181 protein-coding genes, 2 tRNA genes and 1 pseudogene are annotated in these 166,166 nt (G+C 61.6%); 59 read left to right on the top strand and 125 right to left on the bottom strand.

The window, feature by feature from the left end:
* The 10 genes from LB524_RS24735 to LB524_RS24690 form a co-directional block, all read right to left on the bottom strand.
* Nucleotides 1–347 (bottom strand): c-type cytochrome (locus tag LB524_RS24735; RefSeq protein WP_224530921.1); only part of this gene is annotated, 347 nt, incomplete at its 3' end.
* Nucleotide 348: 1 nt separating this feature from the next.
* Entirely contained in the window at nt 349–1,227 is an 879-nt protein-coding gene (locus LB524_RS24730) for a cytochrome c oxidase assembly protein (RefSeq protein WP_224530919.1), read from the bottom strand.
* Complete coding sequence (locus LB524_RS24725) at nt 1,224–1,565, bottom strand: hypothetical protein (protein ID WP_224530917.1); 342 nt, start codon at nt 1,563–1,565, stop codon at nt 1,224–1,226. Before LB524_RS24725 ends, LB524_RS24730 begins: the two co-directional genes overlap by 4 nt.
* On the bottom strand, nt 1,565–2,170 hold the full coding sequence (locus LB524_RS24720; RefSeq protein ID WP_224530915.1) for a cytochrome C oxidase subunit III: 606 nt from the start codon (nt 2,168–2,170) through the stop codon (nt 1,565–1,567). Before LB524_RS24720 ends, LB524_RS24725 begins: the two co-directional genes overlap by 1 nt.
* A complete protein-coding gene (ctaD, locus tag LB524_RS24715; protein ID WP_224530912.1) occupies nt 2,167–4,143 on the bottom strand; it encodes a cytochrome c oxidase subunit I in 1,977 nt (658 codons plus the stop codon). The genes LB524_RS24720 and ctaD overlap by 4 nt, the downstream gene beginning before the upstream one ends.
* The gene (coxB, locus tag LB524_RS24710) at nt 4,140–5,153 is read right to left on the bottom strand and encodes a cytochrome c oxidase subunit II (RefSeq protein ID WP_140664570.1); all 1,014 of its coding nucleotides are present in this window, start codon (nt 5,151–5,153) and stop codon (nt 4,140–4,142) included. The genes ctaD and coxB overlap by 4 nt, the downstream gene beginning before the upstream one ends.
* Nucleotides 5,150–5,683 (bottom strand): c-type cytochrome, encoded by a 534-nt coding sequence (locus tag LB524_RS24705; protein ID WP_224530908.1) that lies wholly within the window; start codon nt 5,681–5,683, stop codon nt 5,150–5,152. The genes coxB and LB524_RS24705 overlap by 4 nt, the downstream gene beginning before the upstream one ends.
* On the bottom strand, nt 5,680–6,549 hold the full coding sequence (locus LB524_RS24700; RefSeq protein ID WP_224530905.1) for a substrate-binding domain-containing protein: 870 nt from the start codon (nt 6,547–6,549) through the stop codon (nt 5,680–5,682). Before LB524_RS24700 ends, LB524_RS24705 begins: the two co-directional genes overlap by 4 nt.
* Nucleotides 6,530–8,407: a methanol/ethanol family PQQ-dependent dehydrogenase gene (locus LB524_RS24695; protein WP_224530902.1), complete on the bottom strand. Its 1,878-nt coding sequence runs from the start codon at nt 8,405–8,407 to the stop codon at nt 6,530–6,532. The genes LB524_RS24700 and LB524_RS24695 overlap by 20 nt, the downstream gene beginning before the upstream one ends.
* Nucleotides 8,404–9,138, bottom strand: a complete 735-nt coding sequence (locus tag LB524_RS24690) for a heme-binding protein (protein WP_224530899.1) — start codon at nt 9,136–9,138, stop codon at nt 8,404–8,406. The genes LB524_RS24695 and LB524_RS24690 overlap by 4 nt, the downstream gene beginning before the upstream one ends.
* A gap of 275 nt (nt 9,139–9,413) precedes the next feature.
* On the opposite strand from LB524_RS24690, the gene LB524_RS24685 reads away from it, so the two are divergent.
* The gene (locus tag LB524_RS24685; RefSeq protein ID WP_224530896.1) at nt 9,414–9,551 is read left to right on the top strand and encodes a hypothetical protein; all 138 of its coding nucleotides are present in this window, start codon (nt 9,414–9,416) and stop codon (nt 9,549–9,551) included.
* Between the two features lie 46 nt (nt 9,552–9,597).
* A complete protein-coding gene (gene dusA, locus LB524_RS24680) occupies nt 9,598–10,596 on the top strand; it encodes a tRNA dihydrouridine(20/20a) synthase DusA (protein WP_224530894.1) in 999 nt (332 codons plus the stop codon).
* Between the two features lie 2 nt (nt 10,597–10,598).
* Here the strand turns inward: dusA and LB524_RS24675 are convergent, their stop codons facing one another.
* Nucleotides 10,599–11,303 carry a TIGR02281 family clan AA aspartic protease gene (locus tag LB524_RS24675; protein WP_224530892.1) on the bottom strand — a complete coding sequence of 235 codons (705 nt, stop codon included), beginning with the start codon at nt 11,301–11,303 and terminating at the stop codon, nt 10,599–10,601.
* 10 nt (nt 11,304–11,313) lie between these two features.
* The gene (locus LB524_RS24670) at nt 11,314–11,544 is read right to left on the bottom strand and encodes a DUF1289 domain-containing protein (protein ID WP_041163452.1); all 231 of its coding nucleotides are present in this window, start codon (nt 11,542–11,544) and stop codon (nt 11,314–11,316) included.
* 198 nt (nt 11,545–11,742) lie between these two features.
* Between LB524_RS24670 and LB524_RS24665 the strand changes: the two genes are divergently transcribed.
* Nucleotides 11,743–12,741 carry a nicotinate-nucleotide--dimethylbenzimidazole phosphoribosyltransferase gene (locus LB524_RS24665; protein WP_224530891.1) on the top strand — a complete coding sequence of 333 codons (999 nt, stop codon included), beginning with the start codon at nt 11,743–11,745 and terminating at the stop codon, nt 12,739–12,741.
* Between the two features lie 28 nt (nt 12,742–12,769).
* Here the strand turns inward: LB524_RS24665 and LB524_RS24660 are convergent, their stop codons facing one another.
* A complete protein-coding gene (locus tag LB524_RS24660) occupies nt 12,770–14,290 on the bottom strand; it encodes a sensor histidine kinase (RefSeq protein ID WP_224530889.1) in 1,521 nt (506 codons plus the stop codon).
* A 76-nt stretch (nt 14,291–14,366) separates the two neighbouring features.
* Here LB524_RS24660 and LB524_RS24655 point away from each other — a divergent pair, with 76 nt between their 5' ends.
* From LB524_RS24655 to LB524_RS24640, 4 genes are all read left to right on the top strand, one after another.
* Nucleotides 14,367–14,990, top strand: coding sequence for a thermonuclease family protein (locus LB524_RS24655; protein ID WP_140619697.1), 624 nt, complete (start codon nt 14,367–14,369; stop codon nt 14,988–14,990).
* A 33-nt stretch (nt 14,991–15,023) separates the two neighbouring features.
* Nucleotides 15,024–15,635 (top strand): glutathione S-transferase, encoded by a 612-nt coding sequence (locus LB524_RS24650; RefSeq protein WP_224530887.1) that lies wholly within the window; start codon nt 15,024–15,026, stop codon nt 15,633–15,635.
* Nucleotides 15,575–16,249 carry a uracil-DNA glycosylase family protein gene (locus LB524_RS24645; RefSeq protein WP_224530885.1) on the top strand — a complete coding sequence of 225 codons (675 nt, stop codon included), beginning with the start codon at nt 15,575–15,577 and terminating at the stop codon, nt 16,247–16,249. Before LB524_RS24650 ends, LB524_RS24645 begins: the two co-directional genes overlap by 61 nt.
* A 108-nt stretch (nt 16,250–16,357) precedes the next feature.
* Nucleotides 16,358–16,849: an Lrp/AsnC family transcriptional regulator gene (locus tag LB524_RS24640; RefSeq protein ID WP_006205209.1), complete on the top strand. Its 492-nt coding sequence runs from the start codon at nt 16,358–16,360 to the stop codon at nt 16,847–16,849.
* A gap of 9 nt (nt 16,850–16,858) precedes the next feature.
* Here LB524_RS24640 and LB524_RS24635 read toward each other — a convergent pair whose 3' ends face one another.
* From LB524_RS24635 to moaA, 12 genes are all read right to left on the bottom strand, one after another.
* Nucleotides 16,859–17,422 carry a DUF3299 domain-containing protein gene (locus LB524_RS24635; RefSeq protein WP_140720428.1) on the bottom strand — a complete coding sequence of 188 codons (564 nt, stop codon included), beginning with the start codon at nt 17,420–17,422 and terminating at the stop codon, nt 16,859–16,861.
* Between the two features lie 103 nt (nt 17,423–17,525).
* Nucleotides 17,526–18,230 carry a DNA alkylation repair protein gene (locus LB524_RS24630; protein WP_015317851.1) on the bottom strand — a complete coding sequence of 235 codons (705 nt, stop codon included), beginning with the start codon at nt 18,228–18,230 and terminating at the stop codon, nt 17,526–17,528.
* 5 nt (nt 18,231–18,235) lie between these two features.
* On the bottom strand, nt 18,236–19,105 hold the full coding sequence (locus LB524_RS24625) for an NAD(P)-dependent oxidoreductase (RefSeq protein ID WP_140619686.1): 870 nt from the start codon (nt 19,103–19,105) through the stop codon (nt 18,236–18,238).
* A gap of 113 nt (nt 19,106–19,218) precedes the next feature.
* Nucleotides 19,219–20,043, bottom strand: coding sequence for an ABC transporter permease (locus LB524_RS24620; protein ID WP_140619685.1), 825 nt, complete (start codon nt 20,041–20,043; stop codon nt 19,219–19,221).
* Nucleotides 20,040–20,756 carry an ABC transporter permease gene (locus LB524_RS24615; protein WP_015317854.1) on the bottom strand — a complete coding sequence of 239 codons (717 nt, stop codon included), beginning with the start codon at nt 20,754–20,756 and terminating at the stop codon, nt 20,040–20,042. Before LB524_RS24615 ends, LB524_RS24620 begins: the two co-directional genes overlap by 4 nt.
* Before the next feature lie 74 nt (nt 20,757–20,830).
* Nucleotides 20,831–21,616 (bottom strand): ABC transporter substrate-binding protein, encoded by a 786-nt coding sequence (locus tag LB524_RS24610; protein WP_015317855.1) that lies wholly within the window; start codon nt 21,614–21,616, stop codon nt 20,831–20,833.
* 159 nt (nt 21,617–21,775) lie between these two features.
* Complete coding sequence (mobB, locus tag LB524_RS24605; protein WP_140619683.1) at nt 21,776–22,285, bottom strand: molybdopterin-guanine dinucleotide biosynthesis protein B; 510 nt, start codon at nt 22,283–22,285, stop codon at nt 21,776–21,778.
* A complete protein-coding gene (gene mobA / locus LB524_RS24600; RefSeq protein WP_224530882.1) occupies nt 22,282–22,908 on the bottom strand; it encodes a molybdenum cofactor guanylyltransferase MobA in 627 nt (208 codons plus the stop codon). Before mobA ends, mobB begins: the two co-directional genes overlap by 4 nt.
* Before the next feature lie 54 nt (nt 22,909–22,962).
* Complete coding sequence (locus tag LB524_RS24595) at nt 22,963–23,883, bottom strand: DMT family transporter (RefSeq protein WP_224530926.1); 921 nt, start codon at nt 23,881–23,883, stop codon at nt 22,963–22,965.
* Nucleotides 23,884–24,060: 177 nt separating this feature from the next.
* Nucleotides 24,061–24,420 (bottom strand): hypothetical protein, encoded by a 360-nt coding sequence (locus LB524_RS24590; RefSeq protein WP_224530877.1) that lies wholly within the window; start codon nt 24,418–24,420, stop codon nt 24,061–24,063.
* Between the two features lie 135 nt (nt 24,421–24,555).
* Nucleotides 24,556–25,029, bottom strand: coding sequence for a hypothetical protein (locus tag LB524_RS24585; protein ID WP_224530874.1), 474 nt, complete (start codon nt 25,027–25,029; stop codon nt 24,556–24,558).
* Between the two features lie 55 nt (nt 25,030–25,084).
* A complete protein-coding gene (gene moaA / locus LB524_RS24580; RefSeq protein ID WP_140664526.1) occupies nt 25,085–26,080 on the bottom strand; it encodes a GTP 3',8-cyclase MoaA in 996 nt (331 codons plus the stop codon).
* Nucleotides 26,081–26,273: 193 nt separating this feature from the next.
* Here moaA and LB524_RS24575 point away from each other — a divergent pair, with 193 nt between their 5' ends.
* Nucleotides 26,274–26,627 (top strand): gamma-butyrobetaine hydroxylase-like domain-containing protein, encoded by a 354-nt coding sequence (locus tag LB524_RS24575; RefSeq protein ID WP_224530872.1) that lies wholly within the window; start codon nt 26,274–26,276, stop codon nt 26,625–26,627.
* Between the two features lie 65 nt (nt 26,628–26,692).
* Complete coding sequence (locus LB524_RS24570) at nt 26,693–27,304, top strand: pyridoxamine 5'-phosphate oxidase family protein (RefSeq protein ID WP_140664523.1); 612 nt, start codon at nt 26,693–26,695, stop codon at nt 27,302–27,304.
* Between the two features lie 16 nt (nt 27,305–27,320).
* On the opposite strand, the gene LB524_RS24565 is transcribed toward LB524_RS24570, so the two are convergent.
* Nucleotides 27,321–27,773 carry a MarR family winged helix-turn-helix transcriptional regulator gene (locus LB524_RS24565; protein ID WP_023773737.1) on the bottom strand — a complete coding sequence of 151 codons (453 nt, stop codon included), beginning with the start codon at nt 27,771–27,773 and terminating at the stop codon, nt 27,321–27,323.
* Between the two features lie 47 nt (nt 27,774–27,820).
* Between LB524_RS24565 and LB524_RS24560 the strand changes: the two genes are divergently transcribed.
* Complete coding sequence (locus LB524_RS24560) at nt 27,821–28,732, top strand: alpha/beta hydrolase (RefSeq protein ID WP_224530871.1); 912 nt, start codon at nt 27,821–27,823, stop codon at nt 28,730–28,732.
* 12 nt (nt 28,733–28,744) lie between these two features.
* Here the strand turns inward: LB524_RS24560 and LB524_RS24555 are convergent, their stop codons facing one another.
* Together LB524_RS24555 and LB524_RS24550 are read right to left on the bottom strand one after the other, a co-directional pair.
* Complete coding sequence (locus LB524_RS24555) at nt 28,745–29,140, bottom strand: rhodanese-like domain-containing protein (RefSeq protein ID WP_015317866.1); 396 nt, start codon at nt 29,138–29,140, stop codon at nt 28,745–28,747.
* Between the two features lie 63 nt (nt 29,141–29,203).
* On the bottom strand, nt 29,204–29,818 hold the full coding sequence (locus LB524_RS24550) for a TetR/AcrR family transcriptional regulator (RefSeq protein ID WP_140790811.1): 615 nt from the start codon (nt 29,816–29,818) through the stop codon (nt 29,204–29,206).
* A gap of 100 nt (nt 29,819–29,918) precedes the next feature.
* On the opposite strand from LB524_RS24550, the gene LB524_RS24545 reads away from it, so the two are divergent.
* On the top strand, nt 29,919–30,665 hold the full coding sequence (locus tag LB524_RS24545; protein WP_224530869.1) for a 3-oxoacyl-ACP reductase family protein: 747 nt from the start codon (nt 29,919–29,921) through the stop codon (nt 30,663–30,665).
* A 209-nt stretch (nt 30,666–30,874) separates the two neighbouring features.
* On the top strand, nt 30,875–32,758 hold the full coding sequence (locus tag LB524_RS24540; RefSeq protein ID WP_224530868.1) for a murein L,D-transpeptidase: 1,884 nt from the start codon (nt 30,875–30,877) through the stop codon (nt 32,756–32,758).
* Between the two features lie 4 nt (nt 32,759–32,762).
* Here the strand turns inward: LB524_RS24540 and LB524_RS24535 are convergent, their stop codons facing one another.
* The 5 genes from LB524_RS24535 to LB524_RS24515 all read right to left on the bottom strand — a co-directional run bounded on the left by LB524_RS24535 (nt 32,763) and on the right by LB524_RS24515 (nt 35,532).
* On the bottom strand, nt 32,763–33,239 hold the full coding sequence (locus LB524_RS24535; protein WP_224530866.1) for a hypothetical protein: 477 nt from the start codon (nt 33,237–33,239) through the stop codon (nt 32,763–32,765).
* 104 nt (nt 33,240–33,343) lie between these two features.
* Entirely contained in the window at nt 33,344–34,084 is a 741-nt protein-coding gene (locus LB524_RS24530) for a lysozyme inhibitor LprI family protein (RefSeq protein WP_224530864.1), read from the bottom strand.
* A 141-nt stretch (nt 34,085–34,225) separates the two neighbouring features.
* A complete protein-coding gene (locus LB524_RS24525) occupies nt 34,226–34,483 on the bottom strand; it encodes a PepSY domain-containing protein (protein ID WP_015317872.1) in 258 nt (85 codons plus the stop codon).
* A 151-nt stretch (nt 34,484–34,634) separates the two neighbouring features.
* Nucleotides 34,635–34,709: transfer RNA gene (locus tag LB524_RS24520), tRNA-Val, on the bottom strand.
* A 139-nt stretch (nt 34,710–34,848) separates the two neighbouring features.
* Nucleotides 34,849–35,532, bottom strand: a complete 684-nt coding sequence (locus tag LB524_RS24515) for a phosphoglycolate phosphatase (RefSeq protein ID WP_224530862.1) — start codon at nt 35,530–35,532, stop codon at nt 34,849–34,851.
* A gap of 252 nt (nt 35,533–35,784) precedes the next feature.
* Between LB524_RS24515 and rpiA the strand changes: the two genes are divergently transcribed.
* The 3 genes from rpiA to gor all read left to right on the top strand — a co-directional run bounded on the left by rpiA (nt 35,785) and on the right by gor (nt 38,643).
* A complete protein-coding gene (rpiA, locus tag LB524_RS24510) occupies nt 35,785–36,516 on the top strand; it encodes a ribose-5-phosphate isomerase RpiA (RefSeq protein WP_224530860.1) in 732 nt (243 codons plus the stop codon).
* Complete coding sequence (locus tag LB524_RS24505; RefSeq protein ID WP_140619662.1) at nt 36,503–37,135, top strand: DUF2059 domain-containing protein; 633 nt, start codon at nt 36,503–36,505, stop codon at nt 37,133–37,135. The genes rpiA and LB524_RS24505 overlap by 14 nt, the downstream gene beginning before the upstream one ends.
* A gap of 116 nt (nt 37,136–37,251) precedes the next feature.
* Nucleotides 37,252–38,643, top strand: coding sequence for a glutathione-disulfide reductase (gor, locus tag LB524_RS24500; protein ID WP_140824446.1), 1,392 nt, complete (start codon nt 37,252–37,254; stop codon nt 38,641–38,643).
* 57 nt (nt 38,644–38,700) lie between these two features.
* Here the strand turns inward: gor and mgtE are convergent, their stop codons facing one another.
* The 4 genes from mgtE to LB524_RS24480 form a co-directional block, all read right to left on the bottom strand.
* The gene (gene mgtE / locus LB524_RS24495) at nt 38,701–40,065 is read right to left on the bottom strand and encodes a magnesium transporter (RefSeq protein WP_224530858.1); all 1,365 of its coding nucleotides are present in this window, start codon (nt 40,063–40,065) and stop codon (nt 38,701–38,703) included.
* A gap of 270 nt (nt 40,066–40,335) precedes the next feature.
* Nucleotides 40,336–42,228, bottom strand: a complete 1,893-nt coding sequence (locus LB524_RS24490; RefSeq protein ID WP_181173931.1) for an ABC transporter ATP-binding protein/permease — start codon at nt 42,226–42,228, stop codon at nt 40,336–40,338.
* Nucleotides 42,229–42,809: 581 nt separating this feature from the next.
* Nucleotides 42,810–43,490 carry a DsbA family oxidoreductase gene (locus LB524_RS24485; protein ID WP_224530855.1) on the bottom strand — a complete coding sequence of 227 codons (681 nt, stop codon included), beginning with the start codon at nt 43,488–43,490 and terminating at the stop codon, nt 42,810–42,812.
* A 15-nt stretch (nt 43,491–43,505) separates the two neighbouring features.
* Nucleotides 43,506–45,326 carry an extracellular solute-binding protein gene (locus LB524_RS24480; protein WP_224530853.1) on the bottom strand — a complete coding sequence of 607 codons (1,821 nt, stop codon included), beginning with the start codon at nt 45,324–45,326 and terminating at the stop codon, nt 43,506–43,508.
* A 232-nt stretch (nt 45,327–45,558) separates the two neighbouring features.
* On the opposite strand from LB524_RS24480, the gene LB524_RS24475 reads away from it, so the two are divergent.
* On the top strand, nt 45,559–46,188 hold the full coding sequence (locus LB524_RS24475) for an invasion associated locus B family protein (protein WP_015317881.1): 630 nt from the start codon (nt 45,559–45,561) through the stop codon (nt 46,186–46,188).
* A gap of 84 nt (nt 46,189–46,272) precedes the next feature.
* Here the strand turns inward: LB524_RS24475 and hspQ are convergent, their stop codons facing one another.
* A complete protein-coding gene (gene hspQ, locus LB524_RS24470) occupies nt 46,273–46,596 on the bottom strand; it encodes a heat shock protein HspQ (protein ID WP_027142695.1) in 324 nt (107 codons plus the stop codon).
* A gap of 147 nt (nt 46,597–46,743) precedes the next feature.
* Complete coding sequence (locus LB524_RS24465) at nt 46,744–47,955, bottom strand: UbiH/UbiF family hydroxylase (RefSeq protein ID WP_224530850.1); 1,212 nt, start codon at nt 47,953–47,955, stop codon at nt 46,744–46,746.
* Nucleotides 47,956–48,027: 72 nt separating this feature from the next.
* Between LB524_RS24465 and LB524_RS24460 the strand changes: the two genes are divergently transcribed.
* From LB524_RS24460 to LB524_RS24425, 8 genes are all read left to right on the top strand, one after another.
* Nucleotides 48,028–48,957 (top strand): DUF2182 domain-containing protein, encoded by a 930-nt coding sequence (locus LB524_RS24460; protein ID WP_140619648.1) that lies wholly within the window; start codon nt 48,028–48,030, stop codon nt 48,955–48,957.
* A 14-nt stretch (nt 48,958–48,971) separates the two neighbouring features.
* On the top strand, nt 48,972–49,586 hold the full coding sequence (locus tag LB524_RS24455; protein ID WP_015317885.1) for a DUF1326 domain-containing protein: 615 nt from the start codon (nt 48,972–48,974) through the stop codon (nt 49,584–49,586).
* A complete protein-coding gene (gene pcsA / locus LB524_RS24450) occupies nt 49,583–50,401 on the top strand; it encodes a phosphatidylcholine synthase (protein WP_181173904.1) in 819 nt (272 codons plus the stop codon). Before LB524_RS24455 ends, pcsA begins: the two co-directional genes overlap by 4 nt.
* 27 nt (nt 50,402–50,428) lie before the next feature.
* Nucleotides 50,429–51,406, top strand: coding sequence for a quinone oxidoreductase family protein (locus tag LB524_RS24445; protein ID WP_140790795.1), 978 nt, complete (start codon nt 50,429–50,431; stop codon nt 51,404–51,406).
* Between the two features lie 217 nt (nt 51,407–51,623).
* Nucleotides 51,624–53,201, top strand: coding sequence for an ABC transporter ATP-binding protein (locus LB524_RS24440; protein WP_224530847.1), 1,578 nt, complete (start codon nt 51,624–51,626; stop codon nt 53,199–53,201).
* Nucleotides 53,198–54,328: an ABC transporter permease gene (locus LB524_RS24435; RefSeq protein ID WP_140824441.1), complete on the top strand. Its 1,131-nt coding sequence runs from the start codon at nt 53,198–53,200 to the stop codon at nt 54,326–54,328. Before LB524_RS24440 ends, LB524_RS24435 begins: the two co-directional genes overlap by 4 nt.
* Nucleotides 54,328–55,248 (top strand): ABC transporter permease, encoded by a 921-nt coding sequence (locus LB524_RS24430; RefSeq protein WP_224530845.1) that lies wholly within the window; start codon nt 54,328–54,330, stop codon nt 55,246–55,248. Before LB524_RS24435 ends, LB524_RS24430 begins: the two co-directional genes overlap by 1 nt.
* Nucleotides 55,249–55,299: 51 nt before the next feature.
* On the top strand, nt 55,300–56,367 hold the full coding sequence (locus tag LB524_RS24425) for a BMP family ABC transporter substrate-binding protein (protein ID WP_140873907.1): 1,068 nt from the start codon (nt 55,300–55,302) through the stop codon (nt 56,365–56,367).
* A 76-nt stretch (nt 56,368–56,443) separates the two neighbouring features.
* Here the strand turns inward: LB524_RS24425 and rimO are convergent, their stop codons facing one another.
* From rimO to LB524_RS24400, 5 genes are all read right to left on the bottom strand, one after another.
* The gene (gene rimO / locus LB524_RS24420; RefSeq protein WP_015317892.1) at nt 56,444–57,757 is read right to left on the bottom strand and encodes a 30S ribosomal protein S12 methylthiotransferase RimO; all 1,314 of its coding nucleotides are present in this window, start codon (nt 57,755–57,757) and stop codon (nt 56,444–56,446) included.
* 158 nt (nt 57,758–57,915) lie between these two features.
* Nucleotides 57,916–58,602, bottom strand: a complete 687-nt coding sequence (locus LB524_RS24415) for a TerC family protein (protein WP_015317893.1) — start codon at nt 58,600–58,602, stop codon at nt 57,916–57,918.
* 182 nt (nt 58,603–58,784) lie between these two features.
* On the bottom strand, nt 58,785–59,192 hold the full coding sequence (locus LB524_RS24410) for a DUF930 domain-containing protein (RefSeq protein WP_041163455.1): 408 nt from the start codon (nt 59,190–59,192) through the stop codon (nt 58,785–58,787).
* Nucleotides 59,193–59,248: 56 nt separating this feature from the next.
* Nucleotides 59,249–59,947, bottom strand: a complete 699-nt coding sequence (locus tag LB524_RS24405; protein WP_015317895.1) for a DUF2161 domain-containing phosphodiesterase — start codon at nt 59,945–59,947, stop codon at nt 59,249–59,251.
* A gap of 54 nt (nt 59,948–60,001) precedes the next feature.
* Nucleotides 60,002–60,841, bottom strand: a complete 840-nt coding sequence (locus LB524_RS24400) for a sterol desaturase family protein (RefSeq protein WP_015317896.1) — start codon at nt 60,839–60,841, stop codon at nt 60,002–60,004.
* Between the two features lie 377 nt (nt 60,842–61,218).
* Here LB524_RS24400 and LB524_RS24395 point away from each other — a divergent pair, with 377 nt between their 5' ends.
* The 11 genes from LB524_RS24395 (at nt 61,219) to LB524_RS24345 (ending at nt 72,552) form a co-directional block, all read left to right on the top strand.
* Nucleotides 61,219–61,452: a hypothetical protein gene (locus tag LB524_RS24395; RefSeq protein WP_023784107.1), complete on the top strand. Its 234-nt coding sequence runs from the start codon at nt 61,219–61,221 to the stop codon at nt 61,450–61,452.
* Nucleotides 61,453–63,980: 2,528 nt separating this feature from the next.
* The gene (locus LB524_RS24390) at nt 63,981–65,216 is read left to right on the top strand and encodes a tyrosine-type recombinase/integrase (RefSeq protein WP_318012237.1); all 1,236 of its coding nucleotides are present in this window, start codon (nt 63,981–63,983) and stop codon (nt 65,214–65,216) included.
* Between the two features lie 285 nt (nt 65,217–65,501).
* Nucleotides 65,502–65,699: a helix-turn-helix transcriptional regulator gene (locus tag LB524_RS24385; RefSeq protein WP_224530839.1), complete on the top strand. Its 198-nt coding sequence runs from the start codon at nt 65,502–65,504 to the stop codon at nt 65,697–65,699.
* A gap of 118 nt (nt 65,700–65,817) precedes the next feature.
* Nucleotides 65,818–66,216, top strand: coding sequence for a hypothetical protein (locus LB524_RS24380; RefSeq protein WP_224530837.1), 399 nt, complete (start codon nt 65,818–65,820; stop codon nt 66,214–66,216).
* Complete coding sequence (locus LB524_RS24375) at nt 66,216–67,670, top strand: DUF3987 domain-containing protein (protein WP_224530835.1); 1,455 nt, start codon at nt 66,216–66,218, stop codon at nt 67,668–67,670. The genes LB524_RS24380 and LB524_RS24375 overlap by 1 nt, the downstream gene beginning before the upstream one ends.
* Before the next feature lie 418 nt (nt 67,671–68,088).
* Nucleotides 68,089–68,433: a hypothetical protein gene (locus LB524_RS24370; protein ID WP_224530834.1), complete on the top strand. Its 345-nt coding sequence runs from the start codon at nt 68,089–68,091 to the stop codon at nt 68,431–68,433.
* 18 nt (nt 68,434–68,451) lie between these two features.
* Complete coding sequence (locus LB524_RS24365) at nt 68,452–69,216, top strand: hypothetical protein (protein WP_224530832.1); 765 nt, start codon at nt 68,452–68,454, stop codon at nt 69,214–69,216.
* A gap of 119 nt (nt 69,217–69,335) precedes the next feature.
* Nucleotides 69,336–70,181, top strand: a complete 846-nt coding sequence (locus LB524_RS24360; RefSeq protein ID WP_224530829.1) for a DUF6731 family protein — start codon at nt 69,336–69,338, stop codon at nt 70,179–70,181.
* Nucleotides 70,174–70,677 carry a hypothetical protein gene (locus LB524_RS24355; protein WP_224530827.1) on the top strand — a complete coding sequence of 168 codons (504 nt, stop codon included), beginning with the start codon at nt 70,174–70,176 and terminating at the stop codon, nt 70,675–70,677. Before LB524_RS24360 ends, LB524_RS24355 begins: the two co-directional genes overlap by 8 nt.
* A gap of 144 nt (nt 70,678–70,821) precedes the next feature.
* The gene (locus LB524_RS24350) at nt 70,822–71,697 is read left to right on the top strand and encodes a hypothetical protein (protein WP_224530825.1); all 876 of its coding nucleotides are present in this window, start codon (nt 70,822–70,824) and stop codon (nt 71,695–71,697) included.
* A gap of 84 nt (nt 71,698–71,781) precedes the next feature.
* Nucleotides 71,782–72,552 (top strand): DUF3800 domain-containing protein, encoded by a 771-nt coding sequence (locus LB524_RS24345; protein ID WP_224530823.1) that lies wholly within the window; start codon nt 71,782–71,784, stop codon nt 72,550–72,552.
* A gap of 123 nt (nt 72,553–72,675) precedes the next feature.
* Here the strand turns inward: LB524_RS24345 and LB524_RS24340 are convergent.
* Nucleotides 72,676–72,765, bottom strand: a tRNA-Ser gene (locus tag LB524_RS24340).
* A gap of 263 nt (nt 72,766–73,028) precedes the next feature.
* On the opposite strand from LB524_RS24340, the gene LB524_RS24335 reads away from it, so the two are divergent.
* The 7 genes from LB524_RS24335 to LB524_RS24305 all read left to right on the top strand — a co-directional run bounded on the left by LB524_RS24335 (nt 73,029) and on the right by LB524_RS24305 (nt 80,620).
* On the top strand, nt 73,029–74,249 hold the full coding sequence (locus LB524_RS24335) for a septal ring lytic transglycosylase RlpA family protein (protein WP_224530821.1): 1,221 nt from the start codon (nt 73,029–73,031) through the stop codon (nt 74,247–74,249).
* A 92-nt stretch (nt 74,250–74,341) separates the two neighbouring features.
* Nucleotides 74,342–75,505 carry a D-alanyl-D-alanine carboxypeptidase family protein gene (locus tag LB524_RS24330; protein ID WP_015317899.1) on the top strand — a complete coding sequence of 388 codons (1,164 nt, stop codon included), beginning with the start codon at nt 74,342–74,344 and terminating at the stop codon, nt 75,503–75,505.
* 80 nt (nt 75,506–75,585) lie between these two features.
* Entirely contained in the window at nt 75,586–76,260 is a 675-nt protein-coding gene (tmk, locus tag LB524_RS24325) for a dTMP kinase (protein ID WP_140619634.1), read from the top strand.
* Nucleotides 76,257–77,312, top strand: coding sequence for a DNA polymerase III subunit delta' (locus LB524_RS24320; protein ID WP_140792876.1), 1,056 nt, complete (start codon nt 76,257–76,259; stop codon nt 77,310–77,312). Before tmk ends, LB524_RS24320 begins: the two co-directional genes overlap by 4 nt.
* Nucleotides 77,313–77,454: 142 nt before the next feature.
* The gene (gene metG, locus LB524_RS24315; RefSeq protein WP_224530818.1) at nt 77,455–79,008 is read left to right on the top strand and encodes a methionine--tRNA ligase; all 1,554 of its coding nucleotides are present in this window, start codon (nt 77,455–77,457) and stop codon (nt 79,006–79,008) included.
* Nucleotides 79,008–79,802: a TatD family hydrolase gene (locus tag LB524_RS24310; RefSeq protein ID WP_224530815.1), complete on the top strand. Its 795-nt coding sequence runs from the start codon at nt 79,008–79,010 to the stop codon at nt 79,800–79,802. Before metG ends, LB524_RS24310 begins: the two co-directional genes overlap by 1 nt.
* A complete protein-coding gene (locus tag LB524_RS24305) occupies nt 79,799–80,620 on the top strand; it encodes an MBL fold metallo-hydrolase (RefSeq protein ID WP_224530812.1) in 822 nt (273 codons plus the stop codon). Before LB524_RS24310 ends, LB524_RS24305 begins: the two co-directional genes overlap by 4 nt.
* 217 nt (nt 80,621–80,837) lie before the next feature.
* Here the strand turns inward: LB524_RS24305 and LB524_RS24300 are convergent, their stop codons facing one another.
* On the bottom strand, nt 80,838–81,389 hold the full coding sequence (locus LB524_RS24300) for an imm11 family protein (RefSeq protein ID WP_224530806.1): 552 nt from the start codon (nt 81,387–81,389) through the stop codon (nt 80,838–80,840).
* Between the two features lie 618 nt (nt 81,390–82,007).
* Nucleotides 82,008–82,331 (bottom strand): hypothetical protein, encoded by a 324-nt coding sequence (locus LB524_RS24295; RefSeq protein WP_140619624.1) that lies wholly within the window; start codon nt 82,329–82,331, stop codon nt 82,008–82,010.
* 297 nt (nt 82,332–82,628) lie between these two features.
* Here LB524_RS24295 and LB524_RS24290 point away from each other — a divergent pair, with 297 nt between their 5' ends.
* Complete coding sequence (locus LB524_RS24290) at nt 82,629–83,540, top strand: agmatinase (RefSeq protein WP_224530805.1); 912 nt, start codon at nt 82,629–82,631, stop codon at nt 83,538–83,540.
* Nucleotides 83,541–83,609: 69 nt separating this feature from the next.
* Here the strand turns inward: LB524_RS24290 and LB524_RS24285 are convergent, their stop codons facing one another.
* From LB524_RS24285 to LB524_RS24265, 5 genes are all read right to left on the bottom strand, one after another.
* Complete coding sequence (locus LB524_RS24285) at nt 83,610–84,494, bottom strand: aldose 1-epimerase family protein (protein WP_224530802.1); 885 nt, start codon at nt 84,492–84,494, stop codon at nt 83,610–83,612.
* A 198-nt stretch (nt 84,495–84,692) separates the two neighbouring features.
* Entirely contained in the window at nt 84,693–85,409 is a 717-nt protein-coding gene (locus LB524_RS24280) for a Bax inhibitor-1/YccA family protein (protein ID WP_015317911.1), read from the bottom strand.
* Nucleotides 85,410–85,432: 23 nt separating this feature from the next.
* Nucleotides 85,433–86,206, bottom strand: a complete 774-nt coding sequence (locus LB524_RS24275; protein ID WP_224530799.1) for an anti-sigma factor family protein — start codon at nt 86,204–86,206, stop codon at nt 85,433–85,435.
* Nucleotides 86,203–86,733, bottom strand: coding sequence for a sigma-70 family RNA polymerase sigma factor (locus tag LB524_RS24270; protein ID WP_411909938.1), 531 nt, complete (start codon nt 86,731–86,733; stop codon nt 86,203–86,205). The genes LB524_RS24275 and LB524_RS24270 overlap by 4 nt, the downstream gene beginning before the upstream one ends.
* Nucleotides 86,734–86,822: 89 nt before the next feature.
* Nucleotides 86,823–87,560, bottom strand: a complete 738-nt coding sequence (locus LB524_RS24265) for a histidine phosphatase family protein (RefSeq protein ID WP_318012236.1) — start codon at nt 87,558–87,560, stop codon at nt 86,823–86,825.
* Nucleotides 87,561–87,564: 4 nt separating this feature from the next.
* On the opposite strand from LB524_RS24265, the gene LB524_RS24260 reads away from it, so the two are divergent.
* Both LB524_RS24260 and mazG read left to right on the top strand, forming a co-directional pair.
* A complete protein-coding gene (locus tag LB524_RS24260; protein WP_224530923.1) occupies nt 87,565–88,749 on the top strand; it encodes an aromatic amino acid transaminase in 1,185 nt (394 codons plus the stop codon).
* Between the two features lie 89 nt (nt 88,750–88,838).
* Nucleotides 88,839–89,663 carry a nucleoside triphosphate pyrophosphohydrolase gene (mazG, locus tag LB524_RS24255; protein WP_015317916.1) on the top strand — a complete coding sequence of 275 codons (825 nt, stop codon included), beginning with the start codon at nt 88,839–88,841 and terminating at the stop codon, nt 89,661–89,663.
* Between the two features lie 62 nt (nt 89,664–89,725).
* Here mazG and hflX read toward each other — a convergent pair whose 3' ends face one another.
* The 8 genes from hflX to dusB all read right to left on the bottom strand — a co-directional run bounded on the left by hflX (nt 89,726) and on the right by dusB (nt 99,848).
* Nucleotides 89,726–91,117 (bottom strand): GTPase HflX, encoded by a 1,392-nt coding sequence (hflX, locus tag LB524_RS24250; protein ID WP_224530787.1) that lies wholly within the window; start codon nt 91,115–91,117, stop codon nt 89,726–89,728.
* Entirely contained in the window at nt 91,118–91,363 is a 246-nt protein-coding gene (gene hfq / locus LB524_RS24245; protein ID WP_006202172.1) for an RNA chaperone Hfq, read from the bottom strand.
* A 144-nt stretch (nt 91,364–91,507) separates the two neighbouring features.
* Complete coding sequence (locus LB524_RS24240) at nt 91,508–92,371, bottom strand: D-amino-acid transaminase (RefSeq protein WP_140619610.1); 864 nt, start codon at nt 92,369–92,371, stop codon at nt 91,508–91,510.
* Nucleotides 92,372–92,457: 86 nt separating this feature from the next.
* On the bottom strand, nt 92,458–93,819 hold the full coding sequence (locus tag LB524_RS24235; RefSeq protein ID WP_140792888.1) for a sigma-54-dependent transcriptional regulator: 1,362 nt from the start codon (nt 93,817–93,819) through the stop codon (nt 92,458–92,460).
* Nucleotides 93,809–96,139 carry an ATP-binding protein gene (locus LB524_RS24230; protein ID WP_411909937.1) on the bottom strand — a complete coding sequence of 777 codons (2,331 nt, stop codon included), beginning with the start codon at nt 96,137–96,139 and terminating at the stop codon, nt 93,809–93,811. The genes LB524_RS24235 and LB524_RS24230 overlap by 11 nt, the downstream gene beginning before the upstream one ends.
* Before the next feature lie 84 nt (nt 96,140–96,223).
* Nucleotides 96,224–97,684, bottom strand: coding sequence for a nitrogen regulation protein NR(I) (gene ntrC, locus LB524_RS24225; protein ID WP_023783973.1), 1,461 nt, complete (start codon nt 97,682–97,684; stop codon nt 96,224–96,226).
* Nucleotides 97,681–98,823 (bottom strand): two-component system sensor histidine kinase NtrB, encoded by a 1,143-nt coding sequence (locus LB524_RS24220; RefSeq protein ID WP_224530781.1) that lies wholly within the window; start codon nt 98,821–98,823, stop codon nt 97,681–97,683. The genes ntrC and LB524_RS24220 overlap by 4 nt, the downstream gene beginning before the upstream one ends.
* Entirely contained in the window at nt 98,820–99,848 is a 1,029-nt protein-coding gene (dusB, locus tag LB524_RS24215; RefSeq protein WP_224530778.1) for a tRNA dihydrouridine synthase DusB, read from the bottom strand. The genes LB524_RS24220 and dusB overlap by 4 nt, the downstream gene beginning before the upstream one ends.
* Before the next feature lie 140 nt (nt 99,849–99,988).
* Between dusB and LB524_RS24210 the strand changes: the two genes are divergently transcribed.
* Together LB524_RS24210 and LB524_RS24205 are read left to right on the top strand one after the other, a co-directional pair.
* The gene (locus LB524_RS24210) at nt 99,989–101,218 is read left to right on the top strand and encodes a bifunctional 2-C-methyl-D-erythritol 4-phosphate cytidylyltransferase/2-C-methyl-D-erythritol 2,4-cyclodiphosphate synthase (RefSeq protein WP_140824397.1); all 1,230 of its coding nucleotides are present in this window, start codon (nt 99,989–99,991) and stop codon (nt 101,216–101,218) included.
* Nucleotides 101,215–101,724: a CinA family protein gene (locus LB524_RS24205; protein WP_140824396.1), complete on the top strand. Its 510-nt coding sequence runs from the start codon at nt 101,215–101,217 to the stop codon at nt 101,722–101,724. The genes LB524_RS24210 and LB524_RS24205 overlap by 4 nt, the downstream gene beginning before the upstream one ends.
* Here LB524_RS24205 and LB524_RS24200 read toward each other — a convergent pair.
* The 11 genes from LB524_RS24200 to eno form a co-directional block, all read right to left on the bottom strand.
* Nucleotides 101,700–102,158: a type II toxin-antitoxin system RatA family toxin gene (locus LB524_RS24200; protein WP_023773674.1), complete on the bottom strand. Its 459-nt coding sequence runs from the start codon at nt 102,156–102,158 to the stop codon at nt 101,700–101,702. The two genes, LB524_RS24205 and LB524_RS24200, sit on opposite strands and share 25 nt — an antisense overlap.
* A gap of 10 nt (nt 102,159–102,168) precedes the next feature.
* Entirely contained in the window at nt 102,169–103,134 is a 966-nt protein-coding gene (gene lipA, locus LB524_RS24195) for a lipoyl synthase (protein WP_224530775.1), read from the bottom strand.
* A 137-nt stretch (nt 103,135–103,271) separates the two neighbouring features.
* The gene (locus tag LB524_RS24190; protein ID WP_015317928.1) at nt 103,272–103,529 is read right to left on the bottom strand and encodes a GlsB/YeaQ/YmgE family stress response membrane protein; all 258 of its coding nucleotides are present in this window, start codon (nt 103,527–103,529) and stop codon (nt 103,272–103,274) included.
* Nucleotides 103,530–103,628: 99 nt separating this feature from the next.
* Nucleotides 103,629–105,077 (bottom strand): dihydrolipoyl dehydrogenase, encoded by a 1,449-nt coding sequence (gene lpdA / locus LB524_RS24185; protein ID WP_224530772.1) that lies wholly within the window; start codon nt 105,075–105,077, stop codon nt 103,629–103,631.
* 15 nt (nt 105,078–105,092) lie between these two features.
* Entirely contained in the window at nt 105,093–105,728 is a 636-nt protein-coding gene (locus tag LB524_RS24180) for an SGNH/GDSL hydrolase family protein (RefSeq protein ID WP_224530767.1), read from the bottom strand.
* 4 nt (nt 105,729–105,732) lie between these two features.
* Nucleotides 105,733–106,146, bottom strand: coding sequence for a hypothetical protein (locus LB524_RS24175; protein WP_015317931.1), 414 nt, complete (start codon nt 106,144–106,146; stop codon nt 105,733–105,735).
* A gap of 14 nt (nt 106,147–106,160) precedes the next feature.
* Entirely contained in the window at nt 106,161–107,522 is a 1,362-nt protein-coding gene (locus LB524_RS24170; RefSeq protein WP_224530765.1) for a pyruvate dehydrogenase complex dihydrolipoamide acetyltransferase, read from the bottom strand.
* Nucleotides 107,523–107,540: 18 nt separating this feature from the next.
* Complete coding sequence (locus LB524_RS24165) at nt 107,541–108,971, bottom strand: pyruvate dehydrogenase complex E1 component subunit beta (RefSeq protein WP_015317933.1); 1,431 nt, start codon at nt 108,969–108,971, stop codon at nt 107,541–107,543.
* 14 nt (nt 108,972–108,985) lie between these two features.
* Nucleotides 108,986–110,023 (bottom strand): pyruvate dehydrogenase (acetyl-transferring) E1 component subunit alpha, encoded by a 1,038-nt coding sequence (gene pdhA / locus LB524_RS24160; protein ID WP_224530763.1) that lies wholly within the window; start codon nt 110,021–110,023, stop codon nt 108,986–108,988.
* A 191-nt stretch (nt 110,024–110,214) separates the two neighbouring features.
* The gene (locus LB524_RS24155) at nt 110,215–110,538 is read right to left on the bottom strand and encodes an FtsB family cell division protein (protein ID WP_140619588.1); all 324 of its coding nucleotides are present in this window, start codon (nt 110,536–110,538) and stop codon (nt 110,215–110,217) included.
* Between the two features lie 150 nt (nt 110,539–110,688).
* Nucleotides 110,689–111,963, bottom strand: coding sequence for a phosphopyruvate hydratase (gene eno, locus LB524_RS24150; protein WP_015317936.1), 1,275 nt, complete (start codon nt 111,961–111,963; stop codon nt 110,689–110,691).
* Between the two features lie 197 nt (nt 111,964–112,160).
* Between eno and LB524_RS28935 the strand changes: the two genes are divergently transcribed.
* Nucleotides 112,161–112,286, top strand: coding sequence for a hypothetical protein (locus LB524_RS28935; RefSeq protein ID WP_140619584.1), 126 nt, complete (start codon nt 112,161–112,163; stop codon nt 112,284–112,286).
* Between the two features lie 58 nt (nt 112,287–112,344).
* Here the strand turns inward: LB524_RS28935 and LB524_RS24145 are convergent, their stop codons facing one another.
* The 6 genes from LB524_RS24145 to LB524_RS28930 all read right to left on the bottom strand — a co-directional run bounded on the left by LB524_RS24145 (nt 112,345) and on the right by LB524_RS28930 (nt 115,539).
* Nucleotides 112,345–112,710 carry a PRC-barrel domain-containing protein gene (locus LB524_RS24145; protein ID WP_015317938.1) on the bottom strand — a complete coding sequence of 122 codons (366 nt, stop codon included), beginning with the start codon at nt 112,708–112,710 and terminating at the stop codon, nt 112,345–112,347.
* A gap of 85 nt (nt 112,711–112,795) precedes the next feature.
* Nucleotides 112,796–112,999, bottom strand: a complete 204-nt coding sequence (locus LB524_RS24140; RefSeq protein ID WP_015317939.1) for a dodecin family protein — start codon at nt 112,997–112,999, stop codon at nt 112,796–112,798.
* 77 nt (nt 113,000–113,076) lie between these two features.
* Nucleotides 113,077–113,919 (bottom strand): 3-deoxy-8-phosphooctulonate synthase, encoded by an 843-nt coding sequence (gene kdsA / locus LB524_RS24135; RefSeq protein WP_224530761.1) that lies wholly within the window; start codon nt 113,917–113,919, stop codon nt 113,077–113,079.
* Nucleotides 113,916–114,797: a VOC family protein gene (locus tag LB524_RS24130; protein WP_140793723.1), complete on the bottom strand. Its 882-nt coding sequence runs from the start codon at nt 114,795–114,797 to the stop codon at nt 113,916–113,918. Before LB524_RS24130 ends, kdsA begins: the two co-directional genes overlap by 4 nt.
* A 147-nt stretch (nt 114,798–114,944) precedes the next feature.
* Nucleotides 114,945–115,235, bottom strand: coding sequence for a Dabb family protein (locus LB524_RS24125; protein ID WP_027038700.1), 291 nt, complete (start codon nt 115,233–115,235; stop codon nt 114,945–114,947).
* Nucleotides 115,236–115,404: 169 nt separating this feature from the next.
* Nucleotides 115,405–115,539, bottom strand: coding sequence for a hypothetical protein (locus tag LB524_RS28930; RefSeq protein WP_023773660.1), 135 nt, complete (start codon nt 115,537–115,539; stop codon nt 115,405–115,407).
* A 335-nt stretch (nt 115,540–115,874) separates the two neighbouring features.
* Here LB524_RS28930 and LB524_RS24120 point away from each other — a divergent pair, with 335 nt between their 5' ends.
* A complete protein-coding gene (locus LB524_RS24120; RefSeq protein WP_140619578.1) occupies nt 115,875–117,131 on the top strand; it encodes an SAM-dependent methyltransferase in 1,257 nt (418 codons plus the stop codon).
* A 124-nt stretch (nt 117,132–117,255) separates the two neighbouring features.
* Here LB524_RS24120 and LB524_RS24115 read toward each other — a convergent pair whose 3' ends face one another.
* Nucleotides 117,256–119,235 (bottom strand): bifunctional 2',3'-cyclic-nucleotide 2'-phosphodiesterase/3'-nucleotidase, encoded by a 1,980-nt coding sequence (locus LB524_RS24115; RefSeq protein WP_224530758.1) that lies wholly within the window; start codon nt 119,233–119,235, stop codon nt 117,256–117,258.
* Nucleotides 119,236–119,385: 150 nt separating this feature from the next.
* Nucleotides 119,386–120,651: an NAD(P)/FAD-dependent oxidoreductase gene (locus LB524_RS24110; protein WP_140619574.1), complete on the bottom strand. Its 1,266-nt coding sequence runs from the start codon at nt 120,649–120,651 to the stop codon at nt 119,386–119,388.
* A gap of 165 nt (nt 120,652–120,816) precedes the next feature.
* Here LB524_RS24110 and LB524_RS24105 point away from each other — a divergent pair, with 165 nt between their 5' ends.
* Complete coding sequence (locus LB524_RS24105; protein WP_140619572.1) at nt 120,817–121,476, top strand: 5-formyltetrahydrofolate cyclo-ligase; 660 nt, start codon at nt 120,817–120,819, stop codon at nt 121,474–121,476.
* Nucleotides 121,477–121,479: 3 nt separating this feature from the next.
* Here the strand turns inward: LB524_RS24105 and LB524_RS24100 are convergent, their stop codons facing one another.
* Nucleotides 121,480–121,953 carry an Lrp/AsnC family transcriptional regulator gene (locus LB524_RS24100; protein ID WP_015317948.1) on the bottom strand — a complete coding sequence of 158 codons (474 nt, stop codon included), beginning with the start codon at nt 121,951–121,953 and terminating at the stop codon, nt 121,480–121,482.
* A gap of 157 nt (nt 121,954–122,110) precedes the next feature.
* Between LB524_RS24100 and ald the strand changes: the two genes are divergently transcribed.
* A complete protein-coding gene (gene ald / locus LB524_RS24095; protein ID WP_015317949.1) occupies nt 122,111–123,226 on the top strand; it encodes an alanine dehydrogenase in 1,116 nt (371 codons plus the stop codon).
* Nucleotides 123,227–123,452: 226 nt separating this feature from the next.
* A complete protein-coding gene (locus tag LB524_RS24090; protein ID WP_140619569.1) occupies nt 123,453–124,757 on the top strand; it encodes an outer membrane protein in 1,305 nt (434 codons plus the stop codon).
* Nucleotides 124,758–124,989: 232 nt separating this feature from the next.
* Here LB524_RS24090 and LB524_RS24085 read toward each other — a convergent pair whose 3' ends face one another.
* The 5 genes from LB524_RS24085 to LB524_RS24065 all read right to left on the bottom strand — a co-directional run bounded on the left by LB524_RS24085 (nt 124,990) and on the right by LB524_RS24065 (nt 128,953).
* Nucleotides 124,990–125,457 (bottom strand): DUF1203 domain-containing protein, encoded by a 468-nt coding sequence (locus tag LB524_RS24085; protein ID WP_140664374.1) that lies wholly within the window; start codon nt 125,455–125,457, stop codon nt 124,990–124,992.
* Between the two features lie 201 nt (nt 125,458–125,658).
* Complete coding sequence (locus tag LB524_RS24080; protein ID WP_015317952.1) at nt 125,659–126,222, bottom strand: GNAT family N-acetyltransferase; 564 nt, start codon at nt 126,220–126,222, stop codon at nt 125,659–125,661.
* 4 nt (nt 126,223–126,226) lie between these two features.
* Nucleotides 126,227–127,138, bottom strand: a complete 912-nt coding sequence (gene sseA / locus LB524_RS24075) for a 3-mercaptopyruvate sulfurtransferase (RefSeq protein ID WP_224530755.1) — start codon at nt 127,136–127,138, stop codon at nt 126,227–126,229.
* A 37-nt stretch (nt 127,139–127,175) separates the two neighbouring features.
* Nucleotides 127,176–127,919, bottom strand: a complete 744-nt coding sequence (locus tag LB524_RS24070) for an alanyl-tRNA editing protein (RefSeq protein WP_140664369.1) — start codon at nt 127,917–127,919, stop codon at nt 127,176–127,178.
* On the bottom strand, nt 127,919–128,953 hold the full coding sequence (locus LB524_RS24065) for a cysteine synthase A (protein ID WP_140717259.1): 1,035 nt from the start codon (nt 128,951–128,953) through the stop codon (nt 127,919–127,921). Before LB524_RS24065 ends, LB524_RS24070 begins: the two co-directional genes overlap by 1 nt.
* Before the next feature lie 226 nt (nt 128,954–129,179).
* Between LB524_RS24065 and LB524_RS24060 the strand changes: the two genes are divergently transcribed.
* Complete coding sequence (locus tag LB524_RS24060) at nt 129,180–130,001, top strand: SDR family oxidoreductase (RefSeq protein WP_140619562.1); 822 nt, start codon at nt 129,180–129,182, stop codon at nt 129,999–130,001.
* A 91-nt stretch (nt 130,002–130,092) separates the two neighbouring features.
* A complete protein-coding gene (locus LB524_RS24055; RefSeq protein WP_224530752.1) occupies nt 130,093–131,067 on the top strand; it encodes an alpha/beta hydrolase in 975 nt (324 codons plus the stop codon).
* A gap of 103 nt (nt 131,068–131,170) precedes the next feature.
* Here the strand turns inward: LB524_RS24055 and LB524_RS24050 are convergent, their stop codons facing one another.
* The gene (locus LB524_RS24050) at nt 131,171–132,592 is read right to left on the bottom strand and encodes a DEAD/DEAH box helicase (protein ID WP_015317958.1); all 1,422 of its coding nucleotides are present in this window, start codon (nt 132,590–132,592) and stop codon (nt 131,171–131,173) included.
* A gap of 409 nt (nt 132,593–133,001) precedes the next feature.
* Here LB524_RS24050 and LB524_RS24045 point away from each other — a divergent pair, with 409 nt between their 5' ends.
* Nucleotides 133,002–134,534, top strand: coding sequence for an acyl-CoA carboxylase subunit beta (locus LB524_RS24045; protein ID WP_224530749.1), 1,533 nt, complete (start codon nt 133,002–133,004; stop codon nt 134,532–134,534).
* A gap of 33 nt (nt 134,535–134,567) precedes the next feature.
* Here LB524_RS24045 and LB524_RS24040 read toward each other — a convergent pair whose 3' ends face one another.
* The gene (locus tag LB524_RS24040) at nt 134,568–136,094 is read right to left on the bottom strand and encodes an NAD(P)H-hydrate dehydratase (protein WP_224530747.1); all 1,527 of its coding nucleotides are present in this window, start codon (nt 136,092–136,094) and stop codon (nt 134,568–134,570) included.
* 357 nt (nt 136,095–136,451) lie between these two features.
* Here LB524_RS24040 and LB524_RS24035 point away from each other — a divergent pair, with 357 nt between their 5' ends.
* The gene (locus LB524_RS24035; RefSeq protein WP_006205430.1) at nt 136,452–136,790 is read left to right on the top strand and encodes a P-II family nitrogen regulator; all 339 of its coding nucleotides are present in this window, start codon (nt 136,452–136,454) and stop codon (nt 136,788–136,790) included.
* 67 nt (nt 136,791–136,857) lie between these two features.
* Complete coding sequence (gene glnA / locus LB524_RS24030) at nt 136,858–138,267, top strand: type I glutamate--ammonia ligase (RefSeq protein ID WP_015317961.1); 1,410 nt, start codon at nt 136,858–136,860, stop codon at nt 138,265–138,267.
* Between the two features lie 666 nt (nt 138,268–138,933).
* On the opposite strand, the gene LB524_RS24025 is transcribed toward glnA, so the two are convergent.
* Nucleotides 138,934–139,974, bottom strand: coding sequence for a glutamine synthetase beta-grasp domain-containing protein (locus LB524_RS24025; RefSeq protein ID WP_015317962.1), 1,041 nt, complete (start codon nt 139,972–139,974; stop codon nt 138,934–138,936).
* Between the two features lie 313 nt (nt 139,975–140,287).
* Here LB524_RS24025 and LB524_RS24020 point away from each other — a divergent pair, with 313 nt between their 5' ends.
* The gene (locus LB524_RS24020) at nt 140,288–140,482 is read left to right on the top strand and encodes a DUF2735 domain-containing protein (protein ID WP_140873988.1); all 195 of its coding nucleotides are present in this window, start codon (nt 140,288–140,290) and stop codon (nt 140,480–140,482) included.
* A 75-nt stretch (nt 140,483–140,557) separates the two neighbouring features.
* On the opposite strand, the gene LB524_RS24015 is transcribed toward LB524_RS24020, so the two are convergent.
* From LB524_RS24015 to LB524_RS23975, 9 genes are all read right to left on the bottom strand, one after another.
* Nucleotides 140,558–142,447 carry an MFS transporter gene (locus tag LB524_RS24015; protein ID WP_140664349.1) on the bottom strand — a complete coding sequence of 630 codons (1,890 nt, stop codon included), beginning with the start codon at nt 142,445–142,447 and terminating at the stop codon, nt 140,558–140,560.
* 177 nt (nt 142,448–142,624) lie between these two features.
* A complete protein-coding gene (locus LB524_RS24010; protein ID WP_015317965.1) occupies nt 142,625–143,416 on the bottom strand; it encodes an ATP12 family chaperone protein in 792 nt (263 codons plus the stop codon).
* Between the two features lie 12 nt (nt 143,417–143,428).
* Nucleotides 143,429–144,301: a DMT family transporter gene (locus tag LB524_RS24005; protein ID WP_051041371.1), complete on the bottom strand. Its 873-nt coding sequence runs from the start codon at nt 144,299–144,301 to the stop codon at nt 143,429–143,431.
* A gap of 47 nt (nt 144,302–144,348) precedes the next feature.
* Complete coding sequence (locus LB524_RS24000; protein WP_015317967.1) at nt 144,349–145,329, bottom strand: RluA family pseudouridine synthase; 981 nt, start codon at nt 145,327–145,329, stop codon at nt 144,349–144,351.
* A 63-nt stretch (nt 145,330–145,392) separates the two neighbouring features.
* Nucleotides 145,393–145,767, bottom strand: coding sequence for a fluoride efflux transporter CrcB (gene crcB, locus LB524_RS23995; protein WP_141907139.1), 375 nt, complete (start codon nt 145,765–145,767; stop codon nt 145,393–145,395).
* A 181-nt stretch (nt 145,768–145,948) separates the two neighbouring features.
* Nucleotides 145,949–146,779: an aspartyl/asparaginyl beta-hydroxylase domain-containing protein gene (locus tag LB524_RS23990; RefSeq protein ID WP_140619545.1), complete on the bottom strand. Its 831-nt coding sequence runs from the start codon at nt 146,777–146,779 to the stop codon at nt 145,949–145,951.
* Nucleotides 146,780–146,934: 155 nt separating this feature from the next.
* The gene (locus LB524_RS23985) at nt 146,935–147,300 is read right to left on the bottom strand and encodes a DUF930 domain-containing protein (protein ID WP_224530745.1); all 366 of its coding nucleotides are present in this window, start codon (nt 147,298–147,300) and stop codon (nt 146,935–146,937) included.
* A gap of 311 nt (nt 147,301–147,611) precedes the next feature.
* A complete protein-coding gene (locus LB524_RS23980; protein ID WP_224530744.1) occupies nt 147,612–148,919 on the bottom strand; it encodes a replication-associated recombination protein A in 1,308 nt (435 codons plus the stop codon).
* A gap of 144 nt (nt 148,920–149,063) precedes the next feature.
* The gene (locus tag LB524_RS23975) at nt 149,064–150,557 is read right to left on the bottom strand and encodes a DegQ family serine endoprotease (protein ID WP_224530743.1); all 1,494 of its coding nucleotides are present in this window, start codon (nt 150,555–150,557) and stop codon (nt 149,064–149,066) included.
* Between the two features lie 138 nt (nt 150,558–150,695).
* Between LB524_RS23975 and LB524_RS23970 the strand changes: the two genes are divergently transcribed.
* On the top strand, nt 150,696–151,307 hold the full coding sequence (locus LB524_RS23970; protein WP_224530742.1) for a hypothetical protein: 612 nt from the start codon (nt 150,696–150,698) through the stop codon (nt 151,305–151,307).
* A gap of 63 nt (nt 151,308–151,370) precedes the next feature.
* Here the strand turns inward: LB524_RS23970 and rplQ are convergent, their stop codons facing one another.
* The 28 genes and pseudogenes from rplQ to LB524_RS23830 form a co-directional block, all read right to left on the bottom strand.
* Nucleotides 151,371–151,802, bottom strand: coding sequence for a 50S ribosomal protein L17 (gene rplQ, locus LB524_RS23965; RefSeq protein ID WP_015317974.1), 432 nt, complete (start codon nt 151,800–151,802; stop codon nt 151,371–151,373).
* Between the two features lie 104 nt (nt 151,803–151,906).
* Nucleotides 151,907–152,917, bottom strand: a complete 1,011-nt coding sequence (locus tag LB524_RS23960; protein ID WP_006205443.1) for a DNA-directed RNA polymerase subunit alpha — start codon at nt 152,915–152,917, stop codon at nt 151,907–151,909.
* A 103-nt stretch (nt 152,918–153,020) separates the two neighbouring features.
* On the bottom strand, nt 153,021–153,410 hold the full coding sequence (gene rpsK / locus LB524_RS23955; RefSeq protein WP_006205444.1) for a 30S ribosomal protein S11: 390 nt from the start codon (nt 153,408–153,410) through the stop codon (nt 153,021–153,023).
* 122 nt (nt 153,411–153,532) lie between these two features.
* Complete coding sequence (gene rpsM, locus LB524_RS23950; protein ID WP_006205445.1) at nt 153,533–153,901, bottom strand: 30S ribosomal protein S13; 369 nt, start codon at nt 153,899–153,901, stop codon at nt 153,533–153,535.
* A 200-nt stretch (nt 153,902–154,101) separates the two neighbouring features.
* Entirely contained in the window at nt 154,102–154,698 is a 597-nt protein-coding gene (locus LB524_RS23945) for an adenylate kinase (protein ID WP_015317975.1), read from the bottom strand.
* Nucleotides 154,695–156,035 (bottom strand): preprotein translocase subunit SecY, encoded by a 1,341-nt coding sequence (gene secY, locus LB524_RS23940; protein ID WP_015317976.1) that lies wholly within the window; start codon nt 156,033–156,035, stop codon nt 154,695–154,697. Before secY ends, LB524_RS23945 begins: the two co-directional genes overlap by 4 nt.
* A 193-nt stretch (nt 156,036–156,228) precedes the next feature.
* Nucleotides 156,229–156,702, bottom strand: coding sequence for a 50S ribosomal protein L15 (gene rplO / locus LB524_RS23935; protein WP_224530741.1), 474 nt, complete (start codon nt 156,700–156,702; stop codon nt 156,229–156,231).
* Between the two features lie 22 nt (nt 156,703–156,724).
* The gene (gene rpmD / locus LB524_RS23930; RefSeq protein ID WP_006205449.1) at nt 156,725–156,922 is read right to left on the bottom strand and encodes a 50S ribosomal protein L30; all 198 of its coding nucleotides are present in this window, start codon (nt 156,920–156,922) and stop codon (nt 156,725–156,727) included.
* Nucleotides 156,923–156,946: 24 nt separating this feature from the next.
* Nucleotides 156,947–157,510: a 30S ribosomal protein S5 gene (gene rpsE, locus LB524_RS23925; protein WP_006333394.1), complete on the bottom strand. Its 564-nt coding sequence runs from the start codon at nt 157,508–157,510 to the stop codon at nt 156,947–156,949.
* A 131-nt stretch (nt 157,511–157,641) separates the two neighbouring features.
* A complete protein-coding gene (gene rplR, locus LB524_RS23920; protein WP_015317978.1) occupies nt 157,642–158,001 on the bottom strand; it encodes a 50S ribosomal protein L18 in 360 nt (119 codons plus the stop codon).
* Nucleotides 158,002–158,138: 137 nt separating this feature from the next.
* A complete protein-coding gene (rplF, locus tag LB524_RS23915) occupies nt 158,139–158,672 on the bottom strand; it encodes a 50S ribosomal protein L6 (protein WP_013895694.1) in 534 nt (177 codons plus the stop codon).
* Between the two features lie 88 nt (nt 158,673–158,760).
* Complete coding sequence (gene rpsH, locus LB524_RS23910; RefSeq protein WP_006205453.1) at nt 158,761–159,159, bottom strand: 30S ribosomal protein S8; 399 nt, start codon at nt 159,157–159,159, stop codon at nt 158,761–158,763.
* Nucleotides 159,160–159,171: 12 nt separating this feature from the next.
* Nucleotides 159,172–159,477 (bottom strand): 30S ribosomal protein S14, encoded by a 306-nt coding sequence (gene rpsN, locus LB524_RS23905; RefSeq protein ID WP_013895695.1) that lies wholly within the window; start codon nt 159,475–159,477, stop codon nt 159,172–159,174.
* Nucleotides 159,478–159,504: 27 nt separating this feature from the next.
* Nucleotides 159,505–160,083 (bottom strand): 50S ribosomal protein L5, encoded by a 579-nt coding sequence (rplE, locus tag LB524_RS23900; RefSeq protein ID WP_224530737.1) that lies wholly within the window; start codon nt 160,081–160,083, stop codon nt 159,505–159,507.
* Entirely contained in the window at nt 160,076–160,390 is a 315-nt protein-coding gene (gene rplX / locus LB524_RS23895; protein ID WP_015317981.1) for a 50S ribosomal protein L24, read from the bottom strand. The genes rplE and rplX overlap by 8 nt, the downstream gene beginning before the upstream one ends.
* Nucleotides 160,391–160,402: 12 nt before the next feature.
* Nucleotides 160,403–160,771 (bottom strand): 50S ribosomal protein L14, encoded by a 369-nt coding sequence (gene rplN, locus LB524_RS23890; RefSeq protein ID WP_006205457.1) that lies wholly within the window; start codon nt 160,769–160,771, stop codon nt 160,403–160,405.
* 72 nt (nt 160,772–160,843) lie between these two features.
* On the bottom strand, nt 160,844–161,083 hold the full coding sequence (rpsQ, locus tag LB524_RS23885) for a 30S ribosomal protein S17 (RefSeq protein WP_010909280.1): 240 nt from the start codon (nt 161,081–161,083) through the stop codon (nt 160,844–160,846).
* An 11-nt stretch (nt 161,084–161,094) separates the two neighbouring features.
* The gene (gene rpmC, locus LB524_RS23880) at nt 161,095–161,295 is read right to left on the bottom strand and encodes a 50S ribosomal protein L29 (RefSeq protein WP_006205459.1); all 201 of its coding nucleotides are present in this window, start codon (nt 161,293–161,295) and stop codon (nt 161,095–161,097) included.
* 13 nt (nt 161,296–161,308) lie between these two features.
* A complete protein-coding gene (gene rplP / locus LB524_RS23875) occupies nt 161,309–161,722 on the bottom strand; it encodes a 50S ribosomal protein L16 (RefSeq protein ID WP_006205460.1) in 414 nt (137 codons plus the stop codon).
* Between the two features lie 27 nt (nt 161,723–161,749).
* Complete coding sequence (gene rpsC / locus LB524_RS23870) at nt 161,750–162,475, bottom strand: 30S ribosomal protein S3 (RefSeq protein ID WP_013895697.1); 726 nt, start codon at nt 162,473–162,475, stop codon at nt 161,750–161,752.
* A complete protein-coding gene (gene rplV / locus LB524_RS23865) occupies nt 162,475–162,864 on the bottom strand; it encodes a 50S ribosomal protein L22 (RefSeq protein WP_010909277.1) in 390 nt (129 codons plus the stop codon). The genes rpsC and rplV overlap by 1 nt, the downstream gene beginning before the upstream one ends.
* Before the next feature lie 2 nt (nt 162,865–162,866).
* Nucleotides 162,867–163,145 carry a 30S ribosomal protein S19 gene (rpsS, locus tag LB524_RS23860; RefSeq protein WP_015317982.1) on the bottom strand — a complete coding sequence of 93 codons (279 nt, stop codon included), beginning with the start codon at nt 163,143–163,145 and terminating at the stop codon, nt 162,867–162,869.
* A gap of 16 nt (nt 163,146–163,161) precedes the next feature.
* Nucleotides 163,162–163,995: a 50S ribosomal protein L2 gene (gene rplB / locus LB524_RS23855; protein ID WP_015317983.1), complete on the bottom strand. Its 834-nt coding sequence runs from the start codon at nt 163,993–163,995 to the stop codon at nt 163,162–163,164.
* 23 nt (nt 163,996–164,018) lie between these two features.
* Complete coding sequence (locus tag LB524_RS23850; RefSeq protein ID WP_010909275.1) at nt 164,019–164,312, bottom strand: 50S ribosomal protein L23; 294 nt, start codon at nt 164,310–164,312, stop codon at nt 164,019–164,021.
* A complete protein-coding gene (rplD, locus tag LB524_RS23845; RefSeq protein WP_027145573.1) occupies nt 164,309–164,929 on the bottom strand; it encodes a 50S ribosomal protein L4 in 621 nt (206 codons plus the stop codon). Before rplD ends, LB524_RS23850 begins: the two co-directional genes overlap by 4 nt.
* The gene (gene rplC / locus LB524_RS23840) at nt 164,929–165,651 is read right to left on the bottom strand and encodes a 50S ribosomal protein L3 (protein WP_015317985.1); all 723 of its coding nucleotides are present in this window, start codon (nt 165,649–165,651) and stop codon (nt 164,929–164,931) included. The genes rplD and rplC overlap by 1 nt, the downstream gene beginning before the upstream one ends.
* Nucleotides 165,652–165,712: 61 nt before the next feature.
* Nucleotides 165,713–166,021, bottom strand: a complete 309-nt coding sequence (gene rpsJ, locus LB524_RS23835) for a 30S ribosomal protein S10 (RefSeq protein ID WP_010909272.1) — start codon at nt 166,019–166,021, stop codon at nt 165,713–165,715.
* Nucleotides 166,022–166,090: 69 nt separating this feature from the next.
* Nucleotides 166,091–166,166, bottom strand: a pseudogene (locus tag LB524_RS23830) (elongation factor Tu); the annotation flags it as partial.

The following is a 166,166-nucleotide window of genomic DNA, read 5'->3' as shown; positions in this document are numbered from 1 at the left end:
GTGATCCCCGTCGATGGCATTGCCGTGTGCGGATTGATCTCCCTGGCCGCTCGTATCCAGCGGATCAGGTTCTCCGGATTGTTCGCCAGCATGCCGGCGATAAAGACCCGGTCGGCAAGGCTGGAATCGAGGCGCGGACCAACCTGGCCTTGTGCCCCCGGCACGCCGGGGATCGTATGGCATCCGGAGCAGCCGTTCGCGATCATGATCGGAATGGCGCGCGCTTCCAAGCCGCCGGTCGCCATGTCCGATTCGTGGCGAACACGATCGCGCCGGTCGGACCACAAGGTCGCTGCGGCGACTGCCGCGGTCAGCAGCAGGATCGCGGCGAGCGCGCCGCCCACCATCCTAGCCAGGCCGGAGCGCATGGCTTGCCTCCCTGATTCCGCTCTTGCTTATCCAAAGGCCGGCAAGCAGCAAGGCGGCTCCGCCATAGATCAGGCCAGCCGGAACCCACATCACCAGTCCGGCGAGCTGCTGGTCCTCGATCGGGGTTAGACCCCAGAGCGCCGCGCCGGCGGCATTCTGCGGGTACCAGAGTCTGGGCGACAACAGCAGCAGCACGCCGAGCAGACCAGTGTGCAGTGACGTGAAGAAGAGATGCATGACCGCGCTGCCATAGGCCTGCTGGCGGCCGGAACGCGGCAGAATCCCCCACCAGAACAGCAGGGCTGTGCCGAGGAAGCTCGCATGCTGGGCGTAGTGCAGCACGCCCTGCTGAAGCGCTGCCTCGAACAGGACGGGAACGTGCCAGATCCAGATCGCGATACCGTGGATGACGGTTGCGTTGAGGGGGCGGCTGGCCACGGTCCAGATCGCCTGGAGAATCCTGCCGTGCGTGAGCCTTCCCGTCCCTCGGCGAAGTGCGGCCGGCAATGCCCATATCAGGACCGCGCCGGGGCAGGCGGCGACAAGGAGCGGCGCCGCTACCGCCATCAGCAGTTCATGCTCGATCATGTGGGCGGCAAACACCCGTTCGCCAAGCGCATGGATTGGGCTGACCAGCGCTCCGGTCAGCACGCCCCAGCCGGCGGTGAACAACAGAACTTGCCGCGTCCGCTCGGAGCGGCCCCGGCTGCTGCGGCGCCATAGCCGGCTCGCTCCAAGCGCATAGATGAGCGCGATTGCGGCCAAAGGGAGCGTGATGGGAAACGCAAGCGTCCATCCCGCTTCGGGCGCGCCGGCGCCATAGCAGATCGAGGTTGAGAAGAAGGCCTCGAAGCTCATCGCAGGCACTCGTCGAGAATGAGTGCGGCGCTGCCCTGCATGACGATGACAAGGGCAAAAAGCAAAGCCGCAAGAATGCCGAGATCGGCGACGAATTGCTCGGTGCCGCGCGTGCGCTCCGGCTTGAAAGCCGCGCCCCCCTGCCGCCGTGCCCGCCAAGAAAGCATGCCGCCGAGAAGCGAAAGCAAGGCCAGCAGCAATGCGATCGGAAGGACGACCGGCACCTGGCGATTGCACTGCCACGGAACAAGCGCGTAGTTCAGCTGCGTCGAGATTGCCCAAGCCAAAGGCCCCGACAGAAGACCACCCCAGGAGGTTCCCAATCGCAGCGCGCGCATCAGCCTAGCCTCGGTACCCAGTAGATGAGCAGGTAGATCGGGATCCAGGTGAGCACCACGAAATCCCAGTAAAAGACGTTGTCGCCCACATCGCCGAAGCGCCGGCCGCTATAGCCATGGCGTGTGAACATCAGCACCGTCAGCACGATCGTGTCGCCCACGTCGGTGATCAGATGCGTGGTGTGCAGTCCAAGCAACACCCAAAGCATCGAGCCGTAGGCGTTTGTGTCCCAAAAGATATTCAATGCCGGCAACTCGAACCAGCGCACCACGAGCGGGGCGACACCGAACAGCGACATCACGACCATGCCGATCCGCACCGGTACGATGGCGCAATGCTCGGCGTAGCGATTGAGGATGTGGTTTGGCACCAGGCTGGCGATCAGCAACAGGGTGACGATCGTTCCCGGCCAATGGTTAGGTTCCGGGGCGCTCAGACGCCAGTTGGGCCATGACATCGCCAGATAGAGATAGGCGCCGGCCGCCAGCGCGAAGCCCGTCCCTTCCAATGCCATGAAGCCGAGCGTGCCCCACCAGGTTGGGCTGCGCGGACCATGGCCAAACGTAGGGAGGGCGGAAAGGTCGGTGACGGGCCGCTGATTCATTCCTCGTCCTCCGGATCGCCCTTGGGCCAGAACCAGCCGAGCAGCGTGAGCGCGATCGGCATGGCGCCCCAGACGATCGCCCACGGCGTGAAGATCGAGTAGAGGAACGTGCCGCCCACGGCGATCGCCGCCAGCAGCGGCCAGATCGACGGCGTCGCCGATTTCTCGCGGATGTCGGGGTAGGCCTCCGCCACCGTCGAGATGAGCAACTCGCGGACATCGACGCGGAGTCCAGTTGCGACGGGAAGCGCCTCTCGTTCGGCCCACAGCGGCTCGACATTCGTCACGATCGGAATGCGCGAGAAATTGTAACTTGGAGGCGGGGACGACGTGGCCCATTCCAGGGTGCCGGCATCCCAGGGGTTATCGCCGGCCGGAGCCCCTTTCAATGCGCCATGTATCAGGTTGAAGGTGAACAGCACGAAGCTTAGGAAGAACAGCACCGCGCCGGCGCTGATGAACAGGTTGATGTTGCCCCAGCCAAGCTCCGCCGGATAGGTATAGACCCTGCGCGGCATGCCCCACAGGCCCACGAGATGCATCGGGAAGAAGGCCGCGTTGAAGCCGATGAAGGCCAGCCCGAAATGCCAGCGTCCGAGACGTTCGCTCATCATGCGCCCGGTGATCTTGGGGAACCAGAAATAGGCCGCGCCCAGCAGCGGGAATACCGATCCGCCGATCAGCACATAGTGGAAGTGGGCGACGACGAAGTAGGTGTCGTGCACCTGAAGGTCGAGCGGCACCGAGGCGAGCATGACGCCGGTTAGCCCGCCGATGACGAAGATGAAGAAGAAGCCGAAGACGAACAGCAGCGGCGTGCGGATCACCGGTCTGCCATCCCACAAGGTCGCCAGCCAGCAGAAGATCTGCACGCCATTGGGGATGGCGATCAGCATGCTGGACGCCGTGAAGAAGCTCGCCCCGAGCTTCGGCAATCCGGTTGCAAACATATGATGCACCCAGAGGCCGAACGACAGGAAACCCACCGCGATCAGCGACAGGACCAGCCCTAAATGGCCGAACGTCGGTCGCCGGGCAAAAGCGGGAATGATGGAGGAGACCATGCCCGTCGCCGGCAGGAAGATGATGTAGACCTCGGGATGACCGAAGAACCAGAACAGATGCTGAAACAGCAGGGCGTCGCCGCCCTCCGCGGGGTTGAAAATGTGGGTTCCGACAAGCCGGTCGAGAATGAGGAAGGTCGAGGTGATCATGACCGCCGGCATCGCGAAGACGACGACGAAGGAAGTGACCAGCAGTGCCCACACATAAAGCGGTATCTTGTCCAGCGACATGCCGGGCGCGCGTTGCTTGAACACGGTGACGATGGTGGCGACGGCGACCGCAAGCGACGACACTTCGGTATAGGTGATCATTTGCGCCCAGACGTCAGCGCGCTTGCCAGGAGAGAATTCCGGTCCGGATAGGGGCACATAGGCGAACCAGCCGACGTCCGGCGCCATGTTGAGGAGGAATGAGATCCAGGCAAAGGCCCCGCCCGAGACGTAGATCCAGTAGCCGAATGCATTGAGCCGCGGGAAGGCGATGTTACGGGTGCCGACCATCAGCGGCACCAGATAGATTCCCGTTGCCTGAACGATGGGCACAGCGAACAGGAACATCATGGTGACGCCATGCATCGTGAACAGCTGGTTGTAGAGGTCCGGCCCGATCAGCCCGCGCTGCAGCCCGGAGAGTTGGATTCGCATGGCGACCGCGTTCAGCCCGCCAAGGCACAGGAAGATGAAGGCCGTGATCAGATAGCGCCTTGCGATGACCTTGTGGTCGACGCTCGACAATGCTCCGATGATGCCGGGCGGCGTGCGCCATGCCCGCGTGAGCCAGTGGTGCAGGCTGGCATCGTCCATGCCAGTATCGCGCGGTCCGTCATGCTCGGGAGCCAGGTCGCCCTTGGTGGCGGTCTCGCGTTTCGGCGGCAGGTCGCGTTCGCTGATCAGATCCGCGCTGCTCATTTCAGACCCTCAAGGTAGGCGACGATGGCGTTGAGTTCGTCGCCGTTGAGCTCCACCACAGGCATGTGGGAACCGGGCTTCACGCCTTGGGGGTCCGCTATCCAGGCAGCGATATTGCCTCGGCTCATCGTCAACGTGCCGGCGGCGAGCGTGCGCCGGCTGGCAATATGCGTCAGATCCGGCGCGACGGTTCCTCCCGCTGGAGTGCCCCCGATCCTGTGGCACATCACGCAGGGACGCTTGAGGAACAGGTCCTCGCCAGCCTTGGCCTCGTCGCTCGCCGGAGGGCCAGACGGCTGCAACTGGTCGTTCCACCAAGCGTCGAACTTTTCCTTCGGCTCAGCGATGATGAAGGTACCCATGTTCGCATGCTGCGCACCGCAGAACTCGGCGCACTGGCCGCGATATACGCCAGGCTTGTCGGCCTTGATGTCGAGCACATTGATATGGCCGGGGATGAGGTCGAGCTTGCCGGAAAGGCTCGGCACCCAGAAGGAATGGATCACGTCCGTCGATGTCAGCAGAAGCCGTACGGGCTCCCCGGCGGGGATGTGGATCTCGTTCGCCGTGGTCAGGATGCGGCTCGGCGTGGCGTCTTCGTAGCGGACTTCCCACCACCATTGGTGGCCCGTGACGCGAATGGTGAGCGCGGCGTCGGAGCCGATCGCCGCAAGTGTCCTGTTGGCGAAGAAGCTCAGCAAGGTCAGTCCGACCACGATCACTGCGGTCAGCCCGACGGCGATCACGACAACGCGCAACTTTCGATGGTCGGCGCCGGCGTCGAGCACGAGCGGCTCGGCGCCGTCCCGCGACCGCATCATCAACGGTGTGGCAAGAGCGATCATCACCAGGACCCAGATCACCGCGCAAAGCGCGGTGAAAAACCAGATGAGCCATGCCAGCTCACTGGAAGCTGGCCCTTTCGGGTCGAGCGCTGATTGCCATCCCGCGCATCCCTGCAGAAACAAGACGCAGGCCGTGCCGAACCCGGTCGACGCAAGGCGCTTCACGGTGATTTCCCCAGCGTGGCTGCATCCGGCATGCGGTTTTCCGACGGATGCGGCATCATGTCGTCATTGCGTTGCGGCGCGGCGGACGAGGGTGCGTTGCCACTCAGCGAGCGAACGAAGGCGGCAAGCTCCCAAATCTGGTCATCGGGAATCTTGTCGCGGAAGCTCGGCATGCCTTTTGGCCGCCCATCACGGATCGTGGCGTGGATGCTTTCGATCGAACTGCCGTAAAGCCATTTCTGGTCCATCAAGGCCGGCCCCATGCCGCCGCCGCCATTGGCATGACAGCCCGAACAATTGAACCAGTTGAACAGGCGCTTGCCCTCGCTGAGGTGAAAGGCATTGGCCTCGAAGCTGGCTGCCTTGTTGTCGCTGGCGGAAGGCCGCTGTCCACCGGGTTCCAATGTCGTCACAGGCGCCGGCTGCTCGCCCGATCCGAGCGAGGATTGCGGGCGCGTGTCCCGCTCCTCGCGCTGGCATGCCGTAAGCGCTAGGACCGTAAACAAGAGCATGGCGGCACCGTGCTTCATCGCACTGGGCTCCCTGGGCCATCGAGGCGCGGCACGCCATATTGCGACAGCAATGCGTCGATCTCAGCCTTGTGCCTGGCCAGCGCGCTGTTCACATCGCCACGCAGCGCATCGTCCTCGCGCCGAACGCCCATCGAGATGTCGTAGATCATGGGCAATTGCGGTCCGTCGATGCGAGGCATGACGGGCGTGACGCGGAGGGGCACTTTCTGCTTGGCGGCGAAGTAGCCGGCGAGCGGGCCCCAGACGACGGCAAGATCGATGTCTCCGGTCGCCACTGCTTCGACGATGCGCGCCGGAGGGTTGGGTGCGGAGTAGTCGCCATAGACGGGATAGCCGACGAGATGCCCGACGATGCCGCGGCGGCCGAGCGCCTGGACGGGAGGCGAATTGGCCCCGTCGTCGCCGATGAGTTGCACGCCGATCCGCATGGCGCGCAGCCGCGGATCGTTGAAGGATGCCACATCCGGACCGTCCTGGCGGGTGACGAAAACATAGGACGACCGATAATAGGGGGTGGTGGTGCGCAGCATTTCGAGATTGGCCGGCGTGCCGGGCACGAGATCGCAAAGGCCGGCCTTCAGCGTGTTGCGCACGAAGCCCCGGCGCTGTGCCCACCAAGTGTAGGTCAGTTTGGCGCCGAGATCGGCGGCCACGATCTCAGCGATCCTGTTCTCGAAGCCCTGACCGGCGGCGTTGGAGAAGGGCATGTTGTTCGGGTCGGCGCAGACCCTCAGTTCACGCACATTCGCTGTCGCCGGCAAGAGCAGCAAGGCGAGGGCGGCCATGCCGGTTGCCATCCGCTGGAGCGCCTTTCGTACCTGGCGCGAGGGCCGCTTGAGTGCCTCAGGGCAGCCGGAACACATAGAGCGTGCCTCCCGCCGTTGTCGCGTCCTTGAGATCCTTCATCGCGTTGACGAAACCGAGGGCAGCGGTGGCGTCGCGCGGATCGAGATCGCCGGACACGATGGCGCCGGCCCAGCCGCCTACACCCGACAGGATCGCCACATATTGGTGTCCGTCGGGGCCGCGATATGTGATGGGCTGGCCGATGATGCCGGACGACGTCTTGAATTGCCAAAGCAGCTCGCCGGTCTTGGCGCTGACCGCCTTGAACCAACCCTCCATGGTTCCGTAGAAGACGACATCGCCGGCGGTCACGACCGCGCCGCTCCACACCGGGAAGTTCTCCTTGAGGCTCCAGGCGGGCTTCTCCGCGGCGATGTCCCAGGCGGTGAAGGCGCCCCGGTTTCCGCCGGGCCCGGGGATCATGCGTACGTTCATGCCGACATAGGGCGTGCCGGCAATGTAGTTCACCTCGACGCCTTCTTCGTCCATGCACAGATTGTTATGCGGGATGTAGAGCAGCCCGGTCTTCGGCGAAAAGGCGGAAGGCTGCCAGTCCTTGAGCCCCGATGCGGTCGGGCAGATGTCGCGGACGACCTTGCCGGTACCGGTCTTCTTGTCCGGATTTTCGACCAGACGGCCGCTGTCGAGGTCGACACCCTTGCTGGAATTGACGGGGCCGTAGGGCTTCGCGGACAGCACTTCGCCGGTGGTCCGGTCGAGAATGTAGAGATAGCCGTTGCGCTCGGGCCGGACCAGCACCTTACGCGGCTTGCCCTGCCAGTTCATGTCGAGCAGGACCTGCTCGTTGATCCCGTCATAGTCATGAAGGTCATGCGGGCTCCACTGGTAGAACCATTTCGCCGCTCCGGTATCGGGATCGCGGGCGAAAATCCCTGACGTCCATTTGTTGTCGCCGGGCCGCAGATCCGGGTTCCACGGTCCAGGGTTGCCGGTGCCGTGGAAGATCAGGTTGAGATCCGGGTCGTAGGAAATCCAGCCCCACATGTTGCCGCCGCCGATTTTCCAGGCTTCCGGCGGCCATGTCGTGACGCCAAGGTCCTTGCCCTTGTCCATGTCGTAATGCGGCTTGAAATCGGGGCCGATTAGCACGTCCTTGTCCGGTCCGGTGCCGTAGGCCGTCCAGACGACATGACCGTCGCCGGCGTCAAGCGCCTTGACCCAGCCGCGGACGCCCATCTCGCCGCCTGAATTGCCGACCAGCACTTTGCCTTTCACCACCAACGGCGCCATGGTGATGGTCTCGCCTATGTTGATGTTGCCGATATGGGAGTTCCAGATCGGCTGGCCGGTGTTCGCATCGAGTGCGATGGTGTGACCGTCCAGTGTGTTGAAGAAGATGCGCCCGTCCGCGAAAGCCGCGCCGCGATTCACGACGTCGCAACAGGCAACCCCTTGCGCCGCGGGTTCGGGATTGGGTTCGAACTTCCATTTCATCGGCGCGCCTGGCTTGGTGAGGTCGAGCGCGTAGACCATGTTGGGGAAGGGGGTCACGATGTACATCGTGCCGCCGACGACCAGCGGCGCCGCTTCCTGGCCTTTGTTGACGCCGGTGGAGAAGGTGAAGGCCACCTGCAGGTTCTTGACGTTGCCTTCGTTGATTTCAGTGAGCTCACTGTAGCGGGTCGACGCGTAGTTCTTGGCCGGCATCGTCCATTGCCCATCGTCGCGCGGTGCGGCGGAAGCCGGCGGCGAGATCGCCGACGGTGGCGGAGCTTCGGAAGCGCCCGTCAGCAGAGGAGTGCAAGCCAGCAGCAACCCCGCAAGGAAGCTCTGGAGACGTTTGCTAGCTGCCGCCGGGCGGTTCGTGCGTACCGCGTCAACGCAGGGTGTTGCACACCGCGCTGCTTGCTTCATTTCGGTGTCGCGCCTCCGACGCCTGAACCGATTTCCGCTGCGATGTCGGCCTCGGTGCCCGAGCATAGCGGGTGACCCCAGCCGGAGGCGCTTTTTCCGCCGGGATCGAGATCATAGATGATGGCATCCTTGCGGTTGGGATTGACGCCTGCCGGGACCTTGTCGAGGCCGAGAGCCGCGCGAACGCGCCAGGCGACATTGTGGTCGGCGCAAGAGGAATCGCCACTGACGCCAAGCGCGCCGACGATCGTTTTGCCGTCGTAAAGGGCCAAGCCCCCGCCAAACACGACGACGCCGCCGATAGGCTTGCCGACCAACGGATCGTTGGCGCTGCCGAAGGTTTTGGGATCGCCCGCATAAGCCGCGGCTTGGTTGACGGGGTTGGTCGCCTGCAGCCCGAACAGCGGCCCACCCGGTTGCACGCCAGCGTAGAGATTGGCCGTCGACAGGGCCATTTGAGCCAGGCTGAGACCGTTGGCGGTGCTGGCTTTCTCCGCTGCGACGAGCCGACTGCCCGGCCATTGCGAATCGACTGCCGGGCCGCTGAACGCAATCGCGCAGACAGTGCCATCGCGGGCAACGATCGCGCCCCATTCGTTGGTTTCAAAGCCGCCATTGGCTGGTCCGCCGCTTGCCTTCACATTGGCTTTGAGGACTGTAAGCAGCCTATCGTGATCGGCCGGACAAGCCTGCTGCGCCATGGCCCTGTCATCGTGGAGCAGGTCGCCCATCAGCAACAACAAACCAAAGGCAGATACGAAAAGCTGACAGCGATACATTGTCTTGGGCATTCGTTCGAACATCAAAGAGAACCCTGGCAGATCGTGGAACGCGAGCAGGCGTCCGTGCCTAACTCGCACAATGCTTCTATGTTCCTGCTTTGGAAAAATTCGTGCAGTTGGATTTGGAGGCTGGTGCTCAGCCATGCTGTCCGTGTCATCCCAAGCCTCTTTTGGCGGGCGATAAACCCGGACAACTCATCTGCTACCTAATCCGGACAACTCATGTGCTTACGACACCGATCCGAGAGGGACTTGCCTACATCGCACATGTCGTCGATATGAAGGTCGATGAATTCGCCGAAGGGCTTCAGGCGCGCTATACGGGACTTTGTCAGCGTCTCACCATGATCGACTTGGCGTAAATTCGTGTGCACCCGGCAGGGTCTAGCGTTTTGAATGTTAAAGAGAATGCTGAAAAATCAACAATATAGACTGGCTATTGCACCCATGATGGACTGGACGGACCGCCATTGCCGGTTCTTCCATCGCCAGCTGACGACACATGCGCTGCTTTATACCGAAATGGTTGTGGCCGACGCGGTTATCCACGGCGCGCGCGAGCGGCTGCTTGGCTTCGATGAGGTGGAACATCCCGTCGCCCTGCAACTTGGCGGCTCCGATCCGGCAAAACTTGCCGAAGCGGCGCGCGTTGGCGAAGCCTTTGGTTATGACGAGATCAATCTCAATGTCGGCTGCCCGTCCGACCGCGTCCAGTCGGGCACGTTCGGCGCTTGCCTGATGAAAGTACCCGACCTCGTCGCAACCTGCGTCGCGGCGATGAAGGCGGCGGTGACGGTGCCAGTCACGGTCAAGTGCCGCATCGGCGTCGACGAACAGGATCCGGAGCCGGCGCTCGATGCGCTGGCGAATGGGGTTTTCGATGCCGGCGCCGATGCCTTGTGGGTGCATGCTCGCAAGGCCTGGCTGGAAGGGCTGAGCCCCAGGGAAAATCGCGACATCCCGCCGCTAGACTATAACAGGGTTTATCGGTTGAAGGCTGGAAAACAAAGCAAATTCATAGGCATCAATGGCGGTATTCAGTCTCTTGGCGAGGTGCGGCTGCATCTCGATCATGTCGACGGAGCCATGCTCGGCCGCGCCGCGTACCACACACCAGGCATTCTGGCCGGTGTTGACGCCGCCTTCTACGGTGCGCGGTCGGAAGCGTTCGATTTCGCGGCACTGATCGATGCTATGGCGGAGTATGCGGCGCGCCATATCGAACAGGGCGGCCGGCTCGGCCATGTCACCCGCCATATGGTCGGGCTGTTTCATGGGCTGCCCGGCGCGCGCCGCTATCGTCAGATCCTGTCCACCGACGCAACCCGACCCGGAGCCGGGGCTGACGTGCTGAAGACGGCTTTCGCGGCTGTCGAACTCGGAGGAGCGGCCGCCGAAGCGGCCTGAGCTCAGTCCCTGAGGATCATCCGGTCGCCGCGCACGTCGAAGCCCGACAGCGAACCGATGAAGTTCATGCCGAGCAGGCTTTGGCTCAGCATGCCTGGAGCGGCGATCATCACCGGCATATCCTTGCGCACGATGCCGCCGATCGCCAGTTCGTCGGTTTTGACCGCCGCGGCGCGCGCCATGCCGTTGGCGGTCGAAACCGGTATCGTGTAGTTGAGTGCCGCGGGATTGAAGCCTGAGGCCTGAGCGTCCTCCGAACTCAGCACCGTGCTGGTGGCGCCGGTGTCGACAACGGCGCGAACCGGGTTGCCGTTGACCAGGATGCGCGCTTCGAAATGGCCATTGTCGGCCTTGTCCAAGGTCACGGTGGCGTGGCCGTCTTCGACACCGAGCGCCAGCGGGCTGCCGGGAACAAGGCCGGCGGTCACCCGGCTGGCGACGTCCTGCAGCTCGTAGCGATATTGATAGCCGGCGATCAGCGCGAGCACGATAGCCGCCCAGGCGCCGAGATTGCGGGTCATCACTCCCAGCGGAGCGGACCGCAGCAAGCCGGCGCCGATAAGGGCGCCGAAAGCCCCAAGCCAGATCAGCCGGCCAAAATCGTAATTCTCGACGCCGAACGTGCTGCCGGCGGAATCGTTGAGCATGAGCAGGGCTGCCCCTACACCGATCACCGCCATCACAACCCAGAACAGCCGGCTGCTCACTCGTCCCTCGCTAGAGTGCGTCGCGTTCGCGTGCCATGCGGGTGCGGCGCGTTTCCCGGCGCGGCCGGCGCTCGACGGTTTCGAGCCGGGCTGGCAGTTCGGCCATCACGCTGCGGCGCGTCTCGGGCGTCATCCCTATCCAGGCGCCGATCTCCTCGCGCGTGCGGCCGCAACCGAAGCAGAAGCCGGTTTTCATATCGATCGAACAGACCAGGATGCAGGGAGATTCGATGGCCGTCATGACTTTCTCTCGGTGGACCCGGTCCGGAATCCGCTCTTCCACCTCCACATGGTGCAACGGCAAAGCCAATGCAAGCCCTCCCGATCGCGCCTTCCGTGGCCGCCTTTGCGGCAAATCAGGAAGGACGATCGAGGAGGTTGTGCCGGTCACGCAAGACAGCTATTCCGCTCCTCTGCTCCAGGAACGATTGTTCGCGACATGACCAGTGCACTGCCTTTCGATGATTTCCGCGACCTGCTCGGCAATCTGCCATTGGCCGACCTCAAAGCTGAAGCGCGCGTGCGCACACTGTTTGCCAAGGCCGATAAGCCTGAGAATTCGCTTGGCCGCGTCGATGACATCGCCGCCTGGCTCGCAGCCTGGAGCGGTCGCGCTCCGCCTGCCGTGACCAGGCCCCTGATGGCTGTCTTTGCCGGCAACCATGGCGTTGCCAGGCAAGGCATTTCGCCGAGGCCCGTGGCGGCGACCGCTAACGCGGTCGAGCTTTGCGCGGCCGGCGGTGCGGCGATCAACCAGATCTGCATTGCCAACGACCTCGGTCTGAAGGTGTTCGATCTTGCCCTGCACATCCCGACCGGCGACATCACCGAGGACGCCGCGCTCGATGAGCGCGGTTGCGCCGCCACCATGGCCTTCGGCATGGAGGCGATTGCCGGCGGCACCGACCTGCTTAGCCTCGGCGATCTCGGCGTCGGCAATTCCACCGTCGCCGCCGCCCTGCTCGCCGCGCTTTTGGGGGGCAGGGGTGCCGACTGGGTTGGCCCGGGATCCGGCGCCGACGCGGCGATGCGGGCTCGCAAGGCAGAGGTGGTCGATGCGGCGCTGGCCTTTCACGGCCGCCATCTAGAAGATCCGCTTGAGGCGCTGCGCCGGGTGGGCGGCCGCGAGTTCGCGGCGATAGCCGGCGCAATCCTTGCCGCGCGGATGCAGCGGATACCGGTACTGCTCGATGGATTCGCGGCAACGGCAGCCGCGGCGGTGCTGCATGCAGCGAACCCCGCAGCCCTTGATCATTGTCTTCTCGCCAGCCTGTCGCCGGAGTCCGCGCATGCAAGGGCGGCCGAGCACCTCGGGCTGCGTCCGCTGCTCGATCTGGGGATCGGCCACGGCGAAGGGGCGGGAGCCGCTCTGGCGGCTGGGCTGGTCAAGGCGGCGGCACTGACCAGTTCGGGCATGGCGGCGGCTGTGCGGGGTTGACCACGCGGCACCAGCGTTTACGGGGTCCTTACCGCCGTCGCGCGGCCACCGCCGCGGTCGGCAGCGCCGGCAGTTCTTCCATCACCCGGCTCAGCGGGAAAATAGCGATCGCCTCGGTGCCTTCGCGCAGCTTGGAATGAAGCTCGAACTCGCCGCCATGCATGGCGAGCAGCCCTTGGACGATCGGCAGGCCAAGCCCGGTGCCTTGCTCGGCGCTCTTGATGGCGATCGAACCCTGGCCGAAGGCTGAAAGCACGACCGGAATCTCGTCCTCGGGAATGCCCGGACCGTTGTCCTTGATCGAAATGTATTGTCCGCCGCCCGCCGTCCAGCCGACCCGGACCCGGATTTCGCCGCCGGTGGCGGTGAACTTGATGGCATTGGACAGAAGGTTGAGCGTGATCTGGCGCACGGCGCGCTCGTCGGCGAACAGCCGCGGCAATGTCTGTTCGAAATCCTGGACGACGCGGATGTCCTTGTTGCGCGCCTTGAGTTCCATCATGTGGCAGCAATCCTCGACGATGTTGAGCAACATGACCGGCTCCTCGTTGAGCTGGTAGCGGCCGGCCTCGATGCGCGACAGGTCGAGGATCTCGTTGATGAGGTCGAGCAGATGCTGGCCTGAGTCATGCACGTCGTGGGCGTAATCGCGATAGGTGGGATTGCTCATCGGCCCGAGGACCTCGTTCGCCATCACCTCGGAAAAGCCGAGGATGGCGTTGAGCGGCGTGCGCAATTCGTGGCTCATCGAAGCGAGGAAACGCGATTTTGCCAGGTTGGCGTCCTCGGCCCGCCGCCGAGCCTCATCCGACATCGATTTCGCCGTCTCCACTTCGGCGATCAGCGCGTCCTTTTCGGAGCGGAACGACAACAGCAGCAGGGAAAAGCGATTGAGGTGACTGGCAATATAGGCGAAGAAAGGCAGCGACAGGACAAGCAGCGCGGCCATGGTGGCCCCGACCGGCATCCAGGACTTGGTCGCGGCATAGGCGTAGAGCGCCACTGGAACCGCGAAGGTCGCCAGCAGTGCTCCGCCCAGGGACGAGGCCATGAGCGCCGTCCCTGCCATGGCAAACAGCAGCACCACCGCCTTGACCGCCTGGAACTGGTCGACCTCGCAGGCCCCGCAGCCCAGCCAGACGAACCAGGCCCAGCCCAGACCACAAAGGAAGTGGCCGACCAGGAATTCCCTTCGCGTTTGCAAGGCGTTAAGTTCGGAAGCTTCCGTGCGCTCGATGCGCCGCGCCATGAAAACGACGATCGTATAAGAGGTCAGCGTAAACAACGCCCAGAGCCCGATCTCATTGCCGACACCGGCCAGACGACCGGCCGCGGCGATCGCCAGGACGAGCATCGGGATGACGACGGCACCGCTGGTCATCGCCTGGGCATGGAGCTTCAGCAGCTCGCGGTCGAAATCGAGATTGCCGGCCTGCTGCGAAAGACGGTCGCGCGTCTTGCGAACCGCGCGCGCGACATCGCTGTTGCGATGCCGTTTCCTGCGGTCCACAATGAACTTGTCCGCCGTGTTCGAGCGTTGCAAGGGCATCAAAAGCTTCAATTTATGCGCGCAGCGATTTCAAGGTGTTAAGCTACGTTCGAATGATTAACCAACCGTTTGCCATATGAGCCGTTCGTGGTCGCCAAGGTCGCGCCCGAGGTACGCGGCAGCGCGCCCGAGAAGTCCGTGGCGAAAGCTGCTGGATTACGGGCTGACCGTCATCATTCTGGGGCTGCTGATCCTGCTTGCGGCGCGTCTCGATCGAGTGGAGACACGCAAGACGCAAGGTACAGCCATCATCAATGACGGCGATTCGATCACGCTCGGCGCCGAGCGCATCCGCATGCGCGGCATCGACGCCCCGGAATACACCCAGACTTGCCACAAGAACGGCGCCGATTATGCCTGTGGCACGCTGGCGCGCCAGTCGCTGGTGCGGCTGATCGCCGGCAGGCCGGTCACCTGCAGCGGCTGGCAGCGCGACCGCTATGGCCGGTTGCTCGGCGACTGCAAGGCCGGCGGCACCGACCTAAACCGCGCCCAGGTCGAGGCCGGCTGGGCCGTTGCCTATGGCGCTTTCGAAGGCGATGAAGCAACGGCCCGCGCGGCCAGGGTTGGCATCTGGGCGGGCACGTTCGACCTGCCGCAGGACTGGCGCGATAGTCACCACGGCGAGGTCGTCGAGCGAAAACATGGCACACTGGCGTCGATCGGCGACGCGGCGCGCGAGATCTTTCGCTTCTGGTGAAGCGTGTCTGGCGGAAGGAAAAGGAGGATCGAAATGAAGCTGTTCGACGGCGGCCGGGCACCCAACCCTCGGCGGGTTCGGATTTTTCTCGCCGAGAAGGGGATCGCGGTTCCGTTGGTGCCCGTCGACATGGGCGCGCTGGAGCACAAACAGCAGCCGGTAAGCTCGCGCAACCCGCTGCGGCGCCTGCCGGTGCTGGAACTCGATGACGGCACCATCCTCACCGAATCCGTCGCCATCTGCCGCTATTTCGAGGAACTCCATCCCGAGCCGGCGTTGTTCGGAAACGACGCACTTGGCAAGGCGCAGGTCGAGATGTGGCAGAGGCGGATGGAGTTCAACCTGCTCAGCAGCGTCACGCAGGCTTTCCGCCATATCCATCCCGCCATGAAGGAATGGGAAATTCCGCAGATCCCTGAATGGGGTGAGGCCAACAAGCCGAAGGCGGTGGAGTTTCTCATGCTGCTCGATGCTGAACTCGGCAGCCGTGAATTCGTCGCCGGCGACAGCTATTCCATTGCCGACATCACAGGGCTGATCGCGATCGACTTCATGAAGCCGGCACGCATCAAGGTGCCGGAGGAATGCACCAATGTGTCGCGTTGGCATCAGGCAATCTCCAGCCGGCCGAGTGCCGCTGCTTGAGCGTGGAACTGGACAGATTCGCCGCGACGGTCCGCGCTTGCCGCATCTGCGCGGACGATCCCATCGGCAAGCCGCTGGCGCATGAGCCGCGTCCGGTGCTGCGACCCTCTTCCAGCGCCCGTATCCTGATCGCCAGCCAAGCACCGGGAACCAAGGTGCATCTGTCGGGCATGCCCTTCACCGATGCTTCGGGCGACCGTTTGCGGACTTGGCTTGATGTGACCAGCGACGAATTCTACGACATCGAGAAATTCGCCATCGTGCCGATGGGCTTCTGCTTTCCCGGACAGGACGCCAAGGGCGGCGACCTGCCGCCGAGGCGCGAATGCGCCCCGGCCTGGCGCGCGCCCTTGATGGCGCTGATGCCGCGGATCGACCTGGTGCTGACGATCGGCATCTACGCGCAGACCTGGCATATGGGCGCGGCGCGGCGCGCCTCGCTGACGGAAACGGTGATGGACTGGCGCGTCATCTGGGAGAATTCCGTCGGCCCCAAAGTGCTGCCGCTGCCACATCCATCCTGGCGCAACACCGGCTGGTTGAAGCAGAATCCGTGGTTTGAAATAGATTTGCTGCCTTTCCTGCGCTCGGAAATCCGCTATCGCCTCGGTTAGGCATTGAGCAAGAAAACACTCGCTTTCGACGCAAGCGGCAGAATTTTTTTCTTGTGAATGGCCCAAATAAAAGGGAATATAGCGAAACTATTCCACCAGGAGCCTCCGATGGATCGCCTCGACCGAAAAATTCTCCGCCTGCTGCAGGAGGACGCGACGCTCGCGGTCGCCGATGTCGCCAAGAAAGTCGGCCTGTCGACCACGCCGTGCTGGCGGCGCATCCAGAAGCTGGAGGAGGAGGGCGTCATCAAGCGGCGCGTCGCCATTCTCGACCACGAGAAGGTCAATGTGCGGGTCACCGTCTTCGTGTCGATCCGCACCAATTCGCATAGTCATGAATGGCTGCGCCGGTTTTCCGAGGTCATCCAGGAATTTCCCGAGGTGGTCGAATTCTATCGCATGAGTGGCGACGTCGATTACCTCTTGCGCGTCGTGGTGCCCGACATTGCCGCCTACGACGCCTTCTACAAACGGCTAATCGCCAAGATCGAGATCCGGGACGTGTCGTCGTCCTTCGCCATGGAGCAGATCAAGTACACGACCGAAATCCCGCTCGACTATATGGTGCTGGACAAGGAGTCGGGCGCGAACGCGGCCTGAGCCCTCCGTTCAATTCTTCTTCTTGTTGAGGAAGCTCCAGGGCGAGTTCACCGGCAACACAACGGAGTCCGGAACCGTGTCGACGCCCACGACATCTGCCTTGCGCACGGTATAGCCGGACTGGATGACGCTGACGCCGTCGAGAATGAACAGCTGGCTCTTCTCCATGTCCGGGTTCAGGGCGCCGGTGACGGCAACCGACTGGTAGGCCTCGGACATCTTGTAGGGACGGGCCGGTGTGACCAGCACGATCTGGTTGGGCGGAGGCGTCGGCATGTGGCTGCACGCACCCGTCCATGGCACCAGCAGGAACTGATAAACGAGATCTCCATCGCGATCGACCGGCAATGCATAGCCGGCTAATTGTATGGTCTTGTCGTGCAGGGCGACTGAGAGTGTCTCGCCATGATCCGGCAGTTTCGCCGCGATCATCGGCAAGCCGGCGTCTTCGGCGATGGCCTGCGTCGCCGGGCGCAGATCCTTCCAGAAGATGTGCGTGGTCTCGGCCGAAGCGCCCGCGGTGGAGAGTGCAAGCGCGGCCGCAAGCGCCAGGATCGCTTTGAAATGGTTCATGGTCGCATCCTTTGCGGGCGAGTAAAGACGCCGCTGTCGGTGGCGTCAATGCTCGAGCCGCGTCACATGTCGGCGAGAACCGGCTGCGGCAATCCCCGCCTTGTCAGGTCTTTCTGGTGGCGAGGCGTTCGTGGGTTTTGGCATGCGAGAGTTCTTTCACCGCATCCTTGCCGATCCAGCGCGCCGTCCTGTTCGCGGAGTTGGCAAGTTCCTGCGCCAGGGCAAGGGCAGGGCCATGCAAACCCACCGACCGTTTGCCGATTTGCCGCAGCGCCCAGTTGACCGCTTTCCTGACGAAATTGCGCTCGTCGCGGGAATGAGCCTCGACTAGCGGCAGGTAGGACAGAAACGTCGCGTCCGGCTCCTTTTTCAAATGCACTGACGCCCATGCCAGCATCGCGAAGGCCGTGCGGCGAACGAATTCGCGCTCGTCGGCGGCAAACTCCTCGACCAGCTGGCGCCAGAACAGCGTATCCACGAACAGATCCGAGACGGTGTCGACGATCTCCCAGGAATCGAAATCGCCGGCCCAGCGGCGGCATTCTTCAATGGTAATCTTTTTCGGCTCGCCGGTGAAGGCCGCCATCAGCCGTGCTTCGCGAACGCCGCTGTCCCACAGCGCCAGGGATCGCTTGTGGTCGCGCTTCAGCTTGCGCGCCAAAGGCCGCAAATCCGCATTGGCGACACCGAGCGCGGTCGCGGTGTTGATACCGAACCGCCCCATGCCGGCGCGGACTTCCTCGGTTCCGATCGAATGCAGATGAGCGACGATGTCCTGCGCGGTCCAGCCTGGAACGGGCAGGGACACTGCGCCTACTTCTCTAGCCGCGCCAGCAGCGAGGACGTGTCCCAGCGCTTGCCGCCCATCGCCTGCACGTCCTTGTAGAACTGGTCGACCAGCGCGGTCACCGGCAGCCTGGCGCCATTGCGATCGGCCTCTTCAAGGCAGATGCCGAGATCCTTGCGCATCCAGTCGACGGCGAAACCGAAGTCATATTTGCCGGCATTCATGGTCTTGTGCCGGTTTTCCATCTGCCAGGAACCGGCCGCGCCCTTGGAAATCACCTCGATCACCTTCTCAATGTCGAGACCTGCCTTCTTGCCGAAATGAATGCCTTCCGAAAGCCCCTGCACCAGCCCGGCGATACAGATCTGGTTGATCATCTTGGTGAGCTGCCCGGCGCCCGCCGATCCCATCAGTCCAACCATGCGGGCAAAAGCGTCGATAACTGGCCTGGCCTTAGCGAAGGCGGCCTCATCGCCGCCGACCATGACGGTCAGCACGCCGTTCTCGGCGCCGGCCTGGCCACCGGAGACGGGCGCGTCGAGAAATGAGAAGCCGCCCGATTGCGCGGCTTCGGCCAGTTCGCGCGCGACTTCAGCCGAAGCCGTGGTGTTGTCAATGAATACCGAGCCTTTCTTCATCGCCTTGAAGGCGCCTGCGGGGCCTGTGGTCACCGAGCGCAAGTCGTCATCGTTGCCGACACAGGAAAAAACGAAATCCTTGCCCTCGGCGGCCTGGGCCGGCGTCGCGGCAAAGCCGCCGCCATGTTGGGCGACCCACTGCTCAGCTTTGGCTTGGGTGCGGTTGTAGACGGTCACGTCGTGGCCACCCTTGTTCTTCAGGTGTCCGGCCATGGGATAGCCCATGACGCCAAGACCGAGAAATGCCACCGATGCCATGCCTTGTCCTTCCGGCGAAACAGAGATTTCAGCTGCGGAAGCTCTAGGCCATGCGACGAATTCGTCAAGGCGCGCGCTGCGGCATCGACTGGCACAGGCCGATCCGGAGCGGCTCAGCGATTGAGGTGGATCGTAATCCTGCGCTCGATCCATTCGACGCCATGGCGCAGGATTTCGACCATCACCAGATAGACGATGGCGACCCAGACATAGGCCTGGAAATCGAAGGATTTGGCGTAGGCAAGCTTCGCATTGCCCATCAGGTCATAGACCGTGATGATGGCGACGATGGCCGAGGCCTTGATCATCAGAACCAGTTCATTGCCGTAGGGCCGCAAGGCCACGATGAACGCCTGCGGCAGGATGACCTTGCGCAGCGTCTGCAGCTTGTGCAGGCCGAGCGAGGCAGCACCTTCCCATTGGCCCCTGGGAACACTCTCGATGGCGCCGCGGAGGATTTCGGCCTGGTATGCCGCGGTGTTGAGCGCAAAGGCGAACACCCCGCAGTTGAAGGCCTCGCGGAAGAACCACCACAGCCCGATGGACTCGAGCTGCAGCCGGAAAGAACCCAAGCCATAGTAAACGAGGTAGACTTGGACGAGCAGCGGTGTGCCTCGGAAGAAATAGACATAGCAATAGGCAAGGCCGGACAAGAACCGGTTCTTCGACATGCGGCCATAGGTGACGGGCAGCGAAAAGATCGCGCCGGCCACCATCGAGATCGCCACGAGCGACAGCGTGGTCCACAGTCCCTGCAGATAGGCGGGTGCATATCTGGCAAAGAACTCGCCATTCCAGGCGTAGACGAGATAGGCGAGGATACCGAGGCCGAAGAGGATCCAGAGGCCGACGAGTGCGTAACCGACGATGCGGGTGCGCGGCCAGCCGCGTGCCCGCGGCGGCGGGCGGTCGACCGAGATCGCTTCCGTGACGCTCATCGTGCCTCCCTCCGCCCCAGCGAGCGCAAGATGAACCCGGTTGCGATCGAGGACAGGATCGCCAGGACGAGGAAAACCAGTGCGGCGACGCTGTAGAACAGGAAGGAATGCTTGGTGACACGTGCCGCCACGCCGGCATTGCGCAGGGTTTCAGCGAGGTTGACGACCGAGACGAGGGCGGTGTCCTTGAGCAGGCTCAGCCAGCAATTCTCAAGGCCGGGAAAGGCGATGCGCAGCAGCTGCGGCAGGATCACCTTGCGCATGGTAAGCCATTTCGACAGGCCGATTGCATAGCCGCCTTCATACTGGCCCTTCGGAATGGCGCGAAAGGCGGAGAGGAATACCTCGCTGGCGTAGGAAGAAAAGATCAGCGACAGCACGATCATGCCGGCGATGAAGCTGTCGACATCGATCGTTGCCTCGGGCTTGAAGAGGCGGATGACGTATTGCAGCAAGATGGGCATGCCGAAGAAGAACAGGAACAGCGTCACCAATTCCGGCAGGCCGCGAAACATGGTGGTGTAGATGTTGGCGGCCAGCCGCAGCGACGGTTCTTCGGACTGCTTGGCCCAGGCTACGAAAAAGCCGATCGTCAGGCCGATCGGCAGCGTTGCAAGCGCGAGCGCGATGGTGACCAACGCACCATAGGCAATATCGTCACTCCAGCCCTCCGGTCCCCAACTGAGCAGTGTCCATATGCTTTGGACTGGCATTGACTGGCCTTACCCCACGGCGCTCCCGAGATGAACAAGGCGGCAGGGAAACCCCGCCGCCTTGGCAATGATGATCAGGACTCGGCGCCGTAGACGTCGAACTTGAAGTACTTGTCGTTGATTTCCTTGTATTTTCCGTTGGCGCGGATGGCGTCGATGGCGGAATTCAGCTTGTTGACCAGGTCGGTATCGCCCTTTCGAACGGCGATGCCGGCGCCAGGTCCGAAAATTTCGACAGGTTGCGGCGAGGGCTGGCCGAGAATCTTGCAGCAGGCGCCTTCAGGCGAATCCAGAAACTGCTGCAGCACGACAATATCGTCCTCGATGGCGTCGAGACGGCCATTGGCGAGGTCAGCCTGTTCCTCGGGGCTGCTCGGATAGCCCTTAATGGTGCTGTCCGTGTAGGTCTTCGAGGCATAGTTGAAATGGGTGGTGGTGGTGGCGACGCCGATATTCTTTCCGGCGAGGTCTTCCTTGGTCACTCCCTTGAGCGGCGAATCCTTCGGCACGGCGATCGCCGACGGGGTGTTGTAGTATTTGTGCGAGAAGTCGACCTTCTGCTGCCTCTCCGGCGTGATCGACATCGAGGCCACGATGGCGTCGAACTTGCCGGCCTGAAGTGCGGGGATGATGCCGTCCCAATCCTGGGCGACGAAGGTGCACTTGACCTTCATCTCATCGCAAAGTGCCTTGGCGATGTCGATGTCGAAGCCGACAAGCTGGCCATCGGCGGTGAGGTTGTTGAAGGGGGGGTAGGCGCCTTCGGTGCCGATCCGCAGGGTCTTCTCCTGGGCCTGGGCTACGCCGAGCGTCAGCAGCGCAGCCGATGCGGCGAGCGCGATACGCAGTGCAATACGCATGATAGTCCTCTCTTTATGGTCCCGGCCGTCGTTCCGAAACGGCTCTGTGGGGCGGTGCTTTTTGACCGCCCGCTAGGCCGATACTCCCACTCTTTCCAAGAAAAAAGCAACCGCAAAACCGCCGAAATCGGTAATGGGCTTCTACCGTTACGTTACTTCTCAAGCAACGAGGCCGGTCGTACGCTCGATGAAGTCGGCTATGGATTTTGCGTCATCGAGGTCGAACACCGGCAGGCTCTGGTCGGCGATGGCGAAATCCGCGGCGACGGCGACAATATTGGGATCATCCACCGCAAGCGGCGTCCGGTCCTTCGCTTCCAGCCGCCTCGTTTCGATCTTACGGTGGGATTCGCGCTTGTAGCCTTCGACCAGCACGATGTCGCAGGGGGCGAGCCGCGACAGGATGGCGTCCAGCGGCGGCTCCTGCTCGCCACGCAATTCGTGCATCAGCGCCCAGCGACTGCCCGATACGATCGCAACCTCGGTAGCACCCGCCTGCCGGTGGCGGAAGCTGTCGGCGCCGGGCTTGTCGATGTCGAAATGATGATGAGCATGTTTGACCGTCGAGACTTTCCAGCCGCGCCGCACAAGCTCCGCGACCAGCCTTTCCGTCAGTGTGGTCTTGCCGGAGTTTTTCCAGCCGGTGATGCCGAAGATGCGTCTGTTCATGGCGACATGCTCTGCAACAGCTGTTCAGCCTGGGCAAGATCGTCCGGCACATTGATGTTGAAGAAAGGATCGATTCCCACGGATTGCGGGACAGGGAATTCCACGTCGACATGGCCGTGTTGTTCGATAAAGGTCGAAACGCGCCTGTTGTCCTCATCGACCAGGAAATGCCGCAAGGCTTCGCGGCATCCGGTTGGCCACAGCGCGAAGGTCGGATGCCGCCGGCCCGCCGAAGAGGCGACGGCGATCGAACCGGGGTGTTGATGCGCCGCCGCCGCAAGACGATCGACGAGATCCGGCGGTAGGAAAGGCGTGTCGCCGGCCGCTGTGACGATCGCCCTGCAAGGCGTGCCGGCGGCGGCCCATTCCAGGCCGGTCAGGATTCCGGCAAGCGGCCCGGCAAAGCCTTCGATGGTATCGGCAAGCACCGGCAGCCCGAACCGGGCGAACCGCGCCGGATCGCCATTGGCGCTGAGCGCCAGGGTTTCGAGCTGCGGGCCAAATCGCGACAGCACCTGGTCGAGCACGCAGCCGCCGCCCAGCGGCAACAACGCCTTGTCGCCACCACCCATCCGCCTCGACTGGCCACCTGCCAGGATGATCCCAGCGATATCCCGCTTCATGCTATCCAGCCTGTACGCCAGCCGCGGGAAATCGCAAGCGGCTTCAAGGGGGTGCTAGAGTCCTTCCGGCGCCATGGCCGGGGCGGTGCTTTCGGCGACGATCTTTCGCCGGCCGACCATCCGCTCGCGATAAAGCGTATAGAGACCCGAGCCAACAACTATTGCCGCGCCGGCAATCATCGGCACGTCCGGTATGTCGCCGAAAATAATCAAGCCAAGCAGTATCGACCAGAGGAGCGCCGTGTAGCGGAACGGGGCTATGAAGGAGATATCACCCGATCGCATCGCCATGATGATGAATTGGTAGCCGATGAGCACCAGCACCGCGGCCAGTGCCAGCAGCGCCGTGCTTTTGCCGGTCATCGGTGTCCAGCCACCCATCGGCGTCAACAGAAACGCACCGACGACGGTCATTGCCAGCGCGGTGGCGGTCGAGACCAGCATCGTTGGGATGGCCTGGGGGATGCGCTTGGTAGCAAGGTCCCGCACCGTGCAGCAGGCGACGGATGCCAGCGCCACCAGCGAGTAAACGCTGAAGCCCTCGAAACCCGGCCGCACTATGATGATGACCCCGGCAAACCCGATGGCGATCGCCAGCCAGCGCCGCCAGCCGACCGCTTCACCAAAAAACAGCGCCGCGCCCATCGTCACCGCCAGCGGCAGTGCTTGCAGAACGGCCGAAACGCTGCCGATCGGCAAATGGGCGAGCGCGACGAGAAAGGACACCGTAGCGCCCGCCTCGCCCAGGACACGGACCGCCACCAGCGGCTGCAGCATCAGGCGCGGCTGAAAAAGTGCGCCACGTTGCCAAGCCAGCAGACCGACGAACAGCGAGGCGAACGCCCCTCTGATCAACATGACCTGCGCCATGTTCATCGACTGCGAAGAGTATTTGGTGATGGCGTCGTTGAGCGTGAAGCCAGCCATCGCCACCACCATGAACAACGCGCCGCGAAGATTTGGGGAAAGGGGCAAGACATCTACCGGTTGCTTTGGCAAGCAAGCCTGTAACAGCCCGCCACGAAACAGCAACGGCAAAGGGCTGGGCCAGGACGCGATATCCATCTTCGCCGGCGTGAAACCACCTGGACGAGGTACGAATTCTGTCGGAAGGCGGCATCGCCTCCCGACACGGTGCGGACGAGGGATAGCCTACTTCTTGGGTGTCAGCACCTCGGTGCCGTTCCCCTCCTTGCCGGCGATGGTCCACAGACCATGCAGCGACCCGTCATCCTCGACCTTGTAGACGACGAGGCCGATATGCTTGCCCATTGCGTAGCCAGCGGAGAATGCGTTGTCGTTGCGCATGCAGATGCCATCGGAAGAAGAGCCGCCGGTCTCCCAGTGGATCGTGCAGGTGGTGCCGCTGGTCAGCGTGATGGTGGCTTCGCCGCCATAGGACGAACCGTCGAAATTGGTGCCGGCGACGGTGTAAGTGCCGCCGATCGACTGGGCAGCCGCCGGCAGGGCAGCCAAGCCGAGCAAAGCAAAAGCGAGAAGAAGTTTGCGCATGATGTAATCCCCCGAGAATGCGATGAATCGCTACGGAACGGAGGGTAGGCGGGAAACCATGACCAGTAAATCAGACCGACATTGCCGACAGAGATTTGTTTGCGGTGTGGCTAAAATACTCTTGGCCCGAACGGTTCACGGCCCCTTGAGGCTGCCGGCGATGGCGCCGACCAGCGGGTCATATTTCGATTTCAGCGCCGGCGGATAGGCGATCCAGACCGTGCGGATGACGCCATCCCCGCCAAACAGCCGCCGCTCGTAAAAAATCTTTCCGTCCTTCACGCCCGACAGCACCGCCCAATCCTTGCCGGCCCTGCCGTAGGTGAGCTTGTAGCCAGGCTCCTTGCTCGCCTTTTCGCCGACGACAAAGTCTTTCGGCATCTCATGGTCGATGTTGAGGATGCCGGAGCATGTCAGGCTGGCGCCGTCCGCGCTCAGCCATACCTGACCGTCGCCATTCTCAGGCTCGGGCTGGCGATCGGTGAAGATATCGTCGGGGAAGGTGCAAACGGTGCCGAAGCGCTCGTTCACGTAGGTGGATTGCGCGGCAAACGCGGTATTCGCCGAGACCGCGGCAAGAGATATGACGATTGAGTAGAGCCGTCGCATGCCTTGCCCCGAAGCCGATGATTGCACGGCATTCTCGCACGGACAGGCGACGAGGTCAGCCGCCCGTAACACTCATATGCCGAGACACCGACGGACGGCTGGTGCGGCGGTCGATGATGAAGTCATGGCCCTTCGGCTTGCGGCCGATGGCTTCGTCTATAGCGTCTGCAACCAGTTCATTGCCTTCGGACGCGCGCAACGGGGCGCGCAGGTCGGCCGCGTCTTCCTGGCCAAGGCACATATAGAGCGTGCCCGTGCAAGTCAGCCTGACCCGGTTGCAGCTTTCGCAGAAATTATGCGTCATCGGCGTGATGAAGCCGAGTTTTCCGCCGGTCTCGGCGACTTGGACATAGCGGGCCGGGCCACCGGTCTTGAACGGGATGTCGGTCAGCGTGAATTGGCGCTCGAGCGATGCGCGCAGCAGCGACAGCGGCAAGTACTGGTCGGTGCGATCGGCGTCGATTTCGCCCATCGGCATGGTTTCGATGACGGTCAGGTCCATGCCGCGGCCATGCGCCCAGCGCATCATTTCGGGCAGTTCGGCGTCGTTGAAATCCTTCAGCGCCACCGCGTTGAGCTTGACTTTCAATCCAGCCGCCTGGGCGGCATCAATGCCCGCCATGACCTTGCCGAGATGACCCCAGCGGGTGATTGCGTGGAACTTGTCGGCATCGAGCGTGTCGAGCGAAACATTGATGCGCTTGACGCCGCAATCGGCGAGCTCGGCGGCGAAGCGCGAAAGCTGCGAACCGTTGGTGGTCAGCGTCAGTTCTTCGAGTGCGCCGCTGTCGAGGTGCCGCGAAAGCTGGCGCACCAGATGCATGATGTTCTTGCGCACCAGCGGCTCACCGCCGGTGAGGCGCAACCGTTTGACACCCTTTTCGATGAACACGGTGCAGAGCCGGTCGAGTTCTTCCAGCGACAGCAGGTCCTTCTTGGGCAGGAAGGCCATATCCTCGGCCATGCAATAGGTGCAGCGGAAATCGCAGCGGTCGGTGACCGACACTCTGAGATAGCTGATCGTGCGACCGAAGGGGTCGATCATGTTCATGTTCGAGCGTTTCCGTGGCCGTTAACGGCGCCGTTATATACAGCTATGTGATACGATCCAGCCCGCCATTCAAGATAGCCGGCCTCGATCTTTGGTAACATTCCGCGACCGACATTGCGTGTCGGGACGATCCCATACCTTTTCGCACGGCGCGAAGCAGCGTAGGGAAGGGCAAAATCATGCAGGATCGACCATGACGGCTCCGAAAGAACTGAGGGTCTCCAAGGACCGCAGGCTGCTCACCGTGACCTTTCCCGGCCACCAGCCGTTCGAGTTGCCGGCCGAGCTGCTGCGCGTCGCCTCACCGTCGGCGGAAGTGCAGGGCCATTCGCCCGAACAGCGGGTGACGGTTCCCGGCAAACGCGATGTGGCCATCCTGAAGATCGAGCCGGTCGGCAACTATGCGGTGCGAATCACCTTCGACGACTTCCATGACACCGGCATCTTCACCTGGAATTACCTGCACACGCTCGGCCATGAGAAGGATGCGCGCTGGAATGCCTATCTCGCGGAACTCGCCGAGAAGGGCCTGAGCCGCGATCGTTAGCCGCCATTGCGTCGTCAAAACGTCACCGACCGGGAGTAGGGCGGCGGAACGGGAGACGGAAAAAAATGTCGGTCATCACCACAGTCGAACAACTCGAAGCCCTTTACGGATTGCCGGGCGAGGCCTCGGTGGTCAAGGAACTCGACCATGTCATTCCCGAATACGCCGCCTTTATCGAAGCCTCGCCCTTTGTCGCGCTAGCCACCAATGGCCCGGAGGGGCTGGATTGTTCGCCGCGCGGCGATCTCGCGGGCTTCGTGCGCATCGTCGATGTGAAAACGCTGATGATGCCGGACCGGCGCGGCAACAACCGTGCCGATTCGCTGAAGAACATCATCAGGGATCCGCGCGTCGGCCTTTTGTTCCTGGTGCCGGGCTCCGGCACGACGCTGCGCATCAACGGCCGAGCCCATATCACCACGGACCCAGCGCTGTGCGCGTCGTTCATGGTCGACGGCAAGCCTGCGCGTTCGGTCACCGTGATCGATGTCGATTCGGTCTATTTCCAGTGCGCTCGCGCCATCGTGCGGTCGGAACTGTGGAACCCTGCCAAGCATGTCGACCCGAAGTCGCTGCCGACACCCGGAAAGATTTTAGAGATCACCAGCCGCAAGAATATCGACGGCGAAACCTACGACAGGGAGTGGCCGGAGCGGGCGAAGAAATCGATGTGGTGATCGCCTGAAAGGGCGATCACGCCTCGTTCAGCACGTCATAGATCTTGCGCATCTGCTCGCCGATCATGTCGCATTGTTCCGGCGTCGACTGGCTCATTGCCTTCTCGATCAGCGCCATATGCACTTTCAGCGCCCGCATCAGCAGCGCCTCGCCGGTTTCGGTCAGCGTAAGCCGCAAGATGCGCTTGTCCTTCTCATCGCCTTCGCGCCGCAGCAGGCCACGCGTCTCCAACTGCGGCAACAGCATGGTGATGTTGGAGCGGCCGACGAGCAGCTTGCGGGCGAGGTCGTGCTGCGACATGCCCGGATGGCGGTAGAGGTTCATCAGCACGTCGAGCTGCGCCGGCTTCAGGTCGAGCGGCGCAAGTTTCACCGCCAGCGTGCGCTCCAGCACATGGCAGGCGCGCGCCACCGCGACCCAGTTGCGAAAACGCGGGTTGTCCCAGGGTAGCTCTTGTTTATTGTTCATCTTTGAACTATTATGTTCATGCTTGAACGTATGGATGGATTCTGACTATGGCATCATTCGGGCTGAAGGTCATCCGAGGTGTGTTTGGTGCGGCCGAACATGTCGCGCCGCGCATCACCGGGCGTGCGGCTTTCGAATTGTTCTGCCGTACGCCAAGCACCAGGACACTGACCGACGGCGAGCGCCGCGCCATCGACCGCGCCGCGGAGTTCATGGCCGAGGCGCGGCATCACCGGCTGAAGACCGCGACCGGCTGCGTCATGGTTCATGAATTCCGCCCCGAGCCGGGCCGCGAGTCCGCCGGCACCGTCCTCGTCATCCATGGCTGGCGCTCGCGTACCGAATATATGCGCGTGCTGATCGAAGGTTTTCGCGCCGCCGGCTACAAGGTCGTCTCACTCGATCTTCCCGGTCATGGCCATTCGCAGGGCAGGCACCTGAACATGGTCAATGCCGTCGAAGCCGCAAGAGTGGCCGGCGAATGGTTTGGGCCGTTCGTGGCTGCCGTCGGCCATTCCTTCGGAGGTGCCGTTGCCGCCAATGCCATCGCCGGCTCCGTCAAGGACATCCCGCCGCTGTCGGCCGCACGTCTTGTGCTGATCGCGGCACCAAGCTCGCTGCCGGCAATCTTCGCCGACTTCAGCCGCATGCTCAATGTCGGTCCCCGCTCGCAGGTCGCCATGGCTGACCGCGTCGAATATCTCTCCGGCCGGCCGTTGCACGAATTCACCGGTGACCGGCAGCTCGCCCAGGCGCCGGTGCCGACGTTGGTCATCCACGCGCCCGACGACCGGGAGGTGCCGGCTGCACATGCACGACGCTATGCCGGCGCCGGCGACCATGTACGGCTGCACTGGGCCGACGGGCTCGGCCATCGCCGCATTCTGGCCGACAAGGGCGTGGTTGAACGCGCCGTCGGCTTCGTGACCATGCAGCAGAACCCGTCGCTGTTCCACTGAGCGGCACTCAGGCTATTTCTTCTTGTCTCCGGGCTCTACAGGCAGTCCGGCAGCCTTCCAGGCCGTGTAGCCGCCGAGGATGTGTTTGACCGGGGAAAGACCCATGTCCTGCGCCGTCTTGGTGGCCAGCGCTGAACGCCAGCCGCCGGCGCAGAAGAAGACGAAGCTTTTTCCGGAAGCGAAGAAGGGCTTGTGGTAGGGGCTTTCGGGATCGATCCAGAACTCCAGCATGCCACGCGTGACGTGCTTGGCGCCGGGAATTCTGCCGTCGCGTTCGATTTCACGAGGATCGCGCAGATCGACGAAGATGGTGTCTTCGTCCTCAAGCAGCCCTGCCGCTTCCTCGGGCGAAACCACTTCGATCTCGGCGTTGGCCTCATCCAGCAGTTCGCGATACCCTTTTTTCACGTGGTTCCCTCCGGCCGCAGGTTTGCGGGCAAGTCGGATTTCGAGCACAACGGATGGTGTTTGTCACGCCTCGACGGTGCCGGCCATGGTCTTCCAAGCGGCCATTGCCCCGGCTACCGTCGCCATCAGGGCGGCGCGGGAAGCGCCGTCACGCGCCTGAATCGACATGCCATGCTGGACCGTTGCGAAAAAGGTCGCGGCTGCAAGGCAATCGAAGTCGGCAGGCAATTCACCCTCGGCCACGCCGCGCTGCAGACGCTTCTTCAGCGCGGCTAGATTCTCGGCGCGCCGGCGCCGCAAATCCGCGCAGATCGCGCCCCGGCTCGAGTCTTCGTGCAGCGCACCCAGCGTAATCAGGCAGCCCTGCGGACGATCGCTTTGCGAATAGGCCTTCGCGGTCCGGCGCAAGAACCGCTCGATCGCAAGCCGCGCCGTTGGCGCCTCTTCCAGCGCGAGCCAGATGTCGGCGCCCTCAACGCGGGAATAGAGATCGGTCGCCTCGAGGAACAGGGCCTCCTTGCTGCCATAGGCGGCGTAGAGGCTCGGCGAATTTATGCCCATTGCCACGGCGAGATCGCTGATCGATGCGCCTTCATAGCCCTTGGCCCAAAACACGTCCATCGCGCGCCGCAAGGCCGCGGTTCGATCGAAGGTTCGTGGACGGCCTCTTTCCGACATGATGCTCTTTTCTGTGTTGATCGATACATAAATGAGTTGACGCGGCCAGGCAAGGCTGGCAGGTATTTATGTATCAATCGCTACATAAATGGAGAAACCGATGTCATCAGGAAATTTGAACGGCAAGGCAGCACTCGTCACCGGAGGCAGCCGCGGTATCGGCGCGGCCATTGCACGAAGGTTGGCGGCGGAGGGGGCCGATGTGGCGCTGACCTATGTGCATGGCGAGGAGCAGGCTCGGTCCGTCGTCGCCGAGATAGAGACCAAGGGCGGTCGCGCCATCGCCATTAAAGCCGACAACCGTGACGCCGAGGCCATAGACCAGGCGGTGGCCGATGCTGTGACTGCCTTCGGCCGGCTCGACATCCTGGTCAACAGTGCCGGCATCTGGCGCGCCGCGCCGATCGATGCGCTGTCGCTTGCCGATTTCGACGAAACCATGTCGATCAATCTGAGAGCGCCGTTCATCGCCTCGAAAGCGGCGGCAAGGCACATGGGCGAGGGCGGCAGGATCATCTCGATCGGCAGCAATCTGGCCGAGCGGGTCACCGACACCAGCCTGGGCGCCTACTCGGCCAGCAAGGCGGCGCTGGTCGGCCTGACCAAGGCATTGGCCCGCGACCTCGGGTCACGCGGCATCACCGCCAATGTCGTCCATCCCGGTTCGACCGACACCGACATGAACCCGGCCGACGGCCCGCATGCCGAGCATCAGCGCCAGAAGATGGCCACCCCGCGATTCGGCGAAGCTGACGATATCGCCGGCATGGTTGCCTGGCTCGCCGGACCGGAGAGCAGGTTCGTCACCGGAGCCGCGCTGACCATCGATGGAGGCGCAAACGCGTAAGCCACAGGGATTCCCGGGCCGGCGCGACAGTTCGGTCGCGCCGGCCGTCACGATGTTGTGAAACCGTTCTGCAACAGCCCTGCCGAAATTTATGAAAGCTTAACGAAATCGGTATGAATCGGTATAGTCGCGCCTTACATCCGCCATGCGGTGAGCGGGACGGTCTAGCGTGCGGAACGGGAACCGGTTGCGACCGGAGCGGGTGATCCATGAAATTCCTCGGTAAAAAAGCAACCGTGATGCCGCTGGTGGCGATTACGGCGACGCTGGCTTTCGGCATGCCTCAGGCAGGGGCCCAGGGATTTTTCGACATGCTGTTCGGCGGTGGCATAAGGCATGAGCCGAAAGGCGAGTTTCCGCCTCCTCCGCCGAAGCACAAACCCAAGCCGAACGCTCCGGCCGGCGGTGGCGTGAAGATCAGCAGTCCGTCCTACTATACTTACAAGGCCGACAAGCTGGTGCGTGTCGACTTCTCGACGCTGGCGGCGGCGCCGCAGCCGGCTACACCGCAAGATGCCGCTTTCGTGCCTTCGGCCACGGGTGCTGCCTTCCATGAAGCCATTGCCGGGCTCGCCGACTATGAACTCTATGCCGAGCCCGACATAGCCAAGGCGCTGATCGCCTATTACTCGGCCAACCCGGATTTCATCTGGGTGACCGGAACCACCCCGAACAACCGCGCGCAGGATGCCGTGCGGGTGCTTGGCGAGGCTGCAAGCTACGGCCTCACGCCTGCCGACTACACGGTCGATGTGCCTGCCGCCAGTTCGTCCTCGGCGGACGACGAGGTCAAGCTGAAGGAGCTCGTGCGATTCGAGATGGCGCTGTCGGCACGTGTCCTGCGCTATGCCCATGACGCCCAGAATGGCCGTGTCGAGCCCAACCGCATGACAGGCTACTACGATTTCCCGGCCAAGCCGCTCGACATGATGGGCGTGCTGAAGACTCTGGCGCATACCCAGGAGGTTCGCACCTATCTGGAATCGCGCCATCCGCAGAATGCGGAATATCAGGCGCTGCGCGTCGAACTGGAAGCGCTGCAGGCGAGCGCCGAGAACGAAATCGTCGTCGATCCCAAGCTGCTGCTGAAGCCAGGCGAAACCAGCCCCGAATTGCCGAAGCTGCTGTCGCTGATCGCGCGTAATCTCGATGACGAGATGGGCGGCACCTATGGCGAGGTCCTGTCGCGGCTGGCAACCAGCGAAGTCTACGTTCCCGAGCTGGTGCCGCTGATCAAGGCGGTGCAGCAGAAGGAAGGCATGAAGGGTGATGGCGTCATCGGTCCACGCACGGTCGCCACGCTGGCCGGGACGTCAAAGGCTGACAGGCTGCTGAAGGTGGAGGTGGCGCTGGAAGAACTGCGCTGGCTGCCCTCCGATCTCGGCAGCCCGCGTGTTTTCATTAACCAGCCTGCCTTCACCGCGAGCTATATCGACGACGGCCAGGAAAAATTGAAGACGCGCGCAGTCGTCGGCCGTGTCACCAACCAGACCGCCTTCTTCTACGACCAGATCAAGCAGGTCGATTTCCACCCCTACTGGGGCGTGCCGCAGTCGATCATCGTCAACGAAATGCTGCCGAGGTTGCGCGGCGATCCCGGCTATCTTGACCGGGCCGGCTACGAGGTGACGGATTCACGCGGCAAGCGCATCCCTTCGTCGGCGGTGAACTGGGGCGCTTATGGCGCCAACATTCCCTATAATGTGCGCCAGCAGCCGAGCGAGGCCAATGCTCTGGGCGAACTGAAGATCCTGTTCCCCAACAAGCACGCGATCTACATGCACGACACGCCGCAGAAATCGTTCTTCAAGCAGGATATGCGCGCGCTCAGCCATGGCTGCGTGCGCCTGCAGGATCCGCGCGGCATGGCGGCGGCAGTGCTCGGCACCTCGGTCGATTATATCGCGGAGAAGCTGAAGCACGGACACTCGACCGAGGATGTGACACGCAAGATCCCAGTCTATGTCGCTTATTTCACCGCCTGGCCCGACATGTCCGGCAAGGTCGAGTATTTCAGCGACGTCTACGATCGCGATTCCCGGCTGAAGCAGGCCCTGGACGCAACCGAGGCGGTGCGCTCACCCTCGAGCTAGTCGTTTATCGCTCCGACAGCGAGCGTCTGAAACCGGCGTCGCGCCCGGCGATCAGCCAATAGACCAGCCCGGCAACCAGACCGGCGGCGGCTATGATGCCGATGTCGGCCCAGCGCTCCAGATCCACGTCCTCCGCCGCGCCCGGCCAGATCAGGAAGAAACCTCCGGCCGCGGCCGCGGCGCCGAAGACCATGTGCAGCATAGCGTTGCGAAGAGAGAAGAATTCGGCGATCAGCGCAAAAATCAGCGTCTGAGGCGCGGTTACCACGATGGTCAGGAAATAGATGAACATGCCGAGCGGCGGTACCACAAAGGCCGCGATCGGCGAGACCCCCATGAGGTCGAAATAGGCTGGCGCGTTGGGCAGGGAACTCAGCGCGGCATAGATCGCCACGACGGCGATCAGACCAACCAGTATGGCGACGAGATAGCCGGCCAGCATCATGAGGACGCGCTTCATCAAGTGCTTCGCAGTCGACATGCCCACCCCCTGAAGCCGGTCGTTCCACAGTCAGCCATCAATGGCGAATTGACGCAAGGGGAGACGGAACACTCGTGGTGGCCCGCTGGTGAAAATCCCGCCGCTCAGGCGCCGCCGCACATGTGCTGCGAATCCGGGAGAGCCCAGGAGCCTTTCGCGACGAGGTCGACGGAATAATAAACCCGGCCACGGTCGTCGTCCTTGGGGCAGTCCCTGGGAATGGAGATCAAGCACATGACGACGGGTTCGCCGACCTTGGCGGCGGCAAGGCCAGCCTCGCGATTATAGGATACGGCGCCGCCGCCATTGGTGAATGTGGCCGCGCTGCCCGCTTCGGGAGTAGCCGTTTCCAGCGGATCGTCGCCAAGCCGCGTGGTCAGCGTCTCGATATGCGTCGACGCGCATTGGCCGATCGCCGAGGGCAGGGGCTGGTCCTTATTGCCGGGGTTCCGTGCAGCGGCGTCCAGCGCCTTCTTGCCGATCAGCGCGATGGTGTAGTCCTGCACCCAGGACGGCGCATTTCCATAGGTCTGCAAGGCGTTGTCGAGCGCGCTGACGATACAGGGGGTATCGCTCTTGCAAGCATTGCGATCGGCGATCAGCCCGCGGGCAATCTTGCGCTTGTCGCCGCCGAACGCCGGCTCGAATTCCTTATAGGCCTTCGAAACCAGCAGATCGATCACCGACAACTGCGGGTCGGCGCAGATCGCCTTTTCCGCCGGCAGGTTTGCCTTGCCGCAGTCGAAGGACGGCCCGTCCGCCAATGCCGGAGAAACGGCAAGGAAGCCGCCGGCTGAGACGCTGGCGAATACAGACAGAAGATAGGGTCTAACGAAACATCGCATCATGGCCCCCAAGCCAACAGGATTGCCGAAGGCGCGGCCCCGCGCCCAGCCTAACATACGCCAGGATGGACAATTTTGACGCTCGTTTTGTCGTTGAGAACACGCAGACGCAGCGCATTCGCGACGTGATGTCCGCGAACCTTATTTTGGTTCGGCCGTCACAGGATCGAAGACGATTTCGACCTTTGCCTTGTCCGAGGTATAGTAGGTGACGGTGTAGCCGTCCTTGTCCCAGTCGACCTCCTTCACGTACCGAAACCCGTCACGCTGCTCGACCTTAGCGATGATCTCCGACAGCTTCTTGGCATTGGGTGGCGGCAGTGCAGTTTCATCCGCGGCAAAGGCGGGTCCGGCGGCGAAAAGAACGACGACGGAGGCCGCAAGCAGAAATCTGGACATGGTTTTCCCTCAAGTTTCGACGCAAGGAAACTCGCTGTCATGCAGGTTTGTTCCGCATGTGGGTGTTCCGGCGTTCAGCGCCTGTGCGGAAAGGCAGAGCGCCAAAGGGGAAGGCGGGCTGTAGCTGCCGATGTGATGTTCAGCAAACAGATGGTGGGCGATGCAGGGATTGAACCTGCGACCCCACCCGTGTGAAGGGTGTGCTCTCCCGCTGAGCTAATCGCCCGCTCGTTGCCCGAAGGCCAAGCGAGCCGCGATATAAGGGAGGCCGACCCATTAAGTCAAGGCAGCGTCTGGTGTTGTCACACAGATCGGATTTGCGGTCTCGCCAAGGCCCGTTCCGCAGAGATTTTCATCGTCGGCGCTCAGCGCGCGGCGGCGCCGATCAGCCTTTGTGCCAGATCGAGCGTCAACGCATCGAAATGCGAGATCACCGCCGAGGGCTCGAACTCGCGCACATGACGGTCGGTGTAGCCGAAATCGACGGCGACGACAGGAATACCGGCCGCCTTGGCGGTGTCGATATCGGTTTGCGAATCGCCGACCATCACGGCACGGTGCGGATTCCCGCCGGCGAGTTTGATGGTCTCGATCAGGTGGCGCGGATCGGGCTTGCGGAACGCGAACGTGTCCTGCCCGGCAATTGCCGCGAAATGCCTGGTCAAGCCGAGTGCTTCGATCAGCGCCAGCGAATTGGCCTGGTATTTGTTCGTGCAGATGGCCAGCAGATAGCCGGCCTTCTCAAAGCGGGCAATCGCCTCGATCACGCCGGGGTAGGGGCGGGATTTGCCCGGAATGTTGTCGGTGTAGTGATCGAGGAACAGTTTCAGCAGCCGGTCGTGCTCCTCAACCTTGAGGGATCGTTGCTGCGCGGCATGCGCCCGCTCGATCATCACCCGACCGCCATGGCCGACGAAGCGTTTAAAGCCGGCTTCGTCGACGGCCGATAGTTCGCTGGCCGCCAGGCTGTGGTTGAGGCTGTCGAGCAGGTCCGGCGCCGTGTCAATCAGCGTTCCATCGAGGTCGAACACGATGATCGGGCGAGTCATGATCCATCCTGCGCAGGTTTGTGCATGGCAGGCGATAACGGCTGCGACGCGTTAAGGCAAGCAGACCGGCGGGACGGCCGCCAAGGGCTTTGACCCGGCCTGCAAAAATGCTAGGAGCCGAAAACGCTAAAGCGCGTCGCGTCGAAACCGACTCATGCGGCGCGCTTCAGGTCTTTCTTTCATGCATGTCGTTTTCCCAAAGCCGAGGTCATTTTGGGCGACATGCATTCGGTTTCGGGGCAGCAAAGCAGCATGGATGCGAGACAATTGAAGGTCGAGGCCGCGCGGGCGGCCCTTGCCCATGTCAGCGACGGCATGCGGCTCGGCATCGGCACCGGCACCACTGCCGAGGAGTTCGTGCGGCTGCTTGCCGACAAGGTCGCCACCGGCATGACCATAACGGGCGTGCCGACCTCTGAACGCACTGCTGCGCTGTGCCGCGAACTCGGCGTGCCGCTGTCGATGCTGGAGGAAACGCCCGAACTCGATCTCACCGTCGACGGTGCCGACGAGGTCGACCCGGAGCTGACATTGATCAAGGGCGGCGGCGGCGCGCTGCTGCGCGAGAAGATCGTGGCCGCGGCCTCGCAGCGCATGATCGTCATCGCCGACCGTTCGAAGATGGTCGAGACACTCGGCCGGTTTCCGCTTCCAATCGAAGTCAACCAGTTCGGCCTGCGCGCGACCGAGATCGCCGTGGCCATGGCGGCTGGAAATCTCGGCCTTTCCGGTCCGGTGACATTGAGGATGACGGGAGGCCAGCCTTTTGTTACAGACGGCGGCCATTTTATCCTCGATGCATCTTTTGGCCGCATTCCGGATACAAGAGCGCTTTCGAATGCTCTCCACGCCATTCCTGGCGTGGTCGAGCATGGTCTTTTCATCGGGCTGGCGTCAGCGGCCATCATCGCCGGCGGCGACGGTATCCAAACTGTCCATGCCGCCCGAAAACCAGGGAGTTCTACCGATCATGATGTTGCATAACCGGGTTCGCCGTCTTTCCGTCCTTGTGGCGGCTTCGGCCGTCTTCGCGTTCTCCTCGCCTGTCTTCGCGCAGGACGTCACGGAATCGCATCTGAAGGCCGCACGCGCCGCGGTCGCCGCGATCCACGCGACCGACCCGTTCGACAACATCCTGCCGCAGGCCGCCGCGGCGCTCGAATCGCAGCTTATCCAGAAGAACCCGGACATGCAGGAACTGATCGGCAAGACGATCAACGAGAAGGCGCTGGCGATGGCCTCACGCCGTGCGGATCTCGAGAAGGAAGCGGCTCTTGCCTATGCGAAGGTGTTTTCCGAAAAGGAACTCTCCGACATCGCGGCTTTCTACAGCTCCGAGTCCGGCAAGAAGCTGCTCGACAGCGGCCCGACCGTGACGCGTGACCTCGTCAAGGCCGCCGACATCTGGCAGAACGGCGTCGCGCGCGATCTCGCCCAGCAAGTCGGCGAGACTCTGGCAGCGGCGGCAAAAGCCAAGGCGCCGGCCGCACCCGCCGATGCAACCGCCCCCGCGGATGGTGCTGCTCCTGCGGACGGAGCTGCTCCGGCGGATGGCGCGGCCCCCGCCGACGGTTCTGCGCCGGCGGACGGCACGCAGAACTGATCGTGATCTTTCCGACGGCCTTGCGGCCATCTGTGAAGCCCGGCTTGTCCGGGCTTTGCTTTTGACGGTTTGCGGCCTACCTGTCAGTCGAATTTTGGCGTTCAAGGAGCCGCTTCATGGCCGGTTATGACTACGACCTCTTCGTCATCGGCGGCGGCTCCGGAGGGGTGAGGGCGGCGCGGGTCGCGGCAGCGCTCGGCAAGCGCGTTGGCATTGCCGAAGAATACCGTTTCGGTGGCACCTGCGTCATCAGGGGCTGCGTGCCGAAGAAGCTCTATGTCTATGCCTCGCAATTTCCCGAGCATTTCGCCGACGCCGCCGGCTATGGCTGGACAGTGCCGGAAGCCAGTTTCGACTGGCAGACGCTGGTCGCCAACAAGGACCGCGAGATCAGCCGCCTGGAAGCGATCTACAAGAAGAATGTCGAGGGTTCGGGTGGCGAGACGTTTCACACGCGGGCGATGATCGTCGACCCGCACGTGATCCACCTCCTGAGCGAGGACCGCACCGTCACCGCCGATCAGATCCTGATCGCCACCGGCGGCCGTCCGGCAGCGCATCCGGCGCTGCCCGGCCACGAACACTGCATCTTTTCCAACGAGGCTTTCGACCTCAAGGAACTGCCAAAGGCGATCATGATCGAGGGCGGCGGCTATATCGCGGTCGAGTTCGCCAACATCTTCCATGGCCTCGGCGTAGACACCACACTGGTCTATCGCGGCAAGGAAATCCTCGGCCGCTTCGACATGGACCTGCGGCGCACGCTGCATGAGACGATGGAGAAGAAGGGGATAAAGATCCTTTGCCATTCCGTCTCCGAATCGGTCAGCAAGCGGCCGGACGGACGGCTCGACGCGCAGCTCATCGGGGGGCAGGTGCTGACGGTCGATCAGGTGATGCTGGCCATCGGCCGCATCCCCAACACCGAGAATATGGGCCTGGAAGGCATAGGCCTCGATATGACCGCCGCGACCGGTGCGATCAAGGTCGACCCGTATTCCCGCACCAGCATCGACAATATCTGGGCGATCGGCGATGTCACCAACCGCGTGCAGCTGACCCCGGTGGCGATTCACGAAGCCATGTGCTTCGTCGAGACGGCCTTCAAGGACAATCCGACGGCGCCCGACCACGACACGATCGCAACGGCTGTCTTCTCGCAACCGGAAATCGGCACGGTCGGCCTGTCGGAAGACGAAGCCGTAAAGCGCTTCGCCGATGTCGAAATCTACCGCGCCAGCTTCCGGCCGATGCGGCACACGCTGTCGGGCCGTGACGAAAAGATGCTGATAAAGCTGGTCGTCGATGGCGCTTCGCGCAGGGTTCTCGGCGCCCACATATTGGGGCCGGATGCCGGCGAAATGGCACAGCTGCTCGGCATCCCCCTGAAGGCCGGACTGACCAAGGACGACTTCGACCGCACAATGGCCGTGCACCCGACCGCCTCCGAAGAGCTCGTCACCATGTACAAGCCGACCTATCGGGTGAAGGACGGCGAGCGCGTCTGACGTCGCCTGACGCGGCGCTGCCGCCGCCAGCCATGGCCGGCGGCGGCAGTCGAACCGCTACAGCAAAGTGCCGCGCAGGATGACGAGCGCCACCGAGAAATAGATCACCAGTCCGGTGACATCGACCAGCGTGGCGACGAACGGCGCGGATGCACTGGCGGGGTCGAAACCGATCCGTTTCAGGGCGAAAGGCAGCATCGACCCCGACAGCGAACCGAAGGTGACGATGCCGACCAGTGCGGCACCAACGGTCGCGGCAATCAACGGCCAGTGCGGGCCATAGTCATAGAAGCCCATATATTGCCAGAGCGCGATGCGGCAGACGCCGACCGCGCCCAGCATGGCGCCGAGCACGAGACCGGTAGGCAGTTCGCGCAGCGCCACCCGCCACCAGTCACGAAGGCCGATTTCGCGCAGCGCCAGCGCGCGGATGACCAGCGAGGTCGCCTGCGAGCCGGAATTGCCGCCGGAGCTCATGATCAGCGGGATGAACAGCGTCAGCACGATCGCCTTCTCCAGCTCGCCCTCATAGCTTTGCATTGCATTGGCCGTCAGCATCTCGCTGATGAACAGCGCACAGAGCCAACCACCGCGCTTCTTGATCATGGCGAGAAAGCTCATCTTCATGTACGGCTCGTCCAAAGCCTCCATGCCGCCAAAGCGATGCACGTCTTCGGTCGTCTCCTCGATCATCGTGTCGATGATGTCGTCGATGGTGACGATGCCGAGGATCTTGCCGTTGTCGACGACCGGGACGGCGAGCAGATCGTATTTGGAGATCGTCTGCGCCAGGTGTTCACGATCCGTCAGCGGAGTGACTGTCACCGGCAGGCGGTCCGGCGCTACCGACAGGATCGGGTCGTCCGCTTCACCGGTGATGAGCCGACGCAAGCCCGTCGACCGCACCAGGAGATTTGTCCGCGGATCGACAATGTAGATTGCATAGACGGTCTCGCGCGTCCGTTCGACCTTGCGGATGTAGTCGAGCGTGCGTCCGACGGTCCAGTCGGAGGGCACGCTGACGAACTCCGTCGTCATGATCGAGGCGGCGCTGCCTTCGGGATAGCCCAGAATGGAAAGCAGGGTGGCGCGCAGCGGCGGCGCCAGCGCACCGAGCAGCTCGGAGCGTGCCGGCTCGTCGAGCTCGCGCAGGATGTCGGCCGCGCGGTCGACGGACATGGCGGTGAGCAGCTTGCTCGCCTTGGGACGGGGCAGGGCCTCCGCCAGTTCGGGCGCGCCTTCGAGCTCAGGCTGGTCGAAAATCTCGACCAGCCGTTCGAAGGGTATGGCGCAAAGCAGCTCCGTCGCGGTTTCGCGCGATTCATGGTTGAGCGCCTCGACAAGGTCGGCGACGTGATCATTGGCAAGGATGCGGGCGATGGCGACGGCCTCGTCGTCCGCTACGGGGAAAAAATCGTTCATGGCTCACTCCTTGCCGTCCGGCAGGACATGAACCATTCAGGTCACGTCTAGGCGGACGGCGGTTGCGTTCGACTGTGGCTGTCGCCAGGCATGGCGCGGTGACCTTTCTGCTTGCGGGTTCGCTTTTGACTGCTGCAAGCCGGCGCAACATAGGAGCGCGCCTTGCCGAGTCAATCGCGGTGAGGAAGGAAAACAGTGCCGAACGGCCCGGATCGCGAGACTGTGATCACCGTGGACCGGTCACCGTGGCAAGCCACGGTGACATCAGCGTTATTTCTGCTTCAGCCGGCGCGAGAAACGCGTCCATTTGTCCTCGACCGGCCTTGGCTGGGCCAGGATCGTGGTGAGTTCCAGCGGCAGGCTCGGGGCAAGCGGCTTCTTCGTGGCGACGCCGTCGGCGATCAGGACCATCGAGTGGTAGAACTCGGTCCCGGCGGCAGATCTCGGTGCCACGGCTTCGTGCATGACACTGATCACCGTCACATCAGGGCAGTTGTCCTTGATGGCTTGGTGGAAGGCAATCTTGCCATCAGGGTCGAGAGCCCCGGTGGCCTCGTCAAGGAACAGCAGGCCCGGTTGCTGCAGGATGATACGAGCCACCACCAGCTTCTGCTTCTGGCCGCCCGACAGGACCTGATCCCAGCTCTTGCCCTCACGGCTTTCATTGGCCATGTGTTCGATGAAATCGCCAAGGCCAGCCTTGTGCAGTGCCGACGCGACCTGGGTATCGCCGTGGTCGCCTTCGGAGCCTGGTAGGCAGACCAGCTGTTTCAGCGACACCTGCGGCAGCTTGACCTCTTGGGCGGCATAGAAGCTCTTGACGCCCTCGGGGAAGACGATGGTGCCGCGGCCATAAGGCCACAGGCCGTTGATCGCCTTGATCAGCGAGGTCTTGCCGCACCCGGATTCGCCTTTCAGGAAGGTCCATTCGCCGCGCCGGAAGCGCAGGTTGGCGGAACTGAGAAATGGTGTCGCATCCTCACCCTGATGCGCCAGCTCCAGCTTCTGGATGGTCAGACCGAAGACCGGATTCTGGCTGGCGTAGTGGAAGTCGGAACGGCCGCTCTGGCTGTAGAATTCCTGCGGGTGCTGGACTTTCTCGATCGCGTTGGCGAGCTCCGTCACGCGCTGGCTGTTGGCGCGCAGCGTCGCGATGGCGGGCATGACATGGATGAACCAGGAACACTGGCTGATGAGCTGGGCGACCATTTCGGAGCCGGTGATGTAGCCTTTATAGTCCAAGCGGCTGTGGATGAACGGCACAAGGCCTGGAGCATAGGCGACGATACGGGCGCCGACGAAGTTGTAGATCAGCTCGAACGACATATAGCTGGAGTTGACGACATTCAGCCGCCCCCAGGTGCGATCGATGTCGACATAGAGCCGGTCGTGCATCCTCTTCTGCACGCCCTCGCCATGCGAGGCGGCGACATGGAAGCTGCGGCGCAGGAACGTCGTCAGTTCGCTACGATAACTTCCCTCGGCCTTCTGCATGCGAATATTGAGACGTTCCAGCAGGCTGCCGAGCTTGACGGCGATCCAGGTGTTGAGGGGGACGTAGGTGGCAACCGCGAGAAGGGCGAGAACAGCGCTGCCATAGCTGCCAAGGAACTCCAGGCCTTTGACCTCCACTGACGACTGCAACAGGTTCTGGCCTATGAAATAGAGCGAAGTCGCCAGCCCCAGCACGCCCATGGCGAGGCCGATCGCACCGCCGGTCATGTCCTTGATCGATTCCTGGATGCGCTGGTCGACATTGTCGGGCGCAACGATGCCGCCGTCCGCGGAACCATGTTGAGCGTGAAAATGGGTATGGTTGCCGTCAAGCAAGGCCTGGTTGAATTGGTCGTTCAGCCAGCCGCGCCATTTGCGGTGCAAGGTTGCCGAGACGAGATTGCGCACGCCGGTGAAGCCGACATCCTTGAGCATGACGAGCAGCACCAGTATGCCGGCGTTGGTCAGGATTGTTTCCAAGGGCCTGGTGTTGGCGGCATCGTGCAGGAAGGCGATCGAATTCACCAATTCGCCCGACGCCATGGCGAACCACACGCTAGCCTTGCTGGACAGCGCGGTGAGCAGGGCTATCACCAGCGTCAGCGCCCAGGCTTCCTTCCAGCGGTCCGAGATCCAGTAGGCTCGCACGAGCCCCCAGAAATTGCGCATCGAGGATACCGGCGTCAAATGCGACCGCCCTGCGGCGTCGCTGCGTAGTCCATCCGGTACTGACTCTTGCGATCGCCTGCCGATCCGAATCACGATCCCGCCCAAACCTTTTTTGTTTTGTTACGGATGGTAACACCAATTGATCATTTTCCATTAATTTTTAAACCAGGCCTGTGGGATTGCTCTCGCGGCCGTTGCACTGAGGCAACAGATTGAAGATCGAATCGCCAGCAAAACGGTGGGCAACGATCAGAAAATTTTGATTGGTTTCAGCAACCTGGGCGCGGCGAACGGGGCTTCTGTCGATCTTCCCCTGGGGAAACCTGGCACACGGTTTCGTAACTCAAAAATTCATGAGGGCCGGGGTTCTCTTCCCGAGACCTGGCCAGAATGCCTGAGAACACGCTGTCCTCAACGTCTGATTCCTCGCCGTGGCGAAGTCGCCAATATCGGATTGGAACAGCGGGAGTGCAGGATCGTTCTTGCCCATTCGTCAACCAAAGGGGTGATCCGCACCGGCCCAATGGCAAGCGGCTCTTTCATCAGCACGCCAAATGAAGGCGAATTGGCGTCCGCTGGCCTCAGCCGGCTTTCTCCAACTCGCCACGCGCCTTGGCCGCCGCGACCTGACGGATCGCATCTGCCAACCTGTCGGCATCCTGCGCACCCATCACGGCATATTTATCCTCAAGCAGGAAGCACGGCACGCCTGTGATGCCCATGCGCGACGCGGTGGCGATTTCCGTGCGAACCGCCTCGACATCAGCGTCACTCGGCAAGAGCGTTTCGACAATAGCGGCGTCCATGCCGGCCTCGCGGGCAGCTTCGACCAAGACGGTGTGGTCGCCGATATTGGCGCCTTCCTCGAAATTCAGCTGGAATAGGCGGCGCACCAGTCGGTTCTGGACGTCCTCGCCGGCGGCACCGGCCCAGCGGATCAGCCGATGCGCGTCGAGTGTGTTCGGCGCCACCTTGATGGCGTCGAAGGCAAAGGAAATGCCTTCAGCTTCGCCAAGCGGTTCGATGCGGGCATGAATTTCGCGAATGCGCTCGTCGCTGCCGAACTTGGCCAGCATGTAGCCGTGGCGGTCCTTGCCTTGCGGCGGAATGGTTGGATCGAGCTGGAACGGCCGCCAGCGTATATGCACTTCGACATCGCCGGCCGCGGCGATCGCCTTGTCCAGCCGCTTCTGACCGATGAAGCACCATGGGCAGACGACGTCCGACACCACATCGACGGTTATGGCGTTCGCTTCGCTCATCTCGATCTCCGGATTTCAGCTCGGTTTGCGCCACCATGTTGGCAGCTGATAACCGAATATGGGCGTCTTGCGCGGATGTTCCAGATAATTCCAGTAAGCAAGCCACTGCTGCGTATTGTACTGCATCGGCACCATGTAATTGCCGGAGATCAGCAGCCGATCGAGAACGCGAACCGCCGCGACGTAGTCCTCCTTTGAACGGGCTCGCAGCATTGCGTCGATGGCCGCATCGATCGCCGGATCGGCGACGCCGGCGAGGTTGAACGATCCCTCGGTCCTGGCCGCGGCGGACGACCAGCGCCCGATCTGCTCGATGCCAGGGGACAACGAATTGTTGAAGCCGCTGGAGCCGATCAGGACCTCGAAGTCGAAACGCTGCTTGCGCGACTGGATCTGGTCGCCGTCCAGGCTGCGGATGCTGACATTGATGCCGATCTTCTCAAGCGTGCGCTGGTAGATGCCGGCCAGACGTTCTTCATCCTGCGAGGCGGTCAGAATCTCGAAGCCGAAAGGTTTACCGTCAGGATCGATCATCGTGCCGTCCTGCACATGGTAGCCGATGCTTTTCAGAAGATCGAAAGCTGTCTTCAGCACCTTGCGGTCCTGGCCCGAACCGTCCGTCACCGGCGGTTTCCAGGTGCCGTCCATGACGTCGGCCGGCACGCGGCCGGGGTAGGGCGCCAGCAGCGCCTTTTCCCTGTCATCAGCAGGATGGCCGAGCGCGGAAAGCTCCGAGTTCTGCCAGTAGCTCATCGTGCGGGTGTACTTGCCGCCGAACAGGTTCTTGTTGGCCCATTCGAAATCATAAAGCATGCCGAGCGCGCGCCGAACCACGGGGTTGGAAAACTTCGGCAGCCTCGTGTTGAACAGAAAACCCGTCACGACGGGTGGAATGCCGGTATCGAAGGTTTCTGAGACAACGTCTCCCCTATGAAACGCCGGAAAGTCGAGATCGCGCTCGCGTTTCACCGGATCGCTGTCGTCATCGATGGCGCAAAGACCCTTCTTGAAGGCTTCGAGCTTGGCGTTGGCGTTGAGAAAATACTCGATGGTGATCTGGTCGTAATTGTCGAAACCGCGCTTGGCGGGAACGTCCTTGCCCCAATAGTCGGGGTTGCGCTTGAAGACGATGCGTTGGCCGGGCGTCACCTGTGCGATCCTGTAGGGACCGCTGCCGATCAACGGCTTCAGCGTCGTCCTGTCGAAAGTGCCGATGTCGAAAGCGTGTTTGGGGATGATCGGCGTCAGCGCGATGATCAGGGGAAACTCACGATCGGCCTTGTCATTGAAGGTAAAGCGCACGCTGTGGTCGCCCGTCTTTTCGAGCTTGGCGATCCTGGCCATGCGGTCGCTGTAGGGCGGACGGCCTTTCTGCGTATAGGCATCGTAGGTGAACAGCACGTCTTCCGGCGTCACTGGCTGACCATCCGACCATTTGGCATTCGGGTTGAGATGGAATTCGATGGTCTTGCGCTCGGGATCCATGTCGGCGGTGTCGGCCAGAAGCCCATAAAGGGTAAAGGCCTCGTCGGCACTGCGCTGCATCAGCGGCTCGAAGACCAGATTGCCGTAAATCGTGTCCATCATGCCGCGCGCGGTCGTGCGCAGGCTTTTCAGGATGAAAGGGTTGAGATTGTCGAAGCTGCCGACGACGCAATAGGTAATGCTGCCACCCTTCGGCGCGTCGGGATTGACGTAGCTGAAATGGGTGTAGTCCGGCGGCAGGGCCGGTTCGCCCTGCATCGCAATCGCGTGTTTCGGCTCCGACAGCGCCGGTGGCGACGACAGGCTGAAAAACGATAATGCGGTGACCAGCCAAACAAGAACGCGGCCCATGACCGTCTCCTTAACAGGTCGGCTTGATGATTCGGTCCGCACCCTAGCATGGGGCACCTGCGTGGCGGCCAATGGCGTCGTCAAGAATTACCGGTCGGCGGGCTGGATTCGACGCCGCTTGCAGTGTAACACGCCGTCCGAAGTCATTCTGTTGCCTCATTTTGGCAACAGGTAGCTGGACCACACGGCACGAAGAAGCCGGTCCCGGGATCATTGAGAGGAAGTGCACGACATGACGAGCCTGAACAGCAACGCGTACCGCCTGTCGGTCATGGCCGCAGGCGTGGTTGGCTTTCTCGGCGCAGGACTTCCCTCTGCTTCCGCGCAGCAGCAGCCGCAGATTCCGCAGGGCTGGTTCAAGGCCTGCACCAAGCAGGAAGACGTCGACATCTGCAATGTCCAGAACATTGTCACTGCTGGCAATGGCCAACTCGTCACCGGCGTCAGCCTGATCGAGCTCAAGGGCAAGGTGAACCGCAAAGTGTTCCAGGTGACGGTCCCGACCGGCCGCCTCGTGCCTCCCGGCATCGGCCTGCAGATCGACACCGGCAAGGCGCAGAAGCTCGACTATGTCATCTGCTTCCCGGATCGTTGCGTGGCGGAAGTGCCGCTGACCGATCAGCTTGTCGCTTCGTTCAAGAAGGGTCAGGGGATCACGCTGACCTCGATCAATTTCCAGAACCAGGCCAACCCGATCAAGATCGCGCTGCAGGGCTTCAGCGGCGCCTATGACGGCCCGCCGCTGCAGCAGTCGGACATCGAGGACCGGCAGAAGAAGCTTCAGGACTTCGTCGCCAAGAACAACCAGGATTTCGCCAAGAAGCTCAAGGACGAGCAGGACAAGGCGAAGACCGCCAACTGATCCGGCGTCGGGAACATAGCGAGTCAAAAAAGCGGGGTCATGCCCCGCTTTTTTCATTTCTGGCCATACTCAGCATGCCGGAAGTCAGTGCCTGGACTGCCGTTTCGGCGCATAGCGCCCATCCGGCTTCTTGTCGAACATTTCCTTGATTTGCGGATGGCGGACCGGTTCTCCCGATTGGTCCTCGAGCAAATTCTGCTCGGACACATAGGCGATGTATTCGGTTTCCGAATTCTCGGCGAGCAGGTGGTAGAATGGTTGGTCCTTGCGCGGCCGTACGTCGGCGGGGATGGCCTCGTACCATTCGTCGGTGTTGGCGAATTGCGGATCGACGTCGAAAATGATGCCTCGGAACGGGAACAGCCGGTGGCGAACCACCTGTCCGATCGCGAATTTGGCCGTTTTCATCGCACTCACCACTGAATTCCTTGGCTTTATTTGGCGCAGACTCCGCATCAATTCAATCCCGAGCGTTTGAGCGCCTTCAAGATACGCGGTATGCGCAACAAAGGTTTTGATGAACGTCGCGATACCGCGGCAAAGTCCGCAAAATCGCTATCGCTGCCGAGCCGGCTTCCGAAGGCCCGCAAGGGCCGCAAAGCCGCTGCCCGGGCGAAGCCCTTCCCGCATGAAGAAGGCGCGCAGCGGTGTAAAGCCGCCAAGTACACCCAGGCCAACGCCACGCGCCATCTGCGCCGGCAACATGTCCGAAAGCAGCGACATGTTGAGCAGAGTGACAGCGCTGCTGCGCGCCAGAATATCGGGCCGGCGCTTGAAATCGTATGCAGCAAGGGCCGCAACAGCCCCCGGATCCTCACGATTTTCACGCGCGATTCCAACCAGATCGTCAATATCCCTGATGCCTAGGTTGAGGCCTTGCGCGCCGATCGGCGGGAACACGTGCGCCGCCTCACCGACAAGCGCCACCCGTCGCGCCGCGAAACGCAGGGGGGTCACCGTCGACAATGGATAAATCTGGCGACCCGGCTCGACGGATACCCGGCCCAGCATCGATTGCATCTTTTGCTCGACGCGGAGCGAGAGCGTTGCATCGTCCAAAGCGGCAAGCTCCTTGGCGGTCTCTGGCTTGACCACCCAGACAAGGCTGGAGCGATTGCCCGGCAGTGGAACCTGCGTGAACGGGCCGGTCTCTGTATGGAATTCCGTCGAGGTGAAGCCATGTTCGCGGTTGTGGCCGAAATTGAGGACAAGCGCCGCCTGAGGGTAGGCGCGCGCCGCCGTCGAGATGCCCGCGGCCTCGCGGGCCGGCGACAGGCGGCCGTCGGCGGCGACCGCAAGGGACGCATCGATCTCGCTGCCATCAGCCAGCGTGGCATGCGCTTTGCCGGCGCCGAGATGCCATGCCTTCACCATGGATCTGCGCCACTCGATGCCGGAATGCGCGGCCACCTTGCTGGCAAGCGCCGGGCCAAGGACGCCGTTGGGCAGGTTCAGGCCGAACTGTTCCTCGCCGATCTCGCTGGCGCGGAAGGTGACGACGGGGCTGCGGATCAGCCGGCCGGTCGCATCGGCAATGCGCATCACCTTCAAAGGCGCGCCCTTGGACCTGATGTCCTCGAGCACGCCCAGCCCTTCGAGCACCTTCAGGGCAGGCGTCATGAGCGCCGTGGTGCGACCGTCGGGAGCCGAGGTTTCCGGCCCGGCAATCGTCACCGGAAAGCCGGCATCGGCGAAGGCAAGCGCGGCGATCAACCCCGCCGGCCCCGTGCCCGCAATCAGTATCCGCGCTGTTTCCTGATGCTCCAAGATCGGCTTCCGGTCTGCAGTTGAGAGGCGGCCACCAGACCTGCCAGTCCAAACAGGCATATAGGGCAGATCATGCGGCTTGATCAACGCGGCGATTCGGCCCATTCGGATGTCATGACCGGCCAACAGGACGACTTCAGCCATCTCGACCGCGCCGGCCGCGCCACGGCAAATGTCGCGCGCGACCCGCGTTTGACGGTCAACGTCGTCGTCTGTGCAAGCATCGCGTTGGCCTGGCTGCTGCTTGCCGCGATGGCGATACGCGGCGCCGAGGCGCGGATCAGCGCGCCGGGTGACGCTCTCCTGCGCAACCTGCCACAGCTGCCGCTGCCCGATTTCCTGGACCATTTTTTCGTTCTTTGCCTTTCGCCAGCGCCGCTGGACGCAAGCATCGGCCCGCGTGCTTTGGCACTCATCCTCATGTGGTTCCTGATGGCGATCGCCGCGATGCTGCCGTCGGCGGCACCGATGATCCGCACCTATTGCGAGATCGCCGATACGGCGCGGATCAAGCGGGCGCCGGTCGTCCATCCGCTGGTGCTGGTCGCCGGCTACCTCTGCGCCTGGCTCGCCGCATCGCTGCTGTTTGCGGCACTGACACTTGCCGTCCACGCAGTCGCCGCGTCCGCGGGGGTATTCGATCCGGTGCTTGGCGTTGCTGGTGGGCTGGCCTTGCTGGTTGCCGGCCTCTACCAGTTCAGCGGCCTCAAGGAGGCCTGCCTGACGAAATGCCGGAACCCATTCTCGACCTTGTTTTCAAACTGGAGTGCCGAGACCTTCCGCATCTTTCGGCTGGGCATCGTGCAAGGTATCTGGTGCCTGGGATGCTGCTGGGCATTGATGCTGGTGATGTTCGCCGTCGGCGTCATGAACGTCTTCTGGATGGCGCTGATCGGCGTGTTCACCCTAATTGAAAAACAAACGATGGGCAGTCTTCCAACCCGGCTGGCCGGTGCGATACTGCTTGTCTGGGCAGCCGTGCTGCTAGTAGTCTCACTGTGATTGGGGGGAATTCGATGACTGACCCGGGCTGGGCAATGAAAGGAGAGCTCGTACTCTCCTGCAATTGCACGGTTTTTTGCCCTTGCGTCTTGTCGCTCGGCAGTCACCCACCAACAGAAGGCTATTGCCAGACATGGGCGGGTTTCCGTATCGATGCGGGTCACTTCGGCGAAGTCGACCTCTCCGGCCTCAACCTTGGGCTGATCATGGAAATCCCCGGTTACATGAGCCGCGGCAATTGGACCGCGGGCCTGTTCATCGACATCAGAGCCTCGGTTTACGCGGTCAAGGCGTTGACCAAGATCTTCACCGGCAAGGCCGGCGGGACCACGTCGCTGCTCTCGATCCTCGTCGGCAAATTCCTGGGTGTCGAACAGGTGCCGATCACCTACGAGACACGGGACAAGACGCGTATCTTCCAGATTCCGAAGATCATCGACGGGGCGGTCACGCCAATCGCGGGCAAGGACCGCGACAAGGATACGGTGATCACGAATTCGGAATACTGGATCGCGCCGGAGATCATCGTGGCAAGGTCCGACAAGAGCAAGATGCGCGCCTTTGGTCGCAACTGGAATTTCGCCGGCCGATCGGCCGAGATCTGCAAGCTTGATTGGCGGGGCCCGTGAGCAAGAACACAAAAGCCCGCAAGATCGCCGGGAAGATCACCGACCGGATTCCACGGCCGAAGAAGAAGGTCACCTGGCCGCAGGCGCGTGCGTTTTCGGTGCATCTGCTGACCGCCTCCGGTTCGTTCCTGGCTTTCCTGTCGCTGGTGGCGGCGAGCGAGGAGCGCTGGACGGCCATGTTCTGGTGGCTAGGCTTGGCGCTGTTCGTCGATGGCATCGACGGGCCGATCGCCCGAAAGCTGGAGGTCAAGGAAATCCTGCCGACCTGGTCCGGCGAACTCCTCGACAACATCATCGACTACGTGACCTACGTGCTGATCCCGGCCTTCGCGCTCTACCAACGGGGCTTCATGGGCGAAGGCCTGTCGTTCCTTTCGGCGGCGATCATCGTCGTCTCCAGCGCGATCTACTATGCCGACACCGGCATGAAGACGAAGGAGAATTTCTTCAAGGGATTCCCGGTGGTCTGGAACATGGTGGTGTTCACGCTGTTTGTCATCGAACCGGGACAATGGGTCTCGTTCGCGGTGGTGGTGGTGGCCGGCATTCTGACCTTTGTCCCGATAAACTTCATCCATCCGGTGCGGGTGAGGCGGCTGCGGCCGATCAATCTCGGCATGACGCTGTTGTGGTGTGCTTTCGGCGCGCTCGCGCTTGCGCAGGCCGCACTCGCCGCTTTCTACGACCAGATCGGCGTGCTTGGCGAACAAGTCGGCACTTTCACCAAGATCGGAATCACCGTTACCGGGCTCTATCTCGCAACCATTGGTGGCCTCATGCAGTTCTTTCCGAACCTCGGCGCCAAAAAAGCCTGACCAGCCGCTCTTCAAGGAATCCTCTCCATGTCCAAAGCCATCCGCATCCACGCCAATGGCGGTCCGGAAGTCCTGATCCATGAGGACGCCGATCCTGGCCAGCCGGGTTCGGGGCAGATCCTGATCAGGCATACCGCGATCGGTCTCAATTTCATCGATGTCTATCATCGCTCGGGTCTTTATCCGCCGCCCGGCGGATTTCCGCTCATTCCGGGCAGCGAAGCCGCCGGCGTGGTGCTGGAAGTCGGCGGGGGCATCGACTGGCTGAAGCCGGGCGACCGGATAGCCTATGCCGTGACGACGGGCGCTTACGCGCAAGAGCGCGTCATCGATGCCAGCAAGGTCGTCAAGATACCGGACGGCATCAGCGACGAGCAGGCCGCCGCCATGATGCTGAAAGGCATGACCGCGGAATACCTTCTGCGCCGCACCTTCAAGGTGAAGGCGGGCGACACCATCCTGTTTCATGCCGCGGCCGGCGGGGTCGGCCTGATCCTCGGCCAATGGGCGAAGCATCTCGGCGCGACGGTCATCGGCACCGCCAGTTCCACCGACAAGATCGAACTCGCCAAGGCGCACGGCTTCGACCATGTCATCAACTACAAGGAGCAGGATTTCGTCGCCGGCGTAGCAGCCATCACCGGCGGCAAGAAGTGCGATGTCGTCTACGATTCGGTGGGTAACGACACATTTCCGGCATCGCTCGACTGCCTGAAGCCGCTCGGCATGTTCGTCAGCTTCGGTCAGTCCTCGGGACCCATCCCGCCGTTCTCGATGTCGCTGCTGGCGCAGAAGGGCTCGCTGTTCGCAACCAGGCCGACGCTGTTCGTCTACAATGCCAGACGTGAGGACCTCGATGCCTCCGCCGCCGCACTGTTCGAGGTCGTGCTCAGCGGCGCCGTCGAGATCAAGATCAATCAGCGCTATGCGCTGAAAGATGCCGGCAAGGCACATGCGGACCTTGAAGGCCGCAGAACGACAGGTACGACCATCCTGGTTCCCTGACGGCAATCTGCCTGGGTTTTCAGCGCGCTGCCGCAGCCGCGAGCATGGTTTGCCCGAAAAGCCGGCCCGCCATATGCTTGTGCGAAGGAAGGCTGATCTTTGCCCTTGAGTTTCCGCTGAAATTCTTGAAGCTCTTTCAAGTTGGGTGCTGCTTTCGCACGAGAGCCGGCCGCGCATACGATGCTTGCGGGAACACAGAACATGTCCGGTAATCCGGATGGGAGGCACTGTGAGTGCAAATCATGATGGGGCGAACCTGCTCGAGGTTCGTGGCCTGACCAAGATATTCGGCACGCTGACAGCGTGCGATCATATCGATCTCAACATCGCCAAAGGTGAAATCCACGCTTTGCTCGGCGAGAACGGCGCCGGCAAATCGACGCTGGTCAAGATGCTGTTCGGCTCGCTGGAACCCAATTCCGGCGAGATTTTCTGGAACGGCCAGGCAGTGCGGATCACCAGCCCAGGCGTTGCCAAAAAGCTCGGCATCGGCATGGTTTTCCAGCATTTTTCCCTGTTCGAAGCCCTGACGGCCGCCGAGAACATCGCGCTGTCGCTGGATGACGGCTCGCCGATCGGCAGCATCGCGGCCAAGGCGAGGGCGCTTTCCTACAGCTATGGCCTGCCGCTCGATCCGGAATCGCTGGTCGGGGATCTGTCCGTCGGCGAGCGCCAGCGCATCGAGATCATCCGCTGCCTGCTGCAGACGCCGCAGCTCATCATCCTGGACGAGCCGACATCGGTGCTGACGCCGCAGGAGGCGGACAAGCTGTTCGAGACGCTGGAGCGCTTGCGCGCGGAAGGCAAATCGATCCTCTACATTTCGCACCGGCTTGAAGAGGTCAAACGCATCTGCGACCGCGCCACGGTGTTGCGGCACGGCAAGGTGGTCGGTCACTGCAACCCGCGCGAGGAGACAGCCTCATCGCTCGCCCGCATGATGGTCGGCAACGAAGTGCAGGCTGTGGTGCGGGCGCCGGTCGAGGGGATCGAAACCGCGCAGCCGCTGCTCGAAATCCTCAACCTCAACCGCAAGCCGGCAACACCGTTTTCCATTCCGCTCAAGAACATCAGCCTCAATGTCCGCGCTGGCGAGGTGATCGGCATTGCCGGTGTCGCCGGCAATGGCCAGGGCGAGTTCTTCGAATCCGTCTCCGGCGAGGTTTTGCAGCAGGATGCCGCTTCGGTGCGCATCCGCGGCAAGAACGCCGGCAGCCTCACCATTACCGGGCGGCGCCTGTTGGGGGCCGCGTTCGTGCCGGAGGAGCGTCTCGGCCATGGCGCCGCGCCGCGCATGAAGCTCTCGGAAAACCTCCTGCTGTCGCGCCATGCCACGGACGGCAAGGCTTTTGTCGGCACCGGCGGCATTGTCAAAAGCGGCGCCGTCTATGCCGCCTCGCAGCGCATCATCGAGGCGATGGATGTGCGCAAGAGCGCGCCGGATCCCGAAGCGGCAGCACTTTCGGGCGGCAATCTGCAGAAATTCATCGTCGGCCGCGAACTCGACCGCCGCCCAAGCGTGATGGTGGTGAACCAGCCGACCTGGGGTGTCGACGCCGGAGCCGCAGCGCACATCCGTCAGGCCTTGATCGAGCTCTCTCGCAGCGGATCGGCGGTGCTGGTGATCAGCCAGGATCTCGACGAGCTGTTCGAAATATCGGACGCGATCGCCGTCATGCACAATGGAGAATTGTCCAGGCCGATGCCGATCGCCGAAGCGACTTTCGAGAAGGTCGGCTTGCTGATGGGTGGCGCCGAGCCCGGCCACGCCGAACATACGCTGGAGACGGCATGATGCGCCTCGAACTTGTCAAACGCCCGCAGCGCTCGGCGCTGTTTTCGATGCTGTCGCCGTTCATCGCCTTCGCGCTGACCATCATTGCCGGCGCGGTTCTGTTCGCGCTGCTCGGCGTCAACCCGCTGAATGCCTTCCATATCTATTTCATCGAGCCGATAAGCCAGGTCTGGCAGTTGCACGAGCTGGCGATCAAGGCAGCGCCGCTGATCCTGATCGCTGTCGGCCTGTCGGTCTGCTACAAGGCCAACATCTGGAACATCGGCGCCGAAGGCCAGTTCATCTTCGGCGCAATCTTCGGCTCGATCATTCCCGTGCTGTTCCCGCAATTCGATGGCCCGCTGGTGCTGCCGCTGATGCTTCTGCTCGGCATGGTCGGCGGTGCGGCCTACGCGGCGATCCCGGCCTTGCTGAAGACCCGGTTCAATACCAACGAGATCCTGACCAGCCTCATGCTGGTCTATGTCGCGCAGCTCTTCCTCGACTGGCTGGTGCGGGGTCCCTGGCGCGATCCGCAGGGCCACGGCTTTCCGCAGACGATCCAGTTCGGCGACGCGGCCGTGCTGCCGGAACTGATGCCCGATGCCGGGCGCGCCAATTGGGGGTTTGTGTTCGCCCTGGTGGCCGCGGTGCTGATCTGGATCCTGATGGGCCGCATGCTCAAGGGCTTCGAGGTCCGCGTGCTGGGCTCCAGCCCAAGGGCAGGGCGCTTCGCCGGCTTCGGCCTCAACCGGATGGTGTTCTTTGCCTTCCTGCTATCGGGAGCGCTGGCCGGCCTTGCCGGCATCTCCGAAGTTTCCGGCGCCATCGGGCAACTTCAGCCCGTGATTTCGCCCGGGTATGGCTTCACGGCCATCATCGTGGCGTTCCTCGGCCGCCTCAATCCGCTCGGCATCGTCGCCGCGGGCCTGGTGCTGGCCCTGACCTATCTCGGCGGCGAGGCCGTGCAAAGCGCACTCGGCATTTCCGACAAGGTGGCGAGGGTGTTCCAGGGCATGCTGCTGTTCTTCGTGCTCGGCTGCGACACGCTCATTCATTACCGCATCCGCTTGATCGGTCTGGCGCTGACGAAACAGGAAACGCCCGCGAAGCTCGAGGCCGCACCAAAGTTGAAGGAAGCCCGCTGATGGACATCACCGTCAACATTCTCCTGACCATAGCCACGGCGGCGACGCCGCTTTTGATCGCGGCGATTGGCGAACTGGTGGTCGAACGTTCCGGCGTGCTCAACCTCGGTGTCGAAGGCATGATGGTCATGGGCGCCGTCGGCGGCTTCGGGGCCGGCTATCTGACGGGATCGCCCTGGATCGGCCTTCTGGCGGCGATCGTCGTGGGCGCGCTGTTCTCCTTGCTTTTTGCCGTGATGACGCTGTCGCTGGCCACCAACCAGGTGGCAACAGGCCTGTCACTGACGCTGCTTGGTCTCGGCCTTTCCGGCATGATGGGAACAAGCTTCGTCGGCCAGCCCGGCGTCAGGCTGCCCAATCTCGATATTCCCGGCCTCAGTTCCATACCGATCGTTGGTAGGCTTCTTTTTGGCCAGGATCCGATCTTCTACATTTCGATCGCGCTGACGGCCGCGGTGATGTGGTTCCTGTTCAAGACGCGTACCGGCCTCACGCTGCGCTCGATCGGCGACAGCCACACGTCGGCGCATGCGCTCGGCATCAAGGTCATCCGTTACCGCTATCTCTCGGTCATCTTCGGCGGTGCCTGCGCCGGTCTTGCCGGTGGGCATCTGTCGCTCGTCTATACGCCACAGTGGGTCGAGAACATGTCCGCGGGCCGAGGCTGGATCGCGCTCGCACTGGTGGTGTTCGCGTCCTGGCGGCCATGGCGGGTACTGGCCGGCGCCTACATCTTCGGCGCGGTGTGGATCGGCCAGCTTCATGCACAGGCTTTTGGCATTCCAGTGCCCTCGCAGATGCTTTCTTCTCTGCCCTATCTGGCAACCGTCGTGGTTCTCGTTCTAATCTCGCGCAACAAGCGTCTGACGATGATGAACACGCCGGCATCCCTGGGGCAGCCATTCGTTCCGGATCGTTGACAACAAGAACAAGACGGGAAGCTCCAAGGCTTAACTCAGAGAGGTAACACAATGAAAAAACTGCTTATTGCCCTGATGACGACGACAGCGGCTTTGTCGCTGGCCGCGTCCGCGGAGGCCGCCGACAAGTTGAAGGCCTGCTGGGTCTACACCGGCCCGATCGGCGATTTCGGCTATTCCTACCAGCACGACCAGGGCCGCCTTGAGGTGGAGAAGGCGCTCGGCGACAAGGTCGAGACTGCTTACCTGGAAAACGTCTCCGAAGGCCCCGATGCCGACCGCGCTTTCGAGCGCCTGGCGCGCGAAGGCTGCAAGATCATCTTCGGCACCTCGTTCGGCTTCATGGACGCCGAAGTGAAGGTCGCCAAGAAGTTTCCCAAGGTGATGTTCGAGCACGCCACCGGCTACAAGACCGGGGACAATCTCGGCATCTACAATGCCCGCTTCTATGAAGGCCGCTATGTGCTCGGCCAGATCGCCGCCAAGGAATCGAAGTCCGGCGTCGCCGGCTACATCGTCTCCTTCCCGATCCCGGAAGTGGTGATGGGGATCAACTCCTTCATGCTCGGCGCGCAGTCGATCAATCCGAACTTCAAGGCCAAGATCGTCTGGGTCAATTCGTGGTTCGATCCGGGCAAGGAAGCCGACGCCGCCAAGGCGCTGTTCGACCAGGGCGCCGACATCATCGTCCAGCACACCGACTCGACCGCGGCCCTGCAGGTGGCCGAGGAGCGCAAGCTGCACGGCTTCGGCCAGTCGTCCGACATGATCAAGTTCGCGCCCCACGCGCAGCTGACCTCGCTGACGGACGAATGGGGTCCGTACTATATCAGCCGCGTGCAGGCGGCCATCGACGGCACCTGGAAGCCGGACAATGTCTGGCTCGGCATCAAGGACGGCGCGGTCAAGCTCGCGCCCTACACCAACATGCCCGACGACGTGAAGGCGATGGCCGAAGCGACCGAAAAGAAGATCGCCGGAGGCTGGAACCCCTTCACCGGGCCGATCGCCAAGCAGGACGGCTCGGCATGGCTGAAGGACGGCGAGGTCGCCGACGACGGCACGCTGCTCGGCATGAATTTCTACGTCAAGGGCGTCGACGACAAGTTGCCGCAATAAGCAGCACGCCACGTCTCTATGGGAAGGGCGCCGCGAGGCGCCCTTTTTCATTTGGATGGTGAACTTGACGGAAGGCTCAGACAGCCGAGCCGTAGAGATCGTAAGCGTCCGCGCGCTCGATTTTGACGGTGACGATGTCGCCGGCGCGCATCGGGCGGCGCGACTGGATGTGGACCGAACCATCGATCTCGGGCGCATCATATTTGGTGCGACCCTTTGCCGAAGTGCCGTGCGCCTCGTCGATCAGCACCGGCAGACGCTTGCCGACCTTCCTGGCCAGCTGCGCTGCCGAGATCTTCTGCTGGCGCTGCATGAAACGATGCCAGCGCGCTTCCTTGATCTCCTGCGGCACTTGCTCAAGCCCGAGCTCGTTGGAGCGGGCGCCTCTGACCGGCTCGTATTTGAAGCAGCCGGCGCGATCGATTTTCGCTTCATCCAGCCAATCGAGCAGCATCTCGAAGTCGTCATCCGTTTCGCCGGGGAAGCCGACGATGAAGGTCGAGCGGATGGCGAGATCCGGGCACACGTCGCGCCAGCCGCGAATGCGCTCCAGCGTCTTTTCGCCATGGGCGGGCCGGCGCATGTTCTTCAGCACCTGTGGCGAGGCATGCTGGAAGGGGATGTCCAGGTAGGGAAGGATTTTTCCTTCGGCCATCAGCGGGATGACGTCGGCGACGTGCGGATAGGGGTAGACATAATGCATGCGCACCCAGATGCCGAGCTTGCCCAATTCCTCCGAGAGATCGAGGAATTTCGCCCGCACTTCGCGGTCGCCGAACATGGACGTCTGGTACTTGATGTCGATGCCGTAGGCGCTGGTATCCTGCGAGATGACGAGCAGTTCCTTGACGCCGGCCTTGGCCAGTTTCTCGGCTTCGCGCAGCACATCGGCGGCCGGCCGCGAGACGAGATCGCCGCGCAGTGCCGGAATGATGCAGAAGGTGCAACGGTTGTTGCAGCCTTCCGAAATCTTCAAATAGGCATAATGGCGCGGCGTCAGCTTGACGCCTTGCGGCGGCAGCAGGTCGATGTAGGGATCGTGTGCGGGAGGGGCGGCCTCATGGACCGCGGCCATCACGCTCTCATAGGCCTGCGGGCCGGTGATCGCCAGCACGTTGGGGTGCTTCTCGCGGATCACGTCCGGCTCGGCGCCCAGACAGCCGGTGACGATGACCCTGCCGTTTTCCGACAGTGCCGAGCCAATGGCGTTGAGCGACTCGTCGCGGGCGGAGTCGAGAAAGCCACAGGTGTTGACGACAACGAGATCGGCGCCGTCATGCTTGCGGGCGATCTCGTAGCCCTCGGCCCGCAGACGCGTGATGATGCGCTCGGAATCGACAAGGGCTTTGGGACATCCGAGACTGACGAAGCTGACGCGTGGGGCGGACATGGGCAATTTTCCAATGGACGCGAACCGGAAACACCGATCCGGCCCGCAGTCTCAACATATGACGGTTGGCATGGCTCCTGGCAGGAGCTCAATTTGGGCGGCGCAATAGCACGGCTTGCTCAATCAGGCAAACGGAGCCCTGCGGCCCGGCATGTGCGTCAGTGCCCGTTCGACCCGAACCAGGGTGACAGGAAAGCGAAATGATCGGGGAATTGCTGCACGGCTCCGTCCAGCAGCATCTTGACCGCGACATAGAGAATGATGACCAGGCCGATATAGGCAATCCAGCGGTATTTGTGCAGCAAGCGCGCGACGAACGACGCCGCAAAGCCCATCAACGCGATCGACAGCGCCAGTCCGACAATCAGCACCGTCGGATGGTTCATAGCCGCTCCCGCGACGGCCAGAACATTGTCGAGCGACATCGAGACGTCGGCAATGACGATCTGCCAAGCGGCCTGCGAGAAGGTTTTGCTCGGCCCCTTGCCGCCAATGACGCCGTCCTTGTCGAAGTCGCCGTTCGACAGCGCTTCGGTGGCGTCGCGCTCGTCGTCGTGGCTGACACGCAATTCGCGCCACATCTTCCAGCAAACCCACAGCAAAAGCAGGCCGCCGCCGATAAGCAGCATGGGACCAATGGTCAGCAGCCATTGCGTGATCAGGGCGAAGAAAATGCGAAGAACGGTGGCCGCCGCGATGCCGACAAGAATGGCTCGCTGGCGCTGGCTGGCCGGCAGGCCGGCAGCGGCAAGGCCGATAACGATGGCATTGTCGCCCGCGAGCGCAAGGTCGATGGCGATGACCTGAAGGAGAGCCGAAAAGCCCGCGGCGGTAAATATTTCCATCGACCTGGAAGCCCTTCGTCGAGTGTTCGTCGTCGATCGTCCGAACGGGCCTAAAGGCATGGTCCGCTGGCGTCAAGTGCGGCAACGGGCAACGCTGGAAAACCATTTTCGTGGCGGTGGAATTGCGGGAGGTTCTCGACAGCCGCCGGCACAAGCCGGAGGCGGCGCAAGCCCGCGAGAACCTAATCGTAGAGATTGTATTTCGCCCAGTCGGCTTCCGGAATCTCGTCGCCGATCCGATAGCGGAGCTGGAGAACTTCCATGTGGTCCGGTCCCGTCTGGCATTTGAATTTCAGCCGGTACCATTGCCCCTTGCTGCGGAACGCCGCACCCGGACTCCGGATTGCGTCGGCGCTCATCTCCGGCGTCGCGAAGGCGTAAGCGACGACGCGGTCGGCCTTGAACTTGCGATCATCGTGGGTGATCCGGTCCAGGATTTCGGCATCGCAACGCTGTTCGAGGCGGGTTTGCGGATCAAGTTTCATCAGCCCGGCGCGCAAAGCGTTGTCCATCGCACTGGCCGGAAAGGCCAGCGTCAGGGACGCAATGGCCATCATGCAGAGTGTCTTCATGGGCGGGACAAGCAACATGTTTTGTCTGAAAAATCAACCAATAGCGGCGGTTCATGCTCGGCAAACCCCGGCATTCAGAGGTCCGGCGCAATCAAAATCTCGTGTCGGGCTTCATCGTGCGCGACCTGCGGCCAACGAACCAGCGAAGCTCGGCCGGCATCCGTGAGATCATAGAGACCACGCTCGACCCTTGCGAACCAGCCATAGACATTGTGCTGAAGAATCTTCGGCGCGATCGACGTCAAGGCTTTCAGATCGCGCGGCCGTTTGGGGCCGTCCGCAAGCGCGGCGGCGCAGGCGAGGGCGCTCTGCCGGTAGGCGGTCATGATCGGAGTGCGCGATCCGCCGCCAGCGACAGGATCGCCGCGGCGGCGCTGATGCTCATCGACAAGGCGAGAACGCCGTCGCGCATTTTTGCGCGGTGCCTGGGCGACCGGACTGAGAAGCACTTCGACCCTGTCATTGGCGGTCACCGCGAGCAGGCCGAAGCCAAGCCGACGGCAGAGATTGCGGAACCTGGCATCGCTTTCGCGCCCCTTGCCCCGCGCCGACATGCGCGCTGCCAGCCAAACTTCATCGCAAGCAGCCGCACGGTCGACGCCCTGCAGAACCAGTTCGAGATTGAACTGCAGCTTCAGCTCGCAGATGACGACGATCGGCGGCTCTCCCTCGCGCAGCGCGACGATGTCGCAACCGCCGATTTCCCCTTTCACGACGAAGTCGAGGTTTTCGAGGAAGCGCTTCACCGGCGCGTAGAGTGAGGTCTCGTTCATGCCTCGAGGCTTAGCCGATTCGCCATGAAAGGCCTCGGCACCGTGGCCCCGAACTCATCTGTCGACATGCTCGATGCCCGGCGTGTCCGGCAACCAGCCTGCTTCGACGCTCGGCGCTGCCCGTTTCGACGGCTTCCTGTGAGGCAAGAACGGATAGCCGAGCTGGCCGAAATAGCTGGAGGGGATGGGATCATCGACGCCGTATTTCTCGGGCAGCTTGTTGCCGGTGGCATTGTAGGTGCCGAATATCACGTCGAGGAACGGCAATTGGCCGGCGAAGTTCTTGTCGTAGGCTGTGCGCTGGTTGGCATGGTGCCAGCGATGGAACTGCGGGCTGGCAATCAACCACTTGAAGGGGCCGAACGCAATCCGCAGGTTTGAATGAACAAGCATCGTGTGGCCGAAGTAGATAAGCGAAAAGACGGCGAGTGAGGCGTCGGAGAAGCCAAGGAGGTAGATCGGCGTCAACGATATTGCCTTTGTGACGATCGCGTCGACCGGGTGGGAATGGAAAGCGCCGAGCCAGTCCAGCTCCTCAATGCCATGGTGTATCGCATGGAATTTCCAGAGAGCGGGGATTTTATGGAAGGCCCGATGCGCCCAATAGACGCCGATATCGGTGATCAGGATCATTTCCGCAACCTGCAGCCAGATGGGCTGGCCGCTGACGGCCCGCGTTACCGATTGCGGGACAAGGATCGCGGCGGCTTCGAGGGTGCCGAGCGCCATCATGGCCATGGCTGCCTTTATGACGAAGGTGTTGAACAGCACATAAATCAGATCGACATCCAAGCCTTTGCGGAGGACCTTCTGCGGCTGCTCGGCAAACAGATGTTCGAACGGAATGAAGATCAGCGCACAGATCAAAAGCGCCTTGATGCCAAAGATGTCCATCTATCGCCCAGCCTGTCGCCGGCACGCCGCCAGCGCTTCAACTCCTCAGCAGAACCACATCTCCCTTTCCAAAGGCTGAAGGGATCTCCGATAATGCTTATGGCCGGCATGTGATCGCCACCGATGTCGCAAGACCGCGAGACGCGTACCGATCGTCCTTGCGAAGGGCGTACGCAGCCATCTGTCCTTGTGTCACATCGGTGTCGCAACCGCGCGATATCTGGACAATGCGCGCTTGTCGAACGCAGCGCAACGCGCGTCCTTCCAGGACTAACCCCTCCGGTCCCTGCCGGCGGGGCTTCTCATTTTCAGAACCATATTGTCGGTCGCGAGTTGTCCTTGCTATTGTGGCATTGCGGTCAGCAGGGACGCCCATCATGGATGCAAGCGAAATGAGTGCGATCGGCGATACCCTCATGAGGATCGTCACGCCCGACATGTCTCCCAAGCAGCTCGTCAAGGCTGCCCGGAAAGCGCACCCCAAGGCCTCCAAGAAGGATATCGCCAGAGCAGCCTTCTTTTCGATCATCGCGAACGCCGACCGGGACATCGGCAAGGCCAGGAACCTGCAGGCGTTTGCCATCGCGGAGCGCACACAGCAGTCCGACTGAGCAAGGTGGCGACCTTCGCCTTTGTGCAACATGCGGGCGGCCCGGCGAGGAGGGGTGGGACGCCGCCGGGCCTGACCAGCGGTGTTGGGTTGGGATGATTACCCGCCAGCTTGACCGTTAATACGCCAGCTTCCAGAAACGGCATCATTCAAACGGCGGGAGACGGTCGGGTTGCACCAAGCGTCGGGGCCACCAGACGAACGCGCAGCGAAAAGCGACCGAGCCAAAAAATCTGGCTGACATGTCTCCGGCTAAAAGCCAAATAGCAAACGCCGATCGTTTGCCGGGCGGAGCGGTTGCGGCGGCTGTTGGGCTAACACGCTATCTCACGGTCCCGTCTCAGGGAACCAATCCGCTGCCGATCTGTTGTTTTCGCAGCGTGGAGATGTCCCCTCAACTCCTGCCGAATGGCCCGCTGCGCTCCTCCCGGAGGCGGCGGGCTTTGCTTTGTTGGAACCCGAGCCCCCCGACTTTGTTTTGGTAGAGAACAGGAGGCGCATGTGGAGCCAAAGTCATCACGCGAACTGCCAGGTCCAGAACCCCGCAAGGACCGAGGAAGGGACACCCGAAAAGCGATTGCCAAAACACCTGACAAGGCCAATGATTGGGACCGTGATGCCGTGCATGGAGATGGCGACACGATCGACATTCAGCCTGAGCCGGGCGTGGAGTCGAAATAGCCGTCTACGGTTGGGTCGCCCCCGCAACCAACTTCGCCGCCCATCGTTGACCTATGCTGGTTGATCCCAGCACTCCAGAACTTGCCCGCCGGTTCCCACCTGGCGGGTCTTTTGCTGGTGGGTTGAAAAATATGTGCCGGTCATGAAGGCTCGGAACTGGTCCGCTTCCCTGTTATCGGTTCGCCCCTTTGAACTGCCTCCTGCCCCGGCCGAAGGCTTTTTTGCACCCGCGCAGCTGGGAGGTGCCGCCATTGGAACCAGCCGGGAAACAACGCGGTCGGCACGGCGATAGTCCAGAGGAAACAAGCGATTGCTAACGCATAGCAGTTGGCCGTGACATCATCACAATGACGGACGACTTACCCCGCCACATGTGAAAGCTTCACAGGGCGTATGAGGGGAATGGCCGGTGAAGGATCAAATTGTCGGATCACTTCGGTACCATCCGAAGCCTAAATGCATCGCGTGGCTTCCAGCGTCAGCAACGCTGGAAGCCGAGCGAACGGAGCGAGACGCCAAGACCGCTGGCCTCAGGCGACTGAGGGCTTACTCGGAATGGCTCGTTCGCGACGATCTAGCCTCGATGCGCGATCAGGTAGACTGCTCGGCTCTTCTGTAGAGTGTCAGCCGGCTGTGGCACGGCCCACGCCTTGCGAGAGGGAGCTAGAGCAGGACTCGCTGCTATAGCGCTTCCCATTGCGGTTTGCCGTTTGCGGGCTGCCAGGGCGCTGGCGATGTCATCGAAGGCGGCGCATTCCATGCTCAGAGCATAAATCGAAACGAATTCGCTATCAGTCTCCTGTTTGTCACGCTGAGCGGACTGGCTCCGCCCGGCGGGCTTTTTTGGCTCCTATGACGTCCTGCGGTTTTTTGAACCGGGAGCGCTAGGTGGAATGGTGCGGAACGGTGGATGTCGTTCGTTCTAGTTGCAACAACTGCAGTAACGGTTGATTCAACCATTGCTGGTATTTATTCCATCGTATGGTGGCGGCTCCGACAGTGCGGCGGGGGCTGGGTTGCCGGAGCCGCCTGCGCAGTCCGGTTGGGATTTGACCGCGCTGTCTCAGAATAGGACAGCGCGGTCAATGATTCGTTAATCGTGACAGTTTCGCCGGTCGGGCGTCAGCAGTAATCTGTAGCTTTCGACGATGGCAATGATCGCCTTGGACGCAATGGAACAATTCCGTGTGTCGGAGGCGGCCCGCCGGCTTGCGTTTCTCCAGTTTTTATTGCGCTCTCGCCTCAACCCTCTCAAGGCACTGAAGGGGAATATTAGGCCATGTCGCCTTGGCGCATTCCGATGGCGTAACGGCCACCACGGGCTCGCCTTGCACACTGGCCGCTTGGGTAGGCGTGGATGCAAGGAGGAATGTTTGCGTCAGGAGGGCTGACAAGGCTGCAACTTGAACAAGCACGGCGGCAAAGGCGATTTTCTTGAGCATGCCGAGAGAACGCGGTGGATAGCTACCGGTTCCCTGTGCCCACCATGCCCAAAATCATCGTGAATGGTAACTACGAGACGCTTTACGGCCCTTGCAGTCACCCCTTATCGGCTCTCAAATCGGCGGCCCCAGATGCCCGTGTCGAACTCGACCATGGCACCCGCGGATGATTGGTGAAGATGTTGCGGCACCACCGCAGCCAAGCGGGCTGGGGATAGCGGTGGGGTCCCTATCTGATTCATAGACGTTATGGCGGAGGGAGTGTCCGTCCGCCTAACTCCCGGTTCATTCCGGCTGCTTCCGAAAAGCTCAATTAACCCTGTCGCTTAGAACGGAAAAGCGTTCTGGACAATGCCGGAGCGTTCCGGCACATTCCGACTACGTTTTGTGGGTAGGAATGTGGATCATGCGGGCGATCAATAAGCTAACTGCGGTCACCGTCGCCAAGACATCGAAGCCAGGCCGGTACGGCGACGGCGGCGGGCTTTGGCTACAGGTTTCGCAGTTTGGCACAAAGGCGTGGATTTTCCGGTTCATGATGAGCGGCAAAGCGCGCGAAATGGGATTAGGGAGTATCGAAACCTTTTCGCTGAAAGAGGCGCGGGAACGGGCGCGGGAAGCTCGCCAACTTGTAGCGAGCGGGATTGATCCTATTCAAAAGCGTGTGAGCGAAAAGCTCGCCAGCGGTGCAGCTAGTGCAAAGCTCATTACGTTCTCGGAAGCGATTGGTCGGTACCTTAAAGCTCACGGGGCAGCTTGGCGAAATCTCAAACACGCCGATCAATGGAAAAACACGCTGGAAACTTACGCTGAGCCCACAATTGGAAAACTTGGCGTTGCCCAAATCGAAACGTCTCACATCATCAATATCCTAGAACCGATTTGGGCAACCAAGACGGAAACAGCAAGTCGTGTTCGTGGTCGAATTGAGGCTATCTTGGATTGGGCAACGGCTCGCGGTTTCAGGACCGGCGAAAACCCAGCGAGGTGGCGCGGACACCTTGATAAGCTGCTTCCGGCCCGAGGCAAGGTCACGAAGGTCCAGCACCACGTAGCGTTGCCGTATGGGGCGCTGCCGGCGTTCCTGGAGGGCGTGAGGGCAGCGGAGTTCATCTCTGCCCGCGCCCTTGAATTCACGATACTTACGGCTGCCAGGACTGGAGAGGCAATAGGGTCCAAGTGGTCCGAATTCGACCTTGCCCAAAAAATTTGGACGATCCCCGGCGAGCGTATGAAGTCCGGACGCGATCACCGCGTTCCTCTCTCGGATCGCGTGATTGAAATTCTCGACAAACTGCCGAGCGAAAGCGAGGAATATGTGTTTCCCGGAGCGAAGGAAGGAAGGCCTTTATCCAACATGGCAATGTTGGAGTTCCTTCGCGGCATTGACGATACCGCAGAGCTTACCGTTCACGGTTTCCGTTCGACATTCCGCGATTGGGCGGCGGAGCAAACGAATTTCCCCCGCGATATTGCCGAGGCGGCCCTCGCGCATGTTATCGCCGATAAAACCGAAGCCGCATACCGTCGCGGTGACGCATTGGAAAAGCGCCGCCGACTGATGACCGCGTGGGCAAGATACTGTTCGGAAAAGCCGCGCGATGGAAAGGTGATTGCAATTGGCGAGGCCATCAATGCCTAGTCAGGAGAAATTCGAATTTATTTACGGTCCGCCGAGGGATCAGAGAACCGATAACGAGAAAACGGCCGATAAAGTTTTGACATATATGAGACGAAATCCGGAAATTTCGCGCAGAAAGGCTATTTTACAAGTTACCGGAGGCAATACCAGTAAATTAACAACTATCTATCGCCTGATTAGACGAAATAACTCTATTAGAAAATGACACACCTTATTGTGTCGCGGCGGCTTTTGCTTTCCAAGAGGTTCCGACGGGCTTTGACCGGAACCGAGAAAGGAAACGCAATGCACAAATTCATGCGCCGCCCACAGGTGGAGGCCGCTACCGGACTGCCTACTTCCACGCTCTACGAACTGATCGGCAAAGGCCAGTTTCCGCGCCCGATCAAGCTGACCCCTCGCATCGTCGGCTGGATCGAAACGGATGTGATGGATTGGCAGAGGCAGCGCCTTGCCGCCAACGGTCGCCTGGTTACTGGGTAGAGCCCAAAAACGAAAGCCGGCCTCTCAACAGACCGGCTTCCTCATGCGGGCACTAACTAAGATAGGAAGATGTTCCCTATCGCCCGCGAAATCAATGCATATTCAGAGATCGCGTGCGATGTCCTATCAGCTATTTCCGACCGCACCGCAAAGCGGAACAGCCATCCTTTATTCACCAGCAAGCGGATACATTTCTGCCCACAACGCCGATATCGCGTACTTCAGCAAACCCGGTCGTAAAAGCCGCACGCTCGCAATTCGCAGATGCGACCAAAGTGAATTTCGAGTTGCCGGCGAACCAATCGACGCGCCAGCCGGATGGGCGCTCATCGTACGGCTTTCCTCGAACACGCACATCGTGATTTTTCTCTATCGAGGCGAAAACTTCTTTGCGCTGGAAAGGGGATATGCCGGCGTCTTGAGTGACGCTGACATTGCCGCGATAGCGATTGAGTGCTTTCGCCGCAGTGGAGTTGACGGCGAGGAGCTAGCTAAGTTTCTGGCCGGATCGCGGTAATGAGCGTAGCGCACATATCTTTGAACTTTCATCGCCATCGACCGCCCGGCCTAATTGGCGAAATCTACGATTTCATTCTGTCGCAGGCGCCGCACCCAATCCATGAAGTTGCGCTCGCCGGAGCCATTGCTCTGTTCGCCGGGATTGTAGGAAGGCAATTCAATTTCTCAGATGATGGACTAAACCAATACATCTTGCTGGTGGCTGATACCGGCATGGGCAAGGACGCGGCTAAAGCCGGCATGTCCAAAATTCTTGGCAAGCTCGCGAAGAAGCGTCCCGCTGCCACTAACATTATGGGACCGGCGGATTTCGCCAGCGGCCCCGCCCTGGTGAAATCGATCGCGCGGCGTTCCTATCCTTGCTTCGTATGCGTTGCCGGCGAAGTCGGCATTAAGCTTCAACAGATGGCAAATCCGCGATCTTCCGAGCACTCCCAAACCCTAAAACGAGAGTTGCTGAAGCTGTTCACGCTTTCCGGCGCGGGGCGCATCCTTGAGCCGTATGAGTATTCGGACAGGAAGGAAACGACGTCCGCGATAATGTCGCCCGCGTTTACACTGCTCGGGGAGGGCACAGGTGCAACGGTATACGAGGCGCTTGACGATACCCAGGTTACAAACGGGTTGATTTCGCGCTTCACGATTATCGAATATGCCGGCCTCTGTCCGGAGTACAACAAAGGCCACCAATTTGCGCTGGTCAGCGAGCCGCTAGTTGCGAAGCTTGATGAGCTCTATCACCACGTTTCCGACCTAGCGCAAAATGAACAGGTAACGGTCGTTGGCATAAATCCCGATGCCGAAGGCAGTTTGAACGCAATTCGCGAACATGCTCGCGCCGTGATCAATTCCAAGTCCGGGGAAGTTGTGAACAACATCTGGACGCGAGTTGCACAAAAGGCCGGACGATTGGCTGCGCTTTTAGCCGTTGCCCACAATTGGCAGGCTCCCGTGATTACTGGCGAAATGATCGAATGGGCCGCGTCTCTCGTACTCACCGACACGCAGCGGCTCTCAGCGAAATTCGAAGCCGGTGAAATGGGCACTGTTGATATTACAGACAACGAAAAGCAAATTGACGAGATTAAGAAGGTGATCAGAAAATATCTCTCAAGAGAGGCCGACCAGATAAGTGACCTGAAACTAAGGATAATGGTCGAAAAAAAGGTTATTCAGTACAGCTATATTCATCGCTCTGTCGCCAAGTTGAAGCCATTCGCAACTGACAAGCGAAAGGCTACGGCCGCAATCAAGTCAACATTGATATCGCTTTGCGAAATGGGAAGATTACGCGAAATAAGAGCGATATTCGATAAAGGCGAGAAGTTCGAACATACAACCAATTCAGGAAAGACGTACGAGATATTGAATCTGAAATGGGTTCTCGGATTGGAGGACGGAAACGTTGATGAAGCCGTCGCGCGAAAAAGCCCGCAGTTCTGGAACAGTTGATGTGCTTCTATCGGGTGAGCAGTAGGAACGACGATAGGTTATCTAATTCCTTGATTTCAAACGAAATAGGAAAAATAGGACTATAAGAGGCTGTGAGGGGGCAAGGGTAGAGAAAAGGGGGAGAGAGTGGGCTAATTTCTTCCTATTTTTCCTATTTGTATATATTTCAATAACTTAACCTTCCTATTGGCATTCCTGTCTATCTCCTATCGATTCCTAAAGTAGATGCGGCAAAGCCCGAGCGGTGCGATCTACCTTTACATCTCTCAGGTCTCTCCGAGGCGAAATTCAGCCCCTTCACGATTTTGTGGGCAAGGCGGAGCATATCTCCGCACAACCCCCTTATTCTAGTTGACTTTTTTGATGCTTCTGATCTTCTACCCACAAATCTACCCATGGCTAAGCTGACAAATTGCACATGAAAAGACCCGCCGTCGCCTATGCAAAGCCGACCGCCAGCACCCGCATAGGCAACGGCTCCGCTTTGCTTGACGGCATCGACGGTCGCACTGCCGGTGCGCGGCGCTATCGCGAAATCCTGTTCCGACTTAACGGCGAGTTGAAATTGGAACTCTCTCGGGTCGGTAGGCGAATGACGACGCAGCAGGAGTTGTTGCTCCGCCGAGCGGCTTTCCTAGCGATGTGGTGCGAGAACATCGAAGCGAAATTGGTCAACGGTGAAGATATCGACATCGATGCGTTCAACGTGGCGACGAACACATTGCGCCGAATTCTCACCGATACCGGCCTGCCACTCAACTGACACACGAAAGGAACCTCCATGGCTCTCCCCCAAAGCGGGCGCTCGCCGTATCTCACTCCTGAACACCGCGAACCGCTTATCGACTTCCAGGCCGTTGAACAGGCCGGCGGCGACTACCTGCTAGGCGAGCGATTTCTAGAGCCAGATTTGGCGGAAGCCGCGAAGACTGATGCCGTTGTGAGTCAGATGAGAGCGGCGCACGACAGTTACCGAAACGGGTTCAAGGCTTTGAAAGAGGCGTTGCGATCCCAAGACCCTGCGATGACGCCAGAAGCCAATTTGATGGACATGAAAAAGCGCTCCGATAGCTGGCTTGAAGACATCACGAAGCGCGCTACGGAAGCCACCGCCAACGCGAACCGAACGATCGACGCTATCGACAACGATATCCGCACAAAGCTCGAAATTGAGGACGGCCCGCGTTCGCATGAGATTCGTCGTCATCTTCTCGGCCTGAAAGAGAATGACCGTCTCACGGTCGCGCTGAAGGCGATTGATGCCGGCGACAAGGAAACTATGGCCGCTGTCCTGATCGGGCCGGCATTTCTAACGGGGTTTACGGACGAGCAGCGCGCGATGCTCCGCAGTCGACAAGCCGAGAAGATGGCCGGCGACCTGATCGCCCGCAAAAGGATCATTGAAAAAGCCAAGGCAACCAATATGCGGACGCTTGACGAATTGCTGCCGGCTCTCGACGCGATCTTTCCACGTCACATTGTTGAAGAGATCACGAAACGGATGCAGGCGACGACAAAGATCAAGGACGATTTTCGCAAATTATAACCGCTTTTCGGCAATTTTAATTGCGCCGCGAACAAAAAAATCCGGGTGTAAGTCATCACGGGAAATTGACGCCCCAGACTTTCCAGAGCTAGCTTTCGTCTTTCATTGGGGACGGGACGATGGTTAGCAGGATTAGCGGCAGGTTTTATACAGTCGAAAAACTCCAGCCGAATGGGCCATCGCTGAAGCAAGCACTTGATCAATTATCCGAGAAGGACCGTGCCGCACGTCAGGTGCAACTGTCTAGCGGGCTTGTGGTCAGATTAGAACGTTACGCCGATGATGCAGGCGAACTTGCAGGCGAATTCATACGAGTAAGGGACACCGATTTTCCATTTGAGGTAACCCCTACCGGGGTGTCGGGGTTACAGACAGACGGATTCATTGGTCAAGGAATCGCTTTCAGATTTCGGCCGGCCGATCACACACTAGCCATGCAATTTGATACACGCGTAGTTTCCCCCGGGCGAGCGATGGAGTATTTGATGCAATCGGACGCGCGCTTTGCCTATTCCATCAAACCGAAACTCGATATCCAGAATTGGCAGAAGTTTAATGCAAGCCCGGTGCGGAAGCTCCGAATCGGGATAGCAAGCCCTCAAAACCTAGGCGATATCGAAAACGCAGGCGCAACGGTCAAGCATTCCCTACAACAACTAGGAGAAGCCTACAGCGCGCCGGTCATCACAATCGAGATCGGCATGGGTAACCGGAAAGGCTCTCTCGGAGAGATCGCGAAAAGCGCGGCGAGCGCATTCGCTAAACTGTGGGAAGATGGGGGCGCTGACCTTAGGAGTCTGCGAGGTTGGGTTAAAGAGGGCAAAGATATTCCGTCTGAGGAACTCGACCTGATTGACGAGGTTCTTTCCGAGAAATTGGAATTCCCAAGCCCCAAAAATGATCCGGAAAAGAATTACGAATTGCGTCGAGACATAGTCAAAAACGCGTTGCAGGCCCATGGCTGATACTGGTGAAGGCAAAAGTTTTGGATTGCTTTTTGAGGCATGGGCACCCGCCGTTTTTGGCGTTCTGTCACTCATCGCTCTCCTTTATTTCGGCAAGCCGATAGCGGACAAGTTTGCAACGCATCAATGGACGAGTACCGGGCTGTATTCCGCCATTTTTGGATGGGCGGCCATCCAAACCGGATTTGCTTTCGGCGTCTACGGCTTTGTGATCGGCAAGAGTGGCGGATTTATCGGAGCGCTAAGAGGTACCCGGACGATGGAGCGGTTCGAGCGCTATATCGGACGCGCTAATTGGACAGGCTTTATTCTAACGTTTTTTACTATCCCGCTCATCATCGTAGAGCCAAATCTGTGCGACGCACGTAGCGTCTCATACGTGAGTGTGGCTATCTGGTTCTCTTTCTTCGTATGGGCCTTCCTCGCGTTTTTGAGACTAGCGTACAACTTCGGCGCCCTCTCCAGTGTGAAAGACAAGGAATTTCACGGTGCATAGGCCAGCCCAATTTGCGGCGATATTCTCGCGATTGAGCCTTAGCGGCGACGTATAATGCGATGGCGCGTGGTATCAACGCGCTATTGATTTTTTGGGCTGAGTCGATGTCAACGCTCATCCTGTCATCCTTATCCGGTGAACGTCTTGGCGCTCCGTGCTGGCATAGATGCAGGTCGTTCCGGTTCTGGCGTTTACGCTGTGGCCGCCGTCGCCTTCGGCTATGGCCGGGCCAAAAAGGCAAACAAACAATGGCAACGTCTGCTCGACGGGCGCACGTTCCATATGACTCACCTTAACGCCAGGAAGGGCGATTTCGAAGGCATAGACGACCGTAGCAAAAATCGAATAATGCACGGCATAGTGGAAATAATAAGAACGAACGCATCCTACATAACTTGCGCATCCTATGATGATGGTACGCTTTCCGAGAAATTTCCAAAGCTTTCTAATAAAGATAAAGTCGTTGACGAGTTTCTATATAAAGCATTTAGAACAAAATATGGCCCTATGATTCATATGTGCATGTGGGCACTTGGCGATTTTGCTAACAACGGCGATAGGAAGACAAGGCAAATTTCGTATATGTTGGAAACTGGAGACGACGGCCAAGGAGGATTTATAGATTATATTCAATTTTTAGTTGCTAGAATGGAATCTCATCAGGTATATAAGCACGTATTGGAACAGTATTCCCTCTCTAGGCTTGTCGCGACACCAAAGGAGGAGATGGAGGGCGTCTTCCATGCGGCTGATTTTGTGGCCTGGGAGTGGGCGCGTCATGTCGAGCGCCAGCGACAAGATTTGCCTATGAGAAAGTCGCTTCAGACCCTAACAAACAATATCCCAGTTTCAGCAGATTATTACGGCCTGACTCTCGGTGACAAAAATAGGATTTTCTTCCGACACTACGCCGAAAAACACGCTAACCGACTTGTTAAGTTTCTCCGAGAGACAGCTGAGGCTCAATCAGAAGAGGACATCAAAGTTGCGAATACCCATTGGGCCGAGACTCGCTTTTGAAGCATGTCAACGATATTATGTGAGATTGCCGGTGAGTTCCTTGGATTAATCAGCAAGGGAATAATTTCGGACTGGCAACGATCAATGCTCCAGGCCTACGTTGACGAAAGCGTCTCGACCAATCCTGCTATCTACGTGATGGCCGGCTTAATTGCGCCGCTCGAAAGCTGGGCGAAGTTTTCGGCGGATTGGGCCGATATTCTTTCTATGAAGCCTCGCATTGGCCGGTTCAAAATGAGCGAGGCGATGAATTACGGCGGCGAGTTCGCCTCCTGGTCCCAGGATCGGCGTGACGAGCGAATCTTATTGCTGCAAAACGTGATTTCCGACCACGTCAAAGCCGGTGTTGTCGCTGCGGTAATGGTCGATGATTTCAACAGGATTATCAAAGGAAGCCAGCTTCCGAAGCAATTCCACAGCCCATACTATTTCCTTCTTTATCAGATGATTTTGAAGCTCGCCGAGGGGCAGGAGGGGCTTGGGCTACAAGGTCCGGTAAATTTCATTTTTGACGACCAGATGATGGAAAAGAAGAAAATCCGCAGGGATTGGGATCGCTACAAGTCCCTTTTGCAGGCCCAGAAAAAGCCAGTTGGCAATATGCCTGTTTTCGAGGATGAGGAGCGCGTTTTGCCACTCCAAGCCGCTGATATGATGGCGTGGATTATCCGCGCTCATGCCGAGGACCAATTCCAGGGAAAGGAGCGCAGACCGATTCTCGCTGGCAAGAAATCGCGCTTAAACATTCCGGTGATTACGTCGATGTGGCAGGCTCGGGAGTTGGAGAATTTGCTATTCGATATGCTCATCGCGGCAGGCGTAATACGCGGCACGGTCAAGCTGACGTTAAGTTAAGGGCGTATCTTTCCTTACCGTACCCGAACGCACCCATTGCAGCACACCGTGCGCACTATTTGTGGGTAGGTTCGATGGTCGCTACGACAAAAAAAGAAACAAGCCATATTTTTCAACGTTATTTGGCGGAGGGAGTGGGATTCGAACCCACGGTGAACTTGCGCCCACGCCGGTTTTCAAGACCGGTGCCTTAAACCGCTCGGCCATCCCTCCAGCGACTGCCGGCCACTGCTCTAGTGTGCCCGGCAAAGGCCTGTCAACCGGCTTGCATGAGCAGGTCGCTCCCTGAGCCTAGGACAGGACAGGCGGCGTCACAATCTTGCCCGGTTCCGGCCACAATCGGTTAATACCGTGATAAACAATTCCTGCGCACAAAGGATCGGGGTTCGAGGCGTCGTTGGCATTGTCGAGTGAGTGCTTTGGCTCCTCTGATGGTCGGATGCGACGTCTTCATGAGATTTAGGGGGCAATCAAGAATGCAGGCTGTGACGCACCCGCGTCTTCGTCGCGTTGCCACGGTTGCGTTGCTTGCAGCGTCGGCTGCATTGCTCGCCGCTTGCGCGTCGCAGCCCGAGCCGAAAGGGATGGTCTACAAGAAGACCCGCTCCAAGGAATATTTCGCCGAGACCGAATATGGGGTGAAGGCCAGTCCGCGCGCTGCCTTCATGCGGCGCGGCGGCGGTCGCGACCAGCTTGGCAAGCCCTATCAGGTGCGCGGCAAGTGGTATTATCCCAAGGAAGACAAGAAGTACGCCAAGGTGGGTCTGGCATCATGGTATGGCGACGCCTTCCATGGCCGGCTGACCGCCAATGGCGAAGTCTACGACATGGCGCATCTGACGGCGGCGCATCCGACCATGCCGCTGCCCAGCTATGCCCGCGTCACCAACCTCGAAACCGGCAGTTCGGTCATCGTGCGCGTCAATGACCGCGGCCCCTACCATGAGGGCCGCATCATCGACGTCTCGGAGCGAGCCGCGCAGATGCTGGACTACGACAAGGTCGGTACCGCGAAGGTGAAGGTCGAATATGTCGGCCGCGCGCCGCTCGACGGCAATGACGACCAGTACCTGATGGCCTCTTACCATCCAGGCAACCGCATACCGGACCCATCGGACGGCCTGCCGACCGGCGTCATGGTGGCCATGAACGGGCCTTCGCCGAGCCTTCCGGTCGGCGCGGCCGCCGTGCCGTTTCCAGGTCAGCTGACCGATGCCGCGGCACCGATGCAGGGACGGATGGCCGCGCAACCGACCTTCGGCGATCCGGCGCTGCCCGATTTTGGACCGATCGTGCCGGAACGGCCGCAGATCAGCCTGCCGCCGCAATCGCCGTTCGCCATGGCGTCGCTGTCCTATGCGGATGAACGCGTCCATCGCGCGGATGTCTTTGCCGCTCTGGACGACAGCGGCATGTCGCCCGCAGACATCCTGCGGTCGTGGAAAAACACCGGCCGCCAAGCGGCGCCATCCAGTGCCGACTATGTCGCCGCCGGCACGTTCGACGACGCCACCGAAGCCACACGTGTGGCCTCGGCACTAAAGCCCTTCGGCAGAATAGAAATCCAGCGCTCCGATCTCGACGGCAATGACTGGTATGCGGTCAACCTCTATCCGGACGGCCATGGCGGTCTGGACGAGTTGCTGAAGGCGGCGTGGTCTCATGGCGCGCCCGACGCGCTGGTCGTGCGCGACTGATCCAGCGCCGGTTGCGCCCGGCAGTTGATCCCTCACCGAAAAAGCCCGATAGTTTCGGGACGCCGGAGGGGCCGGCCAACGGGTCGATTTTCATGCAGTTTCGCTTGCTACAGCCTTTCGCCGTTTTTTTTCTCCTCAGCCTCCTGCTTACGCTTTCGCCGGCCCAAGCGCAGCTTTTCGAGACCAAGGCCGCGCAAGCCTTCATGATCGATGCCGATACCGGCACGGTGCTGTTTTCGAAAGATGCCGATAAACCCATTCCGCCGGCTTCGATGGCCAAGCTGATGACGATGGAAGTGGTTTTCAACGCCCTCAAATCCGGGCGCCTCAAACTCGACGATACGTTCGTGGTCAGCGAAAACGCCTGGCGCAAAGGTGGCGCGCCGTCGGGAACCTCGACGATGTTCGCCAAGCTCAAATCGGCGATCCGGCTCGAGGACCTGATCCAGGGGGTGACCGTGCAGGCCGCCAATGACGGCTGTATCGTCATCGCCGAAGGCATGGCCGGATCCGAGGACAATTTTGCCGGAGAGATGACCGAACGTGCGCGCCAGATCGGCCTCAAGACGTCGACTTTCGTGAACTCCACTGGCCTGCCGGCCGACGGCCAGCAGACAAACGTGCGCGAATTGGCGCAGCTCGCCCTGCATCTATGGCGCGAATACCCCGATTTCTACCGGTATTACGGGTTGAAGGATTTCACCTGGAACAAGATCTCGCAGAGGAACCGCAACCCGTTGCTGGCGATGGACATCGGCGCCGACGGCCTGGCTGTCGGCGCAAGCGAGACATCCGGTTTTGGCATCGTGGCTTCGGCCAGCCACAACGGCACGCGGGTGATCGCGGCGATGAGCGGGCTGGCAAATGACAAGGAGCGCGCAGAAGAGGCACGCAAACTGCTCGATTGGGGCGTTCGCTCGTTCGAAAAGACCGAAATCTTCGCCAAGGACGAGGTGGTCGGAGAGGCCCAGGTTTTTGGCGGCATGAAATCCGGCGTGACGCTCAAGGCAAAAGGTCCGATCGACATCTTCCTGCCGATCACCAACCGCGACAAGCTGACGGCCAGGATCATCTACACCGGCCCGGTCGCGGCACCGGTGGAGGAGGGGCAGCCGGTGGGCGCACTGCGCGTCTGGATCGGCGACACGCTGAGCCAGGAGACACCGTTGTTCGCCGCCGAGTCGATCAGCGTCGGCACGTTGCCGCAACGCGCTCTCGATGCCGTCAAGGAACTAGCGATCGGCTGGCTTCGATAGCGCCGACGGCATGGACGTTTTCCCGAACGCGGACTATCTACAGCCCAACAATCCACTCGAACACGAACAAAGGCCCTCGGTTGGCGCGCGGTTTTTTCATCACCTTCGAAGGCGGCGAAGGCGCAGGCAAGTCGACACAGATCGAGCGGCTGGCCACCAAGATGCGCGCCAAGAAGTATGATGTCGTACGGACACGCGAGCCGGGCGGCTCGCCGGGCGCCGAAGCGGTCAGGCATGTGCTGCTTTCGGGTGCCGCCGAACCGTTCGGGCCCAAGATGGAAGCGCTGCTCTTCGCAGCCGCGCGTTCCGACCACGTCGAGCAGGTCATCCGTCCGGCGGTCGAACGCGGCTCCATCGTGCTTTGTGACCGCTTCCTGGATTCCTCGCGTGTCTATCAAGGCGTTACGGGTGGGATCGATCCGGCATTCATGGCCATGCTGGAACAGGTCGCCGTCAACGGCATGATGCCCGACATGACGCTGATCTTCGATATCGACCCGGCCGAGGGTTTGAAGCGCGCGACATTGCGGCGTGGCAGCGATGCCACAGCTGACCGCTTCGAAAAAGAGACGCTGGCCATCCACCAGGCCCGCCGCGAAGCGTTCCTGGCGATCGCCGCGGCAGAGCCGGAACGCTGCATCGTCGTCGATGCGTCCGCCGATCCGGACACGGTGGAGGATGTCGTCACGGCGACCGTGTTCGCGGCACTGGAGGCAAGGGCGTCCGAGCGCAACAGGCAGGTCGCACCCGTATGATCTTCGAACGCATCGCGCCGGAACAGCATGATACGCTGGACGGTGTGCCGGAACCCTCCGAAACACCGCGTCTGGTCGGACACGGGCAGGCCGTCACCATGCTTGCCGCCGCCTATCGTGCGGGAAAGCTGCCTCATGCGCTTATCTTCGCCGGTCCGGTCGGGATCGGCAAGGCGACGCTCGCCTTCCATCTCGCCCACCACCTTTTGAAGCATCCGGCCTTCGACCAGGCGCCTGGCAACCTAGCAGTTCCCGATCCGGCCTCGCCGCTGTTTCGCCAGATCGCAACCGGCGCGCATCCCGGCGTACTGCATCTGACCCGCCCGTTGAACGACAAGACCAAGAGTTTCAAGACCGTCGTCACCGTCGACGAAATCCGCAAGGTCAGCCGCTTTCTGTCGCTGACTTCGCATGACGGCAGCTACCGGGTGGTGATCGTCGATCCGGCCGACGACATGAATGCCAATGCGGCCAATGCCTTGCTGAAGAATCTCGAGGAACCACCGGCACGGACCCTGTTCATTCTCATCGTCCATGCACCCGGCAGTCTGCTGCCGACGATCCGCTCGCGCTGCCAGGTGGTGCGGCTGACACCGCTCGACGCCAACGAACTGATGGCGGTGCTGGAGACAGCGGAGCCGCCGCCGCCGGACGATCCGGCCGCGAGGGCTGCATTGGTCGAGCGGGCAGGGGGCAGCGCCCGCAACGCGATCCTGTTGACGCAGTATGGCGGCCTGGAGATCGCGCGGACGCTGGATGGACTGGTGGCGACGGGAAAGAGCGATATTGGCGGCGCCTATCGCTTGGCCGAGGCGGTCGCGGGCAAGGACCAGGCGATACAGTTCGACATCTTCAATCGCCGGGCGCTGGACCTTCTGTCGGATGCGGCAAGCCAGGCGGCGCGGGCTGGCGATCTCAAGCGGGCCAAAACGCTGTCGGACAGTTGGCATGAGGCGCTGGACGCTATATCTGAGACGGACACCTACAATCTCGACAAAAAGCAGCACGCCCTGACCATGATCGACCGCCTGAATTCTGCAATGCGAATGTGACGGGCCTTTTTTGGTGCATGCCGTTGCCCCTTAAACCGGGGCCACTTTTGGGCGGCATGCACTGGTCTCGGGATGGCAATCGCCATTCCGATGCGATATCCACCGCCACGGCCTCCATTCAGACATTCATGACGGTTCATTCATGTCACGCGACACATTCTACATCACGACCGCGATTTCCTATCCGAACGGCAAGCCGCATATCGGCCATGCCTACGAGCTGATCGCCACCGACGCGCTTGCCCGCTTCCAGCGGCTCGACGGCAAGCAGGTCTTCTTCCTTACCGGCACCGACGAGCACGGCATCAAGATGCTGCAGACAGCCAAGCGCGAAGGCATTTCGGCGCGCGAACTGGCCGACCGCAATTCAGCCGAGTTCAAGCGCATGGCGACCGCGCTCAACGCCTCCAACGACGATTTCATCCGCACCACGGAGGAGCGCCATTACGCTGCTTCCCAGGCGATCTGGAAGGCGATGGCCGCCAATGGCGACGTCTATAAGGGCGGCTATGCCGGCTGGTACTCGGTGCGCGACGAAGCCTATTACGGCGAGGAGGAGACCGAGGTCCGTCCCGACAATGTCCGCTACGGGCCGCAGGGAACGCCGGTCGAATGGGTCGAGGAAGAGAGCTACTTCTTCCGCCTGTCGGCCTATCAGGACAAGCTCGTCGCGCTTTATGAAGGTCAGCCCGACTTCATAGGTCCGGCCGAGCGCCGCAACGAGGTGATGAGCTTCGTCAAGTCGGGACTGAAGGACCTGTCGATCTCGCGCACCACATTTGACTGGGGCGTGCCGGTACCCGGCGACGAAAAGCATGTCATGTATGTGTGGGTCGACGCGCTGACCAACTACATCACCGGCGTCGGCTATCCCGATGAAAAAGATGAGAAATGGAAGTTCTGGCCAGCCGATGCGCACATCATCGGCAAGGACATCGTGCGCTTCCACGCGGTTTATTGGCCGGCCTTCCTGATGTCGGCCGGCATCCCGCTGCCGAAGCGCGTCTTCGGCCACGGCTTTCTGTTCAACCGCGGCGAGAAGATGTCGAAATCGGTCGGCAACGTCATCGACCCGTTCACCATGATCGAGCATTATGGCCTCGACCAGGTACGCTACTTCTTCCTGCGCGAAGTGCCGTTCGGCCAGGACGGCAGCTACAGCCATGAAGCGATCGTCAACCGCACCAACGCCGATCTGGCCAACGGTCTCGGCAATCTGGCGCAGCGCTCGCTGTCGATGATCGCCAAGAATTGCGGCGGCGTGGTACCGAAGCGCGGCGACCTGGCGGAAGCCGACAAGGTGATCCTGGATCAAGCGATCGACGCTCTCGCCACCGCGCGCAAGGCAATGGCCGAACAGGGCATCCATCTGGCACTGGCGGCGATCTTCGGCGTGGTTGCGGAAGCCGACCGGTATTTCGCCGGACAGGAACCCTGGGCGCTCAAGAAAACCAATCCCGAGCGCATGGAAACGGTGCTGTGGACTACGGCCGAAGTGGTCCGGCGCGTGGCGGTTCTATGCCAGCCCTTCATTCCGGGCTCGGCCGGCAAGCTGCTCGACCTGCTGGCGGTGCCGGCGGACAATCGCAATTTCGTGCATGTCCACGCCGATCACGCGCTTGTTTCCGGGACGGCGCTGCCTGCGCCGGAGGGCGTGTTTCCGCGCTATGTCGAACAGACGGACGCGAACGCCTGATGCTCGTCGACAGCCATTGTCATCTGGACTTTCCGGACTTCGCCGAGGAGCGGGCGGCCATTGTCGCCCGCGCCAAGGCGGCCGGAATCGGCCGCATGGTGACGATCTCCACGCGCGTGAAGCGGTTTCAGCAAGTTCTTGAGATCGCGGAGACTTTCGACGAAGTCTATTGCTCGGTCGGCACCCACCCGCACAATGCCGCCGAGGAGCTCGACGTCACCACCGCCGACCTTGTGCGCCTGTCCACTCACCCAAAGGTGGTGGCGATCGGTGAAGCAGGTCTCGATTATTTCTACGACAAGGCACCGCGCGATGCGCAGGCGCAGGGTTTTCGCGCTCATATCGCCGCCGCTCGCGAGACCGGGCTGCCTCTCGTCATCCATTCACGCGATGCCGACGACGACATGGCCGCCATTCTCGAGGATGAGACAGGGAAGGGCAGCTTCCCGTTCATCCTGCATTGCTTTTCGTCGGGACGGCGGCTCGCCGAGGTCGGCGTGTCGTTTGGCGGCTATGTGTCGTTCTCGGGCATCCTGACCTTCAAGAACTCGATCGAATTGCGTGCCATCGCCGCCGATTTGCCGCGTGACCGGCTGCTGGTCGAGACCGACGCGCCATATCTGGCGCCGGTGCCGTTCCGCGGCAAGCGCAACGAGCCGGCTTACGTCGCGCAAACCGCCAAGGTGCTGGCCGAGACAATCGGCGTCAGCGAGGCTGAGATCGCGGCGGTGACGACCGATAATTTCTTTCGGCTGTTTGGAAAAATGCCTCGCCAGCAGGCGCTCGAGACATGAGCGACCGGCTGCGCCTGACAATTCTCGGCTGCGGGTCGTCGCCAGGCACGCCGCGCATTACCGGCGACTGGGGCAATTGCGATCCCGCCAATCCCAGGAACCGGCGCATGCGCACGGCGGCACTTGTCGAGCGCATTGCCGTCAATGGCGGCCGCACCACGGTCGTCATCGACACCGGCCCCGATTTCCGCGAGCAGATGCTGATGGCTTCAGTCAGGCGCATCGACGGGGTGATCTACACCCATCCGCATGCCGACCACATCCACGGCATCGATGACCTGCGCGGCTATGTGCTGGAACAACGGCACCGCATCGGCATCCATGCCGACGAGCCGACCATGCTGCGGCTGCGCGAGGCGTTCGGCTATTGCTTCCAGACGCCGGCAGGCAGTTCCTATCCGCCGATCGTCGACGCCCACATCATCGATCATACCAGGCCGGTCGTGATCGAAGGAGAGGGGGGTGCCCTCACCTTCGAGCCGCTGCCCCAGATCCATGGCGACATCATTTCGCTGGGTTTCCGCATCGGTGGGCTCGCCTACTGTCCCGATGTCAGCGACTTTCCCAAGACCACCGCAGAACGGCTGCGAGGTCTCGACACGCTGGTCATCGACGCTTTGCAGTACAACACGCATCCAAGCCATCTTTCGCTTGGCCAGGCGCTCGACTGGATCAAGGCGCTTTCGCCTGGGAGCGCCGTGCTGACGCACATGCACGGGCCGCTCGATTACATCGCCGTGATGGCTGAGACGCCCGACAATGTCGAACCAGCCTATGATGGCATGGTGATCGAAATCCCATACGAGTCAAACCGGTAGAGGCTGCTGCTCAGTTGGCGTTTCAAGTCGTCGTTTGAACGTTCGACCATGGTTCGAGGTCGTGAAGTGCCGGTGGCGTCCATTCACGATGTTTGCCGGCAACGCGCAAAACAGCAGCAACTTCCCGGCCGGGCTATATGCATAAGTTCCATAATCTATCTTATGCGACTTTTATCACGGCGTTAAAAGCATCTCGAATTCATCTCACAGCCCTGCTTCACAGCCCGGGCTTCCGAAGCAGACCGGACCAAAAGCGTCTCAAACTCGCGAATGAAACTGGCGCACGCCGCTCCATGCCGCGGTATTCGATCCTGTCGCGACCGACCGCTTCGTCATTCCAGACCAATTCAAAGGCGATGCCTTTGAATCCGAGCTCGCCGATCTGACGCACGATGGTCTCTTGCAGATAGATATCGGATAGTCGCACGCCATCGGGCCGCTCCGGCAACTTGAATATCTCGGCCCCGCCGATGGCCTCCGGCCGAAGGACGAGATTTTCGATCGTCATGATACCGCCATCGTCAAACCGGACGGTTCTTGAACGTTCTTCGTCCATCGCATCGACCACATTGGTGACGTTGAACAGCGATATGGGTTCGTCAGCACGAAGCGGCAGGAAGTCACCATACGGTTCTAGAATCGGCCGTAGCACTTCAACGCCGTGCTCCTCAGAATGAGCACGTGCTCGCCGAGCCAAGGAAAATCCGAATATAGCCGGGGTGTTCCGTCTTCTTGCTCGCGCAGGAATTTCATCCGCGGCGGACGCCATCGCTTCTGGCCTGGGTCGCCGAGGCTCGCGAATAGCTGGTAGTCCTCGGCTTGTTGGGGAAGAACCCATTCCTGTCCCTCCACTACACGCGGACTATAGATTTTCACCCGACCTCCTGACCCGGCGCCGCCGACACCGGCACGTCGCTCGAGACATCGCGTCCGGTTTGGCGGACGCCCGTACCGAGCATATCATGCCAGATGACGCGGCGGCGGCGCGCGACGCTTTCCATCTGTTCCTACATCGCGACCGGTCGCATCAGGGCAGCCTCCGCCGGTCGAGCAGGATGCGGTGGATCTGGATTCGCTCCGGCAATTCGATCAGGAACTCCGGGTCGCGGTCGAGATGGTGGACCCTGGCATTGGCCTTCCAATGCCTCTCCTCGTTTACGATGCTCGCGCTGGAAGGTTCCGGGACAAATAACGTCAAGAGACATCGGAGGATCAACCGGTGCGGGACGGCCGGGACCTGACCATTTTGGCAATGGAATCCTGCCGACGAAGCTGGCGATGTCGCGTCTCCAGGTCACTTTGACGTTAGCATATAGCTGCCAGCGCAGCGGTACCTGCAGACTGATTCCGTTGCGCGTAGCGGCAGCGAGGCGCGTCGTAGGCGTTCCTAAAAATTGTCGAGCACCCCGCTGAAAGCAGTTGCTATTGCAATGACGTGGACGAGGCCAAGCGCCAACCAACCGGCGCGGCCGGCTTGAGCAACAAATGCCCCATAGGCAGGAAACTGTGCCACAGCCAACCCTAGGGAAAGGCTGGTAATCGTGTTGTCGGTCAAAAGAGTTGCCAACATGGGGATTGGATAGAGAATGCGGGCTAGCACATAGTCGCCATGCCCAGCTCCGGCCGAAAAGAGTGCCAGCAGGAAGGCAACGGGAGTAGCGCATAGGCCGAAAAGGAGACCTGCCTGCCATGAGAACTTTGGCAATGTCATTCCCTTCCCCATCAACCACATCTATGCGGATGCGTTCAGCCATAAGAACCGCGGCACTCGACAACAAAGATAGATCATGCGGATTTTCCTCGGTCGGTCCATTCGCTTTATCGCAGTTCCAGTAATCTGCAACGTTTACCCACTTTAGCAAGCTCAATGTCCCCGTCTCAGGGCCGCCTCCAGCTTGGAACCGACGGAACTTCTGGACGGCGATTGCGGCAATGGAATTCGACCATCCCAGCAACTACGCTAGCTTCAATCCATCACGCCTCGGCTGGACTCAAAGGCTTATCAAGAATGACCACACGATCTTCCTTTCTCGGCTTGCCCGATCGCCTCGCCGATGGCACGGCGCCCCGCGCGGTGATCTTCGGCGCCGGCCACGGCAGCACCTATCCCGGCAAGGACAGCAGCGGTCATGCCTTGGCCGCCGATGCCATCCGCGTTGCGAGCCAGGGTGATGCCGCGCTCGTCGAGCATTGGGATTTCGATCTCGGCGGCCCGCTGTTCGACGGCAAGCCGGTCTGCTGCGTCGACGCCGGCGACATCCTGACCATCATGCATGACAATGCCGGCAACCGCGCCCGGATCGAGGCGAAGACGCGCGAGGTCCTGTCCTTGCCGGCCGTGCCCATCCTGCTCGGCGGCGACGATTCCGTGGTCAGTCCCTTCCTCGCCGGCTTCGCGGATCACGGGCCTGTCTGGATCCTGCAGATCGACGCCCATATCGACTGGCGAGACGAGGTGCATGGCGAACGCCACGGCTACTCCAGCCCGATGCGCCGCGCGAGCGAGATGGCGCATGTCGCCGGCATGGTGCAGGTCGGACTGCGCAGCGTCGGCAGCGCACGCCTCACGGAAATCGAAGCGGCGCGGCGCTATGGCAGCCGTTTCGTCACCGCCCGCGAGGTCCACGCCCTGGGTGTCGAAGCGGCGCTCACCCATATTCCGGAAGGCGCGCGCGTCGTCGTTACCCTCGACTGCGACAGTCTCGACCCCGGCATCATGCCGGGCGTGGCCGCGCGTACGCCCGGCGGCCTCACCTATACGCAGGTCATCGATCTCATCGCGGGCCTGGGCAAGCGAGCGAGGATCGCCGGATTCGATCTTGTGGAGCTCTATCCGCAAGCCGATATCGACGGCCTGTCGGCGCTCACCGCCGCGCGACTTCTTGTCAATGTTATCGGCGCCCTGGTCAGGCAGGTTTGAGACCCGAGCTGAGGTCGAATACGGCCCCGGTCCGCCTTTGCGCCCGCTTCATGGCTTGCAGGAAAACTTTTACCGAGGCCCCCGCTCCAGGCTGATCCGGTAACTCAGCGAACGCCTCGCGCCCGGCGCGATCAGCATCAGGCCGGGCTTGTCGGTGAACTCGCCATCGAAATCCAACGGACTGGCAATGCCGTGCCAGGGCTCGATGCACAGGAACGGCGCGCCGCCGGGTTTGGACCAGATGCCCACTTCCTGAAATCCCTGCCATGAGACCTCGATCGCCGGACCGTCATCGGCGCCGTAGCGAACGCTGTTGCTGGCCGGCCGGTCCAGGATCACGGCGTCGTCGTCAAACAACCGTTCGGACAGCTCGAGCACAGTGCCTTTGACCGGCGTTGGCTGCGGCGTTGCGATGAGCAGGCCATCCTTCAGCCGGCGGATCGGCGCTGGCTCTGCTTGGGCAAACGTCAGGCAATAGGCGTCCTTGGCCATATCGGGCAGAAGCGGCCAGTTGAACGCCGGATGCGCCCCGATCGACGCCGGCATCGGTTCGTCGCCCGGGTTGGTAATCTCGAATTCTATGTCGAGTTGCCCCTCGCCCAGCGCATAGGTCACGGCCAGTCGAAATGCGAACGGGTAGTGCGCTCGGGTTTCCGCGTCGTCGGTGAGCACCAGCGTGCAGGATCGAGGCCCCCTCTCCGCCCACATAAAAGGCTTGTCGCGGGCGAAGCCGTGCTGCGTCATCGGATAGGTCTGGCCGCGATGGTGCAGGTGATCGCCCTTCAGCCGGCCGACGATCGGAAACAGCACCGGCGAATGGCGCCGCCAGGCCGGTCCAGCCTGCCACAGGAACTCAAATCCTCGTGCATCCCGCAGGGAAACCAACTCTGCGCCGTGGGCGATGATGGTTGCCGATATGCCCTCGCCATGAAGCGTCAGCCTGTCCTGTTCCATATGTCCTCGCGGTTCGTCCGGCGTGGCCGGCAGGCTAGCAAATGGCCGGGCGTGAACTCAAGGTGGCGGACGGCATTTGCATTTCACGCGATCGCGATGAACCTTGATGGTGGGCCAGGCGCCCCTTTCGAAAGAAGATGGCCGGAGGTTTCCCTCCGGCCAGCCAAGACTCAAAGCTGTTGCCTGCTACGGTCCGGACTATTCCCGCTCGCCGGTAAAATTCAGCAGCAGCTGGAAGATGTTGATGAAATTCAGGTAGAGCGAGAAGGCACCGAAGACGGCGAGCTTCTGGCGCGACTCCGCATCGAAATTCTCGGCGTATTGCTCCTTGATCGTCTGCGTGTCCCAGGCCGTCAGGCCGATGAACACGGCGATGCCGATCACCGAGATAGCGAACTGCAGCGCGGTCGAGCCGAGGAAGATGTTGACGATGCTGGCGATCACCACGCCGATCAGGCCCATGATCAGGAAGGACGAGAACTGCGTCAGGTCGCGCCTTGTCGTGTAGCCATAGAGACTGGTGGCGCCGAACATGGTGGCGGCGATGAAGAAGGTGCGGGCGATGCTGGTTCCGGTGAAGACCAGGAACACCGAAGCCAGCGACAGGCCCATGACGGCACAGAAGGCCCAAAACATCGCCTGCGCGCTTGCCGCCGACATGGTCTGCATCTTGAACGAAAACAGGAGCACGAAGGCGAGCGGCGCCAGCATCACCACCCATTTCAGCGGGCTGGAAAAGATCGGCACATAAAGCGCCGGCGTCGACGACACCAGGAAGGCGACAAGGCCGGTAACCACCAGGCCAAGGCCCATATAATTGTAGACGCGCAGCATGTGTTGGCGCAGGCCCTCGTCATAGACGGCTCCAGTCCGGGCGCCTGTGCCCACGCGGTATCCAAGATTGGGCGTATTCATTCGAGGTCTCCTTTGTGGATTGGTCAGTAAAGCGTTCTGGCGAGCGTTTCGGCGGCGCGGTCGAGATCATGAACCTCGCTCTTGGCGACGACAGCGTAGGCGACATCGCCGATCTGGAAATAGGCCGAGGAGATGTCGCCCGAGGGCGCCACGGTCGGCTTGACCACATCGAAAGTGCCCGGCCGGATCGCGAACAGCGAAACCAGGCCCATCTCCTTGGTGTCGACCGCAATCTCGACACTCGGGCCGAAGCGCGACGGATAGATCTGCACGTCGCGGACCTTCCAGTCCTTCGGCAGCGCCGGCATGACGATGGCGGTGGCGGCGCGGATCTCGCCCGCATTGTAATTAGGCGCCTCGGTCTGCGAGGCCATGTTTTCGCGCAGCAGCGTCGTCCTGTGTGCCTGTACCGCCTCGTCGACATAGGCGGGCGGCTGAGGCGACGCGACGACCTTGGTCACCGACACCGGCCCGACAATGCCGTTGGCCAGCCAGCCGGCGGCGACGAAAGCGGCGACCGCTGCCGCGCGTTGCAGCACACCGAAGATGCGGCCCCGGCCAAGCCCCCTCTCCAGCCGCCGCGCCGCATCGGCCGTCGCCGGCCGCGCCATGCCTTCGGAGCCGGCCAGCGCCATGCGCAGTTCGTCGCGGGTGCGCAGATCCGACATCACACGCGCGGCCGTGTCCGGACGCGCCGACAGGAAGGCTTCGACCGCGATGCGGCGGCTGACGTCGAGCTGGTCGTCGATATAGGCGTCGAGATCGGCGTCCGTAACCGGGTCGACAAGAGCGGTCATGAGTCACCTCCCACGATCCTGAGATGATTTTTGCCCCGGGCGGGCGCCTCTTCCATCTGCCGCAAGGCTGTGCGCGCCCTGCCAATACGCGACATCAGCGTGCCCAGCGGCACGCCGCTGGCGTTGGCGGCCTGCTGGTAGGAGAGCCCTTCGATGGCGACCAGATGCAGCGCCGAGCGCTGCTCTTCCGGCAGGCTGAAAAAGGCTTCGCGAACCTGCGCCAGGCGCACGGAATGGTCCTGCGGCGCCGGGGTGCTGCCGTCGGCCAGATATCGGGCCTGTTCGAGGCGTGCCGCTTCCGAGCGGCGCGAGCGCACGCGGTCGATGAAGGTGTTGTGGACGATCGACAGCAGCCAGGCGCGCAGGTTTCCGCCCGAGCGGAACGTGCCGCGCCGCTCATAGGCGCGCACCAGCGCGTCGTGGACGAGATCCTCGGCCTCGACGCCGTCGCGCGTCAGCGAACGGGCGTAGCGCCGCAGCGACCCGAGTTGTCCGATGATGTCAAAGCGTGGCATCGACCGTTTCATGCCCTGTTTACGGAGCATGTGGGGATTTTAATCCCGGCCGTGCCGTTTTTTCTTCGCGCGAAATATCGGTTGCAGGTATCTCGTCTCGCCTAGGTTCCGTGAACGCCCTTAGGTCCAAGTGGTTTTGCCGGTTTGGGAACCGTGACACCGCAGGCGCGCAACACCCACCGGCGGCCGTCGCTGCGAAAATCGGTGATGCTCAGTGGCTCGACGTCGATCTTTGAGCTGGCGGCAAGCGGCGCCCCGAGAACATGCAGGATCGCGGCGCGGATGACGCTGGCATGGGTCACGGCGATGGTATGGCCACGTTCGGCGATCAATCGATCCATCAATCCAGCGGTCCGTCGGGCAACATCGGCCAGCGACTCACCACCATGCCGGACCGCATTCGGATCCGTAAGCCATGCGGCGATTTCTTCAGGCTGTCGCGCCTGCACCTCTTCAAAGCTCTTGCCTGCCCATCGTCCGTTATTCTGGTCGGCCAGCATCGGATCGACAGTCGCGTTCAGCGACAGCGCCTCGGCGGTCTGACAGGCGCGAAGCGCCGGCGCTGTCCACACACGGTCGGCGCGACGCAGCGTCCCGCGCACCGCCTTTGCCAATGTCAGCGATCGTGGCTCCAGCGGTTCATCCGAGGGAAACCGCCCTTTCCGGGTCGCCGCCGTGGCACCGGCGCAGATCATGGTCAGACGGACGAGCATGGCATGCCTTCTCTGAAGTGGTTGAAAAGCAGCACCGGCAGGTGCCGCCTTTCGCGCCGGCGCGATCAAAACCGCTGGTGAAACGTGGCCAATTTGCGTATCACTCCGCCGCGCCAACGGAACCATAATGATGTTCGAAGACCTGCAGCCAGCTCCCGCCGACAAGATTCTTGCGCTGATCGGCCTCTATCGCGCCGATCCACGCCCTGGCAAGGTCGATCTCGGTGTCGGCGTCTACAAGGATCGCGACGGCAAGACGCCGGTTATGCGGGCCGTGCGCGAGGCCGAGAAGCGGCTGCTGCAGGGCCAGGATACCAAGACCTATCTCGGCCTTGCCGGCGATACCGGGTTCAACACTGTGATGGCCAAACTCGCCTTCGGTCCGGGCGCGGACCTGTCGCGCATCCGGGCGGCACAGGCGCCTGGTGGCTCCGGCGCGCTGCGGTTGGTGGCAGAACTGCTCAAGCGGACGCGTTCGGATGCCACGGTCTGGGTCTCCGACCCGACCTGGCCGAACCATATGCCAGTGATGCGTTCCGCCGGCCTGCAGATTCGCGAATATCCCTATTTCGATGCGGCCTCGGGAGCGGTTCGTTTCGACGACATGCTGGCGGCGCTGCGGTCGGCCAACAGCGGCGACGTGGTGCTGCTGCATGGCTGCTGCCACAATCCGACCGGCGCCAATCTGGATGCGGCCCAGTGGGAGGCCATCGCCGATCTCGTCGTCGAGCGCGGCCTGCTGCCATTTGTCGACATCGCCTATCAAGGCTTTGGCGACGGCCTGGAGGCCGATGCCCTCGGCTTGCGGCTGCTGGCCGCGAAAGTTCCGGAAATGGTTATCGCGTCGAGCTGCTCGAAGAATTTCGCGGTGTACCGCGACCGTGTCGGCGCGGCGATGATCCTGGCCAGGGACGGCGCGCAGGCCGACGTCGCGATGAGCCAGATGCTGTCGGCGGCGCGCGCCATGTATTCGATGCCACCCGACCATGGTGCCGCGGCAGTGCGCATCGTCCTGGAAGACGCCGCGCTGCGTGCCGACTGGGAAGCAGAACTGGAAGAGATGCGTCTTCGTATGCTGAGGCTTAGGGTCGCATTCGCCGAGGCGCTGCGCCGGCAATCCAATTCCGACCGCTTCGACTTCGTTGCCAGCCATCGTGGCATGTTCTCGCGGCTCGGCCTCACGGAAGCGCAGGTCGAAAGGCTGCGCGCCGAGCACGCCGTCTACATGGTCGGCGACAGCCGCATCAACGTCGCCGGCCTGCCCGAGGACGGCATGGATGACCTCGCCAAGGCGGTCGTTTCCGTGCTGGACTGACGAGGCGGGTACGGTGCGCCTGTGGACAAGGTCCCCTCGCCGGCTGACAGCGTTGGCCGAGTGGCGGTTCGCGCGATAGCATCCGCACCATGACGCCATCGAAAGACATTTCACGCCTGATCGAGATCATGGCGGCGTTGCGCGCGCCGAAGACCGGCTGCCCGTGGGACATCGAGCAGGACTTCTCCACCATCGCGCCCTACACGATCGAGGAGGCCTACGAGGTGGCGGATGCCATCGCGCGCGGCGATCTCGACGATTTGCGCGACGAACTCGGTGACCTCCTGCTGCAGGTCGTCTACCATGCCCAGATGGCGCAGGAAGCCGGCGAATTCGCCTTCCCTGACGTTGTCCAGGCCATCACCACCAAGATGATCCGCCGCCATCCGCACGTGTTTGGCGACGAGAAGGCCCGCAGCGCCGGCATGGCCAAGGGCATGTGGGAGAAGATCAAGGCGCAGGAGAAGGCCGAGAAGCGACAAGCCCGGCTCGCGCGCGGTCTTGACCCGGAGGACAACGGCAAGGGGTTCCTGGACAGCGTTCCGGTCGCCCTGCCCGCCTTGACGCGAGCGTTGAAGCTTCAGGAAAAAGCCGCCCGCGTCGGCTTCGACTGGAGCGAGGCTGCTCCCATCCTGGACAAGATCGAGGAAGAGATCGGGGAGTTGCGCGAGGCTTTGGCCAGGGGTGAGACGGCCTCGATCAAGGACGAGTTCGGCGACATGTTGTTTGCCGTCGTCAATCTCGGCCGTCACCTGAAGCTCGATTCGGAGGCGGCGCTCAGCGGCACCAACGAGAAATTCCGCTCACGCTTCCACTATGTCGAGCAGGCCCTGGAAAAATCAGGCGGCTCGCTGGAGGAAGCTAGCCTGGAGGAGATGGAAGCGCTCTGGCAGGAAGCAAAGACTGCAAGGTAAGCCTCTATGGCCCCGGCAATTCCGGACGGAAAGCGCGATACTTATCCTGGAATTTCTGCGCGTTAGCCGTTGTTTTTGCGACGCAATCGGCTTTCAATCTCTTCACGGGCGCTTTGCGTGGCCTTCAGCGAAACGGTGGCGCTGCCATCGTCATTGTCGGTTCGCGAAACGACATCGCCATTGCGATAAAGCCAGTCGACCAGGCCGAATTGTGCCGGCTGGATGGTCACCGTCAGGTCTTGCAGTTCGCCGGCCATCCGCGTTTCGATAACCGCTTTCAGCGCATCGATGCCTTCGCCTGACACCGCCGATACGGCAATCGGCGGCTCCTTGGAACCGTCGGTGCTATCGGCGAGCAGCCGCTGCCTGTTGCCTTCGTCCAGCAGGTCGATCTTGTTCCAGACTTCGATCACGCGCCTGGTGTCGCTGGCGTCGACGCCGAGATCGGCGAGGATGCGCTCGACATCCTCGGCCTGCGCCACCGTGTCGGGGTCGGAAATGTCGCGCAGGTGGATGACGAGATCGGCCTCGACCACCTCTTCCAAGGTCGCCCGGAACGCCGCGATCAGATGCGTCGGCAGGTCCGAAATGAAGCCCACCGTGTCGGAAAGAATGATCGGCGTGCCATGCGGCAGCCGCACGCGGCGCAGTGTCGGATCCAGCGTGGCGAACAGCATGTCCTGCGCCAGCACCCCTGCTCCGGTCAGCTTGTTGAACAGCGTCGACTTGCCGGCGTTGGTGTAGCCGACGATCGCCACCGCTGGAAACGGCACCTTCTTGCGCTTGGCGCGGTGCAGGTCGCGGGTGCGGCGCACGGTTTCCAGCTCGTGCTTCAGCTTTATGATCTTTTCCTGCAGCTGCCGCCGATCGGATTCGATCTGCGTTTCACCGGGGCCGCCGAGGAAGCCGGCACCGCCACGCTGACGCTCCAGGTGGGTCCAGCTGCGCACCAGGCGGCCCTTCTGGTAGTTGAGATGGGCAAGCTCGACCTGCAGCGTGCCTTCCTTGGTGCGCGCGCGCTCGCCGAAGATCTCCAGGATCAGCCCGGTGCGATCCAGCACCTTGGCGTTGAATTGCTTCTCGAGATTGCGCTGTTGCACCGGCGTCAGCGGATGGTCGACGATGACCACTTTCGCGTGCCCTTCCCTGACGATCCCGGCGAACTCCTCGACCTTGCCGCTGCCCAGCAACGTCGCCGGGCGCGGGTCGTTGACGGTCACGACCGCCGTATGGATCAGATTAAGGTCGATGGCGCGGGCAAGGCCGACTGCTTCGTCGTGGCGCGCCTCGGCCGAGCGCGTCAGCCGCGGACGGTTCGTGTCATCGTCGTTACGCGGTTGGCGCGTAAGCACAGGCACAATGACAACAGCCCGGGTCGGACCCTTGGCTTCCGTCCCGGGATGATGCGCTGGTTTTCCGCGAACCGTGCCGTCCGCGTCCTTCTCACGTGCCAATCAGGCGCCCTGGCTTTCCTCGCCATCGAACATCTGAACCGGCTGGCTCGGCATGATCGTGGAAATGGCGTGCTTGTAGACGAGTTGGGAGTGACCGTCGCGGCGCAGCAGGACGCAGAAATTATCGAAAGAAGTGACCACGCCGGTCAGCTTCACGCCGTTGATAAGAAAGATGGTGAGCGGGTTCTTGCTCTTGCGAACTGAATTCAGGAACAGGTCCTGAAGGTTTTGCGATCGTTCCGCCATTGTTTTTGTCTTTCGCCGATCCCCTTCGGTTTGCAGCCAATGCGCCAAATTAGCGGGCACATGTCAAGCGCGCAAACACCCTCTTGCCGTCAGTAACGACAAGCAGAACGAGATATATTGATGTTCATTCCACCTGTGCGGTTATCAGGCTGGACTTTTTTCCGCAATGTCAAAAAAGGCATGCCGCAACGAAAGTGTTATTGAGCCGGGGTGGCCATTGGCTATGGGATCGCCGTCAATGGCCACGATCGGCATGGCAATAGTCGTCGCGGAACTGATGAATGCTTCGCGGGCCGCTTTGGCCTCGGCGACGGAAAATTCCCGTTCCTCGATCTTCAGGCCGAGCCTTGCCGCGACTTCGAACATGGTGGTGCGCGTGATGCCGCGCAGAATGCCATGTTCGGCCGGCCGGGTGACCAGAACGCCATCCTTGGTAACGATCCAGGCATTCGACGACCCGCCTTCCTTGACGTTGCCGTCGGCATCCACGAACCACGCCTCCTGTGCGCCCGCTTCCTTGGCCTTCTGCTTGGCCAATACATTGGGCAGCAGCCCGACGGTCTTGATGTCGACACGGTCCCACCGGTTCTCCGGCACGGTGATGACGGCGATACCGGTCTCGGCTCGCTTGGCACCCGCGGCAGGATCGGCCTTCCTGGCTGTCACCACCAGCGCGGGCTTGACGTTCGCCGATGGGAAGACAAATTCCCGGCTGGCGACACCGCGCGTCACCTGAACATAGACCAGGCCGTTGACGACATGATTGCGGTTGACCACTTCGCGCAGGATCAGCGGCAACACATTGCGTGTCACCGGCCAGGCGATCGACAGTTCGGTCAGCGAGCGGTTCAGCCGGGCAAGGTGGCGCGGCATGTCGACGATGAAGCCGCGCGCCACCTCGCAGACCTCGTAGACGCCGTCGGCGAACTGGTAGCCGCGATCCTCGATATGCACGGCGGCATCGGCATGAGTGATGTAGCGCCCGTTCACATAGGCAATGCGCGGCATGGTCACCTCGGGAGATTTGGTTCGGCCTGTTTAGGCGATTCCGCCGTGCAGGTAACGGACAATCGCGTGGGCCACCGAGGATTGGGTCAGACGCCCAGCGACTTCAGCTTGCGGTGCAAGGCGGAACGCTCCATGCCGATGAACTCGGCTGTCTTCGAAATGTTGCCGCCGAACCGGTTGATCTGGGCGATCAGATAGTCCTTTTCGAACTGTTCGCGTGCCTCGCGCAGCGGCAGCGCCATTATATGCTGGTCCGACTGGTTGGGCGTGCGCGGCATGACATCGCCGATTTCGGACGGCAGCAGATCCGCGGTGATCGGCGCGTCCACGTCCTCGCCGCGCGCCAGGATCATCAGTCGCTCGACGTTGTTGCGCAACTGGCGCACGTTGCCCGGCCAGTTGTGCGCCTGCAGCACGGCCAGCGCGTCGTCGCCGATACGGCGTGGCTTGATGCCAGCCTGGCGGGCGATCTGCTTCATGAAGTTGTCGACGAGATAGGGAATGTCCTCGCGCCGCTCGGCCAGTCCCGGCACCATGACCGGAACCACGGCGAGCCGGTGATAGAGATCCTCGCGGAAACGCCCGTCGGCGATCATCGCCTCAAGGTTCTGCGAGGTCGAGGAAATGATGCGGACGTCGACCTTGACCCGCTTAGTACCGCCCACCCGCTCGAATTGCTGTTCGACCAGCACGCGCAAAATCTTGTTCTGCGTCTCGCGCGGCATGTCGGCCACTTCGTCGATGTAGAGAATGCCGCGATGGGCCTCCTCCAGCGCCCCCACCTTACGTTCGACCCCGTTCGATTCGGTGCCGAACAGTTCGATCTCCATGCGTTCAGGCGTGATATTGGCGGCACTCAGCGTCACGAACGGCCCGCCCTTGCGCGCCGACAGCGTATGAATGGCGCGGGCGGCCAGTTCCTTGCCCGATCCGGAAGGGCCAACGATCATCACCCGGCTGTTGGTCGGCGCGACACGCTCGATGGTCTGGCGCAACTGGCTCATCGCCGAGGACATGCCGATCAAATCGAAAGTCTCGCCGCTGCGCAGCTTGAGGTCGGAAACTTCGCGGCGCAGTTTCGAGGTCTCGAGTGCGCGTTCGGCAATGAGGATCAGCCTGTCGGCCTTGAACGGTTTTTCGATGAAATCATAGGCGCCGCGACGGATGGCGGAAACCGCCGTTTCGATGTTGCCGTGGCCTGAAATCATCACCACGGGCAGGTTCGGGTGCATGGTCTTGATCTCGTCGAGCAACGCCAAGCCGTCCAGACGCGAGCCCTGCAGCCAGATATCCAGGAAGATCAGCCTCGGCGCTCGGTCGGCGATAGCCGCCAGTGCGCTGTCGGCATCGAATGCCGTACGGGTTTCGTGACCCTCGTCACTCAGGATCCCCGCGACGAGTTCGCGGATGTCTTCCTCGTCATCGACGATGAGAATATCAGACGCCATTATCGACCTTTTCAGTTTCTCTTTCGTGGTCCGCCTTGGTTTCGCCGCGCGGCAGCGCGCTGGTCGCAGGTGGCAGGATGATGCTGATCATCGCGCCGCGCCCGCCGTGGAAATCCGCAGGCGCGTCATGGAGTTCCAGCCTGCCGCCATGGTCCTCCACGATCTTCTTGACGATAGCGAGACCAAGCCCGGTGCCCTTTTCACGCGTGGTCATATAGGGCTCCAGCAACCGTTGGCGATTCTCGCGCGGCAGGCCTTTGCCATTGTCGATGACATCGATGCGAATCGCGCCATTCTGACGGCCGGCTTGAATCCGGATTATGCCGTGCGAACCGTCCTTATGTTCCAGTCCGTCGATCGCCTCGGCGGCATTCTTGATCACATTGCCGAAAGCCTGGGCCATCAGCCGGCTGTCGAACGTGCCCTTGAGCGGCTCGTTCCCGAATATCCGCTCGAAGGTGATGTCGGCGCGGCTGACTTCGACCAGGAAGGAAGCCTCGCGCAGCGATTCGCGCAGGTCGATGGCCTTCATCTCGGGCTTTGGCATGCGCGCGAAAGCCGAGAACTCGTCGACCATGCGGCCGATATCCTCCACCTGCCGGATAATGGTGTCGGTGCACTGGTCGAAAACCTCGCGGTCTTCGGTGATGACCTTGCCGTAGCGGCGCTTGATGCGTTCGGCGGAAAGCTGGATCGGCGTCAGCGGATTCTTGATCTCGTGGGCGATGCGCCGCGCCACGTCGGCCCAAGCGGATGAGCGCTGGGCCTGAACCAGATCGGTGATGTCGTCGACGGTCACGACATAGGATTTTTCCTCCGAGCCGTCGTCGCCTGCCTCGATGGTGACCTGCACATTGAACGTCCGCTCGGCGCCGGCGCGATAGAAGGTCACCTGTTCGCGGTAGACCGGCTTGCCGGATTTACGGCCGATCTCGAAGACGCGGCCGACATGCGGCAGGATCGCGGAAAGATTCTGCCCAAGTGCCGCGCTGGCGGAAACGGCCAGCATCGATTCGGCAGAACGATTGACGATGGTGATGATGCCGTAAGGGTCGACGCCGATGACGCCGGCGGTGACACCGGCAAGCACGGCTTCGGAAAAACGCCGCCTCTCATCGATCAGGTCCTTCGCCGACAGGATCTCGTTGCGTTGTGATTTGAGCTCCAGCAGCATCTTGTTGAACGTGTCGCCGAGCGAGGCGACATCGCCATCGGATGGCCGCACCGGCACCGCGACGTCGAGATTGCCGGTCGCGACTTCGTCGGCAGCGCCGATCAGCTGACGGATCGGCCGCACGAGCCGGTCGGCAACAGCTATGCCGGTCCAGATTGCCGACAGGATGATGATCAGGGTCAGCGACAGATAGGGCAGCGCAAACGCCACTTGCGAGGTACGCCTGTTATCCTCGAGATTGCGATACTCGTCGGTGTTGGACCTGACGATCTGCCGCGCCTTGATCACCTCGGGGTCGACCAGACGGATGGTGTAGAGATAGAGGCCATCGATCTCGCGCAGCTTGACGATGGCGCCCATGATGTTGCGCGTGCGCGGCTCGATCAGCACCGGCTTGCCGTCGGTGGCGGTGGCCACCGCTCCTTCCGGGGGTTCCGGCATGGCGAAATCGGCATCGGTCTTGGCGCTCATGACGAAGGAGCCATCGGGCTTGATCAGGGCGGCATGCGCCAGCGAGCGGCCCACGGCTTCCTTGTTCATGAGATCGAGAAAGCCGGTGCGATCGAGGCCGTAGAGCGTTCGCGACGCATCGAGATCGTAGGCCATCGACAGCGTCGTGCCCTGGAGGTTGCGCGCGTTCTCCTGCACATAGGCGTCGGCGATCGACAGGGACGAATTGACGATTGTCTTGGTGCGAATTTCGAACCAGCGATCAAGGCCGATATCGAGCGTGATCGAGGCGATGATCGCCACCATGATGGCGGGAATGGCGGCGACGAGAGCGAACATGGCAACGATGCGCACATGCAGCCGAGAAGCCGCTTTGCCATGCCGGCGCGCCATGACGATGCGATGCACCTCGCGTCCAACCAGCGCGATGAGGAAGAGCACGAAGGCGGCATTGAGAGCAATCAGCGCCCAGGTCGTTTTGGCGTCAGGCGCAATCGGTGTCGCACCGACCAGGATGGCGAACGAAATAGCCGCCATGACCAAGGCACCGACGACCGCCACCACGCCGGGGAGTGCCAGCAGCCGGCGCCCGTCGCGCGCGCCAGGTTCGCTGAAGAGCGGTGTGTTGAGTACAGGTGTCTGCGGAGCCATGTCGCCGTCTAGAGCCAGTGATTGCGTCCGATCTATGCAACGCATTGTGGCGATTATGCAACAAGTGTGACAACTACAGGACTCTTTCCCCGGTCGGTCCCCTGAAAAGATCCTGTATGCAGCGCGGGCTCAGGTCTGGCGGGAGGACTTGTAAACGTTGACGCCTAATTCGCGAATCTTCTTGCGCAGGGTGTTGCGATTGAGTCCCAGGAGCTCCGCGGCCTTGATCTGGTTGCCGCGGGTTGCCGTCATCGAAGCCAGCACCAACGGATATTCGACTTCGGACAGGATACGCTCGTACAGACCGGCAGGCGGCAATTCGCCCGCAAAGGAGGCGAAATAGCGCTGCAGGAAGTGCTCCACCGCCTGCCCGATGGAAAGATCGTCGGGAATGAGGTTGCCGCCACCCGGTACCACGGGGCGTTCGCCTGTCTTGAGCTCCGTCTCGATGATCTCGGCGGAAATCTCGTCCTGCGAATAAAGCGCGGCGAGCCTGCGGACCAGGTTTTCCAGCTCGCGCACATTGCCTGGCCAGGGATAGCGCTTCATCAGTTCGATGCCGCCGGAAGAGATGCGCTTGGTCTGCAGCCCCTCCATTTCGCCGAGCTTGAAGAAATGGCGCACCAGATCGGGCACATCCTCGGAGCGTTCGCGCAAGGCCGGCAACCTGAGCGGCACGACATTGAGACGGTAGAAAAGATCCTCGCGGAAGAGGCCCTGGTTGATCAGCGTACGCAGGTCCTTGTTGGTGGCGGCGACAATGCGCACATCGGTCTTGATCGGCGTGCGGCCGCCGACAGTCGTGTACTCGCCCTGCTGCAGGACGCGCAGCAAGCGCGTCTGCGCCTCCATCGGCATGTCGCCGATCTCGTCAAGGAACAGCGTGCCGCCCTCCGCCTGCTCGAAACGGCCAGTCGAGCGGCTCTGCGCGCCGGTGAAGGCGCCCTTCTCGTGACCGAACAGTTCCGATTCAATAAGGTCGCGCGGGATAGCCGCCATGTTGATGGCAACGAACGGACCGCCACGACGGCGCCCATATTCATGCAGCGCTCGTGCCACCAGTTCCTTGCCGGTGCCCGATTCGCCCGAAATCATCACCGTCAGGTCGGTCTGCATCATGCGCGCCAGCATGCGGTAGATGTCCTGCATGGCCGCCGAACGGCCGACCAGCGGCATCGTTTCGGGCGGCTCTTCTTGCCTGGCATCGATCTTCGGCCGCCGGGGCTCGGACAGAGCGCGGTTGACGATGTTGAGGAGTTCGGTCAGATCGAAAGGCTTCGGCAGATATTCATAGGCGCCCGTTTCGGAAGCGCGGATCGCCGTCATGAAGGTATTCTGGGCGCTCATGACGATGACAGGCAGTTCCGGCCGCGCCTTCTTGATGCGCGGCAGCATGTCGAAAGCGTTCTCGTCCGGCATCACGACGTCGGTGATGACGAGATCACCCTCGCCGGCCGCGACCCAGCGCCACAGGGTCGACGCGTTGGAGGTGACGCGCACCTCGTGACCGACACGCGACAGGGCCTGATTGAGAACGGTGCGGATCGCAGCATCGTCGTCGGCGACCAGAATATTGCCGCGAACGGTCATTTGCGGTCTCCTTCACCGTCTTGATCAGCGCCAAGCGCCGTTTCCTTCCAGGCCGGCATCAGGACCCGGAATGTTGTCGCGCGCGGCGTCGAATCGCATTCGATGATGCCGCCATGTTCACCGACGATCTTGGCGACCAGCGCCAGCCCGAGCCCCGAGCCGTTCGGCTTGGTGGTGATGAAGGGATCGAACAGGATCGGCAGGATATCCTCCGACACGCCGGAACCATTGTCGCGCACGCAGAACTCCAGCGGCAGCGACACGCGGTCCTGCGTCCCCGGAACCGAAACGCGAATACCAGGCCGGAAGGCGGTGGACAGCACGATCTCGCCCTGGGGGTCGCTGCCGATTGCCTCGGCGGCGTTCTTGATCAGGTTGAGGAACACCTGGATCAGCTGGTCGCGATTGGCAAATACCGGAGGCAATGACGGATCATAATCCTCCAAAATCTTGATTTTCCTAGCGAAGCCGTTCTTTGCGATCGCTTTCACATGATCGAGCACCACATGGATGTTAACGGGATAGCGATCGATCGGGCGCTCGTCGGAAAACACCTCCATGCGGTCGACCAGCGACACGATACGGTCCGTCTCATCGGTGATCAGCCGCGTCAGCGCGCGATCCTCATCGGAAGCGGACAGCTCGAGCAGCTGAGCCGCCCCCCTGATACCGGAGAGCGGGTTCTTGATCTCATGCGCCAGCATCGCCGCCAGACCGGTCACCGAGCGCGCCGCGCCGCGATGCGTCATCTGCCGGTCGATCTTGTCGGCCATCGACCGCTCCTGGAACATGACCACGACGGAGCCCGGAAACTCCGGTACCGGCGCGACATAGAGATCGACGACCTTTTCGATGCCGAGGCGCGGCGACGAAACGTCGACCCGATATTCGTTGACGGGCGCGCGGCGCTCGCGCACCTGGTCGACCAGTGTCAGCAGCGGACTGCCGAAGGGTATGAGCTTGGACAGGGTGTTGCGCGCCAGCATGGTCGCGCTGGAGCGAAAGAAGTCCTCGGCATCGGCATTGGCGAAGGTGACGAAGCCTTCCTCGCTGATCATGATCACCGGGCGGCGGATCGTGTTTAGCACGATCTGGGCAGCATCCGCCATTTCAACGCCTTGGCCAGGGGTTGCGGTCATGCGGCGCTCCGCAGGTTCAAGGTTTGCGGATCGCGCGAAAACACGTCACGCAGCAAGGCAATGACGCGGGCCGGTTCGGACGCGGTCAATATCGCTTTCCTACTCTCGCCAGCGACACCCCCGGCATGTCGGTCGAGATACCAGCCCAGATGCTTGCGCGCCTGGCGCAGGCCGCTCTCGAAGCCGTAAAGCGCCAGCATGTCCTCGTAGTGGGCGACGACATAATCGGTAAGCTCTTGCGCGGTCTCGGGAATGCCGGGCGAAAATGTCCCGCCGGCAGCCGCAGCGATGCCGCCGGCGACCCACGGCGCGCCATAATGGGCGCGACCGACCATCAACGCGTCGGCGCCGGACTGTTCGAGAACGGCAGCTGCCTCGCTTGGGGAGCAGACATCGCCATTGGCGACGACCGGAATGGAAACAGCCTCCTTGACGCGAGCGATGGCGCGCCAGTCCGCCTTGCCCTGGTAGAACTGGCAGCGTGTGCGGCCATGGACCGTGACCATCCTGACGCCCGCCTGCTCGGCCCGGCGCGCCAGGACAGGAGCGTTGAGCGCGCCTTCGTCCCAACCCAGCCGCATCTTGACCGTCACCGGCACCTTGACCGCGCCTACCACGGCCTCGATCAGCGAGAGCGCGTGATCGAGATCCAGCATCAATGCCGAACCGGCATAGCCACCGGTAACCTTCTTGGCCGGGCAGCCCATGTTGATGTCGATGATGTCGGCGCCCTCGCCGGCGGCGATCCGCGCGCCTTCGGCCATATGCATGGCCTCGCGCCCGGCAAGCTGCACCATATGGACGGGCAGTCCGGAATGGCGTATCCGCAGGCCACAACCCGCCCTGCCCTTGGCGAGTTCGCCGCTGGCCACCATTTCGGACACGACCAGGCCTGCGCCATGCCCATGGGCGCGCTGCCTGAACGCCTCGTCCGTGATCCCCGACATTGGCGCGAGGAAGACGCGGTTGCGTATTCTGACGTCGCCGACGTCGAGAGACTGGGCCAATCCGGTCAAGTTAACCATGCACAAAAACCAAGCACGTCCATTCGTTGCACATTCTCTAGCCAGATCGAGAGAAATGTGCAACGCGGAATGACGCCACATTAAGGCGCAATTGGGAAAATGCTGGCCTTCGGCCTTGGCCGCGACTAGGACCGGACTGCATGACTGGCGCAACCGAAAATCAGGCTCCGGATCCGGGTGGCAAAGTCGCGGTGGTTATCGTCGCGGCCGGCCGCGGCGCGCGCGCCGGACAAACCGATGGTCCGAAGCAATATCAACGAATTGGCGGACGCGCCGTTATCGCTCGTGTGATAGACATTTTTCTGGCGCACCCACTCATCGGCCGGATTGTCGTGGCGATCCATGCAGAGGACCGCGAGCTTTTTCAGCAAGCGGTCGGAACCGATGCGGATCGGGTAACGGCAATTGCCGGAGGCGCGACCAGGCAGGATTCGGTTCGGCTCGGGCTGCAGGCGCTGAGAAGCTACGCGCCGGACAAGGTCCTCATCCACGACGCCGCGCGCCCCTTTGTCGACATGGATCTGATCGACCGCACCATCGCGGCCATCGGCGAACGTGAAGGCGCTCTTCCCGCCCTGCCGGTCGCCGATACGCTGAAACGCGAATCGGCGACCGGCATGGTCGGCGAAACGGTGCCACGGAGCGGGCTGCACGCGGCGCAAACACCGCAAGGCTTTCCCTTCCTCGCGATCATGACGATGCATGAGCAAGCCTATAACAGCGGCAAATCCGACTTTACCGACGACGCGTCGATCGCCGAATGGATGCAAATGCCGGTAAAGCTCGTTCCGGGATCGCCCGACAATGTCAAACTCACATGGGCACGGGACATCGCCATGGCGCACCAGCGACTTTCCAGCGAGCGGACACACTTTCCCGATATCCGCACCGGCAATGGCTACGATGTCCACGCCTTCGAGCCCGGCGACCATGTTACGCTTTGTGGCGTCGCCATCCCGCATGACAGGAAACTTTCGGGTCATTCCGACGCGGATGTCGGCCTGCACGCCCTGACCGACGCGCTGCTGGCGACCTGCGGGGCCGGCGACATCGGCACGCACTTTCCTCCATCCGATCCGCAGTGGAAAGGCGCTGCATCGCGGATATTCGTCGAACATGCCGCAAGACTGGTGCGCGAGCGCGGCGGACGCATCGCCAATGCCGATATCACGCTGATCTGCGAGGCGCCGCGCGTCGGCCCGCACCGCGAGGTGATGACATCAGTCCTTTCCCTAATGCTGGGGATTTCCGCCGACCGCATCTCGGTCAAGGCGACAACCAACGAGAAGCTCGGCTTTGTCGGTCGCGAGGAAGGTATCGCGGCGATCGCCACCGCCAGCGTGGTGTTTCCAGGCGAGGTTCCGGAATGACCAACAGCGAACTGGCAATCGCCCTGTTTGAGGCGTGCCGGCAGCGCGGCATCATGCTGGCGACCGCGGAAAGCTGTACCGGCGGGATGATCATCGCCGCGCTGACCGACATTGCCGGTTCTTCCGCCGTGGTCGATCGCGGCTTCATCACCTATTCCAATGAAGCCAAGATGGACATGCTCGGCGTTCGCGCCGCCACGCTCGAGGTGCATGGTGCGGTCTCGGGCGAGACAGCCATCGAGATGGCCGCCGGAGCGCTCGCCCGTTCGCGTGCCGGGCTGGCGCTGGCCGTCACCGGCATTGCCGGTCCGGGTGGCGGTTCCAGGGAAAAGCCGGTCGGGCTGGTCTGGTTTGGCGTCGCGGTGGACGGCCGACCCGTGACGGCTGAACACAAGCTGTTTGCCGACAATGGCCGTGACTTCATCCGCCGGGAAACCGTCCATCATGCACTTGAGATAGGCTTGCAGGCGCTTGGCGAGAGTCAGGCCGCCGGTTTCTTGCCGTAGATGATGTCGGCGCGCTTTTCGAAAGCCTCGGCGAACATGCGGAAGGCACGATCGAACATCGTGCCCATCAGCGCACCCAGGATGCGGCTCTTGAATTCATAGTCGATGAAGAAGCGCACGGCACAACCGGCACCATCCGGCTCGAACCGCCAGACATTGCTCAGATATTTGAACGGGCCGTCAATATACTTCACGTCGATGGCATGTTCGTCGGGCTTGAGCAGCACCTGCGTCGTGAAAGTCTCCCGGATCGCCTTATAGCCGATGCTCATGTCGGCCACGAGGATGGTGCGGCCGTCACGCTCCTTGCGCGAGCGGACCGTCAACGCTTCGCAAAGCGGCAGGAATTGCGGGTAAGTTTCGATGTCGGCGACCAGCGCGAACATCTGCTCAGGCGTGTGGGCGACGCGGCGGGTGGCTTCGAATTTCGGCATGAAACCGGCGTTAGACCAATTTCTGGAGCTGCGCTTCGCGCGCGGCGCGCAGCCGGGCGAAATCGTCGCCGGCATGGTGCGAAGAGCGTGTCAGCGGGCTCGATGCCACCAGCAGGAAACCCTTTGTCCTGCCGATCGTCTCGAAGGACTTGAATTCCTCCGGCGTGACGAAGCGGATCACCGGGTGGTGCTTCTTCGACGGCTGCAGGTATTGGCCGATGGTCATGAAGTCGACATTGGCCGAACGCAGATCGTCCATTAATTGCAGGATTTCGTTCCGCTCCTCGCCAAGGCCGACCATGATGCCGGACTTGGTGAAAATCGACGGATCGAGTTCCTTGACCCGCTGCAGCAGCCGGATCGAGTGGAAATAGCGGGCGCCCGGCCGGACCTTAAGATAATTCGACGGCACGGTTTCGAGGTTGTGGTTGAAGACGTCGGGCCGGGCCGCCACGACGATCTCCAGTGCGCCTTCCTTGCGCAGGAAATCGGGCGTCAGGATTTCGATCGTCGTCAGAGGCGTTGCCGCCTGGATCGCACGGATGACATCGGCGAAGTGCTGCGCACCGCCATCGTCGAGATCGTCGCGGTCAACGGAGGTGATGACGACGTGGCTGAGGCCCATTTGCTTGACGGCATGCGCGACACGCGCGGGCTCGTCGGAGTCGAGTGCGGTCGGGATGCCAGTGGCGACATTGCAGAAGGCGCAGGCGCGCGTGCATATCTCGCCCATGATCATGAAGGTGGCGTGCTTCTTTTCCCAGCACTCACCGATGTTCGGGCAACCGGCCTCTTCGCATACCGTCACCAGCTTGTGCGATTTCACGATCTCCCGTGTCTCGGCATATCCCTTCGACACCGGCGCCTTGACGCGGATCCAGTCCGGCTTGCGCAATACCTCCTGGTCGGGCTTGTGGGCCTTCTCGGGATGCCGCAGCCGCGGCGCGTTGGCGATCGTGTCGAGGACAGTGACCATCTGAACCCTGGCCTTTCTTGCGACCGCCCGTCGGCGATCGTCACCTTAACGTCATCTAGGACTTTTCGGGACAAAGAAAAAGGCTGCAGCGGCGCATGCCGCTACAACCGTTTTCGCATAGCCGAAAACGATATCGACTAACGGCGCAACAGGCGACCTACCCAGATCAGCAGGCAGGCACCGATGAAGCCGGTGATCAGATAGGCGGTCCAGCCGACGCCGAACACGCCGATGTTGAGCGCCTGCAAGACTGCGTTCAGCACCACCGCGCCAACGATGCCCATGATAATGTTCATGAATATGCCGGTGTTGCTCTTCATGACCATTTCGGCCAACCAGCCTGCCAGGCCGCCGATAATGATTGCTGCGATCCAGCCCACGCCGTTCAAGTGCATATGCCTTCTCCTTGCGCCAGTAAAAATGCATTCGGAAACGAACTGCCTCGCCGTCGAGATCCCACCGCTTTGACAGCTGAGTCTCCTGCGGGGAATCTATCATGCGTTCAAGGCGCGGCCATAGGCGTCGAGCACGCTTTCCTTCATCATCTCGGACAGCGTCGGATGCGGGAAGATGGTGTGCATCAGCTCTTCCTCGGTGGTTTCGAGGTTCATCGCCACGACAAAACCCTGGATCAGTTCCGTAACTTCGGCGCCGACCATATGTGCGCCGAGCAACTGACCGGTCATCTTGTCGAAGATGGTCTTGATGAAGCCTTGGTCTTCGCCAAGCGCGATGGCCTTGCCGTTGGCCCCGAACTGGAAGCGGCCGACGCGGATATCCTTGCCCTCGGCCTTGGCTTTTGCTTCCGTCAGTCCAACCGAGGCGACCTGCGGATTGCAGTAGGTGCAACCAGGGATCTTGAGCTTGTCCGTAGCGTGAACACCGGGGAAGTTCGCGATCTTCTCGACGCACACGACGCCCTCGTGCTCGGCCTTGTGAGCAAGCATGGGCGGACCGGCGACATCGCCGATGGCGTAGATGCCAGGCACATTGGTCTTGCCATACCCGTCGATGACCACGCAACCGCGCTCGGTCTTAACACCAAGTGCTTCAAGTCCGAGGTTCTCGATATTGCCCTGGACGCCAACGGCCGAGATCATACGGTCGGCGGTGATCTTCTCGACCTTGCCGTCCTTCATCTCGACATGCGCGGTAATCGAGTTCGCCCCCTTCTCGACTTTGGTCACCTTGGCCTCGAGGATGATCTTCATGCCTTGCTTCTCGAACTGCTTTTGCGCGAATTTCGAGACCTCTGCATCCTCGACCGGCATCACCGCCGGCAGCAGCTCGACGACCGTGACGTCGGCGCCCATTGTGCGATAGAAGGAGGCGAATTCGATGCCGATGGCGCCTGAGCCCATCACCAGCAGCGACTTCGGCATCTCCTTCGGCACCATGGCTTCGAAATAGGTCCAGATCAGCTTGCCGTCCGGCTCTATGCCGGGCAGAGCGCGTGGCCGGGCGCCGGTCGCCAGGATGATGTGCTTGGCGGTGTAGGTGCCCTCGCCCTTGACGCCTTTCGGCACTGGAGGCTGCGGCTCCATCGGCTTCTTGGCCGTCTTGGAGACGACGATCTCGCCTGGTTTTGTCAGCTTGGCCTCACCCCAGATGACGTCGACCTTGTTCTTCTTCATCAGGAAGGCGACGCCGCCGTTGAGCCTGAGCGACACTTTTCGCGACCGATCGACGACGGCGGCGGTATCGGCACTGATCTTGCCGCCATCGAGCTTCAGGCCGTAATCCTTCAGATGATCGGAATAATGCATGATCTCGGCCGACCGCAGCAGCGCCTTGGTCGGAATACAGCCCCAATTCAGACAGATGCCGCCCAGATGCTCGCGCTCGACGATCGCCGTCTTGAAGCCGAGCTGGGCGGAACGCACCGCGGTGACATAGCCGCCGGGGCCGGAGCCGATGATGATGACGTCATAGTTCTCAGCCACGGGTTTCTCCTTCAATCACAATTCCAGCATGACGCGCACGACCGGCGTCAGCGCCTCGCCAATGTTTCGCGTATTCTCGGCATCGAGGTGGACGCCATCGAGAGGTGTTGTTTGCGCCACCGTGCCAGCGTCGAAGAAGCCGCAGCCGACCTCGTCGGCGAGTGCGGCGTATTGCGGCGCAAGCTGCTTCGAGGCCTCATCGCCGCCGGCGAACATCTCCCTGAAGTCGGTATTTTCGGTGCGGCTGACAAGAGGCGGCGAAACGATCAGTATCTGTGGCGCCGGCCAGTCGAACGGGTAGTCGTGGCCACGCACGATATCGATCAGCCGCTGGATGCCTTGCTTGGCGGCAACCGGGTTGCCATGGATCCATGGCTTCATGTCATTGGCACCGAGCATGATGACGATCAGGTCGATCGGCGCATGCGTCGTCAACACTGTCGGCAGCAGCCGCGCGCCGTTGCGATCGGCTCCGGCCAGATGATCGTCGAAGGCGGTGGTGCGGCCATTGAGCCCCTCCGCGACGACTTGAACGCCTTCGCCGAGGCCTGCTTGCAGGACGCTTGGCCAGCGATCCCCGAGCCCATGACGGCCGCCCTCGGCATTGTAGCCCCAGGTCAGCGAGTCGCCGTAACAAAGCACCGTCTTCATCCGTTCAACCTGCCTTTGTGTCGGCCACGCCGCGCTTCACGCGCCAGCGTACGAACAACCAATGGATGACGATCGTCACCAGGCCCGGCAGACCGAGACCGGCAACCATCGGTATGTCTTTCCTGACCACCGCGGCGCTGCTGTCGCTGTAGAGGACCAGCGCGACCAGCAGGACGAGAAGCGCCACAAAGGCAATCAGCGTCCACTTGCCTGCGCTGGCAACGGCCGCGACCGGATCGTTCGTCAATTGCGCAACGAAGAAGATGAAGGTGACGACAAAAGTCACCAGCACCGAGAACATGAAGACGATGATGTATTCTTCCTCGGCGCCGGTGGCGACAGCCAACCATTGCGCGATAAGGCCGCCGGCCAAGCCGGAAATCAAAAAGGCGAAAAGGCTGGTGAAGAATATCCGCACAGCCTTTCCCTTTCCTAGACCAGCATGCCCATCGGATTCTCGATCAGCTTCTTGAAGGCGACCAGCAGTTCGGCCCCCAGCGCGCCATCAACCGCACGATGGTCGGTTGACAGCGTCACCGACATCACGGTGGCGATCTTGATCTCACCGTTCCTGACCACCGCCCGCTCCTCGCCGGCGCCGACCGCCAGGATCGTCGCATGCGGCGGGTTGATGACGGCGGCAAAGTCCTTGATGCCGAACATGCCGAGATTGGAGACGGCGGTCGTGCCGCCTTGATATTCTTCCGGCTTCAGCTTGCGGCTGCGGGCGCGGCTGGCCAGGTCCTTCATCTCGTTGGAGATGACCGACAGCGTCTTTTCATCGGCATGCCGGATGATCGGCGTGATCAGGCCACCGGGGATCGAAACGGCCACGCCGACATCGGCATGCCTGTGCTTGACCATGGCGCTCTCGGTCCATGAGGCATTGGCATCCGGCACCGCCTTCAGCGCCATCGCCATCGCCTTGATCACCATATCGTTGACCGACAGCTTGTAGGCGGGAGCCTCACCCTTGTCGGTCTTTTTCACCGGTGCCGCGGCATTGAGCTGAGTGCGTAAAGCCAGCAGCGCGTCGAGTTCGCAGTCGAGCGTCAGATAGAAATGCGGGATGGTGGTTTTTGCTTCGACCAGGCGCCGCGCGATGGTCTTGCGCATATTGTCGTGCGGAACGAGTTCGTAGGAGCCTTCCTCGAACAGTTTCAGCACCTGCTCGTCCGACATCGCCTTTGCCGCCGGGGCGGAGGCAGGCGCGCCGGCCGGAGCCTTGGCAGCCGGTGCCGCCTTGGCGCCACCACCGGCAATCGCGGCATCTACGTCAGCCTTGACCACGCGGCCGTGCGGGCCGGTGCCGGTGACCGCAGAGACGTCGACGCCGGCGTCCTTGGCGATACGGCGGGCAAGCGGCGATGCAAAGGTGCGGTCGCCAGCCGCGTTGCCATTGGCGGCCGGAGCCGCCTGCGCCTTTGGGGCCTCGGCCTCGGCCTTTGGCGCTTCAGCATTCGGCGCTTCGGCTTTAGGCGCATCCGCTTTCGGAGCTTCGGCTTTCGCCGGTGTGGCGCCGCCGCTTTTCGCCGCGGCGCCGGCATCTTCGCCTTCCGCCGCAAGCACCGCGATCAGCGCGTTGACCTTGACCCCTTCGGTTCCGGCCGGCACGACGAGCTTGGCAACCGTGCCCTCATCGACGGCTTCGACCTCCATCGTCGCCTTGTCGGTTTCGATCTCGGCGATCACGTCGCCGGGCGAAACCTTGTCGCCCTCCTTGACCAGCCACTTGGAAAGATTGCCCTCTTCCATAGTGGGCGAGAGCGCCGGCATGGTGATGTTGATTGGCATATTGTCCTCCCACCCGGTTCAGCGATATGCGACGGCTTTGACGGCCTCGATGACCTCGCCGACATTCGGCAAAGCCAGTTTTTCGAGGTTCGCCGCATAAGGCATCGGCACGTCCTTGCCGGCAATGGTGATGACCGGTGCGTCGAGGAAATCGAAGGCGCGCTGCGAGACCTGGTTGGCGATGTGGTCGCCAACCGAATTCTGCGGGTAGCCTTCTTCGACCACGACCAGCCGGTTGGTCTTCTTGACCGAGGCGATGACGGTGTCGAGATCGAGCGGACGGATAGTCCTGAGGTCGATGATCTCGGCGTCGATGCCCATGCCGCGCAGCTCGGCTTCAGCCTTGACCGCATAGGTCATGCCAATGCCGAAGGAGACGATGGTGACATCCTTGCCTGCCTTGTGGATGCGCGCCTTGCCGATCGGCAGCACGAAGTCGTCCAGCTTCGGAACGTCGAAGGACTGGCCGTAGAGGATTTCATTCTCGAGGAAGATGACCGGGTTCGGATCGCGGATCGCTGCCTTGAGCAAGCCCTTGGCGTCGGCGGCCGTATACGGCATAACGACCTTCAGGCCTGGAATGTGGCTGTACCAGGCGGCATAGCACTGCGAGTGCTGCGCCGCGACGCGGGCCGCCGCGCCATTTGGCCCGCGGAACACGATCGGCGCGCCCATCTGGCCGCCCGACATATAAAGCGTCTTGGCGGCGGAGTTGATGATCTGGTCAATCGCCTGCATGGCGAAGTTGAAGGTCATGAACTCGACAATCGGCTTCAGCCCAGCCATCGCCGCGCCGACACCAACGCCGGCAAAACCATGCTCGGTAATCGGCGTGTCAACGACGCGCCGCGGCCCAAATTCCTGCAGCAAGCCCTGTGTGATCTTGTAGGCGCCCTGGTATTCGGCGACTTCCTCACCCATGACGAAGACATCGCCGTCGCGGCGCATTTCCTCGGCCATGGCATCACGCAGCGCCTCGCGCACCGTGGTCGAGACCATTTCGGTGCCGGCAGGAATGTCCGGATCGGCAGCGAGGTTGACCACCGGGGCGGCGGGGACGGAGGCTTTCGGCGCCTCTCCAGCATCCTGCGGCGCCCGTTGCGAGCCTTCCTCGGCCGCGTCGGCGCGCTGCCCACCAGTTGACACCGCGTCTTGCGTCGAGGCGGGAGCCGCCTTGGAGGCCTTGTCGATGTCGCCAGAACTTTCGCCATCCTGCAGCAGAACGGCGATCGGCGTGTTGACCTTGACGCCTTCGGTGCCGGCAGCGATCAGGATCTTGCCCAGCGTACCTTCGTCGACGGCTTCGACTTCCATAGTCGCCTTGTCGGTTTCGATCTCGGCAATGACGTCGCCGGCGACGACCTTGTCGCCCTCGTTCTTCAACCACTTGGAAAGATTGCCCTCTTCCATGGTCGGCGAGAGGGCGGGCATGAGAATTTCGATCGGCATGTCCTGGCCCTCCCTTACAATACGATATCGGTCCAGAGCTCGGACGGATCCGGCTCCGCGTCGTGCTGGGCAAATTCGGCGGCATCGGCGACGATGTCGCGAACCTCCTTGTCGACGGTCTTGAGTTCGTCCTCGGTCGCCCACTTCTTCTCGATGAGCCGCGCCTTGACCTGCTCGATCGGATCATGGTCGGAGCGCATCTTCTGAACTTCTTCCTTGGAGCGGTATTTCGCCGGGTCGGACATCGAGTGGCCGCGATAGCGATAAGTCTGCATTTCGAGAATGATCGGCCCATTGCCGGCACGGCACCAATCGGTAGCCAGATCGCCGGCCGCCTTCACCGCACGCACATCCATGCCGTCGACCTGGATGCCCGGAATCTTGAACGACGCGCCACGATGCGAAAAATTGGTTTCCGCCGAAGAGCGCGACACCGAGGTGCCCATGGCGTAGCGGTTGTTCTCGATGATGTAGATCACCGGCAGCTTCCACAGCGAGGCCATGTTGAAGCTTTCGTAGACCTGGCCCTGGTTGGCGGCGCCGTCGCCGAAATAAGTAAGCGAGACATTGTTGTTGTCGCGGTAGCGGTTGGCAAAGGCCAGACCTGTTCCAAGCGACACCTGCGCACCGACAATGCCGTGACCGCCATAGAAATGCTTCTCCTTGGAGAACATGTGCATGGAGCCGCCCTTGCCCCTGGACAAGCCGCCGCGGCGTCCGGTCAGCTCGGCCATCACGCCACGCGGCGACAGCTCCATCGCCAGCATGTGGCCGTGATCGCGATAGGCCGTGATCATCTGATCGCCGTCGATCAGCGCCATCTTCATGCCGGTGACGACCGCTTCCTGGCCGATATAGAGGTGACAGAAACCGCCAATGAAGCCCATGCCGTAGAGCTGGCCGGCCTTCTCCTCGAAACGGCGGATGAGCAGCATGTGCCGGTAGGCGGCAAGCTCTTCGTCCTTGGTGAAGTCAACAGGCTTGGGTGCTGATAGACCGGGTTTGCCGTCGGATTTCGATTTGGCAGGCGCCTTTCTGGCTGCGGTGGCCATGCATCACTCCCTGTTGGCGTCTCTTTGCGGACACTGGAGCAAGATCAAACTGCTCCGGGGAGATCGCCCTCCCCTTCGATTTATGGGAGGCTAACACGTAGAAAGGCGTTCCGCCATGTCGAAATTGCATAGCTGGCATGCGCCTAAGCAATTAAAATCATTGAAAATATTGGTGATTAACCTGAAATTGGTTACTTCGCCGGAGCCGGCAGCATGATGGTGATCTCGTCGGCCTGCGACAGATTGAGTGCCTTGCGCGCCTGCTCGTCGAGCATGTCCTTCTCCAGCGTGCCGTCATGCATGAGCTTGACGCGCCGCTCGAGTTCCATCCTGCGTGCCTTGATCGCATCGAGCTGACCCTGCAACGCAACCGTCTCGGCCTCAAGCTTGTATTTCGAATTGATGCCGAATTCACCGTGATAGGCATGGAAGCCGAAATAAGCCAGGAACAGCACGCACAGCGAGGGAATGATCAGCCGGCCGGTGTTTCTCTGCTTATGCTGACGCGTCCACATGACCGATTCCCCGTGCCGCGAACTCAAACGGCTCGAAGTCTTTTTCGCCTGATTGTGCTTAACGGACGGTTACGGGAGACCGCCATACCGGCCTGAAATGAAAAAGGGCGGGATGTCCCGCCCTCTCCGTATCAACGATGTGCGGCCGGATCAGCCCTTGATCACGGACTTGCCGGCATAATGCGCCTGCTTGCCGAGTTCTTCCTCGATGCGGATCAGCTGGTTGTATTTGGCCATGCGGTCGGAGCGCGACAGCGAGCCGGTCTTGATCTGCCCGCAATTGGTGGCGACGGCGAGATCGGCGATGGTCGAATCCTCGGTTTCGCCCGAACGGTGCGACATGACGGCAGTGTAGGCAGCCTTGTGCGCGGTCTCGACCGCATCCAGCGTCTCGGTCAGCGAGCCGATCTGGTTGACCTTGACCAGGATCGAGTTGGCGACGCCCATGCGGATGCCGTCGCGCAGGCGCGCCGTGTTGGTGACGAAGAGATCGTCACCAACGAGCTGCGTCTTCTTGCCGATCAGGTCGGTCAGGTACTTCCAGCCTTCCCAATCGTCCTCGGCAAGGCCATCCTCGATCGAGATGATCGGATAGTCGGCCGCGAGCTTGGCGAGGTACTTGGCTTGCGCCTTGGGATCGCGCGTCTTCTTCTCGCCCTCATAGACATAGTTGCCGTCCTTGAAGAACTCGGTCGCGGCGCAATCGAGGCCGAGCGCGATCTCTTCACCTGGTTTGAATCCGGCCTTCTCGATCGATTCCATGATGAAGTCGAGCGCCACCGGCGCGCTCTTCAGGTTCGGGGCGAAGCCGCCCTCGTCGCCGACATTGGTGTTGTGGCCGGCATCCTTCAGCTTCTTGCGCAGCGTGTGGAAGATTTCCGAGCCCCAGCGCACGCCTTCGCGCAGCGTCGGCGCACCGACCGGCAGGATCATGAATTCCTGGAAGTCGATCGGATTGTCGGCATGCGCGCCACCATTGATGATGTTCATCATCGGCACGGGCAGGACATGCGCCTTGGTGCCGCCGACATAGCGGTAGAGCGGCAGCCCGGCTGCATCGGCCGCGGCCTTCGCGACCGCCAGCGAAACGCCCAAGATGGCGTTGGCGCCGAGCCGGCTCTTGTTGGGCGTGCCATCAAGCTCAATCATGGTCTGATCGATATGGATCTGGTTTTCGGCTTCCATGCCGCCGATCGCCTCGAACAATTCGCCATTGACCGCCTCGACGGCCCTGAGCACGCCCTTGCCAAGGTAGCGGGCGCCGCCGTCGCGAAGCTCGACGGCTTCGTGGGCGCCGGTGGAGGCACCCGACGGCACCGCGGCGCGGCCCATCGAACCATCTTCGAGAACAACATCGACCTCGACGGTCGGGTTTCCACGGCTGTCCAGGATTTCACGCCCGACAATGTCGATGATGGCGGTCATTGCGATGTCCTCGATTGATCTGGAGAAAACGTCGCGCCCGTCTTAGCCAAAGCGACGCAAAAGGCAATCGGGGCCTGATCGAATAGTGCCGCCCGCCCGATTCACGAAGCGCAATTTCCTGTCATCATAAGTCATGCCACCGGACGCGCATTTCGGGTTAGGAATGTTATCGCGGGGCGAAACAGGAGGGGTTCGCCATGTCTGAGTTGAGCGGTATTGTCAGTCTGTTCCTGATCGCCGCGGCGTTCCTGACGTCATGCGACAACCAGCAGTCGCCGCCAAAGGCTATTGCGTCTTTGCCGGCTTTGCACATCAGCGAGTAGCGTTGCATTTGAATCAAAAAGGGGGCCGTGGAAACGACCCCCTTTTTCGATTGTGGCGTCAATGCCAGTAGGGCGCGACCTTGTAATATTCGTATGACTCGTCGCGCGCGCTCTCGCCATCCGCGCCGGCCAGTTCGTTGATGGAATGGGCAGGCGCTGCCTTCAGCTGTTCCTTGGAGAAGGGTATGACATAGCCGCCCCTTGCCTCATCATAGTCGAGGCTTGCCCAGGGGATGGCGTGGTACTTCTCGCCAATGCCGAGAAAGCCGCCAAATCCAATCACCGCGAACATGATGCCGTTCGACGTCTTGTCGAGCATGACGTCCTCGATGCTGCCGATGCTGTCGCCTTGGGTGTTGTAGACGGTCGTGCCGATGACTCGCGAAGCGGCAATGGCTTCGGTGTGGCCTGTTTGGGTCGTCATTGTTTGCTCCTCGTTGTCGTTAATCCGCACTTTGACAATGAGGGGCGCGGGCGAAAGTTCCCGACTTTTTTGGCGGGCTGCCCAATCACTCCGCGAGGATGAAAGTCACCTTCATATTGACGCGATAGGCTGCGATCTTGCCATCCTCGACGACGATCTTCTGGTCTTGGATCCAGGCGCCTTCGACGTTCTTCAGGGTCTTCGCGGCGCGCGCAATTCCCTTCTCGATGGCATCTTGAAAGCTTTTCCTGGACGACGAGGTGATTTCGGTGACGCGGGCGACGGACATTGGCTTCCTCCTGCCAAAGCGCTCATTTGCCGGACGAGCCTACAACCGGGGCTTATCCGCTACAAGACATTGGCTTTTCAGCCCTTTGCAATCCTGTCGAAGGCCATCAGCCTTTCCAGCAGTGCCGGCATATCCTTTAGCGGCAGCATGTTGGGACCGTCGGAGGAAGTCGAATTGTCGGGGTCCTGGTGGGTCTCGATGAAGACGCCGGCAACGCCGACGGCAACGGCCGCGCGGGCCAGCGTCTCGACAAAGCGGCGCTCCCCGCCAGACGATCCGCCGTGCCCGCCCGGCTGCTGCACCGAATGGGTGGCGTCGAAGATCACCGGGGCGCCGATCTCGGCCATGACAGGCAGCGCCCGCATATCCGACACCAGCGTGTTGTAGCCGAAAGAAGCGCCGCGCTCGGTGGTCAGCACATTGGCATTGCCTGAGCCGGTGATCTTGGCGACGACGTTCTTCATGTCCCAGGGCGCGAGGAACTGCCCCTTCTTCACATTGATGACCTTGCCCGTCCTCGCGGCGGCGACCAGCATATCGGTCTGGCGCGACAGGAAGGCCGGAATCTGCAGCACGTCGACATGCGGCGCCACGATCGCGCACTGTTCCTCGGTGTGGACATCGGTCAACACGGGAAGCGAGAATTCCTTGCGCAACTCGTCGAAGACGGGAAGCGCGGCATCCATGCCGGCACCCCGCGTTGCCGATAACGAGGTGCGATTGGCCTTGTCGTAACTCGTCTTGTAGACGAGGCCGATGCCGAGCCTGCCGGTCAGCTCCTTCAGCGTGCCGGCCATGTCGAAGGCATGCTGGCGCGATTCGAACTGGCAAGGGCCGGCGATCAGCGCCAGGGGTCCCGCATTGTCGAAGACGACGTTGCCGACGGTTACCGACGAATTGGGGGCCAGGGGGTTGCTCATGGGATCTCCCGAAAGATGAAAGCCGCGCCCTGCCCGGATGCCGGCCGCACGATGATGTCATTGCCCGACATATCGTGCTGGACGGCATTGGTCGCAAGCAGGCCTGCGGTGGCGCCAATGTCGCGGATCGAAAAAACCACGGCGGCGAAGTGCAATTCTGATGGCGTACCGGCCGGTATGCCGAAGCGCGCCGTGAAAGCGGCGGCCTCCAGCACGGTCAAGGCCGCGTTCGGCAGATGAAAAACGCACTCGTGCGCATCGGCGGCCTGATCATTGACCGCCACTGAAATCAGCCGATGCTGCTCGGCGGAAGCGCTGCTGATTGCAACCACCTCGACAATTCCGTCGACCCCATTGAGGTGAGCCTGCAAGGCTCCTCGGTCTACTCTCGGCGCGTTGATGCGCTGACAGGCAAAAAGAAATGCGTCCGTTTGGCCGGGAGCCGCGGCAAAGGCGAGCTTGAATGACGCCGTATCGCTTTTGCCCGCCGTGTCGGTGAAGGCTCGGGAGAAGCTCAGCTTGTCTCCCGCCGACAGACCCGCTTCGACATAGCGTTCATGGTCGTCATCGGCATTGTCCGTGCCAAGCACCACCGCGGAAAATCCCTCGTTGCCACGACTTTCGCGATAGAGGCGATCGCGCGCAACGAAGACATTGCCCTCGGCAGCCGCCTCTGTCGCAGCCTGTTCACGGCCGATCGCAAGCGGCTCCAGATAGGTGCCGTCGGCGAGGAAAACGCAGCAGTTTTCCGTGCCAAACGGATGGATTCCGGCCGGAGCGACGACGAAGCCAAGGGCGTTGAGCCGGGCACGCGCCACATCGAGGCTCTGCGTCGGCAGAACCAGATGATCGAGCGGATGAATGCCTGACGAGGTCATGGAAGCGCGATGTGCATCATTCGGAAGATCGGTTCAAGACTTGATCGCAATGCCGCCGGCGGCGGCCCCGCAACAACCACCTGAAACAGTCGTGGACTTTCCCTTCCGCCGCAACTGGACTTGACATGAGGCTATCCCGGCACGGGATCAGCTTCCAGCCACGACATCAGCGGAATAGCGCAGCTCGCGCAATGGTTTGACCTTGCTGGTGGTCTGCGCATAGAGCGGATGCGCCTTGTAGGCTGCCAGCGCCGCGTCATCGGCAAATTCCGCGTAGACGACGACATCGACTTCATCCGACAGCGGGTCGACCTTGGTGTTCAACGTGACCTCGAAGAGACTGGAATGAGGAATGTCCCCAAGCGCCAGCAGTCCGGTGCGAACTGCTTCCACATCTTCCTTGCGGCGCGCGCTGAAGAAAACGATATGCCGGATCAATCCCGCCTCCTCGATCTGAAATGTCGGGGTCTTTTGTGACGGCGGTCTCTTTGCGTCAACCGGTCATGGCGCCACGCGTCCTTGCGACGCGCCTCGATCGGGCTGGACCTCGTCTCACACCGGTGAGCACCTCAAATGAGGCGCCAGGCTGCTATCTCAAGAGGGGATATCAGGCTTTTCCGGTGACGTAGCGCACGACATGGGAGAGTTCCCTGACCGTGACGTCGAGATACCGGCCCTGATTGTAGAGACCGTCCCAGATCAGGAAGAACGCGATGGCGGCAATGACAATCACATAACGCATGGCTAAAGCTATCGCACTAGCGCAGCGGCTGCCATAGACGTTTTCGATTTCGGGCAGCAGCCTGCCGCAAGGCGGCGGATGCCAGCCGCCCGCGTGGCACAGTCCAGCTCTTGGCATGCCTCTTGAAGTTCCGCCTCATGGCGTGGAAGATTGGCGCAGGCATTCATCGGGAAGCGCTGAAGCTCTGGCTAAGGGGCGCGCGCTTCGTTCGAGCCCGCCTGTCGCCGGATCCGCAAGCTACCGGGACCAGGCAATGGCGTTCGAACCCGGCGGATGAACCAAGAGAACCGCGGCTCGGCGATCGCGCCGGCACCACGGAGATCCAGGGGCTTGGAATGACACACGGGGAACATCATGGCATAGCGCCGGGCGACGCGGTCAGGCTCGACGAGTTCAATTTCGCCGAGATCGTCAAGGGCCTGCCGGCCAAGGCGCGCATGGTGCTGTCGGCGGCGATGAACCTGCCGCGCGGTTCGCTGAAAGTCTGGATGCCGGACGGCCGCGCCGTTCTCGTCGGCGGAAAGGCGCCGGGGCCCGATGCCGAACTGGTGCTCAAGAACTGGCGCCTGCCGGGCCGCGCCTTTTCCGGCGGCACAATTGGTGTTGCCGAATCCTATATGGACGGCGATTGGGAAAGCCCTGACGTCACCAGCTTCCTGGAATTATTCGTGGTCAACTCCGCCTTCGGTGAAAGGGTTGCCGGCGGCGCCAGCTGGCTCATCAACACAGTCCAGCGCATCCGTCACTGGTTCAACGAGAACACACGCACCGGATCGAAGCGTAATATCTCGGCGCACTACGATCTCGGCAACGCCTTCTACAAGGAATGGCTTGACCCGAGCATGACCTATTCCTCGGCGCTTTACGCCAATGGCGTCAACGATCTCGAGAGCGCCCAGGCCGCCAAATACCGGGCGCTGGCCAGGGACACCGGCATAGGCGGGAAAGATCATGTGCTGGAGATTGGCTGCGGCTGGGGCGGCTTTGCCGAATTCGCGGCACGCGAAATCGGTTGCCGGGTTACCGGATTGACCATCAGCCGCGAGCAGCACGACTTCGCCAAGGCGCGCATCGCCAAGGCCGGCCTTACCGAAAAGGTCGACATCAAGTTGCAGGATTACCGCGACGAAACGGGCACCTACGATCGCATCGCCTCGATCGAGATGTTCGAGGCGGTCGGCGAGAAATACTGGCCGGTGTTCTTCTCCAAGATGAAGGACTGCCTAAAGCCCGGCGGCATGGCTGGGCTGCAGATCATCACCATCAACGAAGCCGCCTACGACACCTATCGCGCCAGGCCGGATTTCATCCAGCGCTACGTCTTCCCGGGCGGCATGCTGCCGACGCCGTCCATCTTGAAATCACTTGGCGCCGCGCACGGCCTTGCCCATCTGCGCGAACGCGTTTTCCCCGAGGACTATGCCCGTACGCTTGCCGAATGGCGCCAGCGTTTCCGAGGGTCGTGGGAGAAAATCGTGCCGCTCGGTTTCGACGATCGTTTCAAGAAACTCTGGGAGTTCTATCTGCACTATTGCGAAGCCGGCTTCCGAGCCAGCTACATCGATGTGCGCCAGGTGGTCTACAAGGCGTAGGCTGGGTACGCACGTCAACTTCCTTTGCGGGCGGCATTTCCACGGATGCGCTGGATCTTGTCATGCCGGGCGATTCGTGCCGCCGGCCCCTCCAAGGCTGACCGCATCCAGCTTTGACGGCTGATCAGAGAAGGATGCGATATCGGGCAAAGCCAGCTTCACCCTCGCCGGCAGATTCGATCTTCAGCGACTTCACATCGGCGATGACGTCCTTTGCCTTGACGCCGGTGTCGAAGACGACGCTGGTTCCCGGCAACGGCGCGAACGACCAGTTGTCGTCGGCCGACGGGTTGATGGTGCCCTGGCTGACGATGTAGCGGACGATGACATCGCGGTTGGTGTCTGGCGCCTCGTAGATGATCTTCGCGGCATTGATGTCGGGGAAATTGCCACCGCCGCCGGCCCGGTAATTGTTGGTCGCGACGACGAATTTCGCTGCCGGATCAATCGGTTTTCCGTCGAACATAAGCTCAACAATGCGATTGGAACCGGCATTAGCGATGCCGCCCTTGGCATCGTATTTCGGCGGCTGCGACAGATCTATCCTGTAGGTGACGCCGTCGATGACGTCGAAATTGTAGGACGGAAAATCAGTGTTGATCAGGACCTGGTCGGCCTTCCCGGCCTCGATCTTGTTGAAGATGCCGGCCGACATTTCCAGCCATTCCTTGACCTGAGCCCCGGTGATTTCCACGGCGCGCACCGTGTTGGGATAGAGGTAGAGGTCGGCGACGTTCTTGATGGCGATGTCGCCCGCCGGCACATCGGTATAGTAATCGGCGCCGTTGCGTCCACCGGCTTTGAACGGGGCCGCCGCCGACAGCAACGGCACGTCCTTCCACTGTGTGCTTTTCAATATGTCCTTCAGGTACCAGGTTTGCGCCTGGCTGACGACCTGCACCGACGGGTCGTCAGCGACCAGCGCGAAATAGGAATAGAGCGGCGCGGACGTCTTGCCGACAGGGCGGCGCACATAGGCGAGCGTCGCCTGGTGGTCCTGCTCGAGAGCGGCGATGATGCGCTTGTCGTCCGGGACGGTCGGCTTGTTCTTGTTGTCGACACGCTCGAAGATCGGCCGTGCCTCCGATGTCGCCGAGACCACTTTCCACTTCGACCCGTCGCGCTCCAGCATCAGGTCGATCAGGCCCATATGTGAGCCCCAGAACCCGCCCATGACGGCGGGCTTGCCTTGCAGCGTCCCCTTCTGTGCGTCGACGCCCTCGAGCGCCTGGAAATCTTTCTTGCCGGGGAAGACCAGATGCTGGTGGCCGGTGAAGACCGCGTCGATGCCTTCGACGCCGGCGACGAAGAACGAGGCATTCTCCATCATGTCACCCTGCTTGACGTCGATGCCGGAATGCGAGAGCGCGATGACGATGTCGGCGCCCTCCTCCTTCATCCGCGGCACCCACGCCCTCGCCGCTTCGACAATGTCGCGTGTCTTGACGTTGCCTTCGAGGTTCTTGAGGTCCCAGACCATGATCTGCGGCGGCACGAAACCGATGATGCCGACCCTGATCGGCTGTTCCGAGCCTGACCCGTCCTTGATCTTCTTGTCCAGGATTACGTAAGGCTTGAGGTAGAGCTTGTCGTCGCGCGGGTTGGCGGCAAGCTCGGTACCCCGGATCAGGTTGGCGCAGACGAACGGGAAATTGGCGCCGGCCAGCACCTTGTCCAAAAAGGACAGGCCATAGTTGAATTCGTGATTGCCCAGTGTCGAACACTCGTAGCCGAGCAGGTTCATGCCTTTCATGATCGGATGGAGATCGCCCTCCTTCAGGCCCTTCTCATAGGCGATGTAGTCGCCCATCGGGTTGCCCTGCAAAAGGTCGCCATTGTCGATCAGCATCGAATTGGCGGCTTCCTTGCGCACCGCGTCGATGAGGGAGGCCGTGCGCGACAGGCCCATCGTGTCATTGGCTTTGTCGGCGTAGTAGTCATAAGGCAGCACGTTCACATGGATATCGGTGGTTTCCATGATCCTTAGATGCGCCTGATTGGCCTGCGCCCGGGCGGAGAAGGGATGAAGCACGATCAGCGCCCCTGTGGCGGCGGCCCCGGCTAGGAGACCACGGCGAGAGACGGGATGGAGCAGTTGCGACATGTTTTCTCCTTCTTCAACGACCTGACGAGTCCTGCCCCGAAGCGAACTTCGCGCTGAAATCAGCTCAAGTCCACTCAAGAAGTCGCGCGCATTGGCACGCCAATCCATCAGCAACAGATGACGGCCGGATGAAAGGCGCGGTGAAGAAAGTCAGGTCTTGTCGTCGTCGCCCTGGGTGATCAGCCGGGCGCTGCGCTGGCCTGTGACGTAGATCCATAGCCAGCTCAGCGAAACCGCAAGCCGATTGCGAAAACCGATCAGGAAATAGATATGTGCAATGCCCCAAAGCCACCACGCAAGCCAACCGGTGAGCTTGATCCAGCCGAAATCAATGGCGGCGGCGCGCTTGCCGATCGTCGCCAGATCGCCGGCGTGCTTGTAGTGGAAAGGCCGCGGGCTGGTGTCGCCGGCAAGCCTGGCCTTGACGGTCGCGGCAACATGCCGTCCCTCCTGCTTGGCGGAAGGCGCGACGCCGGGCACGGGCCGCCCGTCGGGCCGCAGCACGTGGGCGGCGTCGCCGATGACAAAAATCTCCGGGCTGCCGGGCACGCTGAGATCAGGCTCGACCAACACCCTGCCCGCCCGATCCGCCTTCGCTTCCAGCCATTCGGCGGCTGGCGAAGCGGCAACGCCGGCTGCCCACAGGATCGTGCGGGCCGGCAGAATCGTGTCGCCAAAAACCACGCCGTCGGCATCGCAGCGCGTAACGGCCCGGCCGAGCTCGACCGAAACGCCAAGCCGTTCCAGCGCCTTCCGAGCGTAGTCGGAGAGCTTTGGCGCGAAATTGGCCAGAATGCGGTCGCCGGCCTCGATCAGCACCACCCGCGTCTGGCGCGTATCGATGTTGCGGAATTCGCCGCGCAGCGTGTCATGTGCCAGTTCGGCAATGGTTCCGGCGAGTTCGACCCCGGTCGGCCCGCCGCCGACGATGACAATGGTCAGCAGCGCTTGGCGCCTGGCAGGGTCAGATTCCCGCTCCGCCTGCTCGAAGGCCAGAAGAATGCGGCGCCGAATGGTGGTGGCATCCTCCAAAGTCTTCAGGCCCGGCGCGAAAGGCTCCCATTCGTCATGGCCGAAATAGGCATGGCGCGCGCCGGTGGCGAGCACCAGCGTGTCGTAGGCGACGGCGCTGCCGTCGTCGAGCAGAACGCGTTTGCCGGACCGGTCGACACCCGTGACATTGGCGAGCAGTGTCGTCACATCCTTGCGCTTGCGCAGGAGATGGCGGATCGGCCAGGCAACCTCCGAGGTTGCCAGCGCCGTGGTTGCCACCTGATAGAGCAGCGGCTGGAACAGATGATGGTTGCGCTTGTCGATCATGGTAATGCGCACCGGTGCACCGGCCAGTGCGCGGGTGAATTCGAGACCGCCGAACCCGGCACCGACGACGACGACATGATGTCTGGCATCGCTCATTTTGATTCACCCCTGATGGGCAAGATTGCCTGCCCTAGATGTAGGTATCTTGTGCAATGCAACAATGGCAGGACAGTGCTTGAGACTCGTCGTTCCATGTCGTGAATGCACATGTTCTATCGTATCGCGAGGTATAGCGTCATCGAACATGAGATGAGGTGAGGCATGGCTAACGATCATGACAACCAGGGCCCGGCGCAATACTCTTCGCCGCCCTGCTTCATGCACGAGCTCGACCCTGCGTTCCAGGCACCACTCAGCGACTGGACCGACGTGCGGCGTTGGCGCAAAGCCGAGCGCGAAAGGCTAATCGCCGCCCGGCTTGAAGTTTCCGCCGACGCCCGAACAGCAATGTCGCAACGCATCGCCGGCGGGCTGGATGCACTTGTCGGCGAGATCGCGGGCCGCATGGTCAGCCTTTACTGGCCGTTTCGCGGCGAGCCGGATCTGCGGCCCTGGATGGCGTCCGTCAATGAGCGTGGCGGCCGCACCGCGCTGCCCATCGTGGTCGAGAAAGGGCAACCGCTGATCTTCCGCGCCTACAAACCGGGCGACCGGTTGGAAAAGGGCGTCTGGAACATCCCGATTCCGGCAGAGGGTGATCCGGTGCTGCCGGACATCGTCATCTCGCCCATTGTCGGCATTGATCCGGCAAGCTATCGCCTGGGCTATGGCGGCGGCTTCTTCGACCGTACGCTGGCCGCCATGCCGTTCAAGCCACTTGTCATCGGTGTCGGCTACGAGTTGCAGCGTATCGCCACCATCTATCCGCAGCCGCACGACATCCCGATGGATCGGATCGTGACGGAGACGGCCACGGTATAGGCTCTAGGCCATCTCCGGCTTCAGACCCATTGCCGTCCGGTCGACGATTTCGCGCAGGGCGAAGGACGAATTGATCTTCGTCACATGCGGCATCGCCGACAGCCATTCCTTGTGGATGCGCTCGTAGTCGACGAGATCCTTGGCCGCGATCCTCAGGATATAGTCGTACTCGCCCGACATCAGGTGGCACGACAGCACGTTGGGGCAGCGTTTGATCGCCGCCTCGAAATCCGACAGCGTCTTTTCGAACTGGCCGGAGAGCGATATGTGGACGATCGCCGTCATCTGGTGGCCAAGGGCCGCGTTGGACAGCCGGGCGTGATAGCCGCGGATGGTTCCGGACTTCTCCAAATTGTCGAGCCGCCGCGAGCAGGCCGACTGCGACAGGCCAACCTTCTCGGCAAGGGCCGCGTTCGGCATCCGCCCGTCCTTCTGCAAAGTCTCAAGAATGGCGATATCAATCCTGTCGAGCGGCATTTTTCGTGATTCCTGCGAAAATCCGTTTATTTTTTGCAACAAATATCGAAACCGGCCTGTTCGCGCAAGCGCATTCGCAAACACCTGCACGCCGATTCATGGTTCACTCCAGCACTACAGGGAGTGAGCCCAAAAGGGCCCGGATCAGGAGAAGAAAATGCGCATCGGCTGCCCCAAGGAAATCAAGAACCACGAATACCGTGTCGGCCTGACGCCGGGCTCGGTACGCGAATATGTCGCCCATGGCCATGAAGTGCTGGTCGAGACCGGCGCGGGCGCCGGCATCGGCGCCGATGACAACGCCTACCGCGCCGCCGGCGCCATCATCGCCAAGACGGCCGCCGACGTGTTCGCCAAGTCGGACATGATCGTCAAGGTCAAGGAGCCGCAGCCCAATGAATGGGCACAGCTGCGCGAAGGCCAGATCCTGTACACTTATCTCCATTTGGCTCCGGATCCGGAGCAGACCAAGGGCCTGCTCGCCTCGGGCGTGACGGCGATCGCCTACGAAACCGTGACCGACGATCGTGGCGGCCTGCCGCTGCTGGCCCCGATGTCGGAAGTCGCCGGCCGCTTGTCGATCCAGGCCGGCGCCACGGCGCTGCAGAAGGCCAATGGCGGCCGCGGCGTGCTGCTCGGCGGCGTACCTGGCGTGCTGCCCGGCAAGGTTACGGTCCTTGGCGGCGGCGTCGTTGGCCTGCACGCGGCCCGTATGGCCGCCGGCCTTGGCGCCGATGTCACCATCATCGACCGCTCGATCCCGCGCCTGCGCCAGCTTGACGACCTCTTCGCCGGCCGGGTCCACACCCGTTACTCGACCGTCGAGGCGCTCGAGGAAGAATGCTTCTCGGCCGACATCGTCGTCGGCGCCGTGCTCATCCCGGGCGCCGCCGCACCGAAGCTCGTCAGCCGCGAAATGCTGTCCGGCATGAAGAAGGGCTCGGTACTGGTCGATGTCGCCATCGACCAGGGCGGCTGCTTCGAGACCTCGCACGCCACCACCCATGCCGAGCCCACCTACGAGGTCGACGGCGTGATCCACTACTGCGTTGCCAACATGCCAGGTGCCGTGCCGGTCACCTCGGCCCACGCGCTCAACAACGCGACGCTGCACTATGGTCTGCAACTCGCGGACAAGGGCCTGAAGGCTCTGGTCGATGACCATCACCTGCGCAACGGCCTGAATGTCCACAAGGGCAAGATCACCAACCGCGCGGTCGCCGAAGCGCTCGGCTACGAACTGGTCGAGCCGAAAGCAGTGCTGGCGGCTTAATATACCCGGAATATACCCAGAAAAAGTCAACTCACACTCTTGCCCGCCGGTTCACTCCGGCGGGCTTTTTGCTTTGGGCAATGATGCGCCAAACCCGCTTCCCAGAGGACCATCGAAGCGTGTGCCGTAAGGGCACTTTACCCCCTATTGTTGCATTTTTGTCATACCCGTCTTGGCCGACTCCCTGCTAGGAACATCTTGGGCTTATTGATTAGGGGTACGGGCTATGTTTCTTCGCGTTTCAGCGAAATCTATTCTTCTTAGTGCAGTATCGGCGGTGGCAATTATGTCAGTCGCGCATGCCGCTGATGTTGTGCAACCGGTCGAGGCATCCGGTTTTAACTGGAGTGGCGTTTATGTTGGCTTCGGTATCGGCGCCGGAGCCAACTCGCACAAGCTCAGCAGCGATTTCATCCCCGGTCTGTCTTTGGATGGCATCGGCGGTGAAGGGGTCTACGGCGAACTTACCGCTGGTTACGACTATATGGTGTCGCCCCGCTTCCTTCTGGGTGGGCTTGTCGATGTCCATGTTGGCAACATTGAAACGTCGCTGGATGTCGGCCCTTTCGACGCGTCTATTCAGGAGACATACGGCTTCGATGCCGGTTTGCGTGCTGGTTACCTGATCACGCCGACTACGCTGGGCTACGTCATGGGCGGCTATTCCTGGCAGAAGTACAAGCTCGATACCAATGCCGGTTTCGGCTTCGATTGGGACCAGAGCGGATATTTCGTCGGCGGTGGTCTCGAAACCGCGATCAACAGCAACTGGACGATCAAAACAGAATACCGCTACACCCGCTTCGGCACCAAGGACGATCTCCTTTCCGAAGCTGGCATTCCTTCGCCGGACGGCGCACTCAATCTCGACACGTCGCGTCACACATTCCAGGTTGCCGCCAGCTATCGCTTCGGTGCGCAGAACGGAGCCGCCGCTTCGTTTGAAACACCCGCCTACAACTGGACCGGCTTCTATATCGGTGGTGGCTTGGGCGCCGGCGCATCGGTGCACCAGCTCGAAATCCCGCCGCTTCTCGGTGCCAAGTTCAACGGCCTTGGTGGTGAAGGCGTGCTTGGCGAGTTGAACGTCGGCTATGATCATGACTTCGGCAGCTGGGTTGCGGGTGTCATGGTCGATGCTCGTTATTCGGGCATGACCAGCCAGCTCGACATCCCAGGCGGCTCGATCAATCTGGATACGGACTACGGCTTCGATGTGCTGGGCCGCGTCGGCATGAAGATGAACGAATCGACCCTTGCCTATGCACTGGCTGGCTATAGCTGGCAGCATTTCGATCTGAACGCTTCCGATCCGGTCGGTGATATCATCGACTGGGGTTCCAGCGGCTTCTCAGTCGGTGGTGGCCTGGAAACGGCAGTGTCGAGCAACGTCACGCTCGGTCTGGAATACCGCTATTCGCAGTTTGCCAAGAAGGATTTCTCGTCGGATCTCGGCCTCCCCGACGACTCCATCACTTCCAAGGCTTCCTTCCATACCGTGCGTATCGGCGCGAAGTACAAGTTCAACTAAGCCCCCTCCAGGCAAACAGTCGAAGCCCGTCGGCCATGCCGGCGGGCTTTTTTGCGGCGAAAGACGTTAGGGCCGAACGCGGGCAACAAAAAAGCGGAGCCAAAGCCCCGCTTCCTCGATATCAAGATTGCCGCCGGTTCATCCGCGGTCGGCCAATCGATCGACACTGGCTTTCTAGCGCGTCTATGCGACAGCAGTGCGACAGAGACTTTCTGCCGCCAATCCCTTGATCTTATGCGCGCTCGATGCGGCACTGATAGCAATTGTTGCGCGCCGAGCGGACATGCACATAGGCAATGTCCTCACGCTCCAACAAAGTCTCGGCTCGTGCGGCAATTGCTCCGGTCGGGATGATGCCACCGCTGCCGTAGACGATGCGATCATCGCCGCCATAGCCGCGCACGATATAGTCCGGGCTGTCGAGGATCTCCGGCGGCTCCCTTGTCCCGACGGCACGCTCGCATTCCTGGGCATGCAGGAAGATCGGCCCGGTTTCTGCATAGGGCTGAGGGTCTGGAAATGGCCGGTAGGCGAGGATGAGATAGACATCGCCGGCGGCGATATTCCTGAGACAATGACGGCAAGGCATCCCGTCGCCGTCAGAGATTTTCCGCTCGGGCGTACGGCCATAGGCATCGGGGCCGCCGCGCTGCAGCGCCCTGACATTTTCGGTCGGCAGAGCTGTGAATTGGATGGTCATCGTAAGATCTCCGGTACTGGCGACCGGAAATTATGCGCTCGCCGCCGTGCTTCCCACCCGATTCCTGCCAAGCGTGCATGAGCCGATCCGATGTCGGATCCTCCCTTCGAGCTCCGGGAGGGTTACCGAAATCGTTAATCGGCTAATCAGTTCGACAATCCGTTGATGAATCATCGAAGGGGCGGCGGATTCCGGCTGAACTTACGGCCGCATGACGCTGGCCGAGCGCTCGGCGAAAGGCAGGGGATGCACGACTTCCTTCTTCTGCGCCACCGGCTTGAAACCGAGCTTCTGGTAGAGCGGCAGCGCGGCCGGGTGGTCGAGCGTGCAGGTCTGCACCGTCACCCTTTTCGGCCCATACGACCATGCTGCGGCAATCGCCGAACCAAGGAACCAGCGACCGATGCCTTGACCGGTGGCATGTTCCATCATGCCGAAATAGGCGAGTTCGACTTCCTCGGGCAGATGCGGCTTGAGATCGAAGAAGCCGGCCGGCGCACCGTCGAGATAGAGCACCCTGATGTCGCGATCCTCGCGGTGGATTCCGGCTGACAGCTCATCGTCATTCAGCCTCAGAACATTCACCCAGTGCCATTTGCGTCCCACCCGGTCCATCAGGTAGCGATAGAAATGCAAGGGAATGTCCCTGGTCTTCAGAAGTGCGACCTGACGGTTGTAGGGTACCGGCGGCGAGACGGGCGGTGGGGCATGCATTTCGAGAAAAGTCACCGTGACCTCAATGTCCTGCAGCACGCCGTTTTCCATCAATTCATTCCTTGCCGGTCGTTGCTGGGCCGGTCGTTGCTGGGCCGGTCGTTGCTGGGCCGGTGGTCGCTGGGCCGGTCACGACTGGTGTATTGGGCAATCCGCCCCACTCGGTCCATGAGCCGTCATAAAGCCTGTTGTCGGTATGGCCAAGCGTCTCCAGCGCCAGCGTGACCACCGCGGCGGTGACGCCGGAGCCGCAGGATGTGACCACGGGTTTGGATAGGTCGATACCGGCGTCCTCTATCACCTTGCGCAAACGGTCCTTCGGCAGCAGCCTGCCGTTTTCCGACAGTGCGGAGTACGGCACATTGCGCGCGCCCGGCATGTGGCCGGAGCGGATGCCAGCGCGGGGCTCGGGTTCGCTACCGGTGAAGCGGCCCGGCCCACGGGCATCGGCGATCTGTGCTGTCTTTGTATCGACAATCCGGCGCATATCGGCCAGACCGACGACGCGACCGGCGTCGAAATCGGCATGAAAGACGCTTGGCGCGATCTTCGTCGGCTCGGCCGTTACCGGCCGGCCGGTCGCCTTCCAGCCATCAAAGCCGCCGTCCAGAATATAGGTCTGGAAGACACCCATGATCCGGAACATCCACCATGCCCGCGGTGCGGAGAAAAAGCCCGGGCCATCATAGACGACGATGGTGTCATCGGCCGAAACGCCCATCGCGCCGACATATTGGGCGAAATGCTGCGGGGATGGCAGTGTATGCGGCAAGGCAGCGTCAGGATCCGAAACCGCGTCCTGGTCCAGGAAACGGGCGCCAGGAATGTGAGCCGCATCATACTCGGCGCGCGCGTCGCGCTTTTGTGCAGGCAGATACCAGGAGGCGTCAATGATCGTCAGGCCCGGCTGGCCGAGGCGTTCCTGCAGCCAGTCCGCATCGACGGTAAAAGGACTGTCTTCGGCCATTCTTTTCTCCTGCCGCCTTTTGATGGTGTCTGTCTGTTCAGTTCGCCGGCATCGGGCCGAAGCGGATGCGGAAGCGCCTGTTCTCCCGGCCCTTCTTTTCGATCTTGCCGATGTGGATTTCGCCGATTTCGCCGGTGCTCCTCACATGGGTGCCGCCGCAGGGCTGGCTGTCCACCGAGGCATTGTCACCGATGCAGACCAGACGGATCTTGCCGGTGCCAACAGGCGGTCGGACGTTCTTGGACTTCACCAAGCCAGGATTCGCGGCCAATTCCTCGTCGCTGATCAGCCTGGTGAAGATGGGATGATCGGCCCGCACCAGATCCATCATGCCGGCGGTCACCTCTTCCTTGGTGAAGCTGGCGTCTGGAATGTCAAAATCGACACGGCTGTCGTCCTCGGAAACCGCCGCCCCGGTGATCGGGAACGGGCAGACAACGGTGAGCAGGTGGCAAGCCGCGTGCATGCGCATCAGCAGATGCCGGCGCTCCCAGTCGATGGCGAGCTTCACCGTCTCGCCCACCTCCGGCAAGGCCTGCTCCGGTGACGGCACATGGATGATCTCGTCCTTGGTCTCGCCAGTGATCGTGGCGGCAATTGCGACGCGGCTGCCGTCGGCACGCTCCAACGTGCCGCTATCGCCCGGCTGGCCGCCGGAAGTGGCATAGAAGATCGTCCGGTCGAGGATGATGCCGCCGCGCTCATTGATGGCGACGACCGTGGCATCCGCCGTGCGGAGATAGGCGTCGTCGCGAAACAGCGCTTCGGTCCGGTGCGCCATCACGTGACCTTCTCGAAGGGCACTGAAATCTTGCTCTGCAATTCCATCCAGCCTGGTACCGGCAGTTGCTTTTCGCGCAGGAATTCGGGGTTGAATAGCTTCGACTGGTAGCGCGTCCCGTAGTCGCAAAGGATCGTCACGATGGTGTGGCCCGGACCCAATTCCGCAGCCAGCCGCATCGCGCCGGCGATGTTGATGCCGGTCGAGCCGCCGACGCACAGGCCTTCCTCCTGGATCAGGTCAAAGACGATCGGCAGCGCGTCCTCATCCCTGATCTGGTAGGAGAAGTCAGGCGTGAAGCCTTCGAGGTTGGCGGTGATGCGCCCCTGCCCGATGCCTTCGGTAATCGAACTGCCTTCTGACTTCAGCTCGCCGCTGGTGTAGAAACTGTAGAGCGCGGCGCCGAGAGGGTCGGCGAGCGCGATCTTGACGTTCTTGCTCTTGGCCTTCAATCCGAGCCCGACACCGGCCAGCGTTCCGCCCGACCCCACCGCCGAGACAAAACCGTCGACCTTGCCGCCGGTCTGGGCCCAGATTTCCTCGGCCGTGGTGCGGATATGGCCATCGCGGTTGGCGACATTGTCGAACTGGTTGGCCCAGATCGCGCCGTTCGGTTCGCTCCTGGCCATCTGCTCCGCCAGCCGTCCCGACAGTTTTACGTAGTTGTTGGGATTCCTGTAAGGCACGGCCGGCACTTCGATCAGCTCGGCGCCGAGTAGCCTGATCGTGTCCTTCTTTTCCTGACTCTGCGTATCCGGAATGACGATGACAGTGCGATAGCCCAGCGCCTTGGCGACGAGCGTCAGCCCGATGCCGGTGTTGCCGGCGGTTCCCTCGACGATGACACCGCCCGGCTGCAACAGGCCGCGTTGTTCGGCATCACGGATGATGAACAGGCCGGCGCGATCCTTAACCGACTGCCCCGGATTCATGAACTCGGCCTTGCCCAGGATCTCGCAGCCGGTTTCTTCGGAAGCCTTGTTGAGGCGGATCAGGGGCGTGTTGCCGATCGCGTCGATCACTGAACGGGGCATTCGGGATTCCTTGTATGCGTGCGCCGAAACCCTAGAAACCCAACGCTTCGGTTTCAAGGCAAGAATTCGTCTGGTCCAGTCGCATTTCCGGCGCTGCGGTGTATGGATGTCGCCGGGGTCCGGGTGGACCCCTGACAGTTCATTTGCACCCGGCGTCGAGAAGCACTCTTTTCATTCGATTTCTCCACCGCTAGAGCAAGACATCAACAACTCGGCAGGGCGCAGCATGACACTCTATCGGGCCGATCCGAAACACGGCGTAGCCTGGGTCACCGGCGGCAGCAGCGGCATCGGCCGCTCGCTGGCCAGGGATCTGGCGTCACAAGGCTATGCGGTGGCTGTGACAGCGCTGGACGACGATCCGATCGACACGCTCATCGTCGAGACCGCGCAGATGCCGGGCAAGGTCGTGTCCTTTCCCTGCGACGTCACCGACGAGCCGCGCATGGCAAGAACGGTGGCGGCGATCGAGAACGACCTCGGGCCGATCGTGCTCGCCATCTTCAATGCCGGAAATTACATCTCGACACCCGGAGAGTCCCTCGTCGTCAAGGATTTCCGCCGCTCCTTCGAAGTCAACTATTTCGGCATCATCAATGGGCTGGTGCCTGTCGTCGAGCATATGCGGGTGCGCGCGCGTGGGCATGTCGTTCTGGTCGGCTCGGTGACCGCCTATTTCGGCTGGCCGACCACGGCGGCCTATGGCGGTACCAAGGCGGCTATCAACATCCTGGCCGAGTCGCTGAAATATGATTTCGACAAGATGAACATCCGCGTCCAGGTGATTAACCCCGGTTTTGTCGACACGCCATTGACCGAAAAGAACATGCTGCCGATGCCTGGCCTGATGCCGGTCGGCCGCGCGACGCGCCGCATGGTGCGGGGAATCAAATCCGGCGGCTTCGAAGTGACGTTCCCGTACAGAACGAGCTGGCCGTTGAAAATTCTCGGCATGCTGCCAAGGCCGCTATGCCGATGGGTGATCAGCCTGACGACCAGCTGGAAAGCGCGCCCGCTGCATTATGAGCGCAAACCGCCCAACAAATAATGCCCACAGGATTGGTGGCTTGGCCGCCTGAACGGCCGTTGCCTGTTCATGGCCACCACCATAGTTTGAATGTTGTTGCGTGGAGTCTGCGATGGGGCGACGGATCGTGCTTGCTGTGCTGGGCCTGATCGCCGTCCTTGCACTGACCTTCCTACTGGGTCCACGCGTACCCGTCGACACCACGATCCATTTCGATCCTTCCGCCATCGGCGACGACCCACAGGCCTATGTGGCAAAAGTGGAGGCTGCCGTACCCGGTATCCGCGACGGGCTGGAGAAGGAGATCGTCTGGGCCAACCCGATGGTGCATGCAAAGACGCCGCTGTCGATCGTCTACATCCACGGCTTTTCCGCATCGAAGGGCGAGATCCGACCCTTGCCCGACGACGTGGCCGACCAGCTCGACGCCAACCTGTTCTACACCCGCCTCACCGGCCACGGGCAGGACGGCGCGGCGATGACGCAAGGCAGCGTCAATGCCTGGATCAACGACTATGAGGAGGCGCTCGCCATCGGCCGGGCAATCGGCGACAAGGTGATCGTCATCTCAACGTCGACCGGCGGCGCGCTGGCGGCCTGGGCAGCGACGCAGCCCGGGGCATCCGAGGGTGTGGCGGCCATTGCATTCATCTCGCCCAATTTCGGCGTGAAAGCATCCGGCGCCGAGATCCTGACCATGCCCTGGGGCAAGCAGATCGCCGAACTCGTCGCCGGCAAGGAACGCAGCTTCGCGCCGCGCAACGCGCTGCATGAGAAATTCTGGACCACCAGATATCCGATCGCCGCGACGATGCCGATGCAGGCGCTGACCGACCTTGCCTATGGCGCGCCGGTGGAGAAGGCGACCATTCCCGCCCTGTTCATCTTCTCGGATATAGACAAGGTCGTGCGACCCGACCGCACGCGTGAGATCGCCGCGCGCTGGGGTGCCGCGCATGAGCTGGTGCCCATCGAAAGCACTGGCGATCCAGACAACCATGTCATTGCCGGCGACGCGCTATCGCCATCCACCACCGCATTCCTGGCGCAACGGATTGCCGTCTGGATCGAAGCGGTGGCGAAGTGAGGTTCGAAGACAAAACGGCGGCTGAAGCAATGTTCAGCCGCCGTTTCATTCGTAGTCGGCACCAGGCAACCGTTAGGAACTGGCCGGTTGCCGCGAGGTTTCGTTAGGCAGCCCGTGCGGCCGGACGCTTGCCGCCGAAGCGGCGCTTGTTGTTGCCCTTGAAGGGTTTTGCACCTTCCGGCTTGCGCTCACCGGCAAAGGCCGGCTTGTCGCCGAAACGCTTCTTGCCGAAGCCGTTGTTCGGCTTCTTCTCGCCGCCCGGCCGCCTGCCGTCGCGACGGCCATTGCGGTCGCGATCGTTGGCAGGTTCGAAGCGCTCGTTCTTTTCCGCAGGATTGCGTGCGGGATCGGGGCTGCCGAGATGGTCGGCAACGATTGGCAGCTTCGTGCGGATGATGCGCTCGACCTGACGCAGCTTGCTGTTCTCCGAAGGATCGCAGAGCGTGATCGCGATGCCATCCATACCGTTGCGGCCGGTGCGGCCGATACGGTGGACATAGCTTTCGGCTTCGTCCGGCAGGTCGAAATTCACGACATGGCTGATGCCGGGCACGTCGATGCCGCGCGCGGCGATGTCGGTCGCGACCAGAATGCGCACCGATCCATCACGGAAATCGTTCAGTGCCTTCTGACGGGCATTCTGCGACTTGTTCCCGTGAATGACGGCGGCCTTGAAGCCGTCGCGTTCCAGGTCCTTGGTCACCCGGTCCGCGCCATGCTTGGTGCGCGAAAAGATGATGACGGACTTCATCGCTTCGTCGGCGAGCATCGTCGACAGCACCTGGCGCTTCTGCTTGGTGCGGGCGAAGACGACGCCCTGCACGATCTCGGCCGCCGCGGTGCTTTGCGGCGAGACCTCGATGCGGACCGGGTTCTTCAGGAGGCCCTTGGCGAGTTCGGCGATCTCGTCCGGCATGGTGGCCGAGAACAGCGCCGTCTGACGATCGGGCGCGGTCGCCTTGGCGATGCGCTTGACATCGTTGATGAAGCCCATGTCGAGCATGCGGTCGCCCTCGTCCAGCACCAGCCATTTGGTGTCGGAGAGGATGAGGTCGCCCTCGCGCACCAGGTCGGTCAACCGGCCGGGCGTGGCGATGAGGATATCGACGCCGGGAGCAACCTTCTTCACCTGGCTGAAGCGCGAGACACCGCCCAGCACGAGTGCCGTCGAGACATGCGCGCCCTTGGCGAGGATCTTGATGGTGTCCTCGATTTGCACCGCGAGTTCGCGGGTCGGCGCCAGGATGAGCGCGCGGGTCGTCTTGGCGCGCCGCTTGGTGCCGAGTGCGATGATCTTCGACAGGATCGGCAGCGCGAAGGCAGCGGTCTTGCCGGAGCCGGTCTGGGCGATGCCGAAAATGTCACGGCCTTCCAGCTGCGGCGGGATCGCCTGCATCTGGATCGGCTTCGGTTCGGCGAAGCCGGCATTGTGGGTGGCCTTGAGCAGCGCACCGGTAATTCCCAGCGCCGCGAAACCGGAGAGTTCCGCGGTGTCGTTGCCGGGCAATGTGTTTTCGTTGGTCAAAATAATCTTCTTTCACGCGGCCTCTGGCCGCAAACGTCAATGGCGGCAGGGCGCAACCTGCCGTCGAAAATTTTATATGAAACGACAAGGCGGGCGGACGCGTGCGTCCACTCGGCTGCGCTGTCGTGCCCGCAGGCATCATGCCACGGGGCTTTTTCGCCACTTTGTGATGTATCGGAAGAGGGCCGATATACCGGAAAGAGGGAAAACAGACGCAACCAGTCTCATTTGTCGAGAAGGCCGGAATCTCCCGGCCCAAGCGCCTATGGGCTGCATATGGCTGAGTTCGGCCTGGAATGCAAGGGGCGCAATGTTGCGGTGCAGCAAAAACCAGCCAAAAAGCCGACGCTTGCACTCCCCGACCGGCATCATTACCACAAACGCAGCTTCCGATTTTGGGGATCGAACGATGAAGGACGTGCTGAAGGAACTCGAGCGGCGGCGCGACATCGCCCGCATGGGTGGTGGCCAGGCCCGTATCGATGCGCAGCACAAGAAGGGCAAGCTCACCGCGCGCGAACGCATCGAAGTGTTTCTCGACGAAGGCTCGTTCGAGGAATTCGACATGTATGTCGAGCACCGCTCGACCGATTTCGGCATGGAGAAGACAAAGATCGCCGGCGATGGCGTCGTCACCGGCTGGGGCACGGTCAATGGCCGTCCCGTTTACCTCTTCGCCAAGGATTTCACCGTGTTCGGCGGTTCGCTGTCGGAAGCCCATGCCGAGAAGGTCATCAAGGTGCAGGAGATGGCGCTGCGCAACCGTGCGCCAATCATCGGCCTCTACGATGCCGGCGGGGCGCGTATCCAGGAGGGCGTGGCAGCCCTCGGCGGCTATGCCGAGATCTTTCAGCGCAACGTGCTTGCGTCCGGCGTCATTCCGCAGATTTCGGTCATCATGGGCCCATGCGCCGGCGGTGACGTCTATTCGCCCGCCATGACCGACTTCATCTTCATGGTGCGCGACACCTCCTACATGTTCGTCACCGGACCGGACGTGGTGAAGACCGTAACCAATGAGACGGTGACCGCCGAGAGCCTCGGCGGCGCGTCGGTGCACACGACGAAGTCCTCGATCGCCGACGGCGCCTATGACAATGACGTCGAGGCGCTCCTGCAGATGCGGCGGCTGATCGACCTGTTGCCAACTTCCAACACGTCGGAGATCCCTGAGATCGAATGCTTCCAGTCGGTCACCGACCATGACATGTCGCTCGACCGGCTGATCCCCGACAACGCCAACAAGCCTTACGACATCAAGGAATTGATCCTGAAGGTCGCCGACGAAGGTGACTTCTTCGAGATCCAGCAGAGTTTTGCCAAGAACATCGTCACCGGTTTCGGCCGGGTCGAAGGCCGTACCGTCGGCTTTGTCGCCAACCAGCCGATGGTGCTGGCCGGCGTGCTCGATTCCGACGCCAGCCGCAAGGCGGCGCGCTTCGTGCGCTTCTGCGACTGTTTTTCTATTCCCATCGTTACCTTTGTCGATGTTCCAGGCTTTTTGCCGGGCACGGCGCAGGAATATGGCGGGCTGATCAAGCACGGCGCCAAGCTGCTTTTCGCCTATGCCGAGGCGACCGTGCCGAAGATCACCGTGATCACCCGCAAGGCCTATGGCGGCGCCTATGATGTGATGGCGTCAAAACATCTGCGCGGCGACATGAACTATGCCTGGCCGACGGCGCAGATCGCCGTCATGGGGGCGAGAGGCGCGGTCGAGATCATCTACCGCAAGGACATCGGCGATGCCGAAAAGATCGCGGCTCATACAAAGGCTTACGAGGACCGCTTCCTGTCGCCTTTCGTGGCCGCCGAGCGCGGCTATGTCGACGAGGTGATCATGCCGCATTCGACCCGCCGCCGCATGGCCCGGGCGCTTCGCATGCTGCGCAACAAGGATATGCAGAACCCCTGGAAGAAGCACGACAACATCCCACTGTGAACGGTGTCGAGGTCATCGCTCAAGTGCGGTTGATCAGCGCCCTCCTCCGGCAGCCACCAGTTCGCGCAGCACCGGCACCATCGCCAGCGGCAAATCCTCGGCGATCAACCCCGGCCCGAACCGACTGCCGGCCTCGGCATGGATCCAGACCGCCGCGCAGGCCGCTTCGAAAGCCGGCATGCCTTGGGCAAGCAGGCCGGCCGTGATGCCGGACAACACATCGCCCGATCCTGCGGTGGCAAGCCAGGCCACGCCGTTGGAATTGATCGCCGCTCTGCCGTCGGGAGCGGCGATCACCGTGTCGGCGCCCTTGTAGACGATGACGGCATTGGCGCGCGCTGCCGCCGCGCGTGCCTTGTCCAGCTTGGACGAGACATTGTCATCGGCGATATCCGCGAACAGCCTGGCGAATTCGCCTTCGTGCGGTGTCATCACCAGCGCGGGCGCGTCCGGCCTGCGGGCGGCTTCGAACAAGACATCCGGCGCCTCACGAAACGAGGTGATCGCGTCGGCGTCGAAGACCAGGCCGTCAATTCCGGTGGACGCGGCCGGCTTGCCCGACGCGAGTAGCGCAAGTGCGAACGCCCGGGTTTTTTCGCCGATGCCAAAGCCGGGCCCGAGAACGAAGGCCGATGGCCGGCGCTCCCCGACGAATGCTTCTATGTCGGCAGCTTCGTCGGCCTTGCGCAGCATGATCGAGGTCAGGTGCGCGGCATTGACCTGCATGGCGTTGCCCGGCGACAGAACCGTCACCGCCCCTGCCCCGCTTCGGGCAGCGGCAAGGGCTGAGAGCCGCGCCGCGCCGGTGGCGCTCGGCCCGCCGGAAAAGACGCCGACATGACCGCGCTTGTATTTGTGGGCATCGATTGCCGGCACCGGTAAATCGCGCAACCAAAGCGCTGGTCCGTTCTCGAACGTGCGGGGCTGCAGCCTTGCGATGATCTCCGCCACTATGCCGATATCGGCAAGCACGATCTCGCCGCATCTTTCCCGGCCCGGCAGCAGCAGATGGCCGGGTTTCTTGCGCGCGAAGGTCACTGTGAGGTCTGCTGAAAACGACGTTCCGAGCACTTTGCCGCTGTCACCGGAAATGCCGGAAGGCAGGTCGACGGCGACAACCCGCAAATGCAGCTTGGCGGCCAGATCGACCGCCCTGGCGGCGTCGCCGGACAGCGGCTTGGACAGCCCTGCCCCATAAAGCGCATCGACCACCATCGAGCGGGGACCGGGATCAAAGTCCGATAGCGGTCGGGGCTTGATGGGGCATTCCGCGGCGGCGACTGCCGCGTCGCTACCCGGCCTCGGCGGGCCAGACGTCCAGACCGTGGTGGCGACACCGCTGCCGGCCAGAATGCGAGCGACGACATAACCGTCGCCGCCATTGTTGCCCGGGCCGCATAACACATGGACATGCGCTGCCGAGGGATAGCGGCTGAGCACTTCGGTCGCGACGGCCTGCCCGGCACGGCGCATCAATCCAACGCCGTCGGTTGGACCTGCTGCAATTGTCAGCCGATCCGCCTCGCCCATCTCGGCGGAGGTAAGAAGTTCGTGGCTCATGGATTGCCGATCCGCATTCGATCAAGCATTGTCCAGTTTTCGGCTCGACGCAAACGGGGAGGAGTTGGCGCTGTCATGAGCACGTCGATCGGCGCGAGGATTGCAGGCACCGATCTGCCCGCAGGATGAGCAATTTGCCCGAATATTGGGCAGACATGCACAGTCGTGCCGGGTAGGCTGCAGCCATCTATGCCGGTTCCGATGCAGCGAATGACGCGAATTTGCATATGGGCGTGACATGACTTTGAAATCGTATGACACCGCTTCTGTTCCCTCCGACTGGCACAGTTCGTGCTTGATTGAGGCGCAAGCGGGGGCTCACAACCCGTTTTTTTGGCAGTGGAGGCCACTTTTTACATGAAAAAGATCGAAGCGATCATCAAGCCATTCAAGCTGGACGAAGTGAAGGAAGCGCTTCAGGAGGCCGGACTGCAAGGCATTACAGTGACCGAGGCCAAAGGCTTCGGCCGCCAGAAGGGTCATACCGAACTCTACCGCGGCGCTGAATATGTCGTCGATTTCCTGCCCAAGGTGAAAATCGAGGTCGTCCTTGGCGACGATGCCGTGGAAGGCGCGATCGAGGCAATCCGCAAGGCGGCCCAGACCGGCCGCATCGGGGACGGCAAGATCTTCGTCTCCAACATCGAGGAAGTGGTGCGCATCCGCACCGGCGAAACCGGAATGGACGCGGTTTGATCCGAGCCGGCCATCCTCTAAGAAACGTCATCCATCAAAAAACGTCAGCACACAGGGATTACATGACATGACGACAGCCAAAGACATCATGAAGCAGATCAAGGACAACGACGTGAAATTCGTCGACCTGCGCTTCACCGACCCGAAGGGCAAGCTGCAGCACGTCACCATGGATGTCGTCGAGGTCGAGGAAGACATGTTCGCCGACGGTGTCATGTTCGACGGCTCCTCGATCGCCGGCTGGAAGGCCATCAACGAATCCGACATGGTGCTGATGCCCGATCCGGACACCGTCCACATGGACCCGTTCTTCGCGCAGTCGACCATGGTCATCCTGTGCGACATTCTCGATCCGGTCTCGGGCGAATCCTACAACCGCGACCCGCGCGGCACCGCCAAGAAGGCCGAGGCCTACATGAAGTCGGAAGGCATCGGCGACACGATCTATGTCGGCCCGGAAGCCGAGTTCTTCGTGTTCGACGACGTGAAATACAAGGCCGATCCGTATAACACCGGCTTCAAGCTCGATTCGACGGAACTGCCGTCGAACGATGACACCGATTACGAGACCGGCAACCTCGGCCACCGCCCGCGCATCAAGGGCGGCTATTTCCCGGTGCCGCCGATCGATTCAGCGCAGGACATGCGCTCCGAAATGCTGACCGTACTCGCCGAAATGGGCGTGCGCGTCGAAAAGCACCACCACGAGGTGGCAGCCGCCCAGCACGAGCTCGGCATCAAGTTCGACACGCTTGTCCGCAACGCCGACAAGATGCTGATCTACAAGTACGTCGTGCACCAGGTCGCCAATGCCTATGGCAAGACGGCCACCTTCATGCCGAAGCCGATCTTCGGCGATAACGGCTCGGGCATGCACGTTCACCAGTCGATCTGGAAAGGCGGCAAGCCGACTTTCGCCGGCAATGAATATGCCGGTCTTTCGGAGAGCTGCCTGTTCTACATCGGCGGCATCATCAAGCATGCCAAGGCGATCAACGCCTTCACCAACCCGCTGACCAACTCCTACAAGCGCCTGGTGCCGGGCTACGAGGCGCCGGTGCTGCTTGCCTATTCGGCGCGCAACCGTTCGGCTTCCTGCCGCATCCCGTTCGGCAGCTCACCAAAGGCCAAGCGCGTCGAAGTCCGCTTCCCCGATCCGGGCGCGAACCCCTACCTCGCTTTCGCCGCCATGCTGATGGCAGGTCTCGACGGTATCAAGAACAAGATCCATCCGGGACAGCCGATGGACAAGGATCTCTACGACCTGCCGCCGAAGGAACTGAAGAAGATCCCGACCGTCTGCGGTTCGCTGCGCGAAGCGCTCCAGAGCCTCGACAAGGACCGCGGCTTCCTGAAGGCCGGCGGCGTCTTCGACGACGACCAGATCGATAGCTATATCGAGCTCAAGATGGCCGAAGTGATGCGCTTCGAAATGACCCCGCATCCGGTCGAGTACGACATGTACTATTCGGTCTAGGATTCCGCTCGAATAATGTTTCAAGGCCCTTGAAGGTTTTCCCCCTTCAAGGGCTTTTTGCTGATCCAAAGGCTCATCGATGGATTGCGTGCGGGCAGCCACGCAACGATGGTCAACTTGCTTTTTTGGGGGACGCAATCAATCGCCAGGAGCGAGCGGCACACTGCCTCAGGCTGCAATGCCCGCTCGTCCGGCGCCCCCGCCAATGCCGTCGTTCACGAAACCCCCGCCCCGTTCGAACAGCATCGCTTGGCGTAACCCCAAGGCCACGAATACGCATGCCGCGGCGTAGCCTGTCAACGCCGCCACACGGAGGCATAAATCGCCGATTTCAATGTATGAACAGTGGCTTATATAAAGGACCGCCGCGTACGAACCGAGCTGAAACAGGCTGTTTTCCGGGCTTTTTCAATGAAAACTTGGAACCGCACGAGACGAGTAGCGGCAAGGAGCGTCAGCCAAAGCCGCTCGTTTCGGTGAAACCGCTCGTTGTTTTTCAACCTGACTTTTTTTGGGGGAATTCGCCGCTCCGGGGCAGTCGGTGACGACGCTGACCGCGCGTGGCGTCATGTCGGGTCGGTAAAAAGAAAGGCCCGGGCGCTTCCGCCCAGGCCTGTATTGCAAGAACATCCATCTGCCGCGCATTGAAGCGCGCCATAAAACGGATCAGGCGGCGGCCGAAATCTCTGCGCTCGCCGGCACCGAAGCGATCGTCTTCAGGATCTGCGAGGCGATCTGGTAGGGGTCGCCCTGCGAGTTCGGACGGCGGTCTTCCAGATAGCCCTTGTAATCGTTCTTGACGAACGAATGCGGGACGCGGATCGAGGCGCCGCGATCGGCGATGCCATAGCTGAACCTGTTCCACGGCGCGGTCTCGTGCTTGCCGGTCAGACGTTTGTCGTTGTCCGGGCCGTAGACGGCGATGTGGTCCATCAGGTTCTTGTCGAAAGCCGCCATCAGCGCTTCGAAATAGGCCTTGCCGCCGACTTCACGCATATAGGTGGTCGAGAAATTGGCATGCATGCCCGAGCCGTTCCAGTCGGTGTCGCCGAGGGGCTTGCAGTGGTATTCGATGTCGATGCCGTACTTTTCGGTCAAGCGCTGCATCAGATAGCGGGCCATCCACATCTGGTCGGCGGCCTTTTTGGAACCCTTGCCGAATATCTGGAATTCCCACTGCCCCTTCGCCACTTCGGCGTTGATGCCTTCATGGTTGATGCCGGCCGCGAGGCAGAGATCAAGATGTTCCTCGACGATCTGGCGCGCAACGGAGCCGACATTCGAGTAGCCGACGCCGGTATAGTACGGCCCCTGCGGTGCGGGATAGCCGCTCTCGGGGAAGCCGAGCGGACGGCCGTCCTTGTAGAAGAAATACTCCTGCTCGAAGCCGAACCAGGCGCCTTCGTCGTCGAGGATGGTGGCGCGCTTGTTCGATGCATGCGGCGTAACGCCGTCGGGCATCATGACTTCGCACATGACGAGCACGCCGTTGGTGCGGGCCGGATCGGGATAGACCGCGACCGGCTTCAGCACGCAATCGGAGCTGTGGCCCTCGGCCTGCTGCGTCGAGGATCCGTCGAAACCCCACAGCGGCAGCTGCTCGAGCGTCGGGAACTCAGCGAATTCCTTGATCTGCGTCTTGCCGCGAAGATTCGGGACCGGGGTGTATCCATCGAGCCAGATATACTCGAGCTTGTATTTGGTCATTCTAGAGCCTCTCGTTGCTTGGACACCGCAAGCAGGCGGATGTCGATGCATGGCCGAAACAGGCCGGCCTGCCGATGGGTAAAAAGCAATTCGTGTGCCACTCGGCTCTCGCGGGGTGCGGCAAAATGATCGTGCCCAGGCGATTATTTTAATGAGCCGCCTCAGCAATGCTTGCGGATGATCCAGGCAGCAATATTGCTTAAATCATAGGCAAATCATGATCTTTTCATAGGCATATTGCCTAAATGAATCGCAGGACCTATTTTGGTGAAAGCTGAATCAACGAGCGCCTGAAAAAGCGGGGAGACCGGCAATGCAAGTCACGCAATCGCGTCCGTCGGCGAAAATCCTGATGTTCCCGCTGGCAGCGCGCAGGTCTGCCTTAAATTTAGGCGCCAAGGCCAAATTCGCGGCAGAGCTTGCCGCGCTTCGCGGCGAGCACGCCGATTTCGATGGCTGGTACCACGAGGCCGCCGTCGAGGATGAAGACCCGCAGCGGAAGAGCTGAGCCCTTCCACGTCGATCTTGAATAAAAGAGTCCGGCGCGATCGCTCGCGCCGGACTTTTCGTTCTGGCCTACCGGCTATTCCTTGGCATGCAGGTCGGTGCCGAGCGTGTCCTTGACGAAGATCATGCCGATGATCAGCGTCATCGCCGCGATGACCACCGGATACCAAAGACCGTAGTAGATGTCGCCCTTGTAGGCGCTGAGCGCGAACACCGTCGCCGGCAGCAGGCCGCCGAACCAGCCGTTGCCGATGTGGTAGGGCAATGACATGCCCGTGTACCGAATGCGAGTCGGGAACATCTCGACAAGGATCGCCGCGATCGGCCCATAGACCATGGTCACGAACAGGACCAGGATGAACAGGATGCCGATCGTCATCGGCCAGTTAACCGCCGCCGGATCGGCGAACATAGCAAAGGCACCGCCGCCCGGTATGTTGTAGACGGTGACCTCGGGGGCGCCCGCTGCCTCATCGGCGGTCAAGAGCTTGTCCTTAACCGCCTGGTCGGTCGGCACCGCTGCCTTTTCACCGCCGCGGATGGCGGCCGCGTCGAGCTTAAGTTCAGGATTGGCTGCGATGAAGGCATCGAGTTTCTGGTCCGCGACCTTGATCGGCGCTCGCTTCAGCGGATAGCCGCCGTCCTGCAAGGACATGTTGACTGCCTTGACGAAGGCGGCGTCCTTAGCCTTGGCCTGATCGCCGGCGGCGACCGCATCGTAGGACGCCACTGTCTCTGTACCGATCTTGACTGACGCAGGCGTCCCGGCCGCAGCCGTCGACACCACTTCATAGGGAACCGAGTTCTTGGTCAGGAACGAAGTCGCGATGTCGCAGGACGTCGTGAACTTCGCCGTGCCGACCGGATTGAACTGGAACTTGCAGTCGCCGGGAGCTGCCGTCACCGTTGCCCGAGTGCTCTGCTGAGCCTTGGCGAGCGCCGGATTAGCGGCCCAGGTCAACGCCTTGAACAGCGGGAAGGTACAGACAATGGCCAGCGCAAGGCCAGCCATGATGATCGGCTTGCGGCCGATCTTGTCGGAGAGCCAGCCGAAGACGACGAAGAAGATCGAGCCGATAGCCAGCGCGATGGCGATCATGATGTTGACCGACTGCGCGTCGACCTTCAGCACATTCTGCAGGAAGAACAGCGCGTAGAACTGGCCGTTGTACCAAACCACGGCCTGACCGGCTGTGAGGCCGAGCAGCGCCAGGAGCGCGATCTTGGCGTTCTTCCACTGACCAAAGGCTTCCGAGAGCGGCGCCTTTGAGCCCTTGCCTTCGTCCTTCATCTTCTGGAAGGTCGGAGACTCCGAGAGTGACAACCGGATCCAGATCGAAACGGCGAGCAGCAGGAAAGAGACGATGAACGGAATGCGCCAGCCCCAGGCGGCGTAGGTCTCCTTGCTCAGCGATCCCTGTACGATCAGGATGACGATCAGCGACAGGAACAGGCCGAGCGTCGCTGTTGTCTGGATCCATGAGGTGTAGAAGCCACGGCGGTCATCGGGTGCATGTTCGGCGACATAGGTCGCAGCGCCGCCATATTCGCCGCCCAGCGCCAAACCCTGCAGCATGCGCAGGACGATAAGGATCACCGGAGCCGCGATGCCCAAGGTTGCATAGCCGGGCAGCAGACCGACCAGGAAGGTCGACAGGCCCATGATCGTCATTGTGACCAGGAACGTGTATTTGCGGCCGACGAGGTCGCCGATGCGACCGAACAGCAGCGCGCCGAACGGGCGAACCAGGAAGCCTGCGGCAAAGGCCAGCAGCGCGAAGATGTTGCGCGTTGCCTCGGGAATGGTCGGACTGAAAAAGGTCGAGCCGATGAAAGCCGCCAGTGAGCCGTAGAGATAGAAATCGTACCATTCGAAAACAGTGCCGAGCGAGGAAGCGAAGATGACTTTCTTCTCCTCCCGCGTCATGCCGCGGCTCGTTCCGCCGGCGGTCGATGCCATTGCCATAGAGCTATCCTCCCGTGAGACTTCGATGCTGTGCGCCGACGTCCGCGTTCTCCTCCGAACGCGGACTCAAAGACGCAGCCAACACAGGAAAAATGGCAGAAAGGGCGGGGAAAGGGCACCGCGACGATGGGATTATGACTTTCGTATTAGGTGCAGTGCGAAGGCGGAGCGAAGCCCTCAGGCCCGCAGCGCTTCGAGCAAGCTGACGGCGGCCATCATGTCCCGTTTGCGAGCGGCGCGGCGCGCGACGGCTTCGGCGTCCTGTCCCCACTGTGCGATCTGCCAGTCCTCATCGACATGGCCGGCGGCCCAGGCCTCCTCGCCGTCGAGCTCGCCGAAATCGACCGCCAACGCCAGCAATGCCGAGCCGGTCAACGATGTCATGACATGGATGGCGGCAAGGCGCAGCGGTTCGGCGCGTTGCGCCAGATGGCTGCCCAGCACGGCAATGGTTTCGCGTGGCTGCTCGACATGGATGATGCCCTCGGCAAGGTTGAAACGGGCCCCAAGTGCTGCGCGAGCCCAGTCGATGACGGGATCCCACCGCTCGTTCTGCCGCTCGACCAGCCCTTGCGGGGCATCGGCGCGATAACAGAGCAGATCCGACGAGGCAAAACGCAGAATGTCTTCCAGCACCGCCTGCGGATCGCTGGCCACGCCATCGATGGCGGTGTTGACCAGCCGCATCACCGGCATCGTCATCGGATTGATCGTCTCGCCCTGTTCCGCGAACTCGCCGGCAACCAGCGTCGCGGCCGCCTCGGTCGGCAGCGCCAGCATTGCCTTGCCCGGCGTGCGCACCGGCTTGCCGTCGAGATGGACGGCAAAGCCGCCTTCCGCCGACGCGACCGAGACCTCCTTATAGAAGCGCTTGGGCAGCGGCGTCTTCATCTGAATCTGGGCGCGACGCACCGGATCCGGATCGGAAAGATACTTGCCCGCTTCGAGGTCGTTGAGGATATCACGCATGAAGTGCCTTTCTTACACCGGTATCAGCTTGCGTGCCGGCCGGTTGACGATGATCAGGCCGGCCGCAATCAAGCCAAGTGCAAGAAAAATGCGAATGGTCAGCGGCTCGTTCAAGATGATCGCACCGCACAGGACACCGAAGACCGGCGACAGGAAGGTGAAGCTGGACAAGCCTGAAGCCGGATAGCGGCGCAGCAGCCAGAACCAGAGCACATAGGTGAAAGCGACGATATAGACCGCCTGGAAAAGCAGCGCCAATGTCGGCAACAGGGACGGATCGCGCACCGGTGGGCCGGCAAGAGGCAGCACCATCATCCCAACGATCGCCGCGCCGGCGAGTTGATAGAGCAGCAGTTTTTCCGCACTCGCCTCGACCAGTTTTGATCGTTTGATAAGGATATTGGTCAGGGCCCAGAAAAACCCCGAACCGAGGCTCAGGAGATCACCGAACAGCATGTCTCCGCTACCGCCGAGCTTGTCGGAAAAGACCGTGGCAAGACCGGCGAAGGCCAACAGCAGGCCGAGAAACTTGCGCATGGTGATCTGTTCGCCGAGCAGGAAATGGCCGCCGATCAGCATCCAGAACGGCATTGAGTTGACCAGCAGCGTATTGCGCGCCACGGTCGTATGCTCCAGGCCAACGTAGAGACAAAGGAACTCAACGCCGAAAAGCACGCCGACCGCAATGCCCGCCGGCAATGTCCCATCCCTGCTGAACAGCGCAATGCCGCGCCAGCGGCACCAGAGAAAGACGCAGAAACCACCGATGACCGAACGCGCGATCGATAGGAAGACGGGATCATAGCCTGCATAGGAGATCTTGGCGGCGACGTAGTTCAGCCCCCAGGAAAAGGTCAGGCCGACCATGATGGCGGCTGCGGCCATGTCGACCGCGTCGCGCCGATCGAGCGCATCGGTGGCGCCGCTCACGGTTAGTCCTCCGCGCTGGCGTCGTCGAAGCCGATCAGGTTCCAGCTCTGGCGCATATGCGGCGGCATCGGAGCGGTGACGTCGATGACGCCCTTGTCCGGGTGCGGGATAATGATGCGGCGCGCGTGCAGATGCAGGCGGTTTTGAATGCCGCCAGGAAAATCCCAGTTGGTGTCGGCCTCGAAGTATTTCGGGTCGCCGATGATCGGGCAGCCGATATGGGCGGCATGGACGCGAAGCTGGTGTGTGCGGCCGGTATAAGGTTCCATCTCCAGCCAGGTCATGGTCTGCGCCGCCTGCTCGATAATGCGATAATAGGACACGGCATGGTCGGCGCCTTTTTCGCCATGCGCGGCAATGCGCACGCGGTCGCCGTCCGGCGTAGCCTCCTTGATCAGCCAGGTCGAGATCTTGTCCTCGCGCTTGGGCGGCACGCCCTTGACCAGCGCCCAGTAGGTCTTCTTGGTTTCCCGCGCCCGGAACGCCTCTGAAAGCTTCATCGCGGCCAGCCTGGTGCGGGCCACCACCAGCACGCCCGACGTGTCGCGGTCGAGCCGGTGCACCAGCCGCGGCTTCTCGCCTTTCTGGCTGCGCCAGGCTTCCAGCATGTCGTCGACATTGCGGGTAACGCCGGAGCCGCCCTGAACGGCGAGGCCCGCCGGCTTGTTGAAGACGAAGACCTTTGGGTCCTCGTGGATCAGCATCTTGGCGAGCACATCGGCGTCGCCCTGGTTGCGGATCGAGTGGCCGGTGAGCGCGCTCTCGCCCTTCTTGTCCACCTCGAGCGGCGGAACGCGGACCATCTGCCCCGGCTCGACGCGGGTGTCGGCCTTGACCCGGCCGCCATCGACGCGGATCTGGCCGGAGCGCAGCAGCTTCTGTAGATGGCCGAAGCCAAGGCCCGGGAAATGCGTCTTGAACCAGCGATCGAGCCGCATGCCCGCCTCGCCGGCCTCCACAGTGATCTGTTCAACGCCTGCCATGTCTTCTTCGCTTATCCGTTTCCCGAGCAGGGCTCTTGGCCTGCGCTTGGCGCGGCAATAACATTATGAAACGGTTCTTGCGAGCCAAAGTCCCAGAAACAGGGCAATGATCGCGCCAACGACGCTGGCAAGCGCATATCCGAATGCCGGCAGTGTCGAGCCTCGTTCCCACAGGGCGGCGAAGTCGAGCGAAAAGGCGGAGAAGGTGGTGAAGCCTCCGAGAATGCCGGTGGCAACGAACAGCCTGACCTCATTGGACCCGCCGCGACGCGCAAGGATGGCGATGAACAGCCCCATCGCAAACGAGCCGAAGATGTTGATCGCCATCGTGCCCCAGGGATAGTTGGGACCGACAAGGCGCAGCGCGCCCATGCTGGTCAGATGGCGGATGCCGGCGCCGATGCCGCCGCCGACGGCTACGAGAAGCAGATTGAACATAGAACTTTACTGCCCCCGCGAGGACGCCGGCGTCAATCCCTTGAGCGAGGTGACGCAGCTTCGGGGGATGGCAGAGATAGTCGACCTAAAGAACCGGGCTTCCAACTCATGTAGCGCAATCACTGCCATGACACATTCAGGATACTGCCGGCTCCGCCGGCAGTATCGACAGATCTTCAACTTAGGTGGTTTCGACCTTCTTTGGCTTTGTCGAGCCAATCATCTTCCAGTTCTTGTAGAACATCGAGTTGATGCGCTCGACGCTTACCGAGACGACCGCAAGCATGCCAGCGATCAGGCGGGGCACCGGGGACGGCCTGATAATATCCATGAACACGCAGTAGCGGCGGCCATCATACTCGTTGACCGAGCGATGCAGCAGCGTGTCGTCGAAAATGAACTGCGGATTGTCGTACCAGTAGTTCTTGACGTTGCCGCATTCGACGAAAATCTCCGCTTTCACCGGGATCAGATTGTAGAGGATACGCAGGCTGAGCCGCAGCGGTCCGAAATGCCAGGAGGTCGATTCGCGCTTGCTGAAGACGGAAACGGCAATTGTCTTGATGTATTTGAAATCCTTGTTGAATTCCTCGACGTTGTCGATCCTGTGCTTGCCGTACCACTGGTAGACATACATGCCGCGCCGGCCGGCGCCGAAATTGGCGTCGATGTCGGCGATGATCTCATCTTTGCGCGCCTTGAAGATATCAAGGACCTCATTGACCTCACGCTGGTAGTCGGCGGGAAACTGCTCCAGCTTCCACACGCCCGGATTTCTGTAGCACAGGAGATCGACCAGCAGGTTGAAGGGCGACAGCAACCAGGTGAAGAGCCCGTTGCCAAGGAAGTAGCCACTGAACAGCGCCAAATCCTTCCTGTCGTTGCGCAACACGTCGATCAGACCACAGACGATGAAGATCGTCGTCAGGATGGGGATGAAATAGAAACCAAGGGCGAGAAGCGGGATGGCAATGGCGAATTTGCGAAGGGATTTGCGAAGGGTTTTTGTCATTTTTCCACGCGCGAAGCGCGATCCTGTTGCGAATGAGGTGCCCAATCATGGCAACGGCCACCGCCCGACCGTGCGCCTTGATAAGGTTTTTTGGGTCACCGCACAACGGCCATGGTGTCTGGCCCGGCTGGTTGCCTGGTGGAGTTTGCCGGGCGTCAATGCACTGCCGGCAAGCCAAGCTCGTCCCATTTGTCCCTGGCCACGGGATCGCCGACTAGAAATTCAAAGCCAATAACGCTTTCGCCGTCCTTGGCGAGCTGGCATTTGAACTTCAGACTGTACCAGTTTTTACGGCTGCGAAAGGCCGCACCATTAGCGGCGATCGTCGTGCCGGTGATCTTCTCCTCCGCGGTCGCGTAGGGCACCACCCGCTCCGGCTGGAAATCCGCATGCCATTGGCGGATTTGGTCCATGGCCTCCAGATTGCAAAGCTGCACCATGCGCTCATCGGATGCGAAGGTCTTGAGATCGGCGCGGGCCTGCTTGCTGCGCGGATCGGCAAGGGTCTTGGCCGACAGCATCCGCGTTGGGCGGATCATGGCGGGCGTGGCGGGAAATCGAGGAGCGCTTGGAGCAGGCGCCGGTGCCTCGGGCATGGGTGCGCGGGGTGCCTCCTCGATGGGAGGTGCGGGCGGCCTTGTCGAAACCTCGAATTGCCGTGGCGTCAGGATGGCGACCGACACGCGCTCCTCCTCTGGCCGGCTCGGGCGTTTCGGCGATGGTATCAACATGACGCTGGCGGCGAGCAGCCCATGCAGGAGAACCGAAGTGGAAATCCCCCAGGGCGAGGCCTCGTTTCGCACCGACAAGACCACCGAGCTCCGCAAGTCGGCTATTCCCGCTCTTTGCGCAGCTTTGCCCAGTAGTCGAGCCGCTTCCTGATGTCGCGCTCGAAACCACGCTCGGGCGGATCGTAGAAGGTCTGGCGGCCCATCTTTTCCGGAAAATAATCCTGGCCTGAAAAGGCATCTGGCTCATCATGGTCGTAGCGGTAGCCGGCGCCGTAATCCTCTTCCTTCATCAGCTTGGTCGGCGCGTTGAGAATGTGCTTCGGCGGCAGCAGCGAGCCATGTTCCTTGGCGGCCCGCGTGGCAGCCTTGAAGGCAGTGTAAACGGCATTGGATTTGGGCGCGGTGGCGAGATAGACGGTGGCCTCGGCGAAGGCGAGTTCGCCCTCCGGAGAGCCGAGATAGTCATAGGCGTCCTTGGCCGCGTTGGCGACGACCAGGGCCTGCGGATCGGCCAGCCCGATGTCCTCCATCGCCATGCGAACCAGCCGGCGGCCGAGATAGAGCGGATCCTCCCCGGCATCGAACATGCGCGCGAGATAGTAGAGGGCGGCATCGGGATCCGAGCCGCGCACCGACTTGTGCAGCGCCGAGATCAGGTTGTAATGGCCGTCCTGGCCCTTGTCGTAGATCGGCGCACGGCGCTGGACGATGCGCTGAAGCCCTTCGGGATCGAATATCTCGCCAGCCTTGGCCGCGCGCCAGACCTCTTCCGCCAGTGTCAGCGATGCGCGTCCGTCGCCATCGCTCATACGAATGAGCATCGTGCGCGCTTCATCGTCAAGCGGCAGCGCCCTGCCCTCCGCCTCCTCCGCCCGCGTCATCAGCTTGGCGATGCTGTCCTCACCCAGCGAATGAAAGACCATGACCCGCGCGCGCGACAACAAGGCCGCGTTGAGTTCGAAGGACGGGTTTTCGGTGGTGGCGCCCACCAGCACGACCGTTCCATCCTCCATGACGGGGAGGAATGAATCCTGCTGGGCGCGGTTGAAGCGATGAATCTCGTCGACGAAAAGCAACGTCTGGCGGCCGTTGGCACGGCGCAGCTTGGCCGCCTCGAACACTTTCTTCAGGTCGGCGACGCCGGAAAAGACCGCCGATATCTGCTCGAATGCAAGGCTGGTCTCGCCGGCAAGCAGCCTCGCCACCGTGGTCTTGCCGGTGCCTGGCGGACCCCAGAAGATCATCGATCCCAGCGAACCGGAGCCGATCAGCCGAGTCAGCGCGCCATCGGGTCCCGTCAGATGTTCCTGGCCAACGACCTCCCCAAGATTCCTCGGACGCAGCCTGTCGGCCAGCGGCCGTCCGGGCGGCACCTTTTCCGGTTCGTCAACGCTGAACAGATCGGCCATGCACTTCCTCAGAGCAATTCCAGGAAAAGTGTGAAGCGGTTTTCCGTCCGGGATTGCGTCAAAACAAGGATATAGGGCAGGTCGGCGTTTTGGTGAAACGCCGACCTGCTCCAAGTTTGGAGCGCGATCCCTTCAGGGTCGAACTCAGTAACGCAAAACCTGGCGCAGTATCTGCCCGCCGCGCTCGACGGTAAAGCGCCACCAGCGCGTATCCTGCTGGGCTACCTGCGCCAGCACTGCGGCGGTGTCGATGGTGGTGCCGTTGACCTCGCGCACGATGTCGCCTGGCTGAAAGCCGAAATCGGCGGCCGGCGAATCGCGATTGATATCGATCACCGTCACACCCTTGAGGTCGGTACGCAAGCCAAGCTTCTGGGCAAGCCGCGGCGACAGTTCCGAGACCTTCGCGCCCGAGAACGGGCTGCGGCCATGCAGCGTCACTTCCGAGGCTTTTGCCCCCTCCGGCGCGCGCTCCAGCGCAATGTCCATCGCCGCTTGCTGGCCCTTGGTCAGGATCGCGAAATTCGCCTTGGTGCCGATCGACAGCGTCGCCATGCGGTAGTCGAGCGCCTCAATGCTCTCGACCGGCTTGCCATTGATCTGCAGCACGACATCGCCCGGCTTCAGCCCTGCCTTGCCGGCGGGACCCGTCGCGTCGACCGAGGAGACCAGCGCCCCGGTCGGCTTTTCCATGCCCAGCGATTCGGCGATCTGCGGCGTCACCGCTTCGAATTCGGCGCCGATATAGGGCCGCTCGAAGAAATCGAGACCGGCCTTGGCGGCATCGGCGAAAGCCCGCACCATATTGGCGGGGATGGCGAACCCGATGCCGATCGAGCCGCCGCTGCGGCTGTAGATGGCGGTGTTGATGCCGACCAGCTGGCCGCCCATGTTGATCAGCGCGCCGCCGGAATTGCCGGGGTTGATGGCGGCGTCTGTCTGGATGAAATAACCCGAATCCGAAACGCCGATATGGCTGCGGGCAAGCGCGGAAACGATGCCGCTGGTGGTGGTCTGGCCAACACCGAACGGGTTGCCGATGGCCAGCACCAGGTCGCCGACCTCGAGCGCGTCGGAATCCCCGATGGCGATGACCGGGAACGGCTTGTCGGACTCGATCTTGAGCACGGCAAGATCGAGCGTTTCGTCCTTCAGCATCACCTTGCTGGTGAATTCGCGGCCGTCGGCGGTCGCTACCTTGACCTCGTCGGCATCCTTGATGACGTGGAAATTGGTGACGATGACACCGCTCGGATCGACGAGCACGCCCGAGCCGAGCGAAGACTGCGCACGCGGCTGGGCACGGCCGAAGAATTCCTCGAAGAACGGATCGCCTTCGAAAGGCGATGTCACCTTGGCGGTCTGCGAGGCATAGACGTTGACCACCGCGGGTGCCGTTTGCTTGACCAGCGGCGCGAATGAAAGCTGGACCTCCTCGCGGCCGAAAGGCACGCGCTTGTCCGGACCTGAAGTGGCATTCTCGCCTTCGACGCCATGCAGCAAGTCCGTCAACACATCGGAGAGGCCTGGATCGGCGGGCTTGGCGACGTCTTCGGCCTGCGCCTGCCGAACTGCCGGTGCGGCTGCGAACACCATGAAGGCGCAGAGCAGAACAAGGGACAGTCTTTTGGCGCGCATTGCGAATCCTCCAAGCGAGTTCGGGCGCATTGTCCCGACGAATGTGCAAAATGAAAGGCTAAGCCGCTGAAACCCGATTATTTTAAGCAGTAAAAGCAGCTAAAGCTGAACCTGAAGCCGAAAACCTCGTCAGCCCACATGAAAAAACAACTCCTGTCATTCCGTGACTTTTTGAAGACCGGCAGCTTGGGACCGATCTGCCCCGACATGACAATGGCCGAGATTGTCGAGGTGCTCGGCACGCCTGAGCATGCCGACCCGGACTATTGGACGTTCGGAAAGCTCGAAATTTCCTTTGACATCGAGCCACCGCACCAGATGAACTGGTTTCAAATCGAAGAGGCCGGTTATCTCAAAGGCCAGTCGGAGACTCTCACCGATTGCTTTGCGCTTTCTCTAGACGGGCTCAGCGGAAAGACAAAGCCATCAGAGTTCCTGGGGGCCGGCCTTTGGCTTCCAGATCAGGCTAAAGTTTTCTACGCTACGTCTGGCCATGACATCGGGATGAATATCTGCGCCGGACTGATTCAGATTCATTTTCATGTGGCTACTGACTTCATCGGCGATCAGGACACCGAAGCGTATTTGGGCGCGTCCTCCACGTCGCAATCGATGAGGGAGATCGATTCCCGGGCCGTCCTCGACAGTATCTATTCTTACCCCAGCCCGAAGACTGAAGAGGTACCGGGCGCATTCAATTGGAAGCTGTTGAGTGGAAGCCAGTATCTGGCGCTTGCCAGCGGACGGTAAAACATCGGCAGACGTAAAAAGGGGCCCGCAGGCCCCTTCAATTCAATTCGGAAAGACCGAGCCTTATGCGGCCGCGGCATCCGCGTCGGTGGCTTCGGCTTCGATGCGGGCGCGATCGCCGGCGCCCTTGGCCGAGGTGTCGCGATCGACGAACTCGATGACCGCCATCGCGGCATTGTCGCCGTGACGGAAGCCGGCCTTCATGATGCGCAGATAGCCGCCGTTGCGGGTGGCATAGCGCGGGGCGATGGTGTCGAACAGGCGCTTGACGACGCCCTCATTGCCGATCTGCGCGATCACCTGGCGGCGCGCGTGCAGGTCGCCGCGCTTGCCGAGCGTCACCAGCTTCTCGACGATCGGACGCAGGTCCTTCGCCTTCGGCAAGGTGGTGACGATCTGCTCGTGCTCGAGCAGCGACACCGCCAGATTGGCGAACATCGACTTGCGGTGGCTTATGCTGCGGGCGAAGCGGCGGCCTTTGAAACCGTGGCGCATGGCTCTTTTCCTTCTTCAGTTGTTCAAGAGGCCACGGCCTCCGAGGGTTTTCCGCATGACCGTCGGATCGAGCGGCTCACGCCGCCGATCCTTGGAATTCATGCTCAATATTGGTCTTCGTAACGCTTGGCGAGGTCTTCGATGTTTTCCGGCGGCCAGTCCGGCACTTCCATGCCGAGGTGCAGGCCCATCGCCGCCAACACTTCCTTGATCTCGTTGAGCGACTTGCGGCCGAAGTTCGGGGTGCGCAGCATCTCGGCTTCGGTCTTCTGGATGAGATCGCCGATATAGACGATGTTGTCGTTCTTCAGGCAGTTGGCCGAACGCACCGAAAGCTCGAGTTCGTCGACCTTCTTGAGCAGCGCCGGGTTGAAGGCGAGCTCGGTGACGGCTTCGGCGGCGACTTCCTTCTGCGGCTCGTCGAAGTTGACGAACAGGCCAAGCTGGTCCTGCAGGATGCGGGCGGCGAAAGCCACCGCGTCCTCGCCCGAGATCGAACCGTCGGTCTCGATGGTCATGGTCAGCTTGTCATAGTCGAGAACCTGGCCCTCGCGGGTGTTCTCGACCTTGTAGGAGACCTTCTTCACCGGCGAATAGAGGCTGTCCACCGGGATCAGGCCGATCGGCGCGTCCTCGGCGCGGTTGCGCTCGGCAGGCACGTAGCCCTTGCCGGTGTCGACGGTGAATTCCATGCGGATTTCAGCGCCTTCGTCCAGCGTGCAGATGACGTGGTCGGGGTTGAGGATCTCGACGTCGCCAACCGTCTGGATGTCGCCGGCAAGAACCGCACCCGGGCCCTGCTTGCGAACGACCATGCGCTTGGGGCCATCGCCTTCCATGCGGATTGCGATTTCCTTGATGTTCAGGACGATGTCGGTCACGTCCTCGCGCACGCCGGCGATGGACGAGAATTCATGCAGAACACCGTCGATCTGCACGGCGGTGACGGCCGCCCCGCGCAGCGAAGACAGAAGCACGCGGCGCAGCGCGTTGCCAAGCGTCAGGCCAAAGCCACGCTCGAGCGGCTCGGCGACCAGCGTGGTCAGCGTCTTCTTCTTCGACGAGAACTCGATCTTGTTCGGCTTGATCAGTTCCTGCCAATTTTTCTGGATCATGGTGCTTTCCTTCCGTTGACCCGCCACCATCCAATCGTGGCGGGCGACCTGGAATACCGTGGAGGAACGCCCTTGGGCGCTCACGCGGCGTTCGATAAATTGCTTAGACGCGACGCTTCTTGCGCGGGCGGCAGCCATTGTGCGGGATCGGCGTCACATCACGGATCGAGGTGATGGTGAAGCCGGCCGCCTGCAGGGCGCGCAGCGCCGATTCACGACCGGAGCCCGGTCCGCAGACCTCGACTTCGAGCATGCGCATGCCGTGTTCCTGGGCCTTCTTGGCAACGTCCTCGGCAGCCATCTGGGCGGCGAACGGGGTCGACTTGCGCGAACCCTTGAAGCCCTGGGCACCGGCCGACGACCAGGCAATCGAATTGCCCTGCGCGTCGGTGATGGTGATCATCGTGTTGTTGAAGGTCGAATTGACGTGGGCAACGCCCGACGAAATGTTCTTGCGTTCGCGACGGCGAACACGAGCGGCTTCCTTGGCCATGACAGTCCTTTCAATTGATCTCTACACCGCCGTAATGCCAGCGGCTCCACCTGGAAAAGTGAATAGTGAATTAGTGAGTAGCGATGACGTCCTCACCACCCACTACCAACCACTCACTCTTATTACTTCTTCTTGCCGGCGATCGACTTGGCCGGGCCCTTGCGGGTACGTGCATTGGTGTGCGTGCGCTGGCCGCGAACCGGCAGCGAGCGGCGGTGACGCAGGCCGCGGTAGCAGCCAAGGTCCATGAGCCGCTTGATGTTCATCGACACTTCGCGGCGCAGGTCGCCTTCGACCTGATAGTCGCGGTCGATGGTCTCGCGGATCTGCAGCACTTCCGCATCGGTCAACTGGTTGACGCGGCGCTCGGCCGGGATGCCGACCTTGTCGACGATCTCCTGGGCGAACTTCTTGCCAATGCCGTGAATGTACTGAAGCGCGATGACGACGCGCTTGTTGGTCGGAATGTTGACGCCGGCTATACGAGCCATGTTCTTCTCTTCTCCATGTGGGCCGGACAAGCCGGCGTTATTCAGATTGCCCCGCGTCCGGTGGAGGCCGGCCCTTGCGGGAGTTTCCAGTTCAAAGCGACTGCCCTGCCCTTGCGGACAGGCAAAGCGCGCATCTGATAGGAAGACGGGCCGCCATACCGCAGCAAGTCGCCTCCGTCAAGCTTAATCTTTAAATTCCCTTACCGCGCCTTCTCGGCCGCCGCGAGCACGGCTTCAATCTCGGCGGTTACCGCGTCGATACTGGCCATGCCGTCCACAGTCTTGAGCTTGCCTTTGGCGTAATAGTAGCCGGTCAGCGGAGCGGTCTTCTTGTAGTACTCCCGCAGCCGCTCTTCGAACACGGCGGGATTGTCGTCCTTGCGCACCGGCTGGCCGGCGGCCTTTGCATCATCGGCGCGCTTGACGATTCGACCAACCAGCGCCCTGTCGTCGACAACCAGTTCGATGACGGTGTCGAGACCAATGCCACGCTCTGAAAGCATCGATTCAACCGCATCCGCCTGCACCAGCGTGCGCGGATAGCCGTCGAGGATAAAACCCTTGGCGCAGTCAGCCTGATCGATACGCTCGGCGACGATGGCGTTGACGATGGCGTCGGACACCAGCTCGCCGGCATCCATCACCGCCTTGGCACGCTTGCCGACCTCGGTACCGGCCTGAACGGCGGCACGCAGCATATCACCCGTCGAGAGCTGGGGTATGCCGTGTTTTTCTACCAGTCTTTGTGCTTGTGTCCCCTTGCCCGCTCCTGGCGGCCCAAGCAAAATCAACCTCATCTGGCTTTCTTCCCCCCGCGCAGCTTCGACTTCTTGATCAGGCCTTCATACTGGTGCGCGATCAGGTGACCCTGAATCTGCGCAACCGTATCAAGCGTGACACTGACCACGATCAGAAGCGATGTGCCACCGAGGTAGAATGGTACGCCAGTCGCCGAGATCAGGAACTCCGGCAGCAGGCACACCAGCACCAGATAGATGGCGCCGACGACGGTGATGCGGGTGAGAACGTAGTCGATGTAATCGGCGGTGCGCTCGCCCGGACGATAGCCAGGGATGAAGCCCGAATGCTTCTTGAGCTGGTCGGCGGTGTCCTTCGGGTTGAACACGATCGCTGTGTAGAAGAAGGCGAAGAACACGATCATCGCCGCATAGAATGCCATGTAGAGCGGCTGGCCGTGGCCAAGCGAGGCCAGGATGGTGCTGGCCCAGGCCGGCATGTTGGTCGTCTGCGAGAAGCCGGCGACGGTAGCCGGCAGCAGAAGCAGCGACGACGCGAAGATCGGCGGGATGACGCCCGAGGTGTTGAGCTTAAGCGGCAGATGCGAGGTATCGCCCTGGAACATGCGGTTCCCGACCTGGCGCTTCGGATACTGGATCAGCAGGCGGCGCTGGGCGCGCTCGAAGAACACGATAAGCGCTATGACAACGATGGCCAGCACGATGATCGCCAGGATCAGGCCGGTCGACAGGGCGCCGGTACGGCCGAGTTCCAGTGTGCCGGAAATGGCATGCGGCAAGCCGGCGACGATGCCGGAGAAGATGATCAGCGAAATGCCGTTGCCGATGCCGCGCGCGGTGATCTGCTCGCCCAGCCACATCAGGAACATGGTGCCGCCGACCAGCGTGACGACGGTGGAGATGCGGAAGAACATGCCGGGATCGCTGACGATGCCGTTGCCGTTCTCCAGTCCCACCGAAATGCCATAGGCCTGCACCAGCGCCAGGAGCACGGTGCCGTAGCGCGTGTACTGGTTGATGACCTTGCGGCCCTGCTCGCCTTCCTTCTTCAGCGCTTCCAGCGAGGGAATGACCGAGGTCATCAGCTGCATGATGATGGAAGCGGAGATGTAGGGCATGATGCCGAGTGCAAAGATCGCCATGCGCTGCACGGCACCGCCGGCGAACATGTTGAACATGCCGAGCACGCCCTTGCTCTGCGAGGAGAAGGCCTGGGCGAAAGCGTCGGGATTGATGCCGGGAAGCGGGATGTAGGTGCCGAGACGATAGACGAGCAACGCGCCGATGGTGAACCAGATGCGTTTCTTAAGGTCCTCCGCCTTGGCGAAGGCCGAGAAATTCAGATTCGAGGCTAGTTGTTCAGCAGCCGAAGCCATGCCTGATTCTCCGCTTGGTAACGCTTGATGGCCCGTGAGGTCAGGCGGTGCGTTTCACCGAAGCTCACGAGATAAGCTCCGGGCTGTAAACATGCAAGCGGCCGCGTCGACGCGGCCGCTAAATTGAGCAGGTCAAAGCGCGATCTCAAGCAAAAACGGATACCACTCTTGCCGACCGCTCTTCAAATTGCCGTTACTCGGCGGCTGCCTTTTCCGGCAGCTTGACCGAACCGCCGGCCTTTTCGATCTTCTCGATCGCGGCCTTGGAGGCGCCGGCGACGTCGAAGGCGAGCTTGGCTTTGAGTTCGCCATCGGACAGCACGCGCACGCCATCCTTGACGCGACGGATGACGCCGGCGGCGACAAGCGTCTCGGCCGTCACGGTCGCCTTGACGTCAAGTTTCTTGGCATCGACGGCTTCCTGGATACGGGCCAGCGAGACGACGGTGAAGCTCTTGGCGAAGATGTTGTTGAAGCCACGCTTCGGCAGACGCCTGTAGAGCGGCATCTGGCCACCCTCGAAGCCGTTGACTGCAACGCCGGAGCGCGCCTTCTGGCCCTTGACGCCGCGACCGGCGGTCTTGCCCGAGCCGGAGCCGATGCCGCGGCCGAGACGCTTCTTGGAGTGCGTCGCGCCGTCCTTGTCACGCAGATCATTGAGTTTCATCTGGGTTCTCCTGCGCTCTTGCTCAGCCCTCGTCCACAACGCGGACGAGATGCTGGACGGCAGCGATCATGCCGCGCACGGAAGGCGTATCTTCCAGCGTGCGCTGCTTGTGCATCTTGTTGAGGCCGAGGCCGACCAGCGTTGCGCGCTGTTCCTTCGGGCGGCGGATCGGCGAACCGATCTGCTCAACGGTGATGGTCTTGGTTGCTTTCTTGGCCATGGTCAAAATCCCTGGTCAGATCGACTATTCTTCAGCCGCAACGGCGGTGCCGCGGCGGGCCTGAAGGGTCGAATACTTGATGCCACGCGCGGCAGCCACATCCTTGGGATGCATCTGGCTCTTCAGCGCGTCGAAGGTGGCGCGAACCATGTTGTACGGGTTCGACGAACCCATCGACTTGGCAACCACGTCGTGCATGCCGAGCGTCTCGAAGACGGCGCGCATCGGGCCGCCGGCGATGATGCCAGTACCCTGCTTGGCAGCGCGCAGCAGAACGCGGCCAGCGCCCCAACGTCCCTCGACGTCATGGTGCAGCGTGCGGCCCGAGCGCAACGGCACGAAGATCATGTCGCGCTTTGCGGATTCGGTTGCCTTGCGGATAGCTTCCGGCACTTCGCGCGCCTTGCCGTGACCAAAGCCAACGCGGCCCTTCTGGTCGCCGACGACGACGAGCGCGGCAAAACCGAAGCGACGGCCGCCCTTGACGACCTTGGCGACGCGGTTGATGTGGACAAGCTTGTCCACCATGCCGTCATCGCGTTCTTCACGATCGCGGCCGCGGCCGCCATCCCTACGTTCCTGTGCCATATCCTGTTCCTTGTTCTTTTCCGGAAGCACGGGTTGCTGATTGCCGGCGCCGCTTTGGGTCGCCGACGGTGAAAACTATTTCTTCCCTTGCATGATCTTATCCGAAAAGTCTGCAACTTTTCGGGTCATGCTTAGAAGCTGAGACCGCCTTCGCGGGCCGCTTCAGCCAGCGCCTTGACGCGGCCGTGATAGATGTAGGCGCCGCGATCGAAGACGACTTCCTTCACGCCAGCCTTGGTGGCGCGCTCGGCGATCAGCTTGCCGATCGCAGCGGCGGCAGCAGTGTCAGCGCCGGTCTTGAGCGAACCCTTGAGATCCTTCTCGAGCGTCGATGCGGCGGCAATGGTGTGGCCCTTGGCGTCGTCGATGACCTGGACGTAGATGTTCTTAGACGTGCGATGAACCGACAGACGCGGACGCTCGCCGGCGACTTTCTTGATCTGACGGCGCACGCGCTGCGCGCGGCGCTGGATGGATTCCTTGATAGCCATGATAGTTCCTTGCCTTCAAAAAACAGGGGCCGCCATATGCGGTAGGCGAAGCGCCTCCCGCGACCGCTCCCCGCGGCGTTAACTTCCGTGGCTTGGTCCCTGTCCGAAAAGTCTGCAACTTTTCAGGACCAAGCCGACTACTTCTTCTTGCCTTCCTTGCGGACGATCTTCTCGCCAGCGTAGCGGACGCCCTTGCCCTTGTAGGGCTCGGGACCGCGGTATTCGCGGATTTCCGCTGCGACCTGGCCGACCTGCTGCTTGTCGATGCCGGCCACGGTGATTTCGGTCGGCTTCGGCACGGTGATCGTGATGCCGGCCGGCGTCTCGTAGACGACATCATGGCTGAAGCCAAGGGCCAGTTGCAGGTTCTTGCCCTGCAAGGCGGCGCGATAGCCGACGCCGGTGATCTCGAGCTTCTTCTCGAAACCGTCCTTCACGCCCTGCAGGATGTTGACGATCTGCGTGCGCGACATGCCCCACTTAGAGCGGGCGGTCTTGGTCTGGTCGCGAGGCTGGACAGCGATTTCGCTGCCTTCCATCTTGACCAGGACTTCGTCGTTCACCACGAACTTCAGCTCGCCCTTGGGGCCCTTCGCCGTCACGGTCTGGCCATTGACGGTCGCGGTCACGCCCTGCGGCAGCGAAACGGGTTTCTTTCCAATACGAGACATCAGGTTGTCCTCGTCACTTCTCTTGTTTCAGGTCTCTGTCTTCGGGAACGATCCGAAGACCGAATTCCACGTGCGGTAAGCTGCCGGATCAGAAGATCTGGCAGAGGATCTCGCCGCCGACGTTCTGTTCGCGTGCTTCATGGTCGGCCATCACGCCCTTCGGTGTCGAAAGGATGGCAATGCCGAGGCCGTTGGCAACGTGCGGGATCGACTTGGCCGAGACGTAAACGCGGCGGCCGGGCTTCGAAACGCGGGCGATTTCGCGCACGACCGGGGCACCGTCGAAATACTTCAGCTCGATTTCGATCTCGGACTTGCCGTTGTCGAAATCGGTCTGGCTGTAATCGCGGATATAGCCTTCAGCCTTCAGCACGTCGAGGACGCGGGTGCGCAGACGCGAGGCCGGCGTCGAGACACTCGACTTCTTGCGGCCATAGGCGTTGCGGATGCGGGTCAGCATATCGCCGAGAGGATCGCTCAATGACATGTTATGTCCTCCTTACCAGCTCGACTTGACCAGGCCCGGGATCTGGCCGTTATTGCCGAGGTCCCGAAGCGCGATGCGCGATACTTTGAGCTTGCGATAGTAGGCACGCGGGCGGCCGGTGACTTCGCAGCGGTTGCGGATGCGGATTTTGGCCGAGTTGCGCGGCATGGCGGCAAGCTTGAGCTGAGCGCGGAAGCGCTCTTCCATCGGCTTGGATTGATCCATGATGATCGCCTTGAGCGCAGCGCGCTTGGGACCGTACTGGTCGGCAAGCTTGCGGCGCCTGTTGTTCTTCTCGACTGAGCTGGTCTTTGCCATTTCAGATTTTTCCTTTTCTCGCTGCCGTTACTGGCGGAAGGGGAAGTTGAAAGCCTTGAGCAAAGCCCTGGCTTCGTCGTCCGTCTTCGCAGTCGTACAAACGATGACGTCCATGCCCCAGATCTGATCAACCTTGTCGTAGTTGATCTCCGGGAACACGATGTGCTCCTTGATGCCCATGGCGTAGTTGCCACGGCCATCGAAGCTCTTGGGGTTCAGTCCGCGGAAGTCGCGGACGCGCGGCAGCGCGATGTTCACGAGGCGGTCGAGGAACTCGTACATGCGTTCCTTGCGCAGCGTGACCTTGGCGCCGATCGGCATCTTCTCGCGAACCTTGAAGCCCGCGATCGAATTGCGGGCGCGGGTGACGACGGCCTTCTGGCCGGCGATCATCGCCAGGTCCTCGGCCGCGACCGAAGGCTTCTTCGAATCGGCGGTCGCTTCGCCCACACCCATGTTCAGCACGATCTTGTCGAGGCGCGGAACCTGCATCTCGTTGTCGTAGCCGAACTGCTCCTGCAGCGCCTTGCGGATGGTCTCGTTGTAGACCTGCTTGAGGCGCGGCGTGTTGTTGGCAGTCGCCAGCTTGGTTTGAGCCTTAGCCATTGATGACTTCTCCCGAGCGCTTGGCGACGCGCACCTTCTTGCCGTCCTTCTGGAAGACGAAACCGACGCGGGTCGGCTTGCCATCCTTCGGGTCGGCCAGCGCGATGTTCGACAGCTGGATCGGCGCTTCCTTGGTGATGATCCCGCCCTCTTGGGACTGGGACTGCTTCTGGTGACGACGGATCATGTTGACGCCGCGCACTAGCGCGGTGTCATCCTTCGGCTGAACCGAGAGGACTTCGCCCGAACGGCCCTTGTCCTTGCCAGCCAGCACGACGACCTTGTCGCCTTTTCTAATCTTTTGCATTGGTCCGGCTCCTTACAGCACTTCAGGCGCGAGCGAGATGATCTTCATGTGGTTCTTGGCGCGAAGTTCGCGCGGAACCGGTCCGAAGATACGCGTGCCGATCGGCTCTTTCTTGTTGTCGACAAGAACGGCCGCGTTCTTGTCGAAACGGATCACGCTGCCGTCCGGGCGGCGGATGTCCTTGGCCGTGCGAACCACGACCGCCTTCATCACATCGCCCTTCTTAACGCGGCCGCGCGGAATGGCTTCCTTGATCGACACCACGATGATGTCGCCCACGGAAGCGTATTTCCGCTTCGAGCCGCCCAGCACCTTGATGCACATGACACGACGCGCGCCGGAATTATCCGCCACGTCGAGGTTTGTTTGCATCTGAATCATGACTGGCCGCCTTCTTCTTTTCTAACGGGATGGGCCCGAAGCCCCTCCCCGGTCTGTCCAAAATTCGTTTGTTTACGCCTGATCCGAGGATACGACGATCCAGCGCTTATCCTTGGAAATCGGCTTCGATTCCTGGATGAACACCTGATCGCCGACCTTGTGGGCGTTGTTCTCGTCGTGCGCCTTGTACTTCTTGGTCATGCGCACGGTCTTCTTCATCACGGGATGCGTGAAGCGCCGTTCGACCTTAACGACAACCGTCTTCTCGTTCTTGTCGCTGACGACGGTGCCCTGCAGAATGCGCTTTGGCATGGTTTTCGTCCTTAAGCCTTCTTGGCCGCGGACTTTTCCGCAGCGATGGTCTTGATACGCGCAATGTCCTTGCGAACCTGCCTCACGCGCGCGGTCTTCTCGAGCTGGCCGGTGGCCTTCTGGAAGCGCAGGTTGAACTGCTCCTTCTTCAGGCTGGCCAGGTCGTCGGTCAGCTGGTCCTGGGTCTTGGTCCGGATGTCTTCGGCTTTCATGATCAGCCCGTCCTTATTCTGCGATGCGCTGTACGAAGCGCGTCCTGACCGAGAGCTTGGCCGCGCCGAGACGCAGCGCCTCACGGGCGGTTTCTTCATTGACGCCGTCGATCTCGAACATGATGCGGCCCGGCTTGACGCGCGCCGCCCAGTAATCGACCGCGCCCTTGCCCTTGCCCATGCGGACTTCGGTCGGCTTCGAAGTGACCGGCACGTCCGGGAAAATGCGGATCCAGACGCGGCCGGCACGCTTCATTTCGCGAGTGATCGCGCGGCGGGCCGCCTCGATCTCACGCGCGGTGACGCGGTTCGGCTCAAGCGCCTTCAGCCCGAAACCACCGAAATCCAGGTTGGTGCCGCCCTTTGCGGTACCATGGATACGGCCCTTGAACTGCTTGCGGAACTTTGTGCGCTTTGGCTGCAGCATCGTTCTAACTCCAAATTCCTAAATGTCTCAGGCGTTTTCGCGACGACGACCGCGTTCGCGATCACCACCACCGCCATGCGCGGCATCACCCTCGGTCGCGCGACGTTCCGAAGCCATCGGATCGTGCTCGAGGATCTCGCCCTTGAATACCCAGACCTTGACGCCGCAGATGCCATACGCCGTGTTCGCCTCGGCCGTGCCGTAGTCGACATCGGCGCGCAGCGTATGCAGCGGCACGCGACCTTCACGGTACCATTCCATGCGCGCGATCTCGGCGCCGCCAAGACGGCCGGCGCAGTTGATGCGGATGCCTTCGGCACCGAGGCGCATGGCCGACTGCACGGCACGCTTCATGGCGCGGCGGAACGCGATACGGCGCTCGAGCTGCTGGGCAATCGACTGGGCGACCAGGGTCGCGTCGATTTCCGGCTTGCGCACTTCAACGATGTTGAGGTGCGTCTCGGACTTCGTCATCTCCATCAGCTTCTTGCGAAGCTTCTCGATGTCGGCGCCCTTCTTGCCGATGATCAGACCCGGGCGCGCGGCATGGATGGTGACGCGGCACTTCTTGTGCGGACGCTCGATCACGACCTTCGAGATCGCGGCCTGCTTGAGTTCCTTCTCAAGATACTTGCGGATCTTGATGTCCTCATGCAGCAGCTTGCCGTACTCGCCGGTGTTCGCGAACCAGCGCGAATCCCAGGTGCGGTTGATGCCGAGGCGAAGACCGATCGGATTGACTTTCTGGCCCATTATGCGGCCTCCCCTTTTTCTTCGACTTCACGAACGACGATCGTGAGGTGCGAGAACGGCTTCTCGATACGGCTGGCGCGACCACGGCCACGAGCGTGGAACCGCTTCATGACGATCGACTTGCCGACATAGGCTTCCGCCACCACCAGCGCATCGACATCGAGGTCGTGGTTGTTTTCCGCGTTGGCGATTGCCGATTCCAACGTCTTCTTGACCGTGCCGGAAATCCGCTTGGCCGAGAATTCGAGATCGGAAAGCGCTGTCGCGACCTTCTTGCCGCGGATCAGCGCGGCAACCAGGTTCAGCTTCTGCGGGCTGATACGGATCGTGCGCAACACGGCGCGCGCTTCGTTGTCAGCAAGCCTGCGCGGAGCTTTGGCCTTGCCCATGATTATTTCCTCTTCGCCTTCTTATCCGCGCCGTGACCGTAATAGGTCCGGGTCGGAGCGAATTCACCGAACTTGTGACCGACCATGTCCTCGTTCACCGAAACGGGAACATGCTTCTGGCCGTTGTAGACACCGAAGGTGAGGCCGACGAACTGCGGCAGGATGGTGGAGCGACGGCTCCACATCTTGATCACCTCATTGCGACCGCCTTCACGAACCTTATCCACCTTCTTGAGAAGGTAGCCGTCGATGAAGGGGCCTTTCCAAATAGAACGAGTCACTTGGCGTTACCTCTTCTTAGCTCTTGCGCTGATGGCGCGAGCGCAGGATGAACTTGTCGGTCGCCTTGTTGGACCGCGTCTTCTTGCCCTTGGTCGGCTTGCCCCACGGGCTGACCGGATGACGGCCACCGGAGGTGCGGCCTTCACCACCGCCATGCGGGTGGTCGACCGGGTTCATGGTCACGCCGCGATTGTGCGGACGCTTGCCACGCCAAACCGTGCGGCCGGCCTTGCCGTCGTTGATGTTGCCGTGGTCCGGATTGGACACGGCACCGACGGTGGCCATGCAGGAGCCGTGAACGACACGCTGCTCGCCCGAGTTGAGGCGCAGGATCGCCATGCCCTGGTCACGGCCGACCAACTGGCCGTAGCCACCTGCCGAACGAGCGACCTGGGCGCCCTTGCCCGGCTTCAACTCGATGTTGTGGACGATGGTGCCGACCGGCATCGAGGCCAGCGGCATCGCATTGCCCGGCTTCACGTCGACCGCTTCGCCAGCCACGATCTTGTCGCCGGGAGCCAGACGCTGCGGAGCGATGATGTAGGACAGCTCACCATCATCATACTTGATCAGTGCGATGAAGGCGGTGCGGTTCGGATCGTATTCAATGCGCTCGACCGTGCCGACAACGTCGAACTTGCGACGCTTGAAGTCGATGATGCGGTACGAACGCTTGTGGCCACCACCGATGAAGCGGGCGGTGATACGGCCGTGGTTGTTGCGGCCGCCCGACTTGGTCAGACCCTCGGTCAGGCCCTTGACGGGCTTGCCCTTGTAGAGGCCCGAGCGGTCGACGATGACCAGCTGGCGGGTGCTCGGCGTTACCGGGTTGAATTTTTTCAGTGCCATTGTTGTTGTCCTCGCGGCCTTGCTCAGAGACCCGTCGCGACGTCGATCGACTGGCCGTCGGCCAGCGTCACGATCGCCTTCTTGACGTCGCTCTGGCGGCCGATCGTGCCGCGGAAGCGCTTGATCTTGCCCTTGCGGACAAGCGTGTTCACGGCCATCACCTTGACGCCGAACAGCGCTTCGACGGCGGCCTTGATTTCGGGCTTCGACGCCTTCTTGGCGACGTTGAAGACGACCTGGTTCTGCTCGGAGGCCATGGTCGACTTTTCAGTGATCGCCGGCGAGACGATCACGTCGTAGTGACGAAGGTCGGTCATTTAAAGCGCTCCTCGAGAGCCTCGACGGCGGCCTTCGAAAGGACCAGCGTGCCGCGGCGCAGAATGTCGTAGACGTTGATGCCCTGGATGGGCAGCACGTCGATGTTGGGGATGTTGGTGGCTGCCAGCTTGAAGTTCTTGTCAAGCTCGGCGCCGCCAATCACCAGGGCGTTGGTCAGGCCCAGCGTCGCGAAATTCGCGATCAGCGCCTTGGTCTTGGCCTCGGTCAGCTTCAGCTCGTCGATAACGATGATCGACGCGCTCTTGGCCTTGGCCGAAAGGGCATGCTTGAGGCCGAGCGCACGAACCTTCTTGGGCAGTTCATGCTCATGGCTGCGAACGACCGGGCCGTGGGCCTTGCCGCCGCCGCGGAACTGCGGAGCGCGTGCCGAGTGGTGACGGGCGCGGCCCGTACCCTTCTGCTTGTACATCTTGGCACCGGTGCGCGCGATTTCGGCGCGGCCCTTGGCCTTGTGCGTGCCCTGCTGCTTCTTGGCAAGTTGCCAGCGCACGACGCGCTGCAGAATGTCCTCGCGCGGATCAAGGCCGAAAATTCCGTCGGAAAGTTCCACCTTGCCGGCGTCTTTGCCGCCGAGCGTTGTGATCTTGAGATCCATTATTCCGCTCCCTCTGTGGCCGGAGCCTCGTTCTTAGCAGCTGCCGCAACGGCGCGGATCGCGGCGGGCTTCGGCGCATTGGCCGGCAGTGCCACCTTGGCCGCGTCGCGGACCAGGATCCAGGCGCCCTTCGATCCGGGAACCGCACCGCGGATCAGGATCAGGCCGCGGTCGGCATCGGTCGAAACGACCTCGACATTCTGTGTCGTCACGCGGGTGTCGCCCATGTGACCAGCCATATGCTTGCCCTTGAACACCTTGCCCGGGTCCTGGCGCTGACCGGTCGAGCCGTGTGTACGGTGCGAGACCGAGTTACCGTGGGTCGCACGGCCACCACCCATGTGGTGGCGCTTGATGACGCCCTGGAAACCCTTGCCGATCGTCGTGCCCGTCACATCGACCTTCTGGCCGGCGACAAAATGGTCGACGGTGATCTCAGCGCCGACGTCGATCATATTGTCGGCGGAGACGCGGAACTCGGCGACCTTCGCCTTCGGCTCGACGGAGGCGGTCGCGAAATGGCCGCGCATCGCCTTCGACGTGTTCTTCACCTTGGCGAGGCCAACGCCGAGCTGAACGGCGGTGTAGCCATTCTTCTCCTGCGTGCGCTGTGCCACGACCTGGCAGTTCTCCATCTGGAGCACGGTGACGGGAACATGTTCCCCGGCATCATTATAGATGCGGGTCATTCCCACCTTCTTTGCAATCACACCTGAACGCATCGGTTCAATTCCTTTAGAGTTCCGGGCCAGGGGCACCGCCCCTTACCGCGCTCTCATTCCGTTAGAGCTTGATCTCGACGTCGACGCCGGCGGCCAGATCGAGCTTCATCAAAGCATCGACCGTCTGTGGGGTCGGATCGACGATGTCGAGCAGACGCTTGTGCGTGCGCATCTCGAACTGCTCGCGGCTCTTCTTGTCGACGTGGGGCGACCGGTTGACCGTGAACTTTTCGATCCGCGTCGGCAGCGGAATGGGGCCGCGGACGTTTGCCCCGGTGCGCTTGGCCGTCGACACGATTTCCTTCGTCGAGGCGTCGAGCACGCGGTGATCAAACGCCTTCAGGCGGATGCGGATATTCTGTCCGTTCATGCGTCACTTCCTTGTTCTGGCGCGGCGCGGGCAACTCCGGCGCCCGCGACAGATCGGTTTAAGTCCAAATTACTCTTTGATGGTGACGACGATGCCGGCACCGACGGTGCGGCCGCCTTCACGGATGGCGAAGCGCAGCTTCTCT

This window comes from Mesorhizobium sp. ESP6-5, from assembly GCF_020164695.1.
GTDB classification, from domain to species: domain Bacteria; phylum Pseudomonadota; class Alphaproteobacteria; order Rhizobiales; family Rhizobiaceae; genus Mesorhizobium; species Mesorhizobium australicum.
The sequence above is the reverse complement of the archived record's forward strand: the minus strand, read 5'-3'. Positions and strand labels throughout refer to the sequence as shown.

Coding starts and splice junctions, on each gene's coding strand:
- LB524_RS24730 (WP_224530919.1), bottom strand. CDS start 1,227: ATGAGCTTCGAGGCCTTCTTCTCAACCTCGATCTGCTATGGCGCCGGC.
- LB524_RS24725 (WP_224530917.1), bottom strand. CDS start 1,565: ATGCGCGCGCTGCGATTGGGAACCTCCTGGGGTGGTCTTCTGTCGGGG.
- LB524_RS24720 (WP_224530915.1), bottom strand. CDS start 2,170: ATGAATCAGCGGCCCGTCACCGACCTTTCCGCCCTCCCTACGTTTGGC.
- ctaD (WP_224530912.1), bottom strand. CDS start 4,143: ATGAGCAGCGCGGATCTGATCAGCGAACGCGACCTGCCGCCGAAACGC.
- LB524_RS24705 (WP_224530908.1), bottom strand. CDS start 5,683: ATGAAGCACGGTGCCGCCATGCTCTTGTTTACGGTCCTAGCGCTTACG.
- LB524_RS24700 (WP_224530905.1), bottom strand. CDS start 6,549: ATGTGTTCCGGCTGCCCTGAGGCACTCAAGCGGCCCTCGCGCCAGGTA.
- LB524_RS24695 (WP_224530902.1), bottom strand. CDS start 8,407: ATGAAGCAAGCAGCGCGGTGTGCAACACCCTGCGTTGACGCGGTACGC.
- LB524_RS24690 (WP_224530899.1), bottom strand. CDS start 9,138: ATGGGCGACCTGCTCCACGATGACAGGGCCATGGCGCAGCAGGCTTGT.
- dusA (WP_224530894.1), top strand. CDS start 9,598: ATGCTGAAAAATCAACAATATAGACTGGCTATTGCACCCATGATGGAC.
- LB524_RS24670 (WP_041163452.1), bottom strand. CDS start 11,544: ATGACGGCCATCGAATCTCCCTGCATCCTGGTCTGTTCGATCGATATG.
- LB524_RS24665 (WP_224530891.1), top strand. CDS start 11,743: ATGACCAGTGCACTGCCTTTCGATGATTTCCGCGACCTGCTCGGCAAT.
- LB524_RS24660 (WP_224530889.1), bottom strand. CDS start 14,290: ATGCCCTTGCAACGCTCGAACACGGCGGACAAGTTCATTGTGGACCGC.
- LB524_RS24655 (WP_140619697.1), top strand. CDS start 14,367: ATGAGCCGTTCGTGGTCGCCAAGGTCGCGCCCGAGGTACGCGGCAGCG.
- LB524_RS24650 (WP_224530887.1), top strand. CDS start 15,024: ATGAAGCTGTTCGACGGCGGCCGGGCACCCAACCCTCGGCGGGTTCGG.
- LB524_RS24645 (WP_224530885.1), top strand. CDS start 15,575: ATGCACCAATGTGTCGCGTTGGCATCAGGCAATCTCCAGCCGGCCGAG.
- LB524_RS24640 (WP_006205209.1), top strand. CDS start 16,358: ATGGATCGCCTCGACCGAAAAATTCTCCGCCTGCTGCAGGAGGACGCG.
- LB524_RS24635 (WP_140720428.1), bottom strand. CDS start 17,422: ATGAACCATTTCAAAGCGATCCTGGCGCTTGCGGCCGCGCTTGCACTC.
- LB524_RS24625 (WP_140619686.1), bottom strand. CDS start 19,105: ATGGCATCGGTGGCATTTCTCGGTCTTGGCGTCATGGGCTATCCCATG.
- LB524_RS24620 (WP_140619685.1), bottom strand. CDS start 20,043: ATGAGCGTCACGGAAGCGATCTCGGTCGACCGCCCGCCGCCGCGGGCA.
- LB524_RS24615 (WP_015317854.1), bottom strand. CDS start 20,756: ATGCCAGTCCAAAGCATATGGACACTGCTCAGTTGGGGACCGGAGGGC.
- LB524_RS24610 (WP_015317855.1), bottom strand. CDS start 21,616: ATGCGTATTGCACTGCGTATCGCGCTCGCCGCATCGGCTGCGCTGCTG.
- mobB (WP_140619683.1), bottom strand. CDS start 22,285: ATGAACAGACGCATCTTCGGCATCACCGGCTGGAAAAACTCCGGCAAG.
- mobA (WP_224530882.1), bottom strand. CDS start 22,908: ATGAAGCGGGATATCGCTGGGATCATCCTGGCAGGTGGCCAGTCGAGG.
- LB524_RS24590 (WP_224530877.1), bottom strand. CDS start 24,420: ATGCGCAAACTTCTTCTCGCTTTTGCTTTGCTCGGCTTGGCTGCCCTG.
- LB524_RS24585 (WP_224530874.1), bottom strand. CDS start 25,029: ATGCGACGGCTCTACTCAATCGTCATATCTCTTGCCGCGGTCTCGGCG.
- moaA (WP_140664526.1), bottom strand. CDS start 26,080: ATGAACATGATCGACCCCTTCGGTCGCACGATCAGCTATCTCAGAGTG.
- LB524_RS24575 (WP_224530872.1), top strand. CDS start 26,274: ATGACGGCTCCGAAAGAACTGAGGGTCTCCAAGGACCGCAGGCTGCTC.
- LB524_RS24570 (WP_140664523.1), top strand. CDS start 26,693: ATGTCGGTCATCACCACAGTCGAACAACTCGAAGCCCTTTACGGATTG.
- LB524_RS24565 (WP_023773737.1), bottom strand. CDS start 27,773: ATGAACAATAAACAAGAGCTACCCTGGGACAACCCGCGTTTTCGCAAC.
- LB524_RS24560 (WP_224530871.1), top strand. CDS start 27,821: ATGGCATCATTCGGGCTGAAGGTCATCCGAGGTGTGTTTGGTGCGGCC.
- LB524_RS24550 (WP_140790811.1), bottom strand. CDS start 29,818: ATGTCGGAAAGAGGCCGTCCACGAACCTTCGATCGAACCGCGGCCTTG.
- LB524_RS24545 (WP_224530869.1), top strand. CDS start 29,919: ATGTCATCAGGAAATTTGAACGGCAAGGCAGCACTCGTCACCGGAGGC.
- LB524_RS24540 (WP_224530868.1), top strand. CDS start 30,875: ATGAAATTCCTCGGTAAAAAAGCAACCGTGATGCCGCTGGTGGCGATT.
- LB524_RS24535 (WP_224530866.1), bottom strand. CDS start 33,239: ATGTCGACTGCGAAGCACTTGATGAAGCGCGTCCTCATGATGCTGGCC.
- LB524_RS24530 (WP_224530864.1), bottom strand. CDS start 34,084: ATGCGATGTTTCGTTAGACCCTATCTTCTGTCTGTATTCGCCAGCGTC.
- LB524_RS24525 (WP_015317872.1), bottom strand. CDS start 34,483: ATGTCCAGATTTCTGCTTGCGGCCTCCGTCGTCGTTCTTTTCGCCGCC.
- LB524_RS24515 (WP_224530862.1), bottom strand. CDS start 35,532: ATGACTCGCCCGATCATCGTGTTCGACCTCGATGGAACGCTGATTGAC.
- rpiA (WP_224530860.1), top strand. CDS start 35,785: ATGGATGCGAGACAATTGAAGGTCGAGGCCGCGCGGGCGGCCCTTGCC.
- LB524_RS24505 (WP_140619662.1), top strand. CDS start 36,503: ATGATGTTGCATAACCGGGTTCGCCGTCTTTCCGTCCTTGTGGCGGCT.
- gor (WP_140824446.1), top strand. CDS start 37,252: ATGGCCGGTTATGACTACGACCTCTTCGTCATCGGCGGCGGCTCCGGA.
- mgtE (WP_224530858.1), bottom strand. CDS start 40,065: ATGAACGATTTTTTCCCCGTAGCGGACGACGAGGCCGTCGCCATCGCC.
- LB524_RS24490 (WP_181173931.1), bottom strand. CDS start 42,228: ATGCGCAATTTCTGGGGGCTCGTGCGAGCCTACTGGATCTCGGACCGC.
- LB524_RS24485 (WP_224530855.1), bottom strand. CDS start 43,490: ATGAGCGAAGCGAACGCCATAACCGTCGATGTGGTGTCGGACGTCGTC.
- LB524_RS24480 (WP_224530853.1), bottom strand. CDS start 45,326: ATGGGCCGCGTTCTTGTTTGGCTGGTCACCGCATTATCGTTTTTCAGC.
- LB524_RS24475 (WP_015317881.1), top strand. CDS start 45,559: ATGACGAGCCTGAACAGCAACGCGTACCGCCTGTCGGTCATGGCCGCA.
- hspQ (WP_027142695.1), bottom strand. CDS start 46,596: ATGAAAACGGCCAAATTCGCGATCGGACAGGTGGTTCGCCACCGGCTG.
- LB524_RS24460 (WP_140619648.1), top strand. CDS start 48,028: ATGCGGCTTGATCAACGCGGCGATTCGGCCCATTCGGATGTCATGACC.
- LB524_RS24455 (WP_015317885.1), top strand. CDS start 48,972: ATGACTGACCCGGGCTGGGCAATGAAAGGAGAGCTCGTACTCTCCTGC.
- LB524_RS24445 (WP_140790795.1), top strand. CDS start 50,429: ATGTCCAAAGCCATCCGCATCCACGCCAATGGCGGTCCGGAAGTCCTG.
- LB524_RS24440 (WP_224530847.1), top strand. CDS start 51,624: ATGGGAGGCACTGTGAGTGCAAATCATGATGGGGCGAACCTGCTCGAG.
- LB524_RS24435 (WP_140824441.1), top strand. CDS start 53,198: ATGATGCGCCTCGAACTTGTCAAACGCCCGCAGCGCTCGGCGCTGTTT.
- LB524_RS24430 (WP_224530845.1), top strand. CDS start 54,328: ATGGACATCACCGTCAACATTCTCCTGACCATAGCCACGGCGGCGACG.
- LB524_RS24425 (WP_140873907.1), top strand. CDS start 55,300: ATGAAAAAACTGCTTATTGCCCTGATGACGACGACAGCGGCTTTGTCG.
- rimO (WP_015317892.1), bottom strand. CDS start 57,757: ATGTCCGCCCCACGCGTCAGCTTCGTCAGTCTCGGATGTCCCAAAGCC.
- LB524_RS24415 (WP_015317893.1), bottom strand. CDS start 58,602: ATGGAAATATTTACCGCCGCGGGCTTTTCGGCTCTCCTTCAGGTCATC.
- LB524_RS24410 (WP_041163455.1), bottom strand. CDS start 59,192: ATGTTGCTTGTCCCGCCCATGAAGACACTCTGCATGATGGCCATTGCG.
- LB524_RS24405 (WP_015317895.1), bottom strand. CDS start 59,947: ATGAACGAGACCTCACTCTACGCGCCGGTGAAGCGCTTCCTCGAAAAC.
- LB524_RS24400 (WP_015317896.1), bottom strand. CDS start 60,841: ATGGACATCTTTGGCATCAAGGCGCTTTTGATCTGTGCGCTGATCTTC.
- LB524_RS24395 (WP_023784107.1), top strand. CDS start 61,219: ATGGATGCAAGCGAAATGAGTGCGATCGGCGATACCCTCATGAGGATC.
- LB524_RS24390 (WP_318012237.1), top strand. CDS start 63,981: ATGCGGGCGATCAATAAGCTAACTGCGGTCACCGTCGCCAAGACATCG.
- LB524_RS24385 (WP_224530839.1), top strand. CDS start 65,502: ATGCACAAATTCATGCGCCGCCCACAGGTGGAGGCCGCTACCGGACTG.
- LB524_RS24380 (WP_224530837.1), top strand. CDS start 65,818: ATGTCCTATCAGCTATTTCCGACCGCACCGCAAAGCGGAACAGCCATC.
- LB524_RS24375 (WP_224530835.1), top strand. CDS start 66,216: ATGAGCGTAGCGCACATATCTTTGAACTTTCATCGCCATCGACCGCCC.
- LB524_RS24370 (WP_224530834.1), top strand. CDS start 68,089: ATGAAAAGACCCGCCGTCGCCTATGCAAAGCCGACCGCCAGCACCCGC.
- LB524_RS24365 (WP_224530832.1), top strand. CDS start 68,452: ATGGCTCTCCCCCAAAGCGGGCGCTCGCCGTATCTCACTCCTGAACAC.
- LB524_RS24360 (WP_224530829.1), top strand. CDS start 69,336: ATGGTTAGCAGGATTAGCGGCAGGTTTTATACAGTCGAAAAACTCCAG.
- LB524_RS24355 (WP_224530827.1), top strand. CDS start 70,174: ATGGCTGATACTGGTGAAGGCAAAAGTTTTGGATTGCTTTTTGAGGCA.
- LB524_RS24345 (WP_224530823.1), top strand. CDS start 71,782: ATGCTCCAGGCCTACGTTGACGAAAGCGTCTCGACCAATCCTGCTATC.
- LB524_RS24335 (WP_224530821.1), top strand. CDS start 73,029: ATGCAGGCTGTGACGCACCCGCGTCTTCGTCGCGTTGCCACGGTTGCG.
- LB524_RS24330 (WP_015317899.1), top strand. CDS start 74,342: ATGCAGTTTCGCTTGCTACAGCCTTTCGCCGTTTTTTTTCTCCTCAGC.
- LB524_RS24320 (WP_140792876.1), top strand. CDS start 76,257: ATGATCTTCGAACGCATCGCGCCGGAACAGCATGATACGCTGGACGGT.
- metG (WP_224530818.1), top strand. CDS start 77,455: ATGTCACGCGACACATTCTACATCACGACCGCGATTTCCTATCCGAAC.
- LB524_RS24310 (WP_224530815.1), top strand. CDS start 79,008: ATGCTCGTCGACAGCCATTGTCATCTGGACTTTCCGGACTTCGCCGAG.
- LB524_RS24305 (WP_224530812.1), top strand. CDS start 79,799: ATGAGCGACCGGCTGCGCCTGACAATTCTCGGCTGCGGGTCGTCGCCA.
- LB524_RS24300 (WP_224530806.1), bottom strand. CDS start 81,389: ATGGCGTCCGCCGCGGATGAAATTCCTGCGCGAGCAAGAAGACGGAAC.
- LB524_RS24295 (WP_140619624.1), bottom strand. CDS start 82,331: ATGACATTGCCAAAGTTCTCATGGCAGGCAGGTCTCCTTTTCGGCCTA.
- LB524_RS24290 (WP_224530805.1), top strand. CDS start 82,629: ATGACCACACGATCTTCCTTTCTCGGCTTGCCCGATCGCCTCGCCGAT.
- LB524_RS24285 (WP_224530802.1), bottom strand. CDS start 84,494: ATGGAACAGGACAGGCTGACGCTTCATGGCGAGGGCATATCGGCAACC.
- LB524_RS24280 (WP_015317911.1), bottom strand. CDS start 85,409: ATGAATACGCCCAATCTTGGATACCGCGTGGGCACAGGCGCCCGGACT.
- LB524_RS24275 (WP_224530799.1), bottom strand. CDS start 86,206: ATGACCGCTCTTGTCGACCCGGTTACGGACGCCGATCTCGACGCCTAT.
- LB524_RS24270 (WP_411909938.1), bottom strand. CDS start 86,733: ATGAAACGGTCGATGCCACGCTTTGACATCATCGGACAACTCGGGTCG.
- LB524_RS24265 (WP_318012236.1), bottom strand. CDS start 87,560: ATGGTTCCGTTGGCGCGGCGGAGTGATACGCAAATTGGCCACGTTTCA.
- LB524_RS24260 (WP_224530923.1), top strand. CDS start 87,565: ATGTTCGAAGACCTGCAGCCAGCTCCCGCCGACAAGATTCTTGCGCTG.
- mazG (WP_015317916.1), top strand. CDS start 88,839: ATGACGCCATCGAAAGACATTTCACGCCTGATCGAGATCATGGCGGCG.
- hfq (WP_006202172.1), bottom strand. CDS start 91,363: ATGGCGGAACGATCGCAAAACCTTCAGGACCTGTTCCTGAATTCAGTT.
- LB524_RS24240 (WP_140619610.1), bottom strand. CDS start 92,371: ATGCCGCGCATTGCCTATGTGAACGGGCGCTACATCACTCATGCCGAT.
- LB524_RS24235 (WP_140792888.1), bottom strand. CDS start 93,819: ATGGCGTCTGATATTCTCATCGTCGATGACGAGGAAGACATCCGCGAA.
- LB524_RS24230 (WP_411909937.1), bottom strand. CDS start 96,139: ATGCGTTGCATAGATCGGACGCAATCACTGGCTCTAGACGGCGACATG.
- ntrC (WP_023783973.1), bottom strand. CDS start 97,684: ATGACCGTTCGCGGCAATATTCTGGTCGCCGACGACGATGCTGCGATC.
- LB524_RS24220 (WP_224530781.1), bottom strand. CDS start 98,823: ATGACCGCAACCCCTGGCCAAGGCGTTGAAATGGCGGATGCTGCCCAG.
- dusB (WP_224530778.1), bottom strand. CDS start 99,848: ATGGTTAACTTGACCGGATTGGCCCAGTCTCTCGACGTCGGCGACGTC.
- LB524_RS24210 (WP_140824397.1), top strand. CDS start 99,989: ATGACTGGCGCAACCGAAAATCAGGCTCCGGATCCGGGTGGCAAAGTC.
- LB524_RS24205 (WP_140824396.1), top strand. CDS start 101,215: ATGACCAACAGCGAACTGGCAATCGCCCTGTTTGAGGCGTGCCGGCAG.
- LB524_RS24200 (WP_023773674.1), bottom strand. CDS start 102,158: ATGCCGAAATTCGAAGCCACCCGCCGCGTCGCCCACACGCCTGAGCAG.
- lipA (WP_224530775.1), bottom strand. CDS start 103,134: ATGGTCACTGTCCTCGACACGATCGCCAACGCGCCGCGGCTGCGGCAT.
- LB524_RS24190 (WP_015317928.1), bottom strand. CDS start 103,529: ATGCACTTGAACGGCGTGGGCTGGATCGCAGCAATCATTATCGGCGGC.
- LB524_RS24180 (WP_224530767.1), bottom strand. CDS start 105,728: ATGAAGACGGTGCTTTGTTACGGCGACTCGCTGACCTGGGGCTACAAT.
- LB524_RS24170 (WP_224530765.1), bottom strand. CDS start 107,522: ATGCCAATCAACATCACCATGCCGGCGCTCTCGCCCACTATGGAAGAG.
- LB524_RS24165 (WP_015317933.1), bottom strand. CDS start 108,971: ATGCCGATCGAAATTCTCATGCCCGCCCTCTCGCCGACCATGGAAGAG.
- pdhA (WP_224530763.1), bottom strand. CDS start 110,023: ATGGCCACCGCAGCCAGAAAGGCGCCTGCCAAATCGAAATCCGACGGC.
- LB524_RS24155 (WP_140619588.1), bottom strand. CDS start 110,538: ATGTGGACGCGTCAGCATAAGCAGAGAAACACCGGCCGGCTGATCATT.
- eno (WP_015317936.1), bottom strand. CDS start 111,963: ATGACCGCCATCATCGACATTGTCGGGCGTGAAATCCTGGACAGCCGT.
- LB524_RS28935 (WP_140619584.1), top strand. CDS start 112,161: ATGTCTGAGTTGAGCGGTATTGTCAGTCTGTTCCTGATCGCCGCGGCG.
- LB524_RS24145 (WP_015317938.1), bottom strand. CDS start 112,710: ATGACGACCCAAACAGGCCACACCGAAGCCATTGCCGCTTCGCGAGTC.
- LB524_RS24140 (WP_015317939.1), bottom strand. CDS start 112,999: ATGTCCGTCGCCCGCGTCACCGAAATCACCTCGTCGTCCAGGAAAAGC.
- kdsA (WP_224530761.1), bottom strand. CDS start 113,919: ATGAGCAACCCCCTGGCCCCCAATTCGTCGGTAACCGTCGGCAACGTC.
- LB524_RS24130 (WP_140793723.1), bottom strand. CDS start 114,797: ATGACCTCGTCAGGCATTCATCCGCTCGATCATCTGGTTCTGCCGACG.
- LB524_RS28930 (WP_023773660.1), bottom strand. CDS start 115,539: ATGCGTTATGTGATTGTCATTGCCGCCATCGCGTTCTTCCTGATCTGG.
- LB524_RS24120 (WP_140619578.1), top strand. CDS start 115,875: ATGACACACGGGGAACATCATGGCATAGCGCCGGGCGACGCGGTCAGG.
- LB524_RS24115 (WP_224530758.1), bottom strand. CDS start 119,235: ATGTCGCAACTGCTCCATCCCGTCTCTCGCCGTGGTCTCCTAGCCGGG.
- LB524_RS24110 (WP_140619574.1), bottom strand. CDS start 120,651: ATGAGCGATGCCAGACATCATGTCGTCGTCGTCGGTGCCGGGTTCGGC.
- LB524_RS24105 (WP_140619572.1), top strand. CDS start 120,817: ATGGCTAACGATCATGACAACCAGGGCCCGGCGCAATACTCTTCGCCG.
- LB524_RS24100 (WP_015317948.1), bottom strand. CDS start 121,953: ATGCCGCTCGACAGGATTGATATCGCCATTCTTGAGACTTTGCAGAAG.
- ald (WP_015317949.1), top strand. CDS start 122,111: ATGCGCATCGGCTGCCCCAAGGAAATCAAGAACCACGAATACCGTGTC.
- LB524_RS24090 (WP_140619569.1), top strand. CDS start 123,453: ATGTTTCTTCGCGTTTCAGCGAAATCTATTCTTCTTAGTGCAGTATCG.
- LB524_RS24085 (WP_140664374.1), bottom strand. CDS start 125,457: ATGACCATCCAATTCACAGCTCTGCCGACCGAAAATGTCAGGGCGCTG.
- LB524_RS24080 (WP_015317952.1), bottom strand. CDS start 126,222: ATGGAAAACGGCGTGCTGCAGGACATTGAGGTCACGGTGACTTTTCTC.
- sseA (WP_224530755.1), bottom strand. CDS start 127,138: ATGGCCGAAGACAGTCCTTTTACCGTCGATGCGGACTGGCTGCAGGAA.
- LB524_RS24070 (WP_140664369.1), bottom strand. CDS start 127,919: ATGGCGCACCGGACCGAAGCGCTGTTTCGCGACGACGCCTATCTCCGC.
- LB524_RS24065 (WP_140717259.1), bottom strand. CDS start 128,953: ATGCCCCGTTCAGTGATCGACGCGATCGGCAACACGCCCCTGATCCGC.
- LB524_RS24060 (WP_140619562.1), top strand. CDS start 129,180: ATGACACTCTATCGGGCCGATCCGAAACACGGCGTAGCCTGGGTCACC.
- LB524_RS24055 (WP_224530752.1), top strand. CDS start 130,093: ATGGGGCGACGGATCGTGCTTGCTGTGCTGGGCCTGATCGCCGTCCTT.
- LB524_RS24045 (WP_224530749.1), top strand. CDS start 133,002: ATGAAGGACGTGCTGAAGGAACTCGAGCGGCGGCGCGACATCGCCCGC.
- LB524_RS24040 (WP_224530747.1), bottom strand. CDS start 136,094: ATGAGCCACGAACTTCTTACCTCCGCCGAGATGGGCGAGGCGGATCGG.
- LB524_RS24035 (WP_006205430.1), top strand. CDS start 136,452: ATGAAAAAGATCGAAGCGATCATCAAGCCATTCAAGCTGGACGAAGTG.
- glnA (WP_015317961.1), top strand. CDS start 136,858: ATGACGACAGCCAAAGACATCATGAAGCAGATCAAGGACAACGACGTG.
- LB524_RS24025 (WP_015317962.1), bottom strand. CDS start 139,974: ATGACCAAATACAAGCTCGAGTATATCTGGCTCGATGGATACACCCCG.
- LB524_RS24020 (WP_140873988.1), top strand. CDS start 140,288: ATGCAAGTCACGCAATCGCGTCCGTCGGCGAAAATCCTGATGTTCCCG.
- LB524_RS24015 (WP_140664349.1), bottom strand. CDS start 142,447: ATGGCAATGGCATCGACCGCCGGCGGAACGAGCCGCGGCATGACGCGG.
- LB524_RS24010 (WP_015317965.1), bottom strand. CDS start 143,416: ATGCGTGATATCCTCAACGACCTCGAAGCGGGCAAGTATCTTTCCGAT.
- LB524_RS24005 (WP_051041371.1), bottom strand. CDS start 144,301: ATGGCCGCAGCCGCCATCATGGTCGGCCTGACCTTTTCCTGGGGGCTG.
- LB524_RS24000 (WP_015317967.1), bottom strand. CDS start 145,329: ATGGCAGGCGTTGAACAGATCACTGTGGAGGCCGGCGAGGCGGGCATG.
- crcB (WP_141907139.1), bottom strand. CDS start 145,767: ATGTTCAATCTGCTTCTCGTAGCCGTCGGCGGCGGCATCGGCGCCGGC.
- LB524_RS23990 (WP_140619545.1), bottom strand. CDS start 146,779: ATGACAAAAACCCTTCGCAAATCCCTTCGCAAATTCGCCATTGCCATC.
- LB524_RS23985 (WP_224530745.1), bottom strand. CDS start 147,300: ATGCTGTCGGCCAAGACCCTTGCCGATCCGCGCAGCAAGCAGGCCCGC.
- LB524_RS23980 (WP_224530744.1), bottom strand. CDS start 148,919: ATGGCCGATCTGTTCAGCGTTGACGAACCGGAAAAGGTGCCGCCCGGA.
- LB524_RS23975 (WP_224530743.1), bottom strand. CDS start 150,557: ATGCGCGCCAAAAGACTGTCCCTTGTTCTGCTCTGCGCCTTCATGGTG.
- LB524_RS23970 (WP_224530742.1), top strand. CDS start 150,696: ATGAAAAAACAACTCCTGTCATTCCGTGACTTTTTGAAGACCGGCAGC.
- rplQ (WP_015317974.1), bottom strand. CDS start 151,802: ATGCGCCACGGTTTCAAAGGCCGCCGCTTCGCCCGCAGCATAAGCCAC.
- LB524_RS23960 (WP_006205443.1), bottom strand. CDS start 152,917: ATGATCCAGAAAAATTGGCAGGAACTGATCAAGCCGAACAAGATCGAG.
- rpsK (WP_006205444.1), bottom strand. CDS start 153,410: ATGGCCAAGGAAGCCGCTCGTGTTCGCCGTCGCGAACGCAAGAACATT.
- rpsM (WP_006205445.1), bottom strand. CDS start 153,901: ATGGCTCGTATAGCCGGCGTCAACATTCCGACCAACAAGCGCGTCGTC.
- LB524_RS23945 (WP_015317975.1), bottom strand. CDS start 154,698: ATGAGGTTGATTTTGCTTGGGCCGCCAGGAGCGGGCAAGGGGACACAA.
- secY (WP_015317976.1), bottom strand. CDS start 156,035: ATGGCTTCGGCTGCTGAACAACTAGCCTCGAATCTGAATTTCTCGGCC.
- rplO (WP_224530741.1), bottom strand. CDS start 156,702: ATGAAACTCAATGATCTGCGTGACAAGGACGGCGCGACGCACTCCAAG.
- rpmD (WP_006205449.1), bottom strand. CDS start 156,922: ATGGCCAAGAAAGCAACCAAGACCATCACCGTTGAGCAGATCGGTTCG.
- rpsE (WP_006333394.1), bottom strand. CDS start 157,510: ATGGCACAGGAACGTAGGGATGGCGGCCGCGGCCGCGATCGTGAAGAA.
- rplR (WP_015317978.1), bottom strand. CDS start 158,001: ATGGCTATCAAGGAATCCATCCAGCGCCGCGCGCAGCGCGTGCGCCGT.
- rplF (WP_013895694.1), bottom strand. CDS start 158,672: ATGTCTCGTATTGGAAAGAAACCCGTTTCGCTGCCGCAGGGCGTGACC.
- rpsH (WP_006205453.1), bottom strand. CDS start 159,159: ATGTCATTGAGCGATCCTCTCGGCGATATGCTGACCCGCATCCGCAAC.
- rpsN (WP_013895695.1), bottom strand. CDS start 159,477: ATGGCAAAGACCAGCTCAGTCGAGAAGAACAACAGGCGCCGCAAGCTT.
- rplE (WP_224530737.1), bottom strand. CDS start 160,083: ATGGCTAAGGCTCAAACCAAGCTGGCGACTGCCAACAACACGCCGCGC.
- rplX (WP_015317981.1), bottom strand. CDS start 160,390: ATGCAAAAGATTAGAAAAGGCGACAAGGTCGTCGTGCTGGCTGGCAAG.
- rplN (WP_006205457.1), bottom strand. CDS start 160,771: ATGATTCAGATGCAAACAAACCTCGACGTGGCGGATAATTCCGGCGCG.
- rpsQ (WP_010909280.1), bottom strand. CDS start 161,083: ATGCCAAAGCGCATTCTGCAGGGCACCGTCGTCAGCGACAAGAACGAG.
- rpmC (WP_006205459.1), bottom strand. CDS start 161,295: ATGAAAGCCGAAGACATCCGGACCAAGACCCAGGACCAGCTGACCGAC.
- rplP (WP_006205460.1), bottom strand. CDS start 161,722: ATGCTGCAGCCAAAGCGCACAAAGTTCCGCAAGCAGTTCAAGGGCCGT.
- rpsC (WP_013895697.1), bottom strand. CDS start 162,475: ATGGGCCAGAAAGTCAATCCGATCGGTCTTCGCCTCGGCATCAACCGC.
- rplV (WP_010909277.1), bottom strand. CDS start 162,864: ATGGGCAAGGCCAAAGCTCCGCGCAGGCTTGCTGACAACGAAGCGCGC.
- rplB (WP_015317983.1), bottom strand. CDS start 163,995: ATGGCACTGAAAAAATTCAACCCGGTAACGCCGAGCACCCGCCAGCTG.
- LB524_RS23850 (WP_010909275.1), bottom strand. CDS start 164,312: ATGACCGACCTTCGTCACTACGACGTGATCGTCTCGCCGGCGATCACT.
- rplD (WP_027145573.1), bottom strand. CDS start 164,929: ATGGATCTCAAGATCACAACGCTCGGCGGCAAAGACGCCGGCAAGGTG.
- rplC (WP_015317985.1), bottom strand. CDS start 165,651: ATGCGTTCAGGTGTGATTGCAAAGAAGGTGGGAATGACCCGCATCTAT.
- rpsJ (WP_010909272.1), bottom strand. CDS start 166,021: ATGAACGGACAGAATATCCGCATCCGCCTGAAGGCGTTTGATCACCGC.